Here is a 225,187-nt window from a genome sequence, read left to right on the forward strand (position 1 = left end):
CTTGTAGTTGATACCGGTGTAGAAGAGGATGCGCTCAGTCGTCGTGGTCTTGCCGGCGTCGATGTGCGCCATGATCCCGATGTTGCGGGTCTTGGCGAGCTGGGCCCCTGTGGCCATTCTCCTGCTCCTCTTCGTTCGGGTCCGCGTGCGGAATTCCGGGGATCGCCCGGTCGTCCCGCGGGCGGCGGGCGCTGGTGGTTACCAGCGGTAGTGCGCGAAGGCCTTGTTCGACTCGGCCATCTTGTGCGTGTCCTCGCGGCGCTTCACAGCGGCACCGAGGCCGTTGCTGGCGTCGAGCAGCTCGTTCATCAGGCGCTCGGTCATCGTCTTCTCGCGACGGGCCCGGCTGTACTGGATGAGCCAGCGCAGTCCGAGCGTGGTGCTCCGCGAGGGACGCACCTCGACCGGGACCTGGTAGGTCGCGCCACCGACACGGCGGCTGCGGACCTCGAGGGACGGCTTCACGTTGTCCAGCGCGCGCTTGAGCGTGACGACCGGGTCGGTGTCGCTCTTGGCGCGGGCGCCCTCGAGCGCGCCGTAGACGATCGCCTCGGCGATCGAACGCTTGCCGTCGACCAGCACCTTGTTCACCAGCTGGGTGACCAGCTGGGACTGGTAGACCGGGTCCACGACGAGCGGACGCTTCGGGGCGGGGCCCTTGCGCGGCATTAGCTCTTCTCCTTCTTCGCGCCGTAGCGGCTGCGGGCCTGCTTGCGGCCCCGGACACCCTGGGTGTCGAGCGAGCCACGGATGATCTTGTAGCGCACGCCCGGGAGGTCCTTCACCCGGCCACCGCGCACGAGCACCATCGAGTGCTCCTGCAGGTTGTGGCCGACGCCCGGGATGTAGGCGGTCACCTCGATGCCACTGGTGAGGCGGACGCGAGCGACCTTGCGCAGCGCCGAGTTCGGCTTCTTCGGCGTCGTCGTGTAGACGCGCGTGCAGACTCCGCGGCGCTGGGGCGAACCCTTCAGCGCCGGAGTCTTGGTCTTCTCGACCTTGTCCTCGCGGCCCTTGCGGACCAGCTGGTTGATCGTGGGCATGGGTGGCCTGGATCTCCTACCTGCGCTGGGTGGTGCTCTCTGGTTCCTGCTGACGACGTGGCGTGCTGTGGTGCCGTGGTGCTAGGTGCTGGTGCTCCGGTACCCGGTGCCGTCCTGCTCGGACTTCCCCATTCTGGCCACCAGCCACCCTCCGGCCCACGCGGTCGGGCGTGTCGCCCTTCCCGGGACCGGCCGATGGATGTCGGACCAGAATCGGTCGCCCCTCGCGACTCGGCGCCGCCACCTTCCGCACCACCAGGTCGTGCAGTGGTCCGAAGGTGGTCCCCGGCGACCGGCGAGACATCAGCCTCTGGTCGCCCAGGCGCACCGCGAACGGGAGCAGGCCCAGGGCACCCTGGGCACAGCAGACCACGATACCCGTGCCTCGGAGACCGGTCAAAGCCGGGTCCCTCACACACGCAGCCGTGGCCGGGCATCGTCCACCGGGGTGGACGACGTCCGGGGGGACGACGCCGCGGCCGGTTCTCTTCCCGGCCACCGTGCGCTCCCCGGGACGTCTCCCGGCGACGGCGCGGACGTTACCCCGACTGCGCGCCGTCGGGGAGTAGGCCGCGCGGCGGACGGGAACGTCGTACCGGGGGCCTAGCGTCCGCGATCCCCCACTCCCCTGCCCCTGGAGGACCGTTGGACCCCGATGCCGCCCGCGAGCTCAAGGCCCGCATCCTCGAACGCCTGCCGTCGGCGGTCGAGGCCAGTGCGCTGCCCGGCGAGCGCGACGCTCCCTGGCCATGGGTGGCCGTCGGGCTGAGCCCGACCGGTGACGGCGCCCGCGTCGCGGTGCGGTTGCAGCGCGACGGCGACCGCGCCCTGCTGCCCGACCTCGGGCGGGCGGCCGCTGCGCAGCTCGACGTCCGGGTCATCGGCCCGGTCCGTCCGCTCAGCTCCCCCGGCGCCCTGCAGCGCCGGGTGCGGCCACTGCGCCCCGGGCTGTCGGTAGCCCACGGGTCGGTCTCAGCCGGCACGCTGGGCGGGTTCGTCCGCACCGCCTCGGGGCTGGCCGTCCTGTCCAACAACCACGTGCTCGCCGCCAGCAACGCCGCGATCGTCGGGGACGCCGTGCTGCAGCCCGGCCCGGCCGACGGCGGCACCCCGGCCGACCGCGTGGCGACGCTGGCCGGCTTCGAGCCCATGGTGGCGGGACGGGCGAACCTCGTCGACGCCGCGGTGGCGACGCTGGACGAGGGCATCGACGCGGATCCGGGCGACGTGCCCGGGGGCCCGCTGGGCGGCACGGTGCCCGACGGCCTCGACGTCGACCCGGACGAGGTGGTGGAGAAGATCGGCCGGACGACCGGGCACACCAGCGGGCGGATCACTGCGGTCGAGGTGGACGGGGTCGCGGTGCAGTACGACGAGGCCGTGTACCGCTTCGACGACCAGATCGAGATCGAGGGCGCCGCCGGCGGGTTCAGCGCCGGGGGCGACAGCGGCTCGGTGATCTGGCGCAGCCGGGACCGCGCACCCGTCGCTCTCCTCTTCGCCGGCAGCGAGACGGGCGGCGCGTCGGGTACCGGTGTCACGTTCGCCAACCCGCTCGCGACGGTCCTCGCGACCCTCGATGCGGAGTGGTTCGCGGGGTAGCAGCAGCGTCCGGGCGACGCACGGTGCCCTGGAAGATGCCCAGGACGCCGTCGGCGGGGCACCATGGGGGCATGACCGACAGGGCCGCCGCACGTGCCGCGAAGTCGACCCTGGCCGAACGCCTGTCCGGCGAGCCCGGCGTCGTGGGGATCGGCCTGGCCCGTCGCGCGAGCGGCTACGTGCTCAAGGTGAACCTGGCCGACGCCACCGCAGCGCCCCGCGTGCCCGGGAACGTCGACGGCGTCCGCGTGGTCACCGAGGTCATCGGGGTCGTACGCCCGCTCTGACGGCCCCGTGCAGGGGCCCGCCGCGAGCTTGCGAGCGGTGGGGGGCACGGGGTCCTTCTTCGGTAACCTGCGCGAATGCGCATCGGCATCCAGGCGAGCTACAGCGGCGGTTTCCAGGAGACGGCGGCCGAGATCCGCGACCTCGAGTCCGCGGGTCTCGACATCGCGGCGGTGGCGGAGGTCTACACGTTCGACGCGGTGAGCCAGCTCGGCTACCTCGCCGCCGTGACCGAGCGGGTGGAGCTGCTCAGCGCCATCTTCCCGATCTACAGCCGCACGCCGGCCCTCACCGCCATGACGGCCGCCGGCTTGGACTTCGTCTCCGGCGGCCGGTTCACCCTCGGCCTCGGTGCCTCCGGGCCGCAGGTCATCGAGGGCTGGCACGGCGTCCCGTACGACGCGCCCCTGCAGCGCACCCGCGAGGTCGTGGAGATCTGCCGCCAGGTGTGGCGCCGGGAGCGCCTGGACCACCAGGGCAAGAAGTACACGGTGCCCTTGCCGGCCGATCAGGGCACCGGGCTCGGCAAGCCGCTCAAGCTGATCAACACGCCGGTCCGTGAGCAGATCCCCGTCATGCTGGCCGCCCTGGGCCCGAAGAACGTCGAGCTGGCCGCCGAGATCGCCGACGCCTGGGAGCCGATCTTCTTCGTGCCGGAGAAGGCGTCGTCGGTCTGGGGCGATGCGCTCGCCGCCGGGAAGGCGAAGCGCGACCCGGCGCTCGGCGAGCTGCAGGTCATCACAGGGGTGCCCGTGGCGATCGGCGACGACGTCGAGTCGCTCCTGGAGTTCGTCCGCCCGGCCCTGGCGCTCTACATCGGCGGGATGGGTGCCCGCGGGAAGAACTTCTACAACGACCTCGCCGTGCGCTACGGGTACGAGGCGGAGGCGAAGACCATCCAGGACCTCTACCTCGACGGGAAGAAGGACGAGGCCGCGGCCGCGGTCCCGCTCGAGCTGGTCAAGGCGTCGTCGCTGATCGGCCCGGAGTCCTACGTCGCCGAGCGGATCGCCGCCTTCGGGGAGGCCGGCGTCACCACGCTGATGCTGCAGCCGCTCGACGGCAGCCGCGAGGCTCGCCTGAGGACCGTCGAGACCATGAAGCGCCTCGCCGGCTGACCCGGCGGGGCCTCCTCCCGCCGAGTGTTGCCATGCAGGAAACAATCCCCTACTGTTTCCTGCATGGAAACCCCGTCACCGCAGGACGCTCGCGCGACCCTCGACCAGCTGTCCGCCGACGAGGACGCCGTCCGCTACCCGCCGCTCCCCCGCTGGTTCTTCGCGGCCCAGGCGGTCCTGACGGCCTGCCTGTGCCTGGCCCAGCTCCTGCCGCGGTCCGACGCCCGCAACGCGATGTTCGCCCTGGCCGTGGCCGCAGTCGTCCTGGGCGCCAGGTACTGGCTCTTCCGCGACCAGGTCTCCGGCGTGTGGCCGTCCCTCCGCGACACGCTCCCGTTCCTCGCCGGAATCCTCGGGACCGCCGTCGCCTGCCTGGTGATCGAGGAGACGACCGGCGCGTGGTGGTGCTGGATCATCGGCGCCGTCGTGGTCGCCGGGATCGTGCTGGGCACCGGCCGTCGCTACCGGAAGACCTACGGCGATGCCGCCTGAGGCCGCACCCGCCGACGTACCGGCGTTCGACGAGGTGATCCACGCGCCGCAGCGGCTGCGGATCTGCGCCGCGCTCAGCGCCGCCCAGAAGGTCGAGTTCGGCTTCCTGCAGGACCGCCTGGGGCTGTCCAAGTCCGCGCTGAGCAAGCACCTGTCCCACCTGTCCGACGCCGGTTACGTCAGCCAGGACCGGGCGGTGCGCGACTCCCGCAGCCGGCTGTGGCTGTCCCTCACGCCTGCGGGCACCCGCGCCTACGCAGCGCACGTCCGGGCCCTGCGGCAGATCGTGGGAGAAGCCGGCAGCTGACGCGCGAAAGGGCCCCGCAGGCGTTGTCGCCTGCGGGGCCCTTTCGTCACTTACCGGGGATCAGCCCCGCCAGTCGTACTCCTCGAGGCGCACGGCCTCGCCGGAGCCCTGACCGAAGACGTCCGGGCTGTAGTACTGCCCGTCGTCGTAACCGGCCATCGTGTAGACGGCGGCACGCGCCTCCTCGGTCGGCTCGACCGTGATGTTCCGGTAGCGGCTGATACCCGTACCCGCCGGGATCAGCTTTCCGATGATCACGTTCTCCTTGAGCCCGAGCAGGCTGTCGCTCTTGCCCTGGATCGCCGCGTCGGTGAGCACCTTGGTCGTCTCCTGGAAGGAGGCGGCCGACAGCCACGACTCGGTCGCGAGCGAGGCCTTCGTGATGCCCATGAGGACCGGACGGGCCGAGGCCGGCTCGCCGCCCTCGGCGACGACGCGGCGGTTCTCGGTCTCGAACAGCGTCCGCTCGACCAGCGCACCGGGCAGGAACTCCGTCGCGCCCGAGTCGATGATGGTCACCCGCTTCAGCATCTGGCGGATGATCACCTCGATGTGCTTGTCGTGGATCGACACGCCCTGGCTGCGGTAGACCTCCTGGACCTCGCGGACGAGGTGCAACTGCACCTCGCGCGGGCCCATGATCCGCAGCACCTCGTGCGGGTCCACCGCACCCTCGGTCAGCTGCTCGCCGACCTCGACGTGGGCGCCGTCCTCGACCCGCAGCCGCGAACGACGCGACAGCTTGTCGTAGACGACCTCGTCGGAGCCGTCGTCCGGGGTGATGGTGAGCTTCCGGAACTGCTCGCCGTCCTCGATGCGGACGGAGCCGGCCAGCTCCGCGATCGGCGCCTTGCCCTTGGGGACACGGGCCTCGAAGAGCTCCACCACACGCGGCAGGCCGTGGGTGATGTCCTCACCCGCGACACCACCGGTGTGGAAGGTGCGCATCGTCAGCTGGGTGCCGGGCTCGCCGATCGACTGGGCGGCGATGATGCCGACCGCCTCGCCGACGTCCACCAGCTTGCCGGTCGCGAGCGACCGGCCGTAGCAGGTGGCGCAGGTGCCGAGCAGCGACTCGCAGGTGAGCACGCAGCGCACCTTGACCTCGGCCACCTGGGCGTCGATCAGCGTCTGGATGAGGACGTCACCCAGGTCGCTGTTCGCCTGGGCGATGACCGTCCCGTCCTCGGCCACCACGTCGGCGGCCAGGGCGCGGGCGTAGACGCTGGTCTCCACGTGGGCGTCACGGGTGACCGAGCCGTCCACGACGGTGCCGATCGGCATGATGACGCCGCGGTCGGTGCCGCAATCCTCCTCGCGGATGATGACGTCCTGCGAGACGTCGACCAGCCGTCGGGTGAGGTACCCGGAGTCCGCGGTGCGGAGCGCCGTGTCGGCCAGACCCTTGCGCGCACCGTGCGTGGAGATGAAGTACTCCAGCACGGACAGACCCTCCCGGAAGTTGGCCTTGATCGGCCGCGGGATGATCTCGCCCTTCGGGTTGGCGACCAGACCGCGCATACCGGCGATCTGGCTGATCTGCATCATGTTGCCTCGGGCGCCCGAGTTGACCATGACCCAGACCGGGTTGGTGGTCGGGAAGTTGTCCACCATCGCCTGGCTGACCTCGGCCCGCGCGCGGGTCCAGATCTCGATGAGCTCCCCACGACGCTCGGTGTCGGTGATGACACCGCGCTCGTACTGGCGCTCGATCTTGGCGGCCTCGTCCTCGTGCCGGTCCAGGATCGCCTGCTTCGACGGCGGCGTGACGACGTCGTCGATGGCGATCGTGATGCCGGCCCGGGTGGCCCAGTGGAACCCGGCGGACTTCAGCGCGTCCAGCGTCGCCGCGACCTGGACCTTGGGGTAGCGCTCGGCGAGGTCGTTGACGATCGCCCCGAGCTCCTTCTTCGGCACCTGGTAGTTGACGAAGCGGTAGTCCTCGGGCAGGGCCTCGTTGAAGAGGACCCGGCCCAGGCTGGTGACGACGGTCGCGGGGGTACCCGGCGTCCAGTCCTCCGGCTGCTCCCACGCCTCGTTGACCGAGCCGTTGTCGACGCCGAAGACCTCGTCGAGGCGGATCTTCGCCCGCTCCTGCAGACCCAGCGAACCCTTGTCGTAGGCCATGATCGCCTCGGCCGTGGACGAGAACGAGTGCGGCTGACCGCCGTCGGCCTCGGCCGGCGACGCGACCAGGGTCGTCAGGTGGTACAGGCCCAGCACCATGTCCTGGGTCGGCGCGGTGATCGGACGACCGTCGGCCGGGCTCAGGATGTTGTTGCTGGACAGCATCAGGATCCGGGCCTCGGCCTGCGCCTCGGCCGACAGCGGCAGGTGCACCGCCATCTGGTCACCGTCGAAGTCCGCGTTGAACGCGGTGCAGACGAGCGGGTGGATCTGGATGGCCTTGCCCTCGACCAGCTGGGGCTCGAAGGCCTGGATGCCCAGGCGGTGCAGCGTCGGCGCGCGGTTCAGCAGCACCGGGTGCTCGGTGATGACCTCTTCCAGCACGTCCCACACGACCGGGCGCGCACGCTCGACCATCCGCTTGGCGGACTTGATGTTCTGGGCGTGGTTGAGGTCGACGAGCCGCTTCATGACGAAGGGCTTGAAGAGCTCCAGCGCCATCTGCTTGGGCAGACCGCACTGGTGCAGCTTCAGCTGCGGGCCGACGACGATGACCGAACGGCCGGAGTAGTCGACGCGCTTGCCCAGCAGGTTCTGGCGGAACCGGCCCTGCTTGCCCTTGAGCAGGTCGCTCAGGGACTTCAGGGGACGGTTGCCCGGGCCGGTGACCGGACGGCCGCGGCGGCCGTTGTCGAACAGCGCGTCCACGGACTCCTGGAGCATCCGCTTCTCGTTGTTCACGATGATCTCGGGGGCACCGAGGTCGAGCAGACGCTTCAGCCGGTTGTTGCGGTTGATCACGCGGCGGTACAGGTCGTTCATGTCGCTGGTGGCGAAGCGGCCACCGTCGAGCTGCACCATCGGGCGCAGGTCCGGCGGGATGACCGGGACGCAGTCCAGCACCATGCCCATGGGCGAGTTGCGGGTCTGCTGGAACGCGGCGACGACCTTGAGCCGCTTGAGGGCCCGCAGCTTGCGCTGGCCCTTGCCGCTGCGGATCGTCTCGCGCAGCGAGACGGCCTCGGCGTCGAGGTCGAAGTCGGCGAGCAGCTTCTGCAGCGCCGCGGCACCCATGCCGCCCTCGAAGTACTCCCCGAAGCGGTCGCGCAGCTCGCGGTAGAGGCCCTCGTCGGCGATGAGCTGCTTGACCTCCAGCTTGCGGAAGGTGTCGAGCACCTCCTCGAGGCGGTCGATCTCCCGCTGTGCGCGGTCGCGCAGCTGGCGCATCTCGCGCTCGCCGCCCTCGCGCACCTTGCGGCGGACGTCGGACTTGGCGCCCTCCGCCTCGAGCTCGGCCAGGTCGGCCTCGAGCTTCTGCTGGCGCGCCTCGACGGTGGCGTCGCGGGCGTCCTCGAGGTTGTGCTTCTCGGCGCTGATCTCCGCCTCGATGGTCGGGAGGTCGCGGTGCCGCGCCTCGCCGTCCACCGTGGTGATCAGGTAGGCCGCGAAGTAGATGATCTTCTCGAGGTCCTTGGGCGCCAGGTCGAGCAGGTAGCCCAGACGCGACGGCACGCCCTTGAAGAACCAGATGTGGGTGACCGGAGCGGCCAGCTCGATGTGGCCCATCCGCTCACGCCGGACCTTGGCCCGGGTCACCTCGACGCCGCAGCGCTCGCAGATGATGCCCTTGAACCGGACGCGCTTGTACTTGCCGCAGTAGCACTCCCAGTCCCGGGTGGGACCGAAGATCTTCTCGCAGAAGAGGCCATCCTTCTCCGGACGCAGGGTCCGGTAGTTGATGGTCTCGGGCTTCTTCACCTCACCGTGCGACCACTGGCGGATGTCGTCGCCGGTGGCCAGGCCGATGCGCAACTCATCGAAGAAGTTGACGTCGAGCAACGTGATGACCCCTTTCCGGGGCTAGTTCTTCGCTTCTATGTCAAGTGGTTGGGTGCCGGCCGGCCCCGCATGCTCAGGGCCGGCCGGCAGCCGATCAGACGTCCTCGACGCTGGAGGGCTCGCGGCGGCTGAGGTCGATGCCCAGCTCCTCCGCGGCCCGGAAGACCTCGTCGTCGGTGTCGCGCAGCTCGATCGCCTGGCCGTCGCCGGAGAGGACCTCCACGTTCAGGCAGAGCGACTGGAGCTCCTTGAGCAACACCTTGAAGGACTCCGGGATGCCCGGCTCCGGGATGTTCTCGCCCTTGACGATGGCCTCGTAGACCTTGACGCGGCCGAGGATGTCGTCGGACTTGATGGTGAGCAGCTCCTGCAGCGCGTAGGCCGCGCCGTAGGCCTGCATCGCCCAGCACTCCATCTCGCCGAAGCGCTGACCACCGAACTGCGCCTTACCACCCAGCGGCTGCTGCGTGATCATCGAGTACGGGCCGGTCGAGCGGGCGTGGATCTTGTCGTCGACCAGGTGCAGCAGCTTCAGGATGTAGACGTAGCCCACCGAGATCGGCTCGGGGAAGGGCTCCCCGGACCGGCCGTCGAACAGCCGGGCCTTGCCGGTCTCCTTGACCATCCGGTCGCCGTCGCGGTTCGGGATCGTCGAGCCGAGGAGACCGACGATCTCGTCCTCCTTGGCGCCGTCGAACACCGGGGTCGCGGTCCGGGTGCCCGGGGCCGCGGACTTCGCCTTCTCGGGCAGGTTCTTCGCCCAGTCCGGGGTGCCCTCGACCTGCCAGCCCTGCTTGGCGACCCACCCGAGGTGGGTCTCCAGGACCTGGCCGACGTTCATGCGGCCGGGGACGCCGAGCGGGTTCAGGACGATGTCGACCGGGGTGCCGTCCTCGAGGAACGGCATGTCCTCCTGCGGGAGGATCTTCGAGATGACGCCCTTGTTGCCGTGGCGTCCGGCGAGCTTGTCGCCGTCGGAGATCTTGCGCATCTGGGCGACGTAGACCCGGATCAGCTCGTTGACGCCGGCGGGCAGCTCGTCGCCGTCCTCGCGCGAGAACACGCGGACGCCGATGACCTTGCCGGACTCACCGTGCTTGACCTTGAGCGACGTGTCGCGGACCTCGCGCGCCTTCTCACCGAAGATCGCGCGGAGCAGCCGCTCCTCGGGGGTCAGCTCGGTCTCGCCCTTGGGCGTGACCTTGCCGACGAGGATGTCGCCGGGGACGACCTCGGCACCGATGCGGATGATGCCGCGCTCGTCGAGGTCGGCGAGGACCTCCTCGGAGACGTTCGGGATGTCCCGGGTGATCTCCTCGGCACCGAGCTTGGTGTCGCGGGCGTCGACCTCGAACTCCTCGATGTGGATGGAGGACAGGACGTCGTCCTGCACGAGGCGCTGCGACAGGATGATCGCGTCCTCGTAGTTGTGGCCCTCCCACGGCATGAAGGCGACGAGCAGGTTCTTGCCCAGCGCCATCTCGCCCTCGTCGGTGCACGGCCCGTCGGCGATGACCTGGCCGACCTCGACCCGCTGACCCTCGTCGACGACGGGGGTCTGGTTGATCGAGGTGCCCTGGTTCGAGCGGCGGAACTTCAGCAGCCGGTAGGTCTGCCGGGTCCCGTCGTCGGCCATGACGGTGACGTAGTCGGCGGTGGAGTCCTCGACCACACCGGCCTTCTCCGCCACGACCACGTCACCGGCGTCGACGGCGGCACGCAGCTCCATGCCGGTGCCGACCAGCGGGGCCTCGCTGCGCAGCAGCGGCACCGCCTGACGCTGCATGTTGGCGCCCATGAGCGCGCGGTTGGCGTCGTCGTGCTCGAGGAACGGGATCATCGCGGTCGCGACCGAGGTCATCTGCCGCGGCGACACGTCCATGTAGTCGACGTTCTCCGGGGCGACGTAGTCGACCTCGCCACCCTTGGTGCGGACCAGGACGCGGTCCTCGGTGAGCCGGTTGCCGTCGAGGACGGAGTTCGCCTGGGCGACGACGAAGCGGTCCTCCTCGTCGGCGGTCAGGTAGTCGATCTGGTCGGTGACGGTGCCGTTCTCGACCTTGCGGTACGGGGTCTCGATGAACCCGAACGCGTTGACCCGGCCGAAGGAGGACAGCGAGCCGATCAGGCCGATGTTCGGGCCTTCCGGGGTCTCGATCGGGCACATCCGGCCGTAGTGGCTCGGGTGCACGTCGCGGACCTCCATGCCGGCGCGCTCACGCGACAGACCGCCCGGACCCAGCGCCGACAGGCGGCGCTTGTGGGTCAGACCCGCGAGCGGGTTGGTCTGGTCCATGAACTGCGACAGCTGGCTGGTGCCGAAGAACTCCTTGATGGAGGCGACGACCGGCCGGATGTTGATCAGGGTCTGCGGCGTGATCGCCTCGACGTCCTGGGTCGTCATCCGCTCGCGGACCACGCGCTCCATGCGGGAGAGGCCGACCCGGATCTGGTTCTGGATCAGCTCGCCGACGGTGCGCAGGCGACGGTTGCCGAAGTGGTCGATGTCGTCGACACCGTGCTCGGGCTCGCCGGCGTGGAGACGCACGACGTACTCGATGGTGGCGACGATGTCGTCCTCGGTCAGGGTGCTCGTGCCCTGCGGCACGGAGACGCCGAGCTTCTTGTTCACCTTGTAGCGGCCGACCTTCGCGAGGTCGTAGCGCTTCGGGTTGAAGAAGAGGTTCTCCAGCAGGGCCTGCGCCGACTCGCGCGTCGGCGGCTCGCCCGGACGGAGCTTGCGGTAGATGTCCAGCAGCGCCTCGTCCTGCCCGGCGATGTGGTCCTTCTCCAGCGTGGCCAGGACCGTGGGCGACCACTGGAAGTGCTCGCGGATGCGGTCCTCGCCCCAGCCGAGCGCCTTGAGCAGCACGGTGACGGGCTGACGGCGCTTGCGGTCGATGCGGACGCCGACGGTGTCCCGCTTGTCGACGTCGAACTCCAGCCACGCACCGCGGCTGGGGATGACCTTGGCGCTGAAGACGTCCTTGTCCGACGTCTTGTCCAGCGTCTTGTCGAAGTAGACGCCGGGGCTGCGGACGAGCTGGGAGACGACGACGCGCTCGGTCCCGTTGATGACGAAGGTGCCCTTGTTCGTCATGATCGGGAAGTCGCCCATGAACACCGTCTGGCTCTTGATCTCGCCGGTGGTGTTGTTCATGAACTCGGCCGTGACGAACAGCGGCGCCGCGTAGGTCATGTCCTTGTCCTTGCACTCCTCGAGGGACGCCTTGACGTCCTCGAAGCGCGGGTTGGAGAAGGACAGCGACATCGAGCCGCTGAAGTCCTCGATCGGGGAGATCTCCTCGAGGATCTCGGCGAGACCGCCGACGGCGCCGGCCTGCTCCTCGGCGGCGAGGGTGGCCCGCCACTCCGGGCTGCCGATGAGCCAGTCGAAGGACGCGGTCTGCAGGGCGAGCAGGTCCGGGACCTCGAGGGGCTCGTTGATCTTCGCGAAGGAGACGCGCAGCGGCGCGCCGGGGATCTTCTGCTGGTCGGCCTCTCCGGTGCGGGGGCCGTTCACAATGTTCTCTTCGGTGGTGCTGGTGGGCGTGCTGGTGGGGCGAGAGCCTGCCAAGATGCGTCCTTCCAAGGACCTCACGACGTGCGGGCGGGACTGTGCGGGGTCGTCGTCGGTAATGGCGGAGCTGACCGTCTGGCCGGGCCCGGACCGTTGGCCGACCACGGATGACCGGGACCTGCTCCCGGGCACCCCTGGTGACCCGTCTCGGCGGGGAAGCAGTCAGAGGGCAGCGCAACAGGTGACCCTACCCCTGCTCGAGCGCGCTGTCCACGTCGGGGGCGCCGGTGCGACCGGCGCCACACCCTGCGGACTGCGGCGTCGTCGAGCGGGACGCGGCGGGCGTTGCGCGCACCATGATGCCAGCCCCGGCGGTGCCACCGGAATGCCACGCCGCACGGCTGTGGACGGCCCCGTCGCGGGACCGTCCGTCAGCTGGTGGTGAGGAGCGTCAGCTCGCTGATCTTCCAGTCGCCGTCGACCTTGACGACCCGGACCTGGACGGTCTGCGTGCAGGACTGCGCGCCCGCGGGCGTCACCAGGCACCCCGACCCCTCCGGAGCCGGCTGCTCCCCGCTGTTCACCGACTGCACGACGTACTGGCCGAAGACCACCAGCGTCGCGGTGTCCTGCGCGTCGTTGACCTGCTGCAGCCCGACGTCGAGCACCTCGTAGCTCGTCGTCGCCGACACCTGCTCGTAGGTGTCGATGATCCCGCCCTGGCCGAGATCCTCCTCGTACTGGTCGCGGAGGTCGCCGGTCAGGACGTCGAGCTTGCCCTGGATGCTGCCCTCGGAGTCCTCGTAGTCGTAGGCGTACAGCGCCCGGACGCCGTCCCGCGTCGCCGCGAAGATCGAGGAGTCGACGTAGCTCGGGTTGAACCGCTGCCACAGGAGCACGCCGACACCGGCGGCCGCGGCCAGGCACAGCAGGGCCAGCACCAGCGCCAACGCCGAGGAGCGGCGCGCGACCGGAGCCGCCGCGGCCGCCGCGGCAGGCGCCGTGGACGCCCTCGTGGCCCGGGACGTGCGCGGGCGAGCGGTCGCGGCAGCGTCGGTGGAGCCCGTCGCCTCGTCGCTTCGGGCCGGCCGAGCCGTCGCCTCGGGACGGGTCGCCTCGGGACGGGTCGCCTCGGGACGGGGGACATCGGGACGGGGGTTGTCCCCGTCCTCGCGCTCGCGGCGGCTACCGGCCACGCGCGGGCGGGGGCTGGGGGTCGCCCTCCCGCCCGGCCGCGGCCGGGGCGTGGGCCGGGAACGGCCCTCGGGGTTCTCACTCACTCTCGACACCGGTTCCCTTGATGCCGGACAGCAGCCAGCGGTCGTCGGACTTCTCCAGCTCGACCTCGATGCGGTAGCGCACCACCTGGGCCTGCTCGCTGGCGTTGCTCTGCTGGGTCGACTCGATGACCAGCCACACCGTGGCGGACGCGTCCTCGGCCCTGGTCACCCCACCGCCGACCACCTCGGTGTTGACGACGGCCTCCGCGGCCGTGATCTGGTCGCGTCGGCCGTCCAGCTCGGCGACGCCCTCCTCGCGCAGGTCCCCCGTGGCCACCCGTCGCATCTGCTCGATGTCGTCGTCGAGGGTCAGGTAGTCGAACGAGGTGAAGTCGACGACGCCGGAGCGGGCGGCCTGCAGGGCCTCCACGTAGTCCCCGGTCCGGACGGCGGACGCCTCGGGCCGGGTCAGCCACAGGTAGCCCAGCCCGCCGCACAGCAGGAGCAGCACCACCAGCAGCGTCGGGACGAGCGGGACGGACAGCCGGCCGCCGGTGCGCGCAGCACCGTCGCCGTCGTCCCCGCTCCCCCGGCGGCCCCGGCGCCGACCGGTGGATGCCTCGGCGGCCTCCGTGCCCGCGGCGGCACCGTCTCCGGTCCCGTCCGTCCCCGGCGTGGTCGGCTCCGCGCCGTCCACGGACGACCGGGCGGCCTCCTGCGGGTCGCCGCTCTCCCCGGGACCGGCGGAGGTCACGACCTCGTCCTCCCGTGGGCGCGCTTCACTCGTCACGCGCGCGATTCTCCCTGTTCTGTGGTGGTGCCGGTCCGCGGCGTGCCGCGGTTCACCCGGCGGTGGTGAAGGCGAAGGGGTTCGCCGACAGGAGCTGGCCCAGCACGTCCGGGACCACGCCCGACAGCGGCGGCACCTGGCCGGTGGTGGAGCCCTGCGGTCCGCTGGAGCGGGTCCCACCGGTCCGGCCGATGTTCTGCTCGCCCCGGATGTTCGACCCGTTCTCGTCGTAGCCGTCACCCGGGTTCGGGTCGACGCCGTTGATGACCCGGCAGGACACCGCGTCGACGTCGGCGTTCGCCACGGCCCCCTCGCTCGGCAGCGAGGTGGTCGGGACGTACCCCGTGGTGCAGCTGTGCGGGTCGCCGGCGTTGAGCACGAAGCCGAAGTGCGACCGCATCTGCCCGTCGGGGTCGCGTCGCACGACGGTGAAGTTGCCCGAGACGACGTCCGGATAGGTCACGAGCAGCTGCTCGACGTTGTTCAGGCGCGGGATCGTGACGTCGTTGAGGATGTCGATGTTGCGGATCAGGGATCCCAGCCCCGGTCCCGCGTCCCGCACCAGCTGCTCGAGCTGCGCGCCGGCGTCGGGGGCGTTGACCACGAGCCCCCGCAGGTCGGGGTCGATCTCGACCAGGGTGTCGGTGAAGGTGCGCAGCTCCGAGGCCCACTGCTCGATGGCCGAGCGACTGGCCACCTGGGTCTCGAGCACGGTGCGCCCGTCGGTGATCAGCTGCAGCGTCTGCGGCAGGGACTGCTCGGCCCGGGCCAGCAGCACGTCACCGTTGTCGATGAGCCGGCCGAGGTCGTCCCCCGCGCCGGCGAAGGCCGTGCCGAGCTCGTCGACGACGGTGCGGAGGTTCTCCTGGTCGATGGAGCCCACCAGCTCGTCCAGGTTGAGGAGCAGCTGCTCGACCGGCACCGGGATGCCGGTCCGCTGGGCCGGGATGACCGAGCCGTCCTCCAGGTAGGGCCCCTCGTCGGTGTCCGGGCGCAGATCGACGTACTGCTCGCCGACGGCGCTCCGGGTCGCGACGAACGCCGACGTGCCGGCGGGGATGGGGTCGGTGTCCGGGTCGATCGTCAGGGACACGCGGACGCCGTCGTCGACGAGCTCCATGTCGGTGACCCGGCCGACGGCGACGCCGCGGTAGGTGACCTCCGCGTTGACGAAGATGCCGCCGGAGTCGCGGAAGTCGGCGGCCACCTCGTAGCCGTTGCCGAGCACCACGCGGTCCAGGCCGACGTAGTTGAACCCGAGGTAGGCCATGCCCACGACCGCGAGTGCGGCGAAGGCCGCCAGCTTGAGCTTGGTCTTGCGCGTGATCACTGGGTCACTCCCGGGATGGACGGGAGGCCGAGCCGGCCGGTGGCCTCCTCGGCCCCAGGCACCTGCCCGACGACGTCGGGGAGGGTCGGGAGGGACAGCGCCGACTGCTGCTGCGGGCTCGCCGCCTGGCCACCGCCCTGGGTGCCGCCCTGGTTGCCGGGCGCGGTGCCCGGCTGCCCGCACTGGGTACCGACCAGGTCCTGGGGCTGGATCTTCAGCGCCCCCGTCGTCTGATCGATCACGTAGCGGCAGAGCAGCTCCGACAGGTCGAAGTTCAGCTCTGCGGTCATGTTGGTGAACAGGCCGTAGCCACCGGTCTGGGCCTCGCGGTAGTTGAGGGCGGAGAGCGAGCTGTCCGGGAAGGGATAGGTGAGCAGCAGCTCGAGGGAGCCGGCGAGGTTCGGACCCGCGGCGGCCAGCTGGCTGAGCACCGGCTGGAGGAGCTGCAGGTCCGCGATGGTGTTCTCCGCGGACTGGTTGATGACCCGCGTGCCGACGTCGCCCAGCCGGGCCAGGCTCTCCAGCATCGAGACCAGGAGATCGCGCTGCTGGTTGATGACGTCGAGGCCGGGCCCGATCGTGTCCAACGCCGTCCTGATCGTGGCGGTGCGGGCGGCCAGCGTCTCGGCCAGCCGGTTCGCGCTGTCCAGCGCCCGGCTGATCTCGGCCTTCTGCTCGTCCAGTCCCCCGATGAAGGTGTCGAGCTGGTCGAGCGTGTTCTTGAGCTCGCTCTCCCGGCCCTCCATGGCCTCCCCGAGCTCACGGCTGATCGTCTGGAGCTGCGCGAGACCGCCGCCGTTGAGCACGAGGGACACCGCGCCGAGAAGCTCCTCGACCTCCACGTTGCGGTTGGTCCGGTCCAGGGGGATGACCGGCTGGTCCCGGAGGTCGCCCTGGGGCTCGGCGTTGCCCGGCGGCGCCAGCTCGACGTACTTCTCACCGAGGAGGGAGGACTGCTGGATCGCGGCGACGGAGTTGGCGGGCAGGTCGACGTCGCCGTTGACGAGGATGGTGACCCGCGCGGTCCAGTCGTCGTCGAGCTCGATCTTCTCGACCCGTCCGACCGGGACGTCGGCGACCCGGACGGCGGACTGCTGGACGAGGTCGAGCACGTCGAGGAACTCGACCTCGACCTCGTACGGGTCGTCGCCCACGTCGGCTCCACCGGGCAGGCTGAACGAGTACGCCCCCCGGAACCCGCACCCGCTGAGCAGCACCAGGCCGAGGCCCAGCGCGGCCACCTTCCGTGCAGTACGCATCATTCCGACGCCCCCGTGATCGCCGGCAGACCGATCGGGTTGGGCAGCGGGCCGCCGCCCCCGCCTCCCCCGGCGAGCGCCTCACGGAGCTCCTCGTAGTCCGGTCGGCCGTTGCCGTTCAGGTCGTCCAGGGTGCCGTCGGCGTCGGCGTCCCCGGAAAGCAGTCGGGCGCAGACGGCCTCGGTGGTCGTCTGCAGCGGCTGCAGCACGCCGTTCACGACCTCCCCCGCCACGGGCAGGTCCTCGATCCGGACCCGGCCCAGCTGGAACAGCGCCCCGCAGACCAGCACCTCCGCGTTCACGGCCCCGAGCCCGTTGTCGCGAGTGTCGAGCGTGCCGTAGTCGGGGTTGTAGGCGTGTGCCAGGTTGCCCAGCGCCGCCGGGGCGACGTCCATGATCTCGGCGAGCGCGTCGCGCTGCTGCACCAGGGAGAGGGTGACGTCGGCGAGCCGGTTCACGTTGGTCGACAGCAGCGTCCGGTTGTCGCGGATGAAGCCGGCGACGTCGGCGAGGGACTGCGAGAGCAGCCGCACGGCAGCCGCCAGGTCCTCCCGCTCGTCGGCGAGCAGCTCGGAGACCGCCGCCATGTTCTGGTTGAACTGGCCCACCTGCGCGTCGACCGTCGCCAGCGCCGTGGTGAAGGTCTGCAGGTTGTCCAGGGAGGAGAAGAGGTCGTCCCGGTTGGTGGCCAGCGTCTCCACGGCCTGCGAGAAGCCGGTGAGGGTCCGGTTCAGCGCCTCGCCGTTGCCGTCGAGGTTGGCCGCGCCGACGTCCACGAGGTCCGACAGCGCACCGTTCTCGTTGGCGCCGTCGGGGCCCAGTGCCGCGGACAGCTCGTCGAGCGCGCCGTACACCTGGTCGAGCTCGACCGGCGTCGCGGTCCGGTCCATCGGGATCTCGGCGCCGTCCTCCATGGCGGGGCCGCCGTCGTACGGCGGGGAGAACTGCACGTAGCGGTCGGAGACCAGCGACGGGGCCAGGACGACGGCCTGCGCATCGGCCGGGATGTCGTAGTCGTCGTCGATGACCATGTCGACGCGCACCCGGTCGCCCAGCGCGGTGATGTCGGTGATGTCGCCGACGTCGATGCCCAGGATGCTGACCCCGGACCCGGGGTAGAGCCCGACGGTCTGCGCGAAGTACGCCGTGACGCGGTACTGGCCGGCCGGTCGGAGCACCGTCCAGCCCACCGCGGCCAGCAGCACGAACGCGGCGGCGAGGGCGACGCCACGCTGCAGGGAGCCGCTCATCCTGTCTCCTCCGAGCAGCCGACGGGCAGGGGTGACTGCGAGACGCTGCCGCAGACCACGGAGCCGAGCGCCGAGGGCAACAGGTCGTTGACGAAGCTGTCGAACCATCGGCCGTTGCCGAGGGTGTTGGCGAACACGCGCACGAACGGCGCGAAGTTGTTCACCGTCTCGGCGAGGGCCGCCCGGTTCCGGCTGAGGATGTCGGTCACCGTGGACAACTGCTGCAGCGTGGGCGTCAGCGCCTCGCGGTTGTCCGCCACCAGGCCGGAGAGCTGGGTGGCCAGCTCCTGCACGTTGGTGAGGATCGAGTCGATCAGCGCCCGCCGCTCCTGCACCTCGGTGAGCAAGGTGTTGGAGTCGAGGATGAGCTCCGTGAACTCGCCGTTGCGGTCGGCGAGCACCTGCGTCACCTGCCGCGTGGCCGACAGCAGCTGCTGGAGCTGCTGGTCGCGCGAGGCGATCGTGTCCGAGAGCCGGGCCAGCCCCTGCAGGGAGGTCCGCACCTCGTCCGGGGTCTCGGCGAAGGTGTCCGCCAGCACCTCGAAGGAGCTGGCGAGCTGGGCCGTGTCGAGCTCCTCCACCGTGGTCGACAGGTCGGCGAAGGCCTCGACGACGTCGTAGGGGGACGCCGTCCGTTCCAGCGGGATCGGCTGCTCGGGGTCCAGCTCACCGGAGCCGCGGGGCACGAGCGCCAGGTACTTGGCACCCAGGACGGTCTCGATCTTGATGGCCGCCTCGGAGCGGTCACCGACGAAGGCGTCCCGGACCCGGAACTCGACCAGGACCGCCCCGTCCTCCAGCGCCAGGCTCTCGACCTTCCCGACCTTCACCCCCGCGACCCGGACGACGTCGTCGGGCTTGAGGCCGGCGGCTTCGGAGAACTGCGCCTTGTAGACCGTGCCGCCACCGATGAGCGGCAGCGACTGCGCGTTGAAGGCGAGGAAGACCAGCGTCGCGATGACGCTCAGGCTGATCGCGCCGATCGTCACCGGGTTGCGCTGCCGGAAGGGCTTGGATTCGCGTGCCATCAGCTGCAGCCCTCCGCTCCGCTGTCGAACCGGAACTGCTGGCCGGTCTCCGTGCCCCCGGTGAGCGGTGTGGCGGGGAGCGTGACCGTGCCGCCGGCGGAGCACAGGAAGAAGTTGAACCAGCTGCCGTTGATCGCCGTCCGCGTGATCAGGTCGATCTTGACCGGCGAGAGCTGCAGGAACTCCTCCACCACGTCGCCGTCCTCGGCGAGGTTCGTCGAGAGGTCGCCCAGCGCCTGGATGTCGGCCGCGAGCGGCGCCCGCGCGTCCGCCAGGAAGTCGCTGGTCGCCACCGCGAGGGTGTCGATCGTCTGCAGCGAGTCGAAGATGGCCTCCCGGTCACCGGCCAGGCCGGTGACGAACTGCTGCAGGCTGACCACGAGGTCCGACAGCTGCTGGTCGCGCTCGGCGACCGTGCTCATCACCGTCGTCAGGTTGTCGATCATGCTGCCGATGACGGCGTCCTTGTCCGCCAGCGAGTCGCTCAGCGAGGCGACGTGGGACAGCAGGCTCTCCACGGTTCCGCCCTCGCCCTGGAACACCTGGATGATCTCGAAGGACAGCCGGTTCATGTCGGCCGGCGACAACGCCTGCAGCAGCGGCCGGAAGCCCCCGAAGAGCGTGGTCAGGTCCAGCGCGGGCGTCGTCCGGGACAGCGGGATGGTCGCGCCCTCGTCGAGGGTCTCCCCCGACGAGCCCTCGCTGTCGGTGAGGGCGATGTAGCGCTGTCCCACCAGGTTCCGGTAGCGGATGGTCGCCTCGACCGCGGCGGGCAGCGGGACGTCGCTGGACACCTCGAGCTCGACCTCGGCCACCGGCCGGTCGGTGCCCTCGGCCAGGCCGATGGCGGTGACCTGGCCGACGCGGACACCGGAGATGCGCACCTCGTCGCCCTCGACCAGGCCGGCGACGTCGGTGAACTCCGCCCGGTAGGCCAACTGCTCGCCGTAGCCCGCGTTGGTGATGGTGCTGATCAGCACGTAGCTGGCCAGGATCGTCACCAGCGCGAAGACGATCAGCTTGACCAGCGGGGCGACCATCCCCCGCATCTTCTCCTTCATCGCAGCATCACCTGCGTCCCCCGCAGGAGCGGCGTCAGCGTCGACGCCGCCAGGTCCGACACCTGTGCCGGCTCGCGGCCGGTCTGGTAACCGAGGATGTTGCGCACGAAGTCCAGTTCCGCTGTCGATCCGGGCAGGTTGAAGGGCAGCGACTGCCCGGCCGACGGGTTGGGGTCACCGGCGCCCGGCGGGAGGTCGTTCGGTCCGCTGCCACCCAGGCACACCGGGTTGCCGGTGGAGGGGTTGTCCACGGAGTCGACCCCGTCGGCCGGCGGGGCCGGGCAGTAGTACTCCCCGGCCTGCGCCGCGGCCATCAGCCCGTCGATGTCGGCCAGACCCTGGCAGTCGGGCCCGGACTGGTCGAGGTACTCCGGCTGGTCGCCCGGTACGTACGGGTTCCGCGGCGGGAAGCTCACCACGATGTTCAGGTTCAGCGCGGGGTCGCCGTCGCCCCCGAAGGACTCCGTGGTCAGCGGTGCCGCCCGGGTGAGTCCCTCGAGGATGCAGGGGTAGCTGGGCGAGTACTTCGCGAAGACGCCGAGCACCGGACGCGACGACGCGGCCATCGAGATGATGTTCTGCTCGTTGACCTCGAGGAATCCGGCCGTCGTCGCTGCCGAGCTGTCGCCGACGGTGAAGGTCCGGCGCAGCTGCTCCTGCTGGTCGACGATGGTCGTGTTGGTGATCGCCAGGTTGTCCAGGACGGCCAGCAGGTCGTCGGCGGCCGAGTCGTAGGTGTCGGCGAAGTCGGCCAGCAGGGTGATGTCCTCCTGCAGCTCCGGCAGCACGGTGTTGATCTCCCCGAAGTAGCGGCCGGTCGTCGCCAGGTTGGCGCCGAGGTCGTCGCCGCTCCCCCGTAGGGCGTCGGCGACCGCACCCAGGGTGAAGCTGAGATCCTGCGGCTGCACGGCCTGCAGCAGCGGCAGCATGTCGTCGATCACGCGCTGCAGCTCGATGGCGTTCTCGCTGCGGTCCTCCCCGATGACGTCGCCGTCGGCCAGGCGCTCCTGGCTCGGCCGCTCGGGCAGCTCGAGGGAGACGTACCGCTCGCCGAACAGCGTCTTGGGCAGCAGGCGCGCGTTGACGTCCGCCGGGATCTGGTCGAGGTACTCGGGGTTGATCGCCAGCTCGATCGTGGCGCCCTCGGCGCTGGCCTCCACCTCGCGGACGTCACCGACGATCACCCCGCGCACCTTGACGTCGGAGGCCTCCTGCAGCTGGTTGCCCGCCGTGTCGGTCTCGAGCGTCACGCGGGCGACGTCGGTGAACGCCTTGTTGTACTGCGCCACCGCCGCCGCGAGGAGGAGGAGCAGGACGACCAGGAACGCCAGGCCCTGGATCCGGATCCGGATCTTCTTGCTCACGCCGCGCTCACCCCGCGATCCGGACTGTGGTGGTCGAGCCCCAGATGGCCAGGGACAGGAACAGGTCGATGATGTTCACCGCGACGATCGAGAAGCGCACCGCGCGGCCGACCGCCAGGCCCACGCCCGCCGGCCCGCCGCTGGCGCGGTAGCCGTAGTAGCAGTGGGTCAGGATGATCACGACGGCGAAGACGAGCACCTTGAGGAACGACCACAGCACGTCCTGCGGAGGCAGGAACAGGTTGAAGTAGTGGTCGTAGGTACCCGTCGACTGGCCGTAGGCCTGCGTGGCGATCAGCCGGGTGGCGAAGTAACTGGTCAGCAGCCCCAGCACGTACAGCGGGATGACGGCGATGAAGCCGGCGACGATGCGGGTCGTCACCAGGAACGGCAGCGACGGCACGCCCATGACCTCGAGGGCGTCGATCTCCTCGTTGATCCGCATCGCGCCGATCTGCGCGGTGAACCCGCAGCCGACGGTGGCCGACAGCGCGAGCCCGGCCACCAGCGGCGCGATCTCGCGGGTGTTGAAGTACGCGGAGAGGAAGCCGGTGAACGCCGACGTGCCGAGCTGGTCGAGGGCCGCGTACCCCTGCAGCCCGACCTCGGTGCCGGTGAAGAACGACAGGAACGCGATGACGCCGACGGTGCCGCCGATGACCGCGAGCGCGCCGGTCCCGAAGGTCACCTCGGCCAGGAGCCGGAACGTCTCCCGCTTGTAGCGCTTGAGGGTGCGCGGGGTCCAGGCCAGGGCCCGGCCGTAGAACCCGAGCTGGTCGCCGAGGTCGTCGAGGGTGTCCAGCGGCTTCTTGCCGACCCGCTTCAGCTTCCGCAGGCCGACCTTGACCCGGTCACCGGGTGAGAGCAGCGCCATCACTGCCCCTTCGGTGGGACGAGCTGGAAGTAGATCGCGGTGATCACGAAGTTCACCGCGAACAGCAGCAGGAACGTGATGACGACGGACTGGTTCACCGCGTCACCGACGCCCTTGGGCCCACCTCCGGCGCGCAACCCCTTGTAGGACGCGACGATGCCGGCGATCAGCCCGAAGATCAGCGCCTTGAGCTCGCCCGACCAGAAGTCCTCGACCTGGGCGAGCGCGCTGAAGGAGGCCAGGTAGGCCCCTGGTGTGCCGCCCTGGAGGACGACGTTGAAGAAGTAGCCACCGGCGACACCGACGACGCTCACCAGTCCGTTCAACAGGACCGCGACCAGCATCGAGGCCAGCACGCGGGGCACCACGAGGCGCTGGATCGGGTCGATGCCCAGCACCTCCATGGCGTCGATCTCGTCGCGGATCTTCCGGGCGCCGAGGTCGGCGCAGATGGCCGATCCGCCGGCGCCGGCGATCAGCAGGGCCGTGACGATCGGGCTCGCCTCGCGGAGGACCGCCAGGACGGATGCGGACCCGGTGAACGACTGCGCGCCCAGCTGCCGGGTGAGCGAACCGAGCTGCAGCGCGATCACCGCGCCGAAGGGGATCGCCACCAGGGCCGTGGGGATGATCGTGACGCTGGCGACGAACCACGCCTGCTGGAGGAACTCCCGGATCTGGAACGGCCGCTTGGGCAGCGACCGGATGACGTCGAGCGCGAACGCGAAGAGGTTGCCGCTGGCCGCGAGCGGGCGGGTCGGCGAGAACTTGCCGTCGAGCAGGCCGGGGGCCTTCGGCTTGTCGGTCGCCGTCACGCCTCACCGCCCTGCCGCGGCAGCACGGCGGTCGCGGTGGAGCCGGCCTGCGCCTCGGGCGCCCAGTGCCGCCCACCGGCTCCCGTCGTCGGCTCGAACGCACCCGCGTCCGCCTTCGCGAGGAGGTCGTCCGGCAGCGACTTCCGGATGGCCGCCTGGGTCTCCTCGTCGAACTCGTGCAGCATGCGGGCGACGCGCTCCTGGCGGCGCTTCTCGGCCTTGCGCTCGGGCAGACCCTCCGTGGGCGTCAGCTGCGGCGGGACGGCGTCCCCACCGGAGGCGCCCTTGGGGCCGACCCCGTTGTGCGAGTCCCCGCCGCGCGCCTCAAGGGCGGCCATCTCGGCCTCGACCTGGGCGACGTCCTTCTCCTCGCTCATCCCGATCGGGCCCTCGCGCCGGCCGTTGAGGAACTGGCGGACGACCGGCTCCTGCGAGGTGAGCAGCTGCTCGCGGGGGCCGAACATCACCAGGTTGCGGCGGAAGAGCAGGCCGAGGTTGTCCGGCACGGTGCGGGCGGTGCCGATGTCGTGCGTGACGATGAGGAACGTGGCGTCGATCTGGGCGTTGAGGTCGACGATGAGCTGGTTGAGGTAGGCGACGCGGACCGGGTCGAGACCGGAGTCCGGCTCGTCGAACAGGATGATCTCGGGGTCGAGCACCAGGGCGCGGGCGAGGCCGGCGCGCTTGCGCATGCCTCCGGAGATCTCGCCGGGGAGCTTCCCCTCGGCGCCCTGGAGGCCGACCATGTCCATCTTCTCGAGGACGATCGACTTGACCTCGGACTCGCTCTTCTTGGTGTGCTCGCGCAGCGGGAACGCGATGTTGTCGAAGAGGTTCATGGAGCCGAACAGCGCGCCGTCCTGGAACAGGACGCCGAAGAGCTTGCGGATCTCGTAGAGCTGGTGCTCGCTCGTCCGGACGATGTCGGTGTCCTTGATGACGATCGAGCCCTTCTCGGGCTTGAGCAGGCCGACCAGCGACTTCAGGAACACCGACTTGCCGGTGCCCGACGGGCCGAGCAGCACGGAGATCTCCCCGGGCGGCAGGGTCAGGGTGACGTCGCTCCAGATGTTCTGGCTGCCGAACGACTTGGTCAGACCCTCGACCTCAACTGCGACGCCCACGACTGCCTGCCCCTCCGCTCCGGCTGCGTTGCCGGTTCCCCGCCCCGTCGCGATGACGAGCCCCGGCAGTGTCCGATGTCGTGGGCCCGTCCGCATGTCGGACGCCCACAACCCGCTTCTACTGACGAGTAACGACGTCGCGGGCAACAGGTTACGTGTGTCACGCAGTTTGCGTGACCCGGGTCTCCATCAATCCCCCACTCGGGTCCCGCCCAGGAACGCAGCAGGGGCCGCCCTCCCGGAGGAGGACGGCCCCTGCTGCCGTGCGGTGGTGCTGGTGACGCGATGGAACGGCCCCGTCCCGGGCCCCGCCCTGAGCTAGCGAAGGGTGGGGAGGACGGGGTACGTCACTTGACGGTGACGGTGGCGCCGGCGCCCTCGAGAGAGGCCTTGGCCTTCTCGGCAGCGTCCTTGGCGACCTTCTCCAGGACCGGCTTCGGTGCGTTGTCGACCAGGTCCTTGGCCTCCTTGAGGCCGAGCGAGGTCAGGCTGCGCACCTCCTTGATGACCTGGATCTTCTTGTCGCCGGCAGCCTCGAGGATGACGTCGAACTCGTCCTGCTCGGCAGCGGCCTCGTCGCCACCGCCGCCGCCACCGGCGGCAGGGGCGGCCGCGACGGCCACGGGGGCAGCAGCGGTGACGTCGAACGTCTCCTCGAACTGCTTCACGAAGTCGGACAGCTCGAGGAGGGTCATCTCCTTGAAAGCGTCGAGCAGGTCGGCGCTGGAAATCTTGGCCATGTCGGTCTCCTTCTGGGTCAGTCGTCGCTGGCCGCGTCGGCGGCAGCGGTGGTGGTCTCGGGGGTGGTGTCAGCAGCAGCGTCGTCCGAGGCGGGGGCCTCGGAGGCCGTGTCGTCGGCAGCGGGAGCCTCGGCAGCCGGTGCGTCGGCGGCCTTCTTCTCCTGCAGCGCGGCGGCGAGGCGGGCGACCTGCGACAGCGGGGCCTGGAACAGCCCGGCAGCCTTGGTCAGGTTGCCCTTCATGGCGCCGGCCAGCTTGGCCAGCAGGACCTCACGGGGCTCGACGTCCGCGAGGCGGGTGACCTCGGAGGCGTCGACCGTGCGACCGTCGACCACGCCGCCCTTGACGACGAGCAGCGGGTTGGCCTTCGCGAAGTCGCGGATGGCCTTCGCGGCCTCGACCGGGTCGCCCTGGATGAAGGCGATCGCGGTGGGGCCGTTGAGCAACGGGGCGAGGTCGGAGAAACCGACCGCGTCCGCCGCCCGCTTCGTCAGGGTGTTCTTGACGACGGCGTAGCTGCTGCCCTCACCGAGGGAACGGCGCAGCTGGGTCAGCTGCGCCACGGTGAGCCCGCGGTACTCGGTGAGCACGGCCGCACTCGAGTTCTGGAACCGGTCGGTGATCTCGTCGATCACCGCGGCCTTTACCTGCGTGGGCATGGGCCTCCTCTCGTCTGTCGGGCGACCACCCGTCGGCGCGCGACTGCGTGCGACGAGGGACCCGGAGACGAGGAACGCCCCGGCGCAGAGCGCACGGGGCGAGGGGCAGGATGCGCTGTTCGTGCTGCAACCTGACGATCGATCCGTCCACCTGCGCGGGTCGCCCGGGGCTCCGGGACCTTCGATCGCACGCGGACGTGCGACGACCAGCGGTCTTGGGGGGAACGGGCACCAGCGTACGCGATGCCGGCGGCGCGCCGCCGCGGGGGCGGTCAGAGCCCACCGCGCCCCGGTCCGTCGGCGGCAGCGCCGCGCTCCCACCCACGGCGGTTCTCCCCGACCGGGTGCCAGCCGAAGCGGCCGAACCAGCCCACGAGCGGGAGCTCGTCCTCCCCTACGGCGACCAGGAAGCGCCGCGTCCCGCCCAGCCGCAGCCAGGCGACGAGGTGGTGGACCAGCCAGGTTCCGACTCCTTGGCGGCGCCACCCCTCCGTCACGTGCAGTTCCGCGAGGTCGGCCCAGCCGTCCATCCGCATCAGACTGCCGCCACGGCTGTGGTCGTCGTCCGCCTCGACGAAGCCGATGACGTCACCGTCGGCGACCGCCTGGAACCGTGCGCCGAAGGTGCCGACCGCTCGACGGAGCGTCAACCGGGGCGAGGGAGGGGCGCCGGGCGGCGGCACCCCGTCCAGGGTGCCGACGAGGGTCGTCTCCACCCGTCCCGGCGAGGCGGCGAAGCCGACCGCGCGCAGGGTGCGGGCGACGTGCGGCCAGCTGTCGGGGATGCCGTAGGTGGCCGGGGTCGGCAGGTCCCCGTCGGCGAACTGGCGCCGGGCCTGCCACGCCTCCAGGGCCCGCACGCAGGCATGGGCCAGGCGCAGACCGGCCGCCTCCGCGGCCGGCCAGTGCACCAGCCAGGCGATCTCCCCCGCGTCGCGCCAGTCCGGCCCGACGTCCGCCTCTCCGCGATAGCGGCGCAGGTGCGCCGCCGCGACCACCCGGCCGTCGGCCTCAGCGACGAGCGTCAACCGGTGGGAGACCCACGGGTCGGTGACGTACTGCCCGGGATCGCGCTCGATCTGGGCGAGCAGGGCGGCCGTCGACAGCGCCCACCCGGGGACGACGGTGGCCACGTGCGCATTGACCAGCGAGGTGAGCTGCTCACGGTCGGCACGGCGGAACGGACGGACGACGGGCTCGGACACGGCGGCACCCCAGGGCCGAGCGCCCGGGACGGGCGCAGTGGTCGCTGAGCCGCTACCGGTGCGGCACGGCGCGACCCTAGCAGCGCAGAGGGCCCCGCAGCGCAGTGCGCTGCGGGGCCTCGTGACGTGCTGGAGCGGCCTCCTCGCAGGGCCCCGCCACGAGCGTCAGCGAGCGGCGGGGGGCGAGGAGGTCCTTTCTCAGGCGGTCGGCTCGTCCACCAGCATGTTGCGGGTGCGGTTCGGGTCGACCGGGATGCCCGGGCCCATGGTGGTCGAGACGGTGACCTTCTTGAGGTACCGGCCCTTGGCCGAGGACGGCTTGGCCCGGAGCACCTCGTCGAGGGCGGCGGCGTAGTTCTCCACCAGCTTGTCCTCGTCGAAGGAGGTCTTGCCGATCACCAGGTGCAGATTGGCCTGCTTGTCGACGCGGAAGTTGATCTTCCCGCCCTTGATGTCGTTGACGGCCTTGGTGACGTCGGGCGTCACGGTGCCGGTCTTGGGGTTCGGCATCAGGCCGCGGGGGCCGAGGATGCGCGCGATGCGGCCGACCTTGGCCATCTGGTCCGGCGTCGCGATCGCGGCGTCGAAGTCCAGGAAGCCGCCCTGGATGCGCTCGATCAGGTCGTCGGAGCCCACGACGTCGGCACCGGCGGCCTCGGCGTCGGCGGCCTTGTCACCGGTCGCGAAGACGATGACGCGGGCGGTCTTGCCGGTGCCGTGCGGCAGGTTGACCGTGCCGCGGACCATCTGGTCGGCCTTGCGCGGGTCGACACCCAGGCGCATGGCCACCTCGACGGTGGCGTCGTAGGACGTCGTCGACGTCTCCTTGGCCAGCTTGGCGGCCTGGAGCGGGGAGTACAGGTTGTCGCGGTCGACCTTCTCGGCCACTGCGCGGAACTTCTTGCCGTGCTTCGCCATGATGTTTCCTCTCCGGGGCGCGTGCCCCGGTCATGTGGTGAACGGGCCGGCGACGGCCCTCCCACGATTGAAGGACCCTCTCCTCCCCACCCCTCGCAAGCGCGGAGCGGTGCCCTGGAGAGGGCCGAAGTACTCAGCCCTGGACGGTGATGCCCATCGACCGGGCGGTGCCGGCGATGATCTTCTCGGCCTGGTCGAGGTCGTTGGCGTTGAGGTCGGCCATCTTGGTGGTGGCGATCTCGCGGACCTGGTCACGGGTGACCGTGGCGACCTTGGTCTTGTGCGGCTCACCCGAGCCCTTGTCGACACCGGCGGCCTTGAGCAGCATGCGCGCGGCCGGCGGGGTCTTGGTGACGAACGTGAACGACCGGTCCTCGAAGACCGAGATCTCGACCGGGACCACGTTGCCGCGCTGCGACTCGGTCGCGGCGTTGTAGGCCTTGCAGAACTCCATGATGTTGACGCCGTGCTGGCCGAGCGCCGGACCCACGGGCGGAGCGGGGGTGGCCGCACCGGCGTTGATCTGGAGCTTGATGACCGCGGTCAACCGCTTCCTGGGGGGCATGACTTCCTTCTATCTCTGCTGAACGGGTGCCGGGGGGCGCCGGTTCAGATCTTCTGGACCTGGCTGAACGACAGCTCGACGGGCGTCTCGCGGCCGAAGATGGAGACGAGCACCTGCAGCTTCTGCTGCTCGGCGTTGATCTCGTTGATCGTGGCGGGAAGGGTCGCGAACGGCCCGTCCATGACCGTGACCGACTCGCCGACCTCGAAGTCGACGACGGCGACCGGCGCTGCGGCAGCCCCACCGGTGGTCGCCTCGGCCCCGGCGGTGCGGGCCGCCTGCGGCGCGGTGGCCGGGACGAGGATCTTCACGACCTCGTCGATGGTCAGCGGTGAGGGCTTGGAGGTTGCCCCGACGAAGCCCGTGACGCCGGGGGTGTTGCGCACGGCGCCCCACGACTCGTCGTTGAGCTCCATGCGCACGAGGAGGTAGCCCGGCAGGACCTTGCGGTTGACCTGCGCGCGCTTGCCGTTCTTGATCTCGGTGACCTCCTCGGTGGGCACCTCGATCTGGTAGATGTAGTCCTCGACGTCCAGGGACTGGATGCGCGCTTCGAGGTTGGTCTTCACCTTGTTCTCGTAGCCGGCGTAGGAGTGCACGACGTACCAGTCGCCGGGGGCGATCCGGAGCGCCTTCTTCATCGCCTCGACCGGGTCCTCGTCCTCCTCGACCGCAGGCAGGTCGGAGTCGGGGGCCGGAGCGGCCAGCGGGTCGGACACCAGGCTGTCGGGGGCGCCGCCCTCGATCTCCGGCGTCACGTCGGAGACCTCGCTGTCGGTGTCGAGGTCCGTGGTGTCGATCGACCCCTCGGCGGCACCGGTCTCGCCGGCGCCCGTCTCGAGGTCGACGCTGCCGCGCTGCTCGAAGGCGGCGTCATCGAGGTCCGTGGCGGTGACGCCTTCGACCGGGGTGGCGGTCTCGAAGGGCTCGCGGGGGTCGGTCAAGGTTTCGTCTCTTTTCCAGGATCAGGAGGCGTGCAGGCGGGCGGAGGTCAGCCGAAGACGGCGATCACGCCCTTGGCGAAGAGCAGGTCCAGGCCGGCCACCAGCGCGACGATGAACGCCACGAAGATGATGACCACGGTGGTGTAGGTGATCAGCTCGCGGCGGCCCGGCCAGATGACCTTGCGCAGCTCGGCGACGACCTCGCGCAGGAACCGCGCCAGCGAGCGCTTCTGCCCGCTCTCGGTACGCGCCCGCTCGGCGGCCGCCCGCGACCGGGTGGCCGAGGTGGCGCCGGCCGCTGCGGGCCGCGCCGTACGGCGGGTCCGGGTCGCGGGCTCGTCGTCGTCCTCGTCGTCGTCGTCGGCGGTGATCCGGCCGCCGCGACGCCGGGTCGGGGTGGCCACGACCTTGTCCTCGTCGGCCTCCGCCTCGGCGGCGAGCGCGTCCTCGGCTGCCTCGAGCTCCGCGGCGTCGTCGACCCCCGGGGCCTCGCGGTCGAGCTGCTCGTCGGTCAGCTCGGCGTCGCGAGGGTCGTCCTCGCGTCCCGGCTTCTCGTCGCTCACTGCGCCTCGCTCGCCTCGTGGTGGCGGCCGCTCCGATGAGCGGCCGGATGGTCGGTCGGTTCCTGTCGTGCGGTGGCAGGGGTGACAGGACTTGAACCTGCAGCCTGCGGTTTTGGAGACCGCTGCTCTGCCAATTGAGCTACACCCCTAGTCCCCTGGACGGGGCCCGGGACTGCCCGCCTCACCACGGCAGCGCGGAGCCTCGGAGAGGTTCCGGGGCACGCCGGTGGCGGGGTCAGCTGCCCCAGGACGGCCAGTGTACGGGACCGCGCGGGTGCACAGCCAACGTCCCACCGACCCCTCCCCCGTCCGTCACCCCGGGGCATCGGACCGGTCGTCGTCGGCACGACTCAGGCGCTCCCCGTGGTCCGGCGGGCCGTCGCGCACGTGCGGCTCCGTCGCGGGCCCGCGGACTTTGACACGATGGAGGCATGACCGCCGTCTCCTCGGAGTCCGCCAGCCCGTCCGCCCCCACGAGTGCGAGCCGCATCTCGCGCCGCATCGCCGCGATCAGCGAGTCCGCCACCCTGGCCGTCGATGCCAAGGCCAAGGCGCTCAAGGCGGCGGGCAAGCCGGTCATCGGCTTCGGTGCCGGCGAGCCGGACTTCCCGACGCCGGACTACATCGTCGAGGCCGCCGTCGCCGCGTGCCGCCAGCCGGCCATGCACCGCTACACCCCGGCCGGCGGTCTGCCCGCACTGAAGGAGGCGATCGTCGCCAAGACGGCGCGCGACTCCGGGCTGCAGGCGACCCCCGCCAACGTCCTGGTGACCAACGGCGGCAAGCAGGCGGTCTACGAGGCCTTCGCCGCACTGCTGGACCCGGGTGACGAGGTCCTGCTGCCCGCGCCCTACTGGACCACCTATCCGGAGGCGATCCGGCTGGCCGGCGGGGTGCCCGTCCCGGTCGTCGCCGACGAGCAGAGCGGCTACCTGGTCTCGGCCGCCCAGCTGGAGGCCGCGCGCACGCCCCGCACCAAGGTGCTGCTGTTCTGCTCGCCGTCCAACCCGACCGGCGCGGTCTACCCGGCGGAGCAGGTCGAGGAGATCGGCCGCTGGGCGCTGGACGCAGGCATATGGGTGCTCACCGACGAGATCTACGAGCACCTCACCTACGGCGGGGTGACCGCCCCGTCGATGCCCGTCGTGGTGCCCGAGCTGGCCGAGCGCTGCGTCGTCGTCAACGGGGTGGCGAAGACGTACGCCATGACCGGCTGGCGGGTGGGCTGGATCGTCGGGCCGACCGACGTCGTGAAGGCGGCGACCAACCTCCAGTCGCACGCGACCTCCAACGTCGCCAACGTCTCCCAGGCCGCCGCGATCGCAGCCCTCACCGGCGACCTCTCGGCGGTGGCCACCATGCGGGAGGCGTTCGACCGCCGGCGCCGGACCATCGTGTCGATGCTGCGCGAGATCCCCGGCGTCGCCTGCCCCGAGCCGCAGGGCGCGTTCTACGTCTACCCCTCGGTGAAGGGTCTGCTGGGCCGCCCCATCGCCGGGCGGACGGCGGAGTCCAGCGTCGAGCTCGCGGAGATCATCCTGGAGGAGGCCGAGGTGGCCGTCGTCCCGGGCGAGGCGTTCGGGACGCCCGGGTACCTCCGCATGTCCTACGCCCTGGGCGACGACGACCTGGTCGAGGGCGTCTCCCGCATGCAGCGGCTGCTCACCTCCGCCGAGTAGGGCTGTCGCGGTCCTCAGCGAGGGACGTCGTCCTTGCCCAGCGCCTCCGCCGTCTCCAGCACCTCGAGCGCGGCGGGCAGGTCGGTGAGGGCGCGGTGGACGTCGGTGGGCGTGGCGATCTGCCATGCCGTCGCGTCCACGTAGCAGCGGATGGCGGCGGTGAACGCCTCGTCGCCGACCGTCCGCTGCGCCTCGAGCAGGGCCGCGCCGCCCTTGTCGTAGACCAGCCGGAAGTAGCTGCGGGGGCTCTCGAACTCGTCCATGGCGGCGCCGACCGGCCCGGCCAGCGTGAGCGCCTGCTCCGACACGAGACCCGAGCCCGGGTCGACGGTGGCCTCCGCCCACGATGCGAAGGCCTCGTCCAGCCACGGATCGCGGAACTGTGAGTTGCCGACCATCCCGTAGAACCACTGGTGGGCGACCTCGTGGACCAGGACCTGCCGGCTCGGGGTGGCCTCGAGGATCATGCTCGGGTACTCGATGCCGCCTCCGAGGTCGGGCAGCAGGGCCACGCTGAGGGTGCCGTAGGGGAACGGGCCGAGGAACGCCTCGAGGTCGGTGATCGCGGCCACGGCCCACGTGCTGAACACGTCGCCCGGCACATCCCCGTCGGGGAGGACGCCGGTCGTCACCCGGGTGCCGCCGGGCGTCGTCGCCCGGGTCGTGGTGAACGGTCCGGCGGCGACCGCGACGTCGCGGGCCACCGGCTCCCGCGACGTCCACGTGCGGCGGCCGTCCGCCGGAGCGGACGGCGCGGCGACCGCACCGGTCATGAGGACGGTGAGGTCCTCTGGCGCGGAGACGGTCACGACGGTGTCCGCGGCAGGACTGGTGGCCGTCTCGCCGCTCAGCGGGACGAAGGGGTCCTTCGCCCACCCCACGCCCGGCTCCCAGGCCAGCAGCGGAGCACCACTGGCCCACCACGCGGCCGGGCCGTCGACGCCGACCCGGTCGAACCCGCCGCTGCCGAGGGTGAGCGTGAAGTCCAGGGACACCTCGGTCGACTCCCCCGCCTCGAGCTCGTCCTCGAGCTCCACCACGTAGAGGCCGCCCGGGTCGCTCGCCCCCGCAGCCTCGTGGCGCCCCGCCGCGACGTCGTCCCCTCGGACCTCGTCGACGACCAGGCGGTTGCCGGCCGGAGCGGACTCCGGGCTGTTGGGCACCAGCCGGAACACCAGCTCCCGGACGTCCAGGTCGGGGGTGAAGGCGATGGTCTCGGTACCGGTGACGCTGCGCCGGTCGTCCGCGAGCCGGAAGTCGAGCGCGATCTCGGGGCGGTCGGGGTCGGGGTCGGCCCGCTCGGCCGGGCAGCCCTCCTCGTCGGCGGCCGCCGGTGGCGCTTCAGAGGGCGTGGGCCGCGGGGGCGGCGCCGACACGGTGTCGGCGAACGAGGTGCAGCCGGACAGGACCAGGACGCCGGCGACCAGGAGAGCCGGCCGCCGGGTCCTCATGCCAGCGTGACGACGGCGCGGGCCAGGGAGAGGACCTTGTCGCCGCCGCTGGTGACCGTCAGGTCGACCCGCGCCCGGCCGTCGTCCAGCAGCGCCCCGACCTTGCCGCGCACGGTCACCTCGGCGCCCTCGTCGTCGTCCGGGACGACGACCGGCCGGCCGAAGCGCACGTGCTGCTCGACCACCGCCGACGGGTCGCCCGTCCACGCGGTCACGGCCCGTCCGGCCAGCGCCATGGTGAACATGCCGTGCGCGATGACGCCGGGCAGGCCGACCGCGGTGGCGGTGCGGTCGTTCCAGTGGATCGGGTTGAAGTCGCCCGAGGCACCGGCGTAGCGCACGAGGTCGGCGCGGGTGACACGGAAGACCTGCTCGGGCAGCTCGCTGCCCACCTCGATGCTGCCCGCCCCGACGCTCATGCGATGCCCCTGGCCACGAGCATGGACGTCGCCGTGCAGACCGGCTCGCCGTCCTCGGTCGCGAGGTCGACGCGCGCCGTCAGCATGTCGTTGCCGGCCACCGTGCGGGCCGCGTCGATCGTCGTGGTCGCGACGAGCCGGTCGCCCGCGCGGATCGGGCGGTGGTGGGCGAACCGCTGCTCGCCGTGCACCACCCGGCCGTAGTCGATGCCCACGTCGGGATCCTGCAGCACCACCATCGCCGCCTCCAGGCTGACCACGATGGCGAACGTCGGGGGTGCGACGACGTCGGGGTGGCCGGCTGCGCGGGCGGCCTCGACGTCGCGGTGCACCGGGTCGTCCGATCCGATGGCCGTGGCGAACTCGGCGATCTTCGCCCGGCCGACCTCGTAGACGGCGGAGGGCGGGTAGCTGCGCCCGACCAGTTCCCGGTCCAGCGCCATGCTCCCGCCCTCGGCTCAGCTGCGGACGCGCGTCAGCGCGTCTCGCGGTGCAGCGTGTGCTTGCGCTCGCGCGGGCAGAACTTCATCAGCTCGAGCCGGTCGGGGTCGTTCCGACGGTTCTTGCGGGTGATGTAGTTGCGGTTCTTGCACTCCTGGCAGGCCAGGGTGATCTTCGGACGGATGTCGGTCGCTGCCATGAGGAGTGCTCCTAGCCTTGTTCGTCCGCGGCGGCGACTGCCGACGCGGGTCCTGCTGCGGTGCGGACGGACCCCGGGGTGCAGGATCCGTCGGGAGTAGCGGTGACCGGACTTGAACCGGTGACACAGCGATTATGAGCCGCTTGCTCTACCAGGCTGAGCTACACCGCCGGGATGACCTGCGGCCCGGTCTCACGACTGGACCGGCTGGTCACTGAGCCCCTTTACGGAATCGAACCGTAGACCTTCTCCTTACCATGGAGACGCTCTGCCGACTGAGCTAAAGGGGCGTGCTCGAAGAGCCGTCCGGAACTGTACCCGACCCGCGCCGTCCGATCGGTCAGGGGGTCGGCCGGCCTCAGGTCCGGACGAACAGCCGCCGGTGCGTCGCTCCCGGAGCCGCCGACCGGACGCCCGTGCGGGCCAGGAGCCAGCTCTCCAGCCGGTCGTCCGGCAGCGGCCGGCTGACCAGGAAGCCCTGCAGCTTGTCGCAGCCCATCTCGGCCAGGAGGTTGCGGGTCAGCTCGTCCTCGACGCCCTCGGCCACGACGCGGAGACCCAGGTTGTGGGCCAGTTCGATGATCGAGCGGGCGATGAACGACTCCCCCTGGCTGGTGCTCATCCCGAGGACGAAGGACTTGTCGATCTTCACCTCGTCGATCGGCAGCTGGCGGAGCTGGGAGAGCGACGAGTAGCCGGTGCCGAAGTCGTCCATCGACAGGCGCAGGCCCAGCCCGTGGAGGTCGGCGAGCACCGTGCTGTCGCGGACCGAGTCGTCGACGACGCTGCCCTCGGTGAGCTCCAGCGTGAGCAGCTCCCCCGGCACGCGGTGCCGCTGCAGGGCTCCCCGCACGCGGTCGACGAGGTCGGGCTCGGTGAGGCTGTGGACCGAGAGGTTGACCGCGACCGACAGCGCGATGTCCTGGTCCAGCCAGCGCCGGCACCGGGCGAGCGCGAGGTCCAGGACGTGGTCGGTGACCGCGCCGATGCGGCCGATCTGCTCGGCGAGGTGGATGAAGTCGTCCGGCGCGATGGCCCCGTACCGCGGGTGCGCCCACCGCACCAGGGTCTCCACCGACACGATGTCGGAGGTCTGGGCGTCGATGATGGGCTGGAAGACCACGCTGATCTGGCCGTCGGCCATGGCCTGCTCGAGCTCGGTACCCAGCTGCAGTCGGCGGAGGCTCTGCTGGTCGAGGACCGGGTGGTAGCTGGCCACTCCGCCGGAGTCGGCCGCGGCGAGCAGGGCGACGTCGGCCCGCTGCATGAGCATCCCGGAGTCGGCGCCGTGCACCGGCGCGGCCGCCACCCCGATGGTGAGCGTGACCTCCAGGTCCAGGCCCGCGACACGGGCCCGGGTGGAGGCGGCCTCGCGCAGCCGGCGGGCGGCCCGCTCGGTGGCCTGCAGCGAGAGCCCCGGGAGCAGGACGGCGAACTGCTCGCCCTCCATGCGGGCCAGGACGGCGGCCGGCGGCGCGTGCTCGCGGAGCAGGCCCGCCGTGACCAGCAGCAGCTCGTCGCTGGCCGCGTGCCCGAGGGTGTCGGTGACCTCGGTGTAGTTGCCCAGCGCCGCGAGGATGAGGCCGGCGCGCGCGGCGACGGGGTCGGCGGAGAGCACCTGGTCGATCTCGGCGGCCAGGCGCTGCCGGTTCGGCAGGCCGGTCAGCCGGTCGTGGTCGGCGTCGTAGCGGATCTGGGTGAGCAGCTGCTGGTGGCGGATGGCCGCGTTGACGTGGGTGAGCATCGAGTCGAGGGCGGCGCGGTCGTTGTCGCCGAAGGAGTGGATGTCGCTCCGCCGGTCGCAGACCTCGAGGTAGCCCGGCTCCCCCGCGGCGGTCATGACTGCGGCGCCGAGCAGGTCGGAGACACCGCGGCGGTTCAGTGCCGCCGCCTCGACCTCGTCGGCGCGGGCCAGCGACACCCGCACGGGCCCGTCGGCCGAGTCGACCGCCCGGCGGCGGAAGACGTCGTCCGGGTCGCCCGGGCCGTCGTACCAGACCGCCCCGTTGTCGGCCACGACGACCATCCGGGGCTCTTCGTCCAGGTACGGGGGCAGCCACAGCGCGACCCGGTCCGCGTTGAGGAGCTCCCGGACCGCCTCCACGATCTGGCGCGTGCCGGCCTCGTCGGGCGAGACCTGCTCGACCCGGCGGGCGAAGTCGTAGACGCGCTCGACGCTGTGCCCCTCGCGGGTCACGGCGGCGAAGCGCCGGTAGACCAGCGCCAGGGCGACGACCAGCGGGGCGATCAGCAGCCAGGCCCACGGGGTGGCGCCGACCAGCAGCAGGACCGCGAGGCCGACGACGACGGAGACGGGGCCGATCATCAGCGCGGGGATCAGGAACGAGGCCCACAGCGTGCGGCCGGGGTACCCCTGGGTCGCGGTGATGGCGGCCGCGATGAGGACGACGCCGAGGATGCTCGCCGCCAGCACGGCGACGAGGTAGGAGACCCAGACGAGCGGCTCGGAGATGTCGCCCAGCGGCATCACCTCGAGGACCGCGACCGCGGCGCAGGCCTCCAGGACGACCACGGTGACGTTGAAGACCGACTTGGCGCGCGAGTAGCCCTGGACGAGGGAGACGATGCCGACGGCGAAGCCCCACGCCACCGCCGTCCAGGCGCCACCGACGGCGACCAGGGCCATGACGAAGGCGAGTTCGCTGGGCGACCAGGAGAAGCCCTGCTTGCGGAACTCGAAGTCGACGTTGAAGGACTCGGCGGCCACCAGACCGACGAACACGGCCAGCAGCAGGACGGGGTCCACGGCTTCGGCTCGCGGCACGAGAACCCACAGGGACACCGGGACGGCGACGGCCAGGCCCATCCACGCGACGGTCCACGGGCTGAGTCGCAGCGGCCGGCTGGGCACGCGCTCGTCCTGCTCGGCCACTCGTACCTGCATCTCCGCCGGGGAAGTTGGGCGCGCCGAGGCTAGCAGCGGGCCGCCCCTGGACAAGGGTGATCGACCCGGAGTGGTGAGACGGATACCGGGCCCATCGGAGCCGCCGGTCTGCTGGCGGCCCCGATGGATCGGCCGGGACGGTCTAGGTCAGGCGGTGGTGCTGCGGTTCCACTTGGCCCCGCGGTTCCACTTGGCCCCACGGTTCCACTTGGCTCCACGGACCTGGATCTGACCGGACTGCACGTTGCTACCCACGACGCCTCCAAAGGCATGAGAAATGACCGCGATCTGCGGCAGCCATATACGCGCGGGGGCAGAGCGTCGTTCAGTACGGACCGCGCTGGAGACATTGCTTCCCGTCACCCGAATGGACAAGCATCGAAGATCACGACCGGGTGAACGGCACTCGCGTCGTCGCTCTGCGTAAACGAATCAGGACTCGAAGTCATCGAACGGGTGACGGCTCAGTCAAACTGCCGTCCGGTCGACTTCGGCCCGCCCAGACCTTCGAGCACCACTCGCCACCGCTCCGGGGAGATCGGCGGGTCCGGGTCGCCCAGCACGCCCGACGTCCGCCGGTAGGCCGCCTCGGCCTGCGCTCTCGCGGCGTCGACGCGGGCACTCAGGTCGGGAGGGAGCGTGGCGACGACGTCTGCTCCCGCTACGTCCTCGCCGTAGCGCAACCCTCTGTCGGGCCCCTGGGTGAAGGTTCCGTCGGCGTTCAGCAGTGGCGGGCCGACGACCTTCAGCCCGTCGGCGATCACGGACACCAGCGGGACGCGGGAGAACGAGGCCACCTCCAGCACCAGCCCGGCCGAGAAGTTCCAGACCAGCGCCCGCTGCTGCGCCGCGTGCTCGAGCTCGTAGCCGTCCAGTGCATGGCTCAGCCGCTGCCCGTACTCCTGGACGGCCACGTAGGCCCCCGGAACGGCGAAGAGGGGCAGTGGTTCGGCCCGGCTGCTGCCCGCGAGGTCGTGGGACTGACCGGCGACCCATGACGTGAGTGCTCCCTCGACCGTGGCGGCCGCCTGCCGGTCCACGGTCAGGTAGCCCAGTCCCTGGATGAGGTGGCGCGGCCCGTCCCCGCCGCCCTCGCCCGCCGCCGACGCGAGCGCGGCAGCCGCCACCTCCACGCGGGCGGCCACCGCACGACCCAGGGCCGGCGCGAGACTCTCGACCGTTCCCCGGTCCGCCGCCCAGTCCCGCGGACTCGCCTCGGGCAGTCCCCCGCCCACGGCTTCGAGGGCGTACCGGACGGCCTGCTCACCGGCTACTCCGGGCGCGACAGCGGCGTTCTCGATCACCCGGCCCAGCGCGGCGGCGTCGTCGGCCCAGCTGCGGCCCAGGAGCACGACCCAGGCATCGGGGGACCCCAGGAGCGCAGCGGCCGCGCCGGCATCGCCACTGCGGGCCAGGGAACCGACCACCAGGGGGAGCGGATCATCGCGCCGGGTTCCGCGCGCCCCGAGATGGACGGAGACGCGGTCGGCGGCGGCCGCCCCCGCCCAGTCGCGGGTCATCACGTGCTCGCGGGCGACGATCTGGCGGCCCCACGCAGCCACGGTGGACGCCCCTGGCCCGTTGGATCCAGCGCGCGCGGCCAGGACCGCGCCCATCCCGACTGCCACGAGGTCGGCTTCGATGGTCTCGTCCCGGGCACGCACGAGCGGTGCTGCCAGAAGTGCACCCACTCGCGGGTCCGTGCCCTCACCCACGGCACCGAGCGAGGAGGACAGCAGACGTGCGACTGCGCTCGACGGCCCGTGCACGTCGTCCCCGAATGCTCCATCGCCCAGGAGTCTGAGGGCGGCGCGGAGCCCATCGGCGCCCAGGCCGAGCAGCAGCGCCTGCGCGAAGGGCGCGGACCCGGCAAGGAGCAGGTGGTCCTGCGCGACGTCGTTGCACGACGAGTCGTCGGCGAGCAGCGCACGAGCCACGACCACGCCGCGGCGGCTCAGGTGGGGGTCTCCCCAGCCCGGCAGCTCCGCGGCGAGGTGGACGGCCACCCGGTCGCCGTCGCCGGCGCGGCCGGTGCCGCCCAGCGGACGGCTCGCGTCGGCCAGCACCCTGGCAGTCGCTGCCGCGTCCTCGGCGAGCGCCTCGAGCACCGCCTCGTGCCTGCGGCGCCGGGCGGCGTCGGCTGCCTCGACCTCGGCCACGATCCCGGCCCACCCCCCGCCTCCGGTCATGACGGCGACCTGGGGGTCCGCCAGGTCCCCCAGGCGCAGCTGGGCGGATCGGAAGTCCTCGTCCTGCTCGTCGCGGAGCAGCTCGACCCGCCGTCGCGCATCCCGCAGCGCCTCCGCATGACTGCTCAGCCGTCCCGCCGCGGTGAGCACCGCCGCCGTCGACGTGCCGGCCAGTCCGGCGACGCGGGCGATCTGGCCCGTCGCTGCCACCGCGTCGTCGCCCACCCAGCCGGAGACCGAGGCGCCCGGGCCGTGCAACCGGTCGTCCACGCCGGCCAGGTGGAAGGCGGCACCCGCGAGGTCGCGGACCAGGTCGTCGACGGCGCCGGGATCCCCCGGGGGCATGTCGAGGGGCACGGGGCCGGGGAGCACGACCGTCACCGGGCACGCGTCCCGCGGTCCGGGTCGAGCAGCGCTCGGTCGAGGTCCACCCAGGAGTCGGCGACCGCGGCCACCGTGCCGGCCAGCCACTCGAGCTCGCCCGCGAGGGCCTGGCCCACCATGCGCTGCACGTCGAGGAACGCCTCGACACCGGCCTGCAGCGCCGCCCCGACGTCCCCCGGCCGGTCGAGCCGGGGTGCGATCTGCGCGGCCTCCGCCGCGACGTCGCGCAGGCTGCCGGCGAGTGCGTGCACCTCGACGGTGGGCATCTCGATGGACATGGGCGCAGTGTGGTCGAGCGGACGGCTCGCGCGGGAGCGCCGTCCACAGGCGCCGCCGCCGGACGCGCCGCCACCCGATCGGGTGTCCACAGTGTCCACAGATCCTGTCCACAGGCAGTGGACAGCGCTTCGCGCACCTACGCTGCCCGCGTGCGGAGGGACGGCAGGAACGGCGAGTGCGGCTCGACGTTGCCCTTCGTGCTCGTCTGCTGGCTCGTCGCGGCGCTGATGGCGTTCGGTGCGATCGCGGCCTCCGACGCCTTCCTGGAGCAGCAGGAGGTCCAGTCGGTGTGCGACGGGGCGGCCCTGGCGGCCGCGAACCGCACGGCCGAGGACGTCGTCTACAGCGTGGGGGTCGGCAGCGAACTGCCGCTGACCCGGGCGACGGCGCAGGCGGCGGTGGCCGACCAGCTCGGCGACGGCGGCACGGAGCTCGACACGTGGTCGGCGGAGACCGACGGCGCGGAGGTCACCGTCCGCTGCACCCGCTATGCGGACATCGCCTTCGGCTGGCTCTTCCTCGGCGGGGAGCAGCTCGAGCGCACGGCCGTCGCGAGCGCCCGCGCGCCGACCCTGCCCTGAACGGGCGAGCGGCCCCCGACCTGGAGGGTCGGGGGCCGCTCGTACCGGGCGTGGCGGGTGAAGGATTCGAACCTTCGTAGGCTAAGCCGACGGATTTACAGTCCGCTCCCATTGGCCACTCGGGCAACCCGCCGTGCGGTGGTACCGGAGCAGCGTACAAGAACGGCGGACGCGTTCCTCGGAAACCCCCGGGGCGCGATCCGCCCAGGGGAAAGGGAAGAGCCATGGCCGACGCGTCCTTCGACGTCGTGAGCAAGATCGACCGCCAGGAGGTCGACAACGCCCTCAACCAGGCCGGCAAGGAACTGTCGCAGCGCTTCGACTTCCGCGGCACCAACGCCACCATCGCGTGGGCCGGCGAGGACGGCGTCTCGCTGCAGGCCGACACCGAGGAGCGCGTGGTCGCCGCCCTCGAGGTGTTCAAGGAGAAGCTGATCAAGCGCAGCATCTCGCTGAAGGTCCTCGACGCCGGCGAACCGCAGGCCTCGGGCAAGGTCTACAAGATCGGTGCCACCATCAAGCAGGGCATCGAGTCCGACGTCGCCAAGAAGATCGCCAAGCTGATCCGGGACGAGGGGCCGAAGGGCGTCCAGGCGCAGATCCAGGGCGACCAGCTCCGCGTGAGCGGGAAGAAGCGTGACGACCTGCAGGCGGTGCAGCAGCTACTGAAGGGCGCCGACCTCGACGTCGCCCTGCAGTTCGACAACTACCGCTGACGTGATGAGCCTCCGGACGGCCCCTCGGGCCCCGTCCGGAGGCTCGCCGCGAGCGAGCGAGCGGTGAGAGGGACGGGGTCCTTCGACCGCCCCGGGGAACCAGGGGCGGGGCCGAGGGGGTCCTTCCTCAGCCTTGCCCGAGCTCCCCGGCCATGCCCTCCAGCCGGGCGATCCGCTCCGGCATCGGGGGGTGCGACGCGAACATCGACGCCATGCCCTGCCCCCGGAACGGGTTGGCGATCATCAGGTGGCTCTGGGTGACCAGTCGGTCCTCCTGCGGCAGGGGCAGCGCGGTGGCGCCGTGCTCGATCTTGCGCAGCGCGCTCGCCAGCGCCATCGGGTCGCCGGACAGCACCGCTCCGGACGCGTCGGCCTGGAACTCGCGGCTGCGGCTGACCGCCATCTGCACGAGCCCGGCGGCGAGCGGACCGAGGAGCATCAGCAGCAGGCCGCCGAGGACGTTCCCGCCGCCGCGGTCGTCGGAGCGGCCGCCGAACAGCGACGCGAACATCGCCATGTGCGCCAGGTAGGTGATCACCGTCGCCATCGCCCCGGCGACGGAGCTGATCAGGATGTCGCGGTTGTAGACGTGGGACAGCTCGTGCGCGAGCACGCCGCGCAGCTCCCGTCGGTCGAGCAGCTCGAGGATGCCCTGGGTCACGCAGACCGCGGCGTTGCGCGGGTTGCGGCCGGTCGCGAAGGCATTGGGCTGGGTGGTCGGGCTGACGTAGAGGCGCGGCATCGGCTGCCGGGCCTCGGTGGCCAGCTCGCGCACCATCGCGTACAGCTGCGGCGCCTGCGTCTCGGTGACCGGGAAGGCGCGCATGGCGCGCAGGGCCAGCTTGTCGGAGTTGACGTACGCGTAGCCGTTGACGCCGAGAGCGACGACCAGGGCGATGAGCAGACCCTGGCGCCCGCCGATCAGGGAGCCGGCCGTCAGGATGAGGCCGCCCATGAGCCCGAGGAGGACGGCGGTCTTCAGTCCGTTGCTCCAGCGCTGCACGTCCGGTCCAACGCGACGGCGGCGGACGCCGTTCCCCGCACCGTTGCCGCCCGCACCTCGTCGGGATGAGGCACGGGGCAGCGGAATGAGGCATGACCCGGCCCTGTTAGGGCACCCCAAGAAGGCGTGTCCGGATGCACACCCCGGCCGCGGACACACGCACGTAACCTCGGCCGGTGGAGGTACACCACTCATGACTGCGATCGAACGGCCCGAGACGGCCCCCAGCTCGGCGCCCGGCGGCCTCGTCAAGAGCGTCGTCGAGCTCGACCGCGTCGTCATCCGGCTCGCCGGTGACTCGGGCGACGGCATGCAGCTGACCGGCAACCGGTTCACGAGCGAGACGGCGAGCTTCGGCAACGACCTCTCCACGCTGCCCAACTTCCCGGCCGAGATCCGGGCACCCACGGGGACCCTGCCGGGCGTCAGCTCCTTCCAGCTGCACTTCGCCGACCACGACATCATGACGCCGGGCGACGCACCCGACGTCCTGGTGGCGATGAACCCGGCCGCGCTGAAGGCCAACCTGGTCGACCTCCCCGGCGGCGGCCTGCTCATCCTCGACTCCGACGAGTTCTCGCCGCGGAACCTGGCGAAGGTCGGGTACGCGTCCAACCCGATCGAGGACGGCTCGCTCGAGGGCTGGCAGACCGTCAGCGTGCCGCTGACCTCCATGACGACCGACGCCCTCAAGGACTCCGGGCTCGGCAAGAAGGAGGCCGAGCGGTCGAAGAACATGTTCACCCTCGGCCTGCTGTCCTGGATGTACCACCGGCCCACCGAGGGCACCATCCGCTTCCTCGAGCGGACGTTCCGCCGTAAGCCCGAGATCGCCGCCGCCAACATCGCCGCGTTCCGGGCCGGCTACAACTACGGCGAGACGACGGAGGCCTTCGCGGTCTCCTACGAGATCAAGCCCGCCCCGATGGCGCCGGGCCGGTACCGCAACATCTCGGGCAACACCGCCCTGTCGCTGGGGCTCGTGGCCGCCGGACAGCGGTCCGGTCTGCCGATCTTCCTCGGGGCCTACCCGATCACCCCGGCGTCGGACATCCTCCACGAGCTGTCCAAGCACAAGTCGTTCAACGTCCGCACCTTCCAGGCCGAGGACGAGATCGCCGGCATCGGCGCCGCCATCGGAGCCTCCTTCGGCGGGGCGCTCGGCATCACCACGACGTCGGGCCCCGGCGTCTCGCTGAAGTCCGAGGCCATCGGCCTGGCCGTCATGACCGAGCTGCCGCTGGTCATCGTCGACGTGCAGCGCGGCGGTCCCTCGACCGGGCTGCCGACCAAGACCGAGCAGTCGGACCTGCTACAGGCGATGTTCGGCCGCAACGGCGAGGCCCCGGTCCCGGTGATCGCACCCCGCTCCCCCGGCGACTGCTTCGACGCCGCGATCGAGGCGACGCGGATCGCGCTGACCTACCGCACCCCGGTCATGCTGCTCTCGGACGGCTACCTGGCCAACGGGGCCGAGCCGTGGCAGGTCCCCGACGTCGACCAGCTGCCCGATCTCACCGGGACGGTGAACTTCGCGACCGAGCCGAACGGTGCGGCGGCCGACGGCGAGGAGGGGGTCTTCCTCCCCTACCTCCGCGACGAGGAGACCCTGGCCCGCGCCTGGGCGGTGCCGGGCACCGCCGGGATGCAGCACCGGATCGGCGGGCTCGAGAAGGCCGACCGCACCGGCAACATCTCCTACGACCCGGCCAACCACGACTTCATGACCCGCACCCGGCAGGCCAAGATCGACGGCATCGCCGCGTCGATCCCCCTGACCGACGTCGAGGACCCGGACGGGAACGCCTCGGTGGCCGTGATCGGCTGGGGGTCGACCTACGGGCCGATCGGCGCCGCCTGCCGGCGGATCCGCCGGTCGGGCCGCTCGGTGGCGCAGATCCACCTGCGGCACATCAACCCGATGCCGGCCGACCTCGGCGAGGTCCTAGGGCGGTACGACCGGGTGATCTGCCCGGAGATGAACCTCGGCCAGCTCTCCCTGCTGCTGCGGGCGAAGTTCCTGGTCGACGTCGAGAGCCACACCCAGGTCCGCGGTCTGCCCTTCCGGGCCGCCGAGCTGGCCGCGGTGATCCAAGAGGTCATCGACCGCACGAGCGAGCCGGTCGCCCCGCAGGTGGGCGAGGCCGGCATCACCGCAGGAAACGGAGCAGTCCAGTGACCACCGTCGAACTCGGCATGCCTGCCGAGGGTCCGATCGCCGACGCGGTCGCTGCCTCGGTCGCGACGCAGGGCCCCAAGCAGACAGAGCTCAAGGCCAAGGACATGAAGACCGACCAGGAGGTGCGCTGGTGCCCCGGGTGCGGTGACTACGTCATCCTCAACGCGGTCCAGAGCTTCCTGCCCAGCCTCGGCATCGCCCGCGAGGACATGGTCATCGTGTCCGGCATCGGCTGCTCGTCGCGCTTCCCGTACTACCTGAACACCTACGGGATGCACTCGATCCACGGCCGCGCCCCGGCCATCGCGACCGGCCTGGCCGCGTCGCGTCCGGACCTGTCGGTGTGGGTGGTGACCGGGGACGGCGATGCGCTGTCCATCGGCGGCAACCACCTGATCCACGCGCTGCGCCGGAACGTCAACATGACGATCCTGCTGTTCAACAACCGGATCTACGGCCTGACCAAGGGCCAGTACTCCCCCACCTCCGAGGTCGGGAAGGTCACCAAGTCCACCCCGATGGGCTCGCTGGACCACCCGTTCAACCCTGTCTCGCTGGCGATCGGCGCCGACGCGACGTTCGTGGGCCGGGCGATGGACTCCGACCGCAAGGGCCTGACCGAGGTGCTGCGCCAGGCCGCCGAGCACCAGGGGACCTCGCTGGTGGAGATCTACCAGAACTGCAACATCTTCAACGACGGCGCGTTCGAGCTGCTGAAGGACCCGGCCACGGGCACGCAGTGGTCGATCCCGCTGGTGCACGGCGAGCCGCTGGTCTTCGGCCCCGACGGCGCCTCCTGCGTGGTCCGCGACGACTTCGGCGGGCTGCGGATCGCCGAGACCAACCAGGTGGACGCGTCGGAGATCGTGGTGCACGACGCGCACCGCGAGAACCCGGCCTACGCGTTCGCGCTGTCCCGGCTCTCCAGCCAGGACCTGCGCTACACCCCGATGGGCGTCTTCCGGTCGGTGCGCAAGCCCACCTACGACGCCATGATGACCGAGCAGCTCGACGTCGCCCGCGTGCAGGAGCCGGCCGACCTCGGCGCCCTGCTCGCCGGCGGCGACACGTGGGAGGTCAAGGCCTGAGGGAGGACCTCGTCCTCCCCACCCCCTGCACGCTCGGGGCGGGACCCGGGACGAGGCCTCAGCGGGGTGTGACCCGCATGAGCTGGTCCTCCCCGCCTCCGTTGTCGGTGGTCAGGTACAGGGCACCGTCGTTCCCCTGGACGACGCTCCGGAGCCGCCCGCCGACGCCCTCGAGCTCGGGGATCCGGAACTGCTCCTGCAGGGCGCCGTCGTCGTCGAGGCGCAGCGCCAGCACGCCCTGCTCCTTGAGCAGGGCGACGAGCAGCAGTCCCTCGTAGTCGCCCCACTCCTCGCCCTCGAGGAACGTCGCCCCGCTGGTGGCCAGCGTCGGCGCCCCCGAGGACCACACCGCGGCGACGGCACCGACGATCGCCGGATCGGTCATGGGCACGCTCTCGTCGTAGCTCCCGTCGCCGTCGGGGTCCCAGCCGTAGTTGGCGCCGTCCCGCAGGAGGTTCACCTCGTCGTCCCGGTCGGGGCCGTGCTCGACGGCGAACACCTGGTTCGTCCCCGGGCGCACCGCCAGGCCCTGCACGTTGCGGTGGCCCAGGGTGAGCACCTGCCGCTCACCGGTGGCCGGGTCGACGCGGAGGACCTTCCCGCCGAGCGACCGGGGGTCCTGCGGCACGCTGCCGTCGGCGGTGTCACCGGTGCCCACCAGCAGCGTGCCGTCCGGCGCGAACCGCAGCCGGCAGCCGCCGTGCCGGCCCGAGCGGTCGTTCAGCGGGATGCCGCCCACCAGCGGGTCCGCCACCCGCGTCGCCGAGGACCAGTCCGGCGCGGCGGTCCAGGCCACCACGACGATCTCGCCGTCCTGGCTGCCCTGGCAGCTGTAGAACCGGCGGTTGTCCGCGAAGGACGGGTCCAGCTCCAGGCCCATGAGGCCGGTCTCGCCGTCGGCGAAGAGGTCACCGAGGTCCGCGTCGACCGCCCGTGCGCCGTCGTCGAGCACGGCGGTGAACCCGCCGCCCCGCTCGTCGACCAGGAGGGTCCCGTCCGGGGCCTGGACCACGTCCCACGGGTGATCGAGCCCGTCGGCGACGACCGCCACCTCCAGAGCGGGCGCCCCCGCGGACGGCGTCGTGCCGGAGGCCGCCGGAGGAGCGCCGGCCACGTCGGGCTGCTCCGTCGAGCACCCCGCTGCCAGCAGCACCAGCACGGCCAGGCCGGCAAGGGTCCGCATGGGGGCCAGCATGCCCTCAGCTGGTGCGCGTCACCACGTAGTCGCAGAGCGCGGACAGTGCGTCCCGCACGTCGCCGGCCGGCACGCCCGCCAGCCGGGCGCGGCCGCGGTCGGCGTACTGCGCCAGCACCGCGTTGGCGCGCTCCAGCGCCGCGGACGAGCGCAGCAGCTCCAGGGCCTCGGCGTGCTCGTCGTCGTCGGTGACCGGGCGGGCGACCAGCTCACGCAGCCGAGCCTCGGCGGGGTCGTCGCCGGCCAGGGCGAACAGCGCCGGCAGCGTGGCGATCCCCTCGCGCAGGTCGGTCCCGGGCAGCTTCCCGGAGGTGCCGCCCTGGCTGACGATGTCGAGCAGGTCGTCCGACAGCTGGAAGGCGACGCCGACCTCCTCGCCGAACGCGGTCAGCTCACGGACGAGGGACTCGTCGAGCCCGGCGAACCGCGCCCCGAAGCGAGCCGAGGTGGCGACCAGCGAGCCGGTCTTGTCCGCGAGGACGTCGAGGTAGTGCGCGATCGGGTCGGCGCCGGGCTTCGGGCCGACGGTCTCCATGATCTGCCCGGTGACGAGCCGCTCGAAGGTCTGCGCCTGGATGCGCACCGCCTCCGGTCCGAGGTCGGCCAGCAGGTCCGAGGCCCGCGCGAAGAGCAGGTCGCCGGTCAGGATGGCGATGCTGTTGGTCCACCGGCTGTTGGCGCTGGGCGCCCCGCGCCGCACGACGGCCTCGTCCATGACGTCGTCGTGGTACAGCGTGGCGAGGTGGGTCAGCTCGCAGACGACGGCGGCCTCGGTGACCCCGGGCGCCTCCGGGTCGCCGAGCTGGGCGGCCAGCAGCGCCAGCATCGGGCGGAACCGCTTGCCCCCGGCGGACATGAGGTGCCCGGCCGCCTCGCTGATGAAGGCGTGCTCGCTGCCGACCGCCTGGGCGAGCGCGGACTCGACCCGGGCGAGCCCCTCGGCCATCGCGGCACCGAGCTCGCCCTCGGGCAGCCAGGGGCCGATGGTGGACGCTGGCGTGGAGATCCGGCGGTACCCCTGGAGGCTGCCGCCCTGGAACTCGGGAATGGTGCCCTTGTCTGCGGCACGGGCTCCGGTCATCAACCGACGAAGATAGCCGCGCGCTCGGCCAGGTCGAGCACCGACCCGGGCACGATGCCCAGCGCCAGCGTGGCCGTGGCGGTGATGGCCAGCACGATGGTGGTGGGCATGCCCGGCACCCCGACCGTCGGCCCCTGCCCCCGTTCGGCGCCGGCCGGCGGCGAGAAGTACATGAGCACGATGACCCGCAGGTAGAAGAAGGCGGCAACCGCGCTCGCGAGCAGGGCGACCAGGGCCAGCGGCCAGGCACCCTCCTCGATCGCCGCCCGGAACACCGCGAACTTCCCGGTGAAGCCGGCGGTCAGCGGGATGCCGGCCAGCGCCAGCAGGAACAGCGTCATCACCGCGGCGACCAGCGGGGAGCGGGACGCGAGCCCCGCCCACTGCGACAGGTGCGTGGCCTCGCCGTCTCCGTCGCGCACGAGGGTCAGGACGGCGAAGGCGCCCAGCGTCGTCAGCCCGTAGGTGAGCAGGTAGAACATCGTCGCCGCCAGGCCCGAGCCGTCGCCGGCCGCACCCAGACCGATGACGCCGGTGAGGAGGAAACCGGCGTGCGCGATCGAGGAGTAGGCCAGCATCCGCTTGAGGTCGGTCTGCGTCAGCCCGAGGACGGCGCCCACGACCATCGAGACGATCGCCACCGCGTAGACCAGCGGCCGCCACGTCCACTCGGCGGTGCCGAAGGCGACGTAGAGCAGCCGCAGGATGGCCCCGAACGCGGCCACCTTGGTGCACGCCGCCATGAAGGCCGTCACGGGCGTCGGGGCGCCCTGGTAGACGTCCGGCGTCCAGGTGTGGAACGGCGCGACGCTGGCCTTGAAGAGCAGGCCGACGACGAGCAGCGCCAGCCCGAGCACGAGCAGCACGTCGGTGCCGCCGGCGAGGCTGGCCGAGCGGATGTCGCCCAGCCGGACGCTGCCGGTGGCGCCGTAGACGAGCGCCAGCCCGTACAGGAAGAACGCCGACGCGAAGGCACCCAGCAGGAAGTACTTGACCGCCGCCTCCTGGGAGAGCAGCCGGCGCCGGCGGGCCAGGCCGCTGATCAGGTACAGCGGCAGGCTGAGCACCTCGAGCGCCACGAACATGATCAGCAGGTCGTTCGCGGCGACGAACAGCATCATGCCGCCGATGGCGAAGGTCGCCAGGGGGTAGACCTCGGTCTGCACCCGCTGCACGGTGAGCAGTTCCCGGTCGCGCGGGCTGCCCGCCGGCACCGCGGCCGACACCACGAACGCCGACCGTGCCGGGTCCAGGGCGCGCTCGGCGAACAGCAGCAGCGACAACGCCCCGAGCCCCGCGATGGTCGCCTGCAGGAACAGCGCGGGGCCGTCGACCGCGAGTGCACCGGCCGCGGTGATCTCCCGCTCGAAGTCGACGGTCAGAAGCAGGGTGGTGACCAGCGCGCCGAGCGTGCCCACGAGCGCGACCGTCACCTGCACCGGGTGCCGGCTCTCGCGTGGCCAGAACGCCTCGACGAGCACGCCGATGCACGCCGCGCCGAAGACGAACAGCAGCGGCGCCAGCGCGGCGAGCGAGAGGTCGGGTGCCTCGATCACTGGTCGATCCCTCCGAGGTCGTCCATGGTGGCGCTGACGGCCGGCTCGATGACGTCGAGCAGCGGCTGCGGGTAGACGCCGAGGGCGATGATCAGCGCGACGAGCGGCGTCACCACGGCCAGCTCGCGTCGGCTGAGGTCGAGCACGCGCAGCGAGCGACGGGGGGCCGTGAGCACGGCCGTCGCCCCACCGGTGCCGGGCGCCGGTTCCGCGGGGTCCTCCTGCAGCAGCACCCCGCGGGCCGGGCCGTGCATCGTGCGCTGGTACATCAGCAGGATGTAGAGCGCGGCCAGGATGATCCCGACGGTGGCGATGATCGTGAACACCGGCTCCTCCGGAAACGAGCCGATGAGCACCAGGAACTCGCTCACGAAGCTGTTGGTGCCGGGCAGGGCCAACGAGGCGAGGCCGGCGACGAGGAAGGCGCCCGCCAGCAGTGGTGCCTTCGCCGCGACGCCGCCGTAGTCGCCGATCTGCCGGGAGCCGCCCCGGGCGATGAGCATCCCGACGACCAGGAACAGCAGGCCGGTCGCGATGCCGTGGTTGACCATGTACAGCACCGCACCCGTGGCCGCCTCGGTGGTGAAGGCGAAGATGCCCAGCGCGATGAAGCCGAAGTGCGAGATGGACGTGTAGGAGACCAGCCGCTTCATGTCGCTCTGGCCCATGGCCAGCAGCGCCGCGTAGAGGATGCCGACCACCGCGAGCACCAGCACGAACGGCGCGAAGAACCGGGAGGCGTCGGGGAACAGCGGCAGGCAGTAGCGCAGGAAGCCGAACGTGCCGACCTTGTCCAGCACGCCCACCAGCAGCACCGCCCCGCCGATGGGAGCCTCGGAACCCGAGTCGGGCAGCCAGGTGTGGAAGGGCACCAGCGGCGCCTTGATCGCGAAGGCGATGAAGAAGCCCAGGAACAACAGCTTCTGCACGCCGGGGTCGATGTCGAGCTGGCGCAGGGCGTCGAAGGCGAAGGTGCCCTCGCCCAGCTGGCTGTTGCTCACCACGTAGAGCCCGATGACGGCGGCGAGCATGATCAACCCGCCGACCAGGCTGTAGAGGAAGAACTTCACCGCCGCGTACTGCCGGCGGGGTCCGCCGAAGCTTCCGATGATGAAGTACATCGGGACGAGCATCGCCTCGAAGAACACGTAGAAGAGGAAGACGTCGGTCGCCGCGAAGACGCCGACCATCATCGCCTCGAGCAGCAGCAGCCAGGCGAAGTACGCCTTCATCGACCGTTGCTCGGGCAGCTCGTCGTTCCAGGACGCCCCGATCACCACGGGGACCAGCACGCCGATGAGCAGCAGCATCACCAGGGCGATGCCGTCGATCCCGAGGGCGAAGGAGACCCCGAAGTCCTCGATCCAGGTCACCGAGCTGGTGAGCTGGAAGCGGTCACCGCCGGTGTCGAACGCGATCGCCGTGAGGACGGCGAGCAGCAGGACGACGAGGCTGACGCCGAGCGCCACCTGCTTCGCCAGCAGGTCGCGGCCCTTGGGCAGCGCCGCGACGACGGCCGCACCGACCGCGGGGACCGCGATCATCAGCAGGAGCCAGGGGAAGTCGGTCACCGTCGGGGTGCCTTTCGCTCGCGAGGGACGCTGCTCATCCCGCCGTCACCGCCAGGAGAGCGCCCGCGACCAGCACGGCGCCGCCGAGCATCCCGAGGGCGTAGGTGCGCACGAAGCCGGTCTGCGCCCGGCCGAGCCGGGACGACGAGCCGCCGAGCGTGGCGGCCAGCCCGTTGACGGCGCCGTCGACCCCGCGGTTGTCCACCCAGACCAGTGCCCGCGTGAGCCACTGGCCGGGGCGCATGAACAGCGACTCGTTGATCGTGTCGGCGTAGAGGGCGTTGCGGGCGGCACGGGTCACCGGGGAGACCCGCACCGGCGCGGTCACCGGTACCTCGCGCCGGCCGACGAACAGCCAGGCGGCGAGCACGCCGAGCAGCATGATCACGGTCAGCGCGATGCCGATGGTGGCCGGGGCGATGACGTGCGCGGCCTCCTCGGGCTCGCCGAACACCGGCTCCAGCCAGTCGCTCAGCGGGAAGATGGAGACCAGCAGCGCACCGGAGAAGACCGAGCCGACGGCGAGCACCACCATCGGCGCCGTCATCACCGACGGCGACTCGTGCGGGTGCACCCCCTCCTCCCAGCGGGCCCGGCCGAAGAAGGTCATGAGCATCAGCCGGGTCATGTAGAAGGCGGTGAGCCCGGCGGCGAGGACGGCGATCCCGCCGGTCGTCCAGCCGAGCCAGTCGTCCCGGTCGAACGTGGCCTCGATGATCGCGTCCTTGGTGAAGTACCCCGACAGGAACGGGAAGCCGATCAGCGCGAGGTAGCCCAGTCCGAAGGTGACGAAGGTGACCGGGAGCTTCTTCCACAGCCCGCCGAACCGGCGCATGTCCACCGAGTCGTTCATGGCGTGCATGACCGAGCCCGCGCCGAGGAACAGCCCGGCCTTGAAGAACCCGTGCGCCAGCAGGTGGGCGAGCCCGGCGACGTAACCGGCCGGGCCCAGCCCGACGGCCAGGAACATGTAGCCGATCTGGCTGACCGTCGAGTACGCCAGCACCTTCTTGATGTCGTCGTAGGCGCAGCCGGCGATGGCGCCGATGAGGAGCGTCAGCGCCCCGATCGCCATGACGACTGTGCGGGCGGTCTCGGTGAGGTCGTAGATCGGCGCGGAGCGTGCGATGAGGTAGACGCCGGCGGTGACCATGGTCGCGGCGTGGATGAGGGCGGAGACCGGGGTCGGACCCTCCATGGCGTCGGGGAGCCACGCCTGCAGCGGGAACTGCCCGGACTTGCCGCAGGCACCGAGCAGGAGCAGCAGCCCGATCGCGGTGATCGTCCCGCCCGCGAGGGTGCCGACGCCGCCGAAGACGCCGGCGTAGGACGTCGTCCCGAGCTGGGCGAACATGAGGAAGATCGCCAGGGCCAGACCGACGTCGCCGACCCGGTTCATGATGAACGCCTTCTTGGCCGCCGTGGCGGCCGCCGGGCGGGTGTACCAGAAGGCGATCAGCAGGTAGGACGCCAGACCGACGCCCTCCCAGCCCACGTAGAGCGCCACGAAGCTGTTGCCGAGGACGAGCAGCAGCATCGCGGCGACGAACAGGTTCAGGTAGGCGAAGAACCGGCGGCGCGCGGGGTCGTGCGCCATGTAGCCGATCGAGTAGACGTGGATCAGCGAGCCGACGCCGGTGATGAGCAGGGCGAAGATCGCCGACAGCGGGTCGAACAGCAGCCCGGCGCGCACGTCGAGGTCGCCGGTGGAGATGAACGTGAACAGGTCCACGTCGGCCGACCGCTCCTCGAGCCCGGCCAGCTGGAACGTGCACAGCAGCGCGAGCACGAACGCGGCGACGACGGTCGCCGTCCCGAGCAGGTGGCCCCAGCGGTCGGTGCGCCGGCCGCCCAGCAGCAGCACCGCGGCGCCGGCGAGCGGCAGCGCGATCAGCAGCCAGGAGGCGCCGAGCAACCCCTCGGCGGGCAGAACTTCAGACACAGCTGTCCCCGTCTCGCCGTCAGTACTTCAGCAGGTTGGCGTCGTCGACCGAGGCGGACCGCCTGGTGCGGTAGATCGACATGATGATGGCGAGGCCGACGACGACCTCCGCCGCGGCCACGACCATGACGAAGAAGGCCATGATCTGGCCGTCGATGGTGCCGGTGGCGCGGGCGAAGGTGACCAGCGTCAGGTTCACCGAGTTCAACATCAGCTCGACGCACATGAACACGACGATCGCGTTGCGCCGCACGAGGACACCGACCGCGCCGATCGTGAAGAGGATCGCGGCGAGCACCAGGTAGTACGTCAGCGTCATCGGTCCGTGCTCCACTCACCGGCTGCGGGGCCGCCCGGCGCGGGGTCCAGGGTGCCCAGGGCGGCGTCGGGGGTGCCGAGCTGCTCGCGGCCGGTCGGCCGGGGCATCTGATCGGGCGTCTCCGGCTCGATGCCGGTCGCCAGGCTCGCCTCCGACGGCGTGCCGTCGGGGAGGATCGCCGGCACGGCCACCGAGTTGGCGCGGGCGAAGACGCCGGGCCCGGGCAGGGTCTGCGGCTTCTCCGAGGTGAGGAACCGGGCGCGCGAGAGCTCCTTCTGCGTCTGACGGCTGCCCGGCTCCCGCTCGATGTGCGCCAGCACCATCGCCCCGACCGCGGCGGTGATCAGCAGCGCGCTGGTGACCTCGAAGGCCAGTAGGTAGTCGGTGAACAGCGACTCGGCGATCGCCGCGATGTTGCCCTGCTCGCCCTGGACGGCGTCGAGGCCGGTGGCGGTGAGCTCCTGCGTCGCCCGCGCGATGCCGGCGCCGACCAGGGCGGCGAAGCCGAGCCCCAGGACGATGGCTGCCACCCGCTGCCCGCGCAGCGTCTCGACCACGGAGTCCGAGGAGTCGCGGCCGACCAGCATCAGCACGAAGAGGAAGAGGATCATGATCGCGCCGGTGTAGACGATGATCTGGACCGCGCCGAGAAACGGCGCTTCCTGGACGACGTAGAAGACGCCGAGCGCGAGCATCGTGTTGACCAGCCACAGCGCGGAGTGGATGGCGTTGCGGCTGAGCACCATCCCCAGCGCGCCGGCGAGGGCGATCGGGCCCAGCACCCAGAAGACGACGGTCTCCCCGCCGCTGAGGGTCTCGGTCATACCTTCTCCCCCGACACCGCTTCGGCCGGGGACGGACCCGGCACCCGCAGGTAGTAGTCCTTCTCGTCGTCGCCCAGCCGCATCGGGTGCGGCGGCTGCTCCATGCCGGGCAGCAGCGGCGCCATCAGCTGTTCCTTGGTGTAGATCAGGTCCCCGCGGTTGTCGTCGGCCAGCTCGAAGTCGTTGCTCATCGTCAGCGAGCGGGTCGGGCAGGCCTCGATGCACAGCCCGCAGAAGATGCAGCGCAGATAGTTGATCTGGTAGACCGCGCCGTACCGCTCACCGGGCGAGAACCGCGCGTCCTCGGTGTTGTCCCCGCCCTCGACGTAGATCGCGTCGGCCGGGCAGGCCCAGGCGCACAGCTCGCAGCCGACGCACTTCTCCAGGCCGTCGGGGTGCCGGTTCAGCACGTGCCGCCCGTGGTAGCGCGGCTTGGTCACCTTCGGCTCGAACGGGTACTGCTCGGTGGTCACCTTCCGGAAGATCTGCGCGAAGGTGACCCCGAAGCCCTGCGCGGGCGCCGGCAGCAAGCTGTCGCGGACCGTGGGACGGTTCCGCCCGCCCGCCGACGAGCGCTCGACCTCCCCCCGTGACCGGCGCACCATGTCCTGCTCGCCGGGCTTGCGCTCAGACATCGCCGTCCTCCTGGGTGGTGGTCGCGCCGCGCCGTCCCGTGCCGACGACGGCGCCGTCCGTGGCCACCGGCTCCCGCCGCAGCCGGGGCGACGGCGGCACCTTCAGGTCCAGCGGAGGGATCGGGAAGCCGCCCTCGGACCTGACCGGACCGCTCGTGGATCGGCGACGCGGACCCGCCGCCGGCAGGACGTCGGGCTCGGGGTCGGTGGCGTGCACGCCGCCGGCGGCGGCGTCGGCGGCCATGAGCCGGGTGTCCCGGTTCGCCGTCCGGCTGGCGATCGCCAGCCCGATCAGCACGAGGACCGCGACCGGGACGCCCACGTAGAGGGCGACCTCACCGGTGGACAGGTCGGCCTCGCGGGAGACCGTCCGCATGGTGGCGACGATGATGATCCACACCAGCGCGGTGGGGACCAGCACCTTCCAGCCGAACCGCATGAACTGGTCGTAGCGCAGCCGGGGCAGCGTGCCGCGCAGCCAGATGAAGACGAACAGCGCGGCGACGACCTTGAGGAAGAACCAGAGCAGCGGCCACCAGCCGGTGTTCGCGCCGTCCCAGATGGAGAGGGGCCAGGGGGCCCGCCAGCCGCCGAGGAACAGCGTCGCCGCGAGGGCGGAGACGGTGACCATGTTGATGTACTCGGCGAGGAAGAAGAGCGCGAACTTCAGCGACGAGTACTCGGTGTGGAACCCGCCGACCAGCTCGCTCTCGGCCTCCGGGAGGTCGAACGGCGCCCGGTTGGTCTCGCCGACCACCGCGATGGCGTAGATGACGAAGGAGACCGGCAGCAGGACCGCGTACCAGCTGGGTCCGGTGAACTCCCAGCCGAAGAACGAGAGCTGGTTGCCGTCGGCCTGGGCGGCGACGATCTCCGACGTCGACATCGTGCCGGCGTAGAGGAACACCGCGACGATCGACAGCCCCATCGCGATCTCGTAGCTGACCATCTGGGCGGCGCTGCGCAGCCCGCCCAGAAGCGGGTAGGTGGAGCCCGAGGCCCAGCCGGCCAGGACGATCCCGTAGATCCCCATCGCCGAGCAGGCGAGGATGATCAGGACGCCGATGGGGGCGTCGGTGAGCTGCAGCGGCGTCCGCTCGCCGAAGATGCTGACCGTCGGGCCCAGCGGGATGACCGAGAAGGCCAGGAACGCCGGGATGGTGGCGATCACCGGGGCCAGGAAGTACACCGGCTTGTCGGCCAGCGCCGGCATGATGTCTTCCTTGAAGGCGAGCTTCAGCCCGTCGGCCAGGCTCTGCAGGTAGCCGCGCCAGCCGACCCTGTTGGGGCCGATCCGCTGCTGCATGCGGGCGACGACCTTGCGCTCGAACACGATCGCGAAGAGCGTCAGCAGCACCAGGACGACGAAGATCCCGACGATCTTGATGAGGACGATCCACCAGACGTCGTGGCCGAAGTCCTCGAGCGTCGGCTGGTCCGGGCTCGCGAACAGCATCACGCCACACCTGCCGGGTCGGTCGGGGCTGGGTCGGTCGGGGCTGAGTCGATCGGAGCGGGGGACGCCGCAGCCGAGAGCCGCACGACGCCACCCGGGCCGGTGCCGAGGTCCGTGCGGACCTCGCTCCCCGGTGACCTCATCGGCAGCCAGACCACCTGGTCGGGCATCGCGGTCACCCGGACCGGCAGCGTCACCGACCCGACCGCGCCGCTGACGGTCACCCGGTCGCCGTCGACGACGCCGAGACCGGCCGCCGTCCCGGCGCCGACGCGGACCACCGGCGGTCGCGCCGTCCCGGCCAGCTCGGGCTCGTCCCGCTGCAGCGTGCCGAGGTCGACCAGCTGCCGCCAGGTCGCGAGCACGGCCTGGTCGCGCCCCAGGGAGGGCGCCGGCGGCGGCGGGACGTCCAGACCGGTCCCCTCCCCGGGCCGGCGCACCGCGCCGAGGGCGGCGAGCTCGGCACGTGCGGCCTCGGTCGCGGGCAGCCGGAGGTCGACGTCCATCTCGTCGGCCAGCCCGTGCAGCACCCGGCTGTCGGGCAGCCGCCCGGTGCCGTGCAGGGTGGCGTCGAAGACCCGCGGGCGGCCCTCCCAGTCGAGGAAGGTGCCCGCCTTCTCGGGGGCCGCGGCGACGGGCAGGACGACGTCGGCCCACTCCGTGACCAGGCTCGGGAACATCTCCAGGCTGACCACGAACGAGGCGCTGGCGAGGGCGGTCTCCGCCAGCGCCGGGTCGGGCAGGTCGGACGGGTCCACGCCGCCGACGAGCAGGCCGGGAAGCGCCCCGTCGCGCACGGCGGTGAGGATGCCGGTCAGGTCGCGGCCCGGTGCGGCGGGAACCTCGGCGCCCCACAGGGCAGCGACCTCCGCGCGTGCCGTGGCGTCGCCCACGCTGCGGCCGCCGGGCAGCAGGGTCGGCAGGGCGCCGGCCTCGACGGCCCCGCGCTCGCCGGCGCGGCGCGGCACCCAGGCCACGCGCACCCCGGTGGCCCGCGACAGCGCCAGGAGTGCGGAGAACGCACCGGGCACCTCGGCGAGCCGCTCACCTGCCAGGACGACGGCGCCCGGCTGCCGGAGCGCCTCGACGGCCGGGCCGCCCCACGAGCCGTCGGCCAGTGCCCGGAGCGACTGCGCCTCCGCGCCGGGCAGCGTCGTGAGCACGGTGGCCTGCAGCTTCTCGGCCGCACGGGTGGCGAAGGGCGACAGGTCGAACACCGCGGTCTTCGCCGTCCGCACGGCGCGACGCAGCCGCAGGAAGAGGATCGGTGACTCCTCCTCCGGCTCCAGGCCGGCGAGCAGGACGGCCGGTGCGGCCGACAGGTCGTCGTAGGTGACCGCACCGGTCGCGGGACCGGTGCCGGCCACGGTGGCCCCGAGGAACGCCAGCTCCTCCGCCGAGTGCGCGCGGGCGCGGAAGTCGACGTCGTTGGTGCCCAGGGCCACGCGGGCGAACTTCGCGTAGGCGTAGGCGTCCTCGACGGTGAGCCGCCCCCCCGGGAGCACGCCGACCCCGCCGTCCGCCCGCGCCTGCATCAGGCCGGCGGCCGCGGCCGCCCAGGCCTCCGGCCAGGAGGCGGGCTGCAGTTCACCGTCCCGCCGCACCATCGGCGTGGTCAGGCGCTGGTTGGCGGTGACGTAGCGGAACGCGTAGCGCCCCTTGTCGCAGTTCCACTCCTCGTTGACCGCCGGGTCGTCGCCGGCCTGCCGCCGGGTCACCTTGCCGCGCCGGTAGTCGGTGCGCATCGCGCATCCGGAGGCGCAGTGCTCGCAGACGCTGGCCTCGCTGCGCAGGTCGAAGGGGCGGGCGCGGAAGCGGTACTGGGCGCTGGTGAGCGCGCCCACCGGGCAGATCTGCGTGGTGTTGCCGGAGAAGTAGGACTCGAAGGGCTCGTCCTCGTAGATGGCGACCTGCTCGAGCGCCCCGCGTTCGAAGAGCTCGATGAACGGGTCGCCCGCCACCTGCTGGGAGAACCGGGTGCAGCGGGCGCAGAGCACGCAGCGCTCCCGGTCGAGCAGGATCTCGCTGCTGATCGGCAGCGGCTTGGGGTAGGTGCGCTTCTCGTCGACGAAGCGGCTCTCGGTGCGGCCGTGGCCCATCGCCTGGTTCTGCAGCGGGCACTCGCCACCCTTGTCGCAGGTGGGGCAGTCGAGCGGGTGGTTGATCAGCAGCAGCTCCATCGTGCCCTGCTGCGCCTTGTCGGCCTGCGGGCTGGTGAGCTGCGTCTTGACCGCCATGCCCTCGGTGACCGGCATGGTGCACGACGCCACCGGCTTGCGCTGGCCCTCCACCTCCACCAGGCACTGCCGGCAGGCGCCGACCGGCTCGAGCAGCGGGTGGTCGCAGAACCGCGGGATGAAGACACCGATCTGCTCGGCGGCCCGGATGATCAGCGTCCCCTTGGGGACGGCGACCTCGAAGCCGTCGATCGTGCAGTGGACGGCGTCCGGCGGGGTGTGCGGACCGGGCGCACCGGGCGGCACCGCGGGTGCCGGCTGCGGGGCGGCAGGAGTGATCGTCACGAGGCGACTCCGACGGGCTCGATGCGGAGGGAACGGCCCAGCCGGGCCTGCTCCTCCGGGGGCAGCAGGGCGACGTAGTCGTCCTTGAAGTACTTCAGCGAGCTGGAGATGCAGCTGGTCGCGCCGTCACCCAGGGCGCAGAACGAGCGGCCCAGGATGTTGTCGCAGGTGTCGATCAGGATGTCGAGGTCCTGGGCGGTGCCCCGGCCGCGCGCGATCCGCTCGAGGATCTGCACCAGCCAGTAGGTGCCCTCACGACAGGGCGTGCACTTGCCGCAGCTCTCGTGCGCGTAGAACTCCGTGAACCGGAGGGTGGCCTCGACGATGGAGTCGGTTTCGTCGAACACCATGAGCGCCGTCGTGCCGAGCATGGAGCCGGCCGCCGCCACCGAGTCGAAGTCCAGCGGGACGTCGAGGTGCTCGGCGGTGAAGTACGGCGTCGACGAACCGCCCGGCGTCCAGAACTTCAGCTCGTGGCCCGGACGGATGCCGCCCGCCATCTCCAGCAGCTCGCGCATCGTCGTCCCCATGGGGGCCTCGTACTGGCCCGGCCGGACGACGCGACCCGAGAGCGAGTAGATCTTCGGCCCCGGCGACTTCTCCGGGCCGAACTCCTTGAACCAGTCCGCGCCGCCGCGGACGACGAACGGCACGCTGGCCAGGGTCTCGACGTTGTTGATGACCGTCGGGGCGCCGTACAGGCCGGCGACGGCGGGGAACGGCGGCTTGAGGCGCGGCTGCCCCCGGTAGCCCTCGAGGGACTCCAGCAGCGCCGTCTCCTCGCCGCAGATGTAGGCGCCGGCACCGGCATGCACGACGAGCTCGAGGTCGTAGCCGCTGCCGAGGATGTCGCGACCCAGGTAGCCGGCGGCGTAGGCCTCGCCCACCGCGTTCATCAGCCGGCGGTGGGCGTGCACCGCCTCGCCGCGCACGTAGATGGCGGCGAAGTTCGAGCGGATCGCGTACGCGGAGATGATCACGCCCTCGATGAGGGAGTGCGGGTCGGCCATCATCAGCGGGAGGTCCTTGCAGGTGCCCGGCTCGCCCTCGTCGGCGTTGACGACGAGGTACTTGGGCATCGCCGCGGGACCGGTCGGGGCCTCCCCCGGCTTGGGCTGCGGGATGAAGCTCCACTTCATGCCGGTCGGGAAGCCGGCGCCGCCGCGGCCGCGCAGGCCCGAGTCCTTGACCAGGGTGACCAGCTCGGCGGGCGGCATCGACAGCGCCGTCCGGAGGGCCGCGTAGCCCTCGAGGCGCTCGTAGGTGGACAACCGCCAGGACTGCTCGGCGCCCCAGCGGGTGGTCAGCACGGGAGTGAGGGGCATGGCTCAGCCCTTCCGCTTCGGTGGGGTGCGGCCTTCGACAGTGCGTCCGGCCCCGGGCCCCTGGTATCCGCCTGCCGGTTCGCCGGCCGCCGGCGTGTCGGTGCCGCTCTGGTCGAGACCCCCGGGGGGCCGCCCGCGGCCGTACTCCGCGCCCTTGTCCGGATGGGCCTGCGCCGCACCGGCCTTCTCGGCAGGGTTGTCGGCCGCGGCGACGCGGGCGTCGGCGGCCTCCTTGCCCGGCGTCTCCCCGGTCTCGCCGGAGGGGCGGACGGTCTCCCGCGCCTCCCCGGCGTCGGCCGGCTCCGACTGCCCGGACCGCGGCATCGGCGGGGCGGACTCCCCGCGCTCGTCGGCCAGGCGCAGGCCGACGAGTGTGGGGCCGAGGGCGCCGGGCGCGTCGATGGCCGCCGCGGCCGCGGCGGCGTCCGGGTACTGGGAGAAGCCCGCCAGCTGGCGGGAGACGCCCTTGAAGTCGGTCAGCGGCGCGCCGCGGGTCGGGGCCGGCTTCTCGCCGCGGCGGAGGGCGGCGACGAGCTCGCGGGCGCTGTCGACGTCCTGCTGGTCGTAGAACTCGTAGTCCACGGTGACCACCGGCGCGTAGTCGCAGGCCGCCAGGCACTCCGCGTGCTCCAGCGTGATCGAGCCGTCGGCGGTCGTCTCGTCGTGGTGCACGCCGAGGTCGCTGCTCAGCGCGTCCATGATGCGCTGACCGCCCAGCACGCTGCACAGCGTGTTGGTGCAGACGCTGACCAGGTGCCGGCCGGTGGGACGGCGCTTGTACATCGTGTAGAACGTCGCGACCGCGCCCACCTCGGCCTTGGTGAGGCCGAGCTGGGCGGCGCAGAAGGCGACGCCCTCGGGCGAGACGTAGCCCTGCACCGACTGGACCAGGTGCAGCATCGGCAGCAGCGCCGAGCGGGCCACCGGGTAGCGGGCGATGATCTCGCGCGCCTCCAGGGCGGTCTGCTCGGTCAGCGGGGGCAGGTCCAGCGGGGCGGGCTCGACCGGGCTGTCGTCGAGGCCTGTCGTGGCCGCCGCCTCGGGGGATCCTGGAAGTGCACTCACCGGTCGACTCCTCCCATGACGGGGTCGATCGAAGCGATCGCGGCGATGACGTCGGCGATCATGCCGCCCTCGCTCATCGCCGCCGTGGCCTGCAGGTTCACGAAGCTGGGGTCGCGTACGTGGACGCGCCACGGCCGGGTGCTGCCGTCGCTGACCACGTGGTAGCCGAGCTCGCCGCGGGGCGACTCGATCGGCACGTAGACCTGGCCGGCCGGGACGCGGAAGCCCTCGGTGACCAGCTTGAAGTGGTGGATCAGGGCCTCCATCGACTGGCCCATGATGTGGCGCACGTGGTCGAGGGAGTTGCCCATGCCGTCGGAGCCGAGCGAGAGCTGCGCGGGCCAGGCGATCTTCTTGTCGTCGACCATGACCGGTCCTGGCTCGAGCCGGTCGAGGGCCTGCGCGATGAGCTTGAGCGACTCGTTGATCTCCGCCATGCGGACCAGGTAGCGACCCCAGGCGTCGGCGGTGTCGGCGGTCGGCACCTCGAAGTCGTAGGTCTCGTAGCCCAGGTAGGGCTCGACCTTGCGCAGGTCCCAGGGCAGTCCGGCCGACCGCAACACCGGGCCCGTGACGCCGAGCGCCAGGCACCCGGTGACGTCGAGGTAGCCGACGTCCTTGAGCCGGCGCTGCCAGATCGGCTGCCCGGTGAGCATCCGGTGGTAGTCGGCCACCCGCTTCGGCATGACCTCGAGGAACTCCCGGATGTGCTCGACCGCGCCCTCAGGGAGGTCCTGCGCCAGGCCGCCCGGGCGGATGTAGGCGTGGTTCATGCGCAGGCCGGTGATCTCCTCGAGCAGGTCGAGGCACATCTCCCGCTCGCGGAAGCCGTTGGTCATCGCGGTGAGAGCGCCGAGCTCCATGCCGCCGGTCGCCAGTCCGACCAGGTGCGAGGCGATGCGGTTGATCTCCATGACCAGCACGCGGATGGTCGCGGCGCGCTGCGGGATCTCGATGCCGAGCAGCTTCTCGACGGCCATGCAGTAGGCCGCCTCGTTGTACAGCGGGGCCAGGTAGTCCATGCGGGTCACGAACGTCGTGCCCTGGGTCCAGTTGCGGTACTCGGTGTTCTTCTCGATGCCGGTGTGCAGGTACCCGATGGTCACCCGCGCCTTGGTCACCGTCTCGCCCTCGAGGTCGAGGATCAGCCGCAGGACGCCGTGGGTCGAGGGGTGCTGCGGACCCATGTTGACGACGAGACGCTCCTCGCCGTGCGGATCGGCGAACGTCAGGTCCCAGTCGCCGCCGGTGACGGTGAAGACCCGGCCCTCGGTCGTGTCGCGCGAGCCGGCGTACGGGTCGGACGTGGTCGTCATCGGTAGGCCCTCCTGGTGTCGGGCGGAGGAATGGTGGCGCCGTGGTACTCCACGGGGACGCCGCCGAGGGGGTAGTCCTTGCGCTGCGGGTGACCGTCCCAGTCGTCGGGCATGAGGATCCGGGTCAGCTGCGGGTGGCCGTCGAAGACGACGCCGAACATGTCCCACGTCTCGCGCTCGTGCCAGTCCGCCGTCGGGTAGATGCCGGCGACCGAGGGGACGTGCGCGTCCTCGGCCGTGACCGCGACCTCGAGCCGGATGCGGCGGCGGTAGGTCATCGAGGTGAGGTGGTAGACGACGTGGAAGCGCGGCCGGTCCGGGGTCACGGCCGGGCCGCCGCTGTCGAGGTAGTCGACGCCGGACACGCTGCTGCAGAGCTCGAAGCGCAGCGCCTCGTCGTCGCGGAGCGCCTGGACCAGCGTCAGCAGGTGTGCGCGCTCCACGAAGTAGGTGATCTCGCCGCGGTCGACGAGGACCCGCTGCACGGCCGCCGCGTAGGTCGCCTCGCCGACGGACTCCATCAGGGCGTCGGTGACCTCGTCGAACCAGCCGCCGTAGGGCCGCTCGGTCGAGTGCAGCGCCACCGCTCCGCCGGGCTCGACCCGGACCAGGCCGCCGAAGCCGGAGGTGTCACCGCTGCCGCTGACGCCGAAGGCGCCCTTCCGGAAACCGCCGCTCGGGGCCGCGCTCGCGTCGTACCCGGCCTCCTCGCGACCGGGGACGACCTCTCCCCCGTCGTTGCTCATTGCTCCACTCCGGACTCGTTCCGCTCCTCGGTCGCTGGAGCTCCCTGCGATGCTCGCTCGCCCGTCGTCCTCGCGTTGCTCATCGCCGGTCCCCCGCGCCCGGCAGCAGGACGGCGTTGCCGCCGCGCTGCTCGATGCCGAACTGACCGGTGCGACCGGCGGCCGCGGCCTCCTCGTAGGCGCGCCGCGCCTTCTTGTCCACGCGCACCGTCGACGGCATCTCGACGTGCAGGTCCTTCGCCGTGCCGTCCTCGCGGGCCCGCTCGAGCGCCCGCTCGCGCTTGGCTCCCAGGGGCTCGTGCTGGATCTTGTGGTGCAGCTTGAGGATCGCGTCCATCAGCATCTCCGGCCGCGGCGGGCAGCCGGGCAGGTACATGTCCACCGGGACGATGTGGTCGACGCCCTGGACGATCGCGTAGTTGTTGAACATGCCGCCGGAGCTGGCGCACACACCCATGGCCAGCACCCACCGGGGCTCGGGCATCTGGTCGTAGATCTGCCGCAGGACCGGAGCCATCTTCTGGCTGACCCGTCCCGCCACGATCATCAGGTCGGCCTGGCGGGGCGACGCACGGAAGACCTCCATGCCGAACCGGGCCAGGTCGTAGCGGCCGGCACCCGACGCCATCATCTCGATCGCGCAGCAGGCCAGCCCGAACGTCGCCGGCCACAGCGACGACTTGCGGGTCCAGTTGACCAGCTTCTCCACGCTGGTCAGCAGCACGCCGCTCGGCAGCTTCTCCTCGAGTCCCATGTCAGTCCCTCAGTCCCACTCGAGCCCGCCGCGCCGCCACACGTAGGCGTACGCGATGAAGACCGTGACGATGAAGACGACCATCTCGACCAGCCCGAAGACGCCCAGCGCCTCGTTGTGCACGGCCCACGGGTAGAGAAAGACGATCTCGATGTCGAAGACGATGAAGAGCATCGCCGTCAGGTAGTACTTGATCGGGAAGCGGCCGCCGGTGAGCGGCTGGTCGACCGGTTCGATCCCGCACTCGTAGGCCGCGAGCTTGGCCCGGTTGTAGCGGCGCGGGCCGACGTAGGGCGCCGCGGTGACGGAGAAGATCGCGAACGCCGCGGCGAGCGCGAAGAGCCCGACGATGGGGACGTAGTTCGAGAGCATCAGCGGCACCCTACGGTGAGGACGATCACGTTCCGTGCAGGCGCTGATCGCTCGCTGCACGTGTCGGTACGCATGTGACTGAGCAGGTGACAGGGCATGTCAGACCGCCGGTGCCAGACGGGTGAGGACGGCGATCGCGCGGTCGACGGCGTCGCCGTCGCGACCGTCGCTGAGGTTGCCCATGAGGCGCAGCGCGGCGTTCACGAGGGCGGGGCGCTTCAGCCCGTGGGCGGTGGCGAAGCGGACGACGTCCGGGCGGCTGAGCAGGGCCAGGAAGCCGACGCCGAGGCGGTGGTGCCGGCCGTAGGCGGCGCGCAGCCGGTCGGGGTAACGACGCAGCACCGCCTCGCGCAGCGGCCCCTCGGGGCGCGCGAGCGCGTCGGCCGCGGTCTCCGCCGCCATGCGGCCGGTCTCCATGGCGTAGCTGATGCCCTCGCCGTTGAACGGGTTGACCGTGCCCGCGGCGTCGCCGGTCAGGAGGAGGCCGCGGGTGTAGGCGGGCTGTCGGTGCAGGGCCATGGGCAGGCCCGCGCCGCGCAGCGGGGTCACCGCGTGCTCCTCGCCGAGCTGGTCCTCCGCCGGGAACGTGTCCAGCCACCGCCGGAGCACCTCGCGGTGGTCGCTGCCGTCGGAGCGGCGGGTGTCGAGCAGGCCGAAGCCGACGTTGGCGGTGCCGTCGCCCATCCCGAAGATCCAGCCGTACCCCGGCATGGCCGCGGCGGTCGGACCCTCGGGCGCGAGGTCGAAGGAGATGTCGAGGTAGTCGTCGGTGGTTCGGGGGCTGCGGACGTAGCGGCGGACGGCGACCCCGAGCGGTCGGTCCTCCCGCCGCGCCAGGCCCAGTGCCTTGGCCAGCCGTCCCGACAGCCCCTCGGCGGAGACGACGAGCTGCGCCCGCACCTCACCGGGCACCTTGTCGGGGCCGGCGGTGTACCGGACCCCCGTGACCCGGCCGGCCTCGTCGAGCAACGGGTCGGTGACGGTGACCTCGGTGTGCAGACGAGCGCCGGCGGCCCGGGCGTGGGCGGCGAGGGTCGCGTCCAGCTCGCTGCGGCGGCAGATCAGGCTGTGGTGCGGCCAGGAGTCCAGCTGCGGCCAGTCGACCTCGACGACCTGGCCGCCGCCGGCGACGCGCAGGCCCTTGTGCCGGACCCACCCCGAGGTGTCCACGCCCATGTCGTCGAGCGCCTTGACGCCGCGCGGCGTGAGGCCGTCGCCGCAGACCTTCTCCCGCGGGAACGCCGCCTTCTCGAGGACGACGACGTCGAGGCCGGCCTGCGTGAGCCACCACGCGGCGCTCGACCCGGCGGGGCCCGCGCCGACCACGACGACGTCGGCGCGCGCGTCCGCGCCGAGCGGTCCTGCGGTCGTGCCGGGCACGCGACGCCTCCTCGGTGCGGGCTTGTGAATTGGTTCACAAAGTCGGTGGTTCCGAGTCTAGGCCTGGGTGTGAGGTACCTGACAGCACCCCCTCGCGGTGGGCTCCGTCACACGTGGCCGGCGGCTCTCCGCAGCGCGGTCCGAACCTCGTCGTCGGAGGTCTGCGCGAAGTCCTCGTACGCCTGTCCTACGGCCCGGAAGGATGGCGGCGCCGCCAGGCAGACCACCTCGTCGACCAGGGCGTCCAGTCCGTCGAGGGCGCGCGGTGAGCCGACCGGCACGGCCACGGTCACCGTGGCCGGAGCACCCGATCGCGCCGCGACGACGGCGACGCGCATGGTGGCCCCGGTCGCCAGCCCGTCGTCGACGAGGACGACGGCCCGCCCGGCCAGCGAGACGGGCGGACGGTCGCCCCGGTAGGCGAGCTCGCGCCGGCGGAGCTCACCCAGCTCCTGCAGCCGCACCTCATCGAACACCGGCTCCCCGACGCCGGCCGCCGCCAGGACCGACGGCACGCGGACGGTCTCGACCACGTCCCCGACGGCGGCGATGGCACCCATGGCCAGCTCCGGTTGTCCGGGCAGGCCGAGCTTCCGGACGACGAGGACGTCGAGGGGCGCCCCGAGGGTTCGCGCCACCTCCGCCGCGACCACGACGCCCCCGCGCGCCAGTCCGAGGACGAGCGGAGCGGTCAGCGGTTGCCGGGCGAGGTGCTCCCCCAGCGCCTGTCCGGCGTCCCGCCGATCGACGAACGTCCGGCGTGGCACGGCATGCCCGGGACCTAGAGCGGTTCCGGCGTGGGCGCGGGGGGCGGCGCCGTCGGGTCGGTGGGGTCCGGCGTCGGGAAGGGAGCCGGCACGGGTGGCGGGATCGGGTCCGTCGGGGACGGGACGGGACCCGGCTGCGGCGGGGTCGTCATGGACCGACGCTACGGCCCAGGGATCGGCACCGGAACCCCGATCTCCCTCACTCGACCGGGCCGCCGCCGAACCCGATCTCGTTGCCGTCGGGGTCGCGGTAGGTGACCTTGCGGACGCCGTTGGAGTAGGTCTCCCGAGCGGCCGGCTCGATCCCCCGGTCGCTGATGCCGGCGACCCGCTCGTCGAGGTCGCCGACGAAGAGGGTCTGCATCGCGTGGCCGGCGTGCTCGGGCCGGACGTCGATGTAGAGATACCGGTTCTCGGCGAGCTCCCACACCGCCTCGACGTCGTTGGGGAGGAAGGCCGGCTCCGCACCCAGCAGCCGCTCGTACCAGGAAAGCGCCCGGTCATAGTCACTGACGGGCAGTCCCGCGAAGAGGTCGACGGTCATCCTTCGGACGCTAGCGGGAGGCCAGCGTCCTCAGAAAGGCGCCGGCTCCTCCGTCGGTGGCAGTGGTCCGGGCAGGGCTCGTTGCTCGATCCGGTCGCGCAGCCCCGGCGGCCGGGTGACGCGGGTGATCCCGCTCGGGGTGGTGACCCGCAGCGTGCCGTCGGGGTGCATCTCGAAGCGCCAGCCGCGGGCAAACGTCTTCAGCCGGTGGTGCGTGCGGCACAGGCAGCACAGGTTCTCGCCGCCGGTGCGGCCGCCGCAGTCGTAGGAGAGGACGTGGTCGGCATCGGTCCGCCCGGCCGACTGCGCGCAGCCGGGATGCCTGCAGGTCCGGTCGCGCACCTTGAGGAAGCGGTCCTGCGCAGCGGAGCGCTGGTAGCGGTCGACCGCGACCGGTGCCGTGAGGACCGGGCACCGACACGTTGCCTCGCGGCCGTGTGTAGTGCACCCGCGGGCGGCCAGGCGCGCGAGCTCACCGAAGGTCGAGCTGGCCAGCAGGGCACCGCGCTCGTCGGTCAGCGCGACGTCCATCCCCCCGCCCGCCGGTGGCCGGAGCCCGAGGGCGCCCAGCTCGGCGAGCAGTTCACTCAGGTGACCGGCGGTGATCGGCGTGCCATCGACGGATGGGCCGAGGTCCCCGTCGACGGCGCCGACGCCGCCTCGGCGCAATGCCGCCAGCGGAGCCAGCACGGTGACGGATCCGGTGAACGCCGGTCCCTCGCCCCCTCCGGGCCGCAGCACCATGGCCGCGTGGGCCTCCGCGCGCAGCAGCCCGATCGGGCGGTCGTCGCCTGCGGTCCGCGCCAGCTGCGCGGCCTGGTCGATCGCCGACCACATCGCCGCCGCGACCGGCGAGGGCAGCTCGCTGCTCAGCACCGACATCCCGTCGTCGGTCGGACGGGTCCGCACGTCGGCCCGGCGCTCGGCCTCGACCCTCCGCTGCTCGGCGAACTCCTCGTCCGCGGCGATCGCCGCCGCGACCAGTCGCTTGCGCAGGCGCCCGGACGACAGGCTCGCAGCCTTCGGCAGGAGGGCGGGCACGACGGCGCCGATCACCTCGTCGCCGGCGGTGCCCAGGACGTCTGCGAACACCCTCGCCCGCCACCAGTCCAGCTTTCCCGCCGTGCAGGCGTCGTGGACAGCGGGCATCCGCTCCGTCAGCACCCAGGCATCGGTCAGCACATCGGAGGCGAAGGTCCGCGAGCTGTTGATCACCAGCGCCACCTCGTCCGGAAGGAACTCGCTCGTTCCTGGCACGGGTGACCCCGCACCTCGACGACGCGCACCGGGATGGCCCGGTGGCGGGTCGTCCGTGTCGGGCCGTTGCGCGGCCAGCGCCATCAGCAGGTCGGCCTCGTAAGCGGCATCCATCGCCTTCCGCGCCTGGACCCGCTGCAGTTCCGCCGCCACCTCGGCCGCCGACAGCAGCCCCACCGGCAGGCGGTCGACCTCGGCCGGCCGTGCGACCAGCCAGCCCACCAGCGCACCCTCGAACGGGCTACGGAGGAGCTCGGCGACGGGCACGGACCGAACATACGTTCGAGGTACGACAGTTTCCGGGGGTCAGGCGGACAGGACCGAGATCTCGCGCGATCGTCCATATCGGCGATGTAGGGACTCGCGTCGCCCTGAAGGCGGCCTTAGGGACGCTTGCGCGAGGATCGGCCCTGACGGACATCTCCCCATGACGACGGCTTGCTGAGGCACCGCTCGACGTTGGAGTTCCGAATCTCAGTCATCGGGACAGTCGTCCTCCGTCCCCGCCGCTTGCTGCAACCACTCCGTGAAGTCCTCCACCCCCGAGGTGAGCGCGTCCGTCTCGGCGTCGGTCAACTGGCCCGTCGCCAGTGCAATCTCGGAAGCCTTCTTGAGGCTCCGAACCGCGCACTTGTCGAGATAGCGGACGTACCACCAGTCGGGCTCGACTATGGAGCCAGGCTCCACGCCCTCCCCGTCGAGGAGCGAGCTGAGTGCCGGACCCTGTTGCCGAACCCACGCAAGAATGCGTTCGGCGTCGTCACGCGACAGGCCCGGGAAATCCAACGCGTAGTACGGCCACGCGTCGTTCGCATCCTCGGTCACGAACGCAGCTTGCCAGCGTGATCGCACGCAGCAAGGCAGGACACCGCTGGCTGTCCCTGGGTGGGCCGCTCAGGGACACGGGCTATCGGCATCGCGGGACGCTGCTTCGCCGCGGCTACGGTCTTCGTCATGCCTTTCAGCCGCCTTGAACGGGTAGCCGCGAACAAGGTCCGGGACGCCGCCTTCTTCCCCCGCGTGGCCGAGCAGGGCAGGTGCTTCACCTGGGGAACCGACGAGGGGATCACACCTTGGGAGGACCGGAACGGGGACACACTGCTCCCGTTTTGGCCTGACGAGGTATCCGCATCCTCGGAGAACCAGGACGACGTGGAGCCCGGCGAGAAGGTGCTCGAACGGCCACTCGACGAGCTTGGTGGCAGCCTGCGTCGATGGGTGGACGCCGACGTGGGAATCGCCGTCCACCCGGTCGACGGCAACATCGCTGGGACGTACTCGGTCCGCGAGTTCGCGACCCGACTGCTTCACGCCGTCCCTGCGGATCAACGTGATTCGGCCCAATGGGTAAAGGACCTCGCTGCACTGGCTCGGGTCCTGCCCTAGCTCCAATGTCCGCGAGTCCGACTGTCCCTAAGGGGGCCGCTCAGGGACAGTTCCGGGAGTCAGACCTTGCGGGCGCGGTGCAGGGCGACGATGCCGCCGGTCAGGTTGTGCCAGGCGACCTCGCCCCAGCCGGCCTGCTGCACCCGGGCCGCCATGGCCGCCTGGTCCGGCCACGCCCGGATCGACTCGGCGAGGTAGACGTAGGCATCGGGATTGCTGCTCACGGCGCGCGCGATCCGCGGCAGCGCCTTCATCAGGTACTCGGTGTAGACGGTGCGGAACGGCGTCCACGTGGGCGAGGAGAACTCGCAGATGACCAGGGTGCCGCCGGGCCGGGTCACGCGGCGGAACTCGCGCAGTGCCGCGTCGGGGTCGGCCACGTTGCGCAGCCCGAAGGAGATGACGACGCCGTCGACGCTCTCGTCGGCCAGTGGCAGCGCCATCGCGTCCCCGGCGACCTTGGGGACCGCCCGCGAGGCGCCGGCGCGGAGCATGCCCTGGGAGAAGTCGCAGGCGATCGCGGTCACCCCGCCCGCGGCCAGCTCCACCGTGGAGACCGCAGTCCCGGCGGCGACGTCGAGCACGGTCTGGCCGGGGCGCGCGCCCAGGGCCTGCCGCGTCGCCCGCCGCCAGGAGGCGTCCAGGCCGGCGGAGAGCACCGTGTTGGTGAGGTCGTAGCGCTCGGCGACGCCGTCGAACATGGCCGCGACCTCGGCGGGACGCTTGTCCAGTCCGGCCCTCAGGCCGGCGGTGTGTGCCATGTCCCTATGAGCAGGGTCTCGCCGGTCTCCCACGGCACCGACGCTACCGGCCCTCCTACTCTGGAGAGGTGACCGCGGCTGCCCTGACCTCCCCGGCGGCCGCCGGTGGGTCCCCGGCGCGCACGGTGACGACGATCCGGACCGAGGCAGGCGGCGAGCTGCTCGACCGGCTCCCGGCCGAGGGCGCGCTCTCCTGGGTTCGCCGCGGCGAAGGTCTGGTCGGCTGGGGCGAGGCCGCCCGGCTCGAGGTCAGCGGACCCCGCGCCCTCGAGGAGGCCGCCGCCTGGTGGGCGGACTGGACGGAGGGACTGGACACCGACGACGAGCTCGGGATCGCCGGTTCCGGACCGGTCCTGTTCGCCAGCATCGCCTTCGACCCCGCCGCCGGGACGTCGGTGTTCGTCGTCCCCCAGGTGGTGCTGGGCCGGCGCGACGGCGTCGCCTGGCTGACGACGGTGGGCGACGTCGACCCGCGCGACGTCCTCCTGCCCGCCCAGGACGACGACGGCCCCGCGCTCCGCCTCCGCTACGCCGACGGTGCGCTCGACCCGGCCACCTGGTGTGCCGCCGTCGCCACCGCGGTCCAGCGGATCGACGCCGGGGAGCTGCAGAAGGTGGTGCTGGCGCGCGACCTGCTCGTCTCCGCCGACGCGCCTCTGGACCCGCGGCGGCTGCTCCGCAAGCTCGCCGCCCGGTTCCCCGACTGCTGGACGTTCGCCGTCGACGGCCTCCTCGGCGCCACCCCGGAACTCCTGCTCCGGCGCAGCGGACGCCGGCTGAGCGCCCGGGTGCTGGCCGGCACGGCCCCCCGCGGAGCCGGTGCCGAGGACGACCGGCTGGCCGCCGCGCTGATCGGTTCGGCCAAGGACCGCGCCGAGCACACGCTGGCCGTCGACTCGCTGGTCCGGGCGCTGGAGCCGTTCTGCGCGACGCTCGACGCCCCCGCCGAGCCCGACCTGCTCACCCTCGCGAACGTCCGCCACCTCGCCAGCGACGTCACCGGCACCCAGCGCCGCACCGGTGCCCGGGGACGGGCCGGCCTGCTGGAGCTGGTCGGCGCGGTGCACCCGACCGCGGCCGTCGGCGGCACCCCGACGCCCGATGCCGTCGCCGTCATCGCCGAGCTCGAGGGCATGGACCGCGGCCGCTACGCCGGTCCGGTCGGCTGGATGGACGCGCGCGGCGACGGCGAGTTCGGTCTGGCCCTGCGCTGCGCGGAGCTCGTCGGCGACGACAGCGCCCGGCTCTTCGCCGGCTGCGGCATCGTCGCCGGTTCGGACCCGGCGGCCGAGCTGGCCGAGACGCAGTCGAAGTTCGCCGCCTTCCAGGCAGCACTGGAAGGCTGACCTCCGGGAGCCGACCCGCGGAGTTCAGCCGCGTCGTCGACGCTCCGCCCAGGAGTAGGCCAGGTACGCGGGCCAGAGCAGGGCCGTGAAGACGACGAAGAACCACCCCATGGTGGCGTCGCCGTCGGCGAAGAAGTACACCGCGGTGCCCAGCCCCAATACGGCACCGGCCAGGCAGACGACACGGTAGGCAGACCTCGGGATCATCGGCTCGTCACGTCGGCCGACGCTCCGGCGACGCGGCCCGTCGGGCAACCGGCGGCCCGGTGAGCCACCGGATCGGGTGACGTCGGTTCAGCTCTCCAGCGCGGCGGCCGCCGCTGCGCGCAGCTCGACCGCCAGCGCTGCCTCGGCGCGCTGGTCGGTGCGGACGACGACGACGCGCGGTCCTCCGAGCGCGAGCACCGCGGGGAGGTCGTCGGCCGAGGCGAGGCGGGTGGCCGCCCAGCCGAGCGCCTCGGCGACCGCGACCAGGTCGCGTCCGTGCGGCGTCCCGAACACCCGGCGGTAGTCGCGCGCGTGCCGGTCCGCCCCCGGCTCCAACTGGGCGAAGATCCCGCCGCCGTCGTTGTCCGGGACGACGACCGTGAGGTCCGGCGCCGGCTCCCCGTCACCGACCAGCAGTCCGGTGAGGTCGTGCAGGAACGTCAGGTCACCCATCAGCGCGACGGCACGGCCGCCGTGGATCGCGGCGGCGCCGATCGCGGTCGAGATCGTCCCGTCGATACCGGCCACCCCGCGGTTGGCGAGGACGGTGACGTCCCCGCGCGGCACCGCCAGCCGGTCGACGTCGCGCACCGGCGTCGAGGAACCGAGCACCAGCAGCGCCCCGGACGGCAGCGCCGCGACGACGTCGCGCGCGAGCCGCGCAGCGGTCGGTCCCGGGGCGGCGTCGAGCGCCGCGTCGACCGCACCGCCCACTCGATCAGCCGCGGCGGCCCACTCCCGGGCCCAGGCATCGTCGACGGTGCCGCCCTCACCAGGCCCGTACGGGAGGTCGGGGCCCACGGTGGCGCTGGACCGTGCCGCATCCGGCCACCGTGGACGGCGGGTCACCGTGACCACCTCGACGGCCGGATCGGCCAGCAGCGCGGAGACCGGGCGGGAGAGGGTGGGCCGGCCCACGACGACCACGCGGTCGGGACGGTGCGCGGCCAGCCAGTCGGCAGCGCCCAGCAGCAGCGCACCGCCCCGGAGCCCGGCGGCGCCGCTGGAGGGCTCGGCGATCACCGGCCAGCCGTTGGCCCGCGCCGTGTCCGCGGCGACCCGACCCCGAAGCGGGGGCCCGTCGCCGATGACGACCAGCGTCCGCTGCCGCCAGTCGACCGGGCCGGAGCCGGCCGGCGTCCACCGCTGCGCGGCGGTCCACGGGGCGCCGCCGGGGCGCCCGGCCCAGGGACCGGCGAGCTCCGTCGCCTCGTCGTCGGGCAGCAGCGGCTCGCGGAACGCCAGGTTCAGGTGCACCGGCCCCGGGTCCGCCGACAGCGCGCCCATGGCGGTGAGCAGCGTCTTCGCGACCAGCGACCGCCAGTACCTGTTCTGCGCGGCCTCGCGGCCTGCCTCGGGGACCCCGACGTCGACCGCCCAGCGCACCGCGCCGCCGTAGAGCCCGGCCTGCTCGATCGTCTGGTTGGCGCCGGTCGCCCGCAGCTCCGGGGGCCGGTCGGCGGTGAGCGCCAGCAGCGGCACCCCGCTCGCGTCCGCCTCCAGCACCGCCGCGTGCAGGTGCGCAGCCGCCGTCCCCGACGTGGTCAGAACCGGGACCGGGCGGCCCGAGGTCTTGGCCAGACCCAGCGTTAGGAACGCCGCCGTCCGCTCGTCGATGCGCACGTGCAGCCGCAGCCGGCCGTCCCGCTCGGCGGCGGCCAGCGCGAGGGCCACGGGCGCCGAGCGCGAGCCGGGCGCCAGGACGGCGTCGGTGACGCCGCCGCGCACCAGCTCGTCGACGAGGACCCGCGCGAAGGCGGTGGACGGATTCACGCGCGCACCGCGTCCACCCGGGCGCGCCAGCGCGCGTCGGTGTCCGCGTCGGCGGCGACCGCGTCCAGCCGGTCCGGTTCCGGCCGCACCACCGGCAGGGCGCCGTCGACCGGCAGCAGCGGGGACGACGTGACGTCGTCGGTGAACAGCGCGACGGTGGCCAGGCCGCAGGCGAAGGGGAGCTCCGGTAACGCCGCCGCCAGCGCGACCCCGGCCGCGATCCCCACGGAGGACTCGAGCGCCGAGGAGACCACGCACGGCAGGCCGTGTGCCTCCGCCACCCGCAGCGCAGCGCGCACGCCGCCCAGCGGCTGCACCTTGAGGACGACGACGTCACAGGCATCGCGCAGGTCGACCCGCAGCGGGTCGGCCGAGCGGCGGACCACCTCGTCGGCCGCGACGCGCACGTCGATCCGCCGGCGCAGCGCCACCAGCTCCTCCAGGGTGGCGCAGGGCTGCTCGACGTACTCCAGACCGACCCGGTCGAGCTCGCCGATGCGGGCGACCGCTGTGTCGACGTCCCAGGCCGCGTTGGCGTCGACCCTGATCGCGCCGCCCGGGCCGAGTGCGTCGCGCACGGCCTCGACCCGCGCGAGGTCGTCGGCGGAGGTCTGACCGGGCTCGGCCACCTTCACCTTCGCCGTCCGGCAGCCCGACGCCGCGACGATGGCGTGCGCACGGTCAGCGTCGACCGCGGGAACCGTCACGTTGACCGGCACCGAGGACCGCACCGGGGCCGGCCACCCCTCGGTCGCCGCCTCCACGGCCGCGGCCCACCAGCGGCGGCTCTCGGCGACGTCGTAGTCCCAGAACGGCGAGAACTCGCCCCAGCCCGCCGGCCCGTGCACGAGCACGCCGTCCCGGACGTCGATGCCGCGGAAGCGGGTGCGCAGCGGCACCCGGTACACGGCGGTCATCACGTGCTCAATGTAGTTGGGCAGGGTCGTAGGCTTGCCCGTCGTGGGTGGTGGGCGGGCAGGCGGCACGACCAGGCACCTCACCCCCGTGCCCGCGGCCGACCTCTCCCTGGACGACGTCCGGGCCGCTCTCGCCGGCACGAGCCCGCTCGCCGTCCTGCCCGAGGGCCCGCCGGCGGTCGTGGCCGCGGCCCGGGCGGCGCTGCGGCCGGAGGAGCCGCTGGAGCCGGGCGCGGACCTGGTGGTGGTCACCTCCGGGTCCACCGGCAGCGGCCGCGCCGTCCTGCTGCCGGCCGCGGCCCTCGAGGCCTCCGCCGCCGCCACCTCCGCCCGGCTGGGTGGCCCGGGCAGCTGGCTGCTGGCGCTGCCCGTCTCGGCCGTCGCCGGGCTGCAGGTGCTGTGCCGCAGCGTCCTCGCCGGGACGCGACCCGAGACGCTCGGGAAGGGCGAGCCGCTGTCGGCGGCGGTCGGCCGCATGCCCGCCGGGCGCCGCTACACCTCGCTCGTGCCGACGCAGCTGCGCCGCTACCTGGAGGAGGAGCCGGCCGCGCTCCGCGCCTTCGACGCGATCCTGGTCGGCGGGGCGGCCACCGACCCGGCCCTGCTCGCCCGCGCCCGGGAGGACGGCGTCACCGTCGTCACCACGTACGGCATGACCGAGACCGCGGGGGGCTGCGTGTACGACGGGCGGCCGCTGGACGGCGTCCGCGTGCGCGTGACCGAGGGAGTCGAGCTGGCGGGACCCACGCTGGCGATCGGCTACCGGCTGGACCCCGCCGGCACGGAGGCGGCGTTCGCCGACGGCTGGTTCCGCACCCGGGACGCCGGGACGCTGGACGCCGACGGGCGGCTGACCGTCACCGGGCGACTGGACGAGGTCGTCATCAGCGGCGGCGTGAACGTGGCCCCCGCCGCGGTGGAGGCGGTGCTGCGCGAGCACCCCGACGTCGTCGACGCCGTGGTCTTCGGCCGGCCCGACGCGACGTGGGGGCAGCGCGTCGTCGCCGCCGTCGTCCCGGTCGCGGGTGCCCGTCCCGGCCTGCATGCCCTGCGCGGGTGGGTCGCCGAGCGGCTCGGCCCCGCAGCCGCGCCCCGGCAGCTGCACCTGCTGGAGGCGCTGCCGCTCCTGCACACCGGCAAGCCCGACCGTCGCGCGGTCGCGGCGCTCCCCCCGGAGGACTGATGGCCACCCCCGCCCAGTGGATCGCCGGCGCCCGGCCCCGCACCCTGCCGGCCGCTCTGGCGCCCGTCCTCGTCGGCACCGGGGCCGCGGTCGCCCTCGACGGCTTCGACCTGCCCGCGGCCCTGCTGGCGCTGGTCGTCGCGCTCGCGCTGCAGGTGGCCGTGAACTACGCCAACGACTACTCCGACGGCCGGCGAGGCACCGACGCCGACCGGGTGGGCCCGATGCGGCTGGTCGGATCCGGTGCAGCGACGCCCGCACAGGTCCTGACCGCGGCACTGCTGGCGTTCGGGGTGGCCGGCGTGGCGGGGCTCGCGCTGGCCGCGCTGTCGAGCTGGTGGCTGGTCGCGGTGGGCGCGGTCTGCATCGCGGCCGCGTGGACCTACACCGGCGGTCCGCTCCCCTACGGCTACCGGGCCCTCGGCGAGGTCTTCGTCTTCGTGTTCTTCGGGCCCGTCGCCGTCGTCGGCACCACTTTCGTGCAGACCGGCACGCTGCCCGGTCTGGCCTGGGCGGTGTCGGTGCCGATCGGCCTGCTCATCGTGGCGATCCTCGTGGTCAACAACCTGCGCGACCTCGCCGGGGACGCCGCCGTCGGCAAGCGCACCCTGGCCGTGCTGCTCGGCGACCGGGCGACCCGGCTGACCTACGTCGGCCTGTTCGTCGTCGCCTTCGCCGTGGTCGCCGTGGTGGGCATCGACCGCCCGTGGGTCCTGATCACGCTGCTCGCCGTCCCCCTGGCGGTGCCCCCCGCCCGCACCGTCCTCCGGGGCGGTCAGGGACCGGCGCTGATCGGTGCGCTGGCCGGGACCGGGCTGCTGACCCTCGCCACGGGGGTGCTCCTCGGCGCAGGGCTCGCCCTCAGCGGATGACCTACTCGGTGCCCCCGCTGAGCCGCGTGCGCAGGTCGGCCTTGGCGGCCTTCCGCGCGATGCTCCGGGCGGCGAGCGCCTCGGTGAGCCGGTCGCGCGAGGGCCGCAGCAGCAGGTAGGAGACCGGCATGGACAGGAGCAGGCCGAACAGCAGGCCGGGGAAGCTGCCCAGGCCGACCAGCCAGAGGACGAGCACCAGGGCGGCGGCGATGGCGAGCCGGCCGACGGTGTAGATCAGCAGCCAGGGCAGGATCCTCGGCGGTGTCGCCGGGCCCCCCGTGGGGCTGGACGGAACGGTGCTGCTGTCAGCCATGACGGCCTTCCCACTTGGTCGAGAGGACGACGGTCGTGCGGGTGCGGGCCACACCCCTGATCCGGTTCAACGCGTCGATGGTGGCCTCGAGTGCCGGGATGTCGGTCACCCGCGCCTTGATGACGTAGCCCTCGCTGCCGGCCACCCGCCAGCAGTCCTCGATGCCCGGGACCTCGCGCATGGCCGCCTCGAGGCCGGTGTCGTCGACCGAGTCGCTCTCGATCACCCCGATCAGCGCGGTGACGTCCAGCCCGACCGCCGAGGGGTCGACGACGGCGCGGTAGGCGGTGATGACGCCCGCGGCCTCGAGCTTGCCCACGCGCTCGTGCACCGCCGGCGAGGACAGCCCCACCTGGCGGGCCAGTTCGGCGTAGCTGGCACGGCCGTTCGTGCGCAGGAGGTCGATCAGCTGCCGGTCCACGGCGTCGATGGCGCGCTCTCCGTTCACCCTCGGTTCGGTTCGTTCAGCACCGAGTATCGCCGCGGACGTACATTGGTTGCGGACGAGGGGGTTCAACCGTGGTGTTCCTGGTGGTGCTCGTGATCGCGGTCGCGGTCGTCGTGCTGGTCATGCGGGCGGCTGCCGCCCCCGGGCGTGCGGGCGGAGGTCCGGGCGGAGGTCTTCGTGCGCCGCGCAGCGCGCGTCCGCCGCGGCCGCAGGCCCGTCCCCGGCCCCTGGCACCGGACGACGACCCCGAGTTCCTCCGCGAGCTCGACCGCCGCACCCGACGGGACGACGGCTCCCCCGCCTGACGCGGGGTTCTGCCTCAGGCCACCCGGCCGGCGCCGAACAGCCGGCGCCAGCTCCGGCGCGCGACCGGCTCGTGGGCCGACCCGGAGGCCGCTGCCGGGCCGGGCCGCTCCGGGGCGGCAGGCGGCAGGTCGCCCGGCCAGCCGATGCGACCACCCTCGGGTGCCGGCTCCCCCGGCCACCCGACCGGGTTCTCCGCGGCCGCCGGGTTCTCCGCGGCCGAATGGCGCGCGGCGTCGACGGGCCGATGCGTCAGTGCATCGGCCACGATCGGGTCCGACGCCCCCTCGGGCGCCGCATGCTTACCCACAGTGAACCCCCATGTGCCTGGTCGGTCGTCCGTGCCAGGGGCATGGAAGCACGGATCCGCAGGATCCGTCACCGGAGCGCGTGCGGATCTGCTCCCGCTCCGCTCACCCAGCGTGAGCGGAGCGCTGCTCAGCTGACGCCGGCGTAGCTGTGCAGGCCGGTGGACACCATGTTCACGAAGGTCAGGTTGAAGATCATCACGCCGAGACCGACGACGTTCACCCACGCCGCGGGCCGCCCCCGCCAGCCGGCCGTCGTCCGGGCGTGCAGGTAGGCGGCGTAGACGACCCAGGCGATGAACGCCCACGTCTCCTTGGGGTCCCAGCCCCAGAACCGCCCCCACGCCGCCTCGGCCCAGATGGCGCCGGCGATGACGGTGAAGGTCCAGATCGGGAAGCCGAAGACGGCCGTGCGGTGGGCCACGCGGTCCAGCACCGCCGCCCCGGGGAGCCGGGACAGCAGGCCGCCCGGCTCCTCACCGGCCGCGACCCGCTCCTCGTACCGGACCCTCACCAGGTAGAGCACGCTGGCGATGCCGCTGACGAAGAAGATGCCGAAGCCGATGATGGCCGTGCTCACGTGGATGGCCAGCCAGTACGAGCGGAGCGCCGCGACGAGCGGCCCGGCCTCGGCGTAGAGGAACAGCCCGATCAGCACCATCGCCAGCACGACGGGGGCGAGCACGAACAGCCCGATGTGGCGGAGTCCCGGGGTGCGGACCGCGAAGACGAGGTAGGCCACGACGGCGACGAGGACCGTGGCGGTCGAGAACTCGTACATGTTGCCCCAGGGCAACCGGTCGGTCGCCAGGCCGCGGGTGATCAGCACCGCGCCGTGGGCCAGCGCGCCCAGGGCCGTCAGCCCCAGGGCGATGACGCCCCAGCGGCGCCCGCGGCCGTCCTCGCCCGCTCCTGTCGTGGCCTCGGGGGAAGCAGCGGGCGGCCCGCCCGCGCCGACCAGCTCCCGCGTCCGCGTCGTCCGCCGACCGAAGGCGAGCTGGGCGCAGAAGGCGACCATCGCCAGGGAGTACAGCGCGATGCTGATCGAGAAGAGGTTGTCCGAGAGCGAGGCCAGCTGGTCAGGTGTCACGCGGGTGGTCCTCCGGTTCGGGTGCACGGGTGCCGAGCGCGGCGCCCAGGTCGTCGGTCAGTGCTGCGAACCGCGGCGCGCTCTCACCGCTGCCCCGGGTGAGCGAGGCCAGCGTCAGGACGGTACCGCCGTCGCGGGCACCGGCGACGGCCCGGGCGAAGACCCGCTCCCGGCGCAGCAGCAGCATCCCGAGCAGCCCGGTGAGCATCGCGATCGAGGAGGCCAGCACCCACACCTGCCCGGGGTCGTGGGAGAACTGGAAGGCGGCGAACTGGCGGTAGCCGGTGAAGGCGATCGTGGTGCCGTCGGGCAGCGTCATCGACTCGCCCACCGAGAGGTTGGCCGCGCCGACCTCGGTGAGGCTGCCCCGGTCGATCTGGCGGCTGTCCAGGGAGTAGACCGACTGCGGGATGCCGGAGTCCAGCCCCAGGTAGCCCTGGAACGCCTGGATCGCCACCTGCGGGGCCAGCGGACGTGGGTCCACCGACGTCAGGATCCCGCCCTGGATCAGCCCGGTCGGGGCGAAGAACCCGCGCACCGCGAGCTGGTCCTCGCCGTCCCCGCCCAGGTCGGGCACCTTGAGCGCGCCCTCGCTGGCCATCGTCGCCTGGTCCACCGGCAGGAACGGGACCGAGACGTCCTCCAGCGCGGTGCCGTCGGGCCGGGTGACGGTGAACGTGGGGCTGAAGCCGTGGCCCGTCGTGTACACGCGGTCGCCGTCGAGGCGGAGCGGCTCGTTGACCCCGATGGTCGTCGTCCGGCCCTCCTCGCCCGGTGCGCCGTAGGCGATGTCGGCGGTGAACGAGGCAGCCGTCAGGTTCTCCTCGTACTCCGCACGGAAGTCCTCGAGGTCGACGCAGAGCGGGCTCAGGTCGCCGCTGTCGACCAGCGGACCCGAGGAGTGCGTGTCGTACTGCTGGAAGGAGTTGCAGAAGCCCTGGCCCTCGGTGACCAGGATGCTGCCCTCGTAGCCCCAGAGCTTCCCGCCGGCCAGCCCCAGCAGCAGGGCGATCAGCGAGAGGTGGAACAGCAGGTTGCCGGTCTCCTTGAGGTAGCCCTTCTCCGCCGAGAGCTCCCCCTCCCGGCGGACGACGCGGAAGCGGCGCACCCGCAGCTCCTCCTCGACCACGTCGAGGGCCTCGGGACCGGTCAGCTGCGTGCTCAGCGTTCCCGAGTCGGGCAGCCGCAGCAGGTTGCGTGGTGCCGGTGGCGGAGCCGCGCGCATGGCACGGAAGTGCTCGAGTCCCCGGGGCAGCACGCAGCCGATCAGCGAGACGAACAGCAGCAGGTAGACCGCGGCGAACCACGGCGAGCTGAAGACGTCGAAGAGGAACAGCCGGTCCAGCCACGGCGCGAGGGTCGGGTGGTCGGTGAAGTACTGGCGGACGTTGTTCTGGGACAGCGAACGCTGCGGCAGGAGGGACCCCGGGACGGCGGCGAGCGCCAGCAGGAACAGCAGCACGATGGCAGTGCGCATGGCCGTCAGCCGCCGCCACCAGCGCAGCAGCAGCCCGGTCGCCCGCCGCGGAGCCGAGGGGACCGGCGCCGCCGGCGGCCGCGGTGGGGCGATGGTGCTCACAGCGCCGACTCCCCGAACCCGGTCGTGGCCAGCCAGGAGCGCAGCCACTGCATCATCTCGGTCCACGCGCCGGTGAGCAGCAGCAGGCCGACCAGCACCAGCACCGCGCCGCCGAACCGGGTCACCGAGCGGGCATGCCGCCGGAGGAACGAGGTGGCACCGATCGCCCACCGCGCGCCGAGGGCGACGAGCACGAAGGGGACGCCGAGCCCGATGCAGTACGCGACGCTGAGGATCGCCCCCCGGGTGGCCGTGGCCTCGGAGAAGGCGAGCGAGTAGACCGCCGACAGCGTCGGCCCGAGGCACGGGGTCCAGCCGAGGCCGAAGACGATTCCGAGCAGGGGCGCCCCTGCCAGACCCGCCACCGGCCGGGCGGACAACCGCGTGGTGCGCTGGAGCAGCGGCAGCCAGCCCAGGAAGGCCAGGCCGACCACGATGGTGACGACGCCGAACACACGGTTGAGGACGTCGGAGTACTGGAGCATCAGCCGGCCCAGCCCCCCGAAGGCGGCCCCGAACGCCACGAAGACCGCGGTGAAGCCGAGGACGAAGAGGAGCGCGCCCAGCACCATGCGACCGCGCGGGGTGACGTCGGTGCGGACCGCCTGCCCCGTCCGCAGAGCCGTCCCACCGGACCCGGACGGGCGGGCGGCCGCGGAGGCACCCGTCCCGACCAGCCCGGTGACGTAGGAGAGGTAGCCGGGCACCAGCGGCAGGACGCACGGCGAGGCGAAGCTGATCAGGCCGACCAGCGCGGCGACGGCGGCCGCCACGAGCAGCGGGCCGTCCGTGACGAGCCCGGCGAAGGTCTCTCCCACGTCAGGCCTCCTCCAGCACCCGGTCGAGCACCCGCCGGAGGTCCTCCTGGGAGACCTCGCCGGTGTAGACCGCCGCCACGCGCGACTCCCGGTCCAGCACGATGGTGGACGGGATCGCGTTTGCCGGATAGTCCCGGAACGCCAGCGCGACCTCGCCGCGCGGGTCGTAGAGCGACGGGAACGTGATGCCGAAGCGCTCGACGAAGGCCAGGGCGAACTGCTCGTCGGTCTCCTTCACGTTCAGGCCGAGGAACTGCACTCCGTCGTCCTCGAGGTCGGCGTGGACCTCCTGGAACTCCGGCGTCTCCACCCGGCAGGGGGCGCACCAGGACCCCCAGAAGTTCAGCACGGCGACGTCCCCGGCGAGCTCCGCGGACGAGAAGCTCGCGCCGCCCAGCAGCGTGCCGGCGAACTCGGGCGCGGTCGCGCGCTCCCCGGGCGGGATGACCTCGCCCGACGGCGTCGCCTCGACGAACCGGAACTCGCCGCCGTCGTTGACGTCGACGGCGTCGGAGCCGGAGGTGCACCCGGCGAGGACCAGGGCCGCGAGCACCGCGGGGACCAGTCGTCTCATGCGCCGGGCACCGCGTCGGGATCGGTGGCGCCGGCGGGCTCGGCGTAGCCGACGCCGACGACCCGGTCGCCGTCGTAGGTGAGCGACGTGACGCTGGCCAGCCCGCACTGCCGGCGGCGCGGGTCGTGCAGGTACCGGCGTCCCTCCACGTGCAGCCGCACGGTCCAGATGGGCAGCTGGTGGCTGACGATGACGGCCTCGTGACCACGGGCGGCGTCCCGGGCGCCCTCGACGGCGGCGAGCATGCGGGCGGCGATCTGCACGTAGGGCTCACCCCACGACGGCTCGAACGGGTTGCGCAGCCGCCACCAGTTGCGCGGGGCCCGGAAGACCCCGGCACCGCCGGCGACCTTCATCCCCTCGAAGGCGTTGCCGGCCTCGATCACCCGCTCGTCGATCTGCACGGGCAGCGACAACATCGACGCGGTCGGGGCGGCCGTCTGCTGCGCCCGCTCGAGGGGGCTGGAGACGAGGTGGACGACGTCCTTGCCGACGAACCACTCCGCGGCCGCCAGCGCCATCGCCTCGCCCGTCGTGGACAGCCGGTAGCCCGGCAGCCGGCCGTAGAGGACACCCTCGGGGTTGAACACCTCGCCGTGGCGGAGGAGGTGGACGACGGTCCTGTCGCTCATGACGACCGCTCGCTGGCGAGCTCACCGCGGTGGTGGTCGCTCGTTTCCGCGGCGGCGCGGGCGGCGGCGGGCAGCGCCTCGAGCACGCGGTCGAGAGCCTCTCCCCGCAGCGCCGCGTTGACGAACCAGGACTCGAACGCCGACGGCGGCAGGTAGACGCCGCGGGCGAGGAGGGCGTGGAAGAAGGCGGTGTACCGGCCGACGTCCTGCGTCTTCGCGTCGTCGAAGTTCCGCACCTGACGCTCGTCGGGCACGAAGAAGATCGAGAACATCGAGCCGGCCTGCTGCACGCGGTGCGGCACACCGGCGGCGAACAGCGCGGCGCTCGCGGCCCCGCGCAGGACGGCGGCGACCTCGTCGCACCGCGCGTAGACCTCGTCGGTGCAGTTCCGGAGCGTGGCCAGCCCGGCGGCGACCGCCACCGGGTTCCCCGACAGCGTGCCCGCCTGGTAGACCGGCCCGAGCGGAGCCAGCTGGTCCATGAGGTCGGCGCGGCCGCCGAAGGCAGCGGCCGGCAGCCCGCCGCCCATCACCTTGCCGAAGGTGAACAGGTCGGCGTCGACGGGGTCGAGGCCGTACCAGCCCGACCGCGAGACGCGGAAACCGGTCATCACCTCGTCGAGGATCAGCAGCGCGCCGTGCGCCGCGGTGATCCGGCGCAGTTCCGCGTTGAAGCCGTCCAGCGGCGGGACGACGCCCATGTTGCCCGCGGCCGCCTCGCTGATGACGCAGGCGATCTCGCTGCCGCGCTCGGCGAACACGGCCTCGACGGCGGCGACGTCGTTGTAGGGCAGGACGACGGTGTCGGCGGCGGCACCGGTGGTCACGCCGGGGGTGTCCGGCAGGCCCAGGGTCGCCACCCCCGAGCCGGCGGAGGCGAGCAGCGAGTCGACGTGGCCGTGGTAGTTGCCGGCGAACTTCACGACCAGCGGCCGGCCGGTGGCCCCGCGGGCCAGCCGGACGGCGGAGAGCACGGCCTCGGTGCCGGAGTTGACCAGCCGGACCTTCTCGACCGGGGCCATCCGGTCGCGGATCTCCTCGGCGAGGTCGAGCTCGCCCTCGGTCGGTGCGCCGAAGGAGAGTCCCCGCCGGGCCGCCGTCGTCACCGCCTCGACGACGGCGGGGTGCGCGTGCCCCAGGATCATCGGCCCCCAGGAGCTGACCAGGTCCACGTAGCGCCGTCCGTCGGCGTCGGTGATCCAGGGACCGGAGCCCTCGACCATGAACCGCGGCGTCCCCCCGACGGCACGGAAGGCCCGGACGGGGCTGTTCACGCCACCCGGGATGATCTCCTGCCCCCGGGCGAAGAGGTCGGCCGAGGCCGGGGCCTCGTAGGGATAGGCGGAGCTGTCCAGCGAGGTCACCGGCCCAGTGTCCCCTCTGGACCTGGGTGCCCGCCGGTGGTGTCGGACACGCGGGTCACGAGCGCCTCGTGGAGCGCGGCGGGGTCGCGGGTGGGGACGAGCACCGTCCGCCCGTCGGTCAGCCGGAGCGGCAGCCCGGTACGCCCCCGGGGCAGCGACCAGCCGCCGCCGAGCACCGGTGCACCCGCGTCGACGCCGGAGTCCACGGCCCGCAGGTGCTCGGCGTCGATCTGCGCCAGCGGCACCCGCTCCCGCCCGACGGTCAGCGCGGCGTCGTCCGCCCGCACCGTCCAGACCCGCCGGGCGGAGACGCAGCCCATGGCCACGATGGCCAGCACGACGACCAGCGCCGGCCAGCCGAACCACGGCAGGTCCTGGCCGGGGAGCAGGAGCTCGAGCACGACGAACACCGTCACCGCGGCGGCCACCATCCAGAACGGCCGCCAGGTGCCCCCGTGCTCCGTGTACTCCCCCTGCGGCCCGTCCATCGCCGGATCAGGCGCGCGACAGCAGCCGCGCGGCCTCGACCGCCCAGTAGGTCAGGACGGTGCCGGCACCCGCGCGGCGGATGGCGGTCAGCGTCTCCAGGATCGCCCGCTCGCGGTCGATCCAGCCGTTGGCGGCGGCCGCCTCGACCATCGCGTACTCGCCGCTCACCTGGTAGGCGCTCACCGGCACGTGCACCGCGTCGGCGACCCGCGTGATGATGTCCAGGTAGGGCAGCGCGGGCTTCACCATGACGGCGTCGGCACCCTCGGCCAGGTCCTGGGCCACCTCGCGCAGCGCCTCGTCGGCGTTGGGCGGGTCCATCTGGTAGGTCGAGCGGTCGCCGAACTGCGGCGCGCCCTCGGCCGCCTCGCGGAAGGGTCCGTAGAAGCCGCTCGCGTACTTGGCGGCATAGGCCAGGATCGGCGTCTCGGAGTAGGCGGCGCCGTCCAGGGCCTTCCGGATCGCCGCGACCTGGCCGTCCATCATCCCGCTGGGGGCGATGACGTGGGCGCCGGCCTGCGCCTGGGCGATCGCCACGGCCGCGTAGCGGTCGAGCGTCGGGTCGTTGTCGACGACGCCTGCCGGGGTGACCACGCCGCAGTGCCCGTGGTCGGTGTACTCGCACAGGCACAGGTCGGCCATGAGGACGGGCTCGTCACCGAGGTCGGCGCGCAGCTGCTGCAGCGCGACGTTGACGATCCCGTCGGCCGCATCGGCCTGCGAGCCGACCGGGTCCTTCTCGCCGGGGATGCCGAACAGCATCAGCCCGCCGATGCCGGCCTCGGCCGCCTCGTGCGCGGCCTTCCGCAGGGAGTCGAGCGTGTGCTGGACGACGCCGGGCATCGAGCCGATCGCGACCGGCTCGTCGATGCCCTGCTTGACGAAGACCGGCAGCACGAAGTCCGCTGCGGCCAGCCGGGTCTGCGCGGTCAGGCGCCGGAGCGCGGGCGTCGACCGGAGCCGACGCCCGCGGGCGAAGCCTGGGTTTCCCCCGTCCAGCCCGCCGGAACTCACTTCTCGGCCCCGTCCTCCGCTGCCTGGCGCAGGGAGTCGGCGTACTCGGCGAGCGCGTCGACCAGCGGGCCCACCGCCGCGGTCTCCGGCTGCACGTCGACCCGCAGGCCGAACTCCTGGGCGCTGGCGGCCGTGGCCGGGCCGATGACCGCGACGACGGTCTTCGCGTGCGGCTTGCCCGCGATGCCGACGAGGTTGCGCACGGTGCTCGACGAGGTGAAGCACACGGCGTCGAAGCCGCCGCCCTTGATGGCCTCGCGGACCGAGGCGGCCGGCGGGGCGGCCCGGACGGTGCGGTAGGCCGTGACGTCGTCGATCTCCCAGCCGCGCTCCTTGAGCCCGGCGGCGAGGGTCTCGGTCGCGATGTCGGCGCGGGGCAGCAGCACCCGGTCGATCGGGTCGAAGACGTCGTCGTAGGGCGGGAAGTCGGCCAGCAGGCCCTGGCTGGACTGCTCGCCCGCGGGCACCAGCTCCGGCTGGATGCCGAACGCACGCACGGCCTCGGCGGTCTGCTCGCCGACGCACGCGACCTTGACGCCGGCGAAGGCGCGGGCGTCCAGGCCCAGCTCGGCGAACTTCTCGCGGACGGCCTTCACGGCGTTGACCGACGTGAACACGATCCAGCCGTAGCGGCCGGTGACCAGACCCTTGATCGCGCGGTCCATCTGCGCCGGGCTGCGCGGGGGCTCCACGGCGATGGTCGGCACCTCGACCGGGACGGCGCCGTAGGCGCGCAGCCGGTCGCTCATCTCGCCGGCCTGGTCCTTGGTGCGCGGCACCAGCACGCGCCAGCCGAACAGCGGCCGGCTCTCCCACCAGGACAGCCGGGCCCGCTTGTCGACGGTGCTGCCGACCGTGGCCACGACCGGGCCGCTGAACGAGTCCAGTCCGGCGGTCTTCTCCGCGACCGCGGCCAGCTTGGCGACGACGCTCTTCTGCGCCGTGCCCGAGCCGCCGGTGGTGACGACGACGGGGGTGCTGCCCGACAGGCCGCCCTCGACCAGCCGGGCGGCGGCGTCGGGGAGGTCCTCGGCCGTGCCCTGGAGGACCAGGGTGCCGCCGGTGGAGGAGGTCGCGGCGGCCAGGGCCGTCACGTCGACGCCGCTGCGCAGGTCGGCGGTGACGGCGGTGCCGCCCATGGCGACACCGGCGTACGCGGGGACGGCGGTCGAGGTGGCCACACCCGGCACGACGTCGAAGGGCACGGAGGTGCGGCCGACAGCCAGCACCTCCTTGACCACGGCGTCCGCGGTGTAGGGGTCACCGGCGACCAGCCGGACGACGACCGCGCCCTTCTTGGCGGCCTCGACGGCGGCCTTCGCCACCTCGGCCGGCTCGCCGACGGCCGGGGCCAGCTCCGTGTCCGGCGATGCCTCCCGGACGGCGTCCTGGACGGCCGGGGAGACGTCCGGGTCGACGAGGACGAGTGCCGCCTCGGCCAGCGCCGCGGTCGCCCGGGCGGTGAGCATGCCGGGGTCACCCGGGCCTGCTCCGACGAAGACGACCCGGCCGGCGTGGCCTGCGGTCTTGCGGAAGCGCGTCATCGCGTGCTCCTGATCCTGGCCCGACGGGCCTGTTGTGCGGGGGTCTGAACGGGGAGGCGGGTCACGGTGTGACCGCCATGAGCGCCGCGGCGCCCCTGTCGAGCAGTTCCGCGGCGAGAGCGCGGCCGAGGGCCGAGGCGTCACCGGGTGCACCGCTCACCGAGCCGCGGACGGCGTCGCTGCCGTCGATCGCGGTCACGGACGCGCGGAGGAACAGTTCGGGACCGTGCTCGCCCTCGGCCACCTCGGCGTAGGCGGCCACGGGGGCGCTGCAGCCGGCCTCGAGTGCGGCGAGGGTGCTGCGCTCGGCCTGCACGCAGGCGCGTGCCGAGACGTCCTCGAGCCGGCCGACGAGCTCCCGGGTGCGGGCATCGCCGGCGCGGCACTCCACGGCCAGGGCGCCCTGGGCGGGAGCCGGCAGCACCTGCAGCGGATCGAGGGTCTCGGTGATGGCGTCGAGCCGGCCCAGGCGGGACAGCCCGGCGCGCGCCAGGACGACGGCGTCGAGATCTCCCGGCGCGACGCGGCCCATGCGGGTGTCCACGTTGCCGCGGATCGGGACGACGTCCAGCCCGAGCCCGAGGGCCCGGAGCTGAGCCACCCGGCGGGGTGCGCCCGTGCCGATCCTGGCGCCGGGGGGCAGCTCGCCGAGGGTGAGGCCGTCCCGGGCCACCAGCGCGTCGCGCGGGTCCTCGCGCCGGGGCACCGCCGCGATCGTCAGGCCGGGCTCGGGTGCGGTCGGCAGGTCCTTGTAGCTGTGCACCGCGAGGTCGACGGTGCCCTCGAGCAGCGCGCGGCGGATCGCGGCCACGAACACCCCGGTGCCGCCCAGCTGCGCGATGGCCGCCGAGGAGCGGTCGCCCTCGGTGACGATGGGGACCAGCTCGACCGCCGCGCCGGTCGCCGCGGTGATCGCGTCGGCGACCGCCTGGGACTGGGTGCGTGCCAGCGCGCTGCCCCGGGTGCCCAGGCGCAGCGTCGCGGTGACGGTGGCGGTGGTCACGACGCCTCTCCCGTCCGCAGCTCCGGGTCGACGCGGACGGCGTCCGACAGCGTGGTCTCGCCCACGCTGACGGGGGCGTCGATGCCGAGGCCGAAGAGCGCACGCAGCGCACCGGCGTAGTCGGTCTCCCCCGGGGTGGCCGCCAGCTCCTTCACCCGCACGGTCGGCTCGTGCAGCAGCTTGTCGACGACGCGGCGGACGGTGCGGGCGATCTCGCCGCGCGCGCGGGCGTCGAGGTCGGGCAGCCGGGTGGACAGCCGCAGCAGTTCGGCGTCGACCACCTCGGCCGCCTGGCTGCGCAGCGCCGACACCGTCGGGGCCACCTCGGCGGCCTGCCGCTCGGCGCGCAGCAGGGCGGTCTCGGCCTCCACCAGGGCGTGCGCGGCGGAGATGTCGTCGGCCGCGACCGGCCCGGCGGTGGGCCGACCGGGCGTCGACGAACGCTCCCCCTGCAGAAGAGCGAGGTCGACCACGTGGACGCCCGGCAGCGCCCCGACTCCCGGGTCGACGTCCCGGGGCAGGGCGAGGTCGACCACCACGAGCGGGCGGTCACCGCGGCCGCGCATGGCCTCGGCGACGACGTCGGTGGACACGACCAGACCGGTCGCGCCGGTGCAGGTGACCAGCACGTCGGCCAGGGGCAGCTCCGCCGGCAGCTCGTCGAGACGAGCGGCGCGGCCGTCGACCGCGTCGGCCAGCCGGGCCGCGTGCGCCTCGGTCCGGGTGCTGACGACCACGGAGGCGCCGCGTCGGGCGAGGGTCGTGGCGGCGAGGGCGCCCATCGACCCGGCACCGACCACGAGGACGGGACGGCCGGTCAGGCTGCCGATGACGTCCTCGGCGCGGTCGAGGGCGACCGACACGAGCGAGGCGCCGGCGCGGTCGATCCCGGTCTCGGTGTGCACGCGCTTGCCGACCCGCAGGGCGCGCTGGGCCACCGGGTGCAGCGCTCGCCCGACGGTGCCCTCCTCGCGGGCGAGTGCGTAGGCGGCGCGCAGCTGACCGAGGACCTGGGTCTCGCCCACGACCATCGAGTCCAGGCCGGAGGCGACCGTGAACAGGTGGGCCACGGCCTGGTCCTCGTAGTGCACGGTCACGTACGGGGAGAGCTCCTCGACCGTCGCGCCGGCCTGGCGGGCCAGCACCCGGCTGACGTCGGTGACGCCACCGTGGAACTTCTCGACCTCGGCGAAGACCTCGATGCGGTTGCACGTGGCGAGGACGAGCGCCTCGGTGACGTGGTCGCTCTCCACCAGCTCGTGCAGCGCCTTCACCCGGTCGTCGGGACCCATGGCGAACTGCTCGAGCAGCGCCACCGGTGCGGTCTGGTGGGACACGCCCACCGCCAGCAGACTCATGAGTCCTCCTCGCCGGCGCTCGTCGGCCGCATTCGCCGACTCGCTCTGTTCACGGCGGAACTCGCAAGCTCGTTCACGCTGGCTCCTCGACCGGGGACACCAGGCGCTGCTGTCCCAGGAACGCCAGCACCTGCAGCTCCACCGACAGGTCGACCTTGCGGACGTCGACCCCGGGGGGCGCGGAGAGGGTGACCGGCGCGAAGTTCAAGATGCTCCTCACCCCGGCCGCGGCCAGCCGGTCGCAGACCGACTGGGCCACCTCGGCCGGTGTCGTGATGACGCCGATGGAGGCCTGCGTCGCCGCGACGACCTCTTCGAGCTCGTCCATCGGGCGCACGGTGTGACCGCCGATGCGCTGACCGACGCGGGCCGGGGCGGCGTCGAACAGGCCGACGAACTCGAACCCGCGGGATCCGAAGCCGGCGTAGTCCGACAGCGCCGAACCCAGGTTGCCGATGCCGACCAGCACGCACGGCCGTGAGCGCTCCACCCCCAGCACGCGGGAGATGCGGTCGCGCAGGGTGCGGACCTCGTAGCCGACGCCGCGGACGCCGCAGGGGCCGAGGTGGGAGAGGTCCTTGCGGAGCCCGGCGGGGTTGACCCCGGCCGCCGCGGCCAGTTCACCGGATGCCACGGTGCTCCGGCCGCCGTCGGCCAGAGCGGTCAGCACCCGGAGGTAGACGGCCAGGCGGGCGACGGTGGCCTCCGGGATCGTCCGGGGCCGCGGCTGGATCACGGGCTCTCCACAGCGGTCGCGCCCGGATGACAGGGCGCGGGGATCAAAGGAACGCGGGCGTCACTCGCCCGCGTTCGCCACGGTAGCCGCTTGTGAACGCAGGAACAAAGTCGCCGGAACCCGTTCGGGGCCCTGACCGGCCCGAACGGCCCTCGCTGTGTCCGAGACCACCGTAACGACCCCGCTCATACCCCCCGTCAGGGGGTCGGCAGCCCGAGATCCCGTCGCAACCGGACGACGTCGACGGTGAAGTAGGAGTGCTCCCTGCCGTCGAGCAGGACGACCGGGACGCGGTCGCCGTACTCGGCGCGGAGCTCCGGGTCCTCGTCCACGTCGACGAGCTGCGGGGTGAGGCCGGCCTCGGCACCGACCCGGGTGACGGTCTCGGCCGCCGTCTCGCACAGGTGGCAGCCGGCCCTCGTGAGCAGCTGGAGGCGCGCCGTCGGCTCAGGCACCGGCGCCGACACCCACTTCCTCGGCGGTCCCCTCTCCTCCGCCTCCGCCTCCGCCTCCGCCGTCGCCGTCGCCGTCGCCGGTGAGCCCGAGCTCCCGCAGGCGCGCCCGGCTCACCTTGCCGGTCAGCGAGTGCGGCAGCGCGGACAGGAAGTGGACGGAGGTAGGCACCTTGTAGCGGGCCAGGGACTCCGCGGCGTGCGCCTGCAGCTCCTCGAACGTCAGCTCCGCGTCGGGCCGCACGACGACGACCGCCCGGACGGCGGCACCGGTGCGGGGGTCCGGCACCCCGATCACGGCGCTCTCCGCGACGGCGGGGTGGGCGTCGAGGACCCGCTCCACCTCCGCGGGGTAGACGTTGAAGCCGCTCACCAGGATGAGGTCGCTGCGGCGGTCGACCAGGTGCAGGTCCCCGTCGGCGTCCCGGTAGGCCAGGTCGCCGGTGCCCAGCCACCCGTCGGCGTCGGGACCGTCGGCACCGTCGGGCCAGTACCCGGCGAACAGGTTCGCCCCGCGGATCCAGATCTCGCCGGGGCCCTCCTCCATGTCATCGTCGTGGTGGTCATCCCCGTTCGCGGAGTCCTTGTCGCCGACGTCGCCGGCGTCCTCGGTGGCCGCGGTGTCGCGCAGGACGAGCTCCACACCGGGCAGCGGGCCGCCGATGCAGTTGGGCTTGGCCCGCCCGGTGGTCAGCGTGCTGGCCACCACGGGTGAGGCCTCCGTGAGGCCGTACCCCTCCCAGACGGTGACCGCGGCCCGGTCGCGCATCTCCCTCCAGACGTCGACGGGGAGCGGAGCCGCACCCGAGGACGCCATGCGCATCGCCGCGAAGCCCCGGCGCAGCTCGGCGTCGTTGCCCAGCGCGTCGGCCGCGGCCAGCCAGGCCTGGAACATCGGCGGGGCACCCGGCACCGCCGTCACGTGCTCCTCGGCCATGAGGGCGAGCGACGACCGCGGGTCGAAGGTCTCCTGCAGCACGGCGCAGGCACCCGTGGCGGCGACCAGGCCGAAGCCCGCGTTGAGGCCGTAGACGTGGAAGAGCGGCAGGACCAGGAGGACCCGGTCGTCCTCGCGGACCGGCGGGGGTGTCATGGCCAGGCACTGCTCGTGGTTGGCGCGCATGGCCGCCGCGGTGAGGATCGCACCGCGGGGGCGGCCCGTCGTGCCACTGGTGTACGCCAGGAAGGACGGTCCCGCCGGGTCGACCGCCACCGCGGGCGGCGGCCCCTCGGCGTCGGGCGGGCCGACGCACACCGGAACGCCGGCGACGGGCTCCCGCTGCGCGCCGGTCACGAACAGCGCGGCCCCGGAGTCGGTGAGGACGTACTCGAGCTCGGGGTCGGTGTACGCCGTGTTGACCGGCACGACGACCAGACCGGCGCGCAGCGCGCCGAGGGCGGCGCGCAGCCAGTCCAGTCCGTTCGGGAGCTGCACGGCCACCCGGTCGCCGGCGGTGAGCTCGCGGGCGGCGAATCCGGCGGCCGCACGGTCGACGGCGGCGTCCAGCTCCGCCCAGGTGAGGCGCTGGTCGCCGGCCACCACCGCGGGCGCGTCGGGCCGTCGGCGGGCGGCTGACCCGACGAGCTCGGCCAGCGTCGTGCCTGCCTCTTCCACGATCTCCTCCGTTGGAGCTGGTCTGGTCGGCCGGCCCCGGAAGGCACGTCGCGGTGCGTTCCGGCAAGCTGGCGTGGACGGGCTGGGGCGATGTTGTCACCATGGGGCCGGCCCTGCAGCATCGCGCGCCCGTTCCCCGCCGGGCGCGTCGGGGGAAGATGGTCCAGGTAGGCGGGCCGACGAGGAGGTCGATCGCCCGCATGGCCCAGCCCCTGGACGCCGAGCGGTTCCCCGCCGCCGCACCCCCGACGGCGTCCCCGGTCCCGTCGCGGCGTCCCTCGCCCCGGCCGCGTCCCACCCCGGGCCCCTCGCCGGCGGCGCGCCCCACCCCGTTCCCCCGGGCCAGCGCCGAGCACCTCCCGGCAGAGCCGCTCAACATCGCCGCCGACGTCCCCGACACGATCGAGGAGGACGTCGCCGACGAGGTGGCCGCGCTGGAGGCAGGCCTCGCGCCCGCGCCCGACGGTGTGGACGTCTGGGGCCTGGTGGCCCGGGCGCAGGAGGGCGATGCCGAGGCGTTCGGGCTGCTCTACGACCACTACGTCACGACGGTGCACCGCTACGTCTACTACCGGGTGGGCGACCGGGCGACCGCGGAGGACGTCACGAGCGAGACGTTCGTGCGGGCCCTCCGCCGGATCGACTCCCTGTCCTTCCAGGGCCGCGACGTCGGCGCCTGGCTGGTCACCATCGCCCGCAACATCATCCGCGACCACGTGAAGAGCAGCCGCTACCGGCTGGAGGTCACCACCGCGGACATGCGCGACGCCGACCGGGCCACCGACGGGCCCGAGGACGCCGTGGTGCAGCACCTCACCAACCGGGAGCTCCTGGCCTGCGTGCAGCAGCTGGGCAGCGAGCAGCAGGAATGCATCGTGCTGCGTTTCATCCACGGCCTCTCGGTGTCCGAGACCGCCGAGATCATGGGCAAGAAGGACGGCGCCATCAAGGCGCTGCAGCACCGCGCGGTCCGCCGTCTCGCCGGCCTCCTCCCGGACGGTCTGCGATGACCGGGACGACCTTCGTCGGGGGCGTAACCGAATACCGGCCCCCCTCGTTGGGTCAGGTGCAGCGGGGTCGGCCGATGGTGGGCCGCTCCGCGTCCACGGGGACCGGAGGCCAGACGTCATGAGCGTGCGAGATCGCGAGGAGTCCGTCGTCGCGCGGCTGCACGCCCTGTCGCCCAGCCTCGGCGGGGAGCCCGACCCCGACTTCCGGGCAGCCACCCGCGCGCGGCTCGTCGCGATGGCCGCCGTCCGGACGCCCGAACCGGCACCGCGGTCCACGCTGCAGCGCCTCCTGTCCGCGCGCGCCGCGGACGCCGCACCCGCCCGCTGGCGCGGCCGCCTGACCGCCGGCCTCGCCGGTGCTGCGCTCACCGTCACCGCGCTCGCATCGCTCGTCGCCGTCGCCGACGACGCCCGTCCCGGCGACGTCCTCTACGACCTCAAGCGCGGCACCGAGCAGACCCAGCTGGCCCTGGCCGGGGACTCCCGCGGCCAGACCCTCCTCGACTTCGCCAGCACCCGACTCGACGAGCTGGAGACCCTCGTCGGCGACGGCCCGAGCGCGCTGCCCGCCGTCCCGGCCGGCGGGCAGGACGACGCGACGGTGCTGGCCGCGGACGCGGACCCCGCGCTGGTGCTCGAGACGCTGCGGACGATGGACGAGCAGACCCAGGAGGGCGCGGCCTGGCTGACCGACCGGGCCGTCGACACGGCCAACCGAGCGCCGCTGGACCGGCTGGCCCAGTGGGCCGCCGCCCAGTCCGGTGAGCTGGCCGCGCTGGAGCCGCTCGTCCCGGAGGCCGCGGCCGACGCCGTCGCCGGGTCCCTCGAGCTCCTCGCACAGGTCGGTCTGCGCGCCGACGGCCTCGAGGTCGCCCTGAGCTGTGCGGGCGGCCCGGCGGTGGCCGGCACCGACGATCTGGGGCCCGTCCCGGCGGCCTGCCCCACTCCGGTCGAGACCCCAGGGGCACCGACGAGCGGCCAGACTCCCGGCCCCGGATCGGTGCCCGCGCCGGCGCCGCAGGGGACCACTCCCCCGGGCACGACACCGGCCCAGCCCACCGTGCCACCCGAGCCCGCGCCGGCCCCGGTTCCGCCGGGCGGCGGCACCGGAGGTCTGCCGACGACGGTGGTGCCGGCCCCGACGACGCCGCGCCTCCCGACCCCGTCGGGGCCGCAGCTCCCGCTGCCGGTGCCGCCCGCACCCTCGTCGGCGATCGTCTCCGTGCCGCCGCTGGGGCCGATCGAGGTGTGCATCCCGCCGCTCCTCACGGTCGGCTGCTGACCCCCGGACCCCGCCCTCGCCGATCCCACTAGGGTCGACTCGACGGCCCCGTACGGGGTGGCGGATCGATCGCAGGGAGGTCCTTCGTGCCGCGACTCCCGCTGCGCGGCCGGCGGTCCGCGGACCCGGCCGACGAGGAGACCCGCGCCCACGTCGCCGGCGCCGCATCGGCGGCTGCCGCCGAGGTCGCGCCCCCGCCCGCGGTCACACCCGACCTCACCGGCGCGGCGTTCTTCGACGTCGACAACACGATGATGATGGGCGCCTCGCTCTTCTGGTTCGCCCGCGGGCTCGCCGCCCGCAAGTACTTCTCCAGCCGGGACATGGCGGGCTTCATCTGGCAGCAGGCGAAGTTCCGCATCGGCGGCAACGAGGGCAACCCCGACGACATGCACACGATCCGGGAGAACGCGCTCGCCTTCGTCGCCGGCCGCGAGGTGGCCGAGATCGTGCGGCACAGCGAGGAGATCTACGACGAGCTGATGGCCGACCGGATCTGGGGAGGCACGCGGGCACTGGCCCAGCAGCACCTGGACGCCGGGCAGCGGGTCTGGCTCGTCACGGCGACGCCGATCGAGCTGGCCTCCATCATCGCCCACCGGCTCGGCCTGACCGGAGCGCTCGGCACCGTCTCCGAGGTGGTCGACGGCAAGTACACCGGCCGGCTGGTCGGCGAGCTCATGCACGGCCCGGCCAAGGCCGAAGCGGTGCTGGCACTCGCCGAGCGCGAAGGCCTCGATCTCAGCCGGTGCACCGCCTACAGCGACTCGGCGAACGACCTGCCGATGCTGTCGCTCACCGGCACCGCTGTCGCGGTCAACCCCGACACCGAGCTCCGCGCGGTCGCCCGGGCGCGGGGGTGGACCATCCGCGACTTCCGCACCGGCCGCAAGGCCGCGAAGATCGGCGTCCCGACCGTGGCCGCCGCTGCACTCACCGGCGGTGTCGTCGGCGGCGCCATCGCCCTGCGGAGGCGCGAGAAGTTCCCCTGGTAGAGGAAGGACCCTCGGCCCCCCACACCTCGCAGGCTCGGCGCGGGCCCCTGACGAGGGCCGTCAGCCGAAGACGCTGGGGCGCTGCAGGAGCAGCTGGTAGAGCGAGTGCTGGATGGTCTCGCGCACCTGGTCGGTGAGGTTGAAGACCAGCATCGGGTCCTCCGCGGCGGCCGGACCGTAGGACGCCGTCTCGATGGGCTCACCGAACGCGATCAGCCACTTCGAGGGCAGCGGCACCAGGCCGAGCGGTCCGAGCAGAGGGAACGTCGGGGTGATCGGCAGGTACGGCACCCCGAGGAGGCGCGCCGCCGTCTTGGCGTTGCCGATCATCGGGTAGATCTCCTCGGCACCGACGATCGCGCACGGGATGATCGGGACGCCGGTCCGCAGTGCCGCTGTGACGAAACCACCCCGGCCGAAACGCTGCAGGGTGTAGCGCTCGCGGAACGGCTTGCCGATCCCCTTGAACCCCTCGGGGAACACCCCGACCAGCTCACCGTTCTTCAGCAGGCGCTCGGCGTCCTCGTTGCAGGCCAGCGTCGTGCCCATCTTGCGCGACATGGTGCCGACGAAGGGGAGCTCGAAGACGAGGTCCGCGCCGAGCAGGCGCAGGCGGCGCTGCGCCGGGTGGTCGTCGTGCAGCGCCACCGTCGTCATCAGCGCGTCGACGGGGATCGTGCCGGAGTGGTTGGCGACCAGCAGGGCGCCGCCCTCGGTCGGGACGTTCTCCAGACCCTGGCTCTCGACCCGGAACCACTTCTCGTAGAGCGGCCGCAGGATCGGCAGCAGGAGATGGTCGGTGAGGTCGGGGTCGAAGCCGAACTCGTCGGTCTCGTACTCCCCCGTCATCCGCCGGCGGAGGAACTCCAGCCCGCCCGCCAGCGTCTCTTCCCAGCTCGGCGGCGCGGGCGGCGGGACGTAGGGGTCGTCGTCGTCCGGGCGGATCGGGATCACCCGGGCCTCAGGCATCGCGCACCGCCCGCAGCCCCGGCGCCGGGGGCGCCGGCCGCAGCCGCTCCCCCACCGCCGTGGCGGTGTCGCCGGCGTGCTCGAGCACCGAACGGACACGCGAGGTCACCGAGTGCACGAGCCGCGGTGAGACCACCGGCGGGACCGTGCGGGCGTAGTCGGCCAGGGCGGTCTCCGTGGTGTATCGAGGCGTGTAGCCGAACCGCTCGCGCAGGACAGTCGTGTCGACGACCCGCCCGAAGTTCAGGAAGCGCATCTGCTCGGGCGAGTAGTCGACGAACCCGAAGCGCCGGGACAGCCGCCCCACCGAGCCCAGCGCGGGCGTCGGGATGGGCAGCTCGACCCGGCCGAGCCGCCGGATCGCCTGGGACAGCAGCATCGTGCCCTCGCCACCGACGTTCACCGTGCCGGTGAAGGCGCCGGTCGTGGCGCGGGTCAGGACCGCCAGCGCGTCGTCCTCGTGGAGGAGCTGCACGCGGGCGTCGTAGCCCAGAGCGGTCGGCACCACGGGCATGCGGAAGAAGCCGGTGAGCAGGGAGTCGATCCGGGGTCCGATGAAGTTGGTGAACCGCAGCATGGTGACGTCGACGTCGGGCCGCCGGCGCGCGAAGGCGCGGACGTACCCCTCGATGTCCAGGCTGTCCTTGGCGAACCCGCCCGCGGGGACGGCCCGCGCCTGCATCGCCTCGGTGAACACCGCCGGGTCGCGGGAGGAGGCGCCGTAGACCGCGCTCGTCGACTTCAGGACGAACCGGCGGACCGACGGGGCGCGCTGGCACGCGGCCAGCAGCTGCATCGTGCCGATGACGTTGAGTTCCTTCATCGGCGCCCGCCCGCCGGATCCGGCGGGGGTGGAGCTGATGTTCATGTGCACGACGGTGTCGACGGACGCCGCGGAGATGATCTTCCCGATCAGCGGGTTCCGGATGTCGGCCCGCACGAACTCGGTGCGCCCGAGCCGCCGCAGCATCTCCTGCGACGGCGGCACAGTGTCGACGCCGATGACCCGTCCGATGGAGGGGTCGGCCGCGAGCTCGGCCGCCAGCGCACCACCCAGCCACCGGCTCACACCGGTGACGAGGACGACCGCGGGCGGCACGAGCGTCAGCTCACTTCTTGTTGCGACGCTGGACGCGCGTCTTCTTCAGCAGCTTGCGGTGCTTCTTCTTCGCCATCCGCTTGCGGCGCTTCTTGATGACAGAACCCACGTGGTGCTCCCGACGTCGTCTTGTGGAATCTCAGCCCGAGCGTGACTCCCGGGCCCGCCTCAGGGGCGGGCGGGGGTCACCCGGCGTCCGAGCGTACCGGCCGCCCCGCGGCGACGGTGCCGCGGGCGGACCAGAGACGACGCGGTGGTCCCGTCCAGAGGCTCGCCCCGAGCGTGCGAGGGGTGAGGAGGACGGGGTCCTTCATCAGGCGATGTCGGTGTAGGCGTCGCGCAGGTAGTCCTGCACGGCCCGCTCCGGCACGCGGAAGGAACGGCCGACGCGGACGGCGGAGAGCTCGCCGGCGTGGACGAGGCGGTACACGGTCATCTTGGAGACGCGCATCATGGCGGCGACCTCGGCGACGGTCAGGAACGTGACGGCCTGACGGGGGGCCGGGACGGCCGGACGGCCGAGGGGCATGGCGGCCGGGTGCTGGGCCGGGACGGGGCGGGCCATCGTGGCGGCCATGGGGCGGCCGACGGGCCGGGGGCCGGGCACGCCCGGGCGGGACATCGCAGGGGCTGCAGTGCGCTGGGGCATGGTCATGTCTTCGTCTCCGGGCCTAGCTCATGTCGTGGCGCCGGCTTCCCCACCGGCAACTGAACACTCATGCGCTGATACAGAGCGTAAGGGGCTCACGTGACTGGAGCGATGGGTGAATCGAACAGGCGGACCGGTCCGTCCTCGGCAGAACTACACCAGTGCAACCCCGCCGAACTGTTGCGCCCCGCGTTTCGCGACACCGTGACCGACCGATGACGCAGAGTGCTGGCGCCGTGTCGACATGTGGGTTATGTTGCCCGGCTCGCCGTCGCAGCGGCCGCACGAACCCCATCGCCCCCTCGCGTCAGGTCGCGTCCCGGCCGAGCTCCACCGAGCGGGCGTGCGCGGCCTCGATCGCCGCCATGAGCGCCGCCCGGACGCCGTGCCGCTCCAGCTCGCGGATCGCCGCGACCGTCGTCCCGCCGGGGCTGGACACCGCCTCGCGCAGCTGCACGGGGTGCTCCCCCGAGTCGCGCATCATCACCGCCGAGCCCAGCGCCGTCTGCACGACCAGGTCGGCGGCGAGCGCGCGCGGCAGGCCCAGCAGGATCCCCGCGTCGACCATCGCCTCGACGAGGTAGAAGAAATAGGCCGGGCCGCTGCCGGACAGCGCGGTGACCGCGTCCTGCTGGTCCTCCGGGACCCGGCGGACCCGGCCGACGGCGGCCAGCAGCGCCTCGGCCTCGTCCAGGTGCTCCTCCCCCGCGTGCGCGCCCGCCGAGAGCACGCTCATGCCCTCGTCGACCAGCGCAGGGGTGTTGGGCATGACCCGCACGACGGGGACGCCGTCGGGCAGGGCCGCCTCGATCCGCCTCGTCGGCACGCCGGCCGCCACCGAGACCACGAGGTGGCCGGTGTCCACGTGCTCGGCGAGCAGGCCGAGCAGCACGTCGATGTCCTGCGGCTTGACCGCGAGGAGGAGGACGCGGGCCCGCGCGGCCGCTCCGCCGAGGTCGACGGTTCCGACGCCGTAGCGCTCGGCCAGCTGCGCCGCCCGCTCGGGGCTGCGCTCGCACACCAGCACACCGTCGGGACCGCCACGGCGGACCAGCCCCGACAGCAGGGCCTCCCCGATCTTGCCGCCGCCGATGATGGCCAGTCCGCGCCGGCCCGACGCGGTCACGGCCGGCCGCCCACGGTCACCCGGACGACCGAGCCGGCCGCGACGAGGCGACGTCGTTCGAGGACCAGTTCTCCGTACGGCATGACGAGCTCCCAGCTGTCGGACGGGCGGCCGTTCCAGGCCGCACGTTCACCGGCGATGGCGATCAGGCGCGGATCGGGCACCTCGATGCCCGGGTGTCCGTCCCCGGCCATGAGGACGTTCAGGCAGCGGACGAAGGCGAGCGTCGCCCCGCGGCCACGGCCCGGCTGCAGACGGACGCGCCGACCGGCGAGGGCGCGGCACCGGTCCTCCGCGTCACCCGCCTCCGCAGGGACGACGACTGCCGCGTCCGGCAGGTCGACGGCGTCGACGGCCGTGGCCGGCCCGGCCAGGGCGACGGAGAGCCCGGCCTCCGTGGCGAGCGCGGCGAGGGCGGGCGACGCGTCCGTCCCGACGGTCAGCTCGGTGGCGGATCCCAGACCGGCGTCCCGGATCCGCCCGACCAGCCCGGCATCACCCGTCTCCAGCGCCACCAGGCACCCCGCGGCGACCACCTCGCGCGCCAGCTCCACCGGGTCGCGACCCGCGACGGCACGCCGGGACAGCAGTCCCCGCAGCGCGGTCCGGGTGCCGACGATCACGCCCGGAACCGTAGTGCGCGCGTGTGTGCCTCGTCGGGGCCCCGGGTAGCGGCCGCCCCATGGCAGGAGAACTGGACGGGATGAAGGTGGCCGTGCTGGCCACGGACGGTGTCGAGCAGGTCGAGCTCGACCGGCCGTGGCAGGCGCTCGAGGAGGCCGGCGCCGAGCCGGAGCTGGTGTCGCTCGAGGGCGGGTCCATCACCGCCTACGAGCACATCGACAAGGGCGCCACCAGGAAGGTCGACGCCCTCGTCAGCTCGGCCGACCCCGACGTCTACGGGGCACTGCTGCTGCCGGGGGGTGTCATCAACGGCGACTTCGTCCGGGCCGACGCCGACGCCGTGGCCTTCGTGACCTCGTTCTTCGAGGCCGGGAAGCCCGTTGCCGCGATCTGCCACGCGCCGTGGGTGCTCATCGAGGCCGGCGTCGTGAAGGGCCGCCGGATGACCTCCTGGCCGTCGCTGCAGACCGACCTGCGCAACGCCGGGGCGGAGTGGGTGGACGAGGAGGTCGTCGTCGACGGCAACCTGACCACCAGCCGCAACCCCGACGACCTCGACGCGTTCTGCGCCGCGATCGTCGAGGAGTTCGCCCGCGAGGACGAGGTCGAGGAGGAGTCCGCGAGCTGACCGGGGTCAGGAGCCGGCGGCCAGCAGACCGGCCGCCGGCGCGATCGTGAGCAGCGTGCCGGCGAAGACGAGGACGGCGAGCAGCCGCGCACCGACCGGTTCCCGGCCCTGCCGCTGACGCCAGACGCCCACACCGGTGACCAGGCCGGTGACGGCGAGCGGCGCGAGCAGGACGGCGACGTGCGGGACGATCTCCCACAGGACGGTGGCGGCGAAGTACACGCCGACCCCCGCGGCGAGGGCGATGACCAGCTCACCGGCGAAGCGCAGCCAGGCGAGTGCGCTCTCCTGCGGCGTCGCGTCGAGGTCGTCGTCCAGGTCCTCGACCTGCCCCGGGCGGACCACCGGGATCGGCCCGGTGACCGGGTGGTCGGGTTCGCGCACCGGCCGGGACGCACCGCGCTGCGGGATCGGCTGGCCGGCGCGCCGGTCGAGCGCCGGCACCGGCTGGCTGTGCAGCGGGGCGCGGGGTGCCGCGATGCCGGGTACCGGACCGCTGGGCATGGGAGCGGCGGCGGGGACGCCGGGCCGGCGGTCGGGCCGCAGACCCGGGATGGCCGCGGTGTTCGGGCCGGGTTCGGGGCGTCGGGGAGCGCGGCGTTCGGGATTCTGCCGGCGTTCGGCCCCGGGCGGCGGTGCGGAGAAGTCCGGTCGGTCGGGGTCCTGGTCGCTGCGGCGGCGCCCGTACCCGGTGCGCCCGGCGACGCCGTCGGCCGCGGCCGCCTCGGCCCGGCGCTGCCGGATGCCCGTCTCCTCGGGGTCGTCCCAGGTGCGGCGGCGGGCCGCGCGGTTGGCCGATTCGATGCCGGCCTCGCGCAGGATTTCGGCGAGCGAGCGTCCTCCCGTGTCCGGGTTCCAGTCCGGCTCGGCCATCACACCCCTCCCAACGAGTCCAGCCTGCGCAGGATGACACCCTCCCGCAGCGCCCACGGACAGATCCTCACGCACCGTACGTCCAGTTCACGCATCGTTGCGGAAGCCACCACGGCACCGGCCGGAACCTGATGCGCCCGGTCGGGCGAGACGCCGCGCAGCTCGGCCAGCGCGGAGGACTCGATCCGCGACACGAAGCCGACCAGCTGGCCCAGCCCATCGGCGTTCAGCTCCCGGGGGACCTGCAGTCCGGCCGAGTACGGAGCCGCGCCCGTGAGCCGCGCCAGCGTGCGGAACGTCTTGCTGGTGGCGGCCACCAGGTCCGGCCTGCCGGCTCCGCGCAGCTTCTTCCCGGCCGGACCGAGCAGCTCGGCGGCGTAGGAGTCGAGCTTGTCCAGCGCCGCGAGGTCCGGGCGCCCGCCGTGCTGGGCGTCGGGCAGGAAGCGCCGGGTCATGCGGCCGGCCCCCAGGGGCAACGAGAGTGCGACGTCGGGATCCTCGTCCACGCCGCTGGCCAGCTCGAGCGACCCGCCGCCGATGTCGAGCACGAGCAGCCGGCCCGCGCTCCAGCCGAACCACCGGCGGACGGCGAGGAAGGTCAGCCGCGCCTCGTCCTCGCCGGTGAGGACCTGGAGGTCGACGCCGGTGCGGTGACGGATGCGGTCGAGGACCTCCAGGCCGTTCGCGGCGTCGCGGATGGCCGACGTCACCAGGGCCAGCAACTCGTCGCAGCCCTGCTTCTCCGCCTGGGCGCAGGCGTTCTGCACCGCGTGGAGGAGCGCCTTCTCCCCCGCCTTGGACAGCATGTCGTCGGGTCCGACGTGCTCGGCCAGGCGCAGGACGGCCCGGTCGTCGTGCATGGGCGTGGGGTGCGCGCCGCGGTGGGCGTCCACCACCAGGAGGTGCACGGTGTTCGAGCCGACGTCCAGCACCCCGAGTCGCATGGCCCCCAGTCTGCCTGGCCCCGGGTCGACCGACAGCCTCGGATCTAGGCTGGGCGCGTGCCGGACGACCCGCTCTCCGAGGTCCCCCTCGACTTCGCCCGCGAGTGGGTGGAGTTCCCGGACCCGGCCGATCCCGGCCACGTGGTCCGCGCCGACCTCACCTGGCTGACGTCGGCCTGGACCTGCATCTTCGGCCGGGGGTGCGCCGGCGTCGTCGAGGGCCGGGCCGACGACGGCTGCTGCAGCCACGGGGCCTTCTTCACCGACGACGACGACCTCGCCCGCGTGACCGCGGCGGTCGGCGGCCTCACCGACGAGGACTGGCAGCTCGCCCCGGTCGGGCGCGGCGTCTGGACGGAGGAGGACAGCGCCCACGACGAGAGCGGTACCGGGTCCGTGCGCACGCGCGTCGTGGACGGGGCCTGCGTCTTCCTCAACCGGCCGGGCTTCCCCGGTGGCGCCGGGTGCGCGCTGCACCGGATGGCGCTGCGCACCGGCGTCCACCCGCTGACGACGAAGCCCGACGTCTGCTGGCAGCTGCCGGTGCGACGGGAGCAGGAGCACGTGGAGCGGCCCGACGGCACCCGCGTGCTGGTGTCCACGATCGGCGAGTTCGACCGCCGCGGCTGGGGCCCGGGCGGGGCGGACCTGCACTGGTGGTGCACCGGCGCTCCGCTGGCCCACGTCTCCCCCGAGCCGCTGGTCGAGACCTACGCTCCGGAGCTGACCGAGCTGCTCGGTGAGGCGGCCTTCGCCGAGCTACGCCGGCTGGCCGAACTCCGCCTCGACCAAGGCCTGGTCGCCCCCCATCCCGCCAGCCCTCCGCCCGTCTTCGTCGAGCTGCACCGGCAGCGCCCGCACGGCTGACCCGGCCCGGAAGGTCTGCCGGTAGGCGCGGGGCGAGACCCCACGGCGGCGGGCGAACTGCTCGCGCAGCCCGGCGGCCGTGCCGAACCCCACCAGGCGGGCGATCTCCTCGACCGGGGCGTCGGTCTCCTCGAGCAGCGCCTCTGCCGCGGCCAGCCGCTGACCGAGCAGCCAGGCGTGCGGGGTGGTGCCGGTCGCCGCCTTGAACCGCCGGGCGAAGCTGCGCGGACTCATGAGGGCCCGCCGGGCCAGCACGTCGACCGAGATGTCCTCGGCCAGGTTCTTCGTCGCCCAGCCGAGGACGACGCCGAGCAGGTCGTCCTCGCAGGCGGGCACGGGTGCGTCGATGAACTGGGCCTGGCCGCCGTCGCGGTGCGGGGGGACCACCATCTCCCGCGCCAGGGCGTTCGCCGCGGCCGATCCCCATTCGCGCCGCACGAGGTGCAGCAGGGTGTCGACGCCGGCCGCCGTCCCCGCGCCGGTGATGACCTGGCCGTTGTCGACGTAGAGGACGGACGGGTCGACGGTCACCGACGGGAAGCGCGCGGCGAGCTCGCCGGCGTACTTCCAGTGCGTGGTGACCCGCTTGCCCTCGAGCAGCCCGGCGGCCGCCAGGACGAAGGCGCCGGTGCAGTGGCTGATGATCGTCGCCCCGCGCGCGTGCGCCTCGCGGAAGGCGTCCAGCAGCGCCGGCGACGGGATCCGGTCGAACAGCTCCCAGGCGGTGATCGTGATGATGTCGGAGCGGGCCAGCCGGTCGAGGCCGTGCTCGACGGTGATCGGGATGCCGGTGTCGGTGCGGAGCACGCCGGGCAGCTCGCTGACCAGCCCGAAGTCGAACCTCGGGAACCCCATGTGCGTGCGGTCGTAGCCGAAGACCTCGGCGCAGACGCCGAGGCCGAAGGTGCCGATCAGACCGTCGGCGACGACCACGCTGACGACGAGTGGGCGGTCCGGGAGAGCCATGCGGGCATCATGGCAGAAAAACTGCGATAGTGGTCACTCCTGCCACTCGTACCTGCGGGGCGACCCGAGCACTCTGCTGTGCATGTTGCTGATCACCTGCCCCGTGACCCGGACCGACGAGCTGGTGGCCGACCGGCGGATCCGGTCGGTCACCAACCTGCCGACGCACATCGCGTTGCACGTGGAGTGCCCCTCCTGCGGGAGCGTGCACGTCTACCGCACCGGCCGGAGGCGGACCGCGGCCCCCGCACCGGTTCGGGAGGCGCGGACCGCCGTCCCGGCCTAGCATCGAACACATGAGCGAATCGAACGAGAACCAGCCCGCCGCGTCGGCGGAGAAGGACCCCTCCGACTGGGTGACCGGTGACGAGCCGGCCACCGGAGCCCAGAAGAGCTACCTCGAGACGCTGTCCCGCCAGAGCGACGAGGAGGTCCCCGAGGACCTCACCAAGGCCGAGGCGTCGCAGAAGATCGACGAGCTGAAGAACTCCTGAGCCCGGGCCTCAGACCTCGCCCATGGGCCTGACTCCGCGCCCCGGTCCGCTCCTCGCTCGTTCCTCGCTGCGATGCTCCCAGGGCTGTCGTCAGGCCTCCAGCTTGTAGCCCAGACCCCGCACCGTGAGGAGGAACTTCGGGTTCGCGGGGTCGGGCTCGATCTTCGCCCGCAGCCGCTTCACGTGGACGTCGAGCGTCTTGGTGTCACCCACGTAGTCCGAGCCCCAGACGCGGTCGATGAGCTGCCCGCGGGTGAGCACGCGCCCGGCGTTGCGGAGCAGGTACTCGAGCAGGTCGAACTCCTTGAGCGGGAGGGAGACCTGCTCGTTGTCGACGGCGACGACGTGCCGCTCGACGTCCATCCGGACCGGCCCGGCCTCGAGCACGCCCTCGGCGGACTGATCCTCGGCCGCCTCGCCACGGCGGCGGAGCACCGCGCGGATGCGGGCCACCAGCTCTCGTGCGGAGTACGGCTTGGTCACGTAGTCGTCCGCGCCCAGCTCCAGGCCGACGACCTTGTCGATCTCGCCGTCCTTGGCGGTCAGCATGATGATCGGGACGTTGCTGCGGCTGCGCAGCGCCCGGCACACCTCGGTGCCGGGCAGCCCGGGCAGCATCAGGTCGAGCAGGACGATGTCGGCACCGCCGCGGTCGAACTCGGCGAGAGCGTCCGGACCGGTCCCGGCGACGACTGCCTCGTAGCCCTCACGGCGGAGCATGTACGACAGTGCGTCGGAGAAGGACTCCTCGTCCTCGACGACCAGCACGCGGGTCATGTACTTCCCTTCGTCACGTCCACGGCGACGACGTCGCCGGAGTCCCCCGTCACGCGGCCCCGCACAGCGGGGACGTCGGCGGGCGGATCGTCTGCTGCGGCGCCGTCGCCGGCGACCAGGGGGATGCGCAGCGTGAAGGTGGAGCCGAGGCCCTCCTCGCTCCACACGGAGACCGAGCCACCGTGGTTGCTGGCCACGTGCTTGACGATCGCCAGGCCGAGCCCGGTCCCTCCGGTGCTGCTGGCCCGGGACTGGTCCACGCGGTAGAAGCGCTCGAAGACGCGGTTCCGGTCCTTGCGGGGGATCCCGACGCCGCTGTCGGTCACCGCGATCTCGGCGAACCCGGACCGCGCGCGGGCCGCGACGGCGATGCGGTTCTCCCCCTCGCTGTAGGCGACCGCGTTCGCCAGGAGGTTGGTGACCGCGGTGACCAGCTGGTTCTCGACGCCGCGGACCACGAGCCCGGCATGGCCGCCGATGGCGATCTGGAGGTGCTTGGCCTTGGCCGCGGTGCGGGTCCGGTCGACCGCCTCGGCGATCACGTCGTCGACCTCGACCGGCACCAGCTCGGGCAGCGGTTCGCCGCCCTGCAGTCGCGACAGGTCGATCAGCTCGCGGACCAGGCGGGCGAGGCGGTCGGACTCCCGGGCGATGCGGCCGGCGAACCGCTGCACCGCCTCCGGGTCGTCCGCAGCCTGCTCGATGGCCTCCGCCAGCAGCGCGAGCGCCCCGACGGGCGTCTTCAGCTCGTGCCCGACGTTGGCGACGAAGTCGCGCCGCACCGCCTCGGTGCGCCGGGTCTCGGTCACGTCCTGCAGCACCAGGGCGACGGGCCCCGGCAGCGGTGCCGTGCCGCTGTGCAGCCGCACCCCGTGCACTCCCATGAGCCGAGGGCCCGCGCCGGCGAGGTCGCCCGGCAGGCGGACGTCGGCCCGGCGGCTGCCACCGGTGCGGACGCTCTGCACAAGGGTGAGCAGCTCGGGCACCAGCAGCCGACTGCCTCGCACGATGCCCAGCGCGCGGGCGGAGGGGTTGGCCAGCAGCACGGCGTCGTCGACGTCCACGAGGACGACCGCCGGGTCCATGAGGTCCAGCAGCCGGCGGGCGAAGGCCGCCTCGGGCGGGCCGACCACGGGGACGTCACCGGCCGGACCGTCGAAGGTCCGACGGCGCCCGAGCATGACTGTGGCGGTCGCCACCCCGCCCAGGACGAGGCCGACCACCAGGGCGACCAGCGGACTCACGACCCGATGCTAGGTGCGTTTCCGCTGATTCCGGACGATTCCGGGATGTTGTCCCGCCCGGACGGGTCAGTGTTCACCTCGGTGTGGGCGCTCGTTCACCGGGCGGCGGGGAAACCGGCCCGGTCCGGTCATACGCTCACTGACAGGCATCACGGCTGGTGCTCAACAGGAGGACGACATGCGCGAGAGCTACTTCGAAGAGCTCGAGGACATCCGGGGCTGCCTGGTCGAGATGGCGAACACGGTGGGCTCGCAGATGAGCACCGCCACGACGGCACTGCTGGACGCCGACGTCGCCCTCGCGGACCTGGTCATCGCCGGTGACGAGCAGATCGACGCGACCCGGGAGAGCATCGACCAGCGGTGCTTCACCCTGCTGGCGCGCCAGCAGCCCGTGGCCACCGACCTGCGGACGATCGTGGTCGCGACCCGCATCGCCAGCGACCTCGAGCGCATGGGCGACCTCGCCGAGCACATCGCGAAGGTCGCGCGGATGCGTTTCCCCGACCACGCGGTGCCGCAGGAGGTGCGCCCGGCGTTCCTCGAGGCCGGCCACGTCGCGGAGATGCTGGTCGCCAAGGCGGGCACGGTCATCGCCAAGCGCGACGTCGAGGCGGCCCGGGAGCTCGAGACAGACGACGACGCGATGGACCGCATCCACCGGGGGCTCTTCCGGGAGCTGCTGTCGGACAGCTGGCCGTACGGCGTCGAGACGGCGATCGACGTGACGCTGCTCGGCCGCTACTACGAGCGGTTCGCCGACCACGCGGTCAGCGTCGCCCGCCGGGTCGTCTACCTGGTGACCGGCGAGCGCCACGTCGCGTCGTCGTCCTGACTCGGCCGCGACACCCCCTGCCCGCCGCGAGTGCGGGCAGGGGGTTCGTCATTTCTTGCCCTGGTTCTTGACGGCCTCGATGGCCGCGGCCGCCGCGTCGGGGTCGAGGTACTCCCCGCCGGTCTTCAGCGGGCGCAGGTCGTCGTCCAGGTCGTAGCGCAGCGGAACCCCGGTCGGGATGTTCAGGCCGACGACCTCGTCGTCCCCCATGCCGTCGAGGTGCTTCACCAGCGCGCGGAGGCTGTTGCCGTGCGCGGCGACCAGGACGGTCCGGCCGGCCCGCAGGTCCGGGACGATCGAGTCGTACCAGTAGGGCAGCATCCGGACGACGACGTCCTTGAGGCACTCGGTGGCCGGGCGGGCCTCCGACGGCAGGAACGCGTAGCGTGCGTCGCCGTCCTGGGCGAACTCGCTGCCGGCCTCGATGGGCGGCGGCGGGGTGTCGTAGGAGCGGCGCCAGGTCATGAACTGCTCCTCGCCGTACTGGGCGAGGGTGGCTGCCTTGTCCTTGCCCTGCAGCGCGCCGTAGTGCCGCTCGTTGAGCCGCCAGGACCGCGTGACCGGGATCCAGTGGCGATCGGCCTCGGCGAGCGCGAGCTCCGCGGTCATGATCGCCCGCTTGAGCAGCGACGTGTGCAGCACGTCGGGAAGCAGCCCCTGCTCGGCCAGCAGCTGCCCGCCGCGGGCGGCCTCGGCCCGGCCCTTCTCCGACAGCGGGACGTCGACCCAGCCGGTGAACAGGTTGGCCTTGTTCCACTCGCTCTCACCGTGGCGGAGCAGCACCAGAGTTCCAGTCACGCCGTCATCCTGCCGGAAGGGTGTCAGCGCGCGAGCTGGGGCCAGAGCAGCCAGAGCTCGAAGAGCACCGGCGGGGCCAGTCCCACCAGCAGCCAGGCGCTCCGGACCCGCCGTTCCGCGCCCCACCTGACGGCCGCCACCAGCGCGACGCAGCACGCGACGGCGACGCCCAGCCAGACGACCACGGCGGCCACGTCCACCGTGAAGAGCTGCGCCACGACCAGCTGGACGGCGCTGAACAGCACCGGGTAGGCGAGGGCGGAGGCGGCGACCACGCCCATGAGCGCCCGCGCGCGACGCTCCGGCGCGGGTCTGCTGTCCGCCATCACCGCCACGCTATCCGCGCCGGCGCCGGTCCGCCGGTCAGGCCGGGACGGGCACGAGCGACCGCGCGGAGGCGACCGCCTCGGCGATGATCGCGCCGGCGCGCAGGAGCTGCTCCTCGGTGTGGGTCGCCATCAGGGTCAGCCGGAGCACGCCGCGGCCCCGGGGCACCGCCGGATAGGCCACCGCGTTGGTGTAGACGCCGGCCTCGAAGGCCAGCCGCCAGGCCGTCTGGGTGACCTCGTCCTGACCGGTAGGGACGGCGATGACGGCGCCCTCGCCGGTGATCGGGGCGGCGCCGTTCTCGGCGAGCACGCGGCGCAGCAGTTCGCAGTTGTCCTGGAGCCGGACGACGCGCTCGGGCTCGCTGCGCAGGATGCGGAGCGAGGCCAGCGCGGCCGCGACGGACGCCGGGTCGTTGCCGGCGCTGAAGACGTAGGGCATGGCGGAGGCACGGATGCCGTCGGCCGCCGCCCGCGACGTCATGATCGCGCCGCCGATGCTGGCCAGGGCCTTGCTGAGCGCCACGGTGACGGCGTCGACGCGGGCGAGGACCCCGAGGTGCTCCGCTGCGCCGCGGCCCCCCGCCCCCAGGACGCCGAGGCCGTGGGCCTCGTCGACGACCAGCCGCGCGCCGTACCGCGCGCAGAGCGCGGTGATGTCGGCCAGCGGTGCGACCTCTCCGGTCATCGAGTAGACGCCGTCGACGACGACCACGGCACCGGCGCGGGGGTCGATGCTGTCCAGCCGCTCGACGAGGCTGTCGAGGTCGTTGTGCCGCCAGCGCAGCGCCGTCCCCCGGCTGGCCGCCGCGGCCGCCTGCAGGCTGGCGTGCACGTGGGCGTCGACGAGCAGCACGTCGTCGGGCCCGCAGATCGTGGACAGCAGCGCGACGTTGGCGTTCACCCCGGAGGAGGTGAGCACGGCGGCCTCGGTGCCGTAGTGGTCGGCCAGTTCCTCCTCGAGCGCCAGGTGCAGGCCCGTCGTCCCGTTGAGGACCCGGCTTCCCGCGGTGCTCGTGCCGTACTGCGCCAGCGCAGCGGAGGCGGCCTCGATCACGCGGGGGTCACCGGCCAGGCCGAGGTAGTTGCCGGTGCCGAGGTTGATCCGCTGCTGGCCGTCGGCGTAGCGCGTCACCGGCAGCGGTGCGCCGCCCGTGGGCACGGCGTGGGTCGCTGCGCCGTCCCGCGTGTGCTGCCGGAACAGGGCTGCGAGGTTGTTCTCGAGCAGCGGCGCGAAGGGGTCCCGCCGTCCCTGGACGGGGACGCGGTGGTCGTTCCACACGGGTCGGGCCTCCTTCTGATCGCACGGGAGGCCCGGCTGCTCCGCCTCAGCCTGGTTCGTCACGGGGCGTGGCGTCAACCGACAGTTCCACCTTCGGGTCGCAGCGTGACCGGGGGCACATGTCTCAGCCGGGAGCCGGCTCGTCCCTCCGGCGGCCCGGCATCCACCTCAGGACGATCGCCGCCGCCACGAGGGCTGCAATCGCGGTGAACACCGCGGTGACGTGCATGGCCGAGACGAAGGCCTCCCGCGCGGGCCCCACGACGTCGGCGGCGGCCCGGGCCGCCTCGGCGTCCCCGCTGCGCTCCAGCTGCCGGACGGCCTCGAGCGTGGCGACGATGGACTGGCTGGCCTCGGCACGCGCGCCCGCCGGGAGGAGGTCGGCGGTGCTCCCCAGGTGCGCGGCGTACGAGGCGGCGAGCACGGAGCCGAGGATCGCGACCCCGAGGGCGCCGCCGATCTGCCGGACGGAGTTGTTCACCGCCGCCCCCGCGCCGGCCTTCTCGCGCGGCACCACGGACATGATCGACTCGGTGGCCGGGGCCATGACCGCGCCCATGCCCAGCCCCTGGACCGACAGGACGACGACCAGCAGCCAGACCGGTGACGTGAGGTCGAGCAGCTGGATGCCGGCGAACGAGAGGGCGATCAGCAGGAAGCCGCTCGCACAGACCGCCTTGGGTCCGTAGCGCTCGGCCAGCGCGGAGCTGCGCGGCGCCATGACGGCCATGCCCACCGCGACGGGGATCAGCGCCGCACCGCTCTGCAGCGGGCTGTAGCCGCGGACGCCCTGCAGGAAGTACACCAGGTAGAAGGTGGCTCCCAGCAGCGCGAAGAAGTTCAGGGCCAGCGCCGCCGCCGCGGCGGAGAAGGCCGGGTTGCGGAAGAGCGAGACGTCCAGCGCCGGGTGGCTCGAGCGGCGCTGCAGCCAGACGAACAGCCCGAGCAGGACCAGACCGCCGATCAGGGGCAGCAGGACGCCCGGCGTCGTCCAGCCGGCGCCGGAGCCGCCGTGGATGATCCCGTACACGAGGCCGGCCAGGGCGACGATCGACAGCAGCACCCCGGGGACGTCGAGCCGGCCGGGGGACGGGTCCCGGGACTCCGGGACGAACGCGATGACGGCCACGATCCCGAGGACGGCGACCGGGACGCCGACCAGGAACACCGAGCCCCACCAGAAGTGCTCCAGGACGGCGCCGCCGGCGAGCGGTCCACCGGCGACGGCGATGCCGGCCGTGCCCGCCCAGATGCCGATGGCCCGGCCGCGCTCCCCGGCCGGGAAGACATTGGTGATGACGGCGAGCGTCGTGGGCTGGACGGCGGCGCCGCCGGCGCCCATGACCGCGCGCCAGGCGATGAGCTCGAGCGGGCTGCTGCTGAAGGCGGCGAGGACGGAGCCGATCGCGAAGATGCTCAGGCCGATGAGCAGCACCTTGCGGCGCCCGATGCGGTCGCCGACCACTCCCCAGGAGAAGAGCAGGCCGGCGAACACCAGGATGTAGCCGTCGACGGCCCACTGAAGCTCGCCCTGGGTGGCGTCGAGATCGCGCTGCAGCGTCGGCAGGGCGACGTTGAGGATCGTGTTGCCCATGATGACCACGAGCAGGCAGACGGTCATGGTGGCCAGGACCCACCAGCGCCGCGCGTAGCCGGGTTCCGGCGCGGTCACGCCCGGCGGTCGGGGTCGGCGAACGCGGCGAAGGCCTCGAGGTTGCGCAGCGACTCCCCGCGCTTCACCCGCCAGTCCCACTCCCGTCGGATCGACGTGCCGAAGCCGATCTCGAGCATGGTGTTGAAGTGGTCGTCGGCGTAGCTGAGCACCGCGCCGAGGATGCGGTCCAGCTCGTCGGACGTGACGGCGGCGTGCGGGAGCCGGCCGGTCAGGTAGACGTCGCCCACGCCGTCGATGGAGTAGCTGACGCCGTACATGCGGGCGTTGTGCTGGAGCAGGTAGGTCCACAGCTGCTCGCGGTTCTCGTCGGGCTGGCGGCAGACGAACGCCTCCACCCGGAGCGCGTGCTCGCCGACGATGAGGCCGCACACGGTCTTGAGCTTCTTCGTGCCGGGCAGGTCGACCAGCCACTTCCCGGGCGCCGGGTGCTCGTGGACGAGCTCGCTGTCGCGCAGGGTCTGCTCGATGACGGCGTCGAGCTCGGCTGTGCTCCTGCCCTGGGACGCCGGCTCGCTCATCGCGCGACCTGCACGCCGGGCAGGGCGCGGAGCGGCCCGAATGCCAACGGGCGCACCGGCTGCGGCGTCCGGGCCATCTCCTCGGCTGCCGAGCCGTACGCGGCGACGAGCGCGTCGGCGGTGCGGTCCCAGGAGAAGAGGCCGGCGTGCCGCCGGGCGCCGGCGGAGAGCAGCTCGGGGCGGGAGAGCACCGAGCGCACCGCGGTGGCGTAGTCACGGGGGTCGTGGCCGTCGACGAGCACGCCCGAGACGCCGTCGCGGACCGCCGTGCGCAACCCGCCGACGGCGGCGGCGACCACGGGGGTGCCGCAGGCCTGGGCCTCCAGGGCGACGAGGCCGAAGGACTCGTTGTGGCTGGGCACGACGGTGACGTCTGCGGCGCGGTAGTGCTCGGCGAGCCGGTCGGGCGGCTGGGGCGGGAAGAACGTGACGACGTCGGCGATGCCGAGGGCGGCGACGAGCTTGTGCAGCTGCTCGGGGGCCTCGAGGCCGGAGCCGCTCGGGGCGCCGACGACGTGGACCCGGAGGCGGCTGCGGAGGCCCGGGTCGTCGTCGAGGAGGTGGGCGGCGGCGTGCAGGAGGACGTCAGGAGCCTTCAGCGGCTGGATGCGCCCCACGAAGAGGAGCACCAGGGCGTCGGCCGGGGCGCCGATCGCGCGGCGGGCCGCTGCTCGATCCCCCGGCGAGAAGCGGTCGAGGTCCACGCCCGGGGGGACGACGAGGGTGCGGGCCGGGTCGGCGCCGTAGAGGCGCACCAGCTGGCGGGCCTCCTCGTCGGTGTTGGCGATCAGCCGGTCCGCCTCGGCGACGACCTGCTCCTCGCCGATCACGCGGGCGCGCGGCTCGGGGCGGTCGCCGACGGCCAGCGCCTCGTTCTTCACCTTGGCGAGGGTGTGCGCGGTGTGGATGAGCGGCACGCTCCACCGGTCACGGGCGAGCCAGCCGACCTGGCCGGAGAGCCAGTAGTGCGAGTGGACGACGTCGTAGTAGCCCGGCTCGTGCTGGGCCTCCTCGCGCAGGACGGCCGCCGTGAAGGCGCAGAGCTGGGCGGGGAGCTCCTCCTTGCCGAGGCCCTCGAAGGGGCCGGCGCTGACGTGGCGGACCGTCACGCCCGGGCTCATCTCGACCACGGGCGGCAGGTCGCTGGACGTGGCGCGCGTGAAGATGTCGACCTCGATGCCTCGGGCGGCCAGGCGGCGGGATGCCTCGACGATGTAGACATTCATGCCGCCGGCGTCGCCCGCGCCCGGCTGGTCGAGCGGGCTGGTGTGCACCGACAGGGTGGCCACACGGCGGGGCGTGCCGGATCGCGGGGAACGGCGAGCGGGCACGAATACTCCTCCCGCTCTCGGTCCGGTGGTGGCGCGACTCCCGGCCCCCCTGTCGACTGTTCATCCTGCAACAGCGTCAGGATGGCGTTCATGCCCGGTACCGAGCTCCCCCACTCCCCCACCCGCCCACTCCCCGGTGCGGGGCGCACCGCCGTCGTGACCGGCGCGTCGTCCGGGATCGGTGCGGCCACGGCCGCACGGCTGGCCGCAGAGGGCTTCGACGTGGTCGTCGCGGCGCGGCGCATGGACCGGCTGACGGAACTGGCCGAGTCGGTCGGCGGGCGGGCGCTGCCGCTGGATGTGACCGATCCGTCGTCGGTCGCGGCCTTCGCGGACGCCCTCGACCGGGTGGACGTGCTGGTGAACAACGCGGGTGGGGCGTTCGACGCCAACCGGGTCGAGGCCGCCGATCTCGATTCGTGGGCGCGGACCTACGAGGTCAACGTGCTGGGGACCGTGCGGTTGACGAAGGCGCTGCTGCCGGCGCTCCGGGCGTCGGGGGCGGGCGACGTGCTCTTCGTGAGCTCCACGGCCGCGCTGGCCAGCTACGAGGGCGGGGCGTCGTACACGTCGGCCAAGCACGGGGTGCACACGCTGGCGGAGACGCTGCGGCTGGAGCTGAACGGTGAGCCGGTGCGGGTGCTCGAGATCGCGCCCGGGATGGTGCGCACCGAGGAGTTCTCGCTGAACCGGCTCGGGTCTGCGGACAAGGCCGACGCGGTCTACCGCGGGGTGCGCGAGCCGCTGGTGGCCGACGACGTGGCCGACTGCATCGCCTGGGCGGTCACCCGTCCGCACCACGTGAACATCGACCTGATGGTGGTCCGCCCCCTCGCGCAGGCCAGCACCTACAAGGTCGCCCGCGAGTAGGCGGCCCTCTCCCGGCTACGGCCGGACGGCGGTGGGCTCGCGTTCGAGGGTGACGCCGAACTGCTCTTCGACGGTCGCGATCACGCGGCCCGCGAACGCGAGCAGCTCGGCGGCGGTCGCACCCTCTTCGGTGGTCAGCGCAAGGCTGTGCTTGGACGACGTGCCCACCCTGCCGTCACGCGTGCCGCGGCCGAAGCCTGCGTGCTGCACCAGCCAGGCAGCGCTGAGCTTGACGCGGCCGTCACCCGCCGGCCAGCTCGGGCAGCCCTCGACCGCCTGGTGCGACGGCACGATCGGGTTGGTGAAGAAAGAACCGGCGCTGCGACTGTCCGGCTCGGCCGGGTCCCACACCATGCCCTTGCCACGCCGCAGCCCGATCACCGCCTCCCGGACGTCGGCCAGGGGTGCCGGCTCCCCGATCCCGACGCCGAGCGTCCTCGCCAGCTCCGCGTAGCCGACCGGCCGGGACATCCGTCCGGCGTGGAGGCCGAACGTGACCTCGAGGACGACGAACCGGGCCGGATCGCGCTTGAGCCGGCTGTCGCGGTAGGCGAACCCGCACTCGGCGGGCGTCAGCACGCGCTCCGCCTTCTCGACCCGGTCGTAGATGCGCACGGCGGTGATCGTCTGCGCGACCTCCTGGCCGTAGGCGCCGACGTTCTGGATCGGGGTGGCCCCCGTCGAACCCGGGATGCCCGACAGCGCCTCCATGCCGGCCAGCTCGTTCGCCACGGTGTGGGCCACCAGCTCGTCCCAGTCGTGCCCTGCCTGGACGACGAGGCTGTCGCCGTCGCGCTCGATGCCGCGGGACCGCACCAGGACGACGTCACCGGGCCATCCCTCGTCCGGCGCGACGATGTTGGAGCCGCCACCGAGCAGGAGCAGCGGCGTCCCGGCCTCATCCGCCTCGCGCACCGCCGCGACCAGTTCGGTCGCGTCGGCGACCTCGACGAGCCGCTCGATCGGGCCACCCACGGCGAGGGTGGTGAGGTCCGCCAGCCGGACGTCGCGTCGAACCTGCACGCCCCCACGCTAACCGGGACTACCCTCCGGACCGGTGAGCGAGGCGGGGAGCGATCACAAGAAGCGGGCATCGCTGCCTCCGTCCCCCCAGCGCAAGGCTCCCCGACTGGCTGCGGGACGGGCCCGGGCGCTGGGCCTCCCGACCCGTGGGACCACGAACGCCAACCGGCTGCGGCGGGTGGACCGCTGGCTTCTCGCCACCCAGGTGCCCCGGCTGCGGGACTCGGCCCGGCCGCTGGTCGTCGACCTCGGGTACGGCTCCTCCGCGGTCACCACCCTGGAGCTCGTCGAGCGGCTGGGCCCGGAGGTCGACCGTCTCGAGGTGGTCGGCCTCGAGATCGATCCCGCTCGCGTCGCCGCGGTGGAGGCCGACCGCGATCCGCCCCGGGTGGACTTCCGAGTGGGCGGCTTCGAGCTCGCCGGTCTCCAGCCGGTCCTGGTGCGCGCGTTCAACGTGCTCCGGCAGTACGACGAGGAGTCGGCGGCCCGCGCGTGGGAGACGATGCGCGCGGGGCTCGGACCGGGCGGACTGCTGGTCGAGGGCACCTGCGACGAGTGGGGGCGCCGCTCGGCATGGGTGGCCCTCGACGCCGACGGCCCGCTGACCCTGACCCTGGCCACCCGCGTCGCCGACATCGCGACGCCGTCCGACCTTGCCGAGCGGTTGCCGAAGGCGCTGATCCACCACAACGTGCCGGGCCAGCCGGTGCACGACTTCCTGCGTGCGTTCGACGCGGCGTGGGCAGGCGCCGCGGGGCTGTCGGCGTTCGGCCCGCGACAGCGGTGGGTGGCCGCCGTGGAGTCCCTGGCCGAGCGGGGGTGGCCGATGGTGGGGTCGAGCCGGCGGTGGCGGCACGGCGAGGTCACGGTGCGATGGTCGGCGGTGGCACCGACCTGACGGGCGTTTCCGTCCACAGGTGACGCCTATCTCCACAGGTGCCGTTTGTACTGGTCCGCGGCTGGCCGACCGATAGGGTCGAACGCATGTTCGATGATGCGGATGCCGTTCCGGAGGGCCGCTGGTCGGCGCTGGAGGAGCGGCTGCGGGCCGGGCTGGTGGCCGTGTTGCCGCTGCGCGTGGAACTCATCGAGCAGCGCCGCCCGGTCGTCCTCGCGTCCGCCTCGCACGGGAACGGGCGGACGCTGCGCTCGGTGGTGGACGGCGCTGCGCTGACCGGCGGGGTCGAGCCCGAAGGTCTGCCGCTGGCCCGGTTGCTGGAGCGCGGCGCGGGCCATCTGCGGGCGGCGGCGGAGGCGCAGCGGGTGCAGTCGGAGGCGGCCGCGCAGCAGGCCCGCGCGCTGGCCGCGTTCGCCGCGGCCCGCCCGGCGTCGGCGTTGGACCGCACCGACACCGAGGTGGGTGCGGCCGCGGCCGCCTCCCGGGCGGCCCGGCCGGCGGCGCTGACGGCGGTCAGTGAGTGGGCGGTCGATGAGGTGATGGTCGCGTTGCGCCTGTCCGCGCCGGCGACCTCGGCGCTGCTGACCGACTCGATCACCCTGGTGCAGCAGCTGCCGGCCACGCTGGCCGCCCTCGAGGTCGGCGACCTCACGTGGGCGCACGCCCGGATGCTGTGCGAGGTGCTCGCCCCGATCGCCGAGGACACGGTCCGCGGACAGGTGGAGGCCCGGGTGCTGGCCCGGGCGGGCGGGAAGAACGTGTCCGCGCTGCGGGTCGCGGCCAAGCGGGCGGTGCTGCGCGCGGACGCGTCGGCGGCCGCCCGGCGGCTGGCCGCCGCGGTACGGGACCGGTCGGTGCGGGTGCACCCCGGTGCCGACGGCATGGCGTCGCTGACCGCGACGCTGCCGGTGCCGGTCGCACGCGCCTGCTACCGGATGCTGGAGGCCTACGCGCTGGACTGCGCGACGCCCGGGGACGGGCGGACCACCGACCAGCGGATGGTCGACTGCCTGGTCGATCTGCTGCTGCGCCCGGACGCCGACGGGCGGCCACCGGTGCGCGCGCAGCTGACCGTGGTCGCCGGCGTGGGCACCCTCACCGGCGGCGACGAGCCCGGCGAGGTCGACGGCCAGCCGGTACCCGCCGAGCTGGTCCGCGCCCTGGCCGCCGCCCTCGGCCTGCTCCCGCCGACCCCACCCGACAACCACGCAGCCACCGACCCCGACACGGCCGCCGACACCGACACCGGCACGGCCGCCGACACCGACAGCGGCACGGCCGCCGGGACGGCCGCCGACACCGACGCCGACACGGCCGCCGGGACGGACCCCGCCAAGTCAGACAGCGCGCCGGCAGACACCGACACCGAAGGCAGCACCGGCACGGGGACGGGCGGGCAGGCGTCGGCGGCGTTGGCCGAGCTGCTGAACCTGCGGTCGGTCGCCGGCACCGGGCTGGCCGAACTGCCCCGGATCGCGGTCATCGACGAACTGTCCGGGCAGCTGCGCGCCCTCACCTTCCCCAGCGAGATCCGCCGCACCGCCACCACCGGACAGAGCCTCCGGCCACCGCCACCGACCGCCGGCTACCAGCCGAGTGCGGCCCTGCAGCGGTTCGTGCGCGCCCGCGACCGGCGCTGCCGGTTCCCCGGCTGCCGCGCACCCGCCGAGCGCTGCGACCTCGACCACAACACCCGCTACCCCGACGGCGCCACCAGCTGCGACAACCTCTGCTGCCTGTGCCGCCACCACCACCGACTCAGCCACCAGGCACCCGGCTGGACCATGCACCGCCTCCCCGACGGCGGCCTGCAATGGACCACCCCCACCGGCGACCGCGTCACCACCCACCCACCCCGCTACGGCACCGACGACGACCTCCCCCCACCACCCGAACCCCGGCCCACCCCCACCGCCGGCGCCCTCGGCCACCCCGCCCCACCCGACGACGAACCAGCCCCCTTCTGACGGAGCCGGCAAGGGCGTGAGTTCGCTCGTGCACCATGGGCGGGTGACCGAACCGGGCGGGGTGCTGCGCGCGTGAAGGTGCCCCCCGGTCCGACCGAGGTGGCCGGAGGCACGGCCGAGCTCTTGGCCGACGCCGATCGCGACGGCTCCTGGATGCTGCTCGTCAACGGCACGCCGCAGTCCCACGTCGACCTCGACGACCCGACCCACCTCGAGTTCGAGTACGTCCGCCGCATGGGCCACGTCCTCGACCTCGCCGATGAGCCCGAGTCGCCGCTCGACGTGGCCCATCTCGGCGGAGGGGCGCTCACCCTGCCCCGGTACGTCAGCGTCACCCGTCCCGGCTCCCGGCAGCGCGTCGTCGAGATCGACCAGCCGCTCACCGACCTCGTCCGTGAGTACCTGCCCCTGCCGCGCGGCGCCCGCGTCCGGGTCCGGGCCGACGACGCCCGGGTCGGCCTCGCCGCCCTGCACACCGCGAGCACCGACGTCGTCATCTGCGACGTCTTCGCCGGAGCCCGCACTCCGGCGCACCTCACCAGCGCCGAGTTCGCCGCCGAGGCGCACCGGGCCCTCCGCCCGGGCGGCGTCTACGTGGCCAACGTCGCCGACGGCCCGCCTCTCCGGTTCGCCCGCGCCCAGGTCGCCACCCTGCGCTCGGTGTTCGGGAACGTCTGCCTGCTCGCCGAGCCCGGGACCCTGCGCGGCCGCCGCTTCGGCAACCTGGTCGCCGTCGCCTCCGACGCCGAGCTGCCCATCGCGGGCTACATCCGCCGTTGCGCGCGCGACCCCATGCCCTCACGTGTCGTGTACGGGGACGACCTCGACCGCTTCACCGGTACCGCCCGGCCGGTGCACGATGCGGACGCCGTCGACTCCCCCGAACCGCCTGCGGGAGTCTTCAGCCGCTGAGCGCGGCCTCGAAGGCGGTCAGCGCCTCCTCGCCGAACAGCACGAAGCGCACCTCCTGCACGTGCTCGGCCTGCACGGACCGCACCCCCGCCACCGCCTGTCGCGCGGCGTCGTCCAGCGGCCACCCGTACACACCGGCGGAGATCGCCGGGAACGCCACCGTCCGCGCTCCCAGCCCGTCGGCGACCCGAAGACTCTCGGCGTAGCAGGAGCGCAGGACGCCGGACAGATCGCGCGACGCCGACCAGACCGGCCCGGCGGTGTGCACCACCCAGCGTGCCGGTAGACGCCCCGCCGTCGTCGCCACCGCCTGGCCGCGTGGCAGCCGGCCGCCGGGAAGTCGCGCGGTGACGCCCCGGCACTCGGCGAGGATCGACGGCCCGCCGGCGGCATAGATGGCGCCGTCGACCCCGCCGCCGCCCAGCAGTCCGGGGTTCGCAGCGTTCACGACCACGTCGACGTCCGCCCGGGTGATGTCGCCGAGCACCGCCCGTAGCTGCATGGTCGTAGGGTCTACCGGCATGACCGTGCCCGCGAACCTGCCGCTCCGCCGGGACAGCCGCAACAAGGTGATCGGCGGCGTCTGCGCCGGCATCGCCCGCCGCTACGGGATGTCCCGCAGCGGCCTCCGCCTGGCGTTCGTCCTGTCCTGCGTCCTCCCGGGGCCGCAGTTCATCGCCTACATCCTGCTGTGGATGTTCATCCCGGCCGACTGACCGGCCGCACCCCGCTCAGCGGCGGTCGATCACCAGCTGTTGCCGCGCGGCAGTCCGCGCACCGCGGGACGCACGTCGACCAGGTAGACGATCGCGGCGATGACGGCCGGCAACCCGAACAGCGTCATCGGGTTCTGCTGCCAGAAGATCAGCAGCGCGGCCAGGCCCGTGATGGCCGCCCAGCCGGGCTTGGTGAGCTTCCCCGTCGCCACGAAACCGGCCGCGGGGCGGATCAGCGCGTCGACGAAGGCCCACAACGTGAGGCCCTGGGCTCCCACGTAGAGCACGAGCAGCAGCAGCCCGTCGAACGTCGCCATGGACCGAGCCTACTCGCCGAACCCGCCGGATCCCGGGACGAACGGGATCCCGGCCGACGACCCGACCCCGACGAGGGACCGCGACGCGACAGGGCCCCGGAGCGCTGATCGCAGCTCCGGGGCCCTGGTCGGTGGTCCGACGTCGGCCGGCGTCCCGCCGGCCGTCGACGTCAGTTCTTCTTGGCGGGCACCGCGGTCGGGTCAACCGGCTTGGCCGAGCGGGCGCGGGTCACGCGCGCCGAGGTGGCCTTCGCCGGCGCCTTGCGCGCAGCCGGGGTGCTCTTCTTGGCCGGGGCGGCCTTGACGGTCGTCGACTTCGCGGTGACCGGCTTCGCGCCGGACTTCGCTGCCTCGACGGCCTTCTCCGCGGTCGCCTTGGTGCTCTCGGCGGCGTCCTCGACCTTGTCCTCGGCCTTGGCCGCGGCCTTGGTCGCCTTGGCGGCGGTCTTCTGCGCCACCGAGGTCACCTCGTTGGACGCCTCGACGACGGCCTCGGCGGTCTCCTCGAGGATGTCCTCGAGCGTGTCCTCGACGGTGTCGACGGCGCGCTCGGCCCGACGGACGACCCGACGGAAGCCGGGCTGCTGGCGCAGCTCCTCGACGACCTCGGCACCGCGCTCGGCCAGGGTGCCGACGGTGGTCAGCGCCTGGGTGCGAGCGGTCTCGACCAGGCCGGCGACGGTGCTGCGCAGCGCCTCCGGACGGGCGGCCACAGCGAGCTGCTGCGCCGTGGTGCGGGCGGTGCCGGCAGCCTCGGTGGCCCGGGTGCGGGCCTCCTTGACGGCGAGGTCGGCCTGCACCTGGGCCTCGCCCGGGATGGTCTCGGCCTTGGTGCGGAACTGCTCGAGCACGACGCGGGCGCGCTCGACGGCCAGGTCACCGGCGCCGATCGCGGCGAGGACGGCGGGCTTGGCGGCGGCGACGGCGAACTCGCCGTACTGCTTCACGGTCTGGGTGGTGGTGGTCATGCCGACTCCTTCGAGTTTCGGGGCTCTGCTGCGGGGCGGGAAGAGGCTGTGGGGTGGGAAGAGGTCTGGATCGCGGAACGGTGCTCGCGCACGTACGTCTCGTACAGCTCGAGCAGGACCGCCTTGTGGCGCTCGGACAGGCCCTCGTCCGACCGGATCGCCGCCACGGTGTCCGGGTTGCCGGACCGCCGGTCGAGGATCCCGGCCTGCTCGTAGAGCGTCTCGGCCGAGATCTTCAGGCCCCGGGCGATCGACGCGAGGATCTCCGCTGACGGCTTGCGAAGACCCCGCTCCACCTGGGACAGGTACGGGTTGCTGACGCCGGCCGTGCGGGCAAGCTCGCGCAGCGACACCCGGGCAGCACTCCGCTGCTCACGGATGAAGTCGCCGACCTGCGAGCTGACGGCCGAGACGCTGGGCGCCTCGCTGACCGATCCCGCGACCGACTCCGCCACACTGCCGGCCACCCGGTCCACCGTCGAGCGGACAGTGGTCACCTGCTCGCGGACGAACTCACCGGGCGTCTGCACAGCTACGACCCTAGGCCGGGGTGCTAGCAGTTGCAAGCGGAGGAGCTAGCAGTCGGGCGTGAGCCCTGTCACAGGAGAACGCGCAGGTCAGTCCTGCAGGGCAGCGGCGGCCGGACGGATCTCGCCCACGACGCCGTCGCCCCCGGACACCGGGGTCAGCAACCACCGGGCGAGCACGTCCTCGGCCAACCCAAGCCGACGCAGCCCCGCCGACAGCGCCGGTGTCCGCCCGCGCTCACCGCCGTCGTCGATCTTCAGCGCGACGGCCCCGCGACCGGGCAGCGCCGCCACGTGCACGCCGTCCGCGCCGCCCTTGACCAGCAGCCCCGGTACCGCCTGCATCAGGTCGGTGTCCTCGCGACCGGTGCCGGCCACGAACCACGGCTCCGCGCGCATGGCGTCGGCCACCGCCCGCTCACGGGTCCCCTCATCCCCCTGCACCAGCGACAGCACGCCGCGCGCCAGCCCGGTCACCGAGAGCGCGTGCTGCGGCGCACCGCACCCGTCGACGACCACCGCGGTCACCGGCTCGCCGGCCGCCTCTGCCAGCCGCGCCTCGATCGCCTGCTGCAGCGGGTGGTCGCGATCCAGATAACCCGAGGTGGGCCACCCGGCCGCCACGCACGCCGACAGCATCGCCGCGTGCTTGCCCGAGCAGTTCATCGCCAGCCGCTCGGCGGCCCGGCCGGTGGCGATCCAGTCCGCCTTCGTCGCCTCGTGCTGCGGCAGGGCCGGCGGGCAGCCCAAGGCGTCCGGCCCCAGCCCGGCGGCGGCCAGCATGGCGGCCGCGACCTCGCGGTGACCGTCCTCGCCGTTGTGCGAGCCGGCCCCGATGGCCAGCTCGGCGGTGGACCGCGGCGACCAGCCGGCAGCCAGCAGCGCCGTGGCCTGCACCGGCTTGTTGGCCGAGCGCGGCAGGATCGGGCGGTCGACCGCCCCGGCGGCGAACGTCACCTCTCCCGCGGCATCGAGGACGACCAGCGAGCCGCGGTGCGCCGACTCCAGGAACCCCGACCGCCAGACCTCGACGAGGACCGGGTTGTCCGGCCACCGTGACGACAGGACGTCGTCCGGTTGGGACCGGCCCCCTTGCAGAGCCCCACCGCGAGCCTGCGAGCCGTGGGGGGCAAGGGGGTCCTTCATCAGTGGCGGCCCTCGTCGGCCAGCAGCGCGGCCACGTCGGCCTCGCCGTCCCGGTAGCGCCGGCCGAGCTCGGCGGCCAGCCCGTCCATCACCTGCTGCACGCCGCGACGGCGCTCCGACAGGTCGCTCTCGGCCTCGGCGAGCGCGCGGGCCGCCTTCTCCAGCTTGGCGTCGGTCAGCGTCTGGATTGCCGAGATGTCCACGCCCTTGGTCAGCGAGTTGACCCAGGACTCGTAGTCCTCGGGCGACTGCGGCTGGACCGTCTGGTGCCGGCCAAGGCCGTGCGCGGGACCGCGACCCTTCTCGGACAGGATCTCCGGGAGCAGGTCCATCAGGGAGCGGCCGTCGTCCTCGGCGCGGCGCTGGAGCTCGCGACGGACGATGTCGAGCCGGCCCTGGAGGAGCCGCCGCGTGTAGGAGAGGTTGACCTCCTGCTGCTCCGCCTCGCGGCGCAGTCGGCGGACCTCGGCCATGGGCTGGGTCGTCGCGTTCTCCAGGAAGGCGGGCTCGAGGAGCGCGTCGACGGCGGCACCCCCGGCGGCAGCAGGCTTCGGGCTCATCGGGCTGTCTCCATCGGCTTGATGCCCAACAGGTCTCGGGCCTCGTCGGTACTCATCGGCGGGCGCTGCGCGATCCGGGCGAGCCCGGCGGCGCGGGCCACCAACTGGGCGTTGTCGCGCACCGGCTCGCCGGGAGCGTAGGTCAGCGTGTCCTCCATGCCCACCCGCAGGTGCCCACCGGCCGACAGCGCGGCCAGCATCACCGGCAGCGACGTCCGGCCGACGCCCGTCGCGGCGAACGTCGCACCGGGCGGCAGGAGCGGGAGGCACGCGGTCAGGGCCTGCGCCGTCCCCGGCATGCCCCCGGGCACGCCCATGACCAGGTCCACGTGCACGTGGCCACCGTGCGGGAGCCCGTGCCGGTCCAGCAGGCGGGCCAGGGTCGCCAGCTGGCCGAGGTCGAAGACCTCGTACTCCGGCACGATGCCGCGCTGCTGCATCTGGGTGTGCAGCTCGACGATCAGGTCCCACGGGTTGGAGAACACGTCGCGGCCGAAGTTCACCGTGCCGAGCGTCAGCGACGCCGCGTCCGGCTCGGCGTCGAGGACGGCGAGCCGCGCGTCGAACGGATCGGTCACCGCGCCGCCGGTGGACAGCTGGACGATCAGGTCGGTGTTCTCGCGCACCGCGGCGACGACCTCGCGGACCCGGCCGAGGTCGAGGGTCGGCCGGGTGTCGGCGTCTCTCACGTGCAGGTGGATCACCGCGGCGCCGACGCGCTCGCAGTCGCGCGCGGTGGCCACCACCTCCTCCACCGTCACCGGCAACGCCGGGACGTCGGCCTTCGCCGACTCGGCCCCCGTGGGAGCGACCGTGAGAAGGGTGCCGTGCGTCACCGGCCGATCGTCGCAGACCGGACGGCCCGCACGCGCTCGCGCGCCGCGGCCAGGGTGTCGTCGGTCTCCGCGGGCGCGTCCTCCGGGTCGATGGCGGCGGTCGAGCCGGCGACGGTCAGCGCGGCGTCCATCGCGACCGACTGCTTCACCAGCGCGAGCGCGATCACGCCCAGCTCGAAGTGGCGGACGACGCTGCCCACCCGGCCCACCTCGCGCGCACCGGCGAGCACCGGGGTCCCCGGCCCGGCCAGCACCTCGCTGACGCCGTCCAGGTGCAGGAGGACCAGCCGTCGGGGCGGCCGCCCCAGGTTGTGCACGCGGGCGACCGTCTCCTGCCCGCGGTAGCACCCCTTCTCCAGGTGGACGGCGGTGCGCAGCCACGGCAGCTCGTTGGGGATGGTGCGGTGGTCGGTGTCCACGCCGAGCCGCGGACGGCGCGCCTCCACCCGCAGCGCCTCGTAGGCCGAGACGCCGGCCAGCGACGCGCCGAGCCGGTCCGCCACCGCGCCGACCTCGGCCCGCGGGACGACGAGGTCGAACACCGTCGCGCCGCCGTCGCCGATCCCGGGCATGCGGCGGACAAAGCCCTGGTCCAGCGGGGCCACCGCGTACTCCGTCGCAGGCGCGGCCAGCCCGGCGGCGAGCAGGACGTCGGGCGCCGTCGGCCCCACGAGGCTCAGCACCGCCCAGGAGGCGGTGACCAGCGCGGGCTCCACGCGGAGCATGAAGCGCATCTTCTGGAGAAACGCCTCCAGGGCCGGGCCGGTGCCGGCCTCGACGTCGACCCACGTCGTCCCTGCCAGGTCCGCGATCGCCAGGTGGTGCTCCACATGACCGTTCGGCGACAGCACCAGCGCCTCGCTGCCGGCTGCGTCGGCCAGGCGGTCCAGGTGCTGACTGGTGATGCTGTGCAGCCAGCTCAGCCGGTCGGCGCCGGGGATCTGCAGGACGTCGCGGTCGCCGCGGTCCACGAGCCCGGCGCCCTCGGCGAGGAGGCGCTGCTCGCGCAGTGGGTCGCCGTAGTGGGCGGCGATCGAACCGCCCTCCACGGGGACGGCGCCCGGGCGGGCGAGGAGGGCTGAGCTCATGAGGGGTGCTCCGATCCGGTGCGTTCGCGGCACGCGCGGCACGTCCCGGAGAGGGCGACGTGTCCCACGTCCACCGTGAAACCCAGATCGGCCGCCAGACGTTCCGCGGCGCTGTCGAGCAGGTCCGGCGCCGCGGACGCGATCTCGCCGCAGGACTGGCAGACGACGTGCAGGTGCGGGTGCTCGGCCGCGTGGTAGACCGGCGCACCCTTGCCGAGGTGGGTGTGCCACACCAGGCCGAGCCGCTCCAGCAGCTCCAGGTTCCGGTAGACGGTGGAGGTGTCGGGCGCGGTGCCGTCGGGCCCGGCCTCGTCGCGCAGCCGGGCGCCGATCGCCTCCGGCGTCGCGTGCTCCAGCGCAGTCACCGCGGCGAGGACCCGCTGCCGCGGAGCGGTCAGCCGCAGGCCACGGGCCCGCAGCCGCTCGGCGAGCGGAGCGGTGCTGTCCCGACTGTCGGCCACCCACCAAGGGTAGTTCCCGGTACTGTCCCTCTCGGTGCGCCGGGAAGTCTGGTCGGCAACGTGTCAGCCGACCCATCCGACCTGGAGCCGCCGTCGTGCCGTCCACCACCACCCGCCTCCTCGGCCGGGGCTCGTACCCCGAGGCCCAGCGGATCGCCTCGGTCCTGCGCAAGGAGACCGTCGGCGGTGCGCTGCTGCTGATCGGCGCGGCCGCCGCCCTGATCTGGGCCAACTCCCCTTGGGGTGACGCCTACGAGACCCTGCGCGACACCCGGGTGGGCCCCGCCTCGCTGCACCTCGACCTCACGCTGGGGACCTGGGCGGCCGACGGTCTCCTCGCGATCTTCTTCTTCGTCGCGGGGCTGGAGCTCAAGCGCGAGTTCGTCGCGGGTGACCTGCGCGAGCCGCGCCGCGCGGCACTCCCGATCGCCGCCGCCGTGGGCGGCATGGCCGTCCCCGCCCTGCTCTTCGTGCTGCTCAACCTGGGCGGCCCGGAGGGGTCCCTGAGGGGCTGGGCGATCCCGTCGGCGACCGACATCGCCTTCGCCCTCGCCGTCCTGGCCGTGATCAGCACCCACCTGCCGAGCGCGCTACGGACCTTCCTGCTCACGCTGGCCGTGGTCGACGACCTGCTGGCCATCGTCGTGATCGCGATCTTCTACACCGAGGAGCTCTCGCTCGGGATCCTCGGGCTCGCGCTGGTGACGATCGCGGCGTTCGGGTTCCTGGTGCAGCGTCGGATCCGGTCGTGGTGGCTGCTGATCCCGCTCGCCGTGGTCGCGTGGGCCCTCATGCACGAATCGGGGATCCACGCCACCGTCGCCGGCGTGCTGCTGGCGTTCACCGTGCCGGTGGTGCGCAGCGACGCCGCGGGCGGGCCGGATGCCGGACCGGGGATGGCCGAGCACTTCGAGCACCGCATCCGCCCGCTGTCGGCCGGGTTCGCCGTCCCCGTGTTCGCCTTCTTCTCCGCCGGGGTGGCTGTCGGCGGGCTGAACGGTCTGGGCGAGTCGCTGGGCGACAGCATCGCGATCGGGATCATGGTGGGCCTCGTGGCCGGGAAGGCGATCGGCATCACCGGCGCCACCTGGCTGGTGTCCCGCTTCACCCGCGCTCAGCTGGACGAGAACCTGGGCTGGCCCGACGTCATCGGACTCGCCCTGCTCGGCGGCATCGGCTTCACCGTCTCGCTGCTGATCACCGAGCTGGCCTACGGCGCCGAGAGCGAGAGCTACGACCACGCGAAGGTCGGCATCCTCGCCGGGACGCTGCTGGCCGCGCTGCTCGCCGCCGTGATCCTGCGGCTGCGGAACCGCCGCTACAAGCGGATGCACGAGGAGGAGACCCGGGACGTCGACGAGGACGGCATCCCCGACGCATGGGACACCGTCGACGACCGTGCCGACCACGACCGGGACTGGCGAGACACTCCGCCTCCCGGCCGCACTGTGGGCCCGTCCGCCGAGAGCTGAAAATCCTCGTTGCCGACCCTCGAAATCGGACGTACTTTCGTCGTACACGAGAGAGGAGGTGGTCCGTAACTTGCAGAGCTACAGGACACGTGAGGTGGCTGTCCGCTAGCCGCCGTCCAGATGGGCCGCCCGTTCAGACGACAGTCTGAACGACGGCAGATCGCCCGTCCGTCGAACGGCGGCGAGCGAGAACCGGACAGTCACCCGACCCCCGGGCCGCCGACATTTGTCCAGTCGGCCCGCGTGCAGCTCCCTTCCGGGGGAGCGCCGCGGAGCAGCCCGGGGGTTGTCCGTTCTCCGGGTAAGTTTCCTCCCGTGCAGCTGGGCGGCCTCCCGGTCGAGACCGACGTCTCCCGGGGCGTGTGGATCTCCTCCGCCCGTCGTCGCGGCGAGCGGGGCACCGTCGCCGGCCTCGTGCCCGCCGTCTTCGACGCCTACGCGCGCGTCCTCCACCCCGCCGTCCGCTACGCCGGGGACGACGACGTCGAGGTCCCCTGGACCGAGGTGGCCGCGCACAACGGCACGGTCGCCGGCCGGCTCGCCGTCTGGGACCGCGTCACCAGTGGTCCCGTCGACAGCCAGCCGCCGGTCTGGGACGACGGCCCGAGCGAGGGCCACCTGCCCGTCGGGGTCGCCGGCCGCCTCGCCGACGTGCTGTCCCGGCACACCACCACCCCCGGCGACTGCCTCTTCGGCCGCTGGGACGGCTTCGGCTACGACCTGACCGACCCCGACGTGCCACCCCGCCTGCTGCTGCGCGGCGAGCGGGACGTCGTCCTCGTCCGCGGCGCGGCGACCGACGCCGTGCGCAACCTCGCCCCCGAGCCGTACGAGCAGAGCGCCAACCTGTGGTGGCCGGCGGACCAGGCGTGGTGCGTGGTCACCGACGTCGACCTGCGGAGCAGCTACGTCGGCGGCAGTTCCGCCTGCATCGCCGCGCTGCTCACCACCGCGGGACTGGAGGCCCTGACCGTCGCACCCGAGGACCCCGTCGCCTAGAGCTGCGCGAGCTCCGCCATGGCTACAGCTGCGCGAGCTCCGCTGCCAGGTCGTCGAGCCCCAGCGACCCCTGCGACAACGCCGCCATGTGCCACGCCTTGAGGTCGAACGCCTCGCCGCGCGCCGCCTGCGCCGCCGCCCGGCCCTCCAGCCAGGCCCGCTCCCCCAGCTTGTAGCTGATCGCCTGTCCCGGGAGGCCGAGGTAGCGGACCAGCTCGCTGTCCAGGAAGGCCACGTCGGCGCCGGAGTTCTCGCCCAGGAACGCCCGCGCGAGCTCCGGCGTCCACGGCTGCCCCCGGTGCTCGGCGAGCGCACCCTCGGCGTCGTCCGGGATCGGCAGCCCGAGGTGCATGCCGATGTCGATGACCACCCGGACGGCGCGCAGTTGCTGCGCGTCGAGGTAGCCCAGCCGCGCGGCCGGGTCGGTCAGGTAGCCCAGCTCGTCCATCAGGCGCTCGGCGTACAGCGCCCACCCCTCGACGTTGGCGCCCACCGAGCCCAGCGACGTCTGGTAGGTCGACAGCTGCCCCGAGACGTAGGCCCACTGGGCCAGCTGCAGGTGATGGCCGGGAACCCCCTCGTGGTACCAGATCGAGATGAAGTCCCAGAGCGGGAAGCGCTCGCGGCCCAGCGTCGGCAGCCAGGTGCGGCCGGGGCGGGAGAAGTCCTGGGCCGGGCGGGTGTAGTACGGCGCGGCCGCGCTGCCGGGCGGCGCGATCATCGCCTCGACCGTCCGGACGGGCGCCGCGAGGTCGAAGTGCGTGCCGTCGAGGGCCTCGATCGCCTCGTCCATCATCGCCTGCAGCCGCTCGCGGATCGCCTCCACGCCCTCGACCGCCGGGCCGTGCACGTCCAGCCAGCGCATGGCCTCCATCGGCGTCCCGCCGGGAACCACCTTCTCTGCCTCGGAGCGCTGCTCGGCCAGGATCCGGCGGTACTCGCCCCAGCCCCACGCGTAGGCGTCCTCGAGCCCGCTGCCGGCACCCAGATCGGAACCGGTCCACCGACGGGCGGCGATCGCGTAGCGCTCGCGACCCACCGCGTCCGGCGTCCCCTCCGCGTGCGGCGCGTACTCGTCGCGCAGGTAGTCGCGGATCGCGGCCACCGCACCGTCGGCGGTGGCCGCCGCCCGGTCCAGCTCGGCCCGCAGCGACTCCGGGCCGGCGGCGACGAACGACGAGAAGTAGGGGCCGGTCAGCCACTCGTCCAGCTGCCCGACGACGGTGTGCACCTGCCGCGGCGCCACGAGCAGCCCGCGCCGGACCCCCTCCTCCAGCGAGGCGCGGAAGCCGGCGTACGCCTCCGGGACCCGGGCCAGCCGGCGGGCGACGACGGCCCAGTCCGCATCGGACTGCGTCGGCATGATGAGGAAGACCTGGCGCACCGAGTGGATCGGGCTGAAGAGGTTGGACAGCGCCCGGAAGCCCTCCCCGGCCTCGTGCCCGGCCAGCTCGGCACCGAGCCGCTCCCGGAGCAGCCGCGCGCAGCTGCGCTCGACCGGGTCGTCGAGCAGCGACGGGTCGGCCGCCAGCACCCGGTCCAGCTCGGCGAGCGTGGTCCTGGTCAGCTCCGCCTCTGCGTCCAGGCCCGCCGGGAAGAAGTCGGGCAGCCGGTCGTCGCCCGGTCGGGTGCCGAGCGAGGCGGCCGTGATCGGGTCCAGGTCGCAGACGGCGTCGACGTAGGCGTCCGCCACCTGCCGGGGCGTCCGGGTCATCGGATCCGCTCCAGCCGGGCGGACATCCAGGGTCGCGGCGCCTCGTCGGGGCCGGCGCGGTCGATCGCGTACATCAGCGCACCGTCGACGATCCCGTAGAGCCGGACGGCGCGGGTGACGTCGGGGGCGTCGGGCGTCCGGGCAAGCACGTCGGTGGACAGCTCCCAGCTCGTCGTCGTCCGGGCGCGGCCGACGTAGATCTCGACCAGTCCCTCCGGGCCGGCGACGAGCAGCTCGACGTCGTCCTGTCCCCGCGGCCGCCAGAAACCGGACTCGCGGACGCCCGGGCCGACGATCTCGCCGTCGTGGGTGAGGTCCCACGACCGCGACTCGTAGGCCAGGAAGCCCCGGCCGTCGTGGCTGAAGCGGATCCACTGCCCGAAGCGGTGGTCACCGGCCGCGCCCGCCGCCTGCCCCTCGCCGTGCCACTCCCCCAGCAGCGGCAGGACCGACAGCAGCTCCTCGGAGACCTCGGGGCCGCTGCGGACGTCGGCGGTGTCGGGCACCGGCAGCTCGGTGGGGCCGGTCATCGCCGGGCCCCCGTCGGACGGCGCGCCAACCGGTACGCGCCGGCGGCGCAGGCGAGCGCGCCCACCGACGCCAGACCGGCCAGGATCCAGGCAGAGACCATGGGCTCCACGGTAGTGACGACGCCGTCGCCGGGGTCAGGCGGTCACCGGCGCTCCGGAGACGGTCGCGCGAACGGTCGCGCGAACGACCTGGTCCCACGGCGTCGCCCGCAGTCCGAACGTCCGCGTGGTCGCCTCCGCGGTCGTGACGTAGTCCTGGTCCCACTGGTGCCGGATGTCCGCGACCTCCCGCATCATCGGGACGGCGACGCCCACGGCCCGCAGCACCGGCCACGGGATGCCGCTCACCGGAACGGGCTGCACCCCCAGGGCGGCGGCGACGTCCCCGAGCGCCTCCCGCTGCGACCGGGGCGCGGTGTTCGGCACGTGCCAGGCGCGGCCGAGCGCCCGCTCGTCGGTGCCGAGCGTGGCCAGCGTGGCCGCGACGTCCGGCAGGTAGGCCCAGCTGCGCTTCGCGTCCGGATCGCCGATCACCCAGGCGCGACGGCCCTTCCGGATCGTGGCGAGCTGCCGGACCAGGTGGGACTGCCCGGCCGGGACCTGCGGCCCCACGAAGTCCGCGGCCCGCGCCTCGGTGATCCGCACGCGGCCGGCCTCGTGGGCGGCCAGCGCCTCCTCCCACATCCGGATCCGCACCCGGCCCTTGACGTCGGTGGCGGCCAGTGGCGTCTCTGGCGTCATCGGCCCCGACGGTCGGCCGTACCCGTAGAGGTTCGACATGGTGGCGAGGACCGCCCCGGTGCGCTCCGCGGCCGCGAGCAGGGCGGCTGCGACGGGCGGCCAGTCGGTGGGCCAGCGGTGGTAGGCCGGGTTGACGGCGTTGTAGAGCGCGGCGGCTCCCCGGGCGGCAGCGGTCAGGGCGTCGGCGTCCGTCGCGTCGACCTGCCGGTGCTCCACGGTGTCGGTCGAGCGCCCACCGCTGCGCGACAGGATCCGCACCTGGTGGCCGCGGGCGACGAGTTCCTCCGCCGTCGTGCTTCCGACCGGGCCCTTGCCGACGATCACGTGCAGTGCCATGGGGATCTCCTCGCCGTTGACGAGAGCGGTGCTCTCGTTCGAGATCGAGCGTGCCGCTCCGAGTCGTCCTTGTCAAGAGCAGTGCTCTCCGCTCGTACCGGTGCTCCAACTCGTTTCGGCGGGTCGCTCCCACCCGCATCGCTGCGGTTCGGTCACGCTGCGTACGTGACGACCGCCGACCTGCCCGACGCCCGTACCAGCACGCTCGCCCTCCCGGCACCCCGCCGGACCCCCGCCCCGGACGTCGGCGGCACGCACGAGGCACTCCTGGCCGCGGCAGCCGTCGTCGGCACCTCCCGCGTCGTCAGCGCCGTCGACGAGCAGGGCCGCGCCGTCCCGATCGCCCGCAGCGGCAACGTCAGCATGTTCCGCAGCCGGTCGGTGCTCGGCACCGTGCGGCCCCGGACACCACAGCAGGCCCGCGCCGTCGTCCTCGCCTTCGACCGCTTTCCGGATGCGTGCGGGCTGCAGGCGCTCAGCACCGGCCGGAACTGGGGCCTGGGCTCCCGCGAACCCGCCTTCGACGACGTCGTCACCCTCGACCTCGGCGACCTCACCGAGATCCGCGAGCTGGACCTCGCACGGGGCTACGCGGTGATCGACCCGGGGGTCACCCAGGGGCAGCTCGCGGCCCGCCTCACCGGCACCGACCGCATGGTCAACGTGACGAACTCCGCCTCCTGCACGAGCATCGTCGGCAACGCCGTCGAGCGCGGCGTCGGCTTCCGGGCGCAGCGCGTCGACGACCTGCTCGGCCTCGAGGTGGTCCTCCCGGACGGCGACCTGGTGCGCGTGGGCTGGTGGCCGGAGGCCGAGCGCGCCACCCCGGCCTACCCGCACGGTCTGGGCCCCGGCCTGCTGCCCCTGTTCCTCCAGTCCGACCTCGGCATCGTCACCGGCGCCGTCGTCCGGCTCCTCCCCCGGCCCGAGCGGCAGCGCGTCGTGCGGGTCAGCTTCCCCGGGGACCGCCTGGTCCCCGCCGTCGACGCGATCCGCGGCTGGCTCGTGGCCGGCCTCGTCGACGCCGTCCCGAAGCTGTACGACGACGCGGCGACGAACCGCTACGGCGGTTCGGCGGACGCGGGGGAGTTCGTCGCGCACCTGTGCGTGGACGGAACGGCCCGGACCATCGACGTCCTCGTCGACCTCCTGGTGGCCGAGGCGCGCGCCACGGGCGCGTTCACCGACGTGGACTGCGCCGAGGAGCCGGCCGATCTCGTGGCCCGGGACGTCGTCGCCAACTACGCCGGCGACCCGACGCACAACGACGCCGTCTTCGGGGCCACCTTCGGCACCCCGCCCGAGGGGCTCGACGACAGCGGGCAGGGGTGGCTGTTCTTCCTGCCGCTGGTCCCCTTCACCGGCGCGGACGTCGCCGCCGCCAACCGCCTCAAGGAGCAGCTCGCCGTCGAGACTGGGGTCCGGTTCGGGTCCGTGCTGCACGGTCTGAGCACCGAGTACGCCGACTTCGTCATGTCCGTCCGGTTCGGCCCGGAGGACCGGGACGCGGTGCACGCCGCCCTCGACCGCGCGCACGAGCTGTTCGTCGGGGCCGGTTTTCTGCCCTACCGGCTCGACGTCGACCACGCCGACTGGACGGACCGGGTGGCTCCCGACGCCGCCGCCCGGAACCTGACGCTGCGCCTGAAGCGACTCCTGGACCCCCACGACACGATCGCCCCGAGCCGGTACGGGCACCCCCGCCCGGAGGGGTGGAACGGGCGCTGAGGAGCGGCGATCCGACTTGTGATCTCTGCTCTCGACCGTGACCATCGGCCTCGTGCCCACCGCCCGCGAACGCGTCCGCGCCGAGATCACCGCCGAGATCACCGATGCCGCGCGCCGCCAGCTGGCCGAGGTCGGTGCCGCGGCGCTGTCGCTGCGCGCGGTCGCCCGGGAGGTCGGGATGGTCTCCTCGGCCGTCTACCGGTACTTCCCCAGCCGGGACGAGCTGCTGACCCGGCTGATCATCGACGGCTACGACGCCCTGGGTGCCGCGGCCGAGACCGCCGACGATCCCGGCGCCCCGCCGCGCGAGCGCTGGCTCGCCGTCTGCCGGGCCGTCCGCGCCTGGGCGCTGGCCCACCCGCACGAGTACGCGCTGCTCTACGGCTCACCGGTGCCGGGCTACTCCGCGCCCCGCGACACCGTGCCCGCCGCGTCCCGCGTCGGCATCGTCCTCGGCCGGATCCTCGGGGACGCCGCCCGCGCCGGCACCCTGCCGACTGCGGCGGGCGAACGCGACCCGGCCCTGATCAGCGACGACGCCGTCGCGATCCTCGGCGGCGAGCACCCGGCACTGGACGAGACGGTCCGGGTGCGGGCGCTCATGGCGTGGAGCGCCCTGTTCGGGACGCTCAGCTTCGAGCTCTTCGGGCATTTCGTGGGCTCCGTCGAGGACGGCGACCGCTACTTCGACCGCGTGACGACCGACCTCGCCGTCCTCATCGGGTTCTGAGGCACGCGTCCGACGCTGGCCTCGTCCTACTTGATGCCGGTGTTGGCCACCCCTTGGACGATCTGGCGCTGGAGGAGCAGGAAGACGGCGAGCAGGGGCAGGATGCCGAGGACCGCGGAGGCCATGGTCTCGGCGTACTGGATCGCGGCACCGCCGACCAGGCTGCTGAGGCCCACGGGGATGGTCTGCGACTTGGTCTGGGTGAGGACCAGCAGCGGCCAGAGGAAGGCGTTCCAGGACGTGATGAACGTCAGGATCGCCACCGCGGAGATCGCCGGCCGGGACAGCGGCATGGCGATCCTGGAGTAGATCCGCCACCAGCCGGCACCGTCGAGCCGGGCTGCCTCGATGAGGGAGACGGGGATGGCCTTCATGAACGAATGGAAGACGAACACGGCCACGGGGAGGGCGACCGACGGCAGGATGACGGCCCAGTACGTCCCGAGCAGACCCAGCGCCCGGAACTCCATGAACTGCGGCAGGACGAGCGCCTCGGTGGGCAGCATGAGACCCGCCAGGATCAGCCCGAACACGGCGTACTTCCCCCGGAAGTTCAGGTGGACCAGGCCGAACGCGGCCAGCGAGCACACGAAGACGGTGAAGAGAACCGTCAGCGTCGAGATGATGAAGCTGTTGACGTACCACCAGCCCAGCGGGCTGGAGTTCCAGGCGAACCGGTAGGCGTCGAGGTTCCAGTTGTTCGACCAGGGCGTCGTGGGGTGCGCCGCGATCTCGTCGTTCGGCCGCAACGAGGTGATGAGCGCCCACAGGAAGGGAACCAGCCAGATCAGCGCGAACAGCGTCACGCACGTGGCGGCGAGCCGGTTGAACGCCTTTCCGCCCTCATCCGCGCCGCCTCGCCGGCGGGCGGGCTTCTTCTCAGCCGTGGGCACGGCCACGCTGGTCGCCATCAGTAGGGCTCCTCTCAGGCGTTCGCAGAGTTGCTGCGGCGCCGGAGCAGGAACCAGGCGGCGCTGACAAGGACCAGGATCACGAAGTAGACCATCGTGGCGGCGGCCGCGTAGCCGCCGCGGTAGGAGCTGAACCCGGTGTCGAAGATGTACTGGATGACCGGGCGCGTCGAGTACGCCGGGCCACCGGCCAGCAGGATGTAGATCTGGTCGAACACCTTCAGGGACGAGAGGACCTGGAGGATCAGCACGAGGCCCATCGTCGGCCGCAGCAGCGGCACGGTGATCAGCCGGATCTGCTGCCACGGCGAGGCGCCGTCCATCTTCGCGGCCTCGTAGACCTCCTCGGAGATCTCCTGGATGGCCGCGGTGTAGAGGATGAAGTTGAAGCCGAAGGTCCACCACAGCGTGAGGAGGACGACGGCGAACCAGGCTCCGGAGGTGCTGCCGAAGAAGTCCGGCGCGGTCAGCCCGAACCAGCCGAAGGCGTTGGTGATGAGACCGGTCTCCGGCGTGTACATGAAGGCGAAGATCAGGCACACCGCGGCAGAGGGCACGACGTACGGAGCGAAGAAGGCGAGCCGGAAGAACCACTGGTTGCGCGATATGCGAGAGACGAGGATCGCGAACGCCAGGGGGAGCAGCACCAGGAGCGGCGTGGTCAGCAGCGTGAAGAGCACCGAGTGCCACATCGAGGCCCAGAAGTCCCCGTTGGACAGGACGTCGGCGTAGTTGGAGAGCCCCGCCCACTCGCCCAGGCCGGCCCGCACCGTGGTCGTGTTGAAGAGGCTGATCACGAGCCCGATGAGCACCGGCCCGATGAGGAAGGCGATGTAGAAGGCCAGGAACGGTGTGGCGAACAGCCACCCTGCCCGGTTCTCGCCGCGCGGGGCGCGGCGGGTGCTCTCGGGCCGATCCTTGGTCCCGACCTCTGTTGCCGGCAGGGGCAGGGCGGTAGCGGTCATCTCGGTCTCCGAACTACACGGGTGGCCGGGCGGTCGAGAAGGTCTTCAGGCTGGTCTCCATGGCAGCGACACCACTGGTGGGATCGGTGGCCCCGGTGAGCACGCTGGCGATGACCGAGCCCATGGCGGTCTGGAAGTCCGAGCCCGCCCCGGTGTACCAACCCGGAGGGTCGTAGATCGCGTTGAACGCCGCCTCCGTGTAGTTGCTCTGCGGCTTGAGCTCGAGGAACTCCTCGCTCTCCTGCACCGGCAGCCAGGCCGGGACGTGGCCGCCGTCCGCCCAGATCGCGCTCAGGTCCAGCAGCCCCTTGATGAAGCCCACGGCGTCCTCGGTCCGCTGCGCCGAGCGCCCCGCCGCCCTCGGGATGACCAGCGCGTGCGAGTCCGCGTAGGCGACCGGATCAGGGCCGAGGAGCGCCGGGAAGGGCACGACGTTGAACTCCAGGCCCTCCACGCCGCGATAGGTGGGAATCTGCCACACACCGTCGAACAGGAACCCCACTCTGCCCTGGCTGAAGAGCGTCGTCGACGTCGTCGCCGTGGCGTTCCTCGGCATCAGCTCCTGCCCCTGGGTGAGGCCCTGCATGAAGGCGAACGTCTCCTCCATGGCTGCGCGGTCGATCGTGACCTCGGTGCCGCCGTCGGAGACGATCGGTCCGGCCAGCCCGGAGTAGATCATCAGGAAGAAGCGCCAGCAGGTCGACGGGTCCGCGGTGATCGAGGCGACCGCCGCGAAGTCGAGTCCGTTGGTGTCCTTCATGGCCTGGAGGGCGGCGACGAAGTCGTCGCTGTTCCTCATCGGCGTGAGACCGTCGCCGGACGGGTCGAGCAGGCCGGCCTTCTCCGCCAGCTCCGTGTTGTAGAAGAGCACGAACGGGTGGGTGTCGATCGGCACCGCGTACGGGGTGCCGCCCACCGTCGCCTTCTCCCATGCGGCCGGGGTGAACTTGTCCTCGGTGACCCCCTGCGCGCGGAACTGGTCCCCGACGGGCTCGATCAGCTCGGCCTGGGCCAGCAGGGGCAGCCGGGAGAGGTGCGCGATGGACACGTCCGGGGGGCGGCCGCTCGACGCCGACAGCGACAGCTTCGTGTAGTACGGGTTTCCCCAGGAGAGCAGCGTGGACTCGACGGACCGGCGGGAGGACGCCTGGGCGTCCTCGACCATCGTCGCCATGTTCGCGCCGTCACCACCGCCGAACAGGTGCCAGAAGATGACGTCGGCCGTCTGGGGCTGGCTGCCGGTGAAACTGGAGCCGATGGGTGAGGCGCACCCCGACAGCGCGACGGCGAGCGAGACGCTGCCCCCGGCGGCGAGGAACTGGCGGCGGGAGAACCCGCTCATCGCAAAATTCCAGTCACAGGTACGTCCAGTCGTAGCCCGATCTGCCCGATCCGGGGACTGTTGCACGGCCTCCTGATCGACGCCAGTCGGAAGCGCCTCGTCGCGCCGCCCGGACGGGACGGGGTGCGGACCAACCGCGCACGGGATCGTGACCGCCCTGATCCCGGCGCGCCGGGCCGCCGAGGGGCTCCACGTCCCTGACCGGACACGCCGATGTCCGGCGACGGTCCGCACGTGCCAGCATCGACGACGTGGGCATCGACGCCCGGGGCATCAATGACCGGGGAATCGACGACCGTCCATGACCCGCTCGCCCACCCCCGATGGCCCAGGAGTGACCATGCGCGTACGCGCCACCGAGCAGGACGGCACCTACCCCCGGCCGCAGCTGGTGCGCGAGGGGTGGACCGACCTCTGCGGAACCTGGCAACTGGCGTTCGACGACGCCCGGGCCGGGCTGGACGGCGGCTGGGCCGGGCTGGCCGACCTGGCCGACCGTGAGGTCTTCGACCGCGACGTCACGGTGCCGTTCCCGCCGGAGTCCGAGGCATCGGGGGTCGGGGACGCCGGTCCGCACTCGGTCTTCTGGTACCGGCGGACGCTGCGGTCGGCCGACATCGCCGGTGCCGACGCGGTGGCGACGGACGGGTCTCGCGTCATGCTGCGCTTCGGCGCGGTCGACCACAGCGCTCAGGTCTGGCTGGACGGCGCGCTGCTCGGATCGCACGAAGGCGGGCAGACGCCCTTCTCCTTCGACGTCACCTCGGTGCTGGCCGGCGGCGACCCCGAGGAGGAACACGTCCTGGTCGTCCGGGCGCACGACGACCCGCGGGACGTGACCCAGCCCCGCGGGAAGCAGGACTGGCTCGATGAGCCGCACAGCATCTGGTACTCCCGCACGAGCGGCATCTGGCAGCCGGTGTGGTGCGAGGTCGTGCCTGCCGTGTCGGTCGAGCACCTGGCGTGGACCCCGGACCTGCCCGGCGCCGCGGTGCACCTCGGACTCACCCTGCGGGAGGCGCCGGCCGACCCGGTGACCGTGGCGGTGCGGCTGGAACTGGACGGGCAACTGCTCGGCGAGCACCGGGTCCGCGTCGACGAGCAGCGGATCAGCACCACCGTGGCCGTACCCGCACTCCGGAACGGGCAGGCCCGTCAGGACATGACGTGGTCCCCGGAGGAGCCCCGGCTGGTCGACGCCACGGTGCAGGTGCTCGCCGGCCCGGCGGGTGCGGACGGCGAGCGGGTCGTCGACGAGGTCAGCAGCTACCTGGGCCTGCGCAGCGCGGGGGCGGGCGGCGGTGCCTTCTTGCTGAACGGCCGGCCGTACTACCTGCGCTCGGTGCTGGGGCAGGGCTACTGGCCGACGTCGCACCTGACCGCACCCGATGCCGGGGCGCTCCGCCGCGAGGTGGAGCTGACCAAGGACCTCGGCTTCAACGCCGTGCGCGTGCACCAGAAGGTGGAGGACCCGCGGTTCCTCTTCTGGGCGGACCGGCTCGGTCTCCTGGTGTGGGGGGAGACGGCCAACGCCTTCGCGTTCACCCCCGAGGCGGTCCGGCGGCTCACCACGGAGTGGCTGGACGTCGTCCACCGTGACATCAGCCATCCCTGCATCGTGACCTGGGTGCCGCTGAACGAGAGCTGGGGCGTGCACGACATCGCCACGGACCCCGCGCAGCAGGCCTACGCCACCGGGCTCGCGGCGCTGACCCGGGCGGTCGACCCCAGCCGTCCCGTGGTCAGCAACGACGGCTGGGAACACACCGACAGCGACCTGTGGACGGTGCACGACTACGCCGACACGGGTGCGGTTCTCGCGCAGCGGTACGGCACCGCGGACATGGGCGAGACGGTCGGGCGACCCGGGCCGGAAGGCCGGGTGATCCGGCTGCCGGGCGGCACCGACCGCGGGCAGCCGCTGATGCTGACCGAGTTCGGTGGTGTCCGGTACACGCCCGCTCTGCCCGAGGAGCAGGCAGAGAAACGCACCTGGGGGTACTCGACCGCCTCCGACGCCGAGGACTTCGCGCGGCGGCTGACCGACCTGCTGTCCGCCGTCCACGGCTCCCCCGTGCTCGCCGGGTTCTGCTACACCCAGCTCACCGACACCATGCAGGAGGCCAACGGCCTGCTGGACGAGGACCGCCGGCCGAAGCTGCCCGTCGAGCGGCTGCGCCGGATCATCACCGGCCGGCCGGACGCGGCTGTCTGACGTCCAGCAGGACCGCCCGCGCTGGTCGTCGTCCGGATGCCCTTCACCCCGAGCCACGCGGCGGCGGTGCTGCCGTTCCTGCGCACACCCCTGCCGGCGTCGGCACTCGTCATCGGGAGCGTCACCCCGGACCTGCCCTTCTACCTGCCGATCGGCTTCCCGTGGGCGACGCACACCGCCGTCGCCGTCGTCACGACCGATCTGGCCCTGGGCCTCGTGGCCTGGGCGGTCTGGCACGGGCTCCTGGCACGACCGGCACTGGCCGCCGCGCCCGCGGCGCTGCGGGGTCGGATCCCCGGGCCGGCGCCCGGTCTCCGCGCCCGCCTCGCTCCCGCGACCCGCGTGGGCTGGACGCTGCTCGCCCTGGCGGTCGGCGCCGGCACCCACGTGCTCTGGGACGAGTTCACCCACCCGCGGCGCTGGGGACCCGAGCACCTCCCCGCCCTCCGGGAGACCTGGGCCGGGCTACCCGCCTACAGCTGGCTCCAGTACGGCACGAGCGTGCTGGGCTGCGTCGTCCTCCTGGTCTGGTTCGGCCGCTGGTGGCGCCGCACCGCGCACCGGCCCGACGTACGCCGCCCCGGTGTGCGATGGGCGTGGCTGCTGCTCGCCGCGGTCGCGACGACCGTCGGGATCGCGGCCGCGGTCGGCGAGCCGGACCTCGGCGCGGCCATCTTCGCCGCCTCCACCCGGGGCGGCGGAACGGCGCTGGTCGTGGCCGCGGCGCTGGCTGCCGCCTGGCACGTCCGCCACCGGGGGCGCTGACTCAGCCGCCGGGGCAGCGGTTGTCGCCGCCGCTGTGCTCCTGGCAGACGGGCGGCCCGGAGTCGGGCGCCGGCCCGCCGCCGGCACCGCGGTACTCCTGTGCGAGCAGCAGCCCGGCCGGGACCGCGGCCACGATCAGCGCCGCACCGAAGCAGGCGGCGGCCACCCGCCGGGTCCGCCAGGTGAGGGCCAGCCCGAGCAGCGGCAGTCCGAGCGCCAGGGCGACCGCGACGAGGTACAGCGTGGTGGTCTGGGCGCGCTCGGCCGCCGTCGGCTCCTCGCCGAAGAACGGGGCGGATCCGATCGCGCCGCCGAACACCAGCAGCGGCGGGACGAGCACCCAGGCCAGCCAGACCAGCACCAGCGGGGCGGGGGACGTCCTTCCCGGCCGGTCGCCCGCCAGCCGCGCCCAGCCCGCCTCGTCGCCCACGGCGGGATCCTGCCCCGGCCCGGCCCGCGCCGGGGAGCACGACACGCGCCCGCCGTGGCCCACGGACGGGCGAGGCTCCGGCGCCGGTGGATCCGGAGGGCGTCGCGGGCCCGCGCCTATGATCGCGACGGTTCGCCGACCGTCGTGCCGTTGCGAACCGGTCCCGGCTGAGGAGGCTCCCGTGCGGACGCCCGAGGAAGAGCTCGCCCGCGCTCTCGCGCGCTACGAGTGGGTCCTGGCCAACGTCGCCGACGGGATCTACGGCCTCGACGCCCACGGCCGGGTGGAGTTCGTGAACCCCTCGGCGGTCCGCATCACCGGCTACCCGCCCACCGAGCAGCGCGGCCACGACCAGCACGCCATCCTGCACCACCGTCGTCTCGACGGCTCCCCCTACTCGCGCGAGGACTGCCCCGTCTGGAAGGCCCTCCGCAGCGGGCACACCGTGGCCGCCGACGACGAGGTGTTCTGGCGCAAGGACGGCACCCCGGTGCCGGTCGAGCTGATCGCCGTCCCGACCGTCGAGGACGGTGAGGTGACCGGCGTCATCGTGTCCTTCCGCGACCTGACCGAGCGGCGGGAGGCGGCGCAGCAGGCCGCAGAGATCGACCGGCTGGCCCGGGAGGCCGCCGCGTCGCGCGCTCTCTCCGACCGGCTCCAGCAGGCGCTGCTCACCCCGCCGCCCGAGCCCGACCACCTGCACGTCGTCGTCCGCTACCTGCCGGCCGGCCACGAGGCGCAGGTCGGCGGGGACTGGTACGACGCCTTCCTGCAGCCCGACGGCGCGACGATGGTCGCGATCGGCGACGTCGTCGGCCACGGCAGCGCCGCCGCGGCCGCGATGGGGCAGCTGCGCGGCATCCTCCGCGCCCTGGCCTACGACAACGACGAGCCACCGGCGGCGACCCTCGGCCGCGTGGACCGGGCCGCGCGGGGGCTCGCCGTCTCGACGCTCGCGACCGCGATCCTGGCTCGCGTGGAGCGGCATCCCGACGTCCCGGTGACCGGGCAGCGCGTAATCCGGTGGAGCAACGCGGGCCACGTCCCCCCGCTGCTGCTGGCGCCGGACGGCACCTCACGGGTGCTCGCGACGAGCCCCGACCTGATGCTCGGCGTGGATCCGTCCGCCACGCGCCGGGACCACACCGTCGACCTCGACAACGGGCACACCCTGCTGCTGGTCACCGACGGCCTGGTCGAACGTCGGGGCTGCGACCTGGACCAGGGCATGGCCCGCCTCCAGGCCGCGCTGCGCGACCTGGGCGGGAAACCGCTCGACGAGGTGCTGGACACGGTTCTCGACCGGCTGGTGCCCCGGGCCGGCGAGGACGACGTCGCCGCCGTCGGCATCCGGGCCTATCCCGAGGACCGACCGCGCCCGGCGGAGGCCGGACCCAACCGACTGCCCCCCGGCGTCGAGTGACGCCGGCCCCCTCCCCCGACGGGAGGGGGCCGGCGGCGCACTCTGTCGATGACGATGGTCGTCTCGTTCAGGCCGACCTCGGCCGTGACCACCCGCTCCCCCTTGCCCACGGGGGCGAGGGTGCGGACCTTCCACTCCCCGGGAGCGGCGAAGAACCGGAACTCACCCTCGGGGCTAGTGACCACCTCGGCGGTGAACTCGCCCGTCCCGTCGAGGAGTCGGACGTAGGCGCCGGCCACCGGGGCGCCGTCGTGCCACACCTGGCCCTGGATGACCGTCTGCGTGCTCAGGTCGATGCCGGCCAGGCCGCCGCCCTGCTTCGGTGCTCCGCACATGTCAGCTCACTTCTCGATCGGGACGCCGACGAGCGAGCCGTACTCGACCCAGCTGCCGTCGTAGTTCTTGACGTCGTTCTTGCCGAGCAGCTCGCGCAGCACGAACCACGTGTGGCTCGAGCGCTCGCCGATCCGGCAGTAGGCGATGGTCGCCTTCGAGTCGTCGAAGCCCTGCTCCGCGTAGAGCTTCTCCAGCTCCTCGTCGGACTTGAACGTGCCGTCCTCGTTGGCCGCCTTGCTCCACGGGATGTTCTGCGCGGTCGGGACGTGCCCGCCCTTCTGCGCCTGCTCCTGCGGGAGGTGCGCCGGGGCGAGGATCTTGCCGGAGAACTCGTCGGGCGAGCGGACGTCGATGATGTTCTTCGAGCCGATGGAGGCCACGACCTCGTCGCGGAAGGCGCGGATCGAGAGATCGGGCTCCTGGGCCGTGTACTGGGTGGCCGGGCGCTCGACGGCGTCCTTGGACAGCGGACGCCCGTCCAGCTCCCACTTCTTGCGGCCGCCGTCGATGAGCTTGACGTCCTGGTGGCCGTAGAGCTTGAAGTACCAGTAGGCGTAGGCGGCGAACCAGTTGTTGTTGCCGCCGTAGAGGACCACGGTGTCGTCGTTGCCGATGCCGCGCGAGGACAGCAGCGCCTCGAAGGCGCTCTTGTCGACGAAGTCACGGCGCAGCGGGTCCTGCAGGTCCTTCTTCCAGTCCAGCTTGACGGCACCCTCGAGGTGGCCGCCGTCGTAGGCGCTGGTGTCCTCGTCGACCTCGACGAAGACGAGACCGGGGGTCCCGAGGTTCTCCTGGGCCCAGTCGGCGGTGACGAGCACGTCGGTGCGGCTCATTGGTGGTTCCTCCGTAGATCGGTGCGGATGGTCTGGTGCGGATGGTCAGGTGCGGGCCGGGACGGCCCGCACGGCGATCAGCTGGAGCTCGCAGCGGAGCGGTCCGTCCGGGTGACGCCGGCTCGCGACGGCGGCGGACCGATGCGCACGTACGTCGACGTGGCGGGACGGTGCAGTCATTGCAGGAAGGACCTTCGGACGGCGGACAGGGCGCGTCTGGACGGTCGGAACCGACCTCAGAAGGTCGGACAGAGGCAGCTGCCGACGCGGCACAGGTCAACTGTGCGGCGAGAGGTCAGCAGGGTGCCCACGGCGCGAGAGTAGCCGATCACGACCGGACCCCGGCATGGGCGTCTACCAGAGCGGTCAGTTCCTCCGGACGCGGCGCGCCGCTGCTGCGGCCGATCAGCTGCCCGTCCCGGTCGAGGTAGAACAGCGTCGGCGTCAGGCGGACGTCGAGCTCGCGCACCTCCTCGAGGTGGCTCTCCGCGTCGACCTGGACGACGGCAAGCCCCGGTCGGGTGGCCTGCAGCTGGTGCAGCCGCGCCTTCGTGGCCCGGCAGGGGCCGCAGAACGCGGTGGAGAACTGCACGACCGTCAGGTCCGCGTCACCCGGCCGCACACCGAGCCGGCCGAAGGCGGCGTTCCCGCTCACGCGCTCACCTCCCGCCCTCCGGACGCACCCGTCGCCGGCACCAACTCCACCGGGTCGGTGGGCTATTCCACCGCGCTCAGGACCGTGTCGTCGGCCTCGACCCGGACGTCGACGCCCTGGGCGGCCGGCCGGACGTCGACGAGCTGCAGGCCGAAGGGCAGCGCCGGCACGGTGTAGCGCAGGTCGAGCAGGCCCGCGGCCCGGTCGAGCAGGAAGTCGGGCACCTCGACACCCGCACCCGCCGCCTCGTCGACGTCGACCACGAGATCGTGGCCGTCGAGGGTCACCTGACCGGTCGCGGTGAGCCGGACCTCCTGCCCCAGCAGCTCGACGGTGCGCGTGATGCGCAGGCCGTCGCCCTCCCGGGACAGCTCGGTGTCGGCCCCCAGTTGCGCCGACAGCAGCGCGTAGGACAGCGTCGCGGTCCCGTCCACGCGCTCGACGGGCACCTCCCGCACCGATCCCGACAGCACGCCGGAGAGCGGCACCTCGACCCCACGCAGGACGACGTCGGCCCGGGTGCCCTCCGGCTGCCCCAGCTGAGCGGCCGTGAGGGCGATGGCCACCTCGTCGTACCGGCCGCCCACGGCCTGCGTCAGGAACGGGAAGCCGGCGATGTCCACCTCCGGCGTGCCCGCCAAGCCGCCCTGCTCGGCGAGCTGCTGCGCCACCTGGTTCTCCGCGTACCCGACGGAGACGCGGTCGGCCAGGACCAGCAGACCCAGCACGAGCAGCCCGACCACCAGCAGCGCCTTCACATCGTCCCCTGCGTCACGGCGTCCCGTGCCTCACAGCACCATCTGCAGGGCGAGGGCCACGGGCGCGCAGGCCGCGAAGGGCAGGACCGCCTGGACCACCGACAGGGCCCACGGGTCGACCTCGGGGGTGCGCCCGTCCTCGTCCGCCGCCGTGGCCTCGACGGCGACGTAGCTCGCCACCAGCGCGACCATCGCCGTCACCCCGGCGAGGGCCGCACCCAGGACGAGGGCGGGCACCGCACCGGCCGTCCCGCCCACGTGCCGCCCGAGGAAGGCGACCAGAGCACCGGCGGCGACCGACAGGACGAGGCCGATCAACCCCCGCGGCACCCCGGTGGCCAGGTAGGGGCGGGGCAGCACCAGGTCGACCAGATGCCCCACGAGCAGCGCGACCCCGACCGCCAGCAGGGCCACCAGCGCCCGGTCGTGCCCCTCGTGCGTCCGGCCGAGCAGCAACAGGGCGGCGAGGGCGGCCACCGCGCTGATCATCAGCACCGTGCCCGCGAGGGAGGCCACGAGGTCCTCGCGGGGCCGCCGGACCATCTGCTGCACCACGGACGCGAGGAAGCCGAGCCCGAGCACCACGAGGAGATCGCCCAGTTCGGGGCGGGCCGGCAGGACGAGCACCAGGTCCGCCGCCACCGCGGCAGCCGCGCCCACCGCCAGCGCACCGGCGAACCCCTGGATGCCTGTCACGACCACCCAGGTGAGGACGAGCCCCAGCTGGAGGACCAGGACGGCGCCCAGCCGTCCGCGATCGCCGAACAGCTCCGGCAGGCCGGCCACCAGCGCCACCGCGAGCACGGTGAGGGCCGCCGGCTGGAGGTGGTGCACCCGCGCGGGGAGCGCGGACCGCAGCACCGGGGAGTTCACCGGTCGATCGTGGCAGACCACGGTCGGATCCACCGTGATCCCGTTCGGACGGTCGGCCGACGAATTACCGCCGATGTGGCCTGACGCGCCTGCGCGTCGGCTATCCTGCGCTTTCACCTCGACAGCGCCGTCGGAGGTCCGGGGACGGCGGCCGTCGTCCCCCGGCACCGTGAGGAGACGACATGCGACTCGTGCTCATGACCGCCGCGCGTCAGGCGACGACCGAGGTGCTGCCGGCACTGGGGCTGCTGGGCCACCAGGTGCGCGTGGTCGCCCCCGAGCTCTCGAGCCTCCTCGACGGCGACTCCGGTGACGTCGTCCTCGTCGACGCCCGTCACGACCTCATCCAGGCCCGCACGCTCTGCGGCCTCCTCTCCTCCACCGGTGTGGCCGCAGCGCTCGTCGCCGTCCTGTCCGAGGGCGGGCTGGTGGCCCTGTCGGCCGACTGGGGCGTCGACGACGTCCTCCTCGACACCGCGGGCCCGGCCGAGGTCGACGCCCGGCTCAAGTGGGCGACCGCCCGCCGCCTGGCCGCCGCCACACCCGCCGACGGCGACGACGGCGGCGTGACGCAGGCCGGCGAGCTCGTCATCGACGAGCACAGCTACTCCGCCAAGCTCCGCGGCCGCCCGCTCGACCTCACGTACAAGGAGTTCGAGCTCCTCAAGTACCTCGCCCAGCACCCGGGCCGGGTCTTCTCCCGCGCCCAGCTGCTGCAGGAGATCTGGGGCTACGACTACTTCGGCGGCACCCGCACCGTCGACGTCCACGTGCGCCGTCTCCGGGCGAAGCTCGGCACCGAGCACGAGGCGCTGATCGGCACCGTCCGCAACGTCGGCTACAAGCTCGACCAGCAGGTCGCCGACGCGACGGCCAAGGCCGCCGCCTCCGAGAGCCGGGCCGACGCCGAGCTGGTCTGATGACCTCGTGAGCCGGCCCCTCGACGTCGACGACGTCCTCGCCCTGCTGCGCGCCGCAACGGCCGAGGACGGGGTGCGCCCCCTCTCCGAGGACGCCGAGCTCCGTCTGCAGCACCGCGCACCCGGCGGGCACGACCTCGTGGTCCGCTCCCCCGACGGGTCCCTGGCCGGCTACGCCCGGCTGGACGGCGGGGCGGCGGAACTGGTCGTGCACCCGCGGTTGCGGCGGCAGGGGTTCGGTGCCGCCCTGCTCGACCAGGTGCTGGAGCTCGCCGGCCCCACCGCCCTGGACATCTGGGCGCACGGCGACCTGCCCGGGTCCGCGGAGCTGCTGGCTACCCGGGGGTTCTCGCGCGCCCGGGTGCTGCTGCAGATGCGGCGCGACCTCGCCGGCATCGACCCCCACCCGCGACCGTCGCTGCCCGACGACGTCCGCGTCCAGCCCTTCCGGCCGGGCCGGGACGAGGACGCCTGGTTGCGCGTGAACGCCCGGGCCTTCGCCTGGCACCCCGAGCAGGGCCGGATGAGCCGCGCCGACCTGGAGCTGCGCGAGGCCGAGCCGTGGTTCGACCCCGCCGGGTTCCTGATGGCCTGGCGCGGCGACCCGGACGACGGTGGCACGCTGCTCGGCTCGCACTGGACGAAGGTCCACCCGCCCGGGGACGCGGGCGACGAGGCGGTGGGCGAGATCTACGTGCTGGGCGTCGACCCGGACGCCCAGGGCATGTCCCTCGGGCGGGCCCTCACCGACCTCGGCCTCGCGCACCTGCGCGCCCTCGGTCTGGCGGAGGTCCTGCTCTACGTCGAGGAGGACAACGCCGCGGCCGTCCGGCTCTACGAGAGCCGCGGTTTCCGCCGGTTCGCCGTGGACGTCGCCTGGCGGCGCGAGTCGCCCTCCAGTTGAGGAACGGCCCGACTACGGCGTGCAGCAGGCGTCGGCACCCTCAGGCGTCATGGCCGCGAGCGTTGCCAGGAGCTTCACGGGGCCGGCGAGGGCCTCGCAGCAGAGCGAGTAGACGTTGCTGCGGCCCTTGGGCGTGAGAGTGACGAGCCCGTGCTCCCGGAGGGGCGCCAGGTGGTGGCTCACGAGGGTCTGGCTCATGCCCGACGCGTCGGTCAGCTCCCGGACCGAGTGAGGCCCCTCGGCGAGCAGCAGGAGCAGGTGCAGGCGGTTGGGATCTCCCATGGCCTTGAGCTGCGGCGCGAGCAACTGCGCGCGCTCAGCAGCCGTGCCGATGCCCACCGGCTCCAGCCGGACGTCGAGACCCTGTCGCATGAGCGGAACTATGACACACCATCGTTGCTATCAACAGTGTCCGCTGTTACGTTGCCAGCCATTGATGGTCGTCGATGTGCGAGGTTGGTCGAGATGAGTTCGTCGCCACGGGTACAGCAATCAGAGCTTCCGGTCGTCGTGATCGGGGCGGGGCCGGTAGGGCTTGCAGCCGCGGCACACCTCGTCGAGCGTGGACTCGAACCGCTCGTCCTGGAGGCCGGTGACGACGTCGCCGCCTCGGTGCGGGCGTGGGGCCACGTCCGCCTGTTCTCTCCCTGGCAGTACGACGTCGACGCCGCAGCCGCGCGCCTCCTGGGGCGGACCGGCTGGAAGTCGCCCGAGCGGGACGTCCTCCCGTCCGGAGCGGAGCTGGTCGACGGCTATCTCGCTCCCCTCGCTGCAACTCCCGAGCTGGCCGGCCGGATCCGGACCGGCACGCGGGTCCTGGCCGTCACCCGTGAAGGCGTCGACAAGACCCGGACCGTGGGACGCGAGGGGCGGCCGTACGTGGTCCGGACCGTCCGGGACGGCCAGGTCGTCGACCTGCGAGCCGGCGCGGTGATCGACGCGTCGGGGACGTGGGGCCACGCCAATCCGCTGGGCGCCGCGGGACTGCCGGCAGTGGGCGAGGACCGTGTGCAGCCTTGGCTCGTGGGGCCGCTCCCCGATGTCCTGGGCGCCGACCGCAAGCGGTTCGCCGGACGACACACCCTGGTCGTCGGGATGGGTCACTCGGCAGCCAACACCCTTCTCGCGCTGGCCCAGCTGCGGCAGGAGGAGCCCGGGACGGAGATCACCTGGGCGATCCGTGGCCGCTCGCCCGCGCGCCTCTACGGCGGTGGCGACGCCGACGGTCTGCCGGCCCGTGGCCTGCTCGGCTCGACGCTGAAGGCCGCCGTGGCTTCGGGGGCCATCCGGCTCATCCGTGAGTTCACGCTCACCACACTCGAGCCCGCGGTCGACACCGCCGGTCCGGTGACCGTCAGAGGCATCGCTCGGGACGGCGAGTCCGTGGCGCTCGAGGCGGACGCCGTCGCGGCGGCCACCGGATTCCGGCCCGACCTCGAGATGCTCCGCGAGGTACGCCTGGCTCTCGATCCCGGCGTCGAGGCGCCCGTCGGGCTGGCGCCGCTGATCGACCCCAACCTCCACTCCTGCGGAACCGTCCCGCCGCACGGCGAGCAGCTCCTGGCCCACCCGGACGAGAACTTCTACATCGTCGGGATGAAGTCCTACGGCCGCGCCCCGACGTTCCTCCTGGCGACCGGGTACGAGCAGGTCCGCTCGATCGCAGCTGCCCTCGCCGGGGACGCGGCCGCAGCAGAGCGGGTCGAGCTGAACCTTCCCGAAACCGGCGTCTGCTCGACCGACCTCGGCGACCGAGAAGCCGCCGAAACGGCAGGGGCCGGCTGCGGGACCGGGCCCGTCGGGTTCCCGACCGGGTCGGAGCACGGCTACTCGGCCGAGGTGCCCGCGGCCTCGGGCTGCTGCGGCCCGGCGCCGCAGGCGAAGGCCGTCGCTGCACCGTCCTGCGGCGGTTGAGCCCGCCGCCGATGCAGCACACGGTCGCCGGGTCGGACGCCGACACCTCACGGCGTCCGCCCCGGCGCGTGCTGATGGCCCTGTCGATCACGCAGATCACCAGCTGGGGCGTTCTCTACTACGCCTTCCCGGTCGCTCTGGCCGACATCAGCGCCGACACCGGCTGGTCCCCCACCGCGGCGACGGCGGCCTTCTCGGGGGGACTGATCGTGTCCGCCCTGGCCGGGATCCCGGTCGGACGATGGCTGGACCACCACGGTCCCCGGCGGGTCATGACCGCCGGCTCCCTGCTGGCTGTTCCCGCCACGGCAGGCATCGCCCTGGCTCAGACCTACCCGCTCTTCGTGCTGGCCTGGCTCGTCGCCGGCGTCGCGATGGCCGCCGTCTTCTACCAGGCAGCCTTCGCCGCGTTGACCCGCTGGTACGGAGAGGCGCGGGTGAAGGCGCTCACCGCTCTGACCCTGGTGGCGGGGCTCTCGAGCACCATCTTCGCGCCCCTGACGCACGAGCTCCTCGAACGCGTCAGCTGGCGCGCGACGTACCTCCTGCTGGCGCTGCTCCTCGCCCTGGTGACGATCCCTCTGCACGCCTTCGCACTCACCCCGCCGTGGGTCGGCATCGGGGCCACCGGCGCGTGGGACATCGCCGGCCGCCGACGCCTGCCCGCCGAGGTGCGGTCGCCCGGGTTCCTCCTCCTCGCCGGCGCGCTCACCCTCACGGCCTTCGGCCTGTACGCCGCGAGCCTCGCCCTCATCCCGCTGCTGACCGGTCGCGGGTTCAGCTCCGGTCTGGCTGCCACCACCCTGGGACTGCTCGGGGCAGGACAGCTGCTCGGACGGATCGGGTACGGGCCTCTGGCGTCCCGGACGCGTCCCGCGGGCCGCACCGTCGCCATCGTGCTCGTCTCCGCCGTCACGATCGGCCTTCTCGCCGCTGTCCCGGGGCCGACAGCTCTCCTGGTGACGGCGGCGATCCTCGCCGGAGCCGCCCGCGGTGCGGGCACGCTCCTCCAGGCCACGGTGGTGGCCGACCGCTGGGGAGCCGAGCGATACGGCACCCTGTCCGGCTATTTCGCCGCGCCCATCACAGCTGCGGCAGCCATCGCGCCGTGGGCCGGCATCGCCCTGGCCGATGTGGCCGGGGGCTACCCCGCGATGTTCGGTGTCCTCGCGGCGCTCGTCGCCGGCGCCGCCGGCCTGGCCGCCTTCAGCGCACGAACGGAAGTGATCCGGTGATCGACGAGCCCCAGGTCCTCTTCGTCTGCGTGCGGAACGCCGGCAAGTCCCAGATGGCCGCCGGCCTCTTGAGAGAACTCGTGGGCGACGCCGCCGTCGTCGCGTCGGCGGGGACGGAGGCAGGTCCCGCACTCAACGACCTGTCGGTCCGGTCGCTGCAGGAGATCGGGGTCGACATCACCGGCAACCGGCCGCGAAGCCTCACCGACGACATGGTCGTGGGATCCGATGTCGTCGTCACGTTGGGGCGGGAAGCGCACGTGGCCCGAGCGAAGGCGTCCGTCTCGAGGCCGGGGGCACGGACGAGCCGTCGGAGCGCGGCATCGAGGGCATGGAGCGCATGCGCCTGATCCGCGACGACATCGCTCGTCGAGTTCGCGCGCTGGCCGGCGATCTCGGCCTTTCGGTCAACTCGGTCGAGAGCGAGGCGGAGCTGCCGAACGGTTGATCAGTCGGGGCCGATGGTCGGGTCCGGGGCCTCCTGCGGGATCAGGCTGTCGCGCTTGCGGTCGCTCACGGCACCCATCCCGCCGGCCGCGGCGGCGCCGTCGAGGGACCCCACGGAACCGGGGTCGCCCCCTTCGGCCGCGTTCCGGGCGAGCTGCTCGCGGGGCCCCTCGGTGCTGGCCTCGTCGGCAGGACGGTCGTCACGCTCGCTCATCGGTGCTCCTCCAGTCGGTTCTTGCACGTCTCGTCGAAAGCGGTGCGTCAGCGGCCCGGGACGTCCGTCGCGGCCAACCGAGGACGCCACTCCGACGGGCCGACGTCCGCCAGACGCGCAGCGCCCCCCTCGGGCACCGCGAGCCGATATCCCACGCCCCGGACCGCGACGATGGACGCCACTCCCTCCAGGTGCCGGCGCAGGTGCCGGATGTGGACGGCGACGGTGTTCGCGGCCACGGCCTCACCCCTCGGCCGCCAGATCGCCTCGTTCATCCGGTCCAGCGACAGGACGCCGTCGGCGTGGAGCATGAGCAGGCGGAGGATCTCGAACTCCCGCAGCGTCAGCGGCAGCAGCCGCCCACCAGCACGTACCTCGAACGCCGGCCCGTTCAGCTCGAGGGCCCCGACGGCCAGCACTGCCGCCTCGCGCTCGATTCGCTGCCTGTGGTCCCTCAGCAGGGGCTGGATCTCGTCCGGACGGTAGGGCCGGGACACGACATGACGGGCTCCTGCGGCGAGGACCGGACCGGCACTCTCCGCCTCACCGAAGGCCACCCCGACGGCGATGGTCTCGACACCGTCGTGGTGGCGCGTCAGAACCGCAGCGACGTCCATCGCCGAGACCCCGGGCAGGGTCGCGCTGAGGATCACCAGGACCGGATGCACACGGCCGGCGTGCCAGAGCGCTTCCGCGCCGTTCTCGCAGAGCGTGACGCTGACATCCGGCTCCGCGATCGAGGACGCGAACCCGCGTGCCGCCGGATCCTCGTCCGCCACCAGCACGCTGATCCCGCCGGACGGCAACCACGCAGAGGCCGCGGGCCTCTCCTTGGCTCGCCGGTCCCGTGCGGCGTCGAGAGCATCTCGGGCCGCCACCGGCTCAGCCGAAGCGACCGGAGATGTAGTCCTCGGTCCGCTTGTCGCCCGGGTTGGAGAAGATCTTGGTGGTCAGGTCGAACTCCACCAGCTGGCCCGTCCGATCGCCCGTGCCCTCCGCGGCCTGCGCGGTGAAGAAGGCTGTGCGGTCGGCTACGCGGGCCGCCTGCTGCATGTTGTGGGTCACGATGATGATCGTGTAGTCCTTGCGCAGGTCCTCCATGAGGTCCTCGATGCGCGCGGTCGCGATGGGGTCGAGCGCGGAGCACGGCTCGTCCATGAGGATGACCTCCGGACGCACCGCGATCGTGCGCGCGATGCAGAGGCGCTGCTGCTGCCCTCCTGACAGGCCGTATGCGGACTGCTTGAGCTTGTCCTTCACCTCGTCCCACAGCGCCGCCCCGCGCAGGGCCTCCTCGACGAGGTCGTCCATGGACTCGACCTTCATGCCGGTGACCCGGGGGCCGTAGGCGATGTTGTCGTAGATCGACTTCGGGAACGGGTTGGGCTTCTGGAACACCATGCCGATCCGGCGCCGGACCTCGATCGGGTCGACCTCGGCGGCGTACATGTCCTGCCCGTGGTACGCGATCCGTCCCGTGACGCGGGCGCCCGGGACGAGGTCGTTCATCCGGTTGAGGCTCCGGAGCACCGTTGACTTGCCACAGCCGGACGGCCCGATCATGGCCGTGATCTCGTTGCGTCCGTAGACCAGGGACACGTCGTTCACGGCGCGGAAGTCGCCGTAGTAGATGTCGACGTTCTCGCACTCGATGACCGGCGTCGGGTTCTCGGGCAGGAAGCGCCCCGAATCGTTCTGGGCCCCCACGCGCGGACGAGGCGGCTCGCTCGTACGAGCGTCGTCCGACGGGACGACGGTGGCGGTCGCCGCCGGGTCAGCGGCGGTCGGGGTCTGCGTGCTGGTCATGAGTCGTCCAGTCCGTAGGAGCGGTGGGTGAGCTGAGTGCGACGTCGCTGGTTCACCAGCGCCTCTGGAAGCGGTTGCGGATGACGATGGCGAGCGCGTTCATCAGGAGCAGCATGCCGAGCAGCACGATGATCGCTGCGGCCGCGACCTCCTGGAACTCGACCTGAGGCTGACCGGCCCAGTTGAAGATCTGGATCGGCAGCGTCGTGAACCCGGAGAAGAGCCCGTCGGGGTCGTACCGGATGAAGACCAGCCCGCCGAGCAGCAGCAGAGGCGCCGCTTCGCCGAGCGCACGCGACAACGCGAGGATGGTGCCGGTCGCGATCCCCGGGACCGCCGAGGGCAAGGTCTGCCGCCAGACGGTCTGCAGCTGTGTCGCCCCGAGCGCGAGCGAGCCCTGACGGATCTCCGCCGGCACCGAGCGCAGCGCCTCGCGGGTCGTGATGATGATGACCGGGAGGATCAGCAGCGCGAGCGCGATCGCCCCGGCCAGGACCACGCCGCGGCGGAGGCCGATCGTCAGAGCGAGCCCGGCCGTCAGCATCCCGTAGACGATCGCCGGCACGGCCGCGAGGTTCTGCAGGTTCACCTCGATCAGGCGGTTGTACCAGCGGACCGGGTTGGCGAACTCCTCCAGGTAGATCGCCGCCGCGATGCCCAGAGGAATCGCCATGATGGCCGTGGCGCCGATGACCCACAGCGACCCGATGATCGCAGCTCTGGCGCCGGCCGTCTCGGGACTGACCTGGGAGGAGTAGTTGGTGAACAGGCCCCCGTCGAGCCGCGGGAGTGCGTCCATGAACGAGGTCACCAGAAGGATGACCAGAGTCAGGATCGCGAAGGTGACGGCCACCCACAGGGCGACCAGGAACACCATCGATGCCGGGCTCTTCTCGCTGTTCCCCTGAGCCTTCAGAGGCCGGGTGGCGAGCTGACCGATCGTGGCCATCAGTAGGCCTCCCGGAACTTGCGGACCAGCCGGATGCTGATCATGTTGATCACGAAGGTGAGGACGAAGAGGAGCAGCCCCACCGCGAAGAGGGTGTTGTAGCTGAGCGTTCCCGGCGTGCTCTCGCCGGTGGCCGTCTGGGCGATGAACCCCGTCATGGTCTGTCCGACCTCCGTCGGGCCACCGACCATCCGGGCCTGCGTACCGGCGGCGAGCGCGACGATCATCGTCTCGCCGACAGCCCGGGAGAGCGCCAGCACGATCGACGCGGCGATGCCGGAGACTGCCGCCGGGAAGACCACGCGGAGGGTGGTGCGCATCTTGTTGGCACCGAGGGCCATCGAGCCCTGACGGAGGGAGTCCGGCACGGCCGACATGGCGTCCTCGGACAGCGAGGCGACCGTGGGGATGATCATGATGCCGAGCACCAGACCGGCGGACAGCACGCTGAACGTGCCGATGTCGAGGCCAAGCAGGTCGTTCAGGATGACCGGCGCGACGAAGGTCAGCGCGAAGAATCCGTAGACGACGGACGGGATGCCGGCCAGGACCTCCAGGACCGGCTTGAGAACCTTGCGCACCCGCGGTCGGGCGTACTCCGAGAGGTAGATCGCCGCCCCGAGCCCGAAGGGGATGGCGATCAGCAGGGCGATGAGCGTCGTCCACGCGGTCCCCGTGATGAGCGGAAGGACGCCGTAGGACTCCTGGCCGCTGAACCGGGGCGTCCACCGCGTCCCGAACAGGAACTCGGTGAGGCTGACCTCGCGGAAGAACGAGATCGCCGGGAACAGCAGGGACAGGACGATGCCCACCGTCACCAGGACGGAGAGCAGGGCCGCCGTGATCAGGACGATCATGACGACCCGCTCGCCGTGGCGAGGTGACTGTCGGCGGAGGGACGTCGGGTCGAACCCGCCGCCCCGCTTGCTCCGGGGGGTCCCCGCCGCGGGGGACCCCCCGTCTGCCGTGATGGTCACGACGCTCCTCTGTTGTTCATCGGTCCGCTGCGCGGGCCAGCCGCTCAGGTCAGCCGATGGACGAGGCAGCGGACTCCAGCTCACCGCGCTGCTCGTCGTTCAGCGGGATGTACTGGGCCGCCTCGGCGATCCGGTCGTCGTTGGTCGCGTAGAAGTCCACGAATGCCTTGACCTCGGGCTTCTCCGACGCTGCGGTGTTGGAGACGTAGATGAACAGGGGGCGGGCCAGGGGGGTGTAGGTCCCGTCCTGGGCGGTCTCGGCGCTGGGCGCGACACAACCCTCGCCGCTGTCGATCTCGACCGCCTTGAGGGCCTCGGCGTTCTCCTCGAAGTAGGTGTAGCCGAAGTAGCCGAGAGCGTTGGCCGAGCCACTGACGCCCTGGACGATCACGTTGTCGTCCTCGGAGGCGTTGTAGTCGGTGCGGCTCACGCCCTCCTCACCGTTGATCTCGTCGGTGAAGTAGTCGAACGTGCCCGAGTCGGTACCCGGCCCGTAGAGCTCGATCTCCTCGGCGGGGAACTCCGGGTTGACCTGGTTCCACGTCGACACGGTCCCCTCGGCGTCCGGCCCCCACAGGGTGGCCAGCTCCGCCGTGGTGAGGCAGTCGATGAAGTCGTTGTCGGCGGAGACGACGACGGTGAGCGCGTCGGTGGCGACCTGCAGCTCGGTGAACTCGATGCCGTTCTCCTCGCAGAGCGCTGCTTCCTCGTCCTTGATCGGGCGGGAGGCGTTGGAGATGTCGGTCTCGCCCTGGCAGAAGACCTCGAAGCCGCCACCGGTGCCGGAGGTGCCGACCGAGACGTTGACCTGGGGCTCCTCCTCGGCGAAGAACTCGCCGGCCGCGGCAGTCAGGGGCTGGACGGTCGAAGAGCCGTCGACGAGTACCTCGCCGGACAGGGCGGAGTCGCCGCCACCCGACTCTTCCTCGTTCCCGCCACCGCAGGCGGTGAGGCCGAGGGCGATGAACAGCGTCGCGGGGACAGCAGCGCGGCGCAGCGTACGTCGATTCACTGAGGTCGTGCCTCTCTGGTGGGGCTTGGGTTCAGCCACGGTCCTTGACGCTGGGGACGCTAGGTACCGGTTCTGAATGAACAGAGGGACGAAGGTGAACGGGAGGCGAACGACGACCGGCTAGATCTCGGTGTCGGCATGACCTGGATCACCGCCGAGCAGCGCCCCTGCGGCTCAGCAGCTGACGGGGGCGGGCGCCGTCTCCGCCGCAGGAGGTGCCGGAACCTCGGCCGCGGGGACCTCGACGGGAGCGCCGATCGTCACCGGGACGACCGTCTCGTAGCCGGGACCGATGACCAGCTGGACGGTGTCACCGATGGAGTCGTTGGGCTCGAGCACCGCTCCCGGCACCGACGCCGCGACGGTGCGGGCCTGCTCGGTGACGCCCGGGCCGTGGCGCACGACGGTCTGGTTGACCGTCCCCGGCTCGTTCCCGACCGCCCCCACGGTGAAGCCCTGAGCACGCATCAGGTCCCCGACGGTCGCGCCCAGCCCCGTCGTCCCCGTGCCGTTGAGCACGTCGACCGTCACCGACGCCGGGGGCACGGTGAGTGCGTCGGTCGCCGGGGCGGCCTCCACCGGCGGGGCGTCGCTCGCGGGCGGCTCCTCGGCCGGAGCCGCGGACTCCACCGGCCCGATGATGAACTGCTCGGGCACCTGGGTGCCCTCGATGACGGCGTCGAACAACGCGCGCGTGCCCGTTCCGTCGAGCAGCACGTACGCCTGATCGGTCCCGGCCGGGACGTAGCCCACCTGGGCCACCGGGAGGGCGGCCCTCTGCACGGCGTCCCCGGACAGGTCGCCGAGGCTGCCGGCCAGGACCCGCAGGTCGCCCAGCGTCGTCTGCTCGTCGACGGTGAGGGCCTCGGCGGCGCGGTTGAGGAAGCGGTTCAGGGTGAGCGGGTCGGCCAGGGTGCTGGTGGACATCGCGGCCCGCAGCGTGGCCGTCAGCAGTCGCTGCGCCCGCTCCGCGACGGCGGTCCCGGTGACGTCGGCACCGCTGTCACCCGGCTGCAGGAACCCGGCCGCGGCCTCCCCGGAGATCTCCGAGGATCCGGCCGACAGCGGTGTCGCGGCAGCGGCGGTGGCCGGCGACGGGATGACGCAGACGGGGACGCCACCGAGGGCGTCGACCATCCCGGGCAGGTCGGCGAGGTCGAGGCCCAGGTAGTGGTCGACGCGCAGCCCGGAGAGCTGCTGGACGGTGCGCACCAGGCAGCTCGGACCGCCCTCGAGCAGCGACGTCGCGAAGGCCTCGGTGGCGGGCTGGCGCAGCGACCCGTCGGGGGTGCGACAGGCGGGTGTGTCCACCAGCGCGGTCGGCGGGAAGCTCACGAGGACCGCACGGTCGCCGTCGGCCGACACCGAGGCCAGCAGGGTGGCCACCGACGCCGTGCCGGTCTGGCCCGGCACACCGCTCCCCACCACCAGGTACGTCTCGTCGCCTGCCTGCAGCACCGGCGCCAGGATCTCCGGCCCGTCGACGGCCAGCGCCTCGACGCGGTCGATCTTCTGGTCGACGTAGAAGTACAGGCCCAGGTGGTACAGCAGCACCACGCCCACCACGGCGCCCAGGGCCATGAGCGCCCGGCCGAGCCGACGGCGGCCGGGACCGGCCGGAGGCCGGGGCGTGGGACGGCGCGCGCGGGGGCGGTCACGATCGGCCGGGCCGGGGGGAGGCACGCGACCGGGCAGGGGCGGCACGGGGCCGCTCCGCCGGGAGGGGCGCGAGTCCGGCTCCCACGAGGTGGGAGGACGGTTCCCGGCGGGCACCGGGGGGAGGCCGGGCCGCGGTTCCGGGCGGCTGGCTCCCGGCACCGGCGGCAGTCCACCCCGGCCCGCGGGGGCCGCCGACGCACCGGGCACGGGCGGCATCCCGGCACGGACGACGGGCGGCGGCGCGGCGGGGGCCCGGAGCACGGGCTCCTCGCGGCGGGCGGCGCGGCGACGGGTGACGCCGCCGCCCTGCCGGGCGAGCAGCTGCTCGACGGTGACCGGCTGACTGCCGCGCCCGCTCTCGCCGTCGCGTCGGGTGCGCCCGGGGACGCCGGAACCACGTCCGTCCCGCGTCGGCTCGTCCCCCACCGCTGTCGACACCTTCTCGCTCGTCCCTGCCCCGTGATACGGCCTCCGCACGACGATACGGGGGCGGAGCCGCCGACCGGGCCGGACGCGCGGGCATCGGGGCACCCCTGCGGAGCGAGGCTGCGCCCGACCGAATAGTGCGCGACCGTCCTGCTGCGTAGCGTGGGGTCGGTGAGACTGCCCTCGGTACCGGGCCCGACCGACCTCCTGAACGCCGTGGGTGGTGTGCGCGACGGGTTCACCGACGCGCTCGACCTCGTGCCGCGGGTGGGCGCGGCCGTCGGCCGCATGGAGGAACTGCTGGGCCGCGTGTCGAGCATGCTGGACCGCGTCGACGGGATCGTCGACCGCGCGGACGAGGCGATCGCCCGCGTCGGCGAGACCCGCGCCAAGGCCGACGAGGCCATCGCCGGCGTCGCCGAGACCCGCGCCAAGGCCGACGAGGCCATCGAGGGGGTCGGCAGCACCCGCGCCAAGGCCGACGAGGCCATCGCCGGCGTCGCCGAGACCCGCGCCAAGGCCGACGAGGCCATCGAGGGGGTCGGCAGCACCCGCGCCAAGGCCGACGAGGCCATCGCCGGCGTCGCCGAGACCCGCGCCAAGGCCGACGAGGCCATCGAGGGGGTCGGCAGCACCCGCGCCAAGGCCGACGAGGCCATCGCCGGCGTCGCCGAGACCCGCGCCAAGGCCGACGAGGCCATCGCCGGCGTCGCCGAGACCCGCGCCAAGGCCGACGCGGCGATCGAGGGGGTCGACGGGACCGCATCGCGCGCCGATTCACTCGTGGGGCGGGCCGAGGGCATGGTCGGCCGGGTGGAGCCGATGCTGGCCGACTACGAGCCGGCCCTCACCGCCCTGGCCCCGTCGGTCCGGCGGCTCGCCGCGTCCTTCGACCCGTCCGAGGTCGACGCGCTCATCACGCTGATCGATCGGCTGCCGCAGCTGGTGATCCACCTGGACGAGGACATCCTGCCGGTCCTGGAGACGCTGGCGTCCGTCGGCACCGACGTGCACGACCTGGTCGACACCGTCCAGGACATGCGCCAGATCGTGAAGGGCTTCCCGGGCTCGAAGCTGTTCCGCCGCCGCGGGGCGGAGGAGATCGCCGGCGACGAGGCCCGGGAAGCCGCAGCCGACTAGACCTGAGGCTCCTCGGCACCCGGCCCGGGCCCGGTCTCCGTCGGGTAGCCGAGCGCGCGGACGACGTCCCCGATCCGCTCGTAGGTCTCCCCGTCCGGCAGCTTCGCCAGCTCGTCCGCGACGGCGTCGGGAGCGCGGTGGTCGCGCGCCGCCTCCACCAGCTCCGGCCCGGTGGCCGGGAAGTCCGCCCGCACCAGCCAACGGGCCAGCTCGGCGCGGGCGACGACGGCGTCCTCGGTCATGCCGACCGGCACCCCACCGACCAGCGTCCCGGCCGGGTCCGCGGTGAGGTCCGGGTCGCCCTCGGCGATCGGCTCGGTCTCGCGCCACTCGTGGGAGCGGGTGGCGTGCTCCGCCTTGAGCATCCCCTGGATCTCGTGCTCCAGTTCCTCGTCGACCCGGGCGCTGTGCTTGGTGCTGCGCGCGGACACTCCGGCGAACTGGTCTCCGGCCTCGGTCACGGTGTCTCCTCAGATCTTGGGCCCGGTCGACGCCGGGCCGGGTGGTTCAGTCCTCGTGCAGGGCGCCGGGCTTGTGCACCGCGGTCTTGCCGGTCTTGTCGCTCTTCACCTCGTACTGCGGCTCGTCCTTGCTGGCCTTGACCGTCCGCCCGGAGGCCTCGGTCTCCTCGGTGATCTCCCGTTCGACGGTGCCCTCGACCTCGTTCCCGTGGCTGTTCCAGGTGACGTGGTCACCCGTGGACGGGTCGTCTGCCATGACCGCTCCCTCTCGCGTCCGGACCGTGGCCCCTGCCTGCCCCCTGCCGTCGCCGCACACACATCGCGGACGCGGCCGCACGATCACCCGTTCGGGAACCGACCTCACCCCAAGGGGCCATGGCAGGGCCGCTTTCGTCACGTAGCGTCTACCTCGACGGACACCCGATGGGCGTCCACGCTGGTCCAGCGGATGTTCTCGCTACCCAGCGTGACCTTCGGGTCCGTCCTCGATCGCCGGCCCGGTCGACTCCATTCCCCCGGAGTCGGCCGGGTCGGCCCGTTTAGGCTGAGCCCCCGTGACGACCCCCCTCGCCTCCGACGGACTCCGCCCCGTCGATGTCCTCACGGTGGTGGGGGTGTCGGACGTGACGCCGTCGGTGCGCCGGGTGGTGCTCTCCGGGACGCCGGACGCGGTGGCCGCGGCCGGGCCGACGGTCAATCTCCTCGTGCCGCGGGTGGGCGACGCAGACCCCCACTGGCCGCGCATCCAGCGGGACGGCCGGATCGTCTGGCCGCAGGGCAGCCACGGCGTCGCGCTGCGCAGCTACACCGCCCGCCGCCAGGACGCCGCCGCCGGGATCGTGGAGATCGACTTCGTCCTGCACGGCGACGGCCCGGCGGCCGCCTGGGCGGCGGCCGCGCACCCCGGCGCCCTCCTCGGCGTGGCGGGGGCCGCCTCGCTGGCCGAGCGCCCCGCGCGCTGGCTGCTGCTGGCCGGCGACGAGACGTCGCTGCCGGCGATCAGCCGGCTGCTCGCCGCGGCACCGCCGGAGACGACCGGCGTCGCGTTCCTCGAGGTGGCCGGGCCGGAAGAGGAGCAGCCGCTCGCCCGGCCGGCCGGGATCGCCGTCAGCTGGCTGCACCGGGGCCCCACCCCACCGGGCGAGAGCTCACTGCTCGTGGACGCCGTCGCGGCGCTGGACCGGCCCGACGAGGAGGACGTCTTCGCCTGGGTGGGAGCCGAGTCCGCCGCCGTCCGCGCGATCCGGGCGGACCTGCGCGGCCGCTGGGGCCTGGGGCGGGCACAGCACCACGCGATCGGCTACTGGCGCCGGGGCCGGGCCATGTCGCCCGCCGGGTGACAGCGTCGGGAGCATCGCAGCGAGCGCCAGCGAGCGAGGAGCGGACCGACACGCGGAACCCGGCCGACGGACACCGCGGGATGACGCCGCCGGCGGACGGTTCCCCAGGGAGTTCACAGGTAGCGTCCAGAACCACCGCAGCCGGCGCCCGCACGATCAGCACATGACGACGGCACCCGCACGCGCGACCGGAGGAACCGTGGCCGGCAGTCCGCAGACCCGCACACCCGAGGCGCGGCTGCTCGTCGTCGACGACGAGCCGAACATCCGGGAGCTGCTCTCGGCCAGCCTGCGCTACGCCGGCTTCGAGGTCGTGACCGCCGCCGACGGCCAGCAGGCGCTCGCGCTCGCGGAGTCCTTCCGCCCCGACCTCCTCGTCCTCGACGTGATGATGCCCGGCCTCGACGGCTTCGGGGTCGTCCGCCGGCTCCGCCAGTCCGGCCGGCACACGCCGGTCCTGTTCCTCACCGCGCGCGACGCCGCGGAGGACAAGGTCTCCGGGCTGACCCTCGGCGGCGACGACTACGTGACCAAGCCGTTCAGCCTCGACGAGGTGATCGCCCGCATCCGCGCCGTCCTCCGGCGCACCGCGGGCGCCCAGCAGGCGGCCGAGGCCCCGCGGCTGACCTTCGCCGACATCGAGCTCGACGAGGAGAGCCACGAGGTCGTCAAGGCGGGCACGCTGATCAGCCTGTCCCCCACGGAGTTCAAGCTGCTGCGCTACCTCATGGCGAACGCCGGACGGGTGCTGTCGAAGGCGCAGATCCTCGACCACGTGTGGAACTACGACTTCAACGGCGAGGCGAACGTGGTGGAGTCCTACATCTCCTACCTGCGCCGCAAGATCGACACCACCGAGCCCCGGCTGCTGCACACCATCCGGGGGGTCGGCTACACCCTGCGGTTGCCGCGGGGCGCATGAGCGGACAGGTGCGTGAGCATCGCAGCGAGGCGGCCGCCGACAGGGAGGGAGCATCGCAGCGAGGAACGAGCGAGGAGCGGACCGACCGCAAAGGCGGCCTGGACGTCCGAGCGAGGAGCGGAGCGCACCGCGGAAGCGAACCGGTGACGGCGTGACCGCTCCCCCTGCGACGACGGTGAGCGGGCCCCGCGTCCCGCTCCGCGTCACCCTGGTCGCGCTCATGGTGGTGCTCCTCAGCCTCGCCCTGCTCGCGACCGGCTTCGCCACGACGTCGCTGCTCGAGGGGTACCTGACCGACCAGCAGGACGAGGAGCTGAAGGCCAACGCGCAGAGCGTCTCCAGCGACCCGCGCCGGGCCGCCGACTTCTGCAGCCAGGGAACCCGGTACCCCTCCACCGACTTCGTGGGGTGCCTGGTCCCCGACGAGGGCCGGGTCCTCGTGTTCGCCGGTCCCCTCGACGACCAGAACCGGTTCCCCCGCTTCGACCGGGCACTGGAGGCCGTCGAGGACGACGAGGCGGCGGTCGAGACGGTCCCCGAGCCGTTCACCGTCCGCTCGCAGGACCGCAGCACCTCGTGGCGGATGGTGGCCGTGAGTCTCCCCGGCGGGAACGCCGCACTCTTCGGCAGCGACCTCGAGGTCGACGAGAAGGCGATCCGGCGGCTCGTCCGCATCGAGCTGACCGTCGGGCTGGCGGTGCTGGTGGTGCTCGGCGCCGTCGGTTACGTACTGGTCCGCAACAGCCTGCGGCCCCTGACCGCGGTCGAGCGGACGGCGCAGGCCATCGCGGCCGGCGACCTGTCCCAGCGCGTGCCCGCGGGGGACCAGCGCACGGAGGTCGGCCGGCTGTCCGGCGCGCTCAACGTGATGCTCGCGCGGATCGAGCGCGCCTTCCGTGCACAGCAGGTCTCCGAGGAGGAGGCCCGGGGCTCCGAGCACCGGATGCGCCGGTTCGTCGCCGACGCCAGCCACGAGCTGCGCACCCCGCTCACCTCGATCCGCGGTTTCGCCGAGCTCTACCGCCAGGGGGCCGTGCGCACCGACGACGACGTCGCCCGCCTGATGCAGCGCATCGAGGCCGAGGGCGCCCGGATGGGCCTGCTCGTCGAGGACCTCCTGCTGCTCGCCCGCCTGGACCAGCAGCGGCCGCTCACCTTCGCACCCGTCGACCTGGCGGAGATCTCCGGCGACGCCGTCCACGACGCGAAGGCCGTGCAGCCCGACCGGCCGATCGCCCTGCACCTGGACGAGTCGCTGAGCGACGTCCCGGTCGTCATCGGAGACGAGGGCCGGTTGCGCCAGGTCGTCGGCAACCTGGTGACCAATGCGCTGACCCACACCCCCGTGGACGCCCGGGTGACGGTGACCGTCGCCGAGGCGCCCGACGACGACGACGTGCTCGTGCTGCAGGTCGCCGACGAGGGACCCGGCATGGACCCCGCGGACGCCGGCCGCGCGTTCGAGCGCTTCTACCGCGCCGACGCCTCGCGCACCCGGGGTGAGGACAGCAGCACCACGGCCGGCGGCACCGGACTCGGCCTGGCCATCGTCAGCTCGCTCGTCGCGGCGCACGGCGGCTCGGTCGACCTCACCACCGCACCCGGCGAGGGCGCCAGGTTCACCGTCCGGCTGCCCCGCTCGGGGCCGGCGGACCACGGCTCGGGCCCCGCGGGCACGGCCCCCGGCGGGGGTGCCGGGGACCTGGACTAGCCGCCCTGTCACGATCCGGACGTGACGACGGACCAGACGGGCACCATCCCCGACGCCGAGCCCCTCGCCGCGGCGGCCGACCTCGGGGCGGCGCTGCGCGAGCTCATCGAGATCTCGGTGACCACCACCGTGGCCCCGGCGGAGGTGCGCGCCGCGGCGGCACTGGTCCGCGAGGCCACCGAGCGGCTCTCCGTCGCGCGCCGGCCGGCGTCCCGGCTGCCGGCGCTGGACGACGTCAGCACCGGCCGGCGGGTGTTCAACCCGGTCACCGGGCTCGGCAACGCGCTGGCGCCGCCGCTCGCGGTACGCCGGGAGGAGGACGGCGTCGTCGCGGAGGTGACCCTCGGGGTGGCCTACGAGGGCCCGCCGAGCTTCGTGCACGGCGGCATGAGCGCGCTGTTCATGGACCAGCTGCTGGGGTCCGCCGCCGCGGCGGCGGGGCTGTGGGGCATGACCGCGCACCTGGAGCTGGACTACCGGGGGCCGCTCCCGCTGGAGACCCGCCTGGTGCTGCGCGCTCGGGTCGCCGAGCAGTCGGGCCGGAAGTCGCTGATCACCGGCACGATCGCCCTGGCGGACGACCCCGACCGCGTCCTGGTCGAGGCGCGTGGCGTCTTCGTCATGCCGCGTCCCGAGAAGGTGGCTGCCTACTTCGGTGCCATCACCGACGCCTCGGGCCGGCACACCCCGCCGCGTCGGCCCGGCGACGCCACGGCCATCGACGACGGGCACTGAGCCGGTCCGGTCGCCGGCCGCCGGGGTCCTGGCGGCGGGCGCCGGAGCGCGATGACGGACACTGGAGGGAATCCGCATCATCCCGATGCGGTTACCCGTCCTGATGTCGAGCCTCCGGAGCCTGCCCCGTGCCCACGCCTGACTACCGGCTGAGCCAGCTGGAGACGCTGGAGGCCGAGTCCATCCACGTGCTCCGCGAGGTCGTCGCGGAACTCGAGCGGCCGGTGCTGCTGTTCTCCGGCGGCAAGGACTCCATCGTGATGCTGGAGCTGGCCCGCAAGGCGTTCGCGCCGGCCCGCATCCCCTTCCCCGTCATGCACGTCGACACCGGCCTGAACTTCCCCGAGGTCCTGGAGTTCCGCGACAAGCGGGTGGCCGAGCTCGGCGTCCAGCTGATAGTCGCGTCGGTGCCGGACGCGATCGCCGCCGGGACGGTCAAGGAGGAGCCCAACGGCTCGCGCAACCGCATCCAGACCCCGGTGCTGCTCGACGCGGTCGAGGAGCACGGCTTCACCGCGCTGTTCGGTGGCGCCCGCCGGGACGAGGACAAGGCGCGGGCGAAGGAGCGGATGTTCTCCTTCCGCGACGAGTTCGGCCAGTGGGACCCCAAGAACCAGCGCCCCGAGATCTGGGACCTGTACAACGGCCGGATCCACCTGGGCGAGTCCATCCGGGTCTTCCCGCTGTCGAACTGGACCGAGCTCGACATCTGGCAGTACATCCTCCGCGAGGAGATCGCGATCCCGGCGCTCTACCTCGCCCAGCAGCGGGACGTCGTCGAGCGCCAGGGGATGCTCTACGCGGTCAACGAGTTCATCCGCCCGCGCGACGGCGAGCAGGTCCGCCGCGAGACCGTCCGCTACCGCACCGTCGGCGACGCGAACCTCACCGCCGCGGTGCTGTCGGAGGCGACGACGGTCGAGGAGGTCATCGCCGAGATCGCGGTGACCCGCATGACCGAGCGCGGTGCCACCCGCGGCGACGACAAGGTCAGCGACGCCGCCATGGAGGACCGGAAGAAGGAGGGCTACTTCTGATGGCCGTCCGCAGCACCCCGGCGCCGCCACAGGGCGACCAGCACCCGCACGACGACGGCGAGCAGCACCAGCCCCGTCGTCCAGCCGGCCGCCTCCGGTGCGCGGCCGGCGTCGGCACCCAGCACGTCGCAGACCCACTCCGCGGCCGCGAAACCGACCACGTAGCCCAGGACGACGACCAGCAGCGCGGGCACCGCTGCGGCGAACACGAACACGGGGTGCCTCCTCGGGGCGTCCGCTCCAGCGTCCGCGCCGCCGCCGTCCTCTGCCAGGAGAACCTCCGATGACCTCCCTCGAGAAGCCCGTGGACCTGCACTCCCCGGCCGCCGAGCAGGCGCACGACCTCGCCCTGGCCCGCAAGGACATCCTGCGGATCGCCACCGCCGGCTCCGTGGACGACGGCAAGAGCACGCTCATCGGCCGGCTGCTGTACGACAGCAAGGCGATCTTCGAGGACCAGTACGAGGCGGTCGAGCGCGCCAGCAAGGGCGACTACGTCGACCTCGCGCTGCTCACCGACGGCCTGCGCGCCGAGCGCGAGCAGGGCATCACCATCGACGTCGCCTACCGCTACTTCAGCACCCCGCGGCGCACGTTCATCCTGGCCGACACCCCCGGGCACGTGCAGTACACGCGCAACATGGTCACCGGCGCCTCGACCGCCGATCTGGCGATCGTCCTGGTCGACGCCCGCAAGGGCATGCTCGAGCAGAGCCGCCGGCACGCGTTCCTCGCCTCGCTGCTCCGGGTCCCGCACCTGGTGGTCGCGGTGAACAAGATGGACCTCGTCGACTGGTCGGAGGAGCGCTTCGAGGCGATCCGGGACGAGTTCAGCGCGTTCGCCAGCAAGCTGAACGTGCCCGACCTGACCGTCGTCCCGATCTCGGCGCTGAACGGCGACAACGTCGTCAGCCACTCGGCGAACACCCCCTGGTACGAGGGGACGACCCTGCTGCACCACCTCGAGCACGTGCACGTCGCCAGCGACCGCAACCTGGTCGACGCCCGGTTCCCCGTGCAGTACGTGATCCGGCCGCAGTCCGACGCCCACCACGACTACCGGGGATATGCCGGGACGATGGCCAGCGGGGTGCTGCGCCCCGGCGACGAGGTGCAGGTGCTGCCCAGCGGCCTGACCACCCGGATCGCCGCCATCGACGGCCCCCGCGGGCCGGTGACGGAGGCCTTCCCGCCCATGGCGGTCACCATCCGGCTCGAGGACGACGTCGACGTGTCCCGGGGTGACCTCGTCTGCCGCCCGGCCAATGCCCCGACGGCGACGCAGGACGTCGACGCGCTGATCTGCTGGATGGCCGACGAGCCGCTCCGGCCCCGCCAGCGGATCGCGATCAAGCACACCACCCGGACCGTGCGCGCCATGGTCAAGGAGCTGGCCTACCGCCTGGACGTGAACACGCTGCACCGCGACCCCGAGGCCGGCGAGCTGGGGCTCAACGACATCGGCCGGGTGCGGCTGCGCGCGACCCAGCCGCTGTTCGTCGACGACTACACGCGCAACCGGGCGACCGGCCGCTTCATCCTGATCGACGAGGCCACCAACGCCACCGTCGGCGCCGGGATGCTCACCCCCGCCGGCTGAAGGACCCCCTCCTCCCCCGGAAGCGGGCCCGGAGAACGCAAGGGGATCAGCGGAGCGTCACCGGGAGGTGCTCGAACCCGCGCAGCGTCCGCAGGTCGCGGCGGACCGGCCGGCCGGTCACGCGCAGGTGCGGGAACCGCTCGCTGAGGGTGCGCAGGCCGACGACGCCCTCCAGCCGCGCCAGGCCCGCACCGACGCAGTAGTGGATGCCTGCGGAGAAGGCGAGGTGGTCGCGCGCGTTGGCGCGTCCCACATCGAAGCGCCCCGGCTCCCGGAACACCTCCGGGTCCCGGTTGGCCGCGCCGAGCAGCACCGTCACCCGGGTGCCCGCCCGCACCGGCCGACCGGCGAGGGTCCCGCCATCCTTGACCGTCCGGCCGGTGAGCTGCACGGGGCTGTCGAACCGCAGGATCTCCTCGACGGCGCCGTCCCAGCCGGTCGGCGCGACGCGCAGGGCCTCCCACTGCTCGCGGTGGGCGTCCAGCAGCGCGACGCCGTTGCCCAGCAGGTTCATCGTCGTCTCGAAGCCGGCCCCGAGCAGGAGCATCACCGTGGCGTGCAGCTCCCGCTCGGTGAGGGCCTCGTCGTCCGGCAGGCCGACCAGCCGGCTGACCAGGTCGTCCCCGGGATCCCTCCGCAGCCGGGCGAAGTGCTCCCGCAGGAAGGCATGCATGGCCCGTAGCGCCCGCTCGGCCGCCACGTAGCGCCGGAAGGGCAAGCCGGGGTCGAGGGTGGCAGCGGCCGCGGCACCCCAGCGCAGGAAGTCCGCCCGGCGCTCCGTGGGCACGCCCAGCAGGTCGGCGATGACCAGCACCGGCAGCTGAGCGGCGTAGGCGTCGATGAGGTCGATCTCCCCGCTGCGGGTCCCGGGGTCGCGCTCGAGGGCGTCGAGCAGGGTGTCGGCGGTCCGCTGGACCACGGGCTCGAAGGCCGCCGTGGCGCGCGGGGTGAACGCCCGGCCCACGAGCCGGCGGAAGCGGGTGTGATCGGGCGGGTCGACGACGAGCATGGACGGCGGCTCGGCCACGCCGGTCGCGTCGAGCTCGTCGCCGAAGCGGAGGGCCCAGCGGATCAGCCGCGGCGCCTGCGACCGGTCCCAGCCGACGCCGAAGCGGTCGGACCGGAGGATCTCCGAGGCGACGGCGTGCGACGCCGTGACCAGCCCGATGCTGCTCGGCGACAGCGATCCGCGGGCCCGGAGCTCCTCGTAGAGGGGATGGGGATCGTCGCGGACGGCCGGGTTCCGCAGCAGTCGGCCGACGGGGTCACCACCCCGGGCGCCGCGGTCGAGGAGCACCGCCGGAAGCCCGTGGCGCACGCCCCATCGGACGACCGTCCGGGCGGGACGGAGGGCGGGCCTCAAGGCTCCCGCCAGCGGGTTCACGGCGATCGACGTGTCCGTGTCCGTGCTCACCCGCGCAGTCTGTCAGTGCCGACGCCGCCCGGCCGGTGTGCCGCAGCTCCGGCCGGAACGGCGTCCCCGGCCGCTCAGGCCTCGTCGGTCGGAGCCGGCGCGTCGCCCGGGTCGCCGTTCCAGTCCTTGCCGGCCGTGTCGGCGTTCTCCGACGCGCTGTCGGTCTGTCCGGCGACGGTCTCGACCATCTCCTCGTCGGAGATGCCCTCCCCGGCGGCGTGGACCTCTCCGGTGGGCTCGCTCATCACGCGGTTCCTCTCTGTCGCGGGCATGTCGTCCTCCGGCCCGTCCCCGATCACCAGCAGCGGCAAACCAGCAGGCCGATCACACAGCTGGTCCGCGGTCCGGCGGACTGAGCTCGAACCAGACCCGCTTGCCGCCGAGGTGCTCGTCGGCACCCCAGCGCTCGGCGATCGCCTGGACCATGCGCATCCCCCGGCCGCGCGGCCGGTCGTGGGACAGCTCCTGCACCACGGGCCGGATCGAGGAGCCGTCGACGACGGCGATGCGCAGCCACGCGTCGGAGAACTCGAGCTCCAGGGTCAGGTTCGCCTCGCCCTGGACGTGGTCGACCACGTTCGACACCAGCTCCGTCACCAGCAGCGCGGCGTCCTCCCGGTCCTGGGGGGCGTCCCATGAGCGGAGCAGCTCGAGCACGAGGTGCCTCGCCACCGTCACGCTCGGCGGGATGGGCGGTAGGTCGATCCGGGCGGTGCGGCTGGACATGGCGTTCCCCCTACTGGCGCGGAAGCCACAGCCGTCCTGCAAGCGATTCCGTTGCGCACAACTAAGCACGTGAGGGGTAGTGAGTGCAAGGGCCGTTGCATGTCAGGCGTGTTGCGTGTCATGGGGGTTACATGCAACAGCCGTTCAATCATGTAGTGTCCAACTGAATCAAGAGCCTGATGGGAGTGGTATGAGCGCCGAGACGCGAGACGTACCTCCGGACGACGTGGCCGAGCGGGCACTGGCGGACCTGGTGACGGAGCTCGACCGGTGCGTCGACGAGCTGGTCCTGGCCCGCGCGCGCGCCGAGAAGCTGTTGCTCGAGCGGCGCGCCGGCCGGCCGTGGCTCGACCTCGTCACCGGAGAGGCCCGACCGCTGATCGTGGAGCGCATCTCGACGGTCCTGGCGGCACTGTCCGCCGCGGGGCACGTCTGGCGGCGGGAACAGGCCGCAGCGCTGCAGGCCGAGCAGATCAGCATCAACCGGATCGCGGCACTGTTCGGCGTCACCCGGCAACGGATCTCCGCCCTCCTCAAGGAGAACGGGACGGAACCGACCGCCGAGGAGGCCTGACGCCCTAGGCGATGAGCTGGTCGATCGCCTTGTAGACGCGCTGCTCGGAGACCGGCCGCGGCGTCCCGACCCCCTGGGCGAACAGGCTCACCCGGAGCTCCTCGATCATCCAGCGCACCCGGGCGACCGGGTCGTCCGGAGCACCGGTCCCCGGCATCCGGGCCCGCAGCTGCTCGTACTCGGCGGTGACGGCCGCGACCTGCCGCATCCACAGCTCGTCGCGCGCGGCGGCGGCCGGCAGCTTCTCCAGCCGGTGGACCATCCCCCGCAGGTAGCGGACGACGTCCGGCAGACGTCGTCGGCCGGCTGCGGCCACGAAGCCCCGGTGCAGCAGGCCCGCCATCTGCCGGCGCAGGTCGGCCACCGCTGCCTCCGGCACCCGGCGTCCGGGCGCGGCCCCGATCGCCACCGCCACCTCGCGCGCCTGGGTGAGCACCTCCTCGACCTTCTGCACCGCGTCCACCGTGAGCCGGTGCAGGTCGGTCCGCGCCGTCGCGACCAGCGCCGCGAACGAGGCCTCGTCCCGGGGCGGACCGCCCGCCGCCGCGATCAGCTCGTCGGCCGCGGCGTCGACGCAGTCGGCCACCAGGTCGGGGATCTCACCGTCGGGATTGAACTGCAGCGCCAGCCGGGAGCGCGGCGACAGCGACTTCACCACCGCCTTGACCGGTGACCCGGCGACGAGGACGAGGAGCCGCCGTGCCCCGCGCCGGCCCAGCCGGGCCGCCTCGTCCTCCGTGGGGACGACGCGGATGCCGACGGTCGCCCCCTCGTCGACGAGCGTGGGGAAGGCCGTCACGGTGTTGCCGCCCTGGCGGACCTCCACCGACTGCGGCAAGGTGCCGCAGTCCCAGCTCGTCATCCGGCTGCGCTCGAACTCCGACGCCGCTCGCGCCAGGCTCTGCCGCGCCTGCGGGGCGACCTTCGCCCGCAGCTCCTGCAGGTTCTTCCCGATGGCCATCGGGCGCTGCTGGTCGTCGAGCACCCGGAAGGTCGCCCGGAGGTGGCCGGGCACCTGCCCGGGGGCCCAGGCGTCGGGCGGGATCGTCACGGCGGTGGCCCGTCGCAGCTCCCGCTCCAGCGCCGGCAGCAGCGGCTCCCCCGGGTCGATGTGCGGCAGCACCTCGCGCACCCGGTCGGGGATCGGCACCAGTCCCCGGCGCAGCTGCTTGGGCAGCGTGCGCAGCAGCGCGGTGACCAGCTCCTCGCGGAGGCCCGGCACGGTGAACGCGAGCGACTCCCCCGACGTCGCCTGGGCCACACCGTCCAGGACGGCGAGCGGGACGTCGACGGTGACGCCGTCCTCGTCCGCCCCCGGAGCGAACGCGTAGGACAGCGGCAGGGTCAGGCCGTGCGAGAGACGGACCTCGTCGGGATAGTCCTCGACGCGCACCTGCCCGGCGGCCGCGGCGTTGGTGAGCATCTCCGGGGTGAAGGTCAGCAGGTCCGGCTGCTCCCGCCGGGCGGTCTTCCACCACCGGTCGAAGTGCCGCGTCGAGACGACGTCGGCGGGGATGCGGGCGTCGTAGAGCTCGAAGAGGGTCTCGTCGTCCACCTGGATGTCGCGGCGGCGGGCGCGCTCCTCGAGCGCCGCCACCTGCTCCATCGCCCGCTGGTTGTCGGCCCAGAAGCGGTGGTGCGTCGTCCACTGGCCCTCGACGAGCGCGTGCCGGACGAACAGCTCCCGGGAGACGACCGGGTCGATCGAGCCGTACTGCACCCGCCGGCCCACGACCAGCGGCAGGCCGTAGAGCGTGACCCGCTCCGTGGCCACGACCGAGCCGCGCTTGGCGTCCCAGCGCGGCTCGGAGTACTGGCGCTTGACCAGGTGGTCGGCCAGCTTCTCCACCGTCTCGGGGTCGATGCGGGCGACGGTGCGGGCGAACAGCCGGCTCGTCTCGACCAGCTCCGCGGCCACGACCCAGCGTGGCGGCTTCTTCGCCAGCGGGGTGCCGGGAGCGATGACGAAGCGGGTGTTGCGGGTGCCCAGGTACTCGCGGCTCCCCCGCTTGGGAGGGCCATTGTGGCCACTGTGGCCCTGAGGGGTGTCCGCCTGCATGCCGACGTGCGAGAGCAGCCCGGCCAGAAGCGCCGCGTGGATCCCCTTCTCGTCGGGCTCCGCCGCCGGCTCCCCCACGTCCATGCCGAGGCGCCGGGCTGCGCCCCGCAGCTGGCCGTGCAGGTCCTGCCACTCGCGGATGCGCAGGTAGTGCAGGAACTCCCGCTTCACCGTGCGGCGGAACTGGTTGCCGCTCAACGCCTCCTGCTGCTCGGTGAGGTAGCGCCAGAGGTTGAGCAGGGCCAGGAAGTCGGAGTTCTCGTCGGCGAACCGGCGGTGCAGCTCGTCGGCCGCCTGCTGGTGCTCGGTGGGCCGCTCGCGCGGGTCCTGGATGGTGAGCCCGGCGGCGATGACGAGGACCTCGTCGAGGACCCCGTGGGCGTCCGCCTGCACGACCATCCGGGCCATGCGCGGGTCCAGCGGGAGTGCAGCCAGGGACCGGCCGGTCGCCGTCAGCTTCCCGTCCGCGTCGAGGGCGTGCAGCTCCTCGAGCAGCGCCAGTCCGTCGGCGATGGCCCGGCGGTCGGGCGGGTCGACGAACGGGAAGTCCTCCATGGCACCCAGGTCGAGCGCGGCCATCTGCAGCAGCACCGACGCCAGGTTGGTGCGCAGGATCTCCGGGTCGGTGAACTCCGGCCGGGCGTCGAAGTCGTCCTCGGTGTAGAGCCGGATCGCGATGCCGGGGCCAAGCCGCCCGCACCGCCCGGAGCGCTGGCGGGCAGACGCCTGGCTGACCGGCTCGATCGGCAGCCGCTGCACCTTCGTGCGATGGCTGTACCGGGAGATGCGGGCCGTCCCGGGATCGATGACGTACCGGATGCCCGGCACGGTCAGGGACGTCTCGGCGACGTTGGTGGCCAGCACGATGCGGCGACCGCTGTGCGCGGCGAAGACCTTGTGCTGGTCGGCGGCCGACAGCCGTGAGTAGAGCGGCACGATCTCGGTGCCCGGCAGCCCGCGTTCGGACAACGCGTCCTGGGTGTCGCGGATCTCCCGCTCGCCGGCGAGGAACACCAGGATGTCGCCGGGCCCCTCGGCAACCAGCTCGTCGACGGCGTCGAGGATGGCGGTGACCTGATCCCGATCCTCGTCGGCCTGCGGATCGTCCGGGTCGACGACGGGGCGGTACCGGACCTCGACGGGATAGGTCCGCCCGCTGACCTCGACGACCGGGGCCCCGGAGAAGTGCGCGGCCACCCGCTCGACGTCGATGGTCGCCGAGGTGATGACCAGCTTGAGGTCCGGGCGCCGCGGCAGGATCTGCGCGAGGTAGCCCAGCAGGAAGTCGATGTTGAGGCTCCGCTCGTGGGCCTCGTCGAGGATGATCGTGTCGTACTGGCGCAGCAGCCGGTCGCTCTGGATCTCCGCCAGCAGCACGCCGTCGGTCATCAGCTTGACCAGCGTCGAGTCCGACACCTGGTCGTTGAAGCGCATCTTGAAGCCGACGGCCTCGCCCAGCGGGGTCTCCAGCTCCTCGGCGATGCGCTCGGCGACGCTCCGGGCGGCGATCCGACGGGGCTGGGTGTGCCCGATGCGGCCCCGCACGCCGCGGCCGAGCTCCAGCGCGATCTTCGGCAGCTGCGTCGTCTTCCCGGAGCCGGTCTCGCCGGCGACCACGACGACCTGGGCATCCCGCAGAGCCGCGGCGATGTCGTCCCGACGCCCGCTCACCGGGAGCTCCTCGGGATAGGAGACGACCGGGACGGCGGCACGGCGCCGGGCCATGCGCGCCTCGGCGGCGGCGACGTCGGCGGCGATCCGCTCGCGCTGGCGTTCGCGGGCCTGGGGGTCGCGGGTCCGCCGGAGCCCGTCGAGCCGGCGACGCAGCCGGTGCTCGTCGAGGAGGGTGAGGTCCGCGAGCCGCGCGCGCAGATCGTCGGTCGGGGCACTCACGGTCGGGCTCGCGTTCCTCTCGGGGGATCGACGGGGTTCCCAGGATCCCACTCACCCGGACGGAGCGGGTCGGCGTCATGCCCACCGTGATCGGTGTAGCTTGCAACTTGTTGTGTGCATCGTGCAACGGAATTCCCCGCTGCCCGCTCTGTGAGGTCCCGGAGGTGTCGTGTCGTGAGCGAGGACGACCGGCCCGCCGAGCTCCGCCGGCTCTCCGAGCAGCTTCCCCGGTTCATGCGGCTCGTGCACGCCCTGAAGACCCAGCTGGCCAAGAACGACAACCGCGACCGGGCTGCCCTCGTGCTGCTCTTCCCGCTCGCCCGGCTCGGCCCCCTGCGGCAGGGCGCGCTCGCCGAACTGGTCCACGCCGACCCGTCGACGGTCAGCCGGCACGTCGCCGCGCTCGTGGAGCAGGGCCTCGTGCACCGGGTCGCCGACGAGTCCGACGGGCGGGCGAGTCGCCTCCACGTCACCGACGCCGGTCACGCCGCGCTGGAGACCCTGCGGCGCGAGCGCGAGAGCCACCTGGACCAGGTGACCGCAGCCTGGGACGACGCCGACCTCGCCGCGCTCACCACCCTGTTCGGCCGTCTGCTGGACGACATCGCCACCACGCTTCCCGGCACCGACGCCGGTTCCCTCCCCACCGAACCGAGAGAGATCCGATGAGCCAGTCCACCCGCACCACCGCGGCCGACCGCAGGGGCGCCCGCGCGGCGGCCGCGGCGCCGGACGCCGGCGGCGGCTTCACGCACCGGCAGATCGTCACGATCCTGCTCGGCCTGGTCACGGCCATGTTCCTCGCGGCCCTGGACCAGACCGTCGTCTCCACGGCGATCCGCACGATCGCCGACGACCTGCAGGGCTACGACCTGCAGGCCTGGGCGACGACGGCCTTCCTGATCACCTCGACGATCGCCACGCCGCTCTACGGGAAGCTGAGCGACATCTACGGCCGCCGGCCGTTCTACCTCTTCGCCATCGGCGTCTTCATCCTTGGCTCGCTGGCCTGCGCCTTCGCGACGACCATGTACCAGCTGGCGGCGTTCCGGGCGCTGCAGGGCATCGGCGCCGGTGGCCTGATGTCGCTGGCGCTGGCGATCATCGGCGACATCGTGCCGCCACGGGAGCGGTCGAAGTACCAGGGCTACTTCATGGCCGTCTTCGGCACGTCGAGCGTCCTGGGCCCGGTCATCGGTGGCTTCCTCGCCGGCCAGGACTCGCTGCTGGGCTTCGACGGCTGGCGCTGGATCTTCCTCATCAACGTGCCGCTGGGCGCCCTGGCCTTCGCGGTCGTCTACCGGGTGCTGCACCTCCCGCACCAGCGCCGTGACCACCGCATCGACTGGCCCGGCGCGCTGGCGCTGGTCGCCTTCCTGGTGCCGCTGCTCATCGTCGCCGAGCAGGGCCGGACCTGGGGCTGGGGCTCCGGCGGCGCGCTCGTCTGCTACGCCATCGGCGCCGTGGGCTTCGTGCTGTTCATCCTGGCCGAGCGGGCCTACGGGGACGAAGCGCTGCTCCCCCTGCGTCTGTTCAGGAACCGCAGCTTCGCCATCGGCGGCATCGGCAGCGTCGTGATGGGTGCCGGCATGTTCGGCGGCATCCTGCTGCTCCCGCAGTACCTGCAGATCGTGCAGGGTTCCAGCGCCACCGTCGCGGGCCTGCAGATGATCCCGCTGGTCGCCGGCATCATGGCCGGGGCGATGGGCTCGGGCATCGCGATCTCGAGGACCGGCAAGTACAAGGTCTTCCCGCTGGTCGGCATCGCGTTCATGGTGACGGCGCTGCTCTCGATGTCGTTCATCGTCGAGGCGGACACCTCGGTGTGGACCCTGGTGCCGTTCATGGTGCTGCTGGGCGTCGGTCTGGGCTTCAACTTCCAGCCGGTCATCCTCGCGGTCCAGAACGCCGTCTCCCCGCGGGAGATGGGCGTGGCCACCTCCTCGGTCACGTTCTTCCGCCAGATGGGCGGCACCATCGGCGTCGCGGTGTTCCTGTCCATCCTGTTCACCCGGCTGCCCACCGACATCGGCAACGCGGTGCGGACGGCGGCGGGTCAGGACCCCCGGGTGGCGGAGGCCCTGCAGAGCGGCCAGCTGCAGACCGGCGACCTGTCGGACACCTCGTTCATCCAGGAGCTGCCCGGCTACCTCGCCCGGCCGTTCAAGGTGGGCTTCTCGGACTCGATCGACATGGTGTTCCTCATCGCCGCGTGCGTCGTGGCCATCGGGTTCTTCGTGTTCCTGTTCCTCCCCCAGCTGGCGCTGAGCGAGAAGTCGGGCATCCAGGCCCTGCAGGACGAGGCCGAGCAGGACGGCACGGGTCCCGGGACCGCGGTGACGCCCGGCGTCGAGGCCGACCAGGCGACCCAGTCCGTGGGCGCTTCCGCGCCGACGTCGGTCCCCCCGCCGTCGGGCACCGCGGAGGATCCGCGCCGCTGAGCGATCAGCACGCCTGAGGGCTGCTCCTCCGACCGGAGGGGCAGCCCTCAGGGCGTTCTCACCGGTCGGCCGCCCGGTCGTACTGTGAGGTGCATCCCGTCGTCTGGAGACCCCATGCCCTCGCTGATCCTGTCCCGCCGCGACCTGGACTTCCTGCTCCACGAGTGGCTGGACGTCGAGTCGCTGACCAAGCGGCCTCGGTTCACCGAGCACTCCCGCGAGACGTTCGACGCCGTCCTCGACCTGGCGGAGCAGATCGCCACCGACCACTTCGCCCCGCACAACCGCACGGCGGACCTGAACGAGCCGCGGATGGTCGACGGCAAGGTCGAGATGATCCCCGAGGTGAAGAAGGCCCTGACCGTCTTCACCGACGCCGGGCTCATGGCCGGCTCCTTCGACGAGGAGTACGGCGGCATGCAGCTGCCGCACACCGTCGGGCAGGCGGTGTTCGCCTGGTTCAAGGCGGCCAACGTCGGGACGTCGGCCTACCCGTTCCTCACCATGGGCAACGCCCGGCTGCTGCTCGCGCACGGCAGCCAGGAGCAGATCGACACCTACGTCCGGCCCGAGCTCGAGGGCCGCTGGTTCGGCACGATGGCGCTGTCGGAGCCGCAGGCCGGCTCGTCGCTGGCCGACATCACCACCCGCGCCGTCCCCCAGGACGACGGCACCTACCGGCTGACCGGCAACAAGATGTGGATCTCCGGCGGCGACCACGAGCTGACCGAGAACATCGTCCACCTGGTGCTGGCCAAGATCCCCGGTGGGCCGCCCGGCGTGAAGGGCATCTCGCTGTTCATCGTGCCGAAGTTCCTGGTGAACGACGACGGCTCGCTCGGCGAGCGCAACGACGTCGTCCTCGCCGGGCTCAACCACAAGATGGGCTACCGCGGGACGACGAACACCCTGCTGAACTTCGGCGAGGGCGTGCACACCCCCGGCGGGCAGGCCGGCGCCGTCGGCTACCTCGTCGGCGAGCAGCACCGTGGCCTCACCTACATGTTCCACATGATGAACGAGGCGCGGATCGGCGTCGGCGTGGGCGCGACGGTGCTCGGCTACACCGGATACCTGCACGCGCTCGAATACGCGCGGACCCGCACCCAGGGCCGGCCCGCGGCCGCGAAGGACCCCGCGTCGAAGCCCGTGCCGATCGTCGAGCACGCCGACGTCCGCCGGATGCTGCTGACCGCGAAGTCCTACGTCGAGGGCGGCATGGCCCTCGGCCTCTACTGCGCCCGGCTGGTGGACGAGGAGCAGACCGCCGAGAACGAGGCCGACCGCGCCCGCGCGCACCTCCTGCTGGACATGCTCACCCCGATCGCGAAGGCCTGGCCGTCGCAGTGGGGCCCGGTCGCCGACGACCTCGCCATCCAGGTGCACGGCGGCTACGGCTACACCCGCGACTACCCGGTCGAGCAGTTCTACCGGGACAACCGGCTCAACCCGATCCACGAGGGCACCCAGGGCATCCAGTCGCTGGACCTGCTGGGCCGGAAGGTCGTCATGCAGGGCGGCTCCGGACTCGCGCTCCTCGGCGAGACCATCACCGCGGCCACGGCCCGGGCCGCCGGCACCGAATGGGCCGGGTTCGCAGCGGACATCGACGCCGCCGTCGCCCGCATGGGGGCGGTCACGGCGACGCTCTGGGGCGCCGGCGACCCGGCGGTGACGCTGGCCAACTCGCACGTCTACCTGGAGGCGGCCGGCCACCTGGTGGTCGCATGGCTGTGGCTGGAGCAGGCTCTCGCCACCGGCACGGCCGACTCGGACTTCCACCAGGGCAAGCGGCAGGCGGCCCGGTTCTTCTGGCGCTGGGAGCTGCCGCGGGTGCACCACCGCTTCGACCTCCTGGAGTCCCTGGACCGGACGGTCCTGGACACCCCTGACCGCTGGCTGTAGCCCCCGCGACGTGACAGCGCCCCGCTCTCCTGACGGAGGCGGGGCGCTGTGTCGTGGACGGTGCTATGCGGTGGCGGTCGCTCCGACCGGCTCGGCGGCGTGCCGGGGGCCCGAGGCCACCTCGGCGCGCTCGGCCTCGTACCGCGCGGTGGAGCGCGTGCCCATCGCGATGACCAGGGCCGTCAGAACCAGGAACCCGATCAGGGTCACGGCCGGCCACAACATCATGGTGTTTCTCCCCCAGCAGTCGGATGCTCCGCCGGGAAGGGGCGGAGCACGTCGTCGAGGGACTGTGTCCCCAGCGAACCGAGGTCTCAATCGTCGAGTTGGGTACTTCACCTGACGGAGTGTGATCAGCTTCACGGCTCCCGGTCATGGAACTCGGCCCGAGCGGCGGCGCGGACCCGTGGTGTGATCGACGTCGTGCCCCGGCCCCGCGAATCCACGGCCGTCCGGCCCGGACCGCTGGTGCTCGCGCTCGCGCTCGGGGTGACCTCGCTGTCGCTCCTGCAGAGCCTCGTCGTCCCCGTCCTCGGCATCATCGAGGAACAGCTCGACGTCTCCCCCGGCGCCGCCGGATGGGTGCTCACCGCCAACCTGCTGGCCGCCGCGGTGCTCACGCCCGTGCTGGGACGCCTCGGCGACCTGCGCGGGGAACGGCCGGTGATCCTCGCGATCCTCGTGGCGGTCGCGCTCGGCACCCTGCTGGCGATCGTCACCACGTCCCTGCCGCTGCTCCTGGTCGGCCGCATCCTGCAGGGAGCGTCCTACGGGCTGTTCCCCCTCTCGATCAGCGTGCTGCGCCGGGAGCTGCCCGAGGCCCGGCTGAGCGTGGCCATGTCGATCGTCAGCAGCACGCTCGCGGTGGGCGGCGTCGCCGGACTGGTGGCCACCGGCCTCCTCGCCGGCGACGGCCAGGACTACCGGCGGCCGTTCTGGATCGGCCTCGGCATCACCCTGCTCGCCCTCGCCCTGGCCGCGGCCGTGCTGCCGCACCGCCCGTCGTCGGCGTCCGGCCGGGTGGACTGGTGGGGCGCCCTCGTCCTCGGCGTCGGACTGGTCCTGCTGCTGCTCCCGCTCTCCCAGGGCGACGCGTGGGGGTGGGCGTCGCCCGCGGTCGTCGGTTGCCTCGTGGCCGCGGTGCTCGTGCTGGCCGGCTGGGTGGTGCTGCAGCGGCGGACGGAGCACCCCCTGGTGCGGCCCGCGATGCTGGCCGACCGGCGGACCGTCGTCCCGAACGTCGCAGGCCTCATGACCGGCATCGCGCTGTTCGCCTCCTTCCTCGCCGTCCTGCAGTACGTGCAGGCGCCGCCGGAGGTGACCGGGTACGGCTTCGGCGCCTCGGTGCTCGAGGCGTCGGTGGTCTACCTGCTGCCCGGGGGGATCGCCGGGATCCTGCTCGCACCGGTGGCCGGGAAGGTGGTCACGACGCTCGGGGCGCTGCCGACCCTGCTCGCCGGCGCCGCCTCAGGGGTGACCGGATTCCTGCTGCTGGCGTTCCTCCGCGGGGAGCCGTGGCTGGTGATCGTGGCCGGCCTGCTCACCCAGCTGTCGGTGACCGTCGCCTACGCGGCGCTGCCCGCGCTGGTCGTGCAGGCCGTGCGGGAGGACGAGACCGGCGTGGCCAACGCGGTGAACTCCATCGCCCGGTCGGTCGGCCAGGCCCTGGGCAGCACGCTGGCGGTCACCCTCATCGCCGCGTCCTTCGATCCCGCGACCGGTTTCCCGCGGGCCAGCGCGTACACCGACGTCGGGCTCATCGGGGCGCTCGCGTCGCTGGCGGTGATGGCCGTCGCCGTCGTCGGCATGGTGGCCGACCGCCGCGGTGGCCGGCGGCGGCCGGACCCGCTCGCCGGCGTCGAGGAGGCGACGGCCCGCGCCGGCGAGTGGTCGCCGGTGTCCGGGATCCGGTGACGCCGGTCCGCCCGAGGGCATGGCGACCGAACCGTTACCGGCGCGTCCGGCATGGAACGGGTTCGTCCGGGGAACCGGGCTGGCGACTTCCCGCCGCCAGACCCCGGAGGACCACATGGCCCGAGCCACCGGCTCGAACCGCACCGCGGAGACGCAGTTCCAAGGGAACCGCGCCGCCGCCCCCGGCGGCGACCCCGCGCCCGAGACCGACGAGATCAGCGGGACGCGCGCTGACTTCGCGCCCACGGGGGCCGACCCGAAGCCCGGCGCCTTCCCCACGCTCAAGCGGACGCTGAAGGAGTTCAGCGAGGACAACCTCACCGACTGGGCCGCAGCGCTGACCTACTACGGCGTGCTCGCGCTGTTCCCCGCGTTGATCGCCCTGACCTCGATCATCGGGCTGCTCACCACACCGCAGGAGCTCAGCGACGCGCTGACCGCCGTGGTCCCCGCCAGCGCCGCCGACACCCTCAACCCGGTGATCGAGCAGATCGCCGGCAACACCTCGACCGCCGGCTTCGGTCTGGTCATCGGTCTCGCCGCCGCCATCTGGTCGGCGTCCGGCTACGTGGGCGCCTTCACCCGCGCCGCCAACGTCGTCTACGAGACGCCCGAAGGCCGAAAGGTCTGGAAGCTCAAGCCGCTGCAGCTGCTCGTCACCCTGATCGGCGTCCTCTTCGCCGCCATCATCGTCGCGCTCCTGGTGCTCAGCGGGCCGGTCGTCGACGCGATCGGCGAGGCCATCGGCGTCGGCGAAACCGGCCAGACCATCTGGAGCATCGCCAAGTGGCCGGTCGTGCTGATCGTGCTGGCCCTGATGATCGCCGTCCTCTACTACTCGACCCCGAACGTGAAGCTGCGCGGCTTCAAGTGGGTCAGTGCCGGTGCCGGGGTGGCGATCCTCGTCGCGATCGTGGCGTCGGCGGCCTTCGCGTTCTACGTGGGCAACTTCGGCAGCTACAACAAGACCTACGGCGCCCTGGCCGGCGTGGTGATCTTCCTGATCTGGTTCTGGCTGATCAACGTCGCGCTGCTGTTCGGCATCGAGCTGGACGCCGAGATCGAGCGCAACAAGGAGCTGAAGGAGGGCGTGCCGCGGGCCGAGAAGGAGATCCAGCTCGACGCCCGCGACGACCCCAAGGACAAGCAGACCACCTGAGAGAGGACTCCGTCCTCCCCACCCTTCGCACGCTCAGGGCGGTACCCGGGACGGGGCCGAACGGAGAACGGGCCGGCTCCCTCGGGGAGCCGGCCCGTTCCCTGTTCTCAGCGGCTGGTCGGGGGCTTGTCGCCCTTCCGGGACAGCGGCAGGCGCTCGACGGCGCCGGCGAGGGAGGCGAGGCCCTTGCTGACCGCCGTGCCCACCGGGACCAGCTGCTCGGGCGCGCGGCGGACGCCCGCGTCGACGGCGTCGCGCGTCCGGTCAAGGAGCGAGAGCGGGAGTCCCGACAGGGCGTTGCCCGGCGGACGACGGGACACCGTGGGGTGCGCACGGGTCGGCGACAGCCGGCGCATCAGCTGCCACCGTCGGCCGAGGCGGCGCAGCTCGTCGGCGCTGACGGCCTCCTGGAGGCGCGGGAACAGCACGTCCTCCTCGTCGCGGACGTCCTCGCGGAGCACCTCGACGAGGCGGGCCAGCCGGGTGGCACGGCGGGGATCGTCCGGCCCGTCGGCCTCCAGCGCGCTGACGAGCTCGTTGACCTCCTGGTGCTCCTTCTCGACCCGGAGGGTGAGCGCGTCGCCGTCGGGGAGGACGCGGCGCAGCACCGGCCAGAGCACGGTCTCCTCGGCGAACGCGTGACTGAACACGAGCCGGTCGATGCGCTGGAGCACCTCCTCCTGGGCGCGGCCGGTGCTGCCGTCGAGCTCCTGCAGCAGCTGGTCGAGCTCGATGTGGTCCTCGCGCTGGCGCACCAGGACGCTGCCCGGCCCACCCAGTTCGTCGACGGTCTGCTGGGCGATGGATCGAGACACTGGAGCAACCTCCGGAGCGGAACTGGCACGGACCCGACTGATGCCCGCCCGGCCGCCGCCGCATACCTCTCGGTTGCGCCCCTGACCGCCGGGTAGGGGCCGCTGGTGAGCGACGAAGCGAGGACCGTGACGTCCGACTTCTACGACCTCGAGGCCCTCCTCGACGACGAGGACCGGGCGCTGCTGCACCGTGTCCGCGCCTTCATGGACACCGAGGTGCAACCGATCATCAACGAGTACTGGACCCGCGCGGAGTTCCCGCGGCAGATCATCCCGGGGCTGGCGGAGCTCGGCATCGCCGGCACGCAGTTCTCCGGCTACGGCTCCCCCGGGAAGTCGGCCCTGCTCGACGGCATGATCGCCATGGAGCTCTCGCGGGGAGACCCGTCCGTCTCCACCTTCATGGGCGTGCATGGTGGCCTGGCCATGGGCTCGATGCACCTCTGCGCCTCCGAGGAGCAGAAGGAGCGCTGGCTGCCGGCCATGGCTCGGATGGAGCTGATCGGCGCCTTCGGCCTGACCGAGCCCGAGTCCGGTTCCGACGTCGCACGAGGGCTGCGCACGACCGCCCGGCGGGACGGTGACGGCTGGGTGCTCAACGGCCAGAAGAAGTGGATCGGCAACGGCAGCTTCGCCGACCTGGTCATCATCTGGGCCCAGGACGTCGAGACCCAGCGCGTGCTCGGGTTCGTCGTCGAGCAGGGCACCGAGGGCATGTCCGCCGTCGACCTCGAGGACAAGATCGCCCTGCGCGCCGTGCAGAACGCCCTCATCACGCTCGAGGACGTCCGGGTGCCGGAGGAGAACCGGCTGCAGGAGGCCAACAGCTTCAAGGACACCGCCAAGGTGCTGAGGACGACGCGCGCCGGCGTGGCCTGGTCGGCCGTCGGCTGCTCCCGAGGCGCCTACGAACACGCGCTGCGCTACGCCAACGACCGGACCCAGTTCGGCAAGCCGATCGCGAGCTTCCAGCTGGTGCAGGACCTGCTGGTCCGGATGCTCGGCAACATCACCTCCTCGGCGGCGCTGTGCATGCGGCTCTCCCAGCTGCAGGACGCCGGCCGGATGACCGACGAGCAGGCCTCGCTGGCCAAGGCGTTCAGCACCGTGCGCATGCGCGAGACCGTCGGCTGGGCCCGCGAGCTGATGGGCGGCAACGGCATCCTGCTGGAGCACAACGTGGGCCGGTACGTCGCCGACGCCGAGGCCATCTACTCCTACGAGGGCACCCGCGAGGTGAACACGCTGATCGTCGGCCGGGCCATCACCGGCGTCGGCGCGATCACCTGACGAAGGAGCCCGTCCTCCCCACCCTTCGCGAGCTCAGGGCGGGCCCCTGAACGGGGCCAGCGGCATCAGTCAATTGCGGGGATCGGTGCGGTCGCGGAGGGCGGCCAGCGCGGGGGCGTACATGCGCGCCTTGATGGTGCCCAGCGTGTCCCCGGCCTTGCCGGCGAGGGAGGCGGCGAGCTCCACTGCCGTCGTCCGCACCGCGTCCTCCCCGACGGCCCGGTCGACGACGGCGGCGGCGAGGGCCTCGTCGCCGCCGTAGCGGCGGGCGGTCGTCATGGCCTCGTGCGCCGTCTGCGGGGTCAGCCGTGCCTGGATCAGAGCAGACATCCCGCGGGTGAAGGGGATGCCGATGTCGGCCTCGGGCAGGCACCAGAACCCGCGGTCGGCCCGCATCACCCGGAAGTCGTGGGACAGCGACAGCATGGCGCCGGCAGCGAACGTGTGCCCCTGCAGCGCCGCGACCGTCATCACCGGCAGGGCGAGCACGCGGGCCAGCAGGTCGTGGACCCGGACGACGTAGGCCTCGTGCTGATCGGCGTGCGCGGACAACCACTCCAGGTCCAGGCCGTTGGAGAAGAACTTGCCGGACGCGGCGGTGACCAGCGCGCGGGGCCCCTCGGCCCGCTCCACCTCCTCCAGCGCGGCCTCGACCGACGCCAGCCAGTCGGGCGAGAAGCGGTTCTCGGTGTCGCCGAGGTCGAGCACGAAGACGTCGTCGTGGCGTTCCAGCGTGGGCACGGGGCCGAATCGTAGGGGGCGCCGTCGTAGGGGCCGCCTCGGCTCACCCGGTCCCCCACCACCGCTGCGCGGCCTGCTCCGGGGTGAGGCCCTCCAGCTCGACCGCCCGGTTGAGCTGCACCAGGTCGCCGGTGGTGAGCAGGGCGCTGGTCCCGTTCAGCGCCTCGGCGAGCCCGTCCCACCGGTCGGCCACGTCCTTGCGCACCAGCGGGACGACGTTCTCGCGCGGCTGCAGCCCCCGGTCGTCCAGCAGGAGCATCACCGGCGCCACCGCCAGGCGCGCGTCGGTCGTCTCGAGCAGGCCCACCTGGATGTCACCGGAGAGCAGCGCCTCCACCGTGGCCCCGCGGCTCGGCATGGCCAGGAACTCGCCGAAGCGGAGGCCGTAGACGTCCTCGAGCCCGTCCAGGCACAGCGGCCGGTCGGGGCACTCGGGCGGCCCGCCGAAGACGAGGAAGGGCGCCAGCGGGACCAGGTCCGACAGCTGCCCCACGTCGTTCTCCGCGGCGAAGGCGGTGGTGACGGCGAACCCGTTCTGGTCCTCGGCCCGCGCGGGGTCCAGCACGAGGACCCCCCGTCCACCCAGCGTCCGGGAGAGCACGCGGTGCATCCCCTCCGGCGTCGCCGGCAGGTCGGGGAACGCCGGGCGGGCGAACATCGTGGCCGTGCCCAGGTAGTCCACGACGACGTCGACGACGCCCTGCTGCAGGGCGGGGGCCACCACCTCGCGGGTGCCGATCCCGTGCTGCACCGATGCCGGGAGCCCGGCCCGGCGCACGGCCTCGGCGTAGACCTCCACGAGGATCTGGTTCTCCGGGAAGTCGTAGGACGCGAAGCGGATCGTCCCCGTGGACGGCGCCGGTGCCGCAGGGGGCGCTCCGCAGGCGGCGAGCAGCGCGGCCAGGAGCGCGCCTACGAGACCAGCAGACCGGCGTCGCACGACGTTGTCCCCTCCCCGGGTGCGGGCGACGGCCACCGTAGCGCCGGGGGGAGGCGAAAGGGGATGGTCCGGATCCGGTTCGGGGTGCAGCATTCCGGGGCATGGCGTCGCTGCCGCAGGCCCCGCCGGGACCGGGACGCGCCGTCCCGGTCCCGCGACCCGCCCCGCCGGCGATCGCCCGCGTCCGGAGCCGGCGCCGGCCCTCCGGGGAACCGCCGCCCCTCCCCCGCGCCCTCGCCGCCTCCGGCAAGTTCTGGCTGACGCTGAGCGGCGTCGTCCTGGTCGTCTGGGTCGTCGTCGTGGTGACCGGGACGGTGACCGTCTTCGACGTCGTGGACACCCGGGTGCTCCAGGCGATCAGCGAGCTGCGCTCCCCGGGGCTGACACCGGTGATGGAGGCCGCGGGGGTGCTCGCCACGGACGAGGCCATCCACGTCCTCTGGCTGAGCAACCTGGTGCTGCTGGTGGTGTTCCGTCGGTGGCGGCACCTGTTCGTGTGGCTGGGCGTCGGGCTGCTGGTGGCCAACGTGGGCGCACTGCTGGCCCTGACCCTCCAGCGTCCCCGGCCGTACGAGGTGGCGGTGATCGGCGAATGGTCGGGCTTCTCGATGCCGTCGCTGCCGATGACCGTGCTGGCCGCCTTCCTCCTCAGCACCGTGTACGCGCTCGTGCCTCCCGGCCGGTGGCGCACGCGGGGCAAGTGGGCGGTCGGCGTCCTGCTCGCCGTCACCGCGGTCTCGCGGCTCTACCTGGCCCAGGACCACCCCACCGGCATCCTCGCCGGGGTGGTCCTCGGGGTGGCCGCGCCTCTGGCGGCGTTCCGGCTGCTGACGCCGAACGCGATCTACCCGGTGCGCTACACCCGGGCCCGCCCCGCCCATCTCGACGTCTCCGGCGATCGCGGCGACGCGATCGTCCGGGCACTGCACGACCAGCTCGGCGTCCTGGCGACGGGCGTGGCCCCGTTCGGCCTGGCCGGCTCGGGCGGGTCCACGCCCCTGAAGATCACCGTGAAGGCCGCCGCCTCCGTCACCGACGAGGAGAGCTGCATCTTCGGCAAGCTCTACGCGGCCACGCACGTGCGCTCCGACCGCTGGTACAAGCTCGGCCGGACCCTGCTCTACGGGCGGCTGGAGGACGAGAAGCCGTTCCACAGCGTGCGCCGCCTCGTCCAGTACGAGGACTACATCCTGCGGCTGTTCTCCGACGCGGGGCTGCCGGTGCCGCACCCCCTCGGCATCGTGGAGATCACCCCGGAGCGGGAGTACCTGCTGGTCACGGAGTTCATCGCGGGGGCCAAGGAGGCCGGCGAGGCCGACGTCGACGACTCGGTCATCGACCAGGGGCTGTCGGTCGTCCGCCGGATGTGGGACATCGGGATGGCGCACCGCGACATCAAGCCCGCCAACCTGCTGGTCCGCGACGGCACGCTGTTCCTGATCGACTCCGCGTTCGCCGAGGTCCGTCCCAGCCCGTGGCGCCAGGCGGTCGACCTGGCGAACATGATGCTCGTCCTCGCCCTGCGGACCGACGCCGAGCAGGTCTACCGGCGGGCCCGGCTGCAGTTCTCCGAGGACGAGATCGCCGAGGCGTTCGCCGCCACCCGCGGCCTGACGATGCCCTCGCAGCTGCGCCGCATGCTGCGTCAGCAGGGCCGGGACCTGCACACCGACTTCCTGCGCCTGCTCCCCTACCGCCTGCCCCCGGTCCGCATCCAGCGGTGGACCTGGCGGCGGGCCGGCCTGACGCTGGTCACGCTGGCGTCCGCCGCGGTCGTCGCCGCGATCACCGTCACCATCCTCGGGTCCCCGCTGTGAGGCGCCCCCGCCGCCGCCCGGTCGCGCTGCTGCTCGCCTCGCTCGGCGTCCTCCTGCTGCCGGGGTGCGTGGACGTGGGCACCATCAGCAGCGAGCTGGTGGCCTGCCAGGAGGGGGACGACGGCACGCCGTCGAACGGCGTCGTCCTCATGGCGCAGTCGGTGCCCACCGCCTCGTGGGTGCCGTGCCTGGAGGGCATGCCGCTGGGCTGGCACTTCTCCGACATGGACGTCGACCGCGGCTCCGCCCGGTTCTGGCTGGACTCCGACCGCGACGGGCTGCACGCCATCGAGGTCCGGCTCACCCGGTCCTGCGACACCGAGCGCGCGACGGAGATCCCCAGCGACCGGCCGGACATGCGCCGGCTCGAGCGGGTGACCCAGGTGACCCCCCACTACGTGGGACGGCGGTTCTACCTCTTCGACGGCGGCTGCATCACCGTCGTCTTCAACCTCTTCGGTGAGAACCGCGGGGAGCCGCTCGCCGTCGCCACCCAGGGTCTGGGGGCCGTGCCCCGCCACGAGCTGCGGACGCTCGTCCGCGAGGAGAGCGACGGCCGCCTGGAGCTGGACCCGCCGGAGACCGGGGACGGTGGGCCGTGACAGCGGTGCAGACCCCGGCGCCTGCGGGGTCGCGACGCCGCACGGGCTGGCCGCGCCTGCTGGGCCCGGCGCTCTCGGTCGCCCTGGTGGCGGCGGTCTTCGTCTGGTTCCTGCCGCAGTTCACCAGCCTCTCCGACGTCTGGACGTCGGTCCGGACGATGAGCTGGGTGGAGGTCGCCGTCCTGCTCGCGGCGGCACTGTGGAACCTGGCCACCTACCAGTTCCTCATGATGACGACGACGCCCGGGCTCACCTTCGGGCAGGCCACCGTCGCCACGGAGACCTCCACGGCGGTCTCCAACACCGTGGTGGGCGGCGCCGCGATCTCGCTCGGGCTCACCTACGCGATGAACTCCTCGTGGGGCTTCTCCCGGTCGCGGACCTCCGTCTCGCTGCTCGTCTCGGGGCTCTGGAACAACTTCGCCAAGCTCGGGCTGCCCGTGCTGGCCCTGGTCCTGCTGGCGTTCTCCGCGCCGCCGACCACCGGGCGGCTCGTCGCCGGCCTGCTCGGCGTGCTCGTCCTGGCGGCCGCCGTCCTCGCGCTGGGGATGCTCCTGCGCAGCGAGGCCGCGGCGGCCCGGATCGGCATCCGTGCGGCCCGGGCGGCCACGGCGCTGCGGCGGATGTTCGGCCGCGGCCCGGTGACCGGCTGGGACGCCGCCACGACGAAGTTCCGGGCGCGCACGGTGCTGCTGCTGCGCGCCCGGTGGCACTGGATCACCCTCACCACGCTGGTCAGCCACCTGTCCCTGTTCCTGGTGCTGCTCCTGGCGCTGCGCTTCGTCGGGGTGGGCGCCGACGCGGTGAGCCTCCCGGAGGCGCTGGCGGTCTTCGCCTTCGCCCGGCTGCTGACGGCGGTCCCGTTCACGCCCGGTGGGCTGGGGGTGATCGAGCTCGCCCTGATCACCGGCCTGGCGACCGCCGGTGGCGCGCGGCCGCTCGTGGCGGCGGCGGTGCTCATCTTCCGGGCGCTGACGTTCGTGCTGCCCATCCCGATCGGCCTGGGCACCTACGTGTTCTGGCGGCGGAACCGGTCCTGGCGGCGGGAGCCCAACGCGGCGCCGCGCACCGCGCTGGTGCCGGAGTCGGCGTGAGGACGGCGGGGCGGCGCTGCTGATGCTGGTCGACTCCCGGCGGGGACTGCTGGTGAGCGGGTCCCTGATCGCCGGCGCGTTCGTCGTGGGGCTGCTCGTGGTCCTGCCGGCGACCCGGCCGGTCGTGCAGGCGGTGGACGACGCTGTGTGGGAGCTCGCCGGCGCGGTCGAGAACGAGCCGACGACCGCGTCCGCGACCGTGCTGTCCTGGCTGGGCAGCGCGGAGGTGAACTGGCCGCTCCGGGCCGCGGCGCTGCTCCTGCTGGCCTGGCGGCGCCACTGGTTGCGGGCGGCGGCCTTCACCCTCACCGTCATCAGCAGCGAGCTGTTCATCGGGCCGGTGAAGAACTGGACCGATCGCGCCCGCCCCCCGGGCGCGCTCATCGAGACGACCGCGGCCTCCTTCCCGTCGGGGCACGCGATCGCCACGGCGGTCACCGCCGTGGGGCTGGTGCTGGTGCTGGCCCACCCCGGCCCGAGCCGCTGGCGGTGGGAGGTGCGGGCCGTCGTCTTCACCGCCGTGATGGCGCTGTCGCGGGTGTACCTGCGCGCGCACTGGCTGTCGGACACCCTCGCCGGGGCGCTCCTGGGAGCGGGCCTGGCGCTGGGCTGGCCGGCCCTGCTCATGGCTCTCCGGCACCAGCGCGATCCGGCGGCGCCGACCTCCTGACACCGGCCTGCCGCGAACCGGGCACTGTGGTTCAGTGAACGGAGTCACATCTCCGCGCTGGAGGACGGCGCGACGTCGTCCCCGAGCGTGCCGGCACCACAGCGCTCGAAGGAGAACCGTCGATGGCCCAGCCCGCGACCGACCCGAACGCGCAGCAGGAGAAGAAGCCGGCGAAGGACGACGCCGCCGGTCGACCCGCCGAGGCACCGGAGGAGGCGGCCGAGGCCGTCATGGGCCTCGACATGGTCCTGGTCGACGCCGCTCGCGGTCCGCTGCGCCGGCTGGTGCCTCCCGCCGGGACGGCGTTCCGGTTCGTCTCGGCGCTGGCGCGCCAACCGGGCACGGTCGCCGGGCGGACCGGTGAGCTGGCGCGCGAGCTGGCCCGGATCGCGGCCGGCAACTCCGAGCTCGCGCCCGGCAAGAAGGACAAGCGGTTCGCCGACCCGGCCTGGAGCGGCAATCCGTTCCTCCGCCGGGCCATGCAGACCCACCTGGCCACCGCGCGCACGACGTGGGAGCTGATCGAGGACGCCGACCTCGACTGGCAGGACGACGAGCGGATCCGGTTCACCGCCACGAACCTCGTCGACGCCCTGGCGCCGAGCAACATCCCGGTGGTCAACCCGCTGTCGCTCAAGGCCGCCATCGACACCGGCGGGAAGAGCGCACTGAAGGGTCTGGGGCGGTTCGTCCGCGACCTGTCGAACCCGCCGCGCGTGCCGACGATGGTGGACCCGGACGCGTTCACCGTCGGCGAGGACCTGGCCAGCACCCCGGGCGCCGTGGTCTTCCGGACGCCGGTGTTCGAGCTGATCCGGTACACGCCGACCACGGAGACCGTGCGCGAGGTGCCGCTGATCATGGTGCCGCCGACGATCAACAAGTTCTACGTCACCGACCTCGCGCCCGGCCGCAGCATGGTGGAGCACTACGTCGCGAGCGGCCAGCAGGTCTTCATGATGTCCTGGCGCAACCCCGACGAGCGGCACGCCGAGTGGGGCCTGGACACCTACGGGCAGGCGATCCTCGACGCGATGGACGCCGTCGAGCGGGCCACCGGCAGCTCGAAGGTCGCGTTCCAGGCCCTGTGCTCCGGCGGCATCATCACCGCGATGCTGCTGGCCCACCTGGCGGCCATCGGGCAGCAGGACCGGGTGACGGCGGCCAGCTACGCCGTCACCGTCCTGGACTGGTCCCGCGCCGGCACCGTCACCGCGCTCATGGACGAGGAGTCGGTGAACGCGGCCACCGAGAAGTCCCGCAAGAAGGGCTACCTGGACGGCGCCCAGCTCGCGGAGGTCTTCGCCTGGCTGCGGCCCAACGACCTGGTGTGGAACTACTGGGTCAACAACTACCTGCAGGGCAAGCCGCCGCCGAACTTCGACATCCTGTTCTGGAACGCCGACACGACCCGGATGACGGCCGGGCTGCACCGCGACTTCATCGAGGTGGCGCTGGGCAACCAGCTCACCGAGCCGGGGAAGGCGACGATGCTCGGGTCGCCGGTGGACCTGTCGAAGGTCACGGTCGACTCCTACATCACCGCCGGGATCGCCGACCACCTGTGCCCGTGGCAGGCCTGCTACCGGTCGACGCAGCTGCTGGGCGGGGACCACCGCTTCATCCTGTCGACCAGCGGCCACATCGCCTCGCTGGTGAACCCGCCGGGGAACCCGAAGTCCACCTTCCAGGTCGCCGGCGACACCCCGTCGGATCCCGACGCGTGGCTGAAGCAGGCCGAGACCGTCCAGGGCTCGTGGTGGCCGGACTTCACGGCCTGGCTCGGCGAGCGGAGCGGGGACCAGGTGCCTCCGCCGAACGTCGCCGGGGAGCTCGATCAGCCGGTCGATGCGCCCGGCACCTATGTCTTCGACAAGTAGGCCGGCACCGCCGTCCCCGGGTCGCGGGGACGGCGTCCGGACCGTGACGGCGGCGGGGCGGACACTGCGCGTGTCGGTCCGGCACGGCACGGATCCATCCGCGCCCGCGCTGCTGCTGATGAACGGGATCGGCGCCAGCCTGGAGGTGCTCGAGCCGTTCGTGGACGCGCTCGCCCCGCGGCGCACGGTCATCCGGTTCGACGTCCCGGGCGTGGGCGGCTCGCCCCGGCCCGTCGTCCCGTACACGCTGGCCACGTTCGGCCCGGTGCTGACCGGGATGCTGGACCGGCTCGGGTTCGAGGAGCCCGTCGACGTGCTGGGGCTGTCCTGGGGCGGCGGGCTGGCGCAGCACTTCGCCGTCCAGCACCGTCGCCGGGTCCGCCGGCTGGTCCTCGCTGCGACCGGCACCGGCTCGCTGATGGTCCCGGCGAACCCGCGGGTGCTCAGCAAGATGCTCACCCCGCGGCGGCACCGCGACCCGGACTACGCGCGCAGCATCGCGGGCGAGATCTACGGCGGCACGATGCGCGAGGACCCGGAGCGCGCGGCGCGGGTCCTGCACTCGGCGACCCGGCTGGGTCCCCGGCGCGGCTACTACTACCAGCTGGCGGCCAGCACCGGCTGGAGCAGCCTCCCGTTCCTGCGGCTGATCCGGCAGCCGACGCTGATCGTCGCCGGCGACGACGACCCGATCGTGCCGGTGGTGAACGCCCGCATCATGGCCCGGCTGCTGCCCGACGCGCAGCTGCACGTCTACCGGGGCGGCCACATCGCGCTGATCACCGAGGCGGCCGAGCTCGCGCCGGTCATCGAGGAGTTCCTGGACCGGTGATCCCGTCGCCGGGAGCCGGCTTGCCAGGCAGCTCCCAGCTCGGTGGCCGGAAACTGTCAGACCCCTCGACAATCCTCAGGGCTCCGCCGCAGCACCGAGGAGAGCCGTGACCGACAGGACCGCCCATCCCGACCGCTCGAGCTCGTCCTTCCCCGCCCCTGCGGGCCCGCGCCTGCCGGCGCGACTGCGCGGCCGCCGGCCGCTCGTCGTCCCGCCCGCGGTGGGCCACCGGCTCGGCGGCGGATCCTGACGTCGTAGGGCAGCTCCCCCGCGGCGACCGGGTCCCCTGCCCGGGCCCCCGCTCCGGTCAGAGGGCCGGCCGGACGAGCGAGCCGCTGCCACCGCCGAACGCCGACACCTGGAACCCGCGGAGGCGGAGGAGCTCGGCCAGCGCCGCGTTCATCACCTGCTGCCCGACCGCGTCCACCGTGGCGCCCGCCACCTGCTCGACGGTCATCCGGTCGTGCTGCCGCCACGTCACGAGGACCCCGCCGAGCCCCGGCTCGGGGCTCAGGCAGGCCCCACCGACCTCGCTGCCGGGTCCGGAGACGTCGTGCAGCGGCAGCCCCGCCTCGGCGAGGGCGCCCGCCACCTCGACGACCAGAGTCGTGAGCGGGTCCTCGTCGGAGATCGTGGCGTCCCAGTCGGCGACGAGCCGGTCGAGCTGGTCACCCAGATGGGCCAGCCACGTCCAGTCCTGAGGAGACGGCCGCTGGCTCAGCCCGCCGTCGTTCCGCCGCGTGCCGTAGACCGTGCGGACGACCTCCCGGACGTCGGAGGTCCGGGCCGACTCGGCCCATCGCGCCTCGGCGCGGTCCGGGAACGGCCCGGCGACGATCCGACCGGGACCGGTCTCCTCGTCGACGACCAACCACCAGCCCTGGCTGACGGTACCGAGGGCAAGCCCACCACTGGGAAGAACGCTCACGAACAACCACTCCTTGGACGCCGCCGGGCTGGGGAAGTGCCCGGCCACCACGCCCATCCGTGTGCGCGGTGTAAGGAGAAGGTAGGTGGCCGCGAGGGGTGGCCCGGGGTGTCGCGACAGGGCGAGTCGCGCGCGTTCCCGAATCGTTGCGAACGGCCCCCGCCGTGGCCGGTGACCCACCCCGGCAACCGCCCACAAGTCGACAAAGAAGCCGCTCACGAGCGTGCATCCCTCTCCTTGAGCCGTCGGCGACGTCCCGGACTCCCCCTCCCTCGGCGCGTCGCGGCCGGCCCCGCGGGCGGGTCAGGCGGCGTCGGGGAAGGACCGGTCGCCGAAGAGGATGCGGCGGGCGGCGGCGCGCCCGACCGGGGTACGCAGCGCCGCGAACGCCGCCGCGGCGACGGCCGGGGTGCGCACCTGCGCCAGGCCGCGGCGCAGTGCCAGCCTCCCCCGGAACGACGCCCGCAGCGCTGCCCCGTCGTAGTGCTCGAGCGCGGTGGCCCGCCCGGCGCGGAGGGCGTCGTCGAGCACGTCGGCAGCCAGTGCCGACAGCCGCAGGCACGGGTCGAGGCCGCCCGCGGTGAGCGGGGAGACCGCACCGGCCGCATCGCCGACGAGCAGGCCCCGGGGGCAGCTGATCCGGCGCAGCAGTCCGCCGACGGGGATGGGGCCGCCACGCCGCTCGACCTCTTCGGGTCGGTCGGTGCCGGTCAGCCCGGGAGCCGAGGCGGCGAACCGCTGCACGGCCCGCCGCAGCCCGTCGGGGAACCGGTCGGCGTAGCCGGCCACGCCCACGTGCGCGTGCCGCCCGTCGTTGACGACCCAGGCCAGGTAGCCGGGCGCGAGGGTGGGGTCGAGGACGCAGTGGAACGCCGGCGGCCCGTCGTTGCCCGCGACCTCGAAGACCTCCTCACCGCCGACCAGGAGGTGCTCGTTGCGGTCGAGGGCGAGGTCGCGGGCGACCCGTGAGCGCGCCCCGTCCGCGCCGACGACGTACCGGGCACGGACCCGGGTCGGACCCGCCGGCCCGTCCAGCGCGTAGATGTCGGCGCGCCGGCCCACGTAGCGCGTCCCCAGCGCCAGCCGGACGCCCGCCCCGACCGCGGCCCGGGCAGCGCCCTCGTACAGCGGCGCCATGTCGCCCACCCGGTACTCGTCGCGGTCGCTGTCCAGCGTCACCGGGCGGCGCAGGCTCGGCGGGTACAGGACAACCCGGCGGATCGGGGGTCCGAGGCAGTCGGGCGGCAACGGGAAGTCGTCGAGCGTCTTGCGGACGAAGATCCCGGTGGTGCGGATGGCGCCGGCGAGGTGCGGCCGGCGTTCGGCCAGGAGCACGTCGTGCCCCCGCTCGGCCAGGACGGTCGCGGTGTGCAGGCCGGCGAGCCCGGCACCGACGACCAGCACGTCCACGGTCTCCGAGGACAGGGCCGCCGTCACCGGTTCGCGTCGTCCCGGGCCAGCCGGAGCCAGCCCAGCAGGAGCGCTCCGCCGGCCCAGCCCAGCAGTGCCGTGACCGACGACGCCGTCGTCATGCCGGGCACCTCGCCGATCAGGAGGAAGGCGGCGCCGGAGCCCGGCAGCACCGCGGCGACCGCCGACATCCACGAGTAGCCGAACACCGGCAGCAGGAACGGGAGCACCAGCATGAGCAGGAAGACCGCCACGAGCGCGCCCGCGGTGCTGCGCAGCAGGAACCCGAGCCCGACGGCGAGGGCCGACCCGCCGGCGACGACGAGGGCGACCGTGCCGAGCGCGTCGAGGCCCGCGTTCCAGGGCAGATCGAGCGCCTGCCCGGCCGCCAGGTAGGCAGCGAGAGCCGAGGCCAGCGCCAGCAGGACGGCGAGGCCCGTCGCCGCCGTCATCGCCACGGCCGTCCGGGCCAGTCCGAGGAGCGTGCGGCGGGGCGTCCACTGCAGGGTGGGGACGATGCCGCCGGTGGCGTAATCCGACGTCACGACCGTGAGAGCCAGCGCCAGCAGCGCGAACTGGGCCGGCATGGCCGTGACCGTGGAGGCCATCCACGCCGGCTCGCTCCGGACCGCCGTCGGGTCGGCCTCGGAGCCGGCGATCGTGCCGATCCCGACCATCACCACGGCGGCCGCGGCGGCGAACCACCGACCGGCCCGGACCGACCACAGGCGCGTCCACTCGGCGGCGCAGGTGCGGGCGAACACGCGCCCGGCGGAGATGTCGTGCGCGGTCGCCGTCACCGGGCCACCTCCGCGACCGGCTCCGAGCCGGCGAACTGGACGCTGCTGCCGGTCAGGGCGAGGTAGGCGTCCTCCAGGGACTGGGCCACGTCGGACAGGTGGTGCAGCGGGATGCGCAATGCGTTGGCCACCTCGCCCACGTCGTGCGCGGTGCCGTCCTCGATCTCCAGCTCGTCCACATCCGTCCGCGTGGCCGCGAGTCCGCGGTCGCGCAGGCCGGCGAGCAGCTCCTCCGACCGGGAGCTCCGGACCCGGACCCGGCCGTTGCCCAGGCCGCGCAGGATCTCCTCCGTGGTCGCGTCCGCGATCAGGCGGCCCCGGCCGATCACCACCAGGCGGTCGGCGGTCTGCTGCATCTCGCTGAGCAGGTGGCTGGAGACGAGGACTGTTCGCCCCTCGTCGGCGAGCCGGCGCAGCAGCCCCCGGATCCAGCGGACCCCGTCGAGGTCGAGCCCGTTGACCGGCTCGTCGAACAACAGGACGCGCGGGTTCCCGAGCAGCGCCGCGGCGATCCCGAGACGCTGCCGCATGCCGAGGGAGTAGCCCCTGATCCGGCGGCGTGCCGCCCGGCCCAGGCCGACCTGGTCGATCACCTCGTCCACCCGCCGCTGCGGGATGCCGTTGGACCGGGCCGCGATCCGCAGGTGGCTGCGCCCGGTGCGGCCCGGGTGCACCGAGCCGGGGTCGAGCAGCGCACCGACCTCCCGGAGCGGTTCGGCGAGCGATGCGAACGGTCGCCCGTTCACCAGCGCCGTTCCGGAGGTGGGCCGGTCCAGGCCGAGGACCATCCGCATCGTCGTCGACTTGCCCGCACCGTTCGGCCCCAGGAAGCCGGTCACCGTGCCCGGCGCGACGTCGAAGCTCAGGTCGTCGACGGCCAGGACGTCGCCGTAGCGCTTGGTGAGCCCGCGGACCTCGATCATCGGCTCGCCTCGTGGTCGAGCCGGCCGGCGGCCTGCTCGTCGTCCACCCATTCCAGGAGATCCCCGGGCTGGCACTCGAGCACCCGGCACATGGCCTCCAGCGTGCTGAAGCGAACCGCCTTCGCCCGCCCGTTCTTCAGCACCGCGACGTTGGCCGGCGTGAGCCCGACGCGCTCGGCGAACTCCCCCACGCTCATCTTGCGGCGGGCCAGCTCGACGTCGATGCGCACGACGATCGGCATCAGATGACCGCTTCCATGTCGGCCCGCAGCGTCGTGGCCTGCCGCAGCAGCGCCCGCATGACCACCATGAGCAGCCCGAGGACGGCGCCGACGAGCAGCAGCAGCAGGAGCAGCGCCGGTAGGACCGGGTCGTCGCTGACCTCGTCGACGATGAAGTAGTAGGCGCAGACGAGCGTGCCGAAGAGCATCACCCAGCCGACGACAATCGCCCGCACGATGGCGTTCACCCACGGCAGGGCGTCCGCGCTGAAGATGCGGTCGGCGGTGACGAGGCTGAGCAGTTTCCAGGTGCACACGATGACCACCTGGACGCACGCCAGCCCGAGGATCGCGACGGCGAGCATCGTCCACCGCATGAACGACTGCTCCAGCGACGGATCGGCCAGCTCCGGCAGCAGCGCCGGCACCGCCCAGATCTGCGCCGCCAGGAGACCGGCGAACACGATCACGAGCAGGACCCGGAGGGGGAGGACGACGAGGCGCAGGTGCGTCATGTGATCGACTTTCACCGGATGTCTATCGAAAGTCAATCGATACACGCCGTTGCCCGGCATATCTCCCTCGAAGGAACGTCGTCCGGACCTCCAGCGTCCGGTCCGGGCCGACGTGCGGGAGGTCGCTGCCGCTGCTTCTAGGCTTCGCGCCGTCGTGCGGTGCCGTCCGGCCGCCGCAGCCAGGAGAGGACGAGTCCGTGTCGCAGCATCCCGGCGGCCCGACGCCGACGGCCGAGCCGCCGCGATCACGACCCGAGCCCGGGAGCGCCCCACCCGCCTGGTCGCCGTGGCGGGCGGTGGTCGGCTTCGGCGTGGTGAGCCTGGCCGCGGACATGGTCTACGAGGGCGCCCGCTCGATCACCGGTCCGCTGCTGGCCTCGCTCGGCGCCTCGGCGCTTCTCGTCGGGCTGGTGACCGGTGCCGGCGAGGCGCTGGCGCTGGTGCTGCGGCTGCCCTTCGGCAGCCGGGCGGACCGCTCGGGCGGCTACTGGTCGATGACGATCGCCGGTTACGCGCTGACCGCCGTCTGCGTGCCGTTGCTGGCGGTGACGCCGTTCCTGGGCGCGGCCGGGCTGGCCGTCGGGTGCCTGCTGGTGCTGGCCGAGCGGACCGGCAAGGCGGTGCGCAGTCCGGCCAAGTCCACCCTGCTCGCGCACGCCGCCGGGCCGGTCGGGCTGGGCCGCGGGTTCGGCGTCCACAAGGCCCTGGACCAGATCGGCGCGTTCGCGGGCCCGCTGCTGGTGGCCGCCGTCGTGGCCACCACCGGCGTGCTCTGGCCTGCCCTGGCCCTGCTCGCCGTCCCCGGCGCGGCCTCGATCGCGCTCCTGTTCTGGCTGCGGCGGCGCACCGGCGATCCGCTGCGCGAGCAGGCCCGGGCGGCGGGGCCGCAGCCGACGGTGTCGCTGCTCCGGGCCGGCCGGGACCTGCCCCGCGCGTTCTGGCTGTTCGCCGCCTCCGCCGCGCTGACCACCGCCGGGCTGGTCACCTTCGGCGTCATCTCGTTCCACCTGGTCACCGACGACGTGTTCCCCACCGCGGCCGTGCCGGTGGTGTACGCCGCGGCGATGGCCGCCGCTGGCCTGACCGCGCTGGCCCTCGGCTGGGTGCACGACCGCTGGGGTGGGCGGGAGCTCCTCGTGCTGCCGGTCATGGTGACCGTGGTGCCGGTGCTGGCGTTCACCGAGTCCTGGGCGGTGGCCCTGCTGGGCGTGCTCGTCTGGGGGGCGGCGACCGGCCTGCAGGACTCCACGGTCAAGGCGCTCGTCGCCCGGCTGGTCCCCGCCGGGCGCCGGGCCACCGGTTACGGGATGTTCGCCGCGGTGCAGGGCGCCGCGGCCGTCGTCGGCGGGGCGCTCGCCGGATGGCTGTCCGCCGTCTCCGTGCCGGCGCTGGTCGCCGTCGTCGCCGTCCTGCAACTCGCGGCGCTCGTGCTGCTGTTCCGGACGCTCCGGACGCGGTGAGGAGTATCAGCCCGGTCCGTCGGGATGGGTGACGTCGTAGGCGGCGGAGACCTTCTTGGGGACGACCATGCGCCACGCGTCGACGACGAGCTCGCGGGCTTCCGTCGGGTCCAGTGCGGGCAGGCGGGCGTGCACCCAGTGGAAGCGGAGGTCGGACTCCGCCGGCAGCTGGAACTTCTGCGGGTCGCGCAGGACGAGCGCCACCCGTTCCTCCTTCGGGAACGCGAAGCCCATGACGGCCTCGTCCAGGGAGAACGCCACGTAGACGATCTGCTTGACCCGGAACTTCAGCCGGCCGCGCACGTAGACCTCGTAGGAGCGCTCCAGCTCGGCGCCCAGCGGCCGGACGTCCTCGATCACCGCCATGCCCAGCACCCCCTCCGTCGGCCCCCTGCGTGGTCGCTCGCAGGTTCGACCGCAGCGGCGGGGCGGAGTCATCGGCGTTCAGCGCCCCGTTGGCGATCCCGGCCGACGGGACGGGTCAGGACTTCTTGGTGCTCTTCTTCCCGCCCTTCTTGCCGAGCTCGCTCTGGGCGGCGGAGCTCTTGCGGGGGTTCTTCTCGCCGTCCTTCTTCGCCTTGGCGTTGGCCTTCTTCGCCGTACCGCTGCCCTTGCCGCTCTTGTCCGCCATGACTACCTCCCGGTTGAGGACCGACGTCCAGGTGCGGACGGTCGAAGCGCTGCGACTACCCGGGACGGACCAGCGAGAACATCCCCCGGGACGGGAGGACCGGCGAAGGCGGTCCTCCCGTCGAGCACCACGCAATCGGACGTGTTCCCGAGTCGCAGCGGCGGTCACCGCCGTACAGCGCTGCTCGGCCACGCTCGACTCCCTCATCGAGGGAGCGTCCAAGTTCAGCCGAACAAGCTGTCGACCACCCAGCCGGAGCACTGTCGCCTATCACCCGACGCCGATCCTCAAGCAGCAGTCGGATCAACACATCAACGCGGTGGGTTCAAAGCCGTCTAGGAGGTGCGCTCGGGTTCCATGCTGCTGGGCCAGCCCGGCGGCGCGATGTTGGAGGAAGCCGTCAATCGGCAGGTCGGCAACATGGCGGAAGGTCTCGGGCGGGTTGGCGCGGTTGTTCACCTGGCTGTGGACGTTCCCGACCTGGGGCGACGTCTCGGGGGCGGTGACCTGTTCACCGTCACGGCACACGTGGGCTTGATGTACCGGATCGGCTGACGGAAATAAAAGACAGCGGAGGTGGTGACTCGACCCCACCGCCAAGTCCTCAGGACCGATTTCACCGCGGATAGATCGCCGCGAGATCGATGCCTTGCTCCCAAGTGTCCTCGCGGGGGTTCCAATCCCATGTATCGCCGGAGTTGACGAGGTCAGAGACGTCACCGCCGGCCCATCGATACGGCGCTTTCGGGTTGCCCAGCGACACCGTGCTGCGTTGGCCATTGACGGCATACTCCGCAATGATCGAGCCCTGGTACAGGTAGTGGTCCGACTGCACTACAACGGAAGCCACCGCAGAGTCGATTCCGTTGAGCTTCACAACGGCCGGCGGCATAGGGAATTCCGCATTGGGAGAAGCGCCGGTGTTATCACGCATGGTTGTTTCGCGGGTTCGAGTATCCGTCGTGATGATTTGACCCGGCCCGCCGTCCGCCTCATAGTTGCATCTGATTAGGGTGTAGTCATCGCTGGGAAATGCGTCACGTGTGAACGGCTGCGCTCGCACGCTTGTGACGGTCACCTGGTCAGCAACGCCGGACACCATTCTCAGCGTGCCTCCGGGCCCGAGGGCATAGATGCCAGGAGTTTCTCGAAGCCATTCGGCCCAGTCGTCGCAATGATAATAGGCTTCGGAGACGGGGTAATCCGGCGGAGTCGGCAATGCTGACGATGGGCCATCAAACAACCAGGTGCCATAGGCCCAGTCAATCTCTAGTTCGACTGCCCCGATCGAATCTGGCTGTTCGGTGAACTCGCAATTTACGTCATTATCGGAGCCTTGAACATTACAATTGCCGGAGTCGGTGATTTCGCTTGAGTCCCCTTGTCCCACGACAAGCGTCGCAACTAGGCCCGCTATTGCCACGAGAACTCCGAGACCCGTCCATCCCGGATGCGCCAACGCTCCATTCCATAGGCGCGTCCACCACGGCACCGCTTTCGACTCTGCCAACGGATCGCCCCCGTGTCCCGCCCCAGAGCGACTCCGCGAACCTACAACGCGGACAGAATGCGCGCTGGGTGTGCGCGAAACGATAAGGCTTCGCGCCTGCTTGCTCGGTGTATCGGCGTGGGCCCTGGCCGGCGGGGGAGCCACAGCCTGCGCGCTCGCACGCGGGGTAATCCGCCCGATACCTTGCGGGAGCAACGAAGAAGCGTGTCCTAGCTCGCCCGATCGCCGCTCGGCTCGGCAGCGGCTCATCACCCTTCCCGCTCGAGGCGATACCGCAACCGGTCAGCACCCAGCCCGGATGCAGCCCGCGCGGCTCGGTCACCGCACCTCGACCGACGGATCCATCTGATGCGGGCACGACCGCGGTCGGTGCGACCGATCGACGAGCGCCTCCAGCCCGCCGCCGGCATAGCGGGACGACCACGAGTGCAGGGCCTGCCGGGTCGCCCCGGCCTTGGCCGCCGCCTCCGTGACCGACAAACCGTCCTCGATCACCGCCAACACCGCCTGATAGCGCTGCTCGGCCACGCTGCACTCCCGGAACACCGGCCCACCTCCTCGGCTGACCAGCAGCCGAGAACCAGCGGGGAGAGGTGTCAAGCATCAACCGAGACGGCGTCAACGATCAGCCGAGACGGTGTCAAGCATCAGCCGAACCCGATCCGTCAAGGATCAGCCGAGCTCGCACACAGCAAGGGTGGGCCCCGTGGGGATCGAACCCACAACCCGCGGATTAAAAGTCCGCTGCTCTGCCAGTTGAGCTAGAGGCCCTGCGCCCGGAAGTGTTCCAGACGCCCGGCCGCACCACGGAGCGTCACAGCACGTCGAACACCAGCAGGAGCACGAGGGTCAGCAGCGCCGACAGGAGCAGGGAGCCGAGACAGCCCAGGCGGTTGGAGAAGAGGAAGAACATCTCCTTCCGGTGCCCCAGCGGGCCCGAGAGCGAACCGAGGCACGTGTGCGCTGTGTCACCGCTGCCGACCGGGTTGCACCCGTTCAGGGGATGTTGCCGCCGACGGTCGGCTACGTACCGTGATCATCGCTCCGGTCGGGGAAGCAGATCGCCCACTCCCGACCTCGACTCTTCCGCCGGTGGACGCTCCCGGCGGGCGCGACCCCGGCCCGGCTGACCCGTTCCCCCCGGGGCAGTCGGGCCGGCTTCTACTCCAGACCCTCACCGCCCGGCGCAGACCCGCTGCACGAGCGCGGCCAGTCGATCCAGCGCCGCCTGGTCCAGCGGCAGGTCCACCGGCACCGGGTCGGCCTCCCCCACCTGCACGCCCAGGGGGAAGACGTAGGGCTTCTTCGTCTCCGACAGGACGTGTGGATCGCAGGTGGACGGCGTGAAGGTCACCGGCGTCGTCACCGTTCCGTCGTCCGGCCCGAGCTCGAGTGGCAGGTCCTCCGCGCCGGCCTCCACCAGGACGCTGCGGCTCAGCGTGGAGGCCACCACCGGCTCGTCGCCGTCCCTGCGGGTCAGGGTCAGCGCCCCGACCAGGGCGTCACCGTCGTCCGTCAGGTCCGCGACCGCGATGTCCACGACCTCGGCGACCGCGCGCGCCGCGCACTCCTCCGTGTGGACGACGTCGAGCGCGTCCCCGTCCAGCGGGACGGCCAGGGCCTCCGCAGCGCCACCGGGACGGATCACCGTCAACCGCGCCGCGACCGGCGCGGGCGACGTCCGGCACACCGGCTCGCCGTAGGGCGTCGGCAGGTCGATCACCCGGCCAGGAGGGAACTCCGCCGACACCGCCGTGGCCGGGACCGCGGCGAAGCCGGGCGAGTCCAGCGCCACCGCGGTCACGGAGAAGGCGGCGTCACCGGTGTTGGTGACGCGCACCTGGAACCGGCCGCCGATCGCCTCGTCGGTGCGCAGCCGCACCGCCTCGGCCGTCATTCCCGGGACCGGCGCCACCGCCGGCGCCGGGGACGCAACGGCCGGAGGCTCCGCGGTCGGTGGCGTCGTCCCGCACGCAGCGCACGTCGCCAGGGCGAGCGCCGCCAGCCTCCGCCTCACGGGCGGAGCCTAGGACGGGAACGGGGTCAGCGGTTGCGGCCGGGCAGCCGCGCCATCACCCGTCCGGCCTCCATGCGCACCTCGAGCTTCTCCTGCGGGTTGGCCGCCGGCCCGCGCCGCGGGGAGCCGCTGTCGAGGTCGAACGCCGACCCGTGCCACGGGCACACCAGGCACTCGCTGCCACGCACGGACTCGACCGTGCCCTCGTGCAGCGGCCCGGACAGGTGCGAGCAGGCACTGATGAAGACGTCGACCCGCGCACCCCTGCGGACGGCGGTGAGCGGGACGGCGACGCTGCTGCCCTTGCCGGTGCGCAGGGCCGGGCGCCCCTCCGGCAGGTCGTCCAGCGGGCCGAGGTCGATCCAGTCGGTGGTGAGCGCCCGCGCCGCCGTCGCCGAGTGCGAGGCGCCCGATGACTGCGCGTACGACATGTGGCCCCCGACGGCGGCCGACCCGGTCGCCAGGCCCAGCCCCGCGTAGGACAGGACCCGCCCGAGCGTCCCGTGCCCCTTGCCGCGGGCCACCAACGAGCCGACGTAGAGCCCGAGCGCGGCGGTGTTGGCCACCGCGTGCAGCGCACCCAGCCGCCGCACCCCGGTGTCCTGCTCCGACCAGTCCGCCGCCCCGGTGAGCGCGGCCGGCACCGCGGCCGCCACGCCGGTGCCGATGAGCACCGTGGCCGCGGGGCGCAGCGGCGGGATCGCGTCCAGCAGGCCGGCCGACACCCAGCTGCCCACCGGCACCTGGACGAGGACCGGGTGCAGCGCATGCCCGAGCCACGTCCCGTGCAGCAGGTCCTTGAACGCCTGGGGGCGCAGGGCGGCGTTGACCGCCTTGCGGGCGGGCTCGATGACCTTGTCCATGGCGTCGACGTCGGCAACCCGTTCCAGGAAGGTCATGAGGCTCATGGCGGCTCCCCTACCCGCGGGATCGGCGGACGACGCGCTCCAGCTCAGGCCTTGTCCAGCCGATGGTGATCCAACAGACAGGTAACTGTCAGGGTGACCAGGCATGTTTTCGCGTGACAACGGTTAGCCGTGAGAGGAGCCTTGACCCAGCTCCCCGTCTCGAGAGGAACGACGTGACCTGCCCGTCCCTGCTGCGCCGCCGGCCCGGGGCCACCGACGACCTCGGTGACCTCGAGCAGGACCCTGCGCACTCGGTCGGCGACGTCGCGCACGAGCTGGCCCACACCGCGGCCGACCAGGTCCGTCGCGACGACGCCCTGGGCCAGTTCATCCGGTTCGTGCTCGTGGGGGGCTCCTCGACCGCGGTCTACGCGCTGCTGTTCCTCGGCCTGCAGGGGTTCGGCTACCTGGCCGCGCACGTGGCCGGGACGGTCGTGTCCTCCGTCCTCGCGAACGAGTTGCACCGCCGGCTCACCTTCCGCGCCGACGAGCGGGTCGGCTGGCTGACCGCCCAGCTCGAGGCGGGCGGGGTCTCGCTGTTCGGGCTGGTCGCCACGAGCGTCGCCCTCGGCTGGCTCGACTCGGCGACCGGCAGCGCCCCGGCCGTCCTGCAGATCACCCTGGTCGCCGCCGTCACCGGCTTCATCGGGCTGATCCGGTTCATCGCCCTCCGCTGGATCTTCCGTCCGACGGAGGCCGTCCCCGCTCGGTAACGTGAGCGCGGTGAGCGAGCCAGCGGAGGCCCTCCCCTCCCCGTGGCCCGGACGCGCCCGCGTGGGCGGGCGGTGGGCGTTGCGGGTGCTCATCGCCCTCACCGGGGCGCTCGTCGCGGTGCTCCTCTTCGGCCGGATCTCCGCGCCGATCGGTCCGTTCGACGCCACCCTCGCCTTCCGGCCGGACGACGGCGGCGCGACGATCGCCGTCCCCCCGCTCGGATCCATCGGCGTGGAGGTCTACAACGGCCCGCTGCGCTTGGACGTCGGGTTGCAGCGGGTCGACCAGGGGCGCGCCCAGGCACTGGCCAGCGACCCCGTGCGGCTGGCCGGTGTCGTCGACCAGGTGACGGCGGACCTGCGGTCGGCCGTCGTCCGGCTGGTCTGGACCACGGCCGGGCTGGCGATCGCCGGAGCGGCCCTGACCAGCCTGGTCATCACCCGGCGCCGCCGGGAGCCCCTCATCGCCGCGGCCATCACCGCCGTCGTCCTGGTCGGCACCGGTGGCGTGGGCGCGGCCACCTGGCGGCCGGAGGCGCTGTCCCAGCCCACGTACAGCGGCCTCCTGGTCAACGCGACGAGCCTCATCGGCAGCGCCGAGGACATCGTCGCCCGCTTCGACGCCTACCGCGCATCGCTGGAGGACATCGTCGGGAACGTCGGCACGCTGTACTCGGCGCTCTCGGCCCTGCCGGCGCCCGGGGGCGACGGCGCCAGCGTGGTGCTCCTGCACGTCTCCGACCTGCACCTGAACCCCTCCGGGTTCGACCTCGTGGAGCAGGTGGTCGAGCAGTTCCGGGTGGACGGCGTGCTCGACACCGGCGACATCACCGACTGGGGCAGCGAGCCGGAGAACCGGCTGATCACCTCCGTCGGCGACCTCGGCGTGCCCTACGTCTTCATCCGCGGCAACCACGACTCCGCGACCACCGCCGCGCTCGTCGCCGCACAGCCCAACGCCACGGTGCTGGACGACTCGACCGTGACCGTCGCCGGCATCGAGATCGCCGGCACCCCCGACCCGCGGTTCACCCCGGACAAGGACACCGGGGACGACGACGCGGGCGACGACGTGCTCCACGCGTCCGGGGAGCGGCTCCTGGAGGTCGTCGAGGACCTCCCCTCGCCGCCCGCGGTCACGATGGTCCACGACCCGAAGCAGGGGCGGCCCCTGGACGGCGACGTCCCCCTGATCCTGGCCGGACACACCCACGAGCGGCGCGTGGCGTTCTTCGACGAGGGGACCCTGCTCATGGTGCAGGGCTCCACCGGTGGCGCGGGCCTGCGTGGCCTGCAGGGCGAGTACCCGGAGCCGCTGACCTGCACGGTCCTGTACCTGGACGCCGAGACCGGCCGCCTTCAGGCGTACGACGAGATCACCCTCGGCGGGCTCGGTGAGACCGAGGTGACCATCCAGCGCCGCGCGGTGGCGCAGGAGGAGACGGCCGAGGGCGCCACGCCGGCGTCCCCGACGGAGTGACGGCCCGCACCTAGGCTCGGGGCATGGCTCCGACCTGGAAGACCTCGACGACCTCGACGACCCGCCGGATCGCAGCTCCGCTGATCGCGGGCGCGCTGCTGCTGCCGCTGTCCGCCTGCTCGTTCACCGCCAACGGGGTGAGCTGCTCGACGAGCTCCTGCTCGGTGACGCTGACCGGTGAGGGCGCCGAGGCCGACATCCTCGGCACCACCCTGTCCTTCGGCGGTGTCCAGGACGGCAAGGCGTCGCTGAGCGTCGGTGGGGCCAGCGTCTCCTGCGGTGAGGGGGAGACGGTCACGGCCGGCCCGCTGGAGCTGGAGTGCTCCAGCGTCCAGGACGACTCGGTCGAGCTCACCGCGTCCCTCCAGTGACGCCGGGGGGTCAGCCCGCGGCGTGGGCGACCTCCACGACGACCCGGGCCGGGTCGGACAGCGCGTAGACCCGGAACGGGTACTCCGTCGTCGCGCCGATGAAGGCGACCGAGGTGCCCTCGTACGTGGCGTCCCAGACGACCTCGGTGACCACGGTGCTGGCGGCGCTGGTGAGCGGCCCGCCCGCGTACTCCTCGACGCCGGTGTCGTACGGGTACCCGGCCCCGGTCAGCGTGACCTGCAGGACGGCGTCACCGGCGACGTCGATCGCCTCGCCGCTGCCCTGCGAGGAGGCGGCGTCCACGTACTGGACGTCCCAGCCGGGGGTGCCCGTGCCGCCCACCTCGAAGACGACGCGGTCGAAGCCGTCGTGACCGCCGATCCGGATGTCGCTCACGGTCACGGACGCATCGGCTGACGCCGACTCCGTGTCGGACTCGGTGTCGGCCAGGAACGGCGGGGCGTCGTCGCCACCGTCCTCGCCCGGGGCGGCCTCCGGGTCCGTCTCCGTCGCACCCTCGGACGCGGGCTCCTGGGTCGCGGCCGAGGACGACCCGGCCTCCGACGTGCCCTCCTTGTCCGCGCAACCGGCGAGCAGGAGAGGCCCGGCGAGGAGGACGGACAGGACGGCGGCGGCAGTGCGGGGACGAGTGCTCACGCGGCGAAGTCTCGCAGCCGATGGCCCCCTCGCCGGGGTGCGCCACGGGGCCATGTATTGTTTCCTCCGCCCCCGGCGAACTACGAGCCCCCATCGTCTAGTGGTCCAGGACGCCGCCCTTTCAAGGCGGTAGCACGGGTTCGAACCCCGTTGGGGGCACGCACGACAGCAGCACACAGCAACACGGCAGTACACAGCAAGGCCCTGTAGCGCAGTTGGTTAGCGCGCCGCCCTGTCACGGCGGAGGTCGCGGGTTCGAGTCCCGTCAGGGTCGCTCTCCGGTGGAGACACCGGGAGGGGCAGGTAGCTCAGTTGGTACGAGCGCTCGCCTGAAAAGTGAGAGGTCGGCGGTTCGACCCCGCCCCTGCCCACCACTGCGACCAGGCCGTTCTCTCCCGGGAACGGCCTGAATCGTGTCAGGGCCCACCCGGCGACCGGGGCCGTTCACACCCAGCTGCGGTCCGCCGCCACCTGCGCGTAGACGTCGGCGTGCACCTGCCGCACCGCGGCTTGCTGCGCCTCCCGCCACTCCCGCTCGGCCGGTCGTGGCATCGGCCGGGTCAGCGCCGCACCGATCGCGGCGGTCAGGGACACCGGGTCCAGGCGCCCCTGTTCGTGCTTGCCGTAGGACACCACGTCGGACCACTGGTCGGCGAACCACCCGCAGCTCGGCGTCACGACCCGGGTGCCCACGTCCCGGCAGGTCTCGAGGTCGCGGGAGTGGCTCCCGCAGGGCTCGGGCAGCACGGCCACGTGCAGCTGCTGCAGCTGCGCCGGCCATTCCTCGGCCGGGTGGACGACCAGGTCGATGTCCCCGGACGCGGCCAGCTTGCGCACGGCACTGCCGATCCGGTGCTCGTCCGCGGCGTCGACCAGGACGCGCAGCCGACCGCCGCCGGACACCGCGCCGGACAGCGCCGCTCGCACGAGCGCCCCGGGATCGGGCACCGCCGCGGAGATCCGCCCGAGCCGGAGGCCCACCAGGCCCCGCTCGGAGCCCAGCTCGGCGTCGGCGACGGCCACCGCCGGGTGCGCCACGACGATCGCCGTCCGGCCGAAGCGCTCGGCGATCTCGTCGGCCGCGCCACGGGTGAGGGTGAAGACCACCTCGGCGGTCGCCAGCACGGCGGTGAGGTGGGCGTCCATGTCGTTGTCCCGGGGGCACGCGTCGTCCGGCGTGTGCAGGTTGTGCACCGTGACCACGAGGGGGATGCCCAGACGCCGCACGGTCTCCGACCAGCACTGGCCCGCGACCGCGGCCACGTGACCCGGGCCGGTGTGCAGGTGCAGCACGTCCAGGTCGCCGGCGTGCGCCTCCAGGTAGGAGACGTCCAGCCACGGACTCAGCTCCCCCGACGGCCCGACCCGCACCACGCCGGGCGGCAGGACCGCCTCGACGTAGGGATCGGCGAACGGGATCGTCGCCACACGGACGGGGCCGCCACGGGAGGACGGCCCCCCGGTTTCTGGAGGGTCTGCTGGCGTCACAGGCGTCGTTCGGCTCCTCGTGTGGTCGAGCACTGTCACAGCACTGTTGTACGAACGCGAGTGCTGCTCGACGGTCTCAGCGCCCGGCCAGGAGTGTTCGAGCCGGTCGACCTCGGGCCTACCCAGCGCCGCCGCGCACCAACCCGGACCGACTCCATCGGGTGACCGGTCCCGGACGGTCAGCTCCGGACGCCCGCCGTCGCGGCCAGGTGGGCGTGCACCAGCGTGACCGCCAGAGCACCCTCGCCCACGGCTGACGCCACCCGCTTGACCGAGCCCGACCGTACGTCGCCGGCCGCGAACACGCCCGGAAGACTGGTCTCGAGCAGTGCCGGCGGACGGTCCAGCGGCCAGGCCGGAACCGTCTCGCCGCCCAGGAGGGCGGCGCCGGTGAGCAGGAAACCCCACCGGTCCGTGGCCAGCGTGCCGGTGAGCCAGCCGGTGCGGGGTTCGCTGCCGATGAGCACGAACAGGACCCCCGCCTCGACCGTCTCCGCGCCGCTGTCCAGGTCGCGGATCGTGAGACCCTCGAGGAAGTCGCCACCGGATCCGCCCACCACCTGCGCGCGTGGACGGACGTCGACGTTCGGCAGCGCGTCGAGCTCCCGGATGAGGTAGTCCGACATCGTCTCGACCAGCGACGCCCGCCGGATGAGCACGGTGACGTGGTCGGCGTACCGGGACAGGTGCACGGCCGCCTGCCCGGCGGAATTGCCGCCGCCGACGACGAAAACCTGCCGGCCGCGCATCGCCGGCGCCTCGCTGACCGCCGCCCCGTAGAAGACGCCGCGCCCGGTGAGGGCCTCGAGCTCGGGAACGCCGATCCGCCGCCAGCTTGCGCCGGTGGCGACCAGGACGGTGCGGGTGAGGACCGAGGCGCCGTCGCTCAGCGTGAGACGCAGCCGGCCGTCCTCGGAGGTGATCGACTGGGCCGAGCGCATGAAGTGGAACGTGCTGCCGAAGGCCCACGCCTGCTGGTACGCGCTGAACGCCAGCCGGTTCCCGCTGATCCCGGTCGGGAAGCCGGGGTAGTTGCGGATCAGCGAGCTCGTGCCGGCCTGCCCGCCGACGGCCTCCGGCTCCAGGACCAGCGTGGCCAGCCCCTCGGACGCCGCGTACACGCTCGCGCCGAGCCCGGCCGGCCCCGAACCGACCACGACGAGGTCGTGGACCGCGTCGCCGTCCAGCGGGGTGAGCAGGCCGAACGCGTCGGCGATCTCCAGGTCGCTCGGGTCCTCGAGCACCGGCCGCTCGGGGCGGAAGCGCAGCTGCACCACCGGCAGCCGCGGCTCCTCCAGGTGCAGCCCCTCGAGCACCGCCGTCCCCTCGGCGGAGCCGGCCTCGTAGAACCCGAGCGGGATGCGGTTGCGGGTGAAGGTGTCGCGCAGGTGCTGGGCGCGCTCGGACCAGCGGTCGCCGATCATGCGGACCGCCTCGAAGCCGCCCCCCTGCCGGGCCGACCACTCCTCGAGGATCTCGGTGACCCCGCGGTGGAACTCCGCGTCACCCACGACCTCCGGGACGTAGAGCCACCGGTCGAGCTGACCGAGGGTGAGGGCCTCGAAGATGGGGCGGGCGGTGTCGAACGCCCCCCACCGGACGACCGCCACCGCCATGGCGCCGGGGTGCTCGCGGTGCAGCGCCCGCAGCACCGTCAGCCCGTCGGGGTCGGCCTCGCCCAGGCCGCCCAGAAGCGCCGCCACCGGGACGGCCGGCCCGTGCGCGAGGTCCCCCGGGACGGCGCAGGCGACGACGGTGTGGTCCCGGCCGTACCGGCGCTCGAGCTCGGCGGTCAGGGTCGCCCGCGCCTCGTCGTCCCGGGTGAGGACGACGAGCGCGGCCCGCTGCTCCTCAGCCATGCCGGTGCTCCGCGGGGAACGAGGCGGCCCGCCACCCCGCCGCCCCGGTCAGCACGACGGCGACGGCGACACCGAGGAAGATCCAGGCGTCCGGCTGGTCCCACTGCAGCGTGCCCGGGTACCGGGCCACCGCCACCAGGACCAGCACGCCGAACACCGTGTAGGCGATCGCCGCGGTGCGCAGCCGTCGCAGGTCACCGGCCACCGCGACCGCCGCCAGCGCCGTCGCCAGGCCGAAGGCGAGCAGCCAGGCCGCGACGACGCGTGCGGTGAACGGCGACATCTCCCACGGCCACACCCAGGCCACCGTGGTCGGATCGGCGTAGAGGAGGCAACCGACCGCCAGCAGCACCGCCGACTCCCCCGCCAGCGCGACCCGCAGCACCACCGGCACCGGGTGCCGGGGCGGCGGGTCCTCGCCCGGCGCCCGCTCCTGGTGGACCAGCAGCACCGCCATCGCCACCGGGACGAGGACGTAGACGACCAGCCAGAACCACGCCGCCCCCTTCGCCAGCACGTCGAGGCCGCCGAAGTCGTCGTCGAAGTGCATCCGCTCGATGTGGAGGAGCGTGGCGCCGAGGGTGAGGACGACGAAGACGAGGATGGTCAGCACCGGGACGCGGCTGTGCGCCCAGACCGGGTCCCGGAGGGACAGGACGACGAGGACGAAACCGGCCGCGTAGCCCGCCCCGATGAAGGCCGCGGTGAGCGGGGGCTGGATCGTCCACGCGAACGTCTCGGAGGTGTTCTCCGAGAGCACGAAGAGGGCACCGGTGGCGAGCGCGGTGAGGACGGCGAACGCTCCCAGCAGGGTCCGCATGCCGGTGAGCAGCGGACGGTGCCGAGCGGCCTGGGCATCGGGGGGCGGGGCAGTGGGCGGCGGGGCAGCGGTCACAGGGGGCCTCCCGAGCACTTCGGGCCCCCGTGCGCGGTTGCGAGCGCGGCCATTCCACCACCGCGAGAACCGCCTGTCATCGCCTTTCGGGCCCAGGGGGCGATCCCTAGACTCCCGCCTGCGCCGTGCGGCGGACGGGAGGGCTCGTGGCCGGAGATCCCCGCGGGTCCGCCGATGCCCCGGAGCCGATCGCCACGCCCGACCGGCGGCTGCGGGTCTTCGTCTCCTCGACCCTGGAGGAGCTCGCTCCCGAGCGCGCGGCGGTGCGCGCAGCGGTGCGCGGACTACGGCTCACGCCCGTCATGTTCGACCTCGGCGCCCGGGCCCACCCGCCGCGGGAGCTGTACCGCGCCTACCTCGAGCAGAGCGACGTCTTCGTCGGGGTCTACGGCGAGCGGTACGGCTGGATCGCCCCGGACATGGACGTCTCCGGGCTCGAGGACGAGTACGACCTGTCGGCGGGCCGTCCCCGGCTGCTGTACGTGCGCCGCGTCGCGCCCGGCCGCGAGCCGCGCCTCGACGCCCTGATCACCCGCATCCAGGCGGAGAGCGGCGCGTCGACGACCCCGTACGACGACGCCGCCGACCTGGCCGAGCGGGTCGCCGACGACCTCGCGGTCCTGCTCACCGAGCGGTTCGCCCACTCGGCGGCGGCTCCGCCCGGGCCGGCGCCGGGGTGGCTCCCCACCCCGGCCACCGCCCTCGTCGACCGGCGCGCGGAACTGGCGCTGGTGACCGGGCTGCTGGACGACCCCGCGGTGCGGCTGGTGACGATCAGCGGCCCCGGCGGGATCGGCAAGACCCGGCTGGCCCTCGCCGCGGCCCAGGCGCTCGCCGACGGACGCGACGCCGTGCGGCTGGTCGACCTGCAGTCGGTCCGCGACCCCGGCGACGTGCCGGCGGCGGTGGCGGCCGCGCTCGGGGTTCCCGTCGAGGGCCGCCGTCCGGTGCTGGAGCGGGTCGCCGACCGGCTCGCCGGCAGCCGGGTGCTCCTCCTCGTCGACAACCTGGAGCAGGTGCTCGGGGCCGTCCCCGACCTGGCGCAGCTGCTGGCCCGCTGCCCCGGCACCCAGTTGCTGGTGACCAGCCGACGGATCCTGCGGCTCCGGGGCGAGCACGACGTGCCCCTGGGTCCGCTCGGCCTGCCCCGCGCCGGTGACGCGGAGGGCATCGCCGGCGCCCCGGCGGTGGAGCTGTTCCTCGCCCGGGCCCGGCAGGCCGATCCGGCCTTCGAGCTGGACGCAGCCGCGGCGGACGCCGTCGCGGAGGTCGTGCGCCGCCTCGAGGGCCTCCCGCTGGCCATCGAGCTGGTCGCCGCCCGGGTGCGCACGCTCCCGCCCGCCGCCCTGCTGCGCCGCCTCGACAGCGCGCTGGACGTGCGCGGTCCCGGGCCCGACGTCCCCGACCGGCAGCGCACGCTGCGCGCCACCGTCGCCTGGAGCCACGACCTGCTCGACGAGCAGGAACGGGCGCTCCTCGCCCGCCTGTCGGTGTGCTCGGGCGGGGCCACCCTGGACACCGTCGAGGCCCTCGCCGGTCCGGACGACGGCGCACTCGACGTCGCCGATGTCCTGTCCTCCCTCGTCGGGCACAGCCTGGTGACCCCGACCGACACCGGTGAGGGAGAGCCCCGCTTCCGGATGCTGGAGCTGGTCCGGGCCTTCGCCGCCGAGCGGCTGCGCGAGCGCGGCGAGGAGTCCGCCACCCGGGAGCGGCTGGCCGTGCACCTCGCGAAGGTCAGCGCCGCCGCCGCGGACGGGCTGGTCGGCTCCGAGGGCGCGCTGTGGGCGGCCCGGCTGGAGGCCGAGGCCCCGGACCTGCTCGCGGCGCTGCGCTGGTCGGTCGCCGCCGACCGCGCCGACCTCGCGGTGGGTCTGGCCGCTCCCCTGGCGCGCTGGTGGTGGGCCCGAGGGCTGCTGGGCACCATGGGCCAGATCGCCGATGCCACCGCCGACCTGCCCTCGGCGACCCGGCTGGACGCCGCGGCCGCCGGTCGGTTGCTCTGGGCCCGCGGCGCCACCCGCATCGCACTCGGCCGCCTGGAGGAGGCGGCGCCGCTGTTCGACGCGCTGCTGGCCGGTGCGCGCTCCGGCGGCGACCCGTGGCTGCTCGGCCACGCGCTCACCGGGTCCGCGATGACCCGGTCGCCCGACGACCCGCAGCTGCCGGCACTGCTGGCCGAGGGGGTGGCCGAGCTGCGCCGGTCGGGCGACACCTGGTCGGTCGTCTACGGGCTGGTGCCGCTGGGCGACGTCGCCCTGCTGAGCGGGGACGTCGCCGGCGCGGTCGCCGCGCACGAGGAGGGGTTGCGGCTCGCCCGCGGGATCGGGGACGAGCACCTGGTCGCGACCCTGCTTGACCAGCTGGCGCTCGACGCCCTGCTGGCCGGGGACGCCGCGGGGGCCCGCGGCCGGCTGACCGAGTCGGCCGCCGTCCACCGGCGGGTGCGCGATCAGGAGGGTCTCGCCTACTGCCTCGACGGGCTCGCCGCCGTGTGCCTCGCACAGGGGGACCCGCGCACCGCCGCCCGGCTCTCGGGGGCGGCGACCGCGGCGCGCGCCGAGGTCGGGGTCACCGTGTGGCCGATGCTGCGCACCCTGGCCGACGGCTTCGAGCAGACGCTGCGCTCCGCCCTGGGCGAGGAGGAGGACCGGCGGCAACGGGCAGCGGGCGCGGCGCTGGGCCCGTGGCAGGCGCTGGAGGAAGGGCTGGCCGCGATCAGCGAGCCCGGGTAGTCCCTGTCCGGGCCGCCCGCGCGCGGGCGTAGGCCGGAGCCCGGAAACGCGCCATCGGCCCGTCCGGGGCCAGCCCCGGGGGCGGGTTCTGGACGGCGTCGAACATGACGTCGGGGTCCAGGCCGGCCACCGGCTCGACCAGGACCAGACGGCCGAACGGCTGCCACGGCCCCGTTCCACGCGCCGCCGCGAGGGTGAACCGCAGGCTGTGCCGGGACACGTCCCCGGCGAGCTCCTCGGGGTCGGAACTCACGCCGTCGGCCTCGGGGAGGGCGGCCAGACGCAAGGTCCCGGCGTCCGAGCGGTACCCCATGATCGAGGAGTACACCGCGGCGGTGTCGCGCCGCGGGACGGGCACCAGCCGGGTGAGCCGACCGCGCCCGGTGGTGGAGAGCAGGAGATCCACGGGCGCCGGCCCCGGCAGCCGGACCGCCAGACCCAGCAGGTCGGGGAGGGGAGCCGGCAGTCCTGCGCCGCGGGAGAGGCGCACGACCGCCTGGTCGCTGGACTGCGCGTCCAGCCAGGGGACGCCCCACACCGGCGTGCTTCCGCGGCGCTCCAGGACGGCGTCGAACACCACACCTCTCGGATGCATCGGCTTGCCACCGCGCCACTGGGCGATGGCCCCGAGGGGCACGGCCACCAACCTGCCCGCCCCGCGCGCGAGGTCCCCCACCAGTCGTCCACCTGTCGCCACCGCGGCCATGTACCCAGCGCACGGCCCGATCGACACGGGAGGTCGCGCGTTCCGGCGCACGCAGACCGTCGACGGATGGCGGCTTCTGCTCATCCCGAGGAACGGCACCCACCGTCAAGCGACGAACTCTGCGGAACGTGACCCCATTCTTCGGCGAGTTATGCCGCGCCGGATCGCTGACACGGATCGTTCCGCCCCCTACCTTCGGTACATGCTCTCCACGCTCCTGGTCATCGGCGGTGTCCTCATCGGACTGTTCGTGCTCCTCGCCCTGATCGTGAGCCTGAGCGGCCGGCCGCAGACCACCACCCGCGCCCCGGGCCGCCCCGGCCCCGCCCCCTCCTGGGTGGCCGACGCCGGCCGTCCGCACCCCGACGCGTGGTCGCCGCTGGCCGGCGCCGGCACCCACGAGATGCCCGCGGTCCGCTGATCACCTGAGCCCCGGCGTCCCGGCGGCTGCGACGACGCGCCGCCGGGACAGCCCGGTCGGCGGCGACACGCCGGTGGCCGAGACTCGGCGCGCCAGAGGGTGTTCCGGAACGACACCGCACGCCACCATGGCGACGGCAGCAGCCGTGGCGTCGGGCGAGGTGGTCCATGTCCGGACGGGACCGTCCCCGGTGGCACGCCGCCCAGTTGCTCCTGCTCGTCGCCGTGCCCCTCGCGGGCGCGCTCGTCGCCGCCCTCCTGCTGCCCTGGCTGCTCGGCCCGGGTCTGGTCGTCCGCTCGCACGGTGACCTGCTGGCGCCACTGCCGGTCGAGCTCTCGGACAGCACGCCGCCGGGCAACACCGTCGTCCTCGCGGCCGACGGCTCGCTGATCACCCACTTCTACCGGCACAACCGGACCCCGGTGGGCCCGGACGGCATCGCCGAGGTGATGAAGCAGGCCCTCGTCGACATCGAGGACTCGCGGTTCTACGAGCACCGGGGGCTCGACGTCGAGGGCACCGCCCGGGCCCTGGCCCGCAACCTCATGGCCGGCAGCGTCATGGAGGGCGGCTCGACGATCACCCAGCAGCTGGTCAAGCAGACCCTTCTGCAGACGGCCACGACGCCCCAGGAGCGGCTGGCCGCCACCGAGGAGACCCTCGGCCGCAAGCTCCGGGAGGCGCGCCTCGCCCTCGCCCTGGAGCAGCAGTACTCGAAGCCGGAGATCCTCACCCGCTACCTGAACATCGTCTACTTCGGCCGGGGTGCCTACGGCGTCCAGGCCGCGGCGCTGCGGTACTTCGGGGTGAACGCGATCGACCTCACGCTGCCGCAGGCGGCGATGCTGGCGGGGCTGGTGCAGACCCCGGCGAACGACGACCCGATCGCCAATCCGGAGGGGGCCCGGGAACGGCGCGACCAGGTGCTGCAGCGCATGCACGCCCTGGGCCACATCACCGACCAACAGCTCGCGGAGGTGATCGGGCAGCCGGTCCAGGTGAGCCCCACGGATCCGCCGCCCAACGGGTGCATCGACGCGCTGATCGGCGCCTTCTTCTGCGACTACCTCCAACGGCACCTGACCGGCACGCTCGGCATCAGCCAGGCGCAGCTCGAGACCGGCGGGCTGACCATCCGGACGACCCTCCGGCCGGATCTGCAGCGTTCCGGCGACGAGGCTGTCCTCAGCAGCCTCGCCCTCGACGACCCGCTGGCCGCCATGTTCTCCGCGGTGGAGCCCGGCACGGGGAAGGTCCTCGCGCTGAGCGTCAACCGGCGGTTCGGGTACGACGCCACCGACCCCACCCAGGAGTCGGTCAACCTGAACCTCGTCGCGAGCCAGGGCGCCGGGTCGACGTACAAGGTCTTCGTCGCCGCGGCCGCGCTGGAGCGCGGCATCCCGCCGTGGCACACCATCACCACCGGCGACCCCTACGTCTCCCGGGTCTACAAGAACGGCCGCGACCCGTACACCGTCCGCAACGCCGGCAGCTACCCGGCGACGCTGACCATGACAGAGGCCCTGATCCGGTCGTCGAACACCTACTTCGTCGCCCTCGAGGACCAGCTGGGCAGCGTGGAGGCGCCGGTCCGGACGGCGCAGCGGATGGGACTGTTCTCGCTGGACCCCGTGGCCGATCAGGTGGTGGCGGAGAACCGCGGCTCCTTCACGCTCGGGGCCGAGGCGACCAGCCCCCTGGCGCTGGCCAACGCCTACGCCACGCTGGCGGCATCGGGGACGCACTGCGCACCCGTACCGGTCACCGAGATCCTGGACCGTCACGCGGCTCCGCTGACCCGCGAGGACGGGACGCCGCTCCCCACCGGCCCGTCCTGCACGCCGGAGGTCGTCCGGCCCGACGTCGCGACCACGCTCAACCAGATCCTGGTCGGCGACACCGCCCTGCCCATCGGCACCGGCACCCGGGCGGCGATCCCGGGCCACCAGATCGCGGGCAAGACCGGCACCAGCCAGGAGCGCTACTCCGTCGCCTTCGTCGGCTACACGCCTCAGTTCGCGGCGAGCGTGATGGTGCTCAACCCGAAGCGGAACGAGGACCTCGGCGGCTACGGCGGCCGGCTGGCCGCACCGATCTGGCGGGCCGCGATGCTGCCGATCCTGTCGGCGCAGCCCGCCGTCCCGTTCTCGCCGGCCGGCATCCCGCTGGACGACCCGACACCCCCGCCACCTCCTCCGCCGGAGGGCCCCGCCCCGCCGCCGGACGCACCCGAGCCGCCCGAGCCGCCGGACGAGCCCGCTCCCCCGCCCGAGCAGGTGGTGCCGGAGCAGGTGCTGCCGGAGAACCTGCCGTTCGACGACCCGGGGTTCCCGTTCGGGGCGGACTGACCGGTCAGGTCGCCGTCATGAGCTCCGCGGCCCGCTCGCCCAGCATCACCGCGGTCGCCGCCGGCCCGCGCGAGGTCACCTGGGGCATGACGGAGGTGTCGACGACCCGCAGCCCGGCCACTCCGCGGACCCGCAGGTGCTGGTCCACCACCGCTGTCCCGTCCTCGTCCCGGCCCATGCGGGCGGTGCCGGCGAGGTGCACGGCGGTGGTCAGGCGTTCCCGGATCCAGCCGTCGAGCGCCTCGTCGGCGTCCAGCACCGGTCCGGGGAGCCCGCTGCCCGGAGCGAGCATCGGCGCGAGCGCCGGACTGCGCAGGAGCGCCACGGCCAGCCGCACGCCCTCGCGCAGCCGCCGCCGGTCGGCCTCCTCGCTCAGGTACCGGTGCTCCAGGCGGATCCGCCCGTCGGGGGCGAGGGACACCCGTCCCCGGCTGTCCTCGCGCTGCAGGCCCACCCCGACGAGCAGTTCGTCCTGGTGCGGGCCGGCCGGGGCGCCGGTGATCCGGCTGAACGGCGTGAGCCACGGCAGGACCTCCAGGTCCCCCGGCGCCGTCGCCCCTTGCGAGGTCGCGTGCAGGACGCCGTGCAGGGGCAGCCCGGCGGGCAGCGGCCGGAGCGGGCGGAACGGCACGTAGACCTGCGGGTGGTCAGACGCGCCGGCGCCCACTCCCGGGACGTCGGCCACGACGGGCAGGCCGGCGGCGCGGAGGTCGTCCGCGGGGCCGATGCCCGAGCGGAGCAGCAGGGACGGCGACCCCACCGCACCGGCCGCCAGCACCACCTCCGCGGCGCGGACGGTGCCGTCGGCGGTCCGTACGCCCACGGCGCGGCCGCCCTCCACCACCACCCGGTGCACGGTGACCCCGCCGCGCACGGTCAGCCCCGGCAGACCGCGGCGGGGCGAGAGGTAGGCCATGGCGGTGTTCACCCGCATGCCGCCGGCCACGTTGAGCGGTACCGGCCCGTAGCCCGGCGGGCCGTCGGCGTTCTTGTCCGGCTCGGCGGCGTGCCCCTGCTCGCCGGCCGCGGCCGCGAAGGCGTCGGCCAGGGGGTGCCCCTCCCCCGGGCGCCGGACCGGGACCGGACCGTCCGCCCCGTGGCCGGGGCGGTCGCCGAAGTCCGCGTCGGCCTCGAGCCGGCGGAAGGCGGGCAGGACGGCGTCGAAGGACCACAGGTCGTTCCCGGCGGCCGCCCAGCCGTCGAGGTCGGCACGGGTGGCGCGGATGAAGGAGCAGGCGTTGAGGGCGCTGGAGCCGCCGACGACCCGCCCGCGCGGGACGCCCACGACCCGACCCGGGAACAGCTCCACCGGGACGTCCCAGTTCGCCTCGTGCCCGGGCGCCGCCGCGCGCATCGTCGCGGCGTCCCGAAGCTCGGCCGGGAAGTCGGCCGGTTCCCGGTGGTCGGCGCCGGCCTCGAGCAGCAGCACCCGCCGGCCGGTATCGGCGAGCCGGGCGGCCAGCGCGCAGCCCGACGTGCCCGCCCCGACGACGACGACGTCCCAGTCCTCAGCCACCGGCCAGGCCCAGCACCCCGGGCAGGTCCAGCCGGCGCACCTTGCCGGTCGAGGTGCGGGGCAGCTCCGCCAGCGGGTGCAGCGCCTTGGGCCGTTTGGACCCGGCCAGCCGCTCCCGGGCCCACGCCGCCAGCTCCGCCGGATCGGCGGTGCCGACGTAGGCGGCCACCACGCGCTGACCCCAGTCGTCGTCCGGGACGCCGAACACCGCGCTCTCGACCACGTCCGGATGCGCGTCCAGCACGGCCTCGACCTCGGCGGGGTAGACGTTCACGCCCCCGGAAATGACGAGGTCCTCGCGCCGGCCGTCGAGCCACACCACGCCGTCGTCGTCCACCCGGCCCAGGTCGCCGACGGTGACCAGGTCGCCGCGCCACGCGGCCGCGGTCTTCTCGGGCGCCCGCCAGTACTCGAACCGCGCCCACGGCGGCACCGCGCACCACAGCTGACCGCTGTCGTCGGTCTCCAGCCGGCGACCGGGGCGCGCCCGGCCGACGCTGCCGGGGTGCGCGAGCCAGTCCTCCGGCGGGCACACGGTGAACTGGGCCTCGGTGGAGCCGTAGAACTCCCACACGCTGCCGTCGGGGAGGGCCTCCAGGACGGCGTGCTTGAGCGGGGCCGGGCAGGGCGCGCCGGCGTGCACGAGACGCCGGAAGGAGGACCAGTCCACCGGGTGGGCTGCGGTACGGCCATGGGAGAGCAGCCGCTGCAGATGGGTGGGCACGCAGAACGTCGTCGTCGGGCGGAGGGTCGTGATCGCCTCGGCCGCGCGGGCGACGTCGAAGGGCCCCGGCAGCAGCACCTCGCCGCCGGCCAGCAGCGTGTGGATCGCGAACCGCAGCGGCGCGCTGTGGTGCAGCGGCGAGAGCACGAGGTGCCGGTCGTGCGGCCCGAAGTCCCAGAGGGCGATCTCCTCCGCGGCGAGCGCGCGGGCGTCGTCCTCGGCCAGGACGCCCGACCAGACGCCCTTGCGCCGTCCCGTCGTCCCGGACGTGTAGTGCATGGGGCGGGCCAGGGGCACGTCGGCCAGCTCCACCTCGTCGGTCCCGGTGAGCAGCCGGCCCGGTTCCGTGCCGACGTCGAGGGCGGGGTCGGCGTCCTCGGCCAGGGCAGCCCGCTCGGACGCCGGGAGCCCCGAATCCAGGACCACGGGCACGACGCCGGTGCGCAGCGCGCCGAGGACCACCGCCAGCAGGGCGGGCGAAGCGGCCGCGGAGACCAGCAACCGGTCCCCGGGGCGCACGCCCGAGCCGGCCAGCGCGGCGGCGGCCCGCCGCTGGTCCCGCTCGCTGTCGGCGGCAGCGAGGACGGGGACGTCGCTCATGCCAGGCGGACCGCGTCGCCCGTCGCGGTCTCGATCCGCCCCTCCCCCTGCAGCTTGGCGAGCGTCGCCCGGGTCGACTGCGTCGCGGCCGGCCACAGCCGCTGCGGGACCTCGGCGTAGACGGTGGCGACGAGCTCCTCGACGGTCCGCGCCCCGCCCGCGAGTGCCGTCAGCAGCTGGTGCTCCCGGAAGGCGCGGTGCGCGAGGTAGTACTCCAGGACCGCGCCCGGGTCCTCGGTCAGCTCCGGCCCGTGCCCGCAGTAGAGGGCGCTGGGGCCGAGGTCGTGGACCCGTCGGAGGGACTCCAGGTAGGCGACGACGTCCCCCTCCGGGTGGGTGACCACCGAGGTCCCGCGGCCGAGGACGTGGTCCCCGACGAGCACGGCCCCCGACTCCAGCCGGAAGGCGAGGTGGTCGCGGGTGTGCCCGGGGGTGGCGACGACGCCGATCGTCGTGCCCGCCAGGTCCAGGCGCGCCCCGTGGTCGAGGACCCGCCCGTCCGCGCCGGCCACGGTGGCGTCGCCCGCGGCGACCGGGGCGCCGAAGTGCGCTCCCCAGGGCAGGGCCGCCTCGGCATGGTCCCCGTGGTGGTGGGTGACCAGGACCGCGACGCAGCGGGCGTCCCGCGCCGCGAGCGCCGTCTCGACCGCGGCCAGGTGCGCCGGGTCGTCCGGCCCCGGGTCGACGAGGACCGCCTGGCCGCTGCCGGGCGCCCCGACGACGTAGGTGTTGGTGCCGTCGAGCGTCATGCCGGACGGGTTCGGTGCCAGGACGCGAGTGACCAGGGGCTCCAGGTCGGCCGTCCGCGGGAGCTCCCCGGGGACGGGAAGTCCCCACGTCGCGCGCGGGTCGGCCGGGGCGTCCACGCCCGGCACGCTAACCCGTGCCGCTGCGCGGCGTCGCATCCGGCGGTTAGCCTCGCGCTCATGCGTCGATCCCTCACCGTGTGCCGCAGCGGGCTCTCCCTCGCCGCCGCCGTCGTCCTGCTCACCGCCTGCGGCGGCTCCGACGGCGAGGACGCGGCGTCCTCGGAGTCCAGCGAGGCGAGCTCGAGCGCGGCCGAGACCTCGGCCGGCGCATCCGACTCGGAGTTCTGCACGGAGGCCGCCGACCTGCAGGAGCAGATCAGCTCCACGTTCACCGGCCAGTCCGACCCGAACACGCTGCCCACGGTGCTCTCGGCCGCGGCGGAGCAGATCCGCGAGATCGAGCCGCCCGCCGAGCTGGAGGCGGACTGGACCACGTTCGGCGACGGGATCGAGCAGGTCGCGGAGGCGGCGAGCGCGGTGGACTTCAACGACCCGAACGCCGTGGCCGGGTTCCAGCAGGAGATCGCCGGGCTGCAGGCCGGATTCGGCGAGGCGTTCACGAACGTCGACACCTACCTGAGCGAGGAGTGCGGCATCGGCACCGACGCCACCGACCCCGCGGCTCCGACCAGCTGATCCCGAGCGGGCCCCCGCACGGGGCCCGCTCGGAGCGGGAGGGGTCCTTCCCCTCAGCAGCCCGAGACGCCGACCCCGCGGGCGCGGAGCCAGGGCATGGGGTTGACGTGCCCGCTGTGCAGCTGGCCGTTGGGGTGCACCTCGAAGTGCAGGTGCGGGCCGGTGGACTGGCCCCGGTTGCCGACCTCGGCAATCCGTTCGCCGGCGTCCACCCGGTCACCGGCGCTCACGAACTCCCGGTTGACGTGGCCGTACACGGTGACGGCCCCGTCGTTCCCGCGGATGTAGAGCGCCAGCCCGAAGCCGGTCGCCGGACCGCTGCGGACGACGACGCCGGAAGTGGCCGCGTAGATCGGCGTGCCGATGGGGGCCGCGACGTCGACCCCGCCGTGCAGCGCGCCCCACCGGACGCCGAAGCAGCTGGAGATCCGGCCGGACGTGGGGAAGACGTACGCGCCCGAGCCGCCGCCGGAGACCCCGCCGCCTCCCGAGGAGCCGCCACCACCCGACGAGCCGCCTCCTCCGCGCACGGCGGCCGCCTCCTGGGCGGCGCGGGCGGCGGCAGCGGCCGCGGCGCGGGCCGCAGCCTCCTCCTCCGCCCGGCGCTGGCTGTCCCACTGCTGGAAGGCGTCGCGCGCGCCCTGCAGCTGGAGCAACTGGATCTGGGCGGCCTGCAGCTGCGCCTCGTAGCCGGCCTTCTGCACGGCCACCTGCTCGTAGGCACCCTGCTGGGCGGCCAGCTGCTGGTCGGCCTCTTCCTTGGCGGCCTCGGCGGCGTCCTCGGCCGCGGCCATCTCGTCCCGCGCGGCGCGGGCGGCGGAGTCGGCGTTGGCCTGACGGACCTTCGCCACCTCGAGCTCGCCCAGCACGTCGAGCTGGTTGTCGGCCACGTAGTCGAGCATCGCGGCGCGCTGGATGAGCTCGCCGGGGCCGGCGGAGTCCAGGAGGGCCGCCGTCGTGCTCAGCTTCGGGCCCTGCATGTAGCTGTCCCGGGAGAAGAGCGCGATGCGCGCCTCCGCCGCCGAGACCGCGACGGCGGCCTCCTGCAGCTGGGCAGCGGCGACGTCCGCGGCCTCCTGCGCCTGCAGGAGGGCCTCCTCGGCCTGCAGGTAGGCGGTGCCGGCGGCCTCGGCGAGGTGCCCGACGCGCTCCAGCTCGGCCTCCGCGCTGGCGACGAGCGCGGCGATCCGGCCCACCTCCGCCGCGGCGGCGTCTTGCTGGGCCCGCGCGGCACCCAGCTGGCCGTCGGTCGGGTTGGGCGGCGGCGGTGGGGCGGCGACGGAGGGGCCGGCCGTGCCGAGGAGCAGCCCGCTCAGCACGGCGCCGGTCAGGACGGTGACGAGGACGGCACGGGCGGGACGGGCCGGGCGGCCCGCGACCGGCCGACGGGAGCGAGAGCTCCCGGGGACCGCCGGAGTCGCCGGTCCGGACGGACGGCGCTGGAACATGACTCGCTCCCTGGGGAAGAGGGTGGGCATCGAAGGCAGGCGTCGATGCCCAGCGAGAGTCGCAGCATCACCATGAGTCACAAAGGCAACACGCGGAACGGTTGACACACTGCAACGAGAACGGTCAGTGACCGTCGCGCCACTGTCGGTATGTCGACACTGGGGTCAGGACGTCGGCCGCTCCAGCTCGTGCGCGAGCTGGTCCAGCTCCGCACCGCCGGCCATCAGGCGGGTGAGCTCGTCGCGGTCCACCTCGCCCTTGGCGAAGGAGCCGAGGCTACGGCCACGGTTCAGCAGCAGGAACCGGTCGCCCACCGGATAGGCGTGGTGCGGGTTGTGCGTGATCAGGACGACGCCCACCCCGCGGTCGCGCGCCTGGGCGACGTAGCGGAGGACCACCCCCGCCTGCTTGACCCCCAGTGCCGACGTCGGTTCGTCCAGGATCAGCACCCGCGCCCCGAAGTGCACCGCGCGCGCGATGGCCACCGACTGGCGCTCGCCGCCCGACAGCGTGCCGACCGGCTGGTCGGGGTCGCGGATGTCGATGCCCATCTCCTGCAGGGCCAGTCGGGTGGTCTCCCGTGCCTGCGCGGCGTCGAACCGACGGAAGGGGCCCCGGCCCCGGGTGGGTTCCGCCCCGAGGAAGAAGTTCCGCCAGATGGCCATCAGCGGGATCATCGCCAGGTCCTGGTAGACGGTCGCGATGCCCGCGTCGAGCGCCTCGCGCGGAGCGCCGAAGGACACCACCTGTCCGTCGAGCAGCATCTCGCCGCGGTCGGCCCGGTGGACGCCGGAGAGGATCTTGATCAGCGTGGACTTCCCGGCGCCGTTGTCGCCGAGCACGCAGGTCACCTCGCCGGCCCGCACCGTGCTGGTGATGCCGTCGAGGGCGATCACCGAGCCGTAGTCCTTGCCGACGTCGCGCAGCTCGAGCAGGGGCACGCCGGTGTCCCCCGTCGTCGGTGGGCTGGGTGGGGGCGTCATCGGCGGGGTGGGTGGGGAAGTCATCGGTGGGGTGGGTGGGGAAGTCATCGTCTCGCCGCCTCTGCGTAGCGGCGGACCAGCCGGTTGGCCAGCACGGCGAGCAGCAGCATCGCGCCGAGGAAGAAGTAGAACCAGTCGGCGTCCCAGCGCAGGTACGGGATGCCCAGCTGCGTCATGCCGAAGATCAGCGCCCCGAGCGAGGCGCCGATCGCCGAGCCGAAGCCGCCGGTGAGGAGGCACCCGCCGATCACGGCGGCCACGATGAAGATGAGCTCCTGGCCGATACCGGTGTTCGCCTGCACCGAGGTGAGGCGCACGGCGAGCGTGACTCCGACGAACCAGGCCGCCGTCGCCGTCGTCATGAACAGGGTGATGGTGGTGCGCCGCGCCGGCACGCCCACGTTGCGCGCGGCCACCTCGTCCCCGCCGGTCGCGAACACCCAGTTGCCGAAGCGGGTGCGCAGCAGCACCCAGGTGGCGAGCACGGTGAACAGCACCCACCAGAGGATCGCCACGCGGAACTCGGTGCCGGCGATGCTCAGCCGGGACGCGAACAGCCACTCGGCGGCCGCGTACCCGGGGGCGTCGTCGATGCCGCCGACCGTGACCGTGTCGGTGAAGAACTTGGTCAGCCCCAGGTTCAGGCCCTGCAGCATCAGGAACGTGCCCAGCGTGATGATGAAGCTGGGCAGGCCGGTCCGCGTGACCAGCCAGCCGTTGAAGAAGCCGATGGCCAGCGCCAGGGCCAGCGAGACGCCGATGGCGACCCAGATGTTCTGGCCGAACTCCACGGCGACGATGCCCACGGTCAGCGCCGTCGTCCCGGTCATCACCCCGGCCGAGAGGTCGAAGTGCCCACCGATCATCAGGAGAGCGACCGCGACGGCCATGATCCCCAGCGTCGAGGCGGGGTCCAGCCAGTTGGCGATGCCCCGCGGTGAGCGGAACACCTCCGACTGGACGGCGAAGAACGCGAACACGACGACCGCGCCGATCAGCGCACCGAGCTCGGGCTTGACCAGCAGCCGGCGCAGCGGGCCGGTGGCGGCGAGCCGCTCGTCGGCCCGCCGTTCGGCCGGGGTCCGCGGCGCCCCGGCGGTGTCCTCCCGCGTACTCAGCGCGTGCCGGCCGAGGCCAGGTCGGCGATCTCGTCGACGTTGCTCTCGTCGACGATCCCCGGCCCGGTGAGCACCGGCTGGCCGCCGCCGACGGTGTTGAGGTTCTGCACGTAAAGCTTGAGCATCACGATCGGCAGGTAGCCCTGCTCGTACTGCTGCTGGTCGACGGCGAAGGCGATGTCGCCGGCCTGGATGCCGCTGATGACGTCCTGGTCGAGGTCGAACGTGGCGACCTGCGCCTCCGACCCGGCGTCGGTGGCCGCCTCGACCGCCACCGCGGCGACCGCGGAGTTCAGCGTGAGCACGGCGTCGATGGTCGGGTCGGCCTGGAGCTGCGAGGCGATCGTCGACTGGGCGCCCTGCAGGTCGTTGATGTCGATCTGCACCGGGGTGACGTCGCTGCCGAGCCCCTGCGCGGCACCCGAGCAGCGCTGCTCCAGCCCGATGTTGCCGGCCTCGTGCATGACGCACAGCACGTTGGTGGCACCACCGGAGGCCAGCTCGGCCCCGGCGCCCCGACCGGCGATGGCCTCGTCCTGGCCGACGTGGCCGATGG

General features: G+C 73.0%; 225 protein-coding genes and 8 tRNA genes (2 of these 233 only partly in view). 73 read left to right on the forward strand and 160 right to left on the reverse strand.

The features are described from left to right. The 3 genes from fusA to rpsL form a co-directional block, all read right to left on the reverse strand. Window positions 1-117, reverse strand: partial view of an elongation factor G gene (gene fusA / locus CRP30_RS02780; protein ID WP_097182415.1) — the beginning only. It extends 1,980 nt beyond the left edge of the window; the window shows 117 of its 2,097 coding nt (coding positions 1-117); the start codon lies at window positions 115-117; its stop codon lies off the left edge, out of view. Window positions 118-198: 81 nt separating this feature from the next. Continuing rightward, entirely contained in the window at window positions 199-669 is a 471-nt protein-coding gene (gene rpsG / locus CRP30_RS02785; protein WP_029340028.1) for a 30S ribosomal protein S7, read from the reverse strand. Beyond that, window positions 669-1,043, reverse strand: coding sequence for a 30S ribosomal protein S12 (rpsL, locus tag CRP30_RS02790; RefSeq protein WP_026857010.1), 375 nt, complete (start codon window positions 1,041-1,043; stop codon window positions 669-671). The genes rpsG and rpsL overlap by 1 nt, the downstream gene beginning before the upstream one ends. A gap of 645 nt (window positions 1,044-1,688) precedes the next feature. Between rpsL and CRP30_RS02795 the strand changes: the two genes are divergently transcribed. From CRP30_RS02795 to CRP30_RS02815, 5 genes are all read left to right on the forward strand, one after another. Further along, the gene (locus CRP30_RS02795; protein WP_097182416.1) at window positions 1,689-2,645 is read left to right on the forward strand and encodes a hypothetical protein; all 957 of its coding nucleotides are present in this window, start codon (window positions 1,689-1,691) and stop codon (window positions 2,643-2,645) included. A gap of 71 nt (window positions 2,646-2,716) precedes the next feature. Beyond that, the gene (locus CRP30_RS02800; RefSeq protein WP_097182417.1) at window positions 2,717-2,932 is read left to right on the forward strand and encodes a hypothetical protein; all 216 of its coding nucleotides are present in this window, start codon (window positions 2,717-2,719) and stop codon (window positions 2,930-2,932) included. A 75-nt stretch (window positions 2,933-3,007) separates the two neighbouring features. Next, a complete protein-coding gene (locus CRP30_RS02805) occupies window positions 3,008-4,048 on the forward strand; it encodes an LLM class F420-dependent oxidoreductase (protein ID WP_097182418.1) in 1,041 nt (346 codons plus the stop codon). 63 nt (window positions 4,049-4,111) lie between these two features. Then, window positions 4,112-4,540: a hypothetical protein gene (locus CRP30_RS02810; protein ID WP_097182419.1), complete on the forward strand. Its 429-nt coding sequence runs from the start codon at window positions 4,112-4,114 to the stop codon at window positions 4,538-4,540. Continuing rightward, a complete protein-coding gene (locus tag CRP30_RS02815) occupies window positions 4,530-4,847 on the forward strand; it encodes a transcriptional regulator (protein WP_097182420.1) in 318 nt (105 codons plus the stop codon). The genes CRP30_RS02810 and CRP30_RS02815 overlap by 11 nt, the downstream gene beginning before the upstream one ends. A gap of 60 nt (window positions 4,848-4,907) precedes the next feature. On the opposite strand, the gene CRP30_RS02820 is transcribed toward CRP30_RS02815, so the two are convergent. The 21 genes from CRP30_RS02820 to CRP30_RS02920 form a co-directional block, all read right to left on the reverse strand. Then, on the reverse strand, window positions 4,908-8,813 hold the full coding sequence (locus tag CRP30_RS02820) for a DNA-directed RNA polymerase subunit beta' (protein ID WP_097182421.1): 3,906 nt from the start codon (window positions 8,811-8,813) through the stop codon (window positions 4,908-4,910). A 94-nt stretch (window positions 8,814-8,907) separates the two neighbouring features. Next, window positions 8,908-12,336: a DNA-directed RNA polymerase subunit beta gene (gene rpoB, locus CRP30_RS02825; RefSeq protein ID WP_159961490.1), complete on the reverse strand. Its 3,429-nt coding sequence runs from the start codon at window positions 12,334-12,336 to the stop codon at window positions 8,908-8,910. Between the two features lie 428 nt (window positions 12,337-12,764). Further along, entirely contained in the window at window positions 12,765-13,529 is a 765-nt protein-coding gene (locus tag CRP30_RS02830; RefSeq protein WP_097182423.1) for a hypothetical protein, read from the reverse strand. A gap of 76 nt (window positions 13,530-13,605) precedes the next feature. Continuing rightward, window positions 13,606-14,307: a hypothetical protein gene (locus tag CRP30_RS02835; RefSeq protein ID WP_097182424.1), complete on the reverse strand. Its 702-nt coding sequence runs from the start codon at window positions 14,305-14,307 to the stop codon at window positions 13,606-13,608. Between the two features lie 88 nt (window positions 14,308-14,395). Next, window positions 14,396-15,673 (reverse strand): MCE family protein, encoded by a 1,278-nt coding sequence (locus tag CRP30_RS02840; RefSeq protein ID WP_097182425.1) that lies wholly within the window; start codon window positions 15,671-15,673, stop codon window positions 14,396-14,398. Further along, a complete protein-coding gene (locus CRP30_RS02845; RefSeq protein ID WP_235003127.1) occupies window positions 15,670-16,914 on the reverse strand; it encodes an MCE family protein in 1,245 nt (414 codons plus the stop codon). Before CRP30_RS02845 ends, CRP30_RS02840 begins: the two co-directional genes overlap by 4 nt. Window positions 16,915-16,931: 17 nt before the next feature. After that, window positions 16,932-18,182: an MCE family protein gene (locus CRP30_RS02850; protein ID WP_097182427.1), complete on the reverse strand. Its 1,251-nt coding sequence runs from the start codon at window positions 18,180-18,182 to the stop codon at window positions 16,932-16,934. Then, window positions 18,179-19,210, reverse strand: coding sequence for an MCE family protein (locus CRP30_RS02855; protein WP_097182428.1), 1,032 nt, complete (start codon window positions 19,208-19,210; stop codon window positions 18,179-18,181). The genes CRP30_RS02850 and CRP30_RS02855 overlap by 4 nt, the downstream gene beginning before the upstream one ends. Next, entirely contained in the window at window positions 19,210-20,271 is a 1,062-nt protein-coding gene (locus tag CRP30_RS02860; protein WP_097182429.1) for an MCE family protein, read from the reverse strand. Before CRP30_RS02860 ends, CRP30_RS02855 begins: the two co-directional genes overlap by 1 nt. Next, window positions 20,268-21,635, reverse strand: coding sequence for an MCE family protein (locus CRP30_RS02865; protein WP_097182430.1), 1,368 nt, complete (start codon window positions 21,633-21,635; stop codon window positions 20,268-20,270). The genes CRP30_RS02860 and CRP30_RS02865 overlap by 4 nt, the downstream gene beginning before the upstream one ends. Before the next feature lie 7 nt (window positions 21,636-21,642). After that, window positions 21,643-22,509 (reverse strand): MlaE family ABC transporter permease, encoded by an 867-nt coding sequence (locus CRP30_RS02870; RefSeq protein WP_235003128.1) that lies wholly within the window; start codon window positions 22,507-22,509, stop codon window positions 21,643-21,645. After that, window positions 22,509-23,324, reverse strand: coding sequence for an MlaE family ABC transporter permease (locus CRP30_RS02875; RefSeq protein WP_235003129.1), 816 nt, complete (start codon window positions 23,322-23,324; stop codon window positions 22,509-22,511). The genes CRP30_RS02870 and CRP30_RS02875 overlap by 1 nt, the downstream gene beginning before the upstream one ends. Further along, window positions 23,321-24,448 (reverse strand): ABC transporter ATP-binding protein, encoded by a 1,128-nt coding sequence (locus CRP30_RS02880; RefSeq protein WP_097182431.1) that lies wholly within the window; start codon window positions 24,446-24,448, stop codon window positions 23,321-23,323. The genes CRP30_RS02875 and CRP30_RS02880 overlap by 4 nt, the downstream gene beginning before the upstream one ends. Before the next feature lie 347 nt (window positions 24,449-24,795). Further along, on the reverse strand, window positions 24,796-25,188 hold the full coding sequence (gene rplL, locus CRP30_RS02885) for a 50S ribosomal protein L7/L12 (RefSeq protein WP_097182432.1): 393 nt from the start codon (window positions 25,186-25,188) through the stop codon (window positions 24,796-24,798). Window positions 25,189-25,205: 17 nt separating this feature from the next. After that, entirely contained in the window at window positions 25,206-25,847 is a 642-nt protein-coding gene (gene rplJ / locus CRP30_RS02890; protein ID WP_097182433.1) for a 50S ribosomal protein L10, read from the reverse strand. A gap of 272 nt (window positions 25,848-26,119) precedes the next feature. Beyond that, a complete protein-coding gene (locus CRP30_RS02895; protein WP_159961492.1) occupies window positions 26,120-27,052 on the reverse strand; it encodes a GNAT family N-acetyltransferase in 933 nt (310 codons plus the stop codon). Window positions 27,053-27,250: 198 nt separating this feature from the next. Next, window positions 27,251-27,970, reverse strand: a complete 720-nt coding sequence (rplA, locus tag CRP30_RS02900; protein ID WP_097182435.1) for a 50S ribosomal protein L1 — start codon at window positions 27,968-27,970, stop codon at window positions 27,251-27,253. A gap of 133 nt (window positions 27,971-28,103) precedes the next feature. Beyond that, the gene (gene rplK / locus CRP30_RS02905; protein WP_097182436.1) at window positions 28,104-28,535 is read right to left on the reverse strand and encodes a 50S ribosomal protein L11; all 432 of its coding nucleotides are present in this window, start codon (window positions 28,533-28,535) and stop codon (window positions 28,104-28,106) included. Between the two features lie 44 nt (window positions 28,536-28,579). Beyond that, on the reverse strand, window positions 28,580-29,479 hold the full coding sequence (nusG, locus tag CRP30_RS02910; protein ID WP_200814507.1) for a transcription termination/antitermination protein NusG: 900 nt from the start codon (window positions 29,477-29,479) through the stop codon (window positions 28,580-28,582). A 47-nt stretch (window positions 29,480-29,526) separates the two neighbouring features. Further along, window positions 29,527-30,042, reverse strand: coding sequence for a preprotein translocase subunit SecE (secE, locus tag CRP30_RS02915; RefSeq protein WP_097182437.1), 516 nt, complete (start codon window positions 30,040-30,042; stop codon window positions 29,527-29,529). A 73-nt stretch (window positions 30,043-30,115) separates the two neighbouring features. Beyond that, window positions 30,116-30,191 (reverse strand) — tRNA-Trp (locus CRP30_RS02920). 282 nt (window positions 30,192-30,473) lie between these two features. Between CRP30_RS02920 and CRP30_RS02925 the strand changes: the two genes are divergently transcribed. Further along, window positions 30,474-31,721 carry a pyridoxal phosphate-dependent aminotransferase gene (locus CRP30_RS02925; RefSeq protein WP_097182438.1) on the forward strand — a complete coding sequence of 416 codons (1,248 nt, stop codon included), beginning with the start codon at window positions 30,474-30,476 and terminating at the stop codon, window positions 31,719-31,721. A gap of 14 nt (window positions 31,722-31,735) precedes the next feature. Here CRP30_RS02925 and CRP30_RS02930 read toward each other — a convergent pair whose 3' ends face one another. The 9 genes from CRP30_RS02930 to CRP30_RS02970 form a co-directional block, all read right to left on the reverse strand. After that, window positions 31,736-33,172, reverse strand: coding sequence for a M1 family aminopeptidase (locus CRP30_RS02930; RefSeq protein ID WP_097182439.1), 1,437 nt, complete (start codon window positions 33,170-33,172; stop codon window positions 31,736-31,738). Next, a complete protein-coding gene (locus tag CRP30_RS02935) occupies window positions 33,169-33,591 on the reverse strand; it encodes a MaoC family dehydratase (RefSeq protein WP_097182440.1) in 423 nt (140 codons plus the stop codon). The genes CRP30_RS02930 and CRP30_RS02935 overlap by 4 nt, the downstream gene beginning before the upstream one ends. Then, entirely contained in the window at window positions 33,588-34,034 is a 447-nt protein-coding gene (locus CRP30_RS02940) for an FAS1-like dehydratase domain-containing protein (protein WP_097182441.1), read from the reverse strand. The genes CRP30_RS02935 and CRP30_RS02940 overlap by 4 nt, the downstream gene beginning before the upstream one ends. A gap of 32 nt (window positions 34,035-34,066) precedes the next feature. Then, a complete protein-coding gene (gene rpmG / locus CRP30_RS02945; RefSeq protein WP_097182442.1) occupies window positions 34,067-34,231 on the reverse strand; it encodes a 50S ribosomal protein L33 in 165 nt (54 codons plus the stop codon). A 97-nt stretch (window positions 34,232-34,328) separates the two neighbouring features. Beyond that, a tRNA-Met gene (locus tag CRP30_RS02950) sits at window positions 34,329-34,402 on the reverse strand. A gap of 46 nt (window positions 34,403-34,448) precedes the next feature. Further along, window positions 34,449-34,521 (reverse strand) — tRNA-Thr (locus CRP30_RS02955). Window positions 34,522-34,589: 68 nt separating this feature from the next. Then, window positions 34,590-37,124 carry an EAL domain-containing protein gene (locus tag CRP30_RS02960; RefSeq protein ID WP_235003130.1) on the reverse strand — a complete coding sequence of 845 codons (2,535 nt, stop codon included), beginning with the start codon at window positions 37,122-37,124 and terminating at the stop codon, window positions 34,590-34,592. 476 nt (window positions 37,125-37,600) lie between these two features. Then, entirely contained in the window at window positions 37,601-39,706 is a 2,106-nt protein-coding gene (locus CRP30_RS02965) for a hypothetical protein (protein ID WP_097182444.1), read from the reverse strand. Continuing rightward, window positions 39,703-39,987, reverse strand: a complete 285-nt coding sequence (locus CRP30_RS02970) for a hypothetical protein (RefSeq protein WP_097182445.1) — start codon at window positions 39,985-39,987, stop codon at window positions 39,703-39,705. Before CRP30_RS02970 ends, CRP30_RS02965 begins: the two co-directional genes overlap by 4 nt. 150 nt (window positions 39,988-40,137) lie before the next feature. Between CRP30_RS02970 and CRP30_RS02975 the strand changes: the two genes are divergently transcribed. Then, window positions 40,138-40,569 (forward strand): pilus assembly protein TadG-related protein, encoded by a 432-nt coding sequence (locus tag CRP30_RS02975; RefSeq protein WP_097182446.1) that lies wholly within the window; start codon window positions 40,138-40,140, stop codon window positions 40,567-40,569. A gap of 51 nt (window positions 40,570-40,620) precedes the next feature. Here the strand turns inward: CRP30_RS02975 and CRP30_RS02980 are convergent. Continuing rightward, window positions 40,621-40,702 (reverse strand) — tRNA-Tyr (locus tag CRP30_RS02980). A 91-nt stretch (window positions 40,703-40,793) separates the two neighbouring features. On the opposite strand from CRP30_RS02980, the gene CRP30_RS02985 reads away from it, so the two are divergent. After that, complete coding sequence (locus CRP30_RS02985; RefSeq protein WP_097182447.1) at window positions 40,794-41,285, forward strand: YajQ family cyclic di-GMP-binding protein; 492 nt, start codon at window positions 40,794-40,796, stop codon at window positions 41,283-41,285. A 127-nt stretch (window positions 41,286-41,412) separates the two neighbouring features. Here CRP30_RS02985 and htpX read toward each other — a convergent pair whose 3' ends face one another. Further along, window positions 41,413-42,288, reverse strand: coding sequence for a zinc metalloprotease HtpX (gene htpX / locus CRP30_RS02990; RefSeq protein WP_097182448.1), 876 nt, complete (start codon window positions 42,286-42,288; stop codon window positions 41,413-41,415). A gap of 193 nt (window positions 42,289-42,481) precedes the next feature. Between htpX and CRP30_RS02995 the strand changes: the two genes are divergently transcribed. Next, complete coding sequence (locus CRP30_RS02995; protein ID WP_097182449.1) at window positions 42,482-44,467, forward strand: 2-oxoacid:acceptor oxidoreductase subunit alpha; 1,986 nt, start codon at window positions 42,482-42,484, stop codon at window positions 44,465-44,467. Further along, window positions 44,464-45,555 (forward strand): 2-oxoacid:ferredoxin oxidoreductase subunit beta, encoded by a 1,092-nt coding sequence (locus CRP30_RS03000; RefSeq protein WP_097182450.1) that lies wholly within the window; start codon window positions 44,464-44,466, stop codon window positions 45,553-45,555. Before CRP30_RS02995 ends, CRP30_RS03000 begins: the two co-directional genes overlap by 4 nt. Before the next feature lie 58 nt (window positions 45,556-45,613). On the opposite strand, the gene CRP30_RS03005 is transcribed toward CRP30_RS03000, so the two are convergent. The 21 genes from CRP30_RS03005 to CRP30_RS03105 form a co-directional block, all read right to left on the reverse strand. Continuing rightward, on the reverse strand, window positions 45,614-46,738 hold the full coding sequence (locus CRP30_RS03005; RefSeq protein ID WP_097183090.1) for a PQQ-dependent sugar dehydrogenase: 1,125 nt from the start codon (window positions 46,736-46,738) through the stop codon (window positions 45,614-45,616). A 16-nt stretch (window positions 46,739-46,754) separates the two neighbouring features. Beyond that, window positions 46,755-47,831: a polyprenyl synthetase family protein gene (locus CRP30_RS03010; RefSeq protein ID WP_097182451.1), complete on the reverse strand. Its 1,077-nt coding sequence runs from the start codon at window positions 47,829-47,831 to the stop codon at window positions 46,755-46,757. Then, window positions 47,831-49,387, reverse strand: coding sequence for an NADH-quinone oxidoreductase subunit NuoN (nuoN, locus tag CRP30_RS03015; RefSeq protein WP_097182452.1), 1,557 nt, complete (start codon window positions 49,385-49,387; stop codon window positions 47,831-47,833). Before nuoN ends, CRP30_RS03010 begins: the two co-directional genes overlap by 1 nt. Then, a complete protein-coding gene (locus CRP30_RS03020; RefSeq protein ID WP_097182453.1) occupies window positions 49,384-50,958 on the reverse strand; it encodes an NADH-quinone oxidoreductase subunit M in 1,575 nt (524 codons plus the stop codon). The genes nuoN and CRP30_RS03020 overlap by 4 nt, the downstream gene beginning before the upstream one ends. Window positions 50,959-50,992: 34 nt before the next feature. Next, the gene (nuoL, locus tag CRP30_RS03025; protein WP_235003131.1) at window positions 50,993-52,900 is read right to left on the reverse strand and encodes an NADH-quinone oxidoreductase subunit L; all 1,908 of its coding nucleotides are present in this window, start codon (window positions 52,898-52,900) and stop codon (window positions 50,993-50,995) included. A gap of 19 nt (window positions 52,901-52,919) precedes the next feature. Further along, on the reverse strand, window positions 52,920-53,219 hold the full coding sequence (gene nuoK / locus CRP30_RS03030; RefSeq protein WP_097183091.1) for an NADH-quinone oxidoreductase subunit NuoK: 300 nt from the start codon (window positions 53,217-53,219) through the stop codon (window positions 52,920-52,922). Further along, window positions 53,216-54,043: an NADH-quinone oxidoreductase subunit J gene (locus CRP30_RS03035; RefSeq protein WP_097182455.1), complete on the reverse strand. Its 828-nt coding sequence runs from the start codon at window positions 54,041-54,043 to the stop codon at window positions 53,216-53,218. Before CRP30_RS03035 ends, nuoK begins: the two co-directional genes overlap by 4 nt. After that, complete coding sequence (gene nuoI / locus CRP30_RS03040; protein ID WP_200814508.1) at window positions 54,040-54,678, reverse strand: NADH-quinone oxidoreductase subunit NuoI; 639 nt, start codon at window positions 54,676-54,678, stop codon at window positions 54,040-54,042. Before nuoI ends, CRP30_RS03035 begins: the two co-directional genes overlap by 4 nt. Next, window positions 54,671-56,134: an NADH-quinone oxidoreductase subunit NuoH gene (gene nuoH / locus CRP30_RS03045; protein WP_097183093.1), complete on the reverse strand. Its 1,464-nt coding sequence runs from the start codon at window positions 56,132-56,134 to the stop codon at window positions 54,671-54,673. The genes nuoI and nuoH overlap by 8 nt, the downstream gene beginning before the upstream one ends. After that, entirely contained in the window at window positions 56,134-58,656 is a 2,523-nt protein-coding gene (locus tag CRP30_RS03050; RefSeq protein ID WP_097182456.1) for an NADH-quinone oxidoreductase subunit G, read from the reverse strand. The genes nuoH and CRP30_RS03050 overlap by 1 nt, the downstream gene beginning before the upstream one ends. Beyond that, window positions 58,653-59,981 (reverse strand): NADH-quinone oxidoreductase subunit NuoF, encoded by a 1,329-nt coding sequence (nuoF, locus tag CRP30_RS03055; protein ID WP_097182457.1) that lies wholly within the window; start codon window positions 59,979-59,981, stop codon window positions 58,653-58,655. The genes CRP30_RS03050 and nuoF overlap by 4 nt, the downstream gene beginning before the upstream one ends. Window positions 59,982-59,984: 3 nt before the next feature. Continuing rightward, the gene (nuoE, locus tag CRP30_RS03060) at window positions 59,985-61,046 is read right to left on the reverse strand and encodes an NADH-quinone oxidoreductase subunit NuoE (RefSeq protein WP_097182458.1); all 1,062 of its coding nucleotides are present in this window, start codon (window positions 61,044-61,046) and stop codon (window positions 59,985-59,987) included. Then, entirely contained in the window at window positions 61,043-62,362 is a 1,320-nt protein-coding gene (locus tag CRP30_RS03065; protein WP_097182459.1) for an NADH-quinone oxidoreductase subunit D, read from the reverse strand. The genes nuoE and CRP30_RS03065 overlap by 4 nt, the downstream gene beginning before the upstream one ends. Beyond that, window positions 62,359-63,108 (reverse strand): NADH-quinone oxidoreductase subunit C, encoded by a 750-nt coding sequence (locus CRP30_RS03070; protein ID WP_099459143.1) that lies wholly within the window; start codon window positions 63,106-63,108, stop codon window positions 62,359-62,361. The genes CRP30_RS03065 and CRP30_RS03070 overlap by 4 nt, the downstream gene beginning before the upstream one ends. A gap of 79 nt (window positions 63,109-63,187) precedes the next feature. Further along, window positions 63,188-63,862: a NuoB/complex I 20 kDa subunit family protein gene (locus CRP30_RS03075; protein WP_097182460.1), complete on the reverse strand. Its 675-nt coding sequence runs from the start codon at window positions 63,860-63,862 to the stop codon at window positions 63,188-63,190. A 9-nt stretch (window positions 63,863-63,871) separates the two neighbouring features. Beyond that, on the reverse strand, window positions 63,872-64,234 hold the full coding sequence (locus tag CRP30_RS03080) for an NADH-quinone oxidoreductase subunit A (RefSeq protein ID WP_200814509.1): 363 nt from the start codon (window positions 64,232-64,234) through the stop codon (window positions 63,872-63,874). Window positions 64,235-64,333: 99 nt separating this feature from the next. Then, entirely contained in the window at window positions 64,334-65,614 is a 1,281-nt protein-coding gene (locus tag CRP30_RS03085) for a geranylgeranyl reductase family protein (RefSeq protein WP_097182461.1), read from the reverse strand. A gap of 107 nt (window positions 65,615-65,721) precedes the next feature. Then, window positions 65,722-66,381 carry a phosphoribosyltransferase gene (locus CRP30_RS22920; protein WP_097182462.1) on the reverse strand — a complete coding sequence of 220 codons (660 nt, stop codon included), beginning with the start codon at window positions 66,379-66,381 and terminating at the stop codon, window positions 65,722-65,724. Between the two features lie 199 nt (window positions 66,382-66,580). Then, a complete protein-coding gene (locus CRP30_RS22925) occupies window positions 66,581-66,925 on the reverse strand; it encodes a VOC family protein (protein WP_097182463.1) in 345 nt (114 codons plus the stop codon). Between the two features lie 30 nt (window positions 66,926-66,955). Next, window positions 66,956-68,449, reverse strand: a complete 1,494-nt coding sequence (locus tag CRP30_RS03100) for an HNH endonuclease signature motif containing protein (protein ID WP_097182464.1) — start codon at window positions 68,447-68,449, stop codon at window positions 66,956-66,958. Between the two features lie 207 nt (window positions 68,450-68,656). Continuing rightward, on the reverse strand, window positions 68,657-69,007 hold the full coding sequence (locus tag CRP30_RS03105) for a hypothetical protein (protein ID WP_097182465.1): 351 nt from the start codon (window positions 69,005-69,007) through the stop codon (window positions 68,657-68,659). A gap of 129 nt (window positions 69,008-69,136) precedes the next feature. Here CRP30_RS03105 and CRP30_RS03110 point away from each other — a divergent pair, with 129 nt between their 5' ends. Next, window positions 69,137-69,568 (forward strand): DUF2750 domain-containing protein, encoded by a 432-nt coding sequence (locus CRP30_RS03110; RefSeq protein ID WP_143278389.1) that lies wholly within the window; start codon window positions 69,137-69,139, stop codon window positions 69,566-69,568. 59 nt (window positions 69,569-69,627) lie between these two features. Here CRP30_RS03110 and CRP30_RS03115 read toward each other — a convergent pair whose 3' ends face one another. Further along, the gene (locus tag CRP30_RS03115; RefSeq protein WP_097182467.1) at window positions 69,628-70,329 is read right to left on the reverse strand and encodes a demethylmenaquinone methyltransferase; all 702 of its coding nucleotides are present in this window, start codon (window positions 70,327-70,329) and stop codon (window positions 69,628-69,630) included. 68 nt (window positions 70,330-70,397) lie between these two features. Here CRP30_RS03115 and CRP30_RS03120 point away from each other — a divergent pair, with 68 nt between their 5' ends. Next, window positions 70,398-71,675 (forward strand): isochorismate synthase, encoded by a 1,278-nt coding sequence (locus CRP30_RS03120; protein ID WP_097182468.1) that lies wholly within the window; start codon window positions 70,398-70,400, stop codon window positions 71,673-71,675. A gap of 24 nt (window positions 71,676-71,699) precedes the next feature. Here CRP30_RS03120 and CRP30_RS03125 read toward each other — a convergent pair whose 3' ends face one another. From CRP30_RS03125 to CRP30_RS03135, 3 genes are all read right to left on the reverse strand, one after another. Then, window positions 71,700-71,882, reverse strand: a complete 183-nt coding sequence (locus tag CRP30_RS03125; RefSeq protein ID WP_097182469.1) for a hypothetical protein — start codon at window positions 71,880-71,882, stop codon at window positions 71,700-71,702. Window positions 71,883-71,969: 87 nt separating this feature from the next. Then, window positions 71,970-73,655: a 2-succinyl-5-enolpyruvyl-6-hydroxy-3-cyclohexene-1-carboxylic-acid synthase gene (gene menD / locus CRP30_RS03130; protein WP_097182470.1), complete on the reverse strand. Its 1,686-nt coding sequence runs from the start codon at window positions 73,653-73,655 to the stop codon at window positions 71,970-71,972. Then, window positions 73,652-74,572, reverse strand: a complete 921-nt coding sequence (locus CRP30_RS03135; protein ID WP_097182471.1) for an o-succinylbenzoate synthase — start codon at window positions 74,570-74,572, stop codon at window positions 73,652-73,654. The genes menD and CRP30_RS03135 overlap by 4 nt, the downstream gene beginning before the upstream one ends. A gap of 43 nt (window positions 74,573-74,615) precedes the next feature. Between CRP30_RS03135 and menE the strand changes: the two genes are divergently transcribed. After that, window positions 74,616-75,755: an o-succinylbenzoate--CoA ligase gene (gene menE / locus CRP30_RS03140; RefSeq protein ID WP_097182472.1), complete on the forward strand. Its 1,140-nt coding sequence runs from the start codon at window positions 74,616-74,618 to the stop codon at window positions 75,753-75,755. Next, window positions 75,755-76,627, forward strand: coding sequence for a 1,4-dihydroxy-2-naphthoate polyprenyltransferase (locus CRP30_RS03145; protein WP_097182473.1), 873 nt, complete (start codon window positions 75,755-75,757; stop codon window positions 76,625-76,627). Before menE ends, CRP30_RS03145 begins: the two co-directional genes overlap by 1 nt. Before the next feature lies 1 nt (window position 76,628). On the opposite strand, the gene CRP30_RS03150 is transcribed toward CRP30_RS03145, so the two are convergent. Continuing rightward, complete coding sequence (locus CRP30_RS03150) at window positions 76,629-76,940, reverse strand: DUF4229 domain-containing protein (RefSeq protein ID WP_097182474.1); 312 nt, start codon at window positions 76,938-76,940, stop codon at window positions 76,629-76,631. Beyond that, entirely contained in the window at window positions 76,933-77,388 is a 456-nt protein-coding gene (locus tag CRP30_RS03155; RefSeq protein WP_235003132.1) for an Lrp/AsnC family transcriptional regulator, read from the reverse strand. Before CRP30_RS03155 ends, CRP30_RS03150 begins: the two co-directional genes overlap by 8 nt. 71 nt (window positions 77,389-77,459) lie before the next feature. On the opposite strand from CRP30_RS03155, the gene CRP30_RS03160 reads away from it, so the two are divergent. Further along, complete coding sequence (locus CRP30_RS03160) at window positions 77,460-77,693, forward strand: hypothetical protein (RefSeq protein WP_097182475.1); 234 nt, start codon at window positions 77,460-77,462, stop codon at window positions 77,691-77,693. Window positions 77,694-77,707: 14 nt separating this feature from the next. Here CRP30_RS03160 and CRP30_RS03165 read toward each other — a convergent pair whose 3' ends face one another. The 15 genes from CRP30_RS03165 to CRP30_RS03235 form a co-directional block, all read right to left on the reverse strand. Then, window positions 77,708-77,959 carry a hypothetical protein gene (locus CRP30_RS03165; RefSeq protein WP_143278390.1) on the reverse strand — a complete coding sequence of 84 codons (252 nt, stop codon included), beginning with the start codon at window positions 77,957-77,959 and terminating at the stop codon, window positions 77,708-77,710. Between the two features lie 170 nt (window positions 77,960-78,129). Next, a complete protein-coding gene (ccsB, locus tag CRP30_RS03170; protein WP_200814511.1) occupies window positions 78,130-79,089 on the reverse strand; it encodes a c-type cytochrome biogenesis protein CcsB in 960 nt (319 codons plus the stop codon). Then, window positions 79,079-80,668, reverse strand: coding sequence for a cytochrome c biogenesis protein ResB (resB, locus tag CRP30_RS03175; protein ID WP_097182477.1), 1,590 nt, complete (start codon window positions 80,666-80,668; stop codon window positions 79,079-79,081). The genes ccsB and resB overlap by 11 nt, the downstream gene beginning before the upstream one ends. Continuing rightward, window positions 80,665-81,486, reverse strand: coding sequence for a cytochrome c biogenesis CcdA family protein (locus CRP30_RS03180; RefSeq protein WP_097182478.1), 822 nt, complete (start codon window positions 81,484-81,486; stop codon window positions 80,665-80,667). The genes resB and CRP30_RS03180 overlap by 4 nt, the downstream gene beginning before the upstream one ends. Before the next feature lies 1 nt (window position 81,487). Then, entirely contained in the window at window positions 81,488-82,060 is a 573-nt protein-coding gene (locus tag CRP30_RS03185; protein ID WP_097182479.1) for a redoxin domain-containing protein, read from the reverse strand. Beyond that, window positions 82,057-82,692, reverse strand: coding sequence for a histidine phosphatase family protein (locus CRP30_RS03190; protein WP_097182480.1), 636 nt, complete (start codon window positions 82,690-82,692; stop codon window positions 82,057-82,059). The genes CRP30_RS03185 and CRP30_RS03190 overlap by 4 nt, the downstream gene beginning before the upstream one ends. Further along, complete coding sequence (hemL, locus tag CRP30_RS03195; RefSeq protein ID WP_097182481.1) at window positions 82,689-84,056, reverse strand: glutamate-1-semialdehyde 2,1-aminomutase; 1,368 nt, start codon at window positions 84,054-84,056, stop codon at window positions 82,689-82,691. The genes CRP30_RS03190 and hemL overlap by 4 nt, the downstream gene beginning before the upstream one ends. Next, a complete protein-coding gene (gene mce1N / locus CRP30_RS03200) occupies window positions 84,053-84,544 on the reverse strand; it encodes a transport-regulating membrane protein Mce1N (RefSeq protein WP_097182482.1) in 492 nt (163 codons plus the stop codon). The genes hemL and mce1N overlap by 4 nt, the downstream gene beginning before the upstream one ends. A gap of 7 nt (window positions 84,545-84,551) precedes the next feature. Further along, complete coding sequence (gene hemB, locus CRP30_RS03205) at window positions 84,552-85,559, reverse strand: porphobilinogen synthase (RefSeq protein ID WP_200814512.1); 1,008 nt, start codon at window positions 85,557-85,559, stop codon at window positions 84,552-84,554. Further along, entirely contained in the window at window positions 85,556-87,103 is a 1,548-nt protein-coding gene (locus tag CRP30_RS03210; RefSeq protein ID WP_097182483.1) for a uroporphyrinogen-III synthase, read from the reverse strand. Before CRP30_RS03210 ends, hemB begins: the two co-directional genes overlap by 4 nt. Window positions 87,104-87,164: 61 nt before the next feature. Further along, entirely contained in the window at window positions 87,165-88,106 is a 942-nt protein-coding gene (gene hemC / locus CRP30_RS03215; protein ID WP_097182484.1) for a hydroxymethylbilane synthase, read from the reverse strand. Further along, window positions 88,103-89,464 carry a glutamyl-tRNA reductase gene (locus CRP30_RS03220; protein ID WP_097182485.1) on the reverse strand — a complete coding sequence of 454 codons (1,362 nt, stop codon included), beginning with the start codon at window positions 89,462-89,464 and terminating at the stop codon, window positions 88,103-88,105. The genes hemC and CRP30_RS03220 overlap by 4 nt, the downstream gene beginning before the upstream one ends. Before the next feature lie 73 nt (window positions 89,465-89,537). Then, entirely contained in the window at window positions 89,538-90,200 is a 663-nt protein-coding gene (locus CRP30_RS03225; RefSeq protein ID WP_097182486.1) for a redox-sensing transcriptional repressor Rex, read from the reverse strand. A gap of 197 nt (window positions 90,201-90,397) precedes the next feature. Continuing rightward, entirely contained in the window at window positions 90,398-90,655 is a 258-nt protein-coding gene (locus CRP30_RS03230) for a glutaredoxin family protein (RefSeq protein WP_097183098.1), read from the reverse strand. Next, window positions 90,648-92,267 carry an AMP-binding protein gene (locus CRP30_RS03235; RefSeq protein WP_097182487.1) on the reverse strand — a complete coding sequence of 540 codons (1,620 nt, stop codon included), beginning with the start codon at window positions 92,265-92,267 and terminating at the stop codon, window positions 90,648-90,650. Before CRP30_RS03235 ends, CRP30_RS03230 begins: the two co-directional genes overlap by 8 nt. A 200-nt stretch (window positions 92,268-92,467) precedes the next feature. Here CRP30_RS03235 and CRP30_RS03240 point away from each other — a divergent pair, with 200 nt between their 5' ends. The 3 genes from CRP30_RS03240 (at window position 92,468) to CRP30_RS03250 (ending at window position 95,554) form a co-directional block, all read left to right on the forward strand. Further along, complete coding sequence (locus tag CRP30_RS03240; RefSeq protein ID WP_099459144.1) at window positions 92,468-93,277, forward strand: sigma-70 family RNA polymerase sigma factor; 810 nt, start codon at window positions 92,468-92,470, stop codon at window positions 93,275-93,277. Between the two features lie 118 nt (window positions 93,278-93,395). Beyond that, a complete protein-coding gene (locus tag CRP30_RS03245) occupies window positions 93,396-94,559 on the forward strand; it encodes a DUF5667 domain-containing protein (RefSeq protein WP_097182488.1) in 1,164 nt (387 codons plus the stop codon). A gap of 86 nt (window positions 94,560-94,645) precedes the next feature. Next, on the forward strand, window positions 94,646-95,554 hold the full coding sequence (locus CRP30_RS03250) for an HAD family hydrolase (RefSeq protein WP_200814513.1): 909 nt from the start codon (window positions 94,646-94,648) through the stop codon (window positions 95,552-95,554). A 60-nt stretch (window positions 95,555-95,614) separates the two neighbouring features. On the opposite strand, the gene CRP30_RS03255 is transcribed toward CRP30_RS03250, so the two are convergent. The 6 genes from CRP30_RS03255 to CRP30_RS03280 form a co-directional block, all read right to left on the reverse strand. Next, the gene (locus tag CRP30_RS03255; RefSeq protein WP_097182489.1) at window positions 95,615-96,523 is read right to left on the reverse strand and encodes a lysophospholipid acyltransferase family protein; all 909 of its coding nucleotides are present in this window, start codon (window positions 96,521-96,523) and stop codon (window positions 95,615-95,617) included. Next, complete coding sequence (locus tag CRP30_RS03260; protein WP_097182490.1) at window positions 96,516-97,622, reverse strand: NAD-dependent epimerase/dehydratase family protein; 1,107 nt, start codon at window positions 97,620-97,622, stop codon at window positions 96,516-96,518. The genes CRP30_RS03255 and CRP30_RS03260 overlap by 8 nt, the downstream gene beginning before the upstream one ends. Before the next feature lie 10 nt (window positions 97,623-97,632). Next, window positions 97,633-97,731 (reverse strand): 30S ribosomal protein bS22, encoded by a 99-nt coding sequence (locus CRP30_RS03265; RefSeq protein ID WP_012854759.1) that lies wholly within the window; start codon window positions 97,729-97,731, stop codon window positions 97,633-97,635. A gap of 204 nt (window positions 97,732-97,935) precedes the next feature. Beyond that, a complete protein-coding gene (locus tag CRP30_RS23400) occupies window positions 97,936-98,277 on the reverse strand; it encodes a helix-turn-helix domain-containing protein (protein ID WP_235003133.1) in 342 nt (113 codons plus the stop codon). A gap of 301 nt (window positions 98,278-98,578) precedes the next feature. Beyond that, window positions 98,579-99,397, reverse strand: coding sequence for a pyrroline-5-carboxylate reductase (proC, locus tag CRP30_RS03275; RefSeq protein ID WP_097182491.1), 819 nt, complete (start codon window positions 99,395-99,397; stop codon window positions 98,579-98,581). Continuing rightward, window positions 99,394-100,020, reverse strand: coding sequence for a hypothetical protein (locus tag CRP30_RS03280; RefSeq protein ID WP_097182492.1), 627 nt, complete (start codon window positions 100,018-100,020; stop codon window positions 99,394-99,396). The genes proC and CRP30_RS03280 overlap by 4 nt, the downstream gene beginning before the upstream one ends. A 59-nt stretch (window positions 100,021-100,079) precedes the next feature. On the opposite strand from CRP30_RS03280, the gene CRP30_RS03285 reads away from it, so the two are divergent. After that, window positions 100,080-100,649, forward strand: a complete 570-nt coding sequence (locus CRP30_RS03285; protein ID WP_097182493.1) for a type 1 glutamine amidotransferase domain-containing protein — start codon at window positions 100,080-100,082, stop codon at window positions 100,647-100,649. A 6-nt stretch (window positions 100,650-100,655) separates the two neighbouring features. Here the strand turns inward: CRP30_RS03285 and CRP30_RS03290 are convergent, their stop codons facing one another. Both CRP30_RS03290 and CRP30_RS03295 read right to left on the reverse strand, forming a co-directional pair. After that, entirely contained in the window at window positions 100,656-101,522 is an 867-nt protein-coding gene (locus CRP30_RS03290; RefSeq protein ID WP_097183101.1) for a hypothetical protein, read from the reverse strand. After that, window positions 101,522-102,466, reverse strand: coding sequence for a Ppx/GppA family phosphatase (locus CRP30_RS03295; protein WP_097182494.1), 945 nt, complete (start codon window positions 102,464-102,466; stop codon window positions 101,522-101,524). Before CRP30_RS03295 ends, CRP30_RS03290 begins: the two co-directional genes overlap by 1 nt. Window positions 102,467-102,523: 57 nt before the next feature. Here CRP30_RS03295 and CRP30_RS03300 point away from each other — a divergent pair, with 57 nt between their 5' ends. Beyond that, a complete protein-coding gene (locus CRP30_RS03300) occupies window positions 102,524-103,333 on the forward strand; it encodes a DUF3109 family protein (RefSeq protein ID WP_097182495.1) in 810 nt (269 codons plus the stop codon). Here CRP30_RS03300 and CRP30_RS03305 read toward each other — a convergent pair. Continuing rightward, window positions 103,226-104,299 carry a helix-turn-helix domain-containing protein gene (locus tag CRP30_RS03305; RefSeq protein ID WP_097182496.1) on the reverse strand — a complete coding sequence of 358 codons (1,074 nt, stop codon included), beginning with the start codon at window positions 104,297-104,299 and terminating at the stop codon, window positions 103,226-103,228. The two genes, CRP30_RS03300 and CRP30_RS03305, sit on opposite strands and share 108 nt — an antisense overlap. 82 nt (window positions 104,300-104,381) lie before the next feature. Here CRP30_RS03305 and CRP30_RS03310 point away from each other — a divergent pair, with 82 nt between their 5' ends. Beyond that, on the forward strand, window positions 104,382-104,585 hold the full coding sequence (locus tag CRP30_RS03310; RefSeq protein WP_097182497.1) for a hypothetical protein: 204 nt from the start codon (window positions 104,382-104,384) through the stop codon (window positions 104,583-104,585). Between the two features lie 10 nt (window positions 104,586-104,595). Continuing rightward, complete coding sequence (locus CRP30_RS03315; RefSeq protein ID WP_097182498.1) at window positions 104,596-104,793, forward strand: DUF3072 domain-containing protein; 198 nt, start codon at window positions 104,596-104,598, stop codon at window positions 104,791-104,793. Window positions 104,794-104,883: 90 nt separating this feature from the next. On the opposite strand, the gene CRP30_RS03320 is transcribed toward CRP30_RS03315, so the two are convergent. Together CRP30_RS03320 and CRP30_RS03325 are read right to left on the reverse strand one after the other, a co-directional pair. After that, window positions 104,884-105,570, reverse strand: a complete 687-nt coding sequence (locus CRP30_RS03320; protein ID WP_097182499.1) for a winged helix-turn-helix domain-containing protein — start codon at window positions 105,568-105,570, stop codon at window positions 104,884-104,886. Next, window positions 105,567-106,814: a sensor histidine kinase gene (locus CRP30_RS03325; protein ID WP_097182500.1), complete on the reverse strand. Its 1,248-nt coding sequence runs from the start codon at window positions 106,812-106,814 to the stop codon at window positions 105,567-105,569. The genes CRP30_RS03320 and CRP30_RS03325 overlap by 4 nt, the downstream gene beginning before the upstream one ends. Before the next feature lie 178 nt (window positions 106,815-106,992). Between CRP30_RS03325 and phoU the strand changes: the two genes are divergently transcribed. Then, window positions 106,993-107,649: a phosphate signaling complex protein PhoU gene (gene phoU, locus CRP30_RS03330; RefSeq protein ID WP_097182501.1), complete on the forward strand. Its 657-nt coding sequence runs from the start codon at window positions 106,993-106,995 to the stop codon at window positions 107,647-107,649. A gap of 48 nt (window positions 107,650-107,697) precedes the next feature. On the opposite strand, the gene CRP30_RS03335 is transcribed toward phoU, so the two are convergent. From CRP30_RS03335 to mshA, 6 genes are all read right to left on the reverse strand, one after another. Continuing rightward, complete coding sequence (locus tag CRP30_RS03335) at window positions 107,698-108,447, reverse strand: phosphoglyceromutase (protein WP_097182502.1); 750 nt, start codon at window positions 108,445-108,447, stop codon at window positions 107,698-107,700. Window positions 108,448-108,470: 23 nt separating this feature from the next. After that, entirely contained in the window at window positions 108,471-108,773 is a 303-nt protein-coding gene (locus CRP30_RS03340; RefSeq protein WP_143278391.1) for a hypothetical protein, read from the reverse strand. A 37-nt stretch (window positions 108,774-108,810) separates the two neighbouring features. Next, the gene (locus CRP30_RS03345) at window positions 108,811-110,055 is read right to left on the reverse strand and encodes an aminotransferase class I/II-fold pyridoxal phosphate-dependent enzyme (protein WP_159961494.1); all 1,245 of its coding nucleotides are present in this window, start codon (window positions 110,053-110,055) and stop codon (window positions 108,811-108,813) included. A 124-nt stretch (window positions 110,056-110,179) separates the two neighbouring features. Further along, window positions 110,180-111,727, reverse strand: coding sequence for an MFS transporter (locus CRP30_RS03350; protein WP_235003134.1), 1,548 nt, complete (start codon window positions 111,725-111,727; stop codon window positions 110,180-110,182). Beyond that, window positions 111,724-112,248, reverse strand: coding sequence for a type III secretion system chaperone family protein (locus tag CRP30_RS03355; protein WP_097182505.1), 525 nt, complete (start codon window positions 112,246-112,248; stop codon window positions 111,724-111,726). Before CRP30_RS03355 ends, CRP30_RS03350 begins: the two co-directional genes overlap by 4 nt. Then, on the reverse strand, window positions 112,245-113,579 hold the full coding sequence (mshA, locus tag CRP30_RS03360) for a D-inositol-3-phosphate glycosyltransferase (RefSeq protein ID WP_097182506.1): 1,335 nt from the start codon (window positions 113,577-113,579) through the stop codon (window positions 112,245-112,247). Before mshA ends, CRP30_RS03355 begins: the two co-directional genes overlap by 4 nt. Before the next feature lie 90 nt (window positions 113,580-113,669). Between mshA and CRP30_RS03365 the strand changes: the two genes are divergently transcribed. Then, window positions 113,670-114,449 carry an SDR family oxidoreductase gene (locus CRP30_RS03365; RefSeq protein WP_097182507.1) on the forward strand — a complete coding sequence of 260 codons (780 nt, stop codon included), beginning with the start codon at window positions 113,670-113,672 and terminating at the stop codon, window positions 114,447-114,449. Window positions 114,450-114,464: 15 nt separating this feature from the next. Here CRP30_RS03365 and CRP30_RS03370 read toward each other — a convergent pair whose 3' ends face one another. Next, on the reverse strand, window positions 114,465-115,472 hold the full coding sequence (locus CRP30_RS03370) for a UDP-N-acetylmuramate dehydrogenase (protein ID WP_097182508.1): 1,008 nt from the start codon (window positions 115,470-115,472) through the stop codon (window positions 114,465-114,467). Between the two features lie 34 nt (window positions 115,473-115,506). Here CRP30_RS03370 and CRP30_RS03375 point away from each other — a divergent pair, with 34 nt between their 5' ends. The 3 genes from CRP30_RS03375 (at window position 115,507) to CRP30_RS03385 (ending at window position 119,249) form a co-directional block, all read left to right on the forward strand. After that, complete coding sequence (locus tag CRP30_RS03375) at window positions 115,507-116,370, forward strand: class I SAM-dependent methyltransferase (RefSeq protein ID WP_097182509.1); 864 nt, start codon at window positions 115,507-115,509, stop codon at window positions 116,368-116,370. Between the two features lie 86 nt (window positions 116,371-116,456). Further along, the gene (locus tag CRP30_RS03380; protein ID WP_097182510.1) at window positions 116,457-118,337 is read left to right on the forward strand and encodes an HNH endonuclease signature motif containing protein; all 1,881 of its coding nucleotides are present in this window, start codon (window positions 116,457-116,459) and stop codon (window positions 118,335-118,337) included. A 72-nt stretch (window positions 118,338-118,409) separates the two neighbouring features. Further along, a complete protein-coding gene (locus tag CRP30_RS03385; RefSeq protein WP_097182511.1) occupies window positions 118,410-119,249 on the forward strand; it encodes a spermidine synthase in 840 nt (279 codons plus the stop codon). Here CRP30_RS03385 and CRP30_RS03390 read toward each other — a convergent pair. Further along, entirely contained in the window at window positions 119,239-119,751 is a 513-nt protein-coding gene (locus CRP30_RS03390; protein ID WP_097182512.1) for an O-acetyl-ADP-ribose deacetylase, read from the reverse strand. The genes CRP30_RS03385 and CRP30_RS03390 overlap by 11 nt on opposite strands. Window positions 119,752-119,770: 19 nt before the next feature. Between CRP30_RS03390 and CRP30_RS03395 the strand changes: the two genes are divergently transcribed. Further along, window positions 119,771-119,965, forward strand: coding sequence for a PspC domain-containing protein (locus CRP30_RS03395; protein WP_097182513.1), 195 nt, complete (start codon window positions 119,771-119,773; stop codon window positions 119,963-119,965). A 29-nt stretch (window positions 119,966-119,994) separates the two neighbouring features. Here CRP30_RS03395 and CRP30_RS03400 read toward each other — a convergent pair whose 3' ends face one another. The 8 genes from CRP30_RS03400 to CRP30_RS03435 all read right to left on the reverse strand — a co-directional run bounded on the left by CRP30_RS03400 (window position 119,995) and on the right by CRP30_RS03435 (window position 125,868). Then, complete coding sequence (locus CRP30_RS03400; protein WP_097182514.1) at window positions 119,995-120,282, reverse strand: DUF2516 family protein; 288 nt, start codon at window positions 120,280-120,282, stop codon at window positions 119,995-119,997. 170 nt (window positions 120,283-120,452) lie between these two features. Further along, the gene (locus tag CRP30_RS03405; RefSeq protein ID WP_097182515.1) at window positions 120,453-121,250 is read right to left on the reverse strand and encodes a hypothetical protein; all 798 of its coding nucleotides are present in this window, start codon (window positions 121,248-121,250) and stop codon (window positions 120,453-120,455) included. Next, on the reverse strand, window positions 121,247-121,780 hold the full coding sequence (locus CRP30_RS03410) for a helix-turn-helix domain-containing protein (RefSeq protein ID WP_097182516.1): 534 nt from the start codon (window positions 121,778-121,780) through the stop codon (window positions 121,247-121,249). The genes CRP30_RS03405 and CRP30_RS03410 overlap by 4 nt, the downstream gene beginning before the upstream one ends. Window positions 121,781-121,867: 87 nt before the next feature. Next, window positions 121,868-122,923 (reverse strand): asparaginase, encoded by a 1,056-nt coding sequence (locus CRP30_RS03415; RefSeq protein WP_097182517.1) that lies wholly within the window; start codon window positions 122,921-122,923, stop codon window positions 121,868-121,870. After that, entirely contained in the window at window positions 122,923-123,483 is a 561-nt protein-coding gene (locus tag CRP30_RS03420) for an RsiG family protein (RefSeq protein WP_097182518.1), read from the reverse strand. Before CRP30_RS03420 ends, CRP30_RS03415 begins: the two co-directional genes overlap by 1 nt. After that, a complete protein-coding gene (locus tag CRP30_RS03425; RefSeq protein ID WP_097182519.1) occupies window positions 123,480-124,319 on the reverse strand; it encodes a beta-keto acid cleavage family enzyme in 840 nt (279 codons plus the stop codon). Before CRP30_RS03425 ends, CRP30_RS03420 begins: the two co-directional genes overlap by 4 nt. Further along, a complete protein-coding gene (ygfZ, locus tag CRP30_RS03430) occupies window positions 124,316-125,407 on the reverse strand; it encodes a CAF17-like 4Fe-4S cluster assembly/insertion protein YgfZ (RefSeq protein ID WP_097182520.1) in 1,092 nt (363 codons plus the stop codon). The genes CRP30_RS03425 and ygfZ overlap by 4 nt, the downstream gene beginning before the upstream one ends. Next, window positions 125,404-125,868, reverse strand: coding sequence for a Fur family transcriptional regulator (locus tag CRP30_RS03435; protein WP_097182521.1), 465 nt, complete (start codon window positions 125,866-125,868; stop codon window positions 125,404-125,406). Before CRP30_RS03435 ends, ygfZ begins: the two co-directional genes overlap by 4 nt. Window positions 125,869-125,963: 95 nt before the next feature. Here CRP30_RS03435 and nhaA point away from each other — a divergent pair, with 95 nt between their 5' ends. Both nhaA and CRP30_RS03445 read left to right on the forward strand, forming a co-directional pair. Beyond that, window positions 125,964-127,340 (forward strand): Na+/H+ antiporter NhaA, encoded by a 1,377-nt coding sequence (nhaA, locus tag CRP30_RS03440; RefSeq protein ID WP_097182522.1) that lies wholly within the window; start codon window positions 125,964-125,966, stop codon window positions 127,338-127,340. A gap of 315 nt (window positions 127,341-127,655) precedes the next feature. Beyond that, entirely contained in the window at window positions 127,656-128,339 is a 684-nt protein-coding gene (locus CRP30_RS03445; protein ID WP_097182523.1) for a hypothetical protein, read from the forward strand. Window positions 128,340-128,361: 22 nt separating this feature from the next. Here CRP30_RS03445 and CRP30_RS03450 read toward each other — a convergent pair whose 3' ends face one another. The 3 genes from CRP30_RS03450 to CRP30_RS03460 all read right to left on the reverse strand — a co-directional run bounded on the left by CRP30_RS03450 (window position 128,362) and on the right by CRP30_RS03460 (window position 131,660). Then, window positions 128,362-130,053: a DUF885 domain-containing protein gene (locus CRP30_RS03450; RefSeq protein ID WP_097182524.1), complete on the reverse strand. Its 1,692-nt coding sequence runs from the start codon at window positions 130,051-130,053 to the stop codon at window positions 128,362-128,364. Beyond that, window positions 130,050-130,583 (reverse strand): heme-binding beta-barrel domain-containing protein, encoded by a 534-nt coding sequence (locus CRP30_RS03455; RefSeq protein ID WP_097182525.1) that lies wholly within the window; start codon window positions 130,581-130,583, stop codon window positions 130,050-130,052. Before CRP30_RS03455 ends, CRP30_RS03450 begins: the two co-directional genes overlap by 4 nt. A gap of 135 nt (window positions 130,584-130,718) precedes the next feature. Next, window positions 130,719-131,660, reverse strand: coding sequence for an NAD-dependent epimerase/dehydratase family protein (locus CRP30_RS03460; RefSeq protein WP_097182526.1), 942 nt, complete (start codon window positions 131,658-131,660; stop codon window positions 130,719-130,721). Between the two features lie 165 nt (window positions 131,661-131,825). On the opposite strand from CRP30_RS03460, the gene CRP30_RS22650 reads away from it, so the two are divergent. Together CRP30_RS22650 and CRP30_RS03470 are read left to right on the forward strand one after the other, a co-directional pair. Continuing rightward, on the forward strand, window positions 131,826-133,388 hold the full coding sequence (locus CRP30_RS22650; protein ID WP_200814514.1) for an FAD-binding oxidoreductase: 1,563 nt from the start codon (window positions 131,826-131,828) through the stop codon (window positions 133,386-133,388). A 37-nt stretch (window positions 133,389-133,425) separates the two neighbouring features. Continuing rightward, window positions 133,426-134,118 carry a TetR/AcrR family transcriptional regulator gene (locus CRP30_RS03470; RefSeq protein WP_235003135.1) on the forward strand — a complete coding sequence of 231 codons (693 nt, stop codon included), beginning with the start codon at window positions 133,426-133,428 and terminating at the stop codon, window positions 134,116-134,118. 26 nt (window positions 134,119-134,144) lie between these two features. Here the strand turns inward: CRP30_RS03470 and CRP30_RS03475 are convergent, their stop codons facing one another. The 3 genes from CRP30_RS03475 to CRP30_RS03485 are packed head-to-tail and all read right to left on the reverse strand — an operon-like array spanning window position 134,145 to window position 137,336. Beyond that, window positions 134,145-135,029, reverse strand: coding sequence for a carbohydrate ABC transporter permease (locus CRP30_RS03475; RefSeq protein WP_097182527.1), 885 nt, complete (start codon window positions 135,027-135,029; stop codon window positions 134,145-134,147). Between the two features lie 14 nt (window positions 135,030-135,043). After that, entirely contained in the window at window positions 135,044-135,994 is a 951-nt protein-coding gene (locus CRP30_RS03480) for a carbohydrate ABC transporter permease (RefSeq protein WP_097182528.1), read from the reverse strand. A gap of 13 nt (window positions 135,995-136,007) precedes the next feature. Beyond that, complete coding sequence (locus tag CRP30_RS03485; RefSeq protein WP_097182529.1) at window positions 136,008-137,336, reverse strand: substrate-binding domain-containing protein; 1,329 nt, start codon at window positions 137,334-137,336, stop codon at window positions 136,008-136,010. Window positions 137,337-137,676: 340 nt separating this feature from the next. Between CRP30_RS03485 and CRP30_RS03490 the strand changes: the two genes are divergently transcribed. Together CRP30_RS03490 and CRP30_RS03495 are read left to right on the forward strand one after the other, a co-directional pair. Continuing rightward, window positions 137,677-139,551, forward strand: a complete 1,875-nt coding sequence (locus CRP30_RS03490; RefSeq protein ID WP_097182530.1) for a glycoside hydrolase family 2 protein — start codon at window positions 137,677-137,679, stop codon at window positions 139,549-139,551. 36 nt (window positions 139,552-139,587) lie between these two features. Continuing rightward, complete coding sequence (locus CRP30_RS03495) at window positions 139,588-140,316, forward strand: DUF4184 family protein (RefSeq protein WP_097182531.1); 729 nt, start codon at window positions 139,588-139,590, stop codon at window positions 140,314-140,316. Between the two features lies 1 nt (window position 140,317). Here CRP30_RS03495 and CRP30_RS03500 read toward each other — a convergent pair whose 3' ends face one another. Beyond that, a complete protein-coding gene (locus CRP30_RS03500) occupies window positions 140,318-140,746 on the reverse strand; it encodes a hypothetical protein (protein WP_097182532.1) in 429 nt (142 codons plus the stop codon). Window positions 140,747-140,927: 181 nt separating this feature from the next. On the opposite strand from CRP30_RS03500, the gene CRP30_RS03505 reads away from it, so the two are divergent. After that, window positions 140,928-142,169, forward strand: coding sequence for a PP2C family protein-serine/threonine phosphatase (locus CRP30_RS03505; RefSeq protein ID WP_235003136.1), 1,242 nt, complete (start codon window positions 140,928-140,930; stop codon window positions 142,167-142,169). Here the strand turns inward: CRP30_RS03505 and CRP30_RS23190 are convergent. The 5 genes from CRP30_RS23190 to CRP30_RS03530 all read right to left on the reverse strand — a co-directional run bounded on the left by CRP30_RS23190 (window position 142,103) and on the right by CRP30_RS03530 (window position 145,624). Beyond that, window positions 142,103-142,504 carry a DUF1416 domain-containing protein gene (locus tag CRP30_RS23190; protein WP_097182534.1) on the reverse strand — a complete coding sequence of 134 codons (402 nt, stop codon included), beginning with the start codon at window positions 142,502-142,504 and terminating at the stop codon, window positions 142,103-142,105. The two genes, CRP30_RS03505 and CRP30_RS23190, sit on opposite strands and share 67 nt — an antisense overlap. Window positions 142,505-142,510: 6 nt before the next feature. Further along, window positions 142,511-143,338 carry a sulfurtransferase gene (locus CRP30_RS03515; protein WP_097182535.1) on the reverse strand — a complete coding sequence of 276 codons (828 nt, stop codon included), beginning with the start codon at window positions 143,336-143,338 and terminating at the stop codon, window positions 142,511-142,513. A gap of 328 nt (window positions 143,339-143,666) precedes the next feature. Beyond that, the gene (locus CRP30_RS03520) at window positions 143,667-143,993 is read right to left on the reverse strand and encodes a thioredoxin family protein (protein ID WP_097182536.1); all 327 of its coding nucleotides are present in this window, start codon (window positions 143,991-143,993) and stop codon (window positions 143,667-143,669) included. 62 nt (window positions 143,994-144,055) lie between these two features. Next, window positions 144,056-144,751 carry an LmeA family phospholipid-binding protein gene (locus CRP30_RS03525; RefSeq protein WP_097182537.1) on the reverse strand — a complete coding sequence of 232 codons (696 nt, stop codon included), beginning with the start codon at window positions 144,749-144,751 and terminating at the stop codon, window positions 144,056-144,058. Window positions 144,752-144,781: 30 nt separating this feature from the next. Next, window positions 144,782-145,624 (reverse strand): hypothetical protein, encoded by an 843-nt coding sequence (locus CRP30_RS03530; RefSeq protein ID WP_097182538.1) that lies wholly within the window; start codon window positions 145,622-145,624, stop codon window positions 144,782-144,784. A gap of 182 nt (window positions 145,625-145,806) precedes the next feature. Between CRP30_RS03530 and CRP30_RS03535 the strand changes: the two genes are divergently transcribed. Together CRP30_RS03535 and mshD are read left to right on the forward strand one after the other, a co-directional pair. Beyond that, window positions 145,807-146,544: a winged helix-turn-helix transcriptional regulator gene (locus CRP30_RS03535; protein ID WP_097182539.1), complete on the forward strand. Its 738-nt coding sequence runs from the start codon at window positions 145,807-145,809 to the stop codon at window positions 146,542-146,544. Window positions 146,545-146,551: 7 nt separating this feature from the next. Further along, window positions 146,552-147,448: a mycothiol synthase gene (mshD, locus tag CRP30_RS03540; protein ID WP_097182540.1), complete on the forward strand. Its 897-nt coding sequence runs from the start codon at window positions 146,552-146,554 to the stop codon at window positions 147,446-147,448. A 12-nt stretch (window positions 147,449-147,460) separates the two neighbouring features. On the opposite strand, the gene CRP30_RS03545 is transcribed toward mshD, so the two are convergent. Beyond that, window positions 147,461-147,820, reverse strand: a complete 360-nt coding sequence (locus tag CRP30_RS03545; protein ID WP_097182541.1) for an ArsR/SmtB family transcription factor — start codon at window positions 147,818-147,820, stop codon at window positions 147,461-147,463. Window positions 147,821-147,913: 93 nt separating this feature from the next. Here CRP30_RS03545 and CRP30_RS03550 point away from each other — a divergent pair, with 93 nt between their 5' ends. The 3 genes from CRP30_RS03550 to CRP30_RS03560 are packed head-to-tail and all read left to right on the forward strand — an operon-like array spanning window position 147,914 to window position 150,947. Next, window positions 147,914-149,362: an FAD-dependent oxidoreductase gene (locus CRP30_RS03550; protein ID WP_097182542.1), complete on the forward strand. Its 1,449-nt coding sequence runs from the start codon at window positions 147,914-147,916 to the stop codon at window positions 149,360-149,362. Between the two features lie 11 nt (window positions 149,363-149,373). Then, a complete protein-coding gene (locus CRP30_RS03555) occupies window positions 149,374-150,597 on the forward strand; it encodes an MFS transporter (protein WP_200814515.1) in 1,224 nt (407 codons plus the stop codon). Further along, window positions 150,594-150,947 carry an arsenate-mycothiol transferase ArsC gene (locus tag CRP30_RS03560; protein ID WP_235003137.1) on the forward strand — a complete coding sequence of 118 codons (354 nt, stop codon included), beginning with the start codon at window positions 150,594-150,596 and terminating at the stop codon, window positions 150,945-150,947. Before CRP30_RS03555 ends, CRP30_RS03560 begins: the two co-directional genes overlap by 4 nt. Before the next feature lie 98 nt (window positions 150,948-151,045). Here the strand turns inward: CRP30_RS03560 and CRP30_RS03565 are convergent, their stop codons facing one another. The 7 genes from CRP30_RS03565 to CRP30_RS03595 all read right to left on the reverse strand — a co-directional run bounded on the left by CRP30_RS03565 (window position 151,046) and on the right by CRP30_RS03595 (window position 157,706). Further along, window positions 151,046-151,258 (reverse strand): hypothetical protein, encoded by a 213-nt coding sequence (locus CRP30_RS03565; protein WP_097182543.1) that lies wholly within the window; start codon window positions 151,256-151,258, stop codon window positions 151,046-151,048. 47 nt (window positions 151,259-151,305) lie between these two features. Beyond that, window positions 151,306-152,037: a response regulator transcription factor gene (locus CRP30_RS03570; protein WP_159961496.1), complete on the reverse strand. Its 732-nt coding sequence runs from the start codon at window positions 152,035-152,037 to the stop codon at window positions 151,306-151,308. A 103-nt stretch (window positions 152,038-152,140) separates the two neighbouring features. Beyond that, the gene (gene pstB, locus CRP30_RS03575) at window positions 152,141-153,064 is read right to left on the reverse strand and encodes a phosphate ABC transporter ATP-binding protein PstB (RefSeq protein WP_097182545.1); all 924 of its coding nucleotides are present in this window, start codon (window positions 153,062-153,064) and stop codon (window positions 152,141-152,143) included. Between the two features lie 52 nt (window positions 153,065-153,116). Next, entirely contained in the window at window positions 153,117-154,013 is an 897-nt protein-coding gene (gene pstA, locus CRP30_RS03580; protein ID WP_097182546.1) for a phosphate ABC transporter permease PstA, read from the reverse strand. Next, entirely contained in the window at window positions 154,013-154,870 is an 858-nt protein-coding gene (pstC, locus tag CRP30_RS03585; RefSeq protein WP_097183106.1) for a phosphate ABC transporter permease subunit PstC, read from the reverse strand. The genes pstA and pstC overlap by 1 nt, the downstream gene beginning before the upstream one ends. A 169-nt stretch (window positions 154,871-155,039) precedes the next feature. After that, entirely contained in the window at window positions 155,040-156,002 is a 963-nt protein-coding gene (locus CRP30_RS03590) for a PstS family phosphate ABC transporter substrate-binding protein (RefSeq protein ID WP_097182547.1), read from the reverse strand. 174 nt (window positions 156,003-156,176) lie between these two features. Further along, entirely contained in the window at window positions 156,177-157,706 is a 1,530-nt protein-coding gene (locus CRP30_RS03595) for an LCP family protein (protein ID WP_235003138.1), read from the reverse strand. A 552-nt stretch (window positions 157,707-158,258) separates the two neighbouring features. Here CRP30_RS03595 and CRP30_RS03600 point away from each other — a divergent pair. After that, complete coding sequence (locus tag CRP30_RS03600) at window positions 158,259-159,227, forward strand: hypothetical protein (protein ID WP_097183107.1); 969 nt, start codon at window positions 158,259-158,261, stop codon at window positions 159,225-159,227. Here the strand turns inward: CRP30_RS03600 and CRP30_RS03605 are convergent. Both CRP30_RS03605 and CRP30_RS03610 read right to left on the reverse strand, forming a co-directional pair. Next, window positions 159,224-159,688, reverse strand: a complete 465-nt coding sequence (locus CRP30_RS03605) for a DUF2795 domain-containing protein (protein ID WP_097182549.1) — start codon at window positions 159,686-159,688, stop codon at window positions 159,224-159,226. The two genes, CRP30_RS03600 and CRP30_RS03605, sit on opposite strands and share 4 nt — an antisense overlap. 46 nt (window positions 159,689-159,734) lie before the next feature. Next, window positions 159,735-159,944, reverse strand: coding sequence for a hypervirulence associated TUDOR domain-containing protein (locus CRP30_RS03610; protein ID WP_097182550.1), 210 nt, complete (start codon window positions 159,942-159,944; stop codon window positions 159,735-159,737). 298 nt (window positions 159,945-160,242) lie between these two features. On the opposite strand from CRP30_RS03610, the gene CRP30_RS03615 reads away from it, so the two are divergent. From CRP30_RS03615 to cysD, 5 genes are all read left to right on the forward strand, one after another. Beyond that, complete coding sequence (locus CRP30_RS03615; protein WP_097182551.1) at window positions 160,243-161,028, forward strand: siderophore-interacting protein; 786 nt, start codon at window positions 160,243-160,245, stop codon at window positions 161,026-161,028. Window positions 161,029-161,191: 163 nt separating this feature from the next. After that, the gene (locus tag CRP30_RS03620; protein ID WP_097182552.1) at window positions 161,192-161,950 is read left to right on the forward strand and encodes a response regulator transcription factor; all 759 of its coding nucleotides are present in this window, start codon (window positions 161,192-161,194) and stop codon (window positions 161,948-161,950) included. A gap of 151 nt (window positions 161,951-162,101) precedes the next feature. Beyond that, window positions 162,102-163,661: a sensor histidine kinase gene (locus CRP30_RS03625; RefSeq protein ID WP_235003139.1), complete on the forward strand. Its 1,560-nt coding sequence runs from the start codon at window positions 162,102-162,104 to the stop codon at window positions 163,659-163,661. 21 nt (window positions 163,662-163,682) lie between these two features. Further along, window positions 163,683-164,396 (forward strand): PaaI family thioesterase, encoded by a 714-nt coding sequence (locus CRP30_RS03630; protein ID WP_097182553.1) that lies wholly within the window; start codon window positions 163,683-163,685, stop codon window positions 164,394-164,396. Window positions 164,397-164,524: 128 nt separating this feature from the next. After that, window positions 164,525-165,433, forward strand: a complete 909-nt coding sequence (gene cysD / locus CRP30_RS03635; protein ID WP_097182554.1) for a sulfate adenylyltransferase subunit CysD — start codon at window positions 164,525-164,527, stop codon at window positions 165,431-165,433. Here cysD and CRP30_RS03640 read toward each other — a convergent pair. Beyond that, the gene (locus tag CRP30_RS03640) at window positions 165,424-165,648 is read right to left on the reverse strand and encodes a hypothetical protein (protein WP_097182555.1); all 225 of its coding nucleotides are present in this window, start codon (window positions 165,646-165,648) and stop codon (window positions 165,424-165,426) included. The two genes, cysD and CRP30_RS03640, sit on opposite strands and share 10 nt — an antisense overlap. A gap of 68 nt (window positions 165,649-165,716) precedes the next feature. Between CRP30_RS03640 and CRP30_RS03645 the strand changes: the two genes are divergently transcribed. After that, on the forward strand, window positions 165,717-167,033 hold the full coding sequence (locus tag CRP30_RS03645; protein ID WP_097182556.1) for a sulfate adenylyltransferase subunit 1: 1,317 nt from the start codon (window positions 165,717-165,719) through the stop codon (window positions 167,031-167,033). Window positions 167,034-167,079: 46 nt separating this feature from the next. Here the strand turns inward: CRP30_RS03645 and CRP30_RS03650 are convergent, their stop codons facing one another. From CRP30_RS03650 to CRP30_RS03660, 3 genes are all read right to left on the reverse strand, one after another. Beyond that, window positions 167,080-168,447 carry a cytochrome P450 gene (locus CRP30_RS03650; protein ID WP_235003140.1) on the reverse strand — a complete coding sequence of 456 codons (1,368 nt, stop codon included), beginning with the start codon at window positions 168,445-168,447 and terminating at the stop codon, window positions 167,080-167,082. Window positions 168,448-168,521: 74 nt separating this feature from the next. After that, the gene (locus CRP30_RS22655) at window positions 168,522-168,692 is read right to left on the reverse strand and encodes a hypothetical protein (RefSeq protein ID WP_200814516.1); all 171 of its coding nucleotides are present in this window, start codon (window positions 168,690-168,692) and stop codon (window positions 168,522-168,524) included. A 79-nt stretch (window positions 168,693-168,771) separates the two neighbouring features. Next, window positions 168,772-169,173: an ATP-binding protein gene (locus CRP30_RS03660; RefSeq protein WP_097182558.1), complete on the reverse strand. Its 402-nt coding sequence runs from the start codon at window positions 169,171-169,173 to the stop codon at window positions 168,772-168,774. 190 nt (window positions 169,174-169,363) lie between these two features. On the opposite strand from CRP30_RS03660, the gene CRP30_RS03665 reads away from it, so the two are divergent. Beyond that, window positions 169,364-169,747 (forward strand): hypothetical protein, encoded by a 384-nt coding sequence (locus CRP30_RS03665; RefSeq protein ID WP_097182559.1) that lies wholly within the window; start codon window positions 169,364-169,366, stop codon window positions 169,745-169,747. 4 nt (window positions 169,748-169,751) lie between these two features. Here the strand turns inward: CRP30_RS03665 and hrpA are convergent, their stop codons facing one another. Beyond that, window positions 169,752-173,699 carry an ATP-dependent RNA helicase HrpA gene (hrpA, locus tag CRP30_RS03670; RefSeq protein WP_097182560.1) on the reverse strand — a complete coding sequence of 1,316 codons (3,948 nt, stop codon included), beginning with the start codon at window positions 173,697-173,699 and terminating at the stop codon, window positions 169,752-169,754. Between the two features lie 174 nt (window positions 173,700-173,873). Here hrpA and CRP30_RS03675 point away from each other — a divergent pair, with 174 nt between their 5' ends. The 3 genes from CRP30_RS03675 to CRP30_RS03685 all read left to right on the forward strand — a co-directional run bounded on the left by CRP30_RS03675 (window position 173,874) and on the right by CRP30_RS03685 (window position 178,045). Beyond that, entirely contained in the window at window positions 173,874-174,368 is a 495-nt protein-coding gene (locus CRP30_RS03675; RefSeq protein WP_235003141.1) for a MarR family winged helix-turn-helix transcriptional regulator, read from the forward strand. Next, window positions 174,365-176,140: an MDR family MFS transporter gene (locus CRP30_RS03680; protein ID WP_097182561.1), complete on the forward strand. Its 1,776-nt coding sequence runs from the start codon at window positions 174,365-174,367 to the stop codon at window positions 176,138-176,140. The genes CRP30_RS03675 and CRP30_RS03680 overlap by 4 nt, the downstream gene beginning before the upstream one ends. A 114-nt stretch (window positions 176,141-176,254) precedes the next feature. Next, window positions 176,255-178,045, forward strand: a complete 1,791-nt coding sequence (locus tag CRP30_RS03685; protein ID WP_097182562.1) for an acyl-CoA dehydrogenase — start codon at window positions 176,255-176,257, stop codon at window positions 178,043-178,045. A gap of 63 nt (window positions 178,046-178,108) precedes the next feature. Here CRP30_RS03685 and CRP30_RS22660 read toward each other — a convergent pair whose 3' ends face one another. Further along, window positions 178,109-178,273, reverse strand: coding sequence for a hypothetical protein (locus CRP30_RS22660; protein ID WP_200814517.1), 165 nt, complete (start codon window positions 178,271-178,273; stop codon window positions 178,109-178,111). Between the two features lie 195 nt (window positions 178,274-178,468). On the opposite strand from CRP30_RS22660, the gene CRP30_RS03690 reads away from it, so the two are divergent. Both CRP30_RS03690 and CRP30_RS03695 read left to right on the forward strand, forming a co-directional pair. Next, entirely contained in the window at window positions 178,469-179,959 is a 1,491-nt protein-coding gene (locus CRP30_RS03690) for an MFS transporter (RefSeq protein WP_097183111.1), read from the forward strand. Window positions 179,960-180,074: 115 nt separating this feature from the next. Beyond that, the gene (locus CRP30_RS03695) at window positions 180,075-181,118 is read left to right on the forward strand and encodes a YihY/virulence factor BrkB family protein (protein WP_097182563.1); all 1,044 of its coding nucleotides are present in this window, start codon (window positions 180,075-180,077) and stop codon (window positions 181,116-181,118) included. Window positions 181,119-181,225: 107 nt separating this feature from the next. On the opposite strand, the gene CRP30_RS03700 is transcribed toward CRP30_RS03695, so the two are convergent. Continuing rightward, the gene (locus tag CRP30_RS03700; RefSeq protein ID WP_097182564.1) at window positions 181,226-181,933 is read right to left on the reverse strand and encodes a hemerythrin domain-containing protein; all 708 of its coding nucleotides are present in this window, start codon (window positions 181,931-181,933) and stop codon (window positions 181,226-181,228) included. Between the two features lie 105 nt (window positions 181,934-182,038). On the opposite strand from CRP30_RS03700, the gene CRP30_RS03705 reads away from it, so the two are divergent. Beyond that, complete coding sequence (locus tag CRP30_RS03705) at window positions 182,039-183,223, forward strand: acyl-CoA dehydrogenase family protein (protein WP_097182565.1); 1,185 nt, start codon at window positions 182,039-182,041, stop codon at window positions 183,221-183,223. A 69-nt stretch (window positions 183,224-183,292) separates the two neighbouring features. On the opposite strand, the gene CRP30_RS03710 is transcribed toward CRP30_RS03705, so the two are convergent. Then, entirely contained in the window at window positions 183,293-183,964 is a 672-nt protein-coding gene (locus tag CRP30_RS03710) for an enoyl-CoA hydratase-related protein (RefSeq protein WP_097182566.1), read from the reverse strand. Window positions 183,965-184,007: 43 nt separating this feature from the next. Further along, entirely contained in the window at window positions 184,008-184,904 is an 897-nt protein-coding gene (locus CRP30_RS03715; protein ID WP_235003142.1) for an ABC transporter substrate-binding protein, read from the reverse strand. 101 nt (window positions 184,905-185,005) lie between these two features. On the opposite strand from CRP30_RS03715, the gene CRP30_RS03720 reads away from it, so the two are divergent. From CRP30_RS03720 to CRP30_RS22400, 7 genes are all read left to right on the forward strand, one after another. Beyond that, a complete protein-coding gene (locus tag CRP30_RS03720) occupies window positions 185,006-186,721 on the forward strand; it encodes a phosphatase PAP2 family protein (protein ID WP_097182568.1) in 1,716 nt (571 codons plus the stop codon). Continuing rightward, window positions 186,718-187,323 (forward strand): hypothetical protein, encoded by a 606-nt coding sequence (locus CRP30_RS03725; RefSeq protein ID WP_235003143.1) that lies wholly within the window; start codon window positions 186,718-186,720, stop codon window positions 187,321-187,323. Before CRP30_RS03720 ends, CRP30_RS03725 begins: the two co-directional genes overlap by 4 nt. Beyond that, complete coding sequence (locus tag CRP30_RS03730; protein WP_235003144.1) at window positions 187,320-188,417, forward strand: lysylphosphatidylglycerol synthase transmembrane domain-containing protein; 1,098 nt, start codon at window positions 187,320-187,322, stop codon at window positions 188,415-188,417. The genes CRP30_RS03725 and CRP30_RS03730 overlap by 4 nt, the downstream gene beginning before the upstream one ends. A 52-nt stretch (window positions 188,418-188,469) precedes the next feature. Continuing rightward, complete coding sequence (locus tag CRP30_RS03735) at window positions 188,470-189,087, forward strand: phosphatase PAP2 family protein (protein WP_235003145.1); 618 nt, start codon at window positions 188,470-188,472, stop codon at window positions 189,085-189,087. A 122-nt stretch (window positions 189,088-189,209) separates the two neighbouring features. Then, the gene (locus tag CRP30_RS03740) at window positions 189,210-190,967 is read left to right on the forward strand and encodes a PHA/PHB synthase family protein (RefSeq protein ID WP_097182571.1); all 1,758 of its coding nucleotides are present in this window, start codon (window positions 189,210-189,212) and stop codon (window positions 190,965-190,967) included. Then, window positions 190,951-191,799 (forward strand): poly(3-hydroxyalkanoate) depolymerase, encoded by an 849-nt coding sequence (phaZ, locus tag CRP30_RS03745; protein ID WP_097182572.1) that lies wholly within the window; start codon window positions 190,951-190,953, stop codon window positions 191,797-191,799. The genes CRP30_RS03740 and phaZ overlap by 17 nt, the downstream gene beginning before the upstream one ends. A 106-nt stretch (window positions 191,800-191,905) precedes the next feature. Continuing rightward, window positions 191,906-192,049 carry a hypothetical protein gene (locus CRP30_RS22400; protein WP_159961498.1) on the forward strand — a complete coding sequence of 48 codons (144 nt, stop codon included), beginning with the start codon at window positions 191,906-191,908 and terminating at the stop codon, window positions 192,047-192,049. A 57-nt stretch (window positions 192,050-192,106) separates the two neighbouring features. Here CRP30_RS22400 and CRP30_RS03750 read toward each other — a convergent pair whose 3' ends face one another. From CRP30_RS03750 to CRP30_RS03775, 6 genes are all read right to left on the reverse strand, one after another. Further along, window positions 192,107-192,727, reverse strand: coding sequence for an aldehyde dehydrogenase (locus CRP30_RS03750; RefSeq protein ID WP_143278392.1), 621 nt, complete (start codon window positions 192,725-192,727; stop codon window positions 192,107-192,109). 303 nt (window positions 192,728-193,030) lie between these two features. Continuing rightward, window positions 193,031-194,164, reverse strand: a complete 1,134-nt coding sequence (locus CRP30_RS03755; RefSeq protein WP_097182574.1) for an FAD-dependent oxidoreductase — start codon at window positions 194,162-194,164, stop codon at window positions 193,031-193,033. Then, the gene (locus tag CRP30_RS03760) at window positions 194,161-194,937 is read right to left on the reverse strand and encodes a hypothetical protein (protein WP_097182575.1); all 777 of its coding nucleotides are present in this window, start codon (window positions 194,935-194,937) and stop codon (window positions 194,161-194,163) included. The genes CRP30_RS03755 and CRP30_RS03760 overlap by 4 nt, the downstream gene beginning before the upstream one ends. After that, on the reverse strand, window positions 194,934-195,860 hold the full coding sequence (locus CRP30_RS03765; RefSeq protein WP_097182576.1) for an ABC transporter ATP-binding protein: 927 nt from the start codon (window positions 195,858-195,860) through the stop codon (window positions 194,934-194,936). The genes CRP30_RS03760 and CRP30_RS03765 overlap by 4 nt, the downstream gene beginning before the upstream one ends. Then, entirely contained in the window at window positions 195,857-196,102 is a 246-nt protein-coding gene (locus CRP30_RS03770; protein WP_097182577.1) for a helix-turn-helix domain-containing protein, read from the reverse strand. Before CRP30_RS03770 ends, CRP30_RS03765 begins: the two co-directional genes overlap by 4 nt. Next, window positions 196,102-196,596, reverse strand: a complete 495-nt coding sequence (locus tag CRP30_RS03775) for a DUF2975 domain-containing protein (protein ID WP_097182578.1) — start codon at window positions 196,594-196,596, stop codon at window positions 196,102-196,104. Before CRP30_RS03775 ends, CRP30_RS03770 begins: the two co-directional genes overlap by 1 nt. Before the next feature lie 197 nt (window positions 196,597-196,793). Between CRP30_RS03775 and CRP30_RS03780 the strand changes: the two genes are divergently transcribed. Beyond that, on the forward strand, window positions 196,794-198,056 hold the full coding sequence (locus CRP30_RS03780) for an MFS transporter (RefSeq protein WP_200814519.1): 1,263 nt from the start codon (window positions 196,794-196,796) through the stop codon (window positions 198,054-198,056). Window positions 198,057-198,062: 6 nt separating this feature from the next. On the opposite strand, the gene CRP30_RS03785 is transcribed toward CRP30_RS03780, so the two are convergent. Further along, window positions 198,063-198,422, reverse strand: coding sequence for an MmcQ/YjbR family DNA-binding protein (locus tag CRP30_RS03785; protein WP_097183114.1), 360 nt, complete (start codon window positions 198,420-198,422; stop codon window positions 198,063-198,065). A 115-nt stretch (window positions 198,423-198,537) separates the two neighbouring features. Then, a complete protein-coding gene (locus CRP30_RS22665) occupies window positions 198,538-198,687 on the reverse strand; it encodes a hypothetical protein (RefSeq protein WP_200814520.1) in 150 nt (49 codons plus the stop codon). A 357-nt stretch (window positions 198,688-199,044) separates the two neighbouring features. Here CRP30_RS22665 and CRP30_RS03790 point away from each other — a divergent pair, with 357 nt between their 5' ends. Next, window positions 199,045-199,242, forward strand: coding sequence for a hypothetical protein (locus CRP30_RS03790; RefSeq protein WP_097182579.1), 198 nt, complete (start codon window positions 199,045-199,047; stop codon window positions 199,240-199,242). A gap of 61 nt (window positions 199,243-199,303) precedes the next feature. On the opposite strand, the gene CRP30_RS22220 is transcribed toward CRP30_RS03790, so the two are convergent. From CRP30_RS22220 to CRP30_RS03815, 5 genes are all read right to left on the reverse strand, one after another. Continuing rightward, window positions 199,304-200,110, reverse strand: a complete 807-nt coding sequence (locus CRP30_RS22220; RefSeq protein WP_143278393.1) for a hypothetical protein — start codon at window positions 200,108-200,110, stop codon at window positions 199,304-199,306. A gap of 405 nt (window positions 200,111-200,515) precedes the next feature. Then, a complete protein-coding gene (locus tag CRP30_RS03800; protein WP_439647017.1) occupies window positions 200,516-200,725 on the reverse strand; it encodes a helix-turn-helix domain-containing protein in 210 nt (69 codons plus the stop codon). A gap of 170 nt (window positions 200,726-200,895) precedes the next feature. Beyond that, a tRNA-Lys gene (locus CRP30_RS03805) sits at window positions 200,896-200,968 on the reverse strand. A 403-nt stretch (window positions 200,969-201,371) separates the two neighbouring features. Continuing rightward, window positions 201,372-202,094 carry a hypothetical protein gene (locus CRP30_RS03810; protein WP_097182581.1) on the reverse strand — a complete coding sequence of 241 codons (723 nt, stop codon included), beginning with the start codon at window positions 202,092-202,094 and terminating at the stop codon, window positions 201,372-201,374. A gap of 146 nt (window positions 202,095-202,240) precedes the next feature. Continuing rightward, complete coding sequence (locus CRP30_RS03815) at window positions 202,241-203,122, reverse strand: Rieske (2Fe-2S) protein (protein WP_097182582.1); 882 nt, start codon at window positions 203,120-203,122, stop codon at window positions 202,241-202,243. Window positions 203,123-203,295: 173 nt separating this feature from the next. Between CRP30_RS03815 and CRP30_RS03820 the strand changes: the two genes are divergently transcribed. From CRP30_RS03820 to CRP30_RS03830, 3 genes are read left to right on the forward strand one after another with little or no spacing between them, the layout of a single operon-like run. After that, on the forward strand, window positions 203,296-203,835 hold the full coding sequence (locus CRP30_RS03820; RefSeq protein ID WP_235003147.1) for a GtrA family protein: 540 nt from the start codon (window positions 203,296-203,298) through the stop codon (window positions 203,833-203,835). 10 nt (window positions 203,836-203,845) lie between these two features. After that, window positions 203,846-205,315, forward strand: coding sequence for a metallophosphoesterase (locus CRP30_RS03825; RefSeq protein ID WP_097183115.1), 1,470 nt, complete (start codon window positions 203,846-203,848; stop codon window positions 205,313-205,315). A gap of 23 nt (window positions 205,316-205,338) precedes the next feature. After that, on the forward strand, window positions 205,339-205,686 hold the full coding sequence (locus CRP30_RS03830) for a hypothetical protein (RefSeq protein ID WP_097182584.1): 348 nt from the start codon (window positions 205,339-205,341) through the stop codon (window positions 205,684-205,686). A gap of 10 nt (window positions 205,687-205,696) precedes the next feature. Here CRP30_RS03830 and CRP30_RS03835 read toward each other — a convergent pair whose 3' ends face one another. Further along, entirely contained in the window at window positions 205,697-206,344 is a 648-nt protein-coding gene (locus tag CRP30_RS03835; RefSeq protein WP_097182585.1) for an AMIN-like domain-containing (lipo)protein, read from the reverse strand. A gap of 86 nt (window positions 206,345-206,430) precedes the next feature. Between CRP30_RS03835 and CRP30_RS03840 the strand changes: the two genes are divergently transcribed. The 3 genes from CRP30_RS03840 (at window position 206,431) to CRP30_RS03850 (ending at window position 206,718) form a co-directional block, all read left to right on the forward strand. After that, a tRNA-Glu gene (locus CRP30_RS03840) sits at window positions 206,431-206,503 on the forward strand. 41 nt (window positions 206,504-206,544) lie between these two features. Beyond that, a tRNA-Asp gene (locus tag CRP30_RS03845) sits at window positions 206,545-206,618 on the forward strand. Between the two features lie 23 nt (window positions 206,619-206,641). Further along, window positions 206,642-206,718: transfer RNA gene (locus tag CRP30_RS03850), tRNA-Phe, on the forward strand. A gap of 70 nt (window positions 206,719-206,788) precedes the next feature. On the opposite strand, the gene CRP30_RS03855 is transcribed toward CRP30_RS03850, so the two are convergent. The 3 genes from CRP30_RS03855 to CRP30_RS03865 form a co-directional block, all read right to left on the reverse strand. Next, a complete protein-coding gene (locus CRP30_RS03855) occupies window positions 206,789-207,772 on the reverse strand; it encodes a glycosyltransferase (protein WP_097182586.1) in 984 nt (327 codons plus the stop codon). Window positions 207,773-208,011: 239 nt separating this feature from the next. Continuing rightward, complete coding sequence (locus CRP30_RS03860; protein ID WP_097182587.1) at window positions 208,012-209,691, reverse strand: NAD(P)/FAD-dependent oxidoreductase; 1,680 nt, start codon at window positions 209,689-209,691, stop codon at window positions 208,012-208,014. Continuing rightward, window positions 209,684-210,586, reverse strand: a complete 903-nt coding sequence (locus tag CRP30_RS03865; RefSeq protein ID WP_097182588.1) for a hypothetical protein — start codon at window positions 210,584-210,586, stop codon at window positions 209,684-209,686. The genes CRP30_RS03860 and CRP30_RS03865 overlap by 8 nt, the downstream gene beginning before the upstream one ends. Window positions 210,587-210,732: 146 nt before the next feature. Here CRP30_RS03865 and CRP30_RS03870 point away from each other — a divergent pair, with 146 nt between their 5' ends. After that, the gene (locus CRP30_RS03870; RefSeq protein WP_159961501.1) at window positions 210,733-213,321 is read left to right on the forward strand and encodes an ATP-binding protein; all 2,589 of its coding nucleotides are present in this window, start codon (window positions 210,733-210,735) and stop codon (window positions 213,319-213,321) included. Here CRP30_RS03870 and CRP30_RS03875 read toward each other — a convergent pair. Beyond that, window positions 213,305-214,027: a phosphodiesterase gene (locus tag CRP30_RS03875; protein ID WP_235003148.1), complete on the reverse strand. Its 723-nt coding sequence runs from the start codon at window positions 214,025-214,027 to the stop codon at window positions 213,305-213,307. The two genes, CRP30_RS03870 and CRP30_RS03875, sit on opposite strands and share 17 nt — an antisense overlap. Window positions 214,028-214,229: 202 nt before the next feature. Here CRP30_RS03875 and CRP30_RS03880 point away from each other — a divergent pair, with 202 nt between their 5' ends. Then, a complete protein-coding gene (locus CRP30_RS03880; RefSeq protein ID WP_097182591.1) occupies window positions 214,230-214,448 on the forward strand; it encodes a hypothetical protein in 219 nt (72 codons plus the stop codon). Window positions 214,449-214,615: 167 nt separating this feature from the next. Beyond that, on the forward strand, window positions 214,616-216,796 hold the full coding sequence (locus CRP30_RS03885; protein ID WP_097182592.1) for a transglycosylase domain-containing protein: 2,181 nt from the start codon (window positions 214,616-214,618) through the stop codon (window positions 216,794-216,796). A 4-nt stretch (window positions 216,797-216,800) separates the two neighbouring features. On the opposite strand, the gene mftG is transcribed toward CRP30_RS03885, so the two are convergent. From mftG to CRP30_RS03900, 3 genes are read right to left on the reverse strand one after another with little or no spacing between them, the layout of a single operon-like run. Further along, window positions 216,801-218,312 (reverse strand): mycofactocin dehydrogenase MftG, encoded by a 1,512-nt coding sequence (mftG, locus tag CRP30_RS03890; RefSeq protein WP_097182593.1) that lies wholly within the window; start codon window positions 218,310-218,312, stop codon window positions 216,801-216,803. Continuing rightward, window positions 218,305-219,636, reverse strand: a complete 1,332-nt coding sequence (locus CRP30_RS03895) for a class I adenylate-forming enzyme family protein (protein ID WP_097182594.1) — start codon at window positions 219,634-219,636, stop codon at window positions 218,305-218,307. Before CRP30_RS03895 ends, mftG begins: the two co-directional genes overlap by 8 nt. Further along, a complete protein-coding gene (locus tag CRP30_RS03900) occupies window positions 219,633-220,502 on the reverse strand; it encodes an MBL fold metallo-hydrolase (protein ID WP_097183116.1) in 870 nt (289 codons plus the stop codon). The genes CRP30_RS03895 and CRP30_RS03900 overlap by 4 nt, the downstream gene beginning before the upstream one ends. Window positions 220,503-220,562: 60 nt before the next feature. Between CRP30_RS03900 and CRP30_RS03905 the strand changes: the two genes are divergently transcribed. Further along, window positions 220,563-221,081 (forward strand): hypothetical protein, encoded by a 519-nt coding sequence (locus tag CRP30_RS03905; RefSeq protein ID WP_143278394.1) that lies wholly within the window; start codon window positions 220,563-220,565, stop codon window positions 221,079-221,081. Window positions 221,082-221,134: 53 nt separating this feature from the next. On the opposite strand, the gene CRP30_RS03910 is transcribed toward CRP30_RS03905, so the two are convergent. From CRP30_RS03910 to CRP30_RS03925, 4 genes are all read right to left on the reverse strand, one after another. After that, a complete protein-coding gene (locus tag CRP30_RS03910; protein WP_097182596.1) occupies window positions 221,135-222,529 on the reverse strand; it encodes a M23 family metallopeptidase in 1,395 nt (464 codons plus the stop codon). A 165-nt stretch (window positions 222,530-222,694) separates the two neighbouring features. Further along, window positions 222,695-223,537: an ATP-binding cassette domain-containing protein gene (locus CRP30_RS03915; protein WP_235003149.1), complete on the reverse strand. Its 843-nt coding sequence runs from the start codon at window positions 223,535-223,537 to the stop codon at window positions 222,695-222,697. A 20-nt stretch (window positions 223,538-223,557) separates the two neighbouring features. After that, a complete protein-coding gene (locus tag CRP30_RS03920; protein WP_235003150.1) occupies window positions 223,558-224,493 on the reverse strand; it encodes an ABC transporter permease in 936 nt (311 codons plus the stop codon). A 134-nt stretch (window positions 224,494-224,627) separates the two neighbouring features. Continuing rightward, window positions 224,628-225,187, reverse strand: partial view of a sugar ABC transporter substrate-binding protein gene (locus CRP30_RS03925; RefSeq protein WP_097182598.1) — the 3' portion only. It continues 445 nt past the right edge of the window; 560 of the gene's 1,005 nt are visible here — the last part of the coding sequence; its start codon lies off the right edge, out of view; it ends in the stop codon at window positions 224,628-224,630.

The organism is Blastococcus haudaquaticus, assembly GCF_900230285.1.
Taxonomy (GTDB): domain Bacteria; phylum Actinomycetota; class Actinomycetes; order Mycobacteriales; family Geodermatophilaceae; genus Blastococcus_B; species Blastococcus_B haudaquaticus.

Bases quoted from the DNA above. Each gene is read 5' to 3' on its own strand.
- rpsG (WP_029340028.1), bottom strand. From the start codon at position 669: ATGCCGCGCAAGGGCCCCGCCCCGAAGCGTCCGCTCGTCGTGGACCCG.
- rpsL (WP_026857010.1), bottom strand. From the start codon at position 1,043: ATGCCCACGATCAACCAGCTGGTCCGCAAGGGCCGCGAGGACAAGGTC.
- CRP30_RS02800 (WP_097182417.1), top strand. From the start codon at position 2,717: ATGACCGACAGGGCCGCCGCACGTGCCGCGAAGTCGACCCTGGCCGAA.
- CRP30_RS02805 (WP_097182418.1), top strand. From the start codon at position 3,008: ATGCGCATCGGCATCCAGGCGAGCTACAGCGGCGGTTTCCAGGAGACG.
- CRP30_RS02810 (WP_097182419.1), top strand. From the start codon at position 4,112: ATGGAAACCCCGTCACCGCAGGACGCTCGCGCGACCCTCGACCAGCTG.
- CRP30_RS02815 (WP_097182420.1), top strand. From the start codon at position 4,530: ATGCCGCCTGAGGCCGCACCCGCCGACGTACCGGCGTTCGACGAGGTG.
- CRP30_RS02850 (WP_097182427.1), bottom strand. From the start codon at position 18,182: ATGAGCGGCTCCCTGCAGCGTGGCGTCGCCCTCGCCGCCGCGTTCGTG.
- CRP30_RS02855 (WP_097182428.1), bottom strand. From the start codon at position 19,210: ATGGCACGCGAATCCAAGCCCTTCCGGCAGCGCAACCCGGTGACGATC.
- CRP30_RS02860 (WP_097182429.1), bottom strand. From the start codon at position 20,271: ATGAAGGAGAAGATGCGGGGGATGGTCGCCCCGCTGGTCAAGCTGATC.
- CRP30_RS02870 (WP_235003128.1), bottom strand. From the start codon at position 22,509: ATGGCGCTGCTCTCACCCGGTGACCGGGTCAAGGTCGGCCTGCGGAAG.
- rplL (WP_097182432.1), bottom strand. From the start codon at position 25,188: ATGGCCAAGATTTCCAGCGCCGACCTGCTCGACGCTTTCAAGGAGATG.
- rplJ (WP_097182433.1), bottom strand. From the start codon at position 25,847: ATGCCCACGCAGGTAAAGGCCGCGGTGATCGACGAGATCACCGACCGG.
- rplA (WP_097182435.1), bottom strand. From the start codon at position 27,970: ATGGCGAAGCACGGCAAGAAGTTCCGCGCAGTGGCCGAGAAGGTCGAC.
- rplK (WP_097182436.1), bottom strand. From the start codon at position 28,535: ATGCCCCCCAGGAAGCGGTTGACCGCGGTCATCAAGCTCCAGATCAAC.
- CRP30_RS02925 (WP_097182438.1), top strand. From the start codon at position 30,474: ATGACCGCCGTCTCCTCGGAGTCCGCCAGCCCGTCCGCCCCCACGAGT.
- CRP30_RS02930 (WP_097182439.1), bottom strand. From the start codon at position 33,172: ATGAGGACCCGGCGGCCGGCTCTCCTGGTCGCCGGCGTCCTGGTCCTG.
- CRP30_RS02935 (WP_097182440.1), bottom strand. From the start codon at position 33,591: ATGAGCGTCGGGGCGGGCAGCATCGAGGTGGGCAGCGAGCTGCCCGAG.
- CRP30_RS02940 (WP_097182441.1), bottom strand. From the start codon at position 34,034: ATGGCGCTGGACCGGGAACTGGTCGGGCGCAGCTACCCGCCCTCCGCC.
- rpmG (WP_097182442.1), bottom strand. From the start codon at position 34,231: ATGGCAGCGACCGACATCCGTCCGAAGATCACCCTGGCCTGCCAGGAG.
- CRP30_RS02970 (WP_097182445.1), bottom strand. From the start codon at position 39,987: ATGTCCATCGAGATGCCCACCGTCGAGGTGCACGCACTCGCCGGCAGC.
- CRP30_RS02985 (WP_097182447.1), top strand. From the start codon at position 40,794: ATGGCCGACGCGTCCTTCGACGTCGTGAGCAAGATCGACCGCCAGGAG.
- CRP30_RS02995 (WP_097182449.1), top strand. From the start codon at position 42,482: ATGACTGCGATCGAACGGCCCGAGACGGCCCCCAGCTCGGCGCCCGGC.
- CRP30_RS03005 (WP_097183090.1), bottom strand. From the start codon at position 46,738: ATGCGGACCCTTGCCGGCCTGGCCGTGCTGGTGCTGCTGGCAGCGGGG.
- CRP30_RS03010 (WP_097182451.1), bottom strand. From the start codon at position 47,831: ATGACCGGAGCCCGTGCCGCAGACAAGGGCACCATTCCCGAGTTCCAG.
- nuoK (WP_097183091.1), bottom strand. From the start codon at position 53,219: ATGACGCTGACGTACTACCTGGTGCTCGCCGCGATCCTCTTCACGATC.
- CRP30_RS03035 (WP_097182455.1), bottom strand. From the start codon at position 54,043: ATGACCGAGACCCTCAGCGGCGGGGAGACCGTCGTCTTCTGGGTGCTG.
- nuoI (WP_200814508.1), bottom strand. From the start codon at position 54,678: ATGTCTGAGCGCAAGCCCGGCGAGCAGGACATGGTGCGCCGGTCACGG.
- nuoH (WP_097183093.1), bottom strand. From the start codon at position 56,134: ATGCTGTTCGCGAGCCCGGACCAGCCGACGCTCGAGGACTTCGGCCAC.
- nuoF (WP_097182457.1), bottom strand. From the start codon at position 59,981: ATGCCCCTCACTCCCGTGCTGACCACCCGCTGGGGCGCCGAGCAGTCC.
- CRP30_RS03065 (WP_097182459.1), bottom strand. From the start codon at position 62,362: ATGACGACCACGTCCGACCCGTACGCCGGCTCGCGCGACACGACCGAG.
- CRP30_RS03070 (WP_099459143.1), bottom strand. From the start codon at position 63,108: ATGAGCAACGACGGGGGAGAGGTCGTCCCCGGTCGCGAGGAGGCCGGG.
- CRP30_RS03075 (WP_097182460.1), bottom strand. From the start codon at position 63,862: ATGGGACTCGAGGAGAAGCTGCCGAGCGGCGTGCTGCTGACCAGCGTG.
- CRP30_RS03080 (WP_200814509.1), bottom strand. From the start codon at position 64,234: ATGCTCTCGAACTACGTCCCCATCGTCGGGCTCTTCGCGCTCGCCGCG.
- CRP30_RS22925 (WP_097182463.1), bottom strand. From the start codon at position 66,925: ATGACCGTCGACCTCTTCGCGGGACTGCCCGTCAGTGACTATGACCGG.
- CRP30_RS03110 (WP_143278389.1), top strand. From the start codon at position 69,137: ATGCCTTTCAGCCGCCTTGAACGGGTAGCCGCGAACAAGGTCCGGGAC.
- CRP30_RS03115 (WP_097182467.1), bottom strand. From the start codon at position 70,329: ATGGCACACACCGCCGGCCTGAGGGCCGGACTGGACAAGCGTCCCGCC.
- CRP30_RS03125 (WP_097182469.1), bottom strand. From the start codon at position 71,882: ATGATCCCGAGGTCTGCCTACCGTGTCGTCTGCCTGGCCGGTGCCGTA.
- CRP30_RS03135 (WP_097182471.1), bottom strand. From the start codon at position 74,572: ATGACCGCCGTGTACCGGGTGCCGCTGCGCACCCGCTTCCGCGGCATC.
- CRP30_RS03145 (WP_097182473.1), top strand. From the start codon at position 75,755: ATGGCCACCCCCGCCCAGTGGATCGCCGGCGCCCGGCCCCGCACCCTG.
- CRP30_RS03150 (WP_097182474.1), bottom strand. From the start codon at position 76,940: ATGGCTGACAGCAGCACCGTTCCGTCCAGCCCCACGGGGGGCCCGGCG.
- CRP30_RS03185 (WP_097182479.1), bottom strand. From the start codon at position 82,060: ATGAGACGACTGGTCCCCGCGGTGCTCGCGGCCCTGGTCCTCGCCGGG.
- CRP30_RS03190 (WP_097182480.1), bottom strand. From the start codon at position 82,692: ATGAGCGACAGGACCGTCGTCCACCTCCTCCGCCACGGCGAGGTGTTC.
- mce1N (WP_097182482.1), bottom strand. From the start codon at position 84,544: ATGGACGGGCCGCAGGGGGAGTACACGGAGCACGGGGGCACCTGGCGG.
- CRP30_RS03210 (WP_097182483.1), bottom strand. From the start codon at position 87,103: ATGACGCGCTTCCGCAAGACCGCAGGCCACGCCGGCCGGGTCGTCTTC.
- CRP30_RS03220 (WP_097182485.1), bottom strand. From the start codon at position 89,464: ATGAGTCTGCTGGCGGTGGGCGTGTCCCACCAGACCGCACCGGTGGCG.
- CRP30_RS03240 (WP_099459144.1), top strand. From the start codon at position 92,468: ATGGCCCAGCCCCTGGACGCCGAGCGGTTCCCCGCCGCCGCACCCCCG.
- CRP30_RS03245 (WP_097182488.1), top strand. From the start codon at position 93,396: ATGAGCGTGCGAGATCGCGAGGAGTCCGTCGTCGCGCGGCTGCACGCC.
- CRP30_RS03255 (WP_097182489.1), bottom strand. From the start codon at position 96,523: ATGCCTGAGGCCCGGGTGATCCCGATCCGCCCGGACGACGACGACCCC.
- CRP30_RS23400 (WP_235003133.1), bottom strand. From the start codon at position 98,277: ATGACCATGCCCCAGCGCACTGCAGCCCCTGCGATGTCCCGCCCGGGC.
- CRP30_RS03285 (WP_097182493.1), top strand. From the start codon at position 100,080: ATGGCAGGAGAACTGGACGGGATGAAGGTGGCCGTGCTGGCCACGGAC.
- CRP30_RS03290 (WP_097183101.1), bottom strand. From the start codon at position 101,522: ATGGCCGAGCCGGACTGGAACCCGGACACGGGAGGACGCTCGCTCGCC.
- CRP30_RS03295 (WP_097182494.1), bottom strand. From the start codon at position 102,466: ATGCGACTCGGGGTGCTGGACGTCGGCTCGAACACCGTGCACCTCCTG.
- CRP30_RS03305 (WP_097182496.1), bottom strand. From the start codon at position 104,299: ATGGCTCTCCCGGACCGCCCACTCGTCGTCAGCGTGGTCGTCGCCGAC.
- CRP30_RS03310 (WP_097182497.1), top strand. From the start codon at position 104,382: ATGTTGCTGATCACCTGCCCCGTGACCCGGACCGACGAGCTGGTGGCC.
- CRP30_RS03315 (WP_097182498.1), top strand. From the start codon at position 104,596: ATGAGCGAATCGAACGAGAACCAGCCCGCCGCGTCGGCGGAGAAGGAC.
- CRP30_RS03320 (WP_097182499.1), bottom strand. From the start codon at position 105,570: ATGACCCGCGTGCTGGTCGTCGAGGACGAGGAGTCCTTCTCCGACGCA.
- phoU (WP_097182501.1), top strand. From the start codon at position 106,993: ATGCGCGAGAGCTACTTCGAAGAGCTCGAGGACATCCGGGGCTGCCTG.
- CRP30_RS03340 (WP_143278391.1), bottom strand. From the start codon at position 108,773: ATGGCGGACAGCAGACCCGCGCCGGAGCGTCGCGCGCGGGCGCTCATG.
- CRP30_RS03355 (WP_097182505.1), bottom strand. From the start codon at position 112,248: ATGAGCGAGCCGGCGTCCCAGGGCAGGAGCACAGCCGAGCTCGACGCC.
- CRP30_RS03365 (WP_097182507.1), top strand. From the start codon at position 113,670: ATGCCCGGTACCGAGCTCCCCCACTCCCCCACCCGCCCACTCCCCGGT.
- CRP30_RS03380 (WP_097182510.1), top strand. From the start codon at position 116,457: ATGTTCGATGATGCGGATGCCGTTCCGGAGGGCCGCTGGTCGGCGCTG.
- CRP30_RS03390 (WP_097182512.1), bottom strand. From the start codon at position 119,751: ATGCAGCTACGGGCGGTGCTCGGCGACATCACCCGGGCGGACGTCGAC.
- CRP30_RS03395 (WP_097182513.1), top strand. From the start codon at position 119,771: ATGACCGTGCCCGCGAACCTGCCGCTCCGCCGGGACAGCCGCAACAAG.
- CRP30_RS03400 (WP_097182514.1), bottom strand. From the start codon at position 120,282: ATGGCGACGTTCGACGGGCTGCTGCTGCTCGTGCTCTACGTGGGAGCC.
- CRP30_RS03405 (WP_097182515.1), bottom strand. From the start codon at position 121,250: ATGACCACCACCACCCAGACCGTGAAGCAGTACGGCGAGTTCGCCGTC.
- CRP30_RS03415 (WP_097182517.1), bottom strand. From the start codon at position 122,923: ATGAAGGACCCCCTTGCCCCCCACGGCTCGCAGGCTCGCGGTGGGGCT.
- CRP30_RS03420 (WP_097182518.1), bottom strand. From the start codon at position 123,483: ATGAGCCCGAAGCCTGCTGCCGCCGGGGGTGCCGCCGTCGACGCGCTC.
- ygfZ (WP_097182520.1), bottom strand. From the start codon at position 125,407: ATGAGCTCAGCCCTCCTCGCCCGCCCGGGCGCCGTCCCCGTGGAGGGC.
- CRP30_RS03450 (WP_097182524.1), bottom strand. From the start codon at position 130,053: ATGACCCGGACGCCCCGGCAGGTGGCGGACGCCTACGTCGACGCCGTC.
- CRP30_RS03455 (WP_097182525.1), bottom strand. From the start codon at position 130,583: ATGACCGGCCCCACCGAGCTGCCGGTGCCCGACACCGCCGACGTCCGC.
- CRP30_RS03460 (WP_097182526.1), bottom strand. From the start codon at position 131,660: ATGGCACTGCACGTGATCGTCGGCAAGGGCCCGGTCGGAAGCACGACG.
- CRP30_RS03475 (WP_097182527.1), bottom strand. From the start codon at position 135,029: ATGGCGACCAGCGTGGCCGTGCCCACGGCTGAGAAGAAGCCCGCCCGC.
- CRP30_RS03480 (WP_097182528.1), bottom strand. From the start codon at position 135,994: ATGACCGCTACCGCCCTGCCCCTGCCGGCAACAGAGGTCGGGACCAAG.
- CRP30_RS03485 (WP_097182529.1), bottom strand. From the start codon at position 137,336: ATGAGCGGGTTCTCCCGCCGCCAGTTCCTCGCCGCCGGGGGCAGCGTC.
- CRP30_RS03490 (WP_097182530.1), top strand. From the start codon at position 137,677: ATGCGCGTACGCGCCACCGAGCAGGACGGCACCTACCCCCGGCCGCAG.
- CRP30_RS03495 (WP_097182531.1), top strand. From the start codon at position 139,588: ATGCCCTTCACCCCGAGCCACGCGGCGGCGGTGCTGCCGTTCCTGCGC.
- CRP30_RS23190 (WP_097182534.1), bottom strand. From the start codon at position 142,504: ATGTGCGGAGCACCGAAGCAGGGCGGCGGCCTGGCCGGCATCGACCTG.
- CRP30_RS03515 (WP_097182535.1), bottom strand. From the start codon at position 143,338: ATGAGCCGCACCGACGTGCTCGTCACCGCCGACTGGGCCCAGGAGAAC.
- CRP30_RS03535 (WP_097182539.1), top strand. From the start codon at position 145,807: ATGCGACTCGTGCTCATGACCGCCGCGCGTCAGGCGACGACCGAGGTG.
- CRP30_RS03545 (WP_097182541.1), bottom strand. From the start codon at position 147,820: ATGCGACAGGGTCTCGACGTCCGGCTGGAGCCGGTGGGCATCGGCACG.
- CRP30_RS03550 (WP_097182542.1), top strand. From the start codon at position 147,914: ATGAGTTCGTCGCCACGGGTACAGCAATCAGAGCTTCCGGTCGTCGTG.
- CRP30_RS03555 (WP_200814515.1), top strand. From the start codon at position 149,374: ATGCAGCACACGGTCGCCGGGTCGGACGCCGACACCTCACGGCGTCCG.
- CRP30_RS03565 (WP_097182543.1), bottom strand. From the start codon at position 151,258: ATGAGCGAGCGTGACGACCGTCCTGCCGACGAGGCCAGCACCGAGGGG.
- pstB (WP_097182545.1), bottom strand. From the start codon at position 153,064: ATGACCAGCACGCAGACCCCGACCGCCGCTGACCCGGCGGCGACCGCC.
- pstA (WP_097182546.1), bottom strand. From the start codon at position 154,013: ATGGCCACGATCGGTCAGCTCGCCACCCGGCCTCTGAAGGCTCAGGGG.
- pstC (WP_097183106.1), bottom strand. From the start codon at position 154,870: ATGATCGTCCTGATCACGGCGGCCCTGCTCTCCGTCCTGGTGACGGTG.
- CRP30_RS03610 (WP_097182550.1), bottom strand. From the start codon at position 159,944: ATGGCAGACGACCCGTCCACGGGTGACCACGTCACCTGGAACAGCCAC.
- CRP30_RS03620 (WP_097182552.1), top strand. From the start codon at position 161,192: ATGACGACGGCACCCGCACGCGCGACCGGAGGAACCGTGGCCGGCAGT.
- CRP30_RS03645 (WP_097182556.1), top strand. From the start codon at position 165,717: ATGACCTCCCTCGAGAAGCCCGTGGACCTGCACTCCCCGGCCGCCGAG.
- CRP30_RS22655 (WP_200814516.1), bottom strand. From the start codon at position 168,692: ATGAGCGAGCCCACCGGAGAGGTCCACGCCGCCGGGGAGGGCATCTCC.
- CRP30_RS03660 (WP_097182558.1), bottom strand. From the start codon at position 169,173: ATGTCCAGCCGCACCGCCCGGATCGACCTACCGCCCATCCCGCCGAGC.
- CRP30_RS03665 (WP_097182559.1), top strand. From the start codon at position 169,364: ATGAGCGCCGAGACGCGAGACGTACCTCCGGACGACGTGGCCGAGCGG.
- CRP30_RS03680 (WP_097182561.1), top strand. From the start codon at position 174,365: ATGAGCCAGTCCACCCGCACCACCGCGGCCGACCGCAGGGGCGCCCGC.
- CRP30_RS03685 (WP_097182562.1), top strand. From the start codon at position 176,255: ATGCCCTCGCTGATCCTGTCCCGCCGCGACCTGGACTTCCTGCTCCAC.
- CRP30_RS22660 (WP_200814517.1), bottom strand. From the start codon at position 178,273: ATGATGTTGTGGCCGGCCGTGACCCTGATCGGGTTCCTGGTTCTGACG.
- CRP30_RS03695 (WP_097182563.1), top strand. From the start codon at position 180,075: ATGGCCCGAGCCACCGGCTCGAACCGCACCGCGGAGACGCAGTTCCAA.
- CRP30_RS03720 (WP_097182568.1), top strand. From the start codon at position 185,006: ATGGCGTCGCTGCCGCAGGCCCCGCCGGGACCGGGACGCGCCGTCCCG.
- CRP30_RS03740 (WP_097182571.1), top strand. From the start codon at position 189,210: ATGGCCCAGCCCGCGACCGACCCGAACGCGCAGCAGGAGAAGAAGCCG.
- phaZ (WP_097182572.1), top strand. From the start codon at position 190,951: ATGTCTTCGACAAGTAGGCCGGCACCGCCGTCCCCGGGTCGCGGGGAC.
- CRP30_RS03765 (WP_097182576.1), bottom strand. From the start codon at position 195,860: ATGATCGAGGTCCGCGGGCTCACCAAGCGCTACGGCGACGTCCTGGCC.
- CRP30_RS03770 (WP_097182577.1), bottom strand. From the start codon at position 196,102: ATGCCGATCGTCGTGCGCATCGACGTCGAGCTGGCCCGCCGCAAGATG.
- CRP30_RS03775 (WP_097182578.1), bottom strand. From the start codon at position 196,596: ATGACGCACCTGCGCCTCGTCGTCCTCCCCCTCCGGGTCCTGCTCGTG.
- CRP30_RS03785 (WP_097183114.1), bottom strand. From the start codon at position 198,422: ATGGCGGTGATCGAGGACGTCCGGCCGCTGGGCGCCGAGCTGGAGCGC.
- CRP30_RS22665 (WP_200814520.1), bottom strand. From the start codon at position 198,687: ATGGCGGACAAGAGCGGCAAGGGCAGCGGTACGGCGAAGAAGGCCAAC.
- CRP30_RS03790 (WP_097182579.1), top strand. From the start codon at position 199,045: ATGCTGCTGGGCCAGCCCGGCGGCGCGATGTTGGAGGAAGCCGTCAAT.
- CRP30_RS03810 (WP_097182581.1), bottom strand. From the start codon at position 202,094: ATGACGGCCGAGGCGGTGCGGCTGCGCACCGACGAGGCGATCGGCGGC.
- CRP30_RS03815 (WP_097182582.1), bottom strand. From the start codon at position 203,122: ATGAGCCTCATGACCTTCCTGGAACGGGTTGCCGACGTCGACGCCATG.
- CRP30_RS03830 (WP_097182584.1), top strand. From the start codon at position 205,339: ATGGCTCCGACCTGGAAGACCTCGACGACCTCGACGACCCGCCGGATC.
- CRP30_RS03860 (WP_097182587.1), bottom strand. From the start codon at position 209,691: ATGGCTGAGGAGCAGCGGGCCGCGCTCGTCGTCCTCACCCGGGACGAC.
- CRP30_RS03875 (WP_235003148.1), bottom strand. From the start codon at position 214,027: ATGGCCGCGGTGGCGACAGGTGGACGACTGGTGGGGGACCTCGCGCGC.
- CRP30_RS03880 (WP_097182591.1), top strand. From the start codon at position 214,230: ATGCTCTCCACGCTCCTGGTCATCGGCGGTGTCCTCATCGGACTGTTC.
- CRP30_RS03885 (WP_097182592.1), top strand. From the start codon at position 214,616: ATGTCCGGACGGGACCGTCCCCGGTGGCACGCCGCCCAGTTGCTCCTG.
- CRP30_RS03895 (WP_097182594.1), bottom strand. From the start codon at position 219,636: ATGAGCGACGTCCCCGTCCTCGCTGCCGCCGACAGCGAGCGGGACCAG.
- CRP30_RS03905 (WP_143278394.1), top strand. From the start codon at position 220,563: ATGCGTCGATCCCTCACCGTGTGCCGCAGCGGGCTCTCCCTCGCCGCC.
- CRP30_RS03910 (WP_097182596.1), bottom strand. From the start codon at position 222,529: ATGTTCCAGCGCCGTCCGTCCGGACCGGCGACTCCGGCGGTCCCCGGG.
- CRP30_RS03915 (WP_235003149.1), bottom strand. From the start codon at position 223,537: ATGACTTCCCCACCCACCCCGCCGATGACGCCCCCACCCAGCCCACCG.